Annotated in this window: 194 protein-coding genes, 25 tRNA genes, 3 rRNA genes, 2 pseudogenes, 1 riboswitch and 3 other annotated features (1 of these 228 cut by a window edge); of the genes and pseudogenes, 192 read left to right on the top strand and 32 right to left on the bottom strand. The window is 35.8% G+C overall.

Annotated features, from left to right (window positions below):
• From IGI43_RS12755 to IGI43_RS12815, 13 genes are all read left to right on the top strand, one after another.
• Positions 1-15 carry the end of a YfhO family protein gene (locus IGI43_RS12755; protein WP_438758168.1) on the top strand. Its footprint begins 2,601 nt before the window's first position, so the window shows 15 of its 2,616 coding nt (coding positions 2,602-2,616); the start codon falls outside the window, past its left edge; it ends in the stop codon at positions 13-15.
• A complete protein-coding gene (locus tag IGI43_RS12760) occupies positions 12-986 on the top strand; it encodes a DUF5067 domain-containing protein (RefSeq protein WP_438758169.1) in 975 nt (324 codons plus the stop codon). The genes IGI43_RS12755 and IGI43_RS12760 overlap by 4 nt, the downstream gene beginning before the upstream one ends.
• Entirely contained in the window at positions 983-1,720 is a 738-nt protein-coding gene (locus IGI43_RS12765) for a hypothetical protein (RefSeq protein WP_438758170.1), read from the top strand. Before IGI43_RS12760 ends, IGI43_RS12765 begins: the two co-directional genes overlap by 4 nt.
• Positions 1,721-3,467: 1,747 nt before the next feature.
• Positions 3,468-5,003, top strand: a complete 1,536-nt coding sequence (locus tag IGI43_RS12770) for a helix-turn-helix domain-containing protein (protein WP_438758171.1) — start codon at positions 3,468-3,470, stop codon at positions 5,001-5,003.
• A 305-nt stretch (positions 5,004-5,308) separates the two neighbouring features.
• Positions 5,309-6,025, top strand: coding sequence for a winged helix-turn-helix domain-containing protein (locus tag IGI43_RS12775; RefSeq protein WP_438758172.1), 717 nt, complete (start codon positions 5,309-5,311; stop codon positions 6,023-6,025).
• 339 nt (positions 6,026-6,364) lie between these two features.
• Positions 6,365-6,859, top strand: coding sequence for a PTS cellobiose transporter subunit IIC (locus IGI43_RS12780; protein ID WP_438758173.1), 495 nt, complete (start codon positions 6,365-6,367; stop codon positions 6,857-6,859).
• A 14-nt stretch (positions 6,860-6,873) separates the two neighbouring features.
• Positions 6,874-8,226 (top strand): PTS cellobiose transporter subunit IIC, encoded by a 1,353-nt coding sequence (gene celB / locus IGI43_RS12785; RefSeq protein WP_438758174.1) that lies wholly within the window; start codon positions 6,874-6,876, stop codon positions 8,224-8,226.
• Positions 8,227-8,343: 117 nt separating this feature from the next.
• Positions 8,344-9,078, top strand: a complete 735-nt coding sequence (locus IGI43_RS12790) for a GntR family transcriptional regulator (protein ID WP_438758175.1) — start codon at positions 8,344-8,346, stop codon at positions 9,076-9,078.
• Between the two features lie 319 nt (positions 9,079-9,397).
• Positions 9,398-10,327, top strand: a complete 930-nt coding sequence (locus tag IGI43_RS12795; RefSeq protein ID WP_438758176.1) for an ROK family protein — start codon at positions 9,398-9,400, stop codon at positions 10,325-10,327.
• 48 nt (positions 10,328-10,375) lie between these two features.
• Positions 10,376-11,134 carry a MurR/RpiR family transcriptional regulator gene (locus IGI43_RS12800; protein ID WP_438758177.1) on the top strand — a complete coding sequence of 253 codons (759 nt, stop codon included), beginning with the start codon at positions 10,376-10,378 and terminating at the stop codon, positions 11,132-11,134.
• Between the two features lie 224 nt (positions 11,135-11,358).
• Positions 11,359-12,669 (top strand): PTS sugar transporter subunit IIC, encoded by a 1,311-nt coding sequence (locus IGI43_RS12805; RefSeq protein WP_438758178.1) that lies wholly within the window; start codon positions 11,359-11,361, stop codon positions 12,667-12,669.
• Between the two features lie 31 nt (positions 12,670-12,700).
• Entirely contained in the window at positions 12,701-14,140 is a 1,440-nt protein-coding gene (locus IGI43_RS12810; protein ID WP_438758179.1) for a 6-phospho-beta-glucosidase, read from the top strand.
• A 189-nt stretch (positions 14,141-14,329) separates the two neighbouring features.
• Positions 14,330-14,839: a DinB family protein gene (locus tag IGI43_RS12815; RefSeq protein WP_438758180.1), complete on the top strand. Its 510-nt coding sequence runs from the start codon at positions 14,330-14,332 to the stop codon at positions 14,837-14,839.
• Between the two features lie 101 nt (positions 14,840-14,940).
• On the opposite strand, the gene IGI43_RS12820 is transcribed toward IGI43_RS12815, so the two are convergent.
• Positions 14,941-15,951, bottom strand: a complete 1,011-nt coding sequence (locus IGI43_RS12820; RefSeq protein WP_438758181.1) for a LacI family DNA-binding transcriptional regulator — start codon at positions 15,949-15,951, stop codon at positions 14,941-14,943.
• Positions 15,952-16,159: 208 nt separating this feature from the next.
• On the opposite strand from IGI43_RS12820, the gene rpe reads away from it, so the two are divergent.
• From rpe to IGI43_RS12845, 5 genes are all read left to right on the top strand, one after another.
• Complete coding sequence (gene rpe / locus IGI43_RS12825; protein ID WP_438758182.1) at positions 16,160-16,807, top strand: ribulose-phosphate 3-epimerase; 648 nt, start codon at positions 16,160-16,162, stop codon at positions 16,805-16,807.
• 36 nt (positions 16,808-16,843) lie between these two features.
• A complete protein-coding gene (gene rpiB / locus IGI43_RS12830) occupies positions 16,844-17,281 on the top strand; it encodes a ribose 5-phosphate isomerase B (protein WP_438758183.1) in 438 nt (145 codons plus the stop codon).
• Positions 17,282-17,407: 126 nt separating this feature from the next.
• The gene (locus IGI43_RS12835; RefSeq protein ID WP_438758184.1) at positions 17,408-18,334 is read left to right on the top strand and encodes a sugar phosphate isomerase/epimerase family protein; all 927 of its coding nucleotides are present in this window, start codon (positions 17,408-17,410) and stop codon (positions 18,332-18,334) included.
• 52 nt (positions 18,335-18,386) lie between these two features.
• Complete coding sequence (locus tag IGI43_RS12840; protein WP_438758185.1) at positions 18,387-19,760, top strand: PTS transporter subunit EIIC; 1,374 nt, start codon at positions 18,387-18,389, stop codon at positions 19,758-19,760.
• A 121-nt stretch (positions 19,761-19,881) separates the two neighbouring features.
• Positions 19,882-20,619, top strand: a complete 738-nt coding sequence (locus IGI43_RS12845) for a DeoR/GlpR family DNA-binding transcription regulator (protein WP_438758186.1) — start codon at positions 19,882-19,884, stop codon at positions 20,617-20,619.
• 155 nt (positions 20,620-20,774) lie between these two features.
• Here IGI43_RS12845 and IGI43_RS12850 read toward each other — a convergent pair whose 3' ends face one another.
• Positions 20,775-21,491 carry a GntR family transcriptional regulator gene (locus IGI43_RS12850; protein WP_438758188.1) on the bottom strand — a complete coding sequence of 239 codons (717 nt, stop codon included), beginning with the start codon at positions 21,489-21,491 and terminating at the stop codon, positions 20,775-20,777.
• A 218-nt stretch (positions 21,492-21,709) separates the two neighbouring features.
• Here IGI43_RS12850 and IGI43_RS12855 point away from each other — a divergent pair, with 218 nt between their 5' ends.
• Complete coding sequence (locus IGI43_RS12855; RefSeq protein ID WP_438758190.1) at positions 21,710-23,128, top strand: glycoside hydrolase family 1 protein; 1,419 nt, start codon at positions 21,710-21,712, stop codon at positions 23,126-23,128.
• Between the two features lie 11 nt (positions 23,129-23,139).
• A complete protein-coding gene (locus IGI43_RS12860; RefSeq protein ID WP_438758191.1) occupies positions 23,140-24,456 on the top strand; it encodes a PTS sugar transporter subunit IIC in 1,317 nt (438 codons plus the stop codon).
• 187 nt (positions 24,457-24,643) lie between these two features.
• On the opposite strand, the gene IGI43_RS12865 is transcribed toward IGI43_RS12860, so the two are convergent.
• The 3 genes from IGI43_RS12865 to IGI43_RS12875 all read right to left on the bottom strand — a co-directional run bounded on the left by IGI43_RS12865 (position 24,644) and on the right by IGI43_RS12875 (position 26,784).
• On the bottom strand, positions 24,644-25,414 hold the full coding sequence (locus tag IGI43_RS12865; RefSeq protein ID WP_438758192.1) for an ABC transporter permease: 771 nt from the start codon (positions 25,412-25,414) through the stop codon (positions 24,644-24,646).
• A gap of 83 nt (positions 25,415-25,497) precedes the next feature.
• Positions 25,498-26,442: an ABC transporter ATP-binding protein gene (locus IGI43_RS12870; RefSeq protein WP_438758193.1), complete on the bottom strand. Its 945-nt coding sequence runs from the start codon at positions 26,440-26,442 to the stop codon at positions 25,498-25,500.
• A 15-nt stretch (positions 26,443-26,457) separates the two neighbouring features.
• Positions 26,458-26,784, bottom strand: a complete 327-nt coding sequence (locus IGI43_RS12875; protein ID WP_438758194.1) for an ArsR/SmtB family transcription factor — start codon at positions 26,782-26,784, stop codon at positions 26,458-26,460.
• Positions 26,785-26,964: 180 nt separating this feature from the next.
• Between IGI43_RS12875 and truA the strand changes: the two genes are divergently transcribed.
• A complete protein-coding gene (gene truA, locus IGI43_RS12880; RefSeq protein WP_438758195.1) occupies positions 26,965-27,726 on the top strand; it encodes a tRNA pseudouridine(38-40) synthase TruA in 762 nt (253 codons plus the stop codon).
• Positions 27,727-27,763: 37 nt separating this feature from the next.
• On the opposite strand, the gene IGI43_RS12885 is transcribed toward truA, so the two are convergent.
• Together IGI43_RS12885 and IGI43_RS12890 are read right to left on the bottom strand one after the other, a co-directional pair.
• Positions 27,764-28,696, bottom strand: coding sequence for an ROK family protein (locus IGI43_RS12885; RefSeq protein ID WP_438758196.1), 933 nt, complete (start codon positions 28,694-28,696; stop codon positions 27,764-27,766).
• Between the two features lie 44 nt (positions 28,697-28,740).
• Positions 28,741-29,613 carry an alpha/beta hydrolase gene (locus IGI43_RS12890; protein WP_438758197.1) on the bottom strand — a complete coding sequence of 291 codons (873 nt, stop codon included), beginning with the start codon at positions 29,611-29,613 and terminating at the stop codon, positions 28,741-28,743.
• Between the two features lie 223 nt (positions 29,614-29,836).
• Between IGI43_RS12890 and IGI43_RS12895 the strand changes: the two genes are divergently transcribed.
• On the top strand, positions 29,837-30,490 hold the full coding sequence (locus IGI43_RS12895) for a DUF998 domain-containing protein (RefSeq protein WP_438758198.1): 654 nt from the start codon (positions 29,837-29,839) through the stop codon (positions 30,488-30,490).
• Positions 30,491-30,815: 325 nt separating this feature from the next.
• Here IGI43_RS12895 and IGI43_RS12900 read toward each other — a convergent pair whose 3' ends face one another.
• Entirely contained in the window at positions 30,816-31,685 is an 870-nt protein-coding gene (locus IGI43_RS12900) for a LysR family transcriptional regulator (RefSeq protein WP_438758199.1), read from the bottom strand.
• Between the two features lie 122 nt (positions 31,686-31,807).
• Between IGI43_RS12900 and IGI43_RS12905 the strand changes: the two genes are divergently transcribed.
• The gene (locus IGI43_RS12905; RefSeq protein ID WP_438758200.1) at positions 31,808-32,392 is read left to right on the top strand and encodes a DapH/DapD/GlmU-related protein; all 585 of its coding nucleotides are present in this window, start codon (positions 31,808-31,810) and stop codon (positions 32,390-32,392) included.
• Positions 32,393-32,431: 39 nt separating this feature from the next.
• Positions 32,432-33,178 carry an SDR family oxidoreductase gene (locus IGI43_RS12910; RefSeq protein WP_438758201.1) on the top strand — a complete coding sequence of 249 codons (747 nt, stop codon included), beginning with the start codon at positions 32,432-32,434 and terminating at the stop codon, positions 33,176-33,178.
• Between the two features lie 352 nt (positions 33,179-33,530).
• Here the strand turns inward: IGI43_RS12910 and IGI43_RS12915 are convergent, their stop codons facing one another.
• Entirely contained in the window at positions 33,531-33,689 is a 159-nt protein-coding gene (locus IGI43_RS12915; protein ID WP_438758202.1) for a DUF3850 domain-containing protein, read from the bottom strand.
• A 592-nt stretch (positions 33,690-34,281) separates the two neighbouring features.
• Here IGI43_RS12915 and IGI43_RS12920 point away from each other — a divergent pair.
• From IGI43_RS12920 to IGI43_RS13010, 19 genes and pseudogenes are all read left to right on the top strand, one after another.
• On the top strand, positions 34,282-34,920 hold the full coding sequence (locus IGI43_RS12920; protein WP_438758203.1) for a hypothetical protein: 639 nt from the start codon (positions 34,282-34,284) through the stop codon (positions 34,918-34,920).
• 277 nt (positions 34,921-35,197) lie between these two features.
• Positions 35,198-35,307 (top strand): annotated as a pseudogene (locus IGI43_RS12925) (IS200/IS605 family transposase); the annotation flags it as partial.
• 189 nt (positions 35,308-35,496) lie between these two features.
• Positions 35,497-36,006, top strand: coding sequence for an RNA polymerase sigma factor (locus IGI43_RS12930; protein ID WP_438758204.1), 510 nt, complete (start codon positions 35,497-35,499; stop codon positions 36,004-36,006).
• The gene (locus IGI43_RS12935) at positions 36,003-37,082 is read left to right on the top strand and encodes a hypothetical protein (RefSeq protein ID WP_438758205.1); all 1,080 of its coding nucleotides are present in this window, start codon (positions 36,003-36,005) and stop codon (positions 37,080-37,082) included. The genes IGI43_RS12930 and IGI43_RS12935 overlap by 4 nt, the downstream gene beginning before the upstream one ends.
• A gap of 580 nt (positions 37,083-37,662) precedes the next feature.
• On the top strand, positions 37,663-37,821 hold the full coding sequence (locus IGI43_RS12940; protein ID WP_438758207.1) for a hypothetical protein: 159 nt from the start codon (positions 37,663-37,665) through the stop codon (positions 37,819-37,821).
• Between the two features lie 66 nt (positions 37,822-37,887).
• The gene (locus IGI43_RS12945) at positions 37,888-38,484 is read left to right on the top strand and encodes a hypothetical protein (RefSeq protein ID WP_438758208.1); all 597 of its coding nucleotides are present in this window, start codon (positions 37,888-37,890) and stop codon (positions 38,482-38,484) included.
• Positions 38,420-38,812, top strand: a complete 393-nt coding sequence (locus IGI43_RS12950) for a hypothetical protein (protein WP_438758209.1) — start codon at positions 38,420-38,422, stop codon at positions 38,810-38,812. Before IGI43_RS12945 ends, IGI43_RS12950 begins: the two co-directional genes overlap by 65 nt.
• A 62-nt stretch (positions 38,813-38,874) precedes the next feature.
• The gene (locus tag IGI43_RS12955; RefSeq protein WP_438758210.1) at positions 38,875-39,300 is read left to right on the top strand and encodes a hypothetical protein; all 426 of its coding nucleotides are present in this window, start codon (positions 38,875-38,877) and stop codon (positions 39,298-39,300) included.
• 480 nt (positions 39,301-39,780) lie between these two features.
• Positions 39,781-41,094, top strand: a complete 1,314-nt coding sequence (locus IGI43_RS12960; RefSeq protein WP_438758211.1) for an NCS2 family permease — start codon at positions 39,781-39,783, stop codon at positions 41,092-41,094.
• Positions 41,095-41,235: 141 nt separating this feature from the next.
• Positions 41,236-41,604, top strand: coding sequence for a MarR family winged helix-turn-helix transcriptional regulator (locus tag IGI43_RS12965; protein ID WP_438758212.1), 369 nt, complete (start codon positions 41,236-41,238; stop codon positions 41,602-41,604).
• Between the two features lie 88 nt (positions 41,605-41,692).
• Positions 41,693-42,796, top strand: coding sequence for an NADH-dependent flavin oxidoreductase (locus IGI43_RS12970; protein WP_438758213.1), 1,104 nt, complete (start codon positions 41,693-41,695; stop codon positions 42,794-42,796).
• Positions 42,797-43,016: 220 nt separating this feature from the next.
• Entirely contained in the window at positions 43,017-43,478 is a 462-nt protein-coding gene (locus tag IGI43_RS12975; protein ID WP_438758214.1) for a GNAT family N-acetyltransferase, read from the top strand.
• A gap of 201 nt (positions 43,479-43,679) precedes the next feature.
• Positions 43,680-44,876, top strand: a complete 1,197-nt coding sequence (locus IGI43_RS12980; RefSeq protein ID WP_438758215.1) for an AbrB/MazE/SpoVT family DNA-binding domain-containing protein — start codon at positions 43,680-43,682, stop codon at positions 44,874-44,876.
• 247 nt (positions 44,877-45,123) lie between these two features.
• Positions 45,124-45,642 (top strand): HdeD family acid-resistance protein, encoded by a 519-nt coding sequence (locus IGI43_RS12985; protein WP_438758216.1) that lies wholly within the window; start codon positions 45,124-45,126, stop codon positions 45,640-45,642.
• 95 nt (positions 45,643-45,737) lie between these two features.
• Positions 45,738-47,174: an amino acid permease gene (locus tag IGI43_RS12990; RefSeq protein WP_438758217.1), complete on the top strand. Its 1,437-nt coding sequence runs from the start codon at positions 45,738-45,740 to the stop codon at positions 47,172-47,174.
• 3 nt (positions 47,175-47,177) lie between these two features.
• Positions 47,178-49,601, top strand: a complete 2,424-nt coding sequence (locus tag IGI43_RS12995) for a YhgE/Pip family protein (RefSeq protein WP_438758218.1) — start codon at positions 47,178-47,180, stop codon at positions 49,599-49,601.
• A gap of 144 nt (positions 49,602-49,745) precedes the next feature.
• Positions 49,746-50,735: a choloylglycine hydrolase family protein gene (locus IGI43_RS13000; RefSeq protein WP_438758219.1), complete on the top strand. Its 990-nt coding sequence runs from the start codon at positions 49,746-49,748 to the stop codon at positions 50,733-50,735.
• A gap of 53 nt (positions 50,736-50,788) precedes the next feature.
• A complete protein-coding gene (locus IGI43_RS13005; protein ID WP_438758220.1) occupies positions 50,789-52,171 on the top strand; it encodes a glutamate decarboxylase in 1,383 nt (460 codons plus the stop codon).
• A gap of 216 nt (positions 52,172-52,387) precedes the next feature.
• Positions 52,388-53,587, top strand: a complete 1,200-nt coding sequence (locus IGI43_RS13010) for a glucosaminidase domain-containing protein (RefSeq protein WP_438758221.1) — start codon at positions 52,388-52,390, stop codon at positions 53,585-53,587.
• A gap of 55 nt (positions 53,588-53,642) precedes the next feature.
• On the opposite strand, the gene IGI43_RS13015 is transcribed toward IGI43_RS13010, so the two are convergent.
• Together IGI43_RS13015 and IGI43_RS13020 are read right to left on the bottom strand one after the other, a co-directional pair.
• Positions 53,643-54,515 carry a sce7725 family protein gene (locus IGI43_RS13015; protein ID WP_438758222.1) on the bottom strand — a complete coding sequence of 291 codons (873 nt, stop codon included), beginning with the start codon at positions 54,513-54,515 and terminating at the stop codon, positions 53,643-53,645.
• Positions 54,515-55,186 carry a hypothetical protein gene (locus IGI43_RS13020; protein ID WP_438758223.1) on the bottom strand — a complete coding sequence of 224 codons (672 nt, stop codon included), beginning with the start codon at positions 55,184-55,186 and terminating at the stop codon, positions 54,515-54,517. The genes IGI43_RS13015 and IGI43_RS13020 overlap by 1 nt, the downstream gene beginning before the upstream one ends.
• A 256-nt stretch (positions 55,187-55,442) precedes the next feature.
• Between IGI43_RS13020 and IGI43_RS13025 the strand changes: the two genes are divergently transcribed.
• Complete coding sequence (locus tag IGI43_RS13025) at positions 55,443-59,444, top strand: bacterial Ig-like domain-containing protein (RefSeq protein ID WP_438758224.1); 4,002 nt, start codon at positions 55,443-55,445, stop codon at positions 59,442-59,444.
• A 288-nt stretch (positions 59,445-59,732) separates the two neighbouring features.
• Here IGI43_RS13025 and IGI43_RS13030 read toward each other — a convergent pair whose 3' ends face one another.
• The gene (locus IGI43_RS13030; RefSeq protein ID WP_438758225.1) at positions 59,733-60,320 is read right to left on the bottom strand and encodes a DNA-binding protein; all 588 of its coding nucleotides are present in this window, start codon (positions 60,318-60,320) and stop codon (positions 59,733-59,735) included.
• A gap of 314 nt (positions 60,321-60,634) precedes the next feature.
• Between IGI43_RS13030 and IGI43_RS13035 the strand changes: the two genes are divergently transcribed.
• Positions 60,635-61,294, top strand: a complete 660-nt coding sequence (locus IGI43_RS13035) for a hypothetical protein (protein WP_438758226.1) — start codon at positions 60,635-60,637, stop codon at positions 61,292-61,294.
• A 554-nt stretch (positions 61,295-61,848) separates the two neighbouring features.
• Here IGI43_RS13035 and fabI read toward each other — a convergent pair.
• A complete protein-coding gene (gene fabI / locus IGI43_RS13040; protein WP_438758227.1) occupies positions 61,849-62,601 on the bottom strand; it encodes an enoyl-ACP reductase FabI in 753 nt (250 codons plus the stop codon).
• Positions 62,602-62,904: 303 nt separating this feature from the next.
• Here fabI and fabF point away from each other — a divergent pair, with 303 nt between their 5' ends.
• Both fabF and fabZ read left to right on the top strand, forming a co-directional pair.
• Positions 62,905-64,143 carry a beta-ketoacyl-ACP synthase II gene (gene fabF, locus IGI43_RS13045; protein ID WP_438758228.1) on the top strand — a complete coding sequence of 413 codons (1,239 nt, stop codon included), beginning with the start codon at positions 62,905-62,907 and terminating at the stop codon, positions 64,141-64,143.
• 2 nt (positions 64,144-64,145) lie between these two features.
• Entirely contained in the window at positions 64,146-64,580 is a 435-nt protein-coding gene (gene fabZ / locus IGI43_RS13050) for a 3-hydroxyacyl-ACP dehydratase FabZ (protein ID WP_010762460.1), read from the top strand.
• 97 nt (positions 64,581-64,677) lie between these two features.
• Here fabZ and IGI43_RS13055 read toward each other — a convergent pair whose 3' ends face one another.
• Positions 64,678-66,354 carry a PucR family transcriptional regulator gene (locus IGI43_RS13055; protein WP_438758230.1) on the bottom strand — a complete coding sequence of 559 codons (1,677 nt, stop codon included), beginning with the start codon at positions 66,352-66,354 and terminating at the stop codon, positions 64,678-64,680.
• Positions 66,355-66,793: 439 nt separating this feature from the next.
• Here IGI43_RS13055 and IGI43_RS13060 point away from each other — a divergent pair, with 439 nt between their 5' ends.
• From IGI43_RS13060 to IGI43_RS13080, 5 genes are all read left to right on the top strand, one after another.
• Positions 66,794-66,931 (top strand): hypothetical protein, encoded by a 138-nt coding sequence (locus tag IGI43_RS13060; protein WP_438758231.1) that lies wholly within the window; start codon positions 66,794-66,796, stop codon positions 66,929-66,931.
• 22 nt (positions 66,932-66,953) lie between these two features.
• The gene (locus IGI43_RS13065; protein ID WP_438758232.1) at positions 66,954-68,102 is read left to right on the top strand and encodes an ankyrin repeat domain-containing protein; all 1,149 of its coding nucleotides are present in this window, start codon (positions 66,954-66,956) and stop codon (positions 68,100-68,102) included.
• A gap of 37 nt (positions 68,103-68,139) precedes the next feature.
• On the top strand, positions 68,140-68,610 hold the full coding sequence (locus tag IGI43_RS13070) for a nucleoside deaminase (RefSeq protein WP_438758233.1): 471 nt from the start codon (positions 68,140-68,142) through the stop codon (positions 68,608-68,610).
• A gap of 272 nt (positions 68,611-68,882) precedes the next feature.
• Entirely contained in the window at positions 68,883-69,446 is a 564-nt protein-coding gene (gene efp / locus IGI43_RS13075; RefSeq protein ID WP_069647519.1) for an elongation factor P, read from the top strand.
• A gap of 141 nt (positions 69,447-69,587) precedes the next feature.
• Complete coding sequence (locus tag IGI43_RS13080) at positions 69,588-70,751, top strand: cation:proton antiporter (protein ID WP_438758234.1); 1,164 nt, start codon at positions 69,588-69,590, stop codon at positions 70,749-70,751.
• A 59-nt stretch (positions 70,752-70,810) separates the two neighbouring features.
• Here the strand turns inward: IGI43_RS13080 and IGI43_RS13085 are convergent, their stop codons facing one another.
• Entirely contained in the window at positions 70,811-72,280 is a 1,470-nt protein-coding gene (locus IGI43_RS13085) for a peptide MFS transporter (RefSeq protein WP_438758236.1), read from the bottom strand.
• A 188-nt stretch (positions 72,281-72,468) separates the two neighbouring features.
• Between IGI43_RS13085 and IGI43_RS13090 the strand changes: the two genes are divergently transcribed.
• The 7 genes from IGI43_RS13090 to IGI43_RS13120 all read left to right on the top strand — a co-directional run bounded on the left by IGI43_RS13090 (position 72,469) and on the right by IGI43_RS13120 (position 79,921).
• Positions 72,469-72,855, top strand: coding sequence for a YbgA family protein (locus IGI43_RS13090; protein WP_438758237.1), 387 nt, complete (start codon positions 72,469-72,471; stop codon positions 72,853-72,855).
• A 203-nt stretch (positions 72,856-73,058) separates the two neighbouring features.
• Positions 73,059-73,895, top strand: coding sequence for an ABC transporter permease (locus tag IGI43_RS13095; RefSeq protein WP_438758238.1), 837 nt, complete (start codon positions 73,059-73,061; stop codon positions 73,893-73,895).
• A complete protein-coding gene (locus IGI43_RS13100; protein ID WP_438758239.1) occupies positions 73,888-74,667 on the top strand; it encodes an ABC transporter permease in 780 nt (259 codons plus the stop codon). Before IGI43_RS13095 ends, IGI43_RS13100 begins: the two co-directional genes overlap by 8 nt.
• A 56-nt stretch (positions 74,668-74,723) precedes the next feature.
• A complete protein-coding gene (locus IGI43_RS13105; protein ID WP_438758240.1) occupies positions 74,724-75,764 on the top strand; it encodes an ABC transporter ATP-binding protein in 1,041 nt (346 codons plus the stop codon).
• A gap of 27 nt (positions 75,765-75,791) precedes the next feature.
• Positions 75,792-76,856, top strand: coding sequence for an ABC transporter substrate-binding protein (locus IGI43_RS13110; protein WP_438758241.1), 1,065 nt, complete (start codon positions 75,792-75,794; stop codon positions 76,854-76,856).
• A gap of 22 nt (positions 76,857-76,878) precedes the next feature.
• Positions 76,879-78,618 (top strand): adenine deaminase, encoded by a 1,740-nt coding sequence (locus IGI43_RS13115; RefSeq protein WP_438758242.1) that lies wholly within the window; start codon positions 76,879-76,881, stop codon positions 78,616-78,618.
• Positions 78,602-79,921: an amidohydrolase gene (locus IGI43_RS13120; RefSeq protein ID WP_438758243.1), complete on the top strand. Its 1,320-nt coding sequence runs from the start codon at positions 78,602-78,604 to the stop codon at positions 79,919-79,921. Before IGI43_RS13115 ends, IGI43_RS13120 begins: the two co-directional genes overlap by 17 nt.
• Before the next feature lie 414 nt (positions 79,922-80,335).
• Here the strand turns inward: IGI43_RS13120 and IGI43_RS13125 are convergent, their stop codons facing one another.
• Positions 80,336-81,439 carry an NAD(P)/FAD-dependent oxidoreductase gene (locus tag IGI43_RS13125; RefSeq protein WP_438758244.1) on the bottom strand — a complete coding sequence of 368 codons (1,104 nt, stop codon included), beginning with the start codon at positions 81,437-81,439 and terminating at the stop codon, positions 80,336-80,338.
• Positions 81,440-81,599: 160 nt separating this feature from the next.
• On the opposite strand from IGI43_RS13125, the gene IGI43_RS13130 reads away from it, so the two are divergent.
• The 10 genes from IGI43_RS13130 to queG all read left to right on the top strand — a co-directional run bounded on the left by IGI43_RS13130 (position 81,600) and on the right by queG (position 99,734).
• Positions 81,600-83,249, top strand: a complete 1,650-nt coding sequence (locus IGI43_RS13130) for a peptide ABC transporter substrate-binding protein (protein WP_438758245.1) — start codon at positions 81,600-81,602, stop codon at positions 83,247-83,249.
• 26 nt (positions 83,250-83,275) lie between these two features.
• On the top strand, positions 83,276-84,337 hold the full coding sequence (locus tag IGI43_RS13135; RefSeq protein WP_438758246.1) for a C45 family autoproteolytic acyltransferase/hydolase: 1,062 nt from the start codon (positions 83,276-83,278) through the stop codon (positions 84,335-84,337).
• Positions 84,338-84,482: 145 nt separating this feature from the next.
• Complete coding sequence (locus IGI43_RS13140; RefSeq protein ID WP_438758248.1) at positions 84,483-84,632, top strand: hypothetical protein; 150 nt, start codon at positions 84,483-84,485, stop codon at positions 84,630-84,632.
• A gap of 318 nt (positions 84,633-84,950) precedes the next feature.
• The gene (locus IGI43_RS13145; RefSeq protein ID WP_438758249.1) at positions 84,951-86,426 is read left to right on the top strand and encodes a helix-turn-helix domain-containing protein; all 1,476 of its coding nucleotides are present in this window, start codon (positions 84,951-84,953) and stop codon (positions 86,424-86,426) included.
• 486 nt (positions 86,427-86,912) lie between these two features.
• Entirely contained in the window at positions 86,913-90,659 is a 3,747-nt protein-coding gene (locus tag IGI43_RS13150; RefSeq protein WP_438758250.1) for a prealbumin-like fold domain-containing protein, read from the top strand.
• Positions 90,656-92,572: a SpaA isopeptide-forming pilin-related protein gene (locus IGI43_RS13155; RefSeq protein WP_438758251.1), complete on the top strand. Its 1,917-nt coding sequence runs from the start codon at positions 90,656-90,658 to the stop codon at positions 92,570-92,572. The genes IGI43_RS13150 and IGI43_RS13155 overlap by 4 nt, the downstream gene beginning before the upstream one ends.
• A gap of 42 nt (positions 92,573-92,614) precedes the next feature.
• Positions 92,615-93,514: a class C sortase gene (locus IGI43_RS13160; protein WP_438758252.1), complete on the top strand. Its 900-nt coding sequence runs from the start codon at positions 92,615-92,617 to the stop codon at positions 93,512-93,514.
• Positions 93,515-93,949: 435 nt separating this feature from the next.
• Positions 93,950-96,703 carry a hypothetical protein gene (locus IGI43_RS13165; protein WP_438758253.1) on the top strand — a complete coding sequence of 918 codons (2,754 nt, stop codon included), beginning with the start codon at positions 93,950-93,952 and terminating at the stop codon, positions 96,701-96,703.
• Between the two features lie 422 nt (positions 96,704-97,125).
• The gene (locus IGI43_RS13170) at positions 97,126-98,172 is read left to right on the top strand and encodes a zinc-binding alcohol dehydrogenase family protein (protein ID WP_438758254.1); all 1,047 of its coding nucleotides are present in this window, start codon (positions 97,126-97,128) and stop codon (positions 98,170-98,172) included.
• A 416-nt stretch (positions 98,173-98,588) separates the two neighbouring features.
• The gene (gene queG / locus IGI43_RS13175; RefSeq protein WP_438758256.1) at positions 98,589-99,734 is read left to right on the top strand and encodes a tRNA epoxyqueuosine(34) reductase QueG; all 1,146 of its coding nucleotides are present in this window, start codon (positions 98,589-98,591) and stop codon (positions 99,732-99,734) included.
• Positions 99,735-99,808: 74 nt separating this feature from the next.
• On the opposite strand, the gene IGI43_RS13180 is transcribed toward queG, so the two are convergent.
• Positions 99,809-100,108 (bottom strand): hypothetical protein, encoded by a 300-nt coding sequence (locus tag IGI43_RS13180; RefSeq protein ID WP_438758257.1) that lies wholly within the window; start codon positions 100,106-100,108, stop codon positions 99,809-99,811.
• Positions 100,109-100,348: 240 nt separating this feature from the next.
• On the opposite strand from IGI43_RS13180, the gene IGI43_RS13185 reads away from it, so the two are divergent.
• From IGI43_RS13185 to IGI43_RS13195, 3 genes are read left to right on the top strand one after another with little or no spacing between them, the layout of a single operon-like run.
• Positions 100,349-101,053, top strand: coding sequence for an NAD-dependent protein deacylase (locus IGI43_RS13185; RefSeq protein ID WP_438758258.1), 705 nt, complete (start codon positions 100,349-100,351; stop codon positions 101,051-101,053).
• A 12-nt stretch (positions 101,054-101,065) separates the two neighbouring features.
• Positions 101,066-101,905 (top strand): chorismate mutase, encoded by an 840-nt coding sequence (locus IGI43_RS13190; RefSeq protein ID WP_438758259.1) that lies wholly within the window; start codon positions 101,066-101,068, stop codon positions 101,903-101,905.
• 51 nt (positions 101,906-101,956) lie between these two features.
• Complete coding sequence (locus IGI43_RS13195; RefSeq protein WP_438758260.1) at positions 101,957-102,475, top strand: transcription repressor NadR; 519 nt, start codon at positions 101,957-101,959, stop codon at positions 102,473-102,475.
• A gap of 96 nt (positions 102,476-102,571) precedes the next feature.
• On the opposite strand, the gene IGI43_RS13200 is transcribed toward IGI43_RS13195, so the two are convergent.
• Complete coding sequence (locus tag IGI43_RS13200) at positions 102,572-103,552, bottom strand: L-lactate dehydrogenase (protein ID WP_438758261.1); 981 nt, start codon at positions 103,550-103,552, stop codon at positions 102,572-102,574.
• 341 nt (positions 103,553-103,893) lie between these two features.
• On the opposite strand from IGI43_RS13200, the gene pth reads away from it, so the two are divergent.
• The 61 genes from pth to IGI43_RS13505 all read left to right on the top strand — a co-directional run bounded on the left by pth (position 103,894) and on the right by IGI43_RS13505 (position 154,422).
• Complete coding sequence (gene pth, locus IGI43_RS13205; protein WP_438758262.1) at positions 103,894-104,460, top strand: aminoacyl-tRNA hydrolase; 567 nt, start codon at positions 103,894-103,896, stop codon at positions 104,458-104,460.
• Between the two features lie 33 nt (positions 104,461-104,493).
• Positions 104,494-108,027: a transcription-repair coupling factor gene (mfd, locus tag IGI43_RS13210; protein WP_438758263.1), complete on the top strand. Its 3,534-nt coding sequence runs from the start codon at positions 104,494-104,496 to the stop codon at positions 108,025-108,027.
• A 502-nt stretch (positions 108,028-108,529) separates the two neighbouring features.
• Entirely contained in the window at positions 108,530-110,113 is a 1,584-nt protein-coding gene (locus tag IGI43_RS13215; RefSeq protein WP_438758264.1) for a putative polysaccharide biosynthesis protein, read from the top strand.
• A gap of 5 nt (positions 110,114-110,118) precedes the next feature.
• Positions 110,119-110,394 (top strand): RNA-binding S4 domain-containing protein, encoded by a 276-nt coding sequence (locus IGI43_RS13220; RefSeq protein WP_438758265.1) that lies wholly within the window; start codon positions 110,119-110,121, stop codon positions 110,392-110,394.
• Between the two features lie 62 nt (positions 110,395-110,456).
• Positions 110,457-110,918: an FtsB family cell division protein gene (locus IGI43_RS13225; protein ID WP_438758266.1), complete on the top strand. Its 462-nt coding sequence runs from the start codon at positions 110,457-110,459 to the stop codon at positions 110,916-110,918.
• A gap of 43 nt (positions 110,919-110,961) precedes the next feature.
• Entirely contained in the window at positions 110,962-111,435 is a 474-nt protein-coding gene (locus tag IGI43_RS13230; RefSeq protein ID WP_438758267.1) for a S1 domain-containing RNA-binding protein, read from the top strand.
• Positions 111,436-111,530: 95 nt separating this feature from the next.
• The gene (gene tilS, locus IGI43_RS13235) at positions 111,531-112,913 is read left to right on the top strand and encodes a tRNA lysidine(34) synthetase TilS (protein WP_438758268.1); all 1,383 of its coding nucleotides are present in this window, start codon (positions 111,531-111,533) and stop codon (positions 112,911-112,913) included.
• Positions 112,914-113,069: 156 nt separating this feature from the next.
• Positions 113,070-113,615, top strand: coding sequence for a hypoxanthine phosphoribosyltransferase (gene hpt / locus IGI43_RS13240; RefSeq protein WP_438758269.1), 546 nt, complete (start codon positions 113,070-113,072; stop codon positions 113,613-113,615).
• A gap of 99 nt (positions 113,616-113,714) precedes the next feature.
• Entirely contained in the window at positions 113,715-115,877 is a 2,163-nt protein-coding gene (ftsH, locus tag IGI43_RS13245) for an ATP-dependent zinc metalloprotease FtsH (RefSeq protein ID WP_438758270.1), read from the top strand.
• 133 nt (positions 115,878-116,010) lie between these two features.
• The gene (hslO, locus tag IGI43_RS13250) at positions 116,011-116,907 is read left to right on the top strand and encodes an Hsp33 family molecular chaperone HslO (RefSeq protein WP_438758271.1); all 897 of its coding nucleotides are present in this window, start codon (positions 116,011-116,013) and stop codon (positions 116,905-116,907) included.
• Positions 116,908-116,919: 12 nt separating this feature from the next.
• The gene (gene dusB, locus IGI43_RS13255; protein ID WP_438758273.1) at positions 116,920-117,924 is read left to right on the top strand and encodes a tRNA dihydrouridine synthase DusB; all 1,005 of its coding nucleotides are present in this window, start codon (positions 116,920-116,922) and stop codon (positions 117,922-117,924) included.
• A 94-nt stretch (positions 117,925-118,018) separates the two neighbouring features.
• The gene (lysS, locus tag IGI43_RS13260; RefSeq protein ID WP_438758274.1) at positions 118,019-119,515 is read left to right on the top strand and encodes a lysine--tRNA ligase; all 1,497 of its coding nucleotides are present in this window, start codon (positions 118,019-118,021) and stop codon (positions 119,513-119,515) included.
• A 717-nt stretch (positions 119,516-120,232) separates the two neighbouring features.
• Positions 120,233-121,793: ribosomal RNA gene (locus IGI43_RS13265) — 16S ribosomal RNA — on the top strand.
• 286 nt (positions 121,794-122,079) lie between these two features.
• Positions 122,080-124,991, top strand: a 23S ribosomal RNA gene (locus tag IGI43_RS13270).
• 95 nt (positions 124,992-125,086) lie between these two features.
• Positions 125,087-125,202, top strand: a 5S ribosomal RNA gene (rrf, locus tag IGI43_RS13275).
• The 16S, 23S and 5S rRNA genes sit together here with 25 tRNA genes alongside, the layout of an rRNA operon.
• A gap of 14 nt (positions 125,203-125,216) precedes the next feature.
• Positions 125,217-125,289, top strand: a tRNA-Val gene (locus IGI43_RS13280).
• 6 nt (positions 125,290-125,295) lie between these two features.
• Positions 125,296-125,368: transfer RNA gene (locus tag IGI43_RS13285), tRNA-Lys, on the top strand.
• 12 nt (positions 125,369-125,380) lie between these two features.
• Positions 125,381-125,462: transfer RNA gene (locus tag IGI43_RS13290), tRNA-Leu, on the top strand.
• Between the two features lie 35 nt (positions 125,463-125,497).
• Positions 125,498-125,570: transfer RNA gene (locus IGI43_RS13295), tRNA-Thr, on the top strand.
• An 8-nt stretch (positions 125,571-125,578) separates the two neighbouring features.
• Positions 125,579-125,650 (top strand) — tRNA-Gly (locus tag IGI43_RS13300).
• Positions 125,651-125,664: 14 nt separating this feature from the next.
• Positions 125,665-125,750, top strand: a tRNA-Leu gene (locus tag IGI43_RS13305).
• Between the two features lie 11 nt (positions 125,751-125,761).
• Positions 125,762-125,835 (top strand) — tRNA-Arg (locus tag IGI43_RS13310).
• Positions 125,836-125,844: 9 nt separating this feature from the next.
• Positions 125,845-125,918, top strand: a tRNA-Pro gene (locus IGI43_RS13315).
• Positions 125,919-125,928: 10 nt separating this feature from the next.
• A tRNA-Ala gene (locus tag IGI43_RS13320) sits at positions 125,929-126,001 on the top strand.
• A gap of 18 nt (positions 126,002-126,019) precedes the next feature.
• Positions 126,020-126,093: transfer RNA gene (locus IGI43_RS13325), tRNA-Met, on the top strand.
• A 19-nt stretch (positions 126,094-126,112) separates the two neighbouring features.
• Positions 126,113-126,186: transfer RNA gene (locus IGI43_RS13330), tRNA-Ile, on the top strand.
• 38 nt (positions 126,187-126,224) lie between these two features.
• Positions 126,225-126,314 (top strand) — tRNA-Ser (locus IGI43_RS13335).
• Between the two features lie 124 nt (positions 126,315-126,438).
• A tRNA-Met gene (locus tag IGI43_RS13340) sits at positions 126,439-126,512 on the top strand.
• A 58-nt stretch (positions 126,513-126,570) separates the two neighbouring features.
• Positions 126,571-126,644: transfer RNA gene (locus IGI43_RS13345), tRNA-Asp, on the top strand.
• A 12-nt stretch (positions 126,645-126,656) separates the two neighbouring features.
• Positions 126,657-126,727, top strand: a tRNA-Gly gene (locus IGI43_RS13350).
• 4 nt (positions 126,728-126,731) lie between these two features.
• Positions 126,732-126,805, top strand: a tRNA-Ile gene (locus IGI43_RS13355).
• A gap of 19 nt (positions 126,806-126,824) precedes the next feature.
• Positions 126,825-126,912: transfer RNA gene (locus tag IGI43_RS13360), tRNA-Ser, on the top strand.
• Between the two features lie 9 nt (positions 126,913-126,921).
• Positions 126,922-126,993, top strand: a tRNA-Glu gene (locus IGI43_RS13365).
• 18 nt (positions 126,994-127,011) lie between these two features.
• Positions 127,012-127,101: transfer RNA gene (locus IGI43_RS13370), tRNA-Ser, on the top strand.
• A 117-nt stretch (positions 127,102-127,218) separates the two neighbouring features.
• Positions 127,219-127,292, top strand: a tRNA-Met gene (locus IGI43_RS13375).
• A gap of 58 nt (positions 127,293-127,350) precedes the next feature.
• Positions 127,351-127,424: transfer RNA gene (locus IGI43_RS13380), tRNA-Asp, on the top strand.
• Positions 127,425-127,437: 13 nt separating this feature from the next.
• Positions 127,438-127,510 (top strand) — tRNA-Phe (locus IGI43_RS13385).
• Between the two features lie 17 nt (positions 127,511-127,527).
• Positions 127,528-127,598 (top strand) — tRNA-Gly (locus IGI43_RS13390).
• Positions 127,599-127,610: 12 nt separating this feature from the next.
• A tRNA-Ile gene (locus tag IGI43_RS13395) sits at positions 127,611-127,684 on the top strand.
• Positions 127,685-127,696: 12 nt separating this feature from the next.
• Positions 127,697-127,768 (top strand) — tRNA-Glu (locus tag IGI43_RS13400).
• A 254-nt stretch (positions 127,769-128,022) separates the two neighbouring features.
• Entirely contained in the window at positions 128,023-128,862 is an 840-nt protein-coding gene (gene licT / locus IGI43_RS13405; RefSeq protein ID WP_438758276.1) for a BglG family transcription antiterminator LicT, read from the top strand.
• A 151-nt stretch (positions 128,863-129,013) separates the two neighbouring features.
• Positions 129,014-130,915 carry a beta-glucoside-specific PTS transporter subunit IIABC gene (locus IGI43_RS13410; protein WP_438758278.1) on the top strand — a complete coding sequence of 634 codons (1,902 nt, stop codon included), beginning with the start codon at positions 129,014-129,016 and terminating at the stop codon, positions 130,913-130,915.
• A gap of 64 nt (positions 130,916-130,979) precedes the next feature.
• Positions 130,980-132,413, top strand: coding sequence for a 6-phospho-beta-glucosidase (locus IGI43_RS13415; protein ID WP_438758280.1), 1,434 nt, complete (start codon positions 130,980-130,982; stop codon positions 132,411-132,413).
• 16 nt (positions 132,414-132,429) lie between these two features.
• Positions 132,430-133,260, top strand: a complete 831-nt coding sequence (locus IGI43_RS13420; protein WP_438758282.1) for a histidine phosphatase family protein — start codon at positions 132,430-132,432, stop codon at positions 133,258-133,260.
• Positions 133,261-133,358: 98 nt separating this feature from the next.
• On the top strand, positions 133,359-134,117 hold the full coding sequence (locus IGI43_RS13425; protein ID WP_438758284.1) for a tyrosine-protein phosphatase: 759 nt from the start codon (positions 133,359-133,361) through the stop codon (positions 134,115-134,117).
• A 26-nt stretch (positions 134,118-134,143) separates the two neighbouring features.
• Entirely contained in the window at positions 134,144-134,626 is a 483-nt protein-coding gene (locus IGI43_RS13430) for a nucleoside deaminase (protein ID WP_438758285.1), read from the top strand.
• Positions 134,627-134,826: 200 nt separating this feature from the next.
• Complete coding sequence (locus IGI43_RS13435) at positions 134,827-135,144, top strand: cupin domain-containing protein (RefSeq protein ID WP_438758287.1); 318 nt, start codon at positions 134,827-134,829, stop codon at positions 135,142-135,144.
• A 22-nt stretch (positions 135,145-135,166) separates the two neighbouring features.
• The gene (locus IGI43_RS13440) at positions 135,167-136,804 is read left to right on the top strand and encodes a peptide ABC transporter substrate-binding protein (protein ID WP_438758288.1); all 1,638 of its coding nucleotides are present in this window, start codon (positions 135,167-135,169) and stop codon (positions 136,802-136,804) included.
• Between the two features lie 548 nt (positions 136,805-137,352).
• The gene (locus tag IGI43_RS13445; protein ID WP_438758289.1) at positions 137,353-137,784 is read left to right on the top strand and encodes a hypothetical protein; all 432 of its coding nucleotides are present in this window, start codon (positions 137,353-137,355) and stop codon (positions 137,782-137,784) included.
• An 872-nt stretch (positions 137,785-138,656) separates the two neighbouring features.
• Complete coding sequence (locus tag IGI43_RS13450; protein WP_438758290.1) at positions 138,657-139,346, top strand: winged helix-turn-helix domain-containing protein; 690 nt, start codon at positions 138,657-138,659, stop codon at positions 139,344-139,346.
• 213 nt (positions 139,347-139,559) lie between these two features.
• Positions 139,560-143,858 (top strand): isopeptide-forming domain-containing fimbrial protein, encoded by a 4,299-nt coding sequence (locus IGI43_RS13455; protein WP_438758291.1) that lies wholly within the window; start codon positions 139,560-139,562, stop codon positions 143,856-143,858.
• 22 nt (positions 143,859-143,880) lie between these two features.
• The gene (locus tag IGI43_RS13460) at positions 143,881-144,234 is read left to right on the top strand and encodes an LPXTG cell wall anchor domain-containing protein (RefSeq protein ID WP_438758292.1); all 354 of its coding nucleotides are present in this window, start codon (positions 143,881-143,883) and stop codon (positions 144,232-144,234) included.
• Positions 144,231-145,040 carry a WxL domain-containing protein gene (locus IGI43_RS13465; protein ID WP_438758293.1) on the top strand — a complete coding sequence of 270 codons (810 nt, stop codon included), beginning with the start codon at positions 144,231-144,233 and terminating at the stop codon, positions 145,038-145,040. Before IGI43_RS13460 ends, IGI43_RS13465 begins: the two co-directional genes overlap by 4 nt.
• Positions 145,041-145,089: 49 nt before the next feature.
• Positions 145,090-145,875: a WxL domain-containing protein gene (locus IGI43_RS13470; RefSeq protein ID WP_438758294.1), complete on the top strand. Its 786-nt coding sequence runs from the start codon at positions 145,090-145,092 to the stop codon at positions 145,873-145,875.
• Positions 145,876-145,987: 112 nt separating this feature from the next.
• Positions 145,988-147,055 carry a DUF916 and DUF3324 domain-containing protein gene (locus IGI43_RS13475; RefSeq protein WP_438758295.1) on the top strand — a complete coding sequence of 356 codons (1,068 nt, stop codon included), beginning with the start codon at positions 145,988-145,990 and terminating at the stop codon, positions 147,053-147,055.
• Positions 147,056-147,132: 77 nt separating this feature from the next.
• Positions 147,133-147,795 (top strand): hypothetical protein, encoded by a 663-nt coding sequence (locus IGI43_RS13480; RefSeq protein WP_438758296.1) that lies wholly within the window; start codon positions 147,133-147,135, stop codon positions 147,793-147,795.
• A 186-nt stretch (positions 147,796-147,981) separates the two neighbouring features.
• Positions 147,982-148,518: a signal peptidase I gene (gene lepB, locus IGI43_RS13485; protein ID WP_438758297.1), complete on the top strand. Its 537-nt coding sequence runs from the start codon at positions 147,982-147,984 to the stop codon at positions 148,516-148,518.
• A gap of 155 nt (positions 148,519-148,673) precedes the next feature.
• Positions 148,674-148,816, top strand: a riboswitch (SMK box riboswitch).
• Positions 148,814-150,001 (top strand): methionine adenosyltransferase, encoded by a 1,188-nt coding sequence (gene metK, locus IGI43_RS13490; protein WP_438758298.1) that lies wholly within the window; start codon positions 148,814-148,816, stop codon positions 149,999-150,001. Its footprint overlaps the riboswitch before it by 3 nt.
• A 419-nt stretch (positions 150,002-150,420) precedes the next feature.
• Complete coding sequence (locus IGI43_RS13495) at positions 150,421-151,884, top strand: MDR family MFS transporter (RefSeq protein ID WP_438758299.1); 1,464 nt, start codon at positions 150,421-150,423, stop codon at positions 151,882-151,884.
• 473 nt (positions 151,885-152,357) lie between these two features.
• Positions 152,358-153,209 carry an SIS domain-containing protein gene (locus tag IGI43_RS13500; protein WP_438758300.1) on the top strand — a complete coding sequence of 284 codons (852 nt, stop codon included), beginning with the start codon at positions 152,358-152,360 and terminating at the stop codon, positions 153,207-153,209.
• Positions 153,210-153,633: 424 nt separating this feature from the next.
• Positions 153,634-154,422: an alpha/beta hydrolase gene (locus IGI43_RS13505; protein WP_438758301.1), complete on the top strand. Its 789-nt coding sequence runs from the start codon at positions 153,634-153,636 to the stop codon at positions 154,420-154,422.
• Between the two features lie 115 nt (positions 154,423-154,537).
• Here the strand turns inward: IGI43_RS13505 and IGI43_RS13510 are convergent, their stop codons facing one another.
• Entirely contained in the window at positions 154,538-155,185 is a 648-nt protein-coding gene (locus IGI43_RS13510) for a TetR/AcrR family transcriptional regulator C-terminal domain-containing protein (protein ID WP_438758302.1), read from the bottom strand.
• Positions 155,186-155,417: 232 nt separating this feature from the next.
• Here IGI43_RS13510 and IGI43_RS13515 point away from each other — a divergent pair, with 232 nt between their 5' ends.
• From IGI43_RS13515 to IGI43_RS13540, 6 genes and pseudogenes are all read left to right on the top strand, one after another.
• The gene (locus IGI43_RS13515; protein WP_438758303.1) at positions 155,418-157,121 is read left to right on the top strand and encodes an ABC transporter ATP-binding protein; all 1,704 of its coding nucleotides are present in this window, start codon (positions 155,418-155,420) and stop codon (positions 157,119-157,121) included.
• A complete protein-coding gene (locus IGI43_RS13520; RefSeq protein ID WP_438758304.1) occupies positions 157,121-158,890 on the top strand; it encodes an ABC transporter ATP-binding protein in 1,770 nt (589 codons plus the stop codon). The genes IGI43_RS13515 and IGI43_RS13520 overlap by 1 nt, the downstream gene beginning before the upstream one ends.
• A gap of 556 nt (positions 158,891-159,446) precedes the next feature.
• Positions 159,447-159,761, top strand: coding sequence for a hypothetical protein (locus IGI43_RS13525; RefSeq protein ID WP_438758305.1), 315 nt, complete (start codon positions 159,447-159,449; stop codon positions 159,759-159,761).
• Between the two features lie 9 nt (positions 159,762-159,770).
• Positions 159,771-159,935 (top strand): annotated as a pseudogene (locus IGI43_RS13530) (helix-turn-helix domain-containing protein); the annotation flags it as partial.
• A gap of 3 nt (positions 159,936-159,938) precedes the next feature.
• Positions 159,939-160,886 carry a hypothetical protein gene (locus IGI43_RS13535; protein ID WP_438758869.1) on the top strand — a complete coding sequence of 316 codons (948 nt, stop codon included), beginning with the start codon at positions 159,939-159,941 and terminating at the stop codon, positions 160,884-160,886.
• Positions 160,887-161,463: 577 nt separating this feature from the next.
• The gene (locus tag IGI43_RS13540) at positions 161,464-161,916 is read left to right on the top strand and encodes a hypothetical protein (RefSeq protein WP_438758306.1); all 453 of its coding nucleotides are present in this window, start codon (positions 161,464-161,466) and stop codon (positions 161,914-161,916) included.
• A 65-nt stretch (positions 161,917-161,981) separates the two neighbouring features.
• Here IGI43_RS13540 and IGI43_RS13545 read toward each other — a convergent pair whose 3' ends face one another.
• The 5 genes from IGI43_RS13545 to IGI43_RS13565 form a co-directional block, all read right to left on the bottom strand.
• The gene (locus IGI43_RS13545; protein WP_438758307.1) at positions 161,982-162,545 is read right to left on the bottom strand and encodes a class I SAM-dependent methyltransferase; all 564 of its coding nucleotides are present in this window, start codon (positions 162,543-162,545) and stop codon (positions 161,982-161,984) included.
• Complete coding sequence (locus tag IGI43_RS13550; RefSeq protein WP_438758308.1) at positions 162,545-163,513, bottom strand: TIGR01212 family radical SAM protein; 969 nt, start codon at positions 163,511-163,513, stop codon at positions 162,545-162,547. Before IGI43_RS13550 ends, IGI43_RS13545 begins: the two co-directional genes overlap by 1 nt.
• A 14-nt stretch (positions 163,514-163,527) precedes the next feature.
• Complete coding sequence (locus IGI43_RS13555; protein WP_438758309.1) at positions 163,528-164,178, bottom strand: phosphatase PAP2 family protein; 651 nt, start codon at positions 164,176-164,178, stop codon at positions 163,528-163,530.
• A gap of 134 nt (positions 164,179-164,312) precedes the next feature.
• Positions 164,313-165,344 carry a DUF4097 family beta strand repeat-containing protein gene (locus IGI43_RS13560; RefSeq protein ID WP_438758310.1) on the bottom strand — a complete coding sequence of 344 codons (1,032 nt, stop codon included), beginning with the start codon at positions 165,342-165,344 and terminating at the stop codon, positions 164,313-164,315.
• A 1-nt stretch (position 165,345) separates the two neighbouring features.
• Entirely contained in the window at positions 165,346-166,002 is a 657-nt protein-coding gene (locus IGI43_RS13565; RefSeq protein WP_438758311.1) for a DUF1700 domain-containing protein, read from the bottom strand.
• A 241-nt stretch (positions 166,003-166,243) separates the two neighbouring features.
• Here IGI43_RS13565 and IGI43_RS13570 point away from each other — a divergent pair, with 241 nt between their 5' ends.
• The 5 genes from IGI43_RS13570 (at position 166,244) to IGI43_RS13590 (ending at position 172,684) form a co-directional block, all read left to right on the top strand.
• Positions 166,244-168,532, top strand: coding sequence for a LysM peptidoglycan-binding domain-containing protein (locus tag IGI43_RS13570; protein ID WP_438758312.1), 2,289 nt, complete (start codon positions 166,244-166,246; stop codon positions 168,530-168,532).
• Positions 168,533-168,583: 51 nt separating this feature from the next.
• Positions 168,584-168,864: a binding site (T-box leader), on the top strand.
• A gap of 239 nt (positions 168,865-169,103) precedes the next feature.
• Complete coding sequence (gene leuS, locus IGI43_RS13575; RefSeq protein ID WP_438758313.1) at positions 169,104-171,617, top strand: leucine--tRNA ligase; 2,514 nt, start codon at positions 169,104-169,106, stop codon at positions 171,615-171,617.
• Between the two features lie 398 nt (positions 171,618-172,015).
• The gene (locus IGI43_RS13580) at positions 172,016-172,201 is read left to right on the top strand and encodes a peptidoglycan amidohydrolase family protein (protein ID WP_438758314.1); all 186 of its coding nucleotides are present in this window, start codon (positions 172,016-172,018) and stop codon (positions 172,199-172,201) included.
• An 8-nt stretch (positions 172,202-172,209) separates the two neighbouring features.
• Positions 172,210-172,407, top strand: coding sequence for a peptidoglycan amidohydrolase family protein (locus IGI43_RS13585; protein ID WP_438758315.1), 198 nt, complete (start codon positions 172,210-172,212; stop codon positions 172,405-172,407).
• Positions 172,352-172,684 carry a hypothetical protein gene (locus tag IGI43_RS13590; RefSeq protein ID WP_438758870.1) on the top strand — a complete coding sequence of 111 codons (333 nt, stop codon included), beginning with the start codon at positions 172,352-172,354 and terminating at the stop codon, positions 172,682-172,684. Before IGI43_RS13585 ends, IGI43_RS13590 begins: the two co-directional genes overlap by 56 nt.
• Positions 172,685-172,883: 199 nt before the next feature.
• On the opposite strand, the gene IGI43_RS13595 is transcribed toward IGI43_RS13590, so the two are convergent.
• The 4 genes from IGI43_RS13595 to IGI43_RS13610 all read right to left on the bottom strand — a co-directional run bounded on the left by IGI43_RS13595 (position 172,884) and on the right by IGI43_RS13610 (position 175,508).
• The gene (locus tag IGI43_RS13595; RefSeq protein WP_438758856.1) at positions 172,884-173,090 is read right to left on the bottom strand and encodes a hypothetical protein; all 207 of its coding nucleotides are present in this window, start codon (positions 173,088-173,090) and stop codon (positions 172,884-172,886) included.
• 250 nt (positions 173,091-173,340) lie between these two features.
• Positions 173,341-174,159 carry an amino acid ABC transporter substrate-binding protein gene (locus tag IGI43_RS13600; protein WP_438758316.1) on the bottom strand — a complete coding sequence of 273 codons (819 nt, stop codon included), beginning with the start codon at positions 174,157-174,159 and terminating at the stop codon, positions 173,341-173,343.
• 13 nt (positions 174,160-174,172) lie between these two features.
• Entirely contained in the window at positions 174,173-174,808 is a 636-nt protein-coding gene (locus IGI43_RS13605; RefSeq protein ID WP_438758317.1) for an amino acid ABC transporter ATP-binding protein, read from the bottom strand.
• Positions 174,809-174,863: 55 nt separating this feature from the next.
• A complete protein-coding gene (locus IGI43_RS13610; protein WP_438758318.1) occupies positions 174,864-175,508 on the bottom strand; it encodes an amino acid ABC transporter permease in 645 nt (214 codons plus the stop codon).
• A 75-nt stretch (positions 175,509-175,583) separates the two neighbouring features.
• Positions 175,584-175,830 (bottom strand) — a binding site (T-box leader).
• 93 nt (positions 175,831-175,923) lie between these two features.
• Positions 175,924-176,152: a binding site (T-box leader), on the bottom strand.
• Positions 176,153-176,408: 256 nt separating this feature from the next.
• On the opposite strand from IGI43_RS13610, the gene IGI43_RS13615 reads away from it, so the two are divergent.
• The 6 genes from IGI43_RS13615 (at position 176,409) to IGI43_RS13640 (ending at position 180,755) form a co-directional block, all read left to right on the top strand.
• A complete protein-coding gene (locus IGI43_RS13615) occupies positions 176,409-177,131 on the top strand; it encodes a gamma-glutamyl-gamma-aminobutyrate hydrolase family protein (protein ID WP_438758319.1) in 723 nt (240 codons plus the stop codon).
• A 138-nt stretch (positions 177,132-177,269) separates the two neighbouring features.
• Positions 177,270-178,916 carry a peptide ABC transporter substrate-binding protein gene (locus tag IGI43_RS13620; RefSeq protein ID WP_438758320.1) on the top strand — a complete coding sequence of 549 codons (1,647 nt, stop codon included), beginning with the start codon at positions 177,270-177,272 and terminating at the stop codon, positions 178,914-178,916.
• A gap of 251 nt (positions 178,917-179,167) precedes the next feature.
• Positions 179,168-179,731, top strand: a complete 564-nt coding sequence (amaP, locus tag IGI43_RS13625; protein WP_438758321.1) for an alkaline shock response membrane anchor protein AmaP — start codon at positions 179,168-179,170, stop codon at positions 179,729-179,731.
• A 13-nt stretch (positions 179,732-179,744) separates the two neighbouring features.
• Positions 179,745-179,960 (top strand): DUF2273 domain-containing protein, encoded by a 216-nt coding sequence (locus IGI43_RS13630; protein ID WP_438758322.1) that lies wholly within the window; start codon positions 179,745-179,747, stop codon positions 179,958-179,960.
• A 38-nt stretch (positions 179,961-179,998) separates the two neighbouring features.
• Positions 179,999-180,469, top strand: coding sequence for an Asp23/Gls24 family envelope stress response protein (locus IGI43_RS13635; protein ID WP_438758323.1), 471 nt, complete (start codon positions 179,999-180,001; stop codon positions 180,467-180,469).
• A 37-nt stretch (positions 180,470-180,506) separates the two neighbouring features.
• Complete coding sequence (locus IGI43_RS13640; RefSeq protein ID WP_438758324.1) at positions 180,507-180,755, top strand: GlsB/YeaQ/YmgE family stress response membrane protein; 249 nt, start codon at positions 180,507-180,509, stop codon at positions 180,753-180,755.
• A gap of 135 nt (positions 180,756-180,890) precedes the next feature.
• Here the strand turns inward: IGI43_RS13640 and IGI43_RS13645 are convergent, their stop codons facing one another.
• Both IGI43_RS13645 and IGI43_RS13650 read right to left on the bottom strand, forming a co-directional pair.
• Positions 180,891-181,211: a DUF960 domain-containing protein gene (locus tag IGI43_RS13645; RefSeq protein ID WP_438758325.1), complete on the bottom strand. Its 321-nt coding sequence runs from the start codon at positions 181,209-181,211 to the stop codon at positions 180,891-180,893.
• Between the two features lie 191 nt (positions 181,212-181,402).
• The gene (locus tag IGI43_RS13650) at positions 181,403-182,017 is read right to left on the bottom strand and encodes a 50S ribosomal protein L25/general stress protein Ctc (protein ID WP_438758326.1); all 615 of its coding nucleotides are present in this window, start codon (positions 182,015-182,017) and stop codon (positions 181,403-181,405) included.
• A gap of 513 nt (positions 182,018-182,530) precedes the next feature.
• Between IGI43_RS13650 and IGI43_RS13655 the strand changes: the two genes are divergently transcribed.
• Together IGI43_RS13655 and IGI43_RS13660 are read left to right on the top strand one after the other, a co-directional pair.
• Positions 182,531-183,286, top strand: a complete 756-nt coding sequence (locus IGI43_RS13655) for a 16S rRNA pseudouridine(516) synthase (protein WP_438758327.1) — start codon at positions 182,531-182,533, stop codon at positions 183,284-183,286.
• Positions 183,276-183,962 carry a YjjG family noncanonical pyrimidine nucleotidase gene (locus IGI43_RS13660; RefSeq protein WP_438758328.1) on the top strand — a complete coding sequence of 229 codons (687 nt, stop codon included), beginning with the start codon at positions 183,276-183,278 and terminating at the stop codon, positions 183,960-183,962. The genes IGI43_RS13655 and IGI43_RS13660 overlap by 11 nt, the downstream gene beginning before the upstream one ends.
• Before the next feature lie 76 nt (positions 183,963-184,038).
• Here IGI43_RS13660 and IGI43_RS13665 read toward each other — a convergent pair whose 3' ends face one another.
• Positions 184,039-184,491: a GNAT family N-acetyltransferase gene (locus IGI43_RS13665; protein WP_438758329.1), complete on the bottom strand. Its 453-nt coding sequence runs from the start codon at positions 184,489-184,491 to the stop codon at positions 184,039-184,041.
• 141 nt (positions 184,492-184,632) lie between these two features.
• Between IGI43_RS13665 and udk the strand changes: the two genes are divergently transcribed.
• The 27 genes from udk to lepB (IGI43_RS13800) all read left to right on the top strand — a co-directional run bounded on the left by udk (position 184,633) and on the right by lepB (IGI43_RS13800) (position 212,533).
• Positions 184,633-185,259 carry a uridine kinase gene (udk, locus tag IGI43_RS13670; RefSeq protein WP_438758330.1) on the top strand — a complete coding sequence of 209 codons (627 nt, stop codon included), beginning with the start codon at positions 184,633-184,635 and terminating at the stop codon, positions 185,257-185,259.
• 741 nt (positions 185,260-186,000) lie between these two features.
• Positions 186,001-186,342 (top strand): type II toxin-antitoxin system PemK/MazF family toxin, encoded by a 342-nt coding sequence (locus IGI43_RS13675; RefSeq protein WP_438758331.1) that lies wholly within the window; start codon positions 186,001-186,003, stop codon positions 186,340-186,342.
• A 377-nt stretch (positions 186,343-186,719) separates the two neighbouring features.
• Positions 186,720-187,730, top strand: coding sequence for a Gfo/Idh/MocA family protein (locus IGI43_RS13680; RefSeq protein WP_438758332.1), 1,011 nt, complete (start codon positions 186,720-186,722; stop codon positions 187,728-187,730).
• 492 nt (positions 187,731-188,222) lie between these two features.
• Complete coding sequence (locus IGI43_RS13685) at positions 188,223-190,100, top strand: BglG family transcription antiterminator (protein ID WP_438758333.1); 1,878 nt, start codon at positions 188,223-188,225, stop codon at positions 190,098-190,100.
• A complete protein-coding gene (locus IGI43_RS13690; RefSeq protein WP_438758334.1) occupies positions 190,097-190,435 on the top strand; it encodes a PRD domain-containing protein in 339 nt (112 codons plus the stop codon). The genes IGI43_RS13685 and IGI43_RS13690 overlap by 4 nt, the downstream gene beginning before the upstream one ends.
• Before the next feature lie 58 nt (positions 190,436-190,493).
• Positions 190,494-190,847 (top strand): glycine-rich SFCGS family protein, encoded by a 354-nt coding sequence (locus IGI43_RS13695; RefSeq protein ID WP_438758335.1) that lies wholly within the window; start codon positions 190,494-190,496, stop codon positions 190,845-190,847.
• A gap of 120 nt (positions 190,848-190,967) precedes the next feature.
• Positions 190,968-191,342, top strand: coding sequence for a DUF4312 family protein (locus tag IGI43_RS13700; RefSeq protein WP_438758336.1), 375 nt, complete (start codon positions 190,968-190,970; stop codon positions 191,340-191,342).
• A complete protein-coding gene (locus tag IGI43_RS13705; protein WP_438758337.1) occupies positions 191,343-192,125 on the top strand; it encodes a DUF4311 domain-containing protein in 783 nt (260 codons plus the stop codon).
• A 24-nt stretch (positions 192,126-192,149) separates the two neighbouring features.
• A complete protein-coding gene (locus IGI43_RS13710; RefSeq protein ID WP_438758338.1) occupies positions 192,150-192,812 on the top strand; it encodes a DUF4310 family protein in 663 nt (220 codons plus the stop codon).
• A 124-nt stretch (positions 192,813-192,936) separates the two neighbouring features.
• On the top strand, positions 192,937-194,256 hold the full coding sequence (locus IGI43_RS13715; RefSeq protein ID WP_438758339.1) for a PTS sugar transporter subunit IIC: 1,320 nt from the start codon (positions 192,937-192,939) through the stop codon (positions 194,254-194,256).
• Positions 194,257-194,570: 314 nt separating this feature from the next.
• A complete protein-coding gene (locus tag IGI43_RS13720; protein WP_438758340.1) occupies positions 194,571-195,659 on the top strand; it encodes a DUF871 domain-containing protein in 1,089 nt (362 codons plus the stop codon).
• A gap of 8 nt (positions 195,660-195,667) precedes the next feature.
• Positions 195,668-196,777, top strand: coding sequence for an amidohydrolase/deacetylase family metallohydrolase (locus IGI43_RS13725; RefSeq protein WP_438758341.1), 1,110 nt, complete (start codon positions 195,668-195,670; stop codon positions 196,775-196,777).
• Complete coding sequence (locus IGI43_RS13730; protein WP_438758342.1) at positions 196,767-197,861, top strand: DgaE family pyridoxal phosphate-dependent ammonia lyase; 1,095 nt, start codon at positions 196,767-196,769, stop codon at positions 197,859-197,861. Before IGI43_RS13725 ends, IGI43_RS13730 begins: the two co-directional genes overlap by 11 nt.
• A gap of 14 nt (positions 197,862-197,875) precedes the next feature.
• A complete protein-coding gene (dagF, locus tag IGI43_RS13735) occupies positions 197,876-198,619 on the top strand; it encodes a 2-dehydro-3-deoxy-phosphogluconate aldolase (protein ID WP_438758343.1) in 744 nt (247 codons plus the stop codon).
• 254 nt (positions 198,620-198,873) lie between these two features.
• The gene (locus IGI43_RS13740; protein ID WP_438758344.1) at positions 198,874-199,884 is read left to right on the top strand and encodes a sugar kinase; all 1,011 of its coding nucleotides are present in this window, start codon (positions 198,874-198,876) and stop codon (positions 199,882-199,884) included.
• A 197-nt stretch (positions 199,885-200,081) separates the two neighbouring features.
• A complete protein-coding gene (locus IGI43_RS13745; RefSeq protein WP_438758345.1) occupies positions 200,082-201,092 on the top strand; it encodes a hypothetical protein in 1,011 nt (336 codons plus the stop codon).
• A gap of 30 nt (positions 201,093-201,122) precedes the next feature.
• Positions 201,123-201,563: a YaiI/YqxD family protein gene (locus IGI43_RS13750; protein ID WP_438758346.1), complete on the top strand. Its 441-nt coding sequence runs from the start codon at positions 201,123-201,125 to the stop codon at positions 201,561-201,563.
• Between the two features lie 349 nt (positions 201,564-201,912).
• Complete coding sequence (locus IGI43_RS13755; RefSeq protein ID WP_438758347.1) at positions 201,913-202,989, top strand: D-alanine--D-alanine ligase; 1,077 nt, start codon at positions 201,913-201,915, stop codon at positions 202,987-202,989.
• Positions 202,990-203,120: 131 nt separating this feature from the next.
• Positions 203,121-204,488, top strand: coding sequence for a UDP-N-acetylmuramoyl-tripeptide--D-alanyl-D-alanine ligase (locus tag IGI43_RS13760; RefSeq protein WP_438758348.1), 1,368 nt, complete (start codon positions 203,121-203,123; stop codon positions 204,486-204,488).
• A gap of 332 nt (positions 204,489-204,820) precedes the next feature.
• Complete coding sequence (cshA, locus tag IGI43_RS13765) at positions 204,821-206,362, top strand: degradosome RNA helicase CshA (protein ID WP_438758349.1); 1,542 nt, start codon at positions 204,821-204,823, stop codon at positions 206,360-206,362.
• A gap of 316 nt (positions 206,363-206,678) precedes the next feature.
• Positions 206,679-207,032: a holo-ACP synthase gene (gene acpS, locus IGI43_RS13770; protein WP_438758350.1), complete on the top strand. Its 354-nt coding sequence runs from the start codon at positions 206,679-206,681 to the stop codon at positions 207,030-207,032.
• A gap of 93 nt (positions 207,033-207,125) precedes the next feature.
• The gene (gene alr, locus IGI43_RS13775) at positions 207,126-208,244 is read left to right on the top strand and encodes an alanine racemase (RefSeq protein ID WP_438758351.1); all 1,119 of its coding nucleotides are present in this window, start codon (positions 207,126-207,128) and stop codon (positions 208,242-208,244) included.
• Positions 208,245-208,259: 15 nt separating this feature from the next.
• The gene (locus IGI43_RS13780; RefSeq protein ID WP_438758352.1) at positions 208,260-208,637 is read left to right on the top strand and encodes a type II toxin-antitoxin system PemK/MazF family toxin; all 378 of its coding nucleotides are present in this window, start codon (positions 208,260-208,262) and stop codon (positions 208,635-208,637) included.
• Between the two features lie 395 nt (positions 208,638-209,032).
• A complete protein-coding gene (locus IGI43_RS13785) occupies positions 209,033-209,734 on the top strand; it encodes a hypothetical protein (RefSeq protein WP_438758353.1) in 702 nt (233 codons plus the stop codon).
• Between the two features lie 31 nt (positions 209,735-209,765).
• Entirely contained in the window at positions 209,766-211,118 is a 1,353-nt protein-coding gene (locus tag IGI43_RS13790) for a hypothetical protein (RefSeq protein WP_438758354.1), read from the top strand.
• Positions 211,119-211,150: 32 nt separating this feature from the next.
• Complete coding sequence (locus IGI43_RS13795) at positions 211,151-211,552, top strand: LysM peptidoglycan-binding domain-containing protein (RefSeq protein WP_438758355.1); 402 nt, start codon at positions 211,151-211,153, stop codon at positions 211,550-211,552.
• Positions 211,553-211,702: 150 nt separating this feature from the next.
• Positions 211,703-212,533, top strand: a complete 831-nt coding sequence (gene lepB, locus IGI43_RS13800) for a signal peptidase I (RefSeq protein WP_438758356.1) — start codon at positions 211,703-211,705, stop codon at positions 212,531-212,533.
• Between the two features lie 219 nt (positions 212,534-212,752).
• Here the strand turns inward: lepB (IGI43_RS13800) and IGI43_RS13805 are convergent, their stop codons facing one another.
• The gene (locus IGI43_RS13805; protein WP_438758357.1) at positions 212,753-214,234 is read right to left on the bottom strand and encodes a helix-turn-helix domain-containing protein; all 1,482 of its coding nucleotides are present in this window, start codon (positions 214,232-214,234) and stop codon (positions 212,753-212,755) included.
• 186 nt (positions 214,235-214,420) lie between these two features.
• Between IGI43_RS13805 and IGI43_RS13810 the strand changes: the two genes are divergently transcribed.
• The 13 genes from IGI43_RS13810 to IGI43_RS13870 all read left to right on the top strand — a co-directional run bounded on the left by IGI43_RS13810 (position 214,421) and on the right by IGI43_RS13870 (position 230,273).
• Positions 214,421-215,764: an FAD-dependent oxidoreductase gene (locus IGI43_RS13810; protein WP_438758358.1), complete on the top strand. Its 1,344-nt coding sequence runs from the start codon at positions 214,421-214,423 to the stop codon at positions 215,762-215,764.
• Positions 215,765-215,903: 139 nt separating this feature from the next.
• Positions 215,904-216,131, top strand: coding sequence for a hypothetical protein (locus IGI43_RS13815; RefSeq protein WP_069646395.1), 228 nt, complete (start codon positions 215,904-215,906; stop codon positions 216,129-216,131).
• Positions 216,132-216,377: 246 nt separating this feature from the next.
• Positions 216,378-219,044 carry a YhgE/Pip family protein gene (locus IGI43_RS13820; protein ID WP_438758359.1) on the top strand — a complete coding sequence of 889 codons (2,667 nt, stop codon included), beginning with the start codon at positions 216,378-216,380 and terminating at the stop codon, positions 219,042-219,044.
• 296 nt (positions 219,045-219,340) lie between these two features.
• On the top strand, positions 219,341-220,021 hold the full coding sequence (locus tag IGI43_RS13825; protein WP_438758360.1) for a class I SAM-dependent methyltransferase: 681 nt from the start codon (positions 219,341-219,343) through the stop codon (positions 220,019-220,021).
• A gap of 198 nt (positions 220,022-220,219) precedes the next feature.
• Entirely contained in the window at positions 220,220-221,383 is a 1,164-nt protein-coding gene (locus tag IGI43_RS13830) for a cation diffusion facilitator family transporter (protein WP_438758361.1), read from the top strand.
• Positions 221,384-221,676: 293 nt separating this feature from the next.
• The gene (locus tag IGI43_RS13835) at positions 221,677-222,069 is read left to right on the top strand and encodes a RidA family protein (protein WP_438758362.1); all 393 of its coding nucleotides are present in this window, start codon (positions 221,677-221,679) and stop codon (positions 222,067-222,069) included.
• A 217-nt stretch (positions 222,070-222,286) separates the two neighbouring features.
• Positions 222,287-223,948, top strand: a complete 1,662-nt coding sequence (locus IGI43_RS13840) for a MutS-related protein (protein ID WP_438758363.1) — start codon at positions 222,287-222,289, stop codon at positions 223,946-223,948.
• Positions 223,949-224,223: 275 nt separating this feature from the next.
• Positions 224,224-226,047: an APC family permease gene (locus IGI43_RS13845; protein WP_438758364.1), complete on the top strand. Its 1,824-nt coding sequence runs from the start codon at positions 224,224-224,226 to the stop codon at positions 226,045-226,047.
• Between the two features lie 99 nt (positions 226,048-226,146).
• Complete coding sequence (locus IGI43_RS13850) at positions 226,147-226,299, top strand: hypothetical protein (protein WP_438758365.1); 153 nt, start codon at positions 226,147-226,149, stop codon at positions 226,297-226,299.
• A gap of 155 nt (positions 226,300-226,454) precedes the next feature.
• On the top strand, positions 226,455-226,796 hold the full coding sequence (locus IGI43_RS13855) for a Hint domain-containing protein (RefSeq protein ID WP_438758366.1): 342 nt from the start codon (positions 226,455-226,457) through the stop codon (positions 226,794-226,796).
• A gap of 230 nt (positions 226,797-227,026) precedes the next feature.
• The gene (locus IGI43_RS13860) at positions 227,027-228,583 is read left to right on the top strand and encodes an Ig-like domain-containing protein (protein ID WP_438758367.1); all 1,557 of its coding nucleotides are present in this window, start codon (positions 227,027-227,029) and stop codon (positions 228,581-228,583) included.
• Between the two features lie 369 nt (positions 228,584-228,952).
• Positions 228,953-229,858, top strand: coding sequence for a prenyltransferase (locus tag IGI43_RS13865; protein WP_438758368.1), 906 nt, complete (start codon positions 228,953-228,955; stop codon positions 229,856-229,858).
• Between the two features lie 184 nt (positions 229,859-230,042).
• Positions 230,043-230,273: a DUF5626 family protein gene (locus tag IGI43_RS13870; protein WP_438758857.1), complete on the top strand. Its 231-nt coding sequence runs from the start codon at positions 230,043-230,045 to the stop codon at positions 230,271-230,273.
• Positions 230,274-230,686: the final 413 nt, after the last annotated feature.

The raw sequence follows: 230,686 nt of genomic DNA on the forward strand, positions 1-230,686 counted from the left end.
GAGTCAATCCATTGAAAATAAAAGGAACCATTATGTTATCTTTGATCGCTGTATTACTTTTTTTTACAGGGTGTTCAAAACAATTGGAAGACACCGAACAAAAATTCAGTGATAGAGGTGTCTCTTATGAAATACAACTGCCAGGTGGCTGGAAAGCAGATAAAGAAGTCAGAAGTGATTACGGACTTCAAACAGCTTTTAGCGCAGAGGATACAAAAAGTAATTCCTATCTATTTATTACAACGACACCAGTAACAGAAGTAGAACAAGATTCATTTGGAGAAAAAACAAGAGAAAAATTAAAAGAGCGCTACAATTATAAAGATCTTGAAGGTATTTATATGAAAAAAATGAAAGTAGGAGAGTACCCGGCTTATAAATATACCTTGAATACTGTTTATAAAGAAAAAAGTGTCTGGGCACATTTCTACTATATTTGGACAGAAAACGGTTTTGTTCAGATGACATTTTACTCGGCTGATGACAATTCCTACGAGAAGCGTTCAGAGAAAATCGATGCCTCTGTAGCGACTCTTAGAGAAGTCAGTTTCGATGAGAAAGAGGCTGAAAAGACGGAAGAATCAAAACAAAAAGCCGAAGGTGATATCATCACAATTGAAAATGATGAGCTGAAAATGGAAACTACAGGTGTAAGACAAGTGTCAGGGAAAGAACAACAAAAACTAGTGGCGATCCGTTATAACTTTACGAATTTAAATGAAGAGCCTGTTCAACCGTCCATTTGGCAAGAACTTGTTACAGCTTCACAAAACGGAAAAACGCTCTCGGTAGCGACGTTACCAGAAGACTCAGCTTTTTTGGATGTAAAAGAACTTGCTGACGCTCAGACTAAAATGGTTGCTAAAGGACAAACGGTTGAATGTGTCGTTCTTTATGAACTTTTAGATCAAAGTACCATCGAATTGAGTTTTTCACAAGACGCATTTCCAGGTCTTCAAGCAGAACGGGTGGTGCTTCCAGAATGAGTAAACGAACAGCAACGATAGGAATCATCATGTTAATGCTTCTGTTTGTTTTTTCGGGATGCAGTAAAGCAGGTAAGTACGATGACTTCTCCAAAGAAGATCAGGCGTTAAGCTGGCAAGCGGAGCGCAAGCAAACATTTGGTAATTCTGATTATTCAAAAATAGCAACGGAAAAAGAGGCTTTTCAGCTTGTTGAAGAAAAATATAAGCTGCATATTCCTGCTTATTATGAAGAAACGAAAAAGCTTATTGCCGATGAAATCCCTTCTGATACAGTAAAACCGGGGGAAACAGTATATGCTGTTTTCGCTAGAAATAAAGAGCTGAATTTTCAAACCAGGTATACTTTTTACAAAGAAGAAGAGTTACAGATCGTTTCGGAAGTGACCTTAAATTATGAATATTCAGAAACAAACAGCTTAGCCTATTTACGTTCACAGACCATTTCGATTAAAATTGCTCCAGTCAACGGTGTATTACCTAATGATAATCTTCCTGATCTTGTCGAAAAAATGGGTAAGAATATGAATATCCCTGCTGAAAAAATCAAGTCTGGTTTGGCCGGCTACGAGAAGCAAGTAAGGGAATCAACTAGTCCAATTACAGAAGAGTTCCTCCCGATCGTAACAAATCAGGAGAGTATCGATAAAAAAAATGCATTCAACAAACTAATCGCAGTTAGCTATGATACAAACGGAACAGTAAGAGAGCTCTACGCAGAAATATCGGAATAAGTAGCTCAACTGATCTCGCTGTTTCTTCACATGTTAGTATATAGAAGGGAAAAAATCACCTTTAAAACAAAAAGTAAGTTTTAACAACTATCTGGACTGTTGCTTAGAGAAGTGCTAGACGTGTATAGAAAAATCAAGAGATCAAGTATAACTTACAAAGTTATACTTATTCTCTTGGGCTTTTTTACTTGCGTTTGCTTTTGTGTAACTTAAAAAGAAGTATGAGCGATCGTTTATCTTCGACAATGTTTAGGTGAGTGTGGTACAAATCAAGGGGAATAAACATTTAGTCTTAGTTTTAAGCCTAACGTTTCTGATCAGTTGTTTATCAGTTATTGTCAGAAATCAATTATCTAATTGCAATATTCTTAATAAAAGAAAGTTAATTGAAACGAGAGCTTAGTTAAAGAAGCAAAGCGTGCATGATACAGCATGCGAAATTGTCGTAAGACGCGACAGCATCGCACAGAAAAATAGCCCTCCTGTAAGTATAATAAGGAGTATGAAGAAGAGTAACAAAAATCAAGAGACAAAGGTTGTGTTAGAGAGCGTATGTATAAAGTGTAGAAGAAAAATCTTTGAGTAAAGATTATCGGAAATCATTAAAAAGATACAGTACGTGAAATACAGTTTTAAAAATTGTCGAAAGAACCGACAGGATCGCGAATTAAAAGAACTGAAATGTATGTAAAATAGGAAGTATAAAGAAGAACATCAACACTAAAACTAAAAAAGGAAAGGACGTGGCTCAATATGTTTACAAAAAGAACTGACGTGAAATCTCTTCTATCAAAAACAAAGCAGTTCTCATCCTTGTATCATGGTAAAACAGATAAAGAGGGATCGGATCCCGTATAATAATTTGCCACAACTAGTATCTACAATTAAAATTTACAAGAATCAATACATATAATCACCAAATAGTTTTAATATTTTTCTCGATTTTCTATAAAAACTCCCCAGTATTTTCTAAATATACAACTTTGAATTGTAGATAGTCACTATCAGTTGAACATTCCTCTATCTATTGTTCAGCTAAAAATAATGATTTTTTCTTCCCGACACACCGTTTATTCTTTTTTTAATCAATGAGAATACCGCTGAAAAAGCCCCTGCAATGTAACGTAACTTGCCGTTGAATGAATTCAAACAATAACAATAAACCTTTAGTATTATCATCGTTTAAATCAGTAATATCACTATCTAAAATAAGTCACTTGCTTAAAAAAATGAATGAATGATAAAAGTTAAACGAGTCTAAAATTAGAATGACTTTTAAAAGAAGCATAATATTTTAATTAAAATTCGAATAAATAAATACGATTAAGAAGTAAAAAATAAAAAAACGAAAAAACATTATTTATTTGACTTTTTTATTTCATTGAGATTTTTTTACAGAATATTGTTGCAAATTACAAAAAAAGTGGAGAGAGTGGTTAAAAAGATGGAGATGATCCTTATTTTGAAAAAAATAAAACTATTGATGAGTAATTTTTATATTTTAATAAAATATAAAAAAAACGAATATGCGATTTAAAACAAAACTATTTTCGTTAAATGTCTATTATGTTGGGAATTTTAAAACTATGAGCTGTTGAAAAAAATATTTTTTGAATTAAAATTTATAATTAGTAGTATATAAAATTTATAGATAAAATAAATGAAATTAAAAAAATATTTGTAAAATGTCAGTAAGATGAGATATTGTCAATTGAAATAGCAAAAATAACGGAAAAGAGGGTGGGTCATGATTAAGATATTAGATAAAATGTCGACTAGAAAATTAGAGTTAGTGAGGATATTAAGTTCGGAGACAAGGTACTTTAGTGTGAAGGAATTGTCAGAACAATTAAATATCAGCAATAAAACATTGGTTCGGACTGTTGAGTTATTAAAAGAAGACATGGAATCTTGGACAAGCCATGTAGAAATTTTAGAAAAAAATATCTTGGGCTATTCATTAAAGCAATTGAATGGTTTCTCAATTCAAGAGATCGAAGTTTATTACTACAAAGGATCTATTATTTATCAGGTGATTGATGAACTATTTCATAATAAGTTCGTAGACATCAAGACATTTGCAAGTAAACGCTATCTCAGTTATACCGTTGTATACACAAATATCGTTGAAATCAAAGAATTGGTCAGTGATTTTTCATTGGAGCTTGAATTGAATAAAAATATTCACTTGAAGGGTACGGAAATGCAGATCAGATATTTTTACTTTAGTTTTTACTGGACTATTTTTGGTGGTATTGAATGGCCCTTTAGATTTTATGATAAGCAAAAAGCGTTTGAATACATAGAGGTGATCGAATCTTTTTATTCACGAGAATTAAGTGTTTCGGAAACGGAATTTTTTCTTTATTGGATCGGCACGATCTTCAATCGAGTTCATTTGATGAAAAAAAATGTTGATTGTAGTGAATTTCATTCATACAAAGGATCGTATAACGAAATAGAAAAAATACTGAAACCTAAATTGTTAAGCAAAAATTTTCCTGCAGATAATATAGATGAAGAAGTCCTATTCGTTTATCTTGTTCTTTTCGGTTTTCAACCAAGAAGGATATATGGGGAACAAGATCAAACGCAAGTAAGGACAGAGCTGAACAAAAATGTCGAAAGCATAATTTCCAGCTATTGGATGCGAGAATTTTATGAACATTTTTCAGTAAATTTAACGATTTCTGAACAAATTACGTTATATACTAATTTAGTTATCCAACATTTTCAACTGATAGCATTTAAAGGAGGAAACATACGGTTTGACAATAGCGAGGTCTATTCATTAGATTGTGATTCTACTGTGGAAAAAATGGTGAAAAAAGCTGTCACTAAAATTACAGATGAATTGTGCCAAATAGAAGAGGTCGAAAGCTTAAAGTTAAATAGGGAATATTTAGAGACCAATTATCAACAAGAACTCTATGAACTGTTATCTTCTGATCATCGTATGGGAAATATCAAAGTAGCCATTATTTCTCAATTTGGTGAGAAGACAAATCAACATTTAAAGAACATCGTTGTTTCTAAGACAAATGTAAACATTGAATTTTGTTCTTTTACAGATAAAGATGTTGATTTAATAATATCTAATCGCCTATATTCAGAAATTATTCGGAAAAAAAATAACGATGCTGAATTAATTATCTGGAATGACACGCCAACAGAATTAGACAAGAAAAAAGTTTCCGAGGTCTTGAAAAAAATTGTGAACCATAGACAGTGTACTGTTTTTTCAGAAGTGTTAAATATGGGGATTGAAGAAAGAGTTAATTAAGTATACGTGACTGAAAAGAGCGTTGAACAATAAGAGCCAATCATTTACTGACTATTCGAGTGTATAAATAAGCAGCTCAATGCTTCTAAAAATCATGTAGATAGTGGTCTGTCAGATTATAAAATAGACTGCGAATGATTGGTTTCTATATTTTAAGTTGAAGGGAATTCGCTTAGAAGGCAAACCATAAATAATAATATAGTTAGCAATGAACGTACCGATCGTTAAATAGTTAGTTGTAGTGTCTGGTTGCTTTTTAAGTAGTATTTATAAGAATGCAAAATATGAAGGAGGAAATTTAAAAAATGTACAAAGTAGCGATTATTTCATCTGAAGACTATTCCTTAGATGGTTACGCACAAGCGTTTGCACAAGAACAATGTAAGATTGTATTTTTGAATATAGAAGCTGTAGAGGTGGAAGAGATCCAAGGGATGGATGCCATAATTATAGAAGAAATGAGTTCGGAAAATATCGGGCGGACATGTGAACTCATTATCAAAATGAAAAATTATACTACAGGTATGATTTGGATTGTATCAAAAAATTCTAAAAAAAATAATCGAATCATTTATTTACAATTGGGTGCGAGCGCTACTGTGGATACCCGAATAGAACCAGATGAATTTTCATTGCTGATCAGAAAGTCGTTTGACCGTGTTTATACCAAAAGTGAAGCTACTTTTATAGATAGACATATGAATAAACCAATCGAGGATTCTAAAACGGAAAAACCAGAAGTTGAATTACTATCAAATGTTATGGGTGTTAAGATCGCTGGTCAAAAGGAAATTTTATTAACACGCTTGGAGTATAAAGTGTTAGTAGTGTTAAATGAACAACTGAATCAGGTTGTTCCTTATGCTGAATTGTTTCAACGTGTTTGGGGAGGAGAATCAGATTTAGATACGTTCCGTTTAGCGAATTTGATTTCTCATTTAAGAAGAAAAATCGAGGGAGATCCTGAAAAACCAAAATATATCAAAACGATTCGCTCGAAGGGATATATGTTGTCGGTTTAGTCTGCTTGATTTAAACTTGCTATAAAGGTTGAAACGAAGTTGAACATCAATCTGAGGTAGCGATACCATTAGTATTAGCTAACGAATAAAAAATAATGCTGATTAAAGAAAGCTAAGATAGAAGAGGATATCACCAAGAATTTACTATTGTAAGTTCTTGGCGGTATTTTTTTCTTTTCGATGAGAATGCGTTTACAATTTTAAAAGGATATGTTAATCTTAACTTGTTCGAACAAGTTGGAAATCTAGATGAGCTGCCCTAAAAGAAAGTAGTGATAGATAAAAAAATGTAAGCGTTATAGAAACGTAGATTTCAAGTAAGATGTGAAGGATAAGTGAGTGAGAATGGAAAATTCACCAACAAAAGCAGAACTAAATAAGAAGACTAAATTAACAAGTATGTATTTTAATCGTTATTTGATATTTCGCTATGTTACAGCGCTTTTTTTCTTTGTCAATTTATATTGGAGCGTATTGAGTTTTGCCAATGTGAGCAGTTGGATGATCGTTCCACTAGGATTACTTATAATTGATATCGCTATTATAATTGAACAAACTGCCAAATATTGGAAACCGACAAGTCGATTACCTGTAACGAAAATTGGGTATGCCATACAAATGATCAGTAATGTTTTGGGGATGGTCATGATTCTACTTGGTCATCAAAAGCTTCTTTTTCCTTTTATTAATAATGAAGGGAAAAGTTTATTAGTGGCATGTCTTGTTTTAGGGTTTGTTATAGGGGTGTTCGTTGAATGGCGTATTTGGCAAATTGAGCATAATAAAGATGCTTACTTGAAATACATGAAACAATTTGAAAATAGTATGAACTAAGAAAGGTGATAAAAATGGAATCAGAGGGTAAAGTATTTAAATTTTTAAATAACTATTTAATGGGACCGATGGGGAAAATTTCTCAATTTAGAATTGTTCGAGGAGTAATGGCTGCTGGTATGGCTTCCATTCCTTTTACAATTGTAGGCTCAATGTTCTTGATTATTGCTGTTTTACCGCAGAGTTTTCCAGCGTTAGAAGGCATATGGGATATTTCGTTTAATCGAGTTCAGAATTTATATATGTTAGGAAATATGGCAACAATGGGGATTTTGGCGCTGTATTTTTGTATAGTATTTGGTTACGAGTATACAAAAATTCAAGCACAAGAAGAAAAAATCAATCTTAATCCTTTAAATGGGGCATTATTATCTATGATGGCGTATTTTATGTGTTTACCTGAATTGATTTTTGATGGTGGAATCGCTACACTGGTGAATGTTGTTACGGATGACCAAAAAATCATTGATGGTTGGGAAATGTCTGGTGGGGTTACTCGTTTAGGAACAACAGGTATTTTTACAGCAATCATCATGTCTATTATCGCTGTGAAGATCTATGCGTTGTGTGTGAAACGTAAATGGGTCATAAAAATGCCGGAAACAGTTCCGACAGGCGTTTCTAATTCTTTTACAGCCCTTATTCCAACAGTTCTAATTGCATTGGCAGTTATTGTTATTAATGGATTATTAGTCGCTTTAGGAACAGATATCTTTAAAATGATTGCTATTCCATTTGGATTCGTAACGAATTTGACGAATACGTGGGTAGGGTTATTAGTAATTTACTTTTTAATGCATGCATTGTGGATCGTTGGGATTCATGGTGCTACAATTGTTACTTCATTTTTGACGCCGATTGTTTTATCAAATATGGTTCAAAATCAAAACGGTGCAAACCTTCCGTTTGCCGGTGAATTTAACAACAGCTTTGTTACTATTGGTGGGTCTGGAGCAACACTTGGAATGGTTATTTTTATCACTTTTTTTGCCAAATCTGCCCAACTGAGCGCCTTAGGAAAAGCAGCTGTTGTGCCGTCACTTTTTAATATCAATGAGCCGATTTTGTTTGGGATGCCAGTTGTATATAATCCATATACTGCTATTCCTTTCTTCTTGGCACCAATGAGTTCGATGTCAGTCGCTTATTTTGCTATCAAGTTTGGCATGGTTAATCCACCGATTGCACAAGTTGCTTGGCCAACTCCACTTGGGCTGTCTGGATTTATTGGTTCAGGCGGTGATTGGCGAGCGTTTGTGTTAGCGTTTGTCTGTGCGGGCATAGCCTTTCTGATTTGGTTCCCATTCATCAAGTTTTACGATGGGAAATTGTATCAAGAGGAGCAGGACAATACGGTTACAAACTAGAAACAGTCAAACGATTTCTGGAAAAATTGCTATGAATAGTAAAAAGATTTAAACTGTTTGGTGTAGGGCGGTCAAGAGGGGTTGTCCATTTTATTTAATGAAAAAGGAGCTTGGATGATGCTACCAAAGAAGCCGATTGATATTAAAATGTTAGTAAAAAAGATGATAGATGAAATCCAAGACGGAAACCTTGCGGATGAAAATGGAAAACTACCAAGTGAACAACAGTTGATGGCTCATTACACGGTTTCCCGTTATGCACTGCGAAGAGCATTGTTGCAACTTGGTGATATGGGCTATATCTATCAAGCGCAAGGAATTGGTTCATTTATACGTCCAAAATATCATGAGAATCTGCTGAATCTGCAAAATAATGTAGGGTTGACAGAAGAAATTGCGCGACCAGGCCGCACCATTCGGACTGTAGAAGCCACTCAACGTATCGTAAGCGCTAAAGAAGCGGAGTTTTTACCAGAGAATAGTGGTTTAACTTCTGAGGTGCAGCTGATAGAGATCGAGCGTTTAAGGACACTTGATGATGAACCTTATCTAATTGAACGATCCTATTATTTACAGTCGATTGCTAAAGAGATTCCAGCAAAATCGCTATACGATTCTGTTTTTAACTACTTTGAACAAGATAAAAAAATTAAGATTGGATTTATTGATAAAGTGATCAGTAGTGAGCCGCTATGCAAGCAAGGAGCGAATTTCTTCAATTTAGCAGAAGGTGCTCCCACATTAGTTGTCAGAGATGATACGTTTTTAAGCTCTGGGAAATTATTAGCTTTTTCGAAAATTTGCTATGATTATCGCAAAGCTGAATTATTCATGTTTAAAAAAACATATTGAGATCTGTATCTAGTTTTAAATAGGTCGAGACAAAAGTGTTCGGCAGATTCTAGGTAAGGTTGGAATAGAAGCGTTTATTTCCCAAGAAATTGCGTTTGCTCCCAGCGTGTATTCGAGTATAGGGTGTGAAACAAAGGTGAATGTTACTTTTGTCTCACACCCACTTGTCGTGTGATGGAGAAGTCTAGACACTTTTTCTAAAGACAGAGATAAAGCGGGGATAAAAAGGAAAAAAATCCTTAGTAGGATATGATACAATACGTTGAAATGAAGGCGTTATCTTGACTCCTTCAAATAAGTGATAAAGGAAGTTGAATTTATGTACGTGGGGTTTGATATCGGAGGAACAACCGTTAAATATGGTGTCTTAGATGAGAGCGGGCGTGTTCTGGAAAAAGGAACGATGGAGACAGAATATGAACCTACTATTTTTTATAGGAATCTTTTAAAACGTATTGAAGAGGCTCAAACACGTTATCAAATAAAGGGAATCGGAATCAGTGCTCCGGGAATTGTGCAAAAGGATGGATTCATGCTGACTGCAGGTGCGATCAGTTCTTTATATGGAGAAAACTTTAAGCAAAAATTAGAGGGACTAACGGGTCTGCCTGTTACGGTTGAAAATGATGCAAATGCAGTTGCTATAGCAGAAAAATGGATCGGTAATGCGATCAATATGGAGAATTATTTATGCCTGGTCTTAGGGACAGGAGTTGGCGGAGGAATCGTCATCAATGGGAAGGTTTATCGTGGCTCACACGGCATGGCAGGAGAATTCGGCTGGATGATGATTGATAAATTACCTGAAACAGGAAATCTTGAGACGGTATCGATTAATAGACGGGCTTCGATCGTGGATGGTTTGATACGATTATATAATGAAGCCCAACAAAAAAATATAGAAAATTTTGTGCCTGTTAGCGATGCCAGAGATATTTTTGATTTAGCTGAAAGAGGCGACAGACTTGCAAACACGATCACGAAACAATTTTATGTCGATTTATCTGTAGGACTGGTAAATTTAATTAGTTGTTTTGATCCAGAAGCTATTTTAATTGGCGGTGGTGTGAGTGCAAATGAATTTTTCCACCAAGAACTTCAGAAAACCTTGACTGAAGTAGAGAAGAATCATGCAGCAGTCAACTATCTAAGAGGGAAGACGATTGCACCTGTTATTCCAACTAAATTGAAAAATGATGCAGGACTTATCGGTGCTGTCTATCAAGTTCATCAAGTCGTCAGTAAATAAAATTTTTATGGTATAATTTTCTTAGCGAATCAAAGGAGATTAACGTAAATGGCGATATTTGATTATCTGAAATTAAATGACCTGTCCTCTGTAGAACAAGAAATTTATCGATTTATTGCAAATAACTTGGAGAAAATCCCCTATATGCGTGTTCGAGATATTGCGGATGGTGCACATGTATCATCAACATCAGTCTTTCGTTTTGTTCAGAAAATAGGATTTCATTCTTTTCCGGAGTTTCGATTTTATATAAAAGCCCATTTAGATAAGGTTCGCCAAGAAGAAAATAAAAAACATATTGGCATTGAAGAACGAGTAAATTCTCTTAACATAGGCATCTTTCATCCCGATGTTGAATATCAAATAAAAAATATGGCACAAGCTTTAGGTGACAGTGATTTTATATTGTTTATGGGGATGGGGGCTTCTGGTGCAATTGCCCAATATATAGCTAGGAAACTAGCGAGTTTAGGCTATGTGTCGATCAGTTTGGATGATTTGACCTATCCAATTCGTAGTTTTTTACGTAAAGACCAAAAAAATGTCATAATTTTTTTAAGTGTTTCTGGTGAAACCAAAGAATTAATAGAAGTAATCGCAAGCTTAGAAGATAAAAATATAGTTCAAAAGTATTGTATTACGTTAAATAAAAAAAGTACGCTTGCACAACTTTGTGACTACTCTATTGAGTATGAAATAAAAGAAGAGCGTAAAGATATTTTTCTAGATCTAACGAGTCAGTTGCCATCGATCGCAATTTTGGAAACGCTTATTAGCTATCTTAAAGATTTTCATAATGACAAATGATTGAATGTAAACTATTACCATCGTTTATTCGGATATAAGGTGTGAAACAAAAGTGAAGGTTACTTTTGTTTTCACACTTATTTTTTTGTTAAAAATCAGGAACAGGTCGTTCCGTTCAAGGAATATATTTTATTTGCTTAGAATATATTTTTTAAAAGTAGGCGCTTACTTTTTTGCAGCATAATTTAGGTATAATACGATTATAAATGAAAGGAGTTTTATCTATGCAAAAATTTAATGATATTATCGATCGTGCATTGGTTCCTGTTGCAACTAAGTTAAATAATCAACGTCATATTGCAGCGGTTAGAGATGCCTTTATGTTGATTTTTCCATTAACGATTTCGGCTTCACTTGTTATTTTGTTAAATAATATTTTGTTTTCAAATGACAGTTTTGTTGTGCAATTATTACGCTTATCCAGTATTTTTCCTAATTTAGAAGACGCACAGCAAGTGTTATCTTCTGTAGCAAATGGAACCATCAATATCATGAGTATTTTTATAACCTATCTTGTTGCGCAAATACTTGCAAAACATTTTGAAGCAGATTCAACGTTAGTTGGGCTAACAAGTATCGCAAGCTTTATGATCTTGTATCCTAAACCATTTAATGCGGATGATTTAAATGTTATCAGTACACAATACTTAGGAGCACAAGGTTTATTTGTTGCGATGATTGTGGGCTGTTTAGTGGGAGAATTTTTGCCCAAACTGTTTAAAGTCAAACGTTTAAAAATCAATATGCCAGAAATGGTTCCACCAGCTGTCTCACGTTCTTTTTCAAGTATGATTCCGATCGTTATTGTCGTTGGACTTGCAGCGATCATAAACTTTTTAGTCTTAATGATCGCACCAGAGGGAATCAATGAGCTTATCTATAAAGGAATTCAAAGCCCCTTACGTGATTTGGGCGGAAATGTTGTAGGAGTAATGTTATTAGCATTTATTCAAACCTTGCTATTTTCAATCGGTATCCATGGTCCAAATACGCTAAATGCGGTTCGTTCTGCTATATTTACAGAACAAGATTTAGCTAATCTTGATTTTATAAATCAAGGAGGATCACTTTGGGATGTTCCTTACAAAGAAACATGGGGAATTTTGAATGATATGTTTGCAAATATGGGAGGAACAGGTATGACAATGGGGCTGATCATTGCAATATTTATTGCCTCAAGACGTCCTGAGCAACGAGAAATTGCAAAAATGTCATTAGTTCCAGGGATCTTTCAAATTAATGAACCCATCATTTTTGGCTTGCCGATCGTTTTAAATCCCTTATTAATCGTTCCATTTATTTTAGTCCCAATGGTCAATATTATGATCGGTTATTTCGTTACGGTGGTTTGGCCAATTATGCCTTCTCCGGCAATTGGTGTTCCATGGACTACGCCTGGAATCATTAATTTATTTTTAGGGACAGGTGGGAATATTGTTGCGATATTAGTCGGTATAATATGTTTGGCAGTTTCTGTTTGTATCTATTTGCCATTTGTTATTGCTTCTAACCGTGCACAAAAAATTGACTTATAAGTAAACTAAATTTGAAAAAAGGGGTATTAGTATGGCGAATAAACTAGCAGAAGATTTTTTATGGGGTGGCGCAATTGCAGCGCACCAAGCAGAAGGAGCTTGGAATCTAGATGGGAGAGGACCTAGTATAGCAGATGTAATGACCGCTGGAGGAAATGGCATTCCTCGAAAAATAACGGAAGGTGTTCTTGAGGGAGAATATTATCCAAATCATGATGCGATTGATTTTTATCATCATTACAAAGAGGATATTAAACTTTTTAAAGAATTAGGGTTGAAATGTTTGCGAACATCGATATCTTGGAGCCGTATTTTTCCTAAAGGTACTGAAGCAGAGCCAAACGAAGCAGGTCTGTTATATTACGATCGACTGTTTGATGAGTTAATAAAAAATGATATTCAACCCGTTATTACCTTGTCTCATTTTGAAATGCCCTATTACATCTATGAGAAATTTGGTGGTTTTGGCAACAAAGAAGTGATTCCACTATTTGTAAAATTTGCAAAATGCGTTTTTGAGCGTTACAAAGATAAAGTGACGTACTGGATGACATTTAATGAAATCAATAACCAAGCAGATGGACAAGAACCTTTACATGTTTGGACTAATTCGGCGATGATCATTGAGGATGAAGCGAAAAAAGAAGCGCTAGTCTTTCAGGCTGGGATCAATGAATTGATTGCTAGTGCAGCCGCTGTGATTGAAGGAAAAAAGATAAATCCTAACTTCCAAATTGGGTGCATGATGGCTTATGTTCCAGTCTATCCATACTCGTGCAATCCAGAAGATATGATGGCCTCTGTAAAAGCGAATGAACGAAGATTTTTCTATAATGATATTCATGCTCGAGGAAAAATTCCAACATACGCTACAAAATACTGGGAACGTAAAAACTATCAAATACAGATCAGTGAACGTGAATTAGCTATTTTGAAAGAAGGAACAGTTGACTATATTGGTTTTAGTTATTATATGTCTGGCGCAATTTCTACACTTACAGATGTCAAAGGGTGGCAAACAGAAGATATTCCAAACGCAAAAATAGTAAAAAATCCATATATAAGTGTATCTGATTGGGGTTGGCCGATCGATGAAGTGGGATTACGCTATGTATTGAATACCGTCTATCAGCGTTACGATTTACCTCTATTTATTGTAGAAAATGGCTTTGGGGCGTATGATAAATTGACAAAAGAAAATACCGTTCATGACCAATATCGTATTGATTATTTGAGCAAACATATTGAACAAATGGAAAAAGCCATCATCGAAGATGGGGTTCCGGTCATTGGCTATACCCCTTGGGGAATTATCGATATTGTAAGTTTTGGCAGTGGTGAGATGGAAAAAAGATACGGTATGATTTATGTAGATAAGGATAATGAAGGCAAAGGAACACTGCAACGCTTGAAAAAAGAGTCATTTTATTGGTATCAAAACGTAATTAAGACCAACGGAGAATATATTTAGATCACTAGCTATGCGTTAATAAACGTAATAACAAAACCTTTTAGTCAAGAACTTGATCGATTGACTAGAAGGTTTTTTGTAATCTAAAATCTATAAGATAATAGTTTAGGAGTTTGATGTTAAAGAAGCATTGTAGTAAAGTGAGTGGTAGATACTGTTTTAGGTTACTTATGAAAGGAGAAATCTACAATGAAAATCACACAATTATCTATGGATACCTTAAAACGAGCACAAGAACGTTTTGAAGAGACACTCGGCCAAATGGAAGTGGATGAGGCAAATATGATGCCAGCGCCGTTGATCAAATCAGTTACTTGGCTGATTTGGCATACTGCACGAGAGTTGGATTACCAATTCGCAGAACTGAACAACACGAAACCATTATGGGTAGAATCAGGTTGGAGTACTAAATTTGCGTTGGATTTACCAGATGATACGGAAGATTGGCAACATACTCCAGAACAAGCAGCAAAAGTTGTAGTGACGGATAAAAAATTATTACTTGATTATCTTGCCGCGAGTATTGAATTTACCAATATCTATCTATCAACAATTCGTGAAGAGAGTCTTCATGATGTCGTGGATACAAATTGGACACCTGTCGTTACGCGTCAGGCTCGAATTGTTTCTGCTATTGACGATGCTGTGATGCACTCAGGTCAAGCTGTTTATACAAGAAGATTGGTTATTGGGAAATAAGATAGGATAAAAAAAGAGGAGTGTGGGACAAAAGGAACAATCACTTTTGTTTCACACTCTAAATACGAATAAATAATTGAAGCACTTTTCTCTTTTACCTATCAGGTTGATTGACTAGACTCTCTCAAAACTAACGAAACTGGAACGACAATTTGTCTCCCAAGTTCGCCTTTATTGTTGATTAATTCTAGTAGTGTTTCAACCGCGTGATTTGCTATCAAAGTAGTATTTTGTTTTACAGATGAAAGAGTCGGTGTTGTGTATTGACCAGAAGCCGTATCATCAAATCCGATCAACTTTATTTTTTGCGGCACATCGATATGATTTTTCTTTAGGTGTAGCATTAATTCTAAGGCGATTAAATCATTTATAGAAAAAATACCGTCTGTACTTGGATTTTTCTTCAAAAACGAAAGCAGTTTTGTTTCAAACTCTGAACATCGAACATCAACAGAAAGTAAATGTTGTTTTGCATCAAAGGAAATACTATTTTTTTTCAACGCGTCTTTAAATCCTTTAAGACGTTCTTTTGCACTAGTTGATTTTTGATTATGCATCGCAATGATCGGAGACTGACATCCTTCATGAATCAACGCTTCAGCACTTTCAAAAGCCCCTTGATAATGATTGGATGAGATAAAAATAGTATCATCTTTCTTTTTTGGTTCTCGATCAATACAGATATAAGGAATCTTTTTTTCAGCCCCGGAAGAGTCAAATTCAAATTCCTCAGCCCCGGATATCACGATCAAGCCATCCACACCTTTTCCTTCTAAAATACGTAGGTAAGCAAGCTCTTTTTCCGAGCTTCTAGAAGTATTGCAAATAATAGTGGAGTAGCCTTTAGCAAATAAAATCTCTTCTAATTTTTGAACTACATCAGAGAAGAAAAAGTTACTTATGTCAGGTACTAAAATTCCGATCGTAAATGATTTATTCATTCGTAAATTTTTAGCGCTGTAATTCATTTTGTAGCCTGTCTCTTCAATGACTTTTAGAACTTTTTTTCTTGTTTCCTCAGAAAAACGTCCATTATCGTTGATTACTCTAGAAACAGTTGCAACTGAAACGCCCGCTATTTCAGCGATATCTTTAATTGAATAGTTTTTCATAAATGTGTCCTCGTGGGTAATCGTTCTCTTTGTTTTGTTACTATTTACCTGTATTTTCCCATAAAATGAAGCTGAATACAACTATTCAACACAAATTTTTATTGACAGGTGGAAATATTGGTGATATATTATGCCTAAATAGAGGTAAACGATTACTCAAATATTTTTTTAGACACTGGGTAATCGTTATCTCAAAGGAGGAGAAGAAATGCCCAAGTTATTATGCCCGTCAATGATGTGTGCGAATTTTTCTAATTTAAAAAAAGACATCCAAGAACTTGATCAAGCTGGTGTGGATATTTTCCATATGGATTTTATGGATGGTCGTTTTGTGCCAAATTTTGGAATGGGGTTACAAGATTTTGAATTGGTGCGTTCTGTGACAGATAAACCAGTAGATGTTCATCTGATGATTCAAGAACCAAGTAAGTATGTTGAGAAATTTGCTGATCTTGGTGCAGATATTATTTATATTCATCCTGAAGCGGACCAACAGGCTGCCAGAACATTAGATATGATTCATCAAAAGGGAAAAAAAGCAGGTATTGCCATTAATCCGGGAACATCAGTTGAAATGATTCAAGGATTACTGCCTTTAGCAGACTATGTAATGGTGATGACAGTCAATCCAGGATTTGCAGGTCAAAAATATTTAGAGTATACAGATCCTAAAATAGAGAAATTAGTGATCTTAGCAAAAGAATATAACTTTGAAGTGATGGTAGATGGTGCAATTTCGCCTGAAAAAATTGAACAACTAAGCAAAATCGGAGTATCTGGATTTGTATTAGGAACATCCGCATTATTTGGAAAAACTGGAACCTATCATGAAATTCTTGCAAAATTAAGAGCATGATACGTTTAACTTTATACTAACAGGAGGAATGATTGTATGAAATTAGCAATTGGAAATGATCATGTGGGATTTGAACTAAAACCAATCATTATAGATTATCTAAAAGAACTAGGACATGAGGTCGAAGATTTTGGCGCGTACTCAGCAGAAAGAACTGATTATCCACGTTACGGAAAAAAAGTTGCTGAAGAAGTTGCTTTAGGAAATTTTGATGGTGGAATTTTGATTTGTGGGACAGGAGTAGGTATATCGATTTCAGCGAATAAAGTAAAAGGGATTCGTGCCGTTGTATGTAGTGAGCCCTATTCAGCGAAACTTTCGAAAGAGCATAATAACACAAATATCCTAGCCTTTGGTTCCCGTGTAATTGGAAGTGAACTGGCAAAAATGATCGTAAAAGAATGGTTAGAGGCAACATTTGAAGGCGGAAGGCATGAAAAACGAGTAGAAATGATTCAACAGATAGAAAATTAATGTAAAATAAATTTACTTGAAAATGGATATTTTTGATAATAAATGAAATAAAATGGAATAAAGTGATTGAAAATGAAAAAAAAGCATGCTATTATGAGGAGGAAAAGAGAATAGGGGGAATAAAGAATGAAGTTAGCGACAAGAATCAATTCGTTTTTACCAAAATTCAATAATAATGTAGCAGAAGTTTTAGAAGAATTTAATCGTTTAGGATTGACCCATGTTGATTTCAATTATCCAGAACATGTGGCAGATATTCCAGCAGAAAAAATGAAAGAGATCTTACAAAAAAATCAGTTACAAGCGAATGGCGTTGCCCTACGTTTTAGAAGTGAGTTTATCAATGGCGAATTAGGGAATTCAGATCAGAGTATTTCCCAAAACGCAGTAGCACTATGCAAAGAAGCATGTGATTATTGTCGTGAAGTAGGCGGCGAAGTCGTAACGATTTGGCTAGGATTTGATGGATTTGACTACTCTTTTCAGATCGACTACGAGAAGGTTTGGAATCAAATCAAAGCCTGTATGATCGAAATCACAGATTATGCGCCGGATCTTAAAATCAGTATAGAATATAAACCTTTCCAACCAAGAGCGTATGCCTTTTTAGATAGTTTTGGCGTTGCGCTGTCGATGGTACAGGAAGTAGGTCGTGAGAATCTAGGGATTACGTTAGATTATTGCCATATGTTAATGAAACATGAAAATCCTGCTTATGGAGCAAGTATTTTAGGGAGTCGGAAAAAATTATTTGGGGTTCATTTAAATGATGGCTACGGTTTAAACGATGATGGGTTGATGATTGGTACAAGTAGCTTGATCAAGACAATCGAATTTATCTACTATACAAAGTTGCACAATTACGATCATGCTTTTTATTTTGATACATTTCCGATTATTGAAGATCCTGTAGAAGAGTGTGAGAGAAATATCAAGATGATCAAAAAAATCGATTCAATCATTGAGCGATTAGGGATGGATTATATTGCTGAGATCATCAAACAAAACAGTGCAGTTAAAGTAAGTGATTTAGTATTAGAAATCTTGATTTAAGATTTCTAATACGTTAGTCCAATATTAAAAAGGATTAGAGGAGTGAATGAAGATGGATTTCAAATCAGCAGCAAAGGAAATTTTAGAACAGGTTGGCGGCGCAGATAATTTAGCGAATATGACTCATTGTGCAACACGATTAAGATTGACGCTTAAAGACCCATCTAAAGTAAATGATGAAGCAGTAAAAGAAATCGATGGGGTTGTCAATGTTGTCAATAAAGCAGGACAATATCAAATTTTAATTGGAACAGAAGTGCCAAAGCTGTATGATGAATTTGAAGCATTGGTTACCGGTGATGATGGCAATGTCCAAGTAAACAATAGTGGTGAAGGTTCTGGCAATATTATAAGTAATATTTTTTCAGCTATTTCAGCTATTTTTGCTCCGCTATTACCTGCATTGGCTGGTTCAGGAATTTTACGGGGATTATTGATTTTAGCTGTACAAACGGGCATTTTATCAGAAAATAGCGGAACATACAGTATTTTGACTGTTGCTTCAATGAGCGTCTTTTATTTTTTGCCAGTATTGTTAGCGTTTACTTCTGGTAGGAGATTTGGAGCTAGTCCTTATTTATCTGCTTTGATCGGTGCAGCATTATTGAATCCAGAATTTATTGCATTGATGGGAGATACTGGTAACGGGACAATGACTAGCTTTTTAAAAATCCCTGTCGTTTTGATGAATTATAATTCTACAGTTGTTCCAATTATTCTTTCGATTTGGGCATTTTCTTATTTATACAAATTTTTAGATAAAAACGTTCCTGAAACCTTAAAATTAGTTGTCGTTCCTTTGATTTCTTTAGCAGTAATGATCCCTCTGACGATTATCGTAATTGGTCCGATTGGAGTTTATAGTGGAGAAGCAGTTGCCCAAGTTGTGAATTGGTTGATTGAACGTAGTAGTATCCTAACTGGTGTATTGATCGGTGGTGGTTGGAGTGTTCTTGTAAGTTTAGGTATTCATTGGGCAGTTAATCCAATCATGATCAATAATGTATCGACTTACGGATTTGATTATATTGTACCATTTACGTTTGCTTGTAACTTTGCGGTGATTGGTACTACGATTGGTGTATATTTTAAAGCAAGAAACAAAAAACTACGTAGTTTTGCAGTAACCGGTTTAGTAACGATCGCTCTTTCAGCAATTATAGAACCGACTTTATTTGGATTATTAGTAAAAAATAAAAAATTATTTTTAGCGCAAATTATCGGTGGAGCTGTAGGTGGGGCTTATTTAGGACTAATGAAAGTCGTGACGAATGCTTTTGTGTTCGGAAGTGTCACCACATTTCCAGCCTTTGTAACTGATAAATCGTCAAACTTTATTCAAGCAATGATCGGACTAGCAATTTCACTAGTAGTGTCAGCTATATTAGCTTATATGTTTACCGAAAAAGAAGAAACATTATCTTAAAATCTAACGATAACTTCTTTCAAATATGTTGATTTCATTACTATTTATCTAGATTTGTGGTATTTTAATAAGGGATATCTTTCTTGAAAATAGTAGGAGTGAAAAATGAAAGGAGTTACTTATGATTCCATATGTTCGACAAGAGAAAATTATAGAAATACTGGAAAATAGAGAGTTGATACGAATCGAAGAATTACAAAAGCTGATACCAGAAGTTTCGATTTCAACTCTTCGACGTGATCTAAAAGAACTTGAAGGGTTAAATAAAGTACAAACTTTATCCGGAGGAGCTGTCAAGCTTAGTTCAAGTGTTTCAGAACTTCCCATGTCAACGAAATCCAGTTTACAAACCAAAGAAAAGCTTCATATAGCTGAACTTGCGACACGTGAAGTTTTGGCTGGAGATACGATCTATTTAGATTCAGGTTCTACATGTACGACCCTATTAAGAGAAGTGCTGAAAAAGAAGATTCGGATCATTACTACAAATACGGATGTTTTGCGATTGACTGGAGATTTTGAAGCAGAAATCACTATTTTAGGTGGAACATACGATCCTAAAATATCATCATTAAGTGGTCCTTTGGCAGAAGCGAATATCAAAAAATATGTTTTTGATAAAGCCTTTTTAGGTGCAAATGGCATAGACTTAAAATTTGGCGTAACGACTCCTAACTTGGTTGAGGCGATTAAAAAGAAGACTGTGATAGAGCATGCGAAAAAGTCATTTTTATTGTGCGATAGTTCTAAATTCCATAAGACATCTGCAGTGAAATCGTTTGATTTAAATGAAGTCGTTTTGATTACGGATAAAGTTGATGCTGAGCTGGGCAAAGAAATGAAAATCATTGCTAAATAAAAGCTATACAAAAAGCACGTCTCTATTTTTTTTATAGACGTGCTTCATTATATTTCAATATAATTCAAAAATACTCAAAAAAACGATACAATAACTCAATCTATTTATACATATAACAGAACTGATTGGACTATAAAATGATCTGTATTTGATTTTTAATGGTTCTGAACAAAAATTGCTTCAAAGGTAAAATCACTATATAGATGTCTTGTGACGGAATATTCGAAAGGTTTACCTGATTCAAGAGAAACGATTTTTTCAACTTCCATCATAAAAAAGCCATCTTCAACTGAAAGAAATCGCTTGTCCATTTCAGTTGCCAAGTCCCCTTTTATCCATAGGTGTGAGGTTAGAATCGTTAAATTTAATTCTTCCGTAATATAATTGTAAACAGACTTTTCTAAATGCTTTGGCTGCAAACCAGGGATGATAGATAGCGGCATAAATGTTTGCTCAATAGAATAAGGTTTATGATCGATATAGCGACTTCTAACAATGTTATAAACGTAGTCTTTATTTGAAACTTTTAGTAGTTTGGCTATTTTTTTACTAGGAATTTCTATTGAAAAACTATGTATTTTTGATGTAACATGTTCTTCTCCTATGATATTTAACAATCCTGCATTCGGTCCAAACACATGTGTCGTATCCATGGGTTTTCTTAATACTTCCGTCCCATAACCACTTCGACTTCTAAGGATTCCTTCCTTTACTAAAAGATCCAGGCCTTTTTTTACAGTAAGTTTACTACATTGATAGAGTAGTGCCAAATCTTTACCAGAAGGGAGCTTGTCTCCAACTAAATAGTGGTCGTTGGTAATCTTATGTTTTGTGTCAATGTAGACTTTCATATATTTTGAATTTAGGTTCATCATCATTTCCTCATTTCAGAAAGATATACGTTTGTGTATATCTTTTTTTGCTTGCTTAATAGAATTATGCCTGGTTCAGCTTTTTAAGTCAATCCATTATGACCAAAGGTATATATCTTTAAAACAAAATATATTTTTTTGGTTATAGCTATTCATATTGCTTGTAAGCGGTGTTATTCTTTATCTATTAAATGGAAATAAAGAAGAGGAGAATGGCAATGAATAAACAAAAGTTGAATTTCCCAGAAGAATTTTGGTGGGGGTCTGCTTGGTCTGCTGAACAAGCGGAAGGACGAGGAGAGACAGGGAAAGCCGAAACCGTTTGGGAAAGATGGTACAGTGAACAACCAACTCGTTTTTATAACCGTGTAAGCTCAGAAATAACTACAGATCACATCCATCGTTACGAAGACGATATTCAATTAATGAAACAAACAGGACATAATTCTTTTAGAGTCTCTATTTCTTGGGCAAGGATGTTTCCTAATGGTGGTGAAAGAGCGGTAAATCCTGCGGCCATTGCTTTTTATCGAGATTTGTTTTCTAAAATGAATCAAGAAGGAATCAAAGTTTTTGCCAATTTATATCACTTTGACATGCCTGCTGCAATGCAAGACAAAGGTGGCTGGGAATCTAGAGACGTTGTAGAAGCATATGTTCATTTTGCGACGACGTGCTTCGATCATTTTGGCGATTTAGTTTATCATTGGTTCACATCAAATGAGCCGTTAGGACCTATCTTAGGTAGTTACTTGGAAGATTTTCATTACCCTAATATTGTCGATTTCAAACGCGGTGCTCAAGCAGCCTTCTTTACGGTTTTAGCCCATGCAAAAATTATTGAACGTTTCAAAGAAAAAAAGCTATCTGGAAAAATCGGGGTCATTTTAAATCTAAGTCCTACGTTTCCTAGAAGTCAAAACCCTGCCGATGTCAAGGCTGCTGAAATAGCTGATTTATTTTATACAAGAAGCTTTTTAGATCCGATGGTCAAAGGGGAATTTCCTCAAAAATTAGTCGATCTATTACGTAAATATGAGCAACTGCCTAACGATTATACAAGTGAGGATTTAGCCTGTATCAAAGAAAATACTGCTCAAATTCTTGGGTTAAATTATTATGAGCCAAGACGTGTGAAAGCAAGAATGTCGGCTGTAAATGAAATGGGTCCGTTTTTACCTGAATGGTTTTTTGAAAATCATATCATGCCAGGGCGAAAAATGAACGAATATCGTGGCTGGGAAATTTACGAAAAAGGAATTTACGATTTGTGTATGGATATAAAAAATAATTATGGCAATATTGAAGCATTTATATCAGAAAATGGTATGGGCGTTGCTAATGAAGAACGTTTTATGGATGAGGCTGGACAAGTTATAGATGAATATCGTATCGATTTTATCAAAGATCATTTGGCGTATCTTTGGAAAGCTATTCAAGAAGGGGCCAATATTAAGGGATATCATCTTTGGACATTTATTGATTGTTGGTCTTGGATCAATGCTTATAAGAATCGATACGGATTAGTTTCTTTGGATCTTGATACCCAAAAAAGAACAATTAAAAAGAGTGGCGAGTTTTATAAACAATTAAGTGATGAAAATGGTTTTGAGTATGACGTAGATTATCTTGTTTAGGAGGAATTGAAATGGGAGAAAGTAAAAAAGATAAAATTTTTGAAAAATTTGGTATTGTGGCAACCAAGTTGGGTAATCAAATTCATTTACGTACTCTAAGAGACGCCTTTGCAACGTTTATGCCGTTCATGATGTTGGCCGGGTTTGTTACATTAATTAATTATGTTATTTTAGAACCTACGGGATTTATGGGGAAAATCATTTCCCCTGACACGTTGACAACCATTCAAGAAATCGGTGTCTCTATAGGAAATGGAACATTAAATATAGCAACGGTATTAGTCGTTGCAGCTGTCTCTTATCATATGTGTATCAGTCGTAATTATATTAACCAAATTGCGGCAGTCTTAGTTGCACTCTCCACTTTTGTTGTTTTAACGCCGATGAAAATGATGTTTTTACCCGAATCAGCAACAAAGTCGATTGAAGTTACAGGCATTATACCGTTAAGCCACACAGGTGCATCAGGCATGTTTGTTGGGATTTTTGTTGGATTATTCGCAACGGAATTATTTATTAAACTATCAAGAGTTAAGAAATTACAAATTAATTTATCAGGGAATATACCACCAGCAGTTACAAAATCGTTCAATGTGTTGATTCCGATAATGTTGACAGTGACCAGTTTTGCTATTGTATCATTTACAGTAAATCAATTGTTCAATCAAGATGTTAATACATTGATCACAACAGTCATTACAGGTCCGCTTAGTCGAGTAACGACTGGATTACCAGGATTCTTATTGATCACATCTGTTGCAAATTTATTCTTTGGCTTTGGCATACATCAAGCTGTTATATCAGGTTCTCTGCTTGATCCTTTTCTTTTGCAAAATATGCAAGAAAATATGACTGCTTATGCCAATAAAGAAGAAATCCCTCATATTATTAATATGGCGTTTAAAGATACATTTGCAGTAATGGGAGGCTCAGGAAATACAATTGCATTGTTAATTGCTATATTTATCTTTAGCCGTAGACAAGACTATAAAGATTTTGCCAAGCTTTCTGTGGCACCGGCTGCTTTTAATATCAGTGAACCAATTATCTTTGGATTACCGATCGTGTTTAATTTAAGTTTGATTATTCCGTTTATTTTAGCTCCGATTTTTTCATTGACAGTAGCTTACTATGCAACGTCTTTCGGATTGATCAATCATGTCGTTGTTCAAATTCCATGGACGACGCCTCCTGTTATATCTGGTTTTCTAGCAACGGCAGGTGATTGGCGTGCGGCAGTTCTTCAAGTAATTATTATTGCAGCAAGTGTATTTATTTATTTACCATTTTTAAGAATCGATGAAAAAGTAACATCTACAATGAAGTGAAACAAAATAGAGGCTAGGACATAACTCGTAGAGTTATGTCCTAGCCTTAATGAATCTGAATAAACGGTGAGAGCAGAATCGGAAATAAGTTGGAATTCACAAAAATTTGAAAAACAATTTTCGTGAATTCCCTCTTATTTCTCGGAGTTAAACGCCTCTGTCTCAACCTCTGTTTTTTACATTAGAGCTAACTTCTCAAACCGCGTCCTCTATCAATCAAATACCAGCAAACTGCATAAAGTACTGAAATAAAAAGAATTAGAATTAGCAAAGAAAAGACAATTGGAACATCGATTGTTCCAAGAAAACCATATCTAAATCCTGAAATCATATACACGATCGGATTGATTTTTGAAATTGTTTGCCAGATTGGCGGCAGCATTGATATGGCGTAAAATACTCCACCAAGATAGGTCAAAGGCTGTAAAACAAATGTGGGTACAATGGATACATCATCAAACGATTGAGCAAAAATTCCATTTAATAGACCGGCTAATGAAAATAAAATAGCGGTCATCAAAAGTGTGATGATAACAATCGACCATGAATAGACGTGAAGAGGGACGAAAAACAGAGAAATCATCGTCACAAGTGTACCAACTAGGACGCTTCTGCCAAGTCCGCCGATCACAAATCCCCAAATAATAATATGCGTTGGGACAGGCGCAACGAGTAATTCTTCAATATTTTTCTGGAATTTTTGTGAGAAAAACGAAGAAGAAACATTAGCATAAGAGCTTGTGATGACTGACATCATAATAAGTCCAGGAACAATAAATTCCATATAGGAGAATCCATCCATCTGTCCAATACGTCCACCGATTAGGTTTCCGAATATAACAAAGTATAATGATGTGGTAATAACTGGTGGGACCAACGTTTGTACCCAAATCCTTAGATAGCGGTTGGTTTCTTTTACGGCTAGGCTTCTTAGGGCCGTGAAATATAACTTAAACATTTTTATTCTCCTTATTTTAAAAGTGTAGCGGGTTCGCTCTGTTTTGATAAAAAATAGTCATAGTGTATTCCATGTTGTTCGCTTTATCCTTTGGAAGTTGAACTGGCGTTCACGTGACGTTTTTCTTCTGTGATTTTTAGAAATAGTTCTTCTAATCGATTGGATTTGTTTCGAAGGGAAAGAACTTTTACTCCTTGTTTTGAAAGCTGGTTAAATAGTTCGTTGATTCCTTGATCACGTTCAACTTCCACAACAAGCGTCCGTTCATCTTCAAAACTACTGTTATACCCTATAATTTCTGGTTGTTCATCAAAATCTTCTAGATCAAATATAAAGGTTTCAAACTGAAGTTTCGCTAGAAGAGTTTTCATGCTGGTATTTTCAATCAGTTCACCTGACTGAATGATCCCAATATTGCGACAAAGCATTTCAGCTTCTTCTAGATAATGAGTGGTTAGGATGATCGTAGTCCCATTTGCATTTAACTCTCTTAAGAAATCCCACATTTCCCGTCTCAGTTCAATATCTACTCCAGCAGTTGGTTCATCTAAGATAAGTAACTTGGGTTCATGCATCAAGGCGCGTGCAATCATTAATCTTCGCTTCATTCCGCCTGAAAGCATTCGCGCACGAACATTGCGCTTTTCCCACAAATCGGATTGTTTTAGATATTTTTCACTGCGTTTTAGTGCTTCTTTTCGTGAAACACCATAATAACCAGCTTGATTGATAACGATTTGTTCAACCGTCTCAAAAGGGTTGAAGTTGAATTCTTGTGGGACAAGTCCAATTTGTTGTTTTGCCAGGACTAAATCTTTATCAAGATTATAACCAAATACATTTACTTGACCAGATGTCTTGTTGACAAGAGAGGTGATAATGCCGATCGTTGTTGATTTTCCAGCACCATTAGGGCCTAAGAGAGCATAGAAATCGCCTTCTTCTACCGCTAAATTGATTCCCTTTAACGCTTCAACACCTGTTGCATATACCTTTTTTAAGTCTTTTATTTCAAGTGCGTAAGTCATTTACTAACAATCTCCTTATTTTGTTTGATTTTCTTGTGTCTCTTTGCTTTGGCAGAGACAATCTGTGCCACTATCGGAAAGTAGGTGTGCCATGGAACTCATGAATTCTTGGACAAACTCTTCATTTAAAGAATAGTAATGCCATTGCTTTTGTTTGTTTACTGAAACGATCTCCGCTTTTTCTAGAACTTTCATATGATGAGAAAGAGTAGGTTGAGTAAAATCGAAATGTTTCAATACATCACAAGCGCACATACTACTGTATGAGAGAAGATCGATTATTTTCATTCTATTCGGATCCGCCATCGCCTTAAGCACGAATGACAAGTTTTCATAACCCATATCTATTCCTCCTGTGTATAGATGAACGTCTATGTTTAATATAAATCAGTATGAATAGTATGTCAATAGAACGATAAGTTGGAATAGGAGGACAAAAGAATTTTTCATAGTACGCATCATAGAGTATACTAAAGGAGCTGGAGATTTTTAGATTAAATAGAGCGATGCAAGGAGATACAAATGAGAAATATTAAACTAACAATTGAGTATGATGGAACTAGATATTTAGGCTGGCAAAGGTTGGGTGACTCCGATAAAACGATTCAAGGAAAAATCGAGAATATCTTAACACAAATGACCAGCTCAAAAATAGAAATTATTGGCTCGGGCAGGACGGATGCCGGAACACATGCAAGAGGGCAGATTGCTAATTTCAAAACGAATACTACACTAAGTTTGGCAGAAATGCTCGCGTTTTTGAATCGTTATTTGCCTCGAGATATTGTCGTAAAAAAAGTAGAAGAAGTACCTGAAAGATTTCATGCGCGCTATAACGCAATAGGGAAAAAATATAGCTATCATGTCTGTAATGATGTGATCCCATCAGCTTTTGAACGGCACTTTAGTTTTCAATATTCTGAAAAACTGAATCTTGAGCTGATGAATGAGGCTTGTCAAAAACTGATAGGAACCCATGATTTTATCGGGTTTTCATCGCTTAAAAAGACGAAAAAATCAACGACCAGAACGATCAATGAGCTTTCTATTCAACAAGAGGGAAGTATGCTTCATTTTACTTTTGTCGGGGATGGCTTCTTATATAAAATGGTACGAATAATTATGGGGACTATTTTAGAGATTGGGTCTGGAACGATGAAACTTGAAACGATCGACGAGATATTTGAACATAAAATCAGAAGTGATGCTGGGATGACGGTCCCTTCTCAAGGTCTTTTTCTTGATGAAGTTTATTATCGTAATGAAACAAAGTCAATCAATTAGTTGGATGTAGGATGTGAAAAAAGCGCAATTTTTGCGCTTATCTCACATCCTTTATTTCGTTTTTAGTCAATGTTGAACTCTCTATCTCAACAAATAAGTGATATAATGCCCCCAATAAATTCGACGAATTTCTAAATGCACACGCTTCAATAATGAGAGGATCAAATGTTTGCCCCAGCATAGTTTCTTTTTGTCTGATGTTGACATACTGTAGCTGGATCATTTCAATCAAGCTATCTTGGGCACTGATTCCGCCACCGATCACGATTTTTTCCAAATCTAACATAACTTGCATATCTGTCAGAAGAATGGCGATATCTCGACAGTAATTTTCAAATAAAACCGTCAAATCGGCGGATGATTGTGTTGAAATCGCGTTAAAAACAGAGTCATGATCCTCTTTTGACACATTTAAGATAGTGGTCGCTTCTGCCATGAATTTTACGGCTGAACCATAATAACCAAAGAGTTGTGGTTGCTTAGGATTCTGCGATTGCCGTATTAGAAAGCTTAATTCACCTGCTTGAAAATTGGGTCCTTGATGCAAATGATTATCTAAAATCAAGCCACCGCCAATACCAGTTCCCAAAACAACAGCTGCTCCATTTTCGATCCCCTTTAGGTTGCCGATCCACCATTCAGCTAAAGCTGCAGCTTTTCCATCGTTGATCACCGAAAATGGTAGATCCGTAATACTAGCAATCCATTTTTTCATTGGAAAATCATACAGAAATAGTAATGAACCTCCAGTGTGAATGTACCCTTTAGTTGAATTAACTCTACTGGGAGAACTCATCGCAAGGCCTTTGATTTTGCCTTTTTGCGCGTCTAGTTCGCAACGGATTGTTTCTTTAAACAGCTCTAGCGTTTTTGGTGTTGAATGTCGCCAAGTTTGGATAAAGTTACCAGCCCGATCAATCAACCCGAATTTTATATACGTTCCACCAACATCAATACTTAAATAATGCATTATTCGACCCTCCATCTTTACCTAAAATCCCTTTTATCTATCTCTTAAAGAAACCTTTTGAAAAAAGCAATTTCATCATTATTACATTCTTTAGCAATATCGCTTTTTTGATTTAGGTGAAAGACATGTCCTAGATTAGAGTTGTCTTGATTTGCATAAAGTTTGTAAGAAGTTTCGATCCCTTTTGTTTTCAATAGATCTGCTAAAGGTTTAGCCGCATCTTTTAGAAAATCGTGTGTAGCCGTTGCGACAAATGATGGTGGGAAATTTTCTGTAATATAGCTCTCTACAGGAAATTGGCTCTCAAGTGTCGGTGTGATTGTTTCACCAAAGTAAAACGGGAAGTCTTGATTGAGTGCAACGTTTTGTCCAAGGAAATAAGCGCCACAATTCATGGCAACAGCGTTAAAGTCGACCGCTGCGATTTTAAACGGAAATTTTTGTCCATAATTAGGATTACTGGTCATTGCAGCATATTGTTCGACAAGTTGTCCACCAGCACTGTCACCGATTAAAAACAGGTGATTCAACTCAACATAATAATTTTCTCCATGTTCAACTAGCCAATTCATCAAATTATTCGTATCCTCTAAAGGGGCAGGATACTGATGATCTGGCGCTAAACGATAATTGAAATTTACCACAGTAAATCCTTGTTTTGCTAAATACATGGTGTAAAAACGATAAAGCTCTTTATCCCCATAAAAAAATCCGCCGCCGTGAATATTGATGATCGTTGGTAGACATTTATCGGTCCCTTTTGGATAGTAAATATCAAAAGTATTTTCATTACCATAAGGACCATAAGACAAATTTTTGATTATTTCTAAGGTATCAGGTTCAGTCAAACCAGCATCCCGTTTTGCATCATTTTCACGCATACTTGTCCTCATTGTTGGAATATCGATGTTTAGCATAGTTATTGCCTCCTAATTTAATTTTTTTTAAAATAAGTTAGTTGCGATTGCCTCTCTTATTTGTATTATAAATGAAACCGCTTGCTAATCAAAGCGGAAAAAGCAAGCATGTAAAAGAAGTTTATTTTCCCTTATCTAAGGAATTATAATTACAAAATTATCTCATAATTGCGTATAATGAAGTGGAAAAACGATAAGAGAAATTTGACTTAGGAGGAACGACATGAATTTTCTTAAAAAATATGGCTTTTATTTTCTTTTATTAGGTGCAATTAGCGATTTTTTAACACCGTATATTTTAGGTATTTTTTATCCTGAAGTAAATCAAATGACTATGGTGATCAGTGTATTCGGTGATGTAGAAAGTCCGGTGCGACAAGCATTTTTAGTTTGGTCTGTGGTATCAGGAATCCTATTTGTTTTAGCAATTCCGGCAATGTATCAAACATTCACCAACACGTCAACGACCTTGGCTAAATGGCTAGTTCTTGCAATTGGGTTATATGGAGTAGGCGATTGCATTTTTACTGGATTGTTCAGTATCAACACGGAGCAAGCAAATTGGAATTTTTCGACCTGGGTTCATAATATTGGTTCTGGGTTAGGATATGCAGGTTTTTTATTGTTTCCGCTTTTTTTATTTTTACTTTATAAAAAAGAAGGGAAAGCCAAGCATAGCAGACTGTATTTTATTTTATTACTAATTAGTTTCATTTTTGCGGGGATATACGGGTTAGCCAGAATTCCAGCAATTAGTCACCTGCCAGTATTAAATAAGATCGGTTTTTGTCAGAGAATTAGCTTTATTTTTAATTATTTACCAATAGTGATTTTTGCTCTAGATCAACTCAAAAATAGGAAGAAAGCGTTGAGTTAAAATCATATATAGAAAAAGTTATTAGAATCAGGAAGCATCAATCCTATCTGAAATGGCCACTCATATGAGCTATAATGCTGTAAGTTGGTTCGTTTTAAAAATTAACCTTCTACTAAAGTAGGATATGTCTGATTGGTCATAAAAAATGATTTAGTCTTATTTCAGAATTGAAAATTGTACAGTTATTCGGATAATTGATGAAAATGGGCGTGAGATAAAAGTAAAATTCACTTTTGTCTCACGCCCTAAATGTGAATAAACTGTGGAAACAAAAACAACTCCTTCGGAAATAAGCTGAAATGCTTTCTTTCCAGCCACTTTTATTTTAATCAATAGGGTTAAGGAGTTCTAATAAGGCACTTGAAGCATTAGAAAAAATCTGGTTTTTCTTCCATACAAGGCTAATGGTCGCTCTTAATGGTGGTGAAAAAGGAATGAACGTTAGATTCGTTTCAGCGGTATTGATAATGCCATTGATGCAAAGAGCACTTGCAACCTCTTGTTTTACAAATAAAGAAGCATTGTACAATAAATTATAGGTTCCTATCACATTGAAGTGATCGATATTTCTACCAAGCCACTCTGCGAGTTGATTGTCTACGAGTGACTGATTTGAAATCAATAATGGTATATGCTGGATATCGTTTGGTGTCACACTTTTTAATGAACATAATGGGCTCGTATTATGCACTAGGATTCCCCAATGATCTATCAAAGGCAGACGCAGATAGTCATATTTTTGTTTTTCTACAGGGTCAATAACTAACCCAAAATCTAATAACCCTTTATCGATTTTCTCCAGCACATCATCTGCATTTCCACTATATAAATGAACATGAATGTCAGGATGTTCTTCCCTTAATTTCTGTATACGCTCAGCAATAAAGTCAAAAGCTTGAGTTTCCCCTCCACCAATTGTAATTTCTCCGCTAATAACATCGTTCTTTATTAAGTTTGTTGTTGTTGAGTCAACTAAAGATAAAATTTCTTTCCCTTTGTTTTCTAAGTAAACACCTGCTTCAGTCAATGTTATAAACCGATTTCCACGTTCAAATAGACATACCCCCAGTTCTTCTTCTAATTCTTTCAATTGTTTTGAAAGCGTTGGCTGAGAAAGATGCAGTACCTCAGCCGCCTTGCTGATTGTTTTCTCTCTTGCTACGGTTAAAAAATAATTTATGACACGAAGCTCCATAAAAATCGCCCTTTCTATAGATAAAAGTTATGCATGAGTATTCTATATAGGTATTAGTTAAGTATAACGTATTCAGGTAAACTAAAGATAGTAAATTAGATTATTTTTTTAGGAGGGGTTATATGGCAAACCGTGAGTTGCAAAAAAAATTAGTTGGCAAAGAGATAATACAAAATTCTGATCTATTTAATGAAATTCATGTAATAAAACAAGCCAATGAACGACTATTGACGGAGCTGAATACGCAGTACCATACGCAAGAAAAAAGGTTAGAATACATGAAAGAGATCACTGGGAAAAAAATAGCTGATTCAGTCACGATTTCACAACCATTTTATAGTGATTTCGGCCGCCATATTACGTTTGGAAAAAATATTTTTATTAATCAGAACGTTACGTTTGTAGATTTAGGTGGAATAACAATTGAAGATGATGTATTGATTGGACCGGGTTCAACATTCATTACAGTTAATCATTTGATTGAGCCAAAAAAAAGAAGAGGATTGAAAGTAGAACCCATCCTTATTAAAAGGAATGCTTGGATCGGCGCCAACGTTACGATTTTACCTGGGGTAATAATTGGTGAAAATTCAATCGTTGCGGCGGATTCAACGGTTACAAAAAATGTTCCGAATAATGTTATTGTAGCTGGTAGTCCAGCTAAGGAAATCCGTGAAATAACGGATGGACTCAAAGTAGCACCTTGACAGAGTTCGATTTTAATAAAAGTAAGGGAGGAAAATACTATGACGATTAGAGATAAAGTAGTTATTATTACAGGTGCTTCATCAGGTATTGGCGAAGCGACAGCAAAGTTATTAGCTGAAAAGGGAGCGAAAGTAGTTTTAGGGGCACGACGTGAAAAGCCGCTTGCAAAAATTGTAGCACAGATTAATGCAGCGTCTGGCGATGCTATTTATCAAGTGACAGACGTTACAAAACAAGAAGATAATCGAAAGCTTGTAGCTCTTGCCAAAGAACACTATGGAAAAGTTGATGTACTATTTTTAAACGCAGGAATCATGCCAAATTCACCACTATCCGCACTTAAAATAGATGAATGGCATCAAATGGTCGATGTCAATATTAAGGGTGTTCTAAACGGAATCGGTGCGGTATTGCCTTCATTCATTGAACAAAAATCAGGGCATATTATTGCTACGTCTTCTGTTGCAGGACTCAAAGCTTATCCAGGCGGTGCAGTTTATGGTGCAACAAAGTGGGCTGTGCGAGATTTAATGGAAGTGTTGCGCATGGAATCGGCACAAGAAGGGACACATATTCGCACGGCAACACTTTATCCTGCTGCAATCAATACAGCATTATTAGACACGATCACTGATCAGAAAACAGCTGAAGGAATGACAGGATTGTACAAACAATATGGCATTAGTCCTGATCGCGTAGCAAGTATCGTTGCTTATGCAATCGATCAGCCAGAAGATGTGAATGTTAATGAATTTACAGTAGGACCTACGGATCAGCCGTGGTAAGTTTTTAGAATGTCTTGTAAATGATCAGTAAAAAAAATTGAGTACATTATCCGCTATATTTCCATCCTCTGGCACTAAATGAATTTGAAGGATGTCCTCCATTAATTTGAAATATTAAACAAGTATTATGAGTTTACTTAGAAAAACATAGCTTAGTAATCGTATTTTGTTAGCATATTTTTTATTAATATAATCTAAAAATGGTGTAGGATAGTATAATTCTACGCCGTTTTTTGTGTAGAATGAGTTAAACTTTTCTCGCTCGTAATGCTCAATGCGGTGTTTTTATATAGTAAAATATCCAGAGTTAATTTGTACGAAAACATTCGATCTTTGGTTATATAAGTAATAACTACATTGATTTATCTGTGTAATGATAATTGTTCCACTCTTTCAAAAATGATTGATTACCGACTTTAAAATTGCTATCATTTTTTCTTATTTCAAATATTTTAGAGCCCGTTCTTACGTCATTAAAATATTCAGGTGTAATTTTTAGTTCATGAACCATTGAAATTCTATTTCATATAAACAGTTAGTTTTGGGATAAGAAGAATGTAATGTCAAAATGTTTTTGGAAAAAAGTTAATAATACTTTGTAACAAAGTGTCGTTGAATATTATAGTGAGAAAGGAAAAGTGAAACAATGAAATATTCTAAATCTTGGCAACACGGATAAGTAAGAAAAATATTAAAATAAAATCAGAAGTATGATTATTTTCTTTATTATGTTGTAGATTTTAATTCAATTAAATTTTTGATATCCGATTTTAATAATGATTTGAACCTTGATAAAAATCATGGTGTCTTTTTATGTTATGTTCGTGTTTTGTTTAGAATTTCTTGCACAAGTATCTGGCATTACATAAGTTTCAAAAAAAACACTAATATTTTATAATTTAATTAAGTTTTATAGTTAATTAAATATTGCTTTAAGATTTCATGTAAAAAGAAATTTTATTTTTATAATAGCGTTATAAAAGGAGTAGATTGTTTATGCTGTTGAAAAATATTAGTTATTTAAAAAAACATTTTGAAAAAAAAGGTTGACCATGTATTTATTACATGATATCGTTATTTTAAATTCGAATGGAGATTTTATGATGAAGAAAGTTTTTGTTCTAAAAATGCTGTCAATTGTTTTAATAGGGGGAGTAGGATTAGTTTTAGGATCAACTAGTGCCAATGCTGCAAGTTTTGAAGATGTTAAAGGACTTGTGGAGTCAGGGGAAGGGCTTATTTATAATCCTGTTTCCGATGGTATACTAACTAAGGAAAGTTCGGTTGAATTTGTTCAATTAATTGAATCAGAAAATGAGAATAGTAATAAAGATATTTCTGAAATAATGGATAATGCTTATGAAGAAACAGTTGATTTAGAAACTATACCTGCAGAAAAAAGTGAGAAATTGCCATTAATTCAGCCAAGGGGAGCAAATATACCTACAAAACTTTTAAATATTGATGATTTGCCAACTAAGCAATACGATTCTAATCCATTTTCTGCAAGCGGTTGGAGATATGGTGAAGTTAAACTAAAATTTAGAAATAGTGCTGCAAATCCTTACTTTGCAGTAAGAGCTACAAAAGACTCATTTTATTTTTATACTAATGCTGCAAGACATACGATTCCAGCAAATGGAGGCTTTGTATTATATCCTGCAAGAAAAGATGGATATGGTTTATGGGGATACTTCGCAACATATAATCCAGTAAAAGGAAGTCGTTATTTTGTCAATTAAATAAATATAAGTAAGAAAAAATCAAACTATTTGATCATAGAGATATGGGAGTTGGTATTAGACCAACTCCTTTATTATGTCTTCAGACCCAGTTGGGTATGCAAAGCGTGCAAAAAAATACCTGCTATACGGGTGCATAATAAAAGGTCATACGAAAAAATCTCTTCATAAGAATTACAATATAGTTGTTCAGGCCATATTGAAAACGAAAGGAAGATATTTAGTTGACTACTAAACAAATACGCTAGCCCATAAAAAATGGTTATGTAAATACCATATTATATTCACCCAAAAGTATAGAAAAAAATTTATAATCAATACCGAACAAGTCTACAAGAAATAATCAAACGGTTATGTAGCTACAAAGGTGTTGAAATGATTAAAGGATGGCCATGTTTTATATGTTATGAAAAGCCTTATTTATACTAGGGGTTCCAGTATAAATAGTAAAAAAATCTCATAAACTTTAAGATGATGTTGGTTTTCCAATCGTTACATAAAATTTTAAATTTAATGTAACCTTTTTACCGAATTTCAAGTCTAATAAGTAACAAGAGAGTAGGTGAAATAGGCATAATGGAAAATGACTTACAAATTAGATTAGTAAAAAAAGCGAAGAAAGGTGAGGGTAAGGCATTTATAGAACTTTGTAATGAGTACCAAAACATTTTATATAACTCTGCATTCAAAATTCTTGGTAACAAAGAAGATGTAGATGATTGTTTACAAGAAACTGAGATCATTGCTTGGAAAAGGATAGTAAATTTAAAGAATGAATCAGCATTTAACTCATGGATATTTAAAATAATGATAAACAATGCAAAAGATATTTTGAAAAAAAGAAAACAACATACATTATTTGATGAAAGTTATCATACAGAGATTCCTAATGAAAACATAGAGTCAATAGAAATATTGAAATGTTTGCCTGATATATATAGGATTCCAGTCATTTTACACTATTATGCAGGTTTTACAACTAAAGAAATATCTAATCAACTTAATATAAGCAATAGCTCAGTTAAAACCAGATTATTTCGTGGAAGAAAGGAACTAAAGAAATTATTGGAGAGTGAGAGTAAATGATTGAAAGAAAAATTGATGATATAATTAAAGAAGAGGTAAAAATTACGGAAGAAACTATGGATAAATTAGCTAGAAATAGAAATAGAATAATAGAAAACAAAATTAAACAAGATAAATACAAACAAAAAATTTATGTAAAAGTACTTTTATGTGCTGCTGTACCAATGGTTTTACTATTATTATTTTTAAATGATTCTAAAATAAGTTCCGCGATATCTAAAGCTCTTGGAATCAGTCAGGATTCTGCAGTTACTACACTGGAAAACAATAACATTTCAAATGAGATAAATTTAACAAGCATTCAAAATGAGAAAAAAATTACTTTAACAAAATTTGTATCCACAGAGTCAAAATTTGGTTTTGACTACCAATTTAAAATAGACAATGATTATCTAAAAAAACTTTTAGAAAAAGAAATTTCAGCAAATTCTAATCAGCAATTTATTGAATATGGTCTTTTTTCGAAGGAAAATAATGAAGATTTAATTGGAGGAGCCTTCACAAGCTCAACTTTTCGTGTAGAAGGTAATGTTTTTTATGGATCCGTTATGTCTTCCTTAACGGGTAAAAAAATTCCAAATAATACTAATTTATCACTTCATATTTATAAGTTATGGTGGCAGGATAGGGCTGAGTTTGAAAAAGCTAAATCAAAAGCCTTAGAAGATCCAGAGCAAAAGCCTTTTGGAGTAGATACAGCATTAGAGTATATTGGCGATTGGAAGTTTGATATTCCTAATAAACCTATAAATCAAACAAGTATCCCAAAAGTTGTTAATAAGAATAATATTGGTAATATTAGTGTGAAGAGCGATGCTCTGCAAACGACTGCGGAATTTAATACCACGTTATCTACTAATGAATCTATTGGAATTGATATATATAAAAATGGCGTAAAAGATAAAAATGAACTTTCTGCAGAAGTTTACGATTTAGAAACTGGAGATATTACCGTATCTTTTAATCTTAGTTCATTAGATAAAAATTCTGTGTACAAAATCCAAGTAAATAGAGTTGATGAGCAGACTGGCGAGGCCAATAAGGAAATAGGCTTTGTTGAATTCAAAAATGAATAATTTAACTATATCTATTGAATTTGTAGACTAAAGCGTAATAAAAATCAGGGTACTATGTCCTCAAAAAGCTAGAACCAGTAAGCAAGATAAAAAATTTAGAGTTAATTAAGTAAAAGAATCTGGCACGATTTGATTGTGTCAGATTCTTTTAAAAATGTTCTTCCTAAAAAAACGGTCGTCTTTTGGGGAAGGATAGAACAATCCTTTGCGGATTTAAAGCTATTTCTAGTGTAAATTTTAGGTATAAAAAATAGTATTGATAATTCGTCTTTATAAATGTGTTCCTGTTGATTATAAAAAAACGTCGATGTACTTATTTTTATTCTACCATGTAAAATAGTCTTTCCTTTTGCATTATAATCATATAAACTAATTATAACAAAATGTCGTTTTCGAAAGAAGAGGAGAAGCTTAGTGGGACTTAAATTTAGTGTATCAGAAGCATAAACGAGAAGCTCTCAGGCTGCACAAGTAAGTACACAAGCCCAACAAGCAGCTGCTTCTTTGCAACAGAGCGTGAGTTCATTTCTATCTGCTCCCATTATCCAGTAAAGCCTATGATTCGGCAAAGAATTATTTTATGGTTGCCTATACGCCAATTTGCCAGTCCATTATTATGACAGGTGAAGCGTTAGCCAATGCCCACAAGAAATTTCTAAGTGAGTATCAAGCCACGGTTAGTGGGCTGGATATGGATGAAGATAAAATCTTAGCTGAAATTGACGACTACAAAGCCTAATTGCACACGATTGATGAATTAATACGAGATACGAAAACACCCAGACCAGATTTAGAAAAGCGCTCAATGAATGTGTATGAAGCCATGCAGAAACGACAAGAGAAGCTAGAAAAGTTTCGTGCATATAGTGCGCAGTCGGCAAGCTACTTTGATGAATACAACTCCTCACAACAGGAATTAGACAAAGGTGTTGCCCAAGTGAAGGACTGTAAAGCATGGAATGCTGCTTCAGGAACGTTTGATATCAAGAAACTAGACATGAATTGGGCAAAGCCAATCACGACACGTTGGAAAGACCGCCAGAAAAAAATTGATGCTAAAGTAAAAGCATACAAACTTGCAAATCAAGAAATCACAACAAAATTTGATGAATACGGCAACGTATTAGGCGTGTATGTTGATGGTAAATATGATGCAGGATTTATTGATCAGTTAGCCAATAACAATGGAAAATCTTTATTAAATGAATGGTTTGGTGAACGAAAAGTTGGTGCAGAACTTTCAGGAACAAAGAATTATGCTGTAGGTCAATTTGTAGCAGACTTAGCTTCTTTAGCAAAAGGTGGAGCAGAGTTTATCGGTGGAGGATTATGGGCATTTGGCGGGTGCAGCGTCCACTGTCTTTTCAGGTGGGGTAGGAGCAATTGCTGTTCCTGCAATTAATGCAAGTGGATTAGCAGTATTAGGTCATGGAGCAGGTGTATTTACAAGTGCTTGGGCTAGTTTAGGTGATGGCTATTTATATGAAGATAATAGCTACACTAATAAAAATGGTGAATGGGGTGCAGGAGGGACAGATTCTTCGGAATTGAATGTTCAAAAACATTTCAAAAAACATGGAGACGAAGTTGGAGCAAGCACAATAGATGAATATAAGAGAAAAGCGGAAGAATTTGCTCGAACTGTTAAAAAAGGAGTTAAACCATCTAATGTGGGTGGAGCTACTCCGGGGGTTCGAAGATACAGAAAAATGGAAAATATATTGACTTAGCTCCAGATGGGTCTATTATTTCATTAGGAAAAACATAATTTTTATAAAGGAGATAGATTTTTATGGCATTAGTACATGAATTTACAATTTTTGAAAATGAAGAAACTATTGATTATAATAATGAGACGAAAAAGCACATGATAAAAATAGATGATTATCTTATTCTTTATCTATCTGATTCTCTAAATTGGGTTCCGTCATATTGGGAAACCATGTCAAATCAAAAAGAAGGGTTAAATTATTATGGTACTACTATATTTGACGAATTAGGAATAAAAAAAATTTTAAGTATCATAAAATCATGGAAAAATCTTTTTGAAAATGCTCCTGACATTATTGAGCTTTCAACTGAGGTATTAGTAGAAAGCGGTGCTTATTTAAAAGAAAAGGTCGAAACGAAAAAAATATTGAAGCAATTAGATACTCTTATTTCACTATCCGAAAATGCTTTGATCGATAATGTATTAGTAGTTCATTTTGGTATATAACATAGATTTAGAATAGAGATTTTTTCTATATTATTTTTTCCTTTAAAAAGACAATATTTTTTGTACGTTTATAATAGTGATAGCCAAACGTTTTGCGTAAGGTATGGGTTTCGATATCACTTCTATCAATCCAGCAGCAACTTTTTGAACTATCTTGTAAATAGCTTTCGGCTGAAGATGATCTGTTCCCTTTCGACTCGGAAACAACCAATCATTATCGTCCATATCCTTTATGTACTCTTCAATCTGATTTTGCATACTCTCTAATATAGCTAATATGGTAAAAAAATCTCAAAAGTGACGATATGACAAGAAATTGTATTAAATGTCGTGTCTCATAAATGAGCATTTTTAGATAAGCCATAAGTTTCACCTTAGTATTTACTTATCCTTTTGTTTATTATATGATTGAACACGTTGTTTAAGTAATTATTGGCATTTTAAGAACAAGTTATTATTCATATTTTAGGAGGATATCAGGTGAAAGAAAAAATTATTGCCTATTTTGAGATCAACGAATTAAATACTACAGTGAAACGTGAATTTTTAGCTGGATTTACGACATTTATTTCAATGGCGTATATTTTGTTTGTAAACCCTACGGTCTTGGGGGCTTCCGGAATGGACGAAGGCGCAGTCTTCACTGCGACAGCACTAGCTAGTGCATTAGGCTGTATTTTGATGGGGATTTTTGCTAAGTATCCGATCGCAACAGCACCAGCGCTAGGAATCAATGCCTTTTTTGCTTATTCTGTTTGTGTCGGAATGGGAGTTCCTTGGGAAACGGCGTTAGCTGGCGTTTTTGTGGCGTCTTTAATCTTCATTTTGATCACGGTCTTTAAACTACGTGAATTGATCATTGACGCTATACCTGCAGATTTGAAATACGCTATTTCTGGCGGAATTGGTCTGTTCATCGCTTTTCTAGGATTAAGCGAAGGTGGGATCATTGTTTCAAATGAGTCAACGTTGGTGGCTTTAGGACCATTGAATGTAGGCTCAACTTGGCTGACTATTTTTGGCTTAGTGATTACAGCGATTATGATGGTGCGTCGTGTTCCTGGCGGGATTTTTATTGGGATGACTGCAACGACTATTTTAGGCTTGGTAACTGGATTGATTGAGGTTCCTACTAAAATTGTTTCAAGTGCTCCGAGTCTTAAACCAACCTTTTTGGTCGCTTTAAAACATGTGGGTGACATTAATTCTCTACAATTATGGGTCGTAGTGTTGACGTTCTTATTAGTAACTTTCTTTGATACAGCTGGAACGCTTGTCGGTTTAGCGAATCAGGCTGGTTTTATGAAAGAGAATAAAATGCCCCGAGTTGGAAAAGCATTAGCTGCAGATTCAACAGCAATGTTAGCAGGCTCTCTTTTAGGAACTTCTCCAGTTGGTGCGTATGTAGAATCTTCTGCAGGAATCGCAGTTGGCGGACGTTCCGGTTTAACAGCTGTAACAACAGGTCTTTTCTTCATTGTTGGATTATTTTTCTCTCCATTACTTTCAGTAGTAACCTCGCAAGTAACAGCACCAGCGTTAATTGTTGTGGGTGTTTTAATGGCTCAATCTCTTAGCCAAATCAAATGGAAAGAAATGGAAATTGCAATTCCTTCATTTTTGATTCTTTTAGGAATGCCTTTGACTTACAGTATTTCTGACGGAATTGCACTTGGTTTTATTTTCTATCCAATTACAATGATTGCTGCAAAACGTGGAAAAGAGGTCTCACCGATCATGTACGCGTTGTTCTTTGTTTTTGTAGGATTTATGTGGATTTTGAACGCGAGTTAAATAAAAAAGTAACCAGATAAAGTCATGTGGCTAAGGTCCATGGCTTTTATTTTGATTGAACCTTTCTTAAAATTTTGACTTTTACACTAAAAACAAGCAAACTATAATTAGTTGAAAGAATACTCAAGGAGGGATGATCAAATGGAAACACCTCTTATATCTCAGTGGCTGGACTATACAAAAAAGCAGTCCATAGTTGAAAAAAAATTAGAAGAAATGCTGAAGAAAAATAGTCAACTCACAACAAGTGAGTATTATGCATTATATCAACTCAAGCAAAATGGGTGCCACATGAGGCTGAATGATTTAGGAAATCATCTGTGTTTGAGCCAAAGTGCATTATCTCGTATGATCAATAGGCTAGAAGATAGAAATCATCCGATGATTGAAAGAAGAATTTGTACAGATGATAAACGTGGTGTGTATGTAGATTTGACCGCTGAAGGGGCAAATTTAGTATCATCTGTGGAGCAGGAAGTAAATGCTATTTTAAAAAAGTATTTTATATAGAAGACTAAGGAGTTGCTTTTTAGTCTTTTATTCTTTACTATGTAAATAGTTGCATGTGCATGCATGTAAAATCAAGGGAGGAAATTCAATGAATAATGTAGATACAGGACTAACCTTTAAAAGAGGCTTACACGTGAAAAATAGACTGGTTGTTGCACCGATGACGACACAGATGTCATTTTTTGATGGTACTGTCACAAATGATGAAATTGAGTATTATGCACTACGAACTGGGGAAGTTGGAGCATTTATCACAGCTGCCGCCAATGTTCATGAAGGTGGTAAAGGATGGGATGGAGAATTAGGCGTGTATGATGACCGCTTTATTCCAGGACTAGCTAAATTAGCCGCAGCGATCAAGAAGAATCATACAAAAGCGATTCTTCAAATTTTTCATGCTGGGCGGATGACGGATTCTAAAATCTTACATGGTGTTCAACCTGTTGCACCAAGTGCTGTTGCCGCTGAACGACCTAATGCACAAACACCAAGGGAATTAACAGAAGAAGAGATTTTTGACATTTTAGAAAGTTTTAAAAAAGCGACAAAAAGAGCAATTAGAGCAGGTTTTGATGGCGTAGAGATTCACGGAGCAAATACTTACTTGATCCAACAATTCTTTTCTCCACATTCTAATCGGCGGACAGATGAATGGGGTGGATCTCTAGAAAAAAGAGTCAAATTTATTAATGATTTAGTTGATGGTGTAACAGAAGTTGTAGATCAATCCGGTGTGAAAGATTTTATTGTGGGGTATCGTTTTTCCCCAGAAGAATATGAAGAACCTGGAATTCGCTTGAGTGAAACATTATTCTTGGTCGATTTATTAGCGAACAAACCGTTGGATTATCTCCATCTATCCGTCGGTAATTATAGGAATCATTCAGTGAGTGATGATTTTAAAGAAAAACCAATTATCGAGTATATAAAAGAAACAATTCAGGATCGTCTTCCGCTGATCGGTGTAGGGGATATCAGAAATGGTAAAGATGCAAAAGAAGTTTTGGCAACGGCAGACCTAGCTGCTGTTGGACGAGCAATTTTGATTGATCCTCATTGGGCACAAAAAGTACTAGATGGTCAAGATCAGTTAATCAGAACAGAACTTTCTCACTATGATCGAGATGAATTAAGAATCAGCAACGGTGTTTGGGGCTTTTTAGAAAGTATGATGCCTGAGAGACTTAAATAGAAGAAATATCAATATAAACTTTAGGAGGAATTGGGACAGAAGCGTTTGTTTCTGAAGAAGTTGCTTCTGCTCCCACCTTTTATTAAGGCTAGGGGATAACTCGTAGAGTTATCCCCTAGCCTCTTTTTTTTGTTAAAATAGATAAATAAAACGAAACGAATGAATACAATCAAAACAGGAAGTAAAAATGAATCAAAAATTGAAAAGTAGAGGGGATACGATGATCCAAATAAAGCGAGTGACAACAGATCATTCAGATTTACTAAATTTAATCACAGAACTAAATGATTTTTTCAACGAAGAATGGGGCCAAGAGATTGCACAAAGTTATCAAAACCAGCATGATCTAACGAAGATGGCTTGTGCAGTTGTCGCATATGATGAGGGAAAAGCAGTTGGATGCGGTTGTTGGAAGCTTTTAGATAAGCAAACGCCAGAAATAAAACGAATGTATGTCAAACAAACAAGTCGAGGTAGTGGCGCTGCTGGAGAGATTATCCAAGCATTAGAAACAGACCTGGTAGAAAAAGGCTATCAAAAAGCTGTTTTGGAGACAGGAAAAGATATGTCAGGTGCTATTCGATTTTATGAAAAACAAGGGTATCAGATTATTCCAAATTACGGTGAATTTATTGGAGATGAATTATGCGTTTGTATGAAAAAGGAATTTAAAAACAAGTGAAATTATTTAATATAGGAAGAAAATAGTATGTAGGGAAGGATTTTCTTTCTTACCGATAAATGCTCATCATCTTTTCTTTATCTATTATGTCAATCTGGTTTACCAATAATTCATTTTAAAAAATGAACGTATGTATTGCTTTTACAATTAATAAATCTATAATGTTTATGAGACGTAAAGTGAAGCACAGGGGGAATGAGCATGGAAAAAAAGCAGTTTAGTATTACATTGCCGGAAAAAGTAGTTGAAGAATTTGATTTAGAAAATGAAGATGACGTGATAGTAAGCATTAAAGATCAAAAGATAGTGATTGAACCTAAAAAGAAAAGAGCGGGAAATCAGACACTTTCTTTAAGATGGTTTTTAATTCCGACAAGCTTGATCAGCATTCTATTTTTAGGATACTTATTCTACACTGGCAAAAATCAGATTGCTTTAGTTGGGCCAGGGTCAATTGCAAATTATGCTCTTTCCATTGGCGTATTGAGTGGTGTTCTTAGCTTTATATTTTTCTTTGTTAAAGGAAAGAGAGATCAAATCACGACGCAATCAAAGGATATTTATTGGCGTAACTTCCCAACGATTTTGTTATCTTTTATCGTTATTTTGGTTTTTTCTTTGTTAGTTTTATTCAAAGTGATCGGTTTGGTATTTATCGGTGCAACATTTGATCAGTTTACATCTGCGATGATTTTTTTCTTGTTTGCTGGAGTGATCAATTATTTTATGATTTATTCGGCACTTTCTATTACACCTGCTAAATTAACTAGTTTGTTGATTTTTGTGATTATTGGTGGGGTATTACTTGCGATGATCACCAATAGAGATCATCAGTGGTGGCAGTTTAACTTTAGTTTTTTGGGAACGATCGAAGCGAAAAATCGTTGGCAGTTTAATGTAACGTTGATGTTTTCTTCATTGTTAATGGTGGCTTTGATAGATGGGCTATTCGTGGAGTTGCAAAAAGCGATCCCAAACAGCAGGCGTCTGACGACCTTGCGGATTTTATTAACATTGACTGCATTGGATCTTGGAGCAGTTGGGTTATTTCCATATACTGAGACAGGGCGATTTCAAGGTGTGCATAATCATGTAGCTGAATATCTAGTTTATTTGATCGTGATCTTGATCGTCGGCATTAAATGGTTATTGCCAAGAGTCACAAAAGAATTTTTAACGATTTCTTATTTGATTGCTGCAGCTTTAGTTGCAGTAGTTATCCTATTTCAAGGAGTACATTATTTATCGCTGACCGCATTTGAATTATTGTCATTCATGTTGGCGTTTAGCTGGATCGTGTTGTTATTACAGAATCTACAAAAAATGGTCCAAAACATAAATAACACATTCCAAGTACCGTTAAAAAGCAGTACAATAGATCAATCAGATCCAGAGTAAATGGTATTGAGACTAAATAAAGAGAAAGATTCCTATAGAAGTTTTGTCGTAAAATGGCGGCTTTTATAGGATTTTTCTCTCTTTTTTTTGCTTTTTTTTAAGTAACGAGTGTTATTTTTCGATTTTTTCGTGTCATGCGACAATATGTAGAATTTTGAGAGCCATCTTTTCTTCTATACTACATATATAGAGTTGACACACGATAATAACAGTCAGCTGGGACAATAAGAATGGAGGAATTAGAATTATGGTAAAAGAGAAAAAATTTAAGATTGGTTATTTTATTATAGGAGCATTGTTTATATGGGTTTCTATATTAGCTTTTCAAAATCCAACACAGGATTTAGCAGCATTAGTTATATTCTTTTCAATTATAGCAATCGTTAAAGGGGTAGTTGAATTAGTTGCACGAGATAAGATGAAAGAAATCGAAGGGATTCATTCTAATTGGATTCTTGTTATAGGAATCATTGATTTATTAGTTGGAATTTTCTTCTTATTACATTTAGCGTTAGGCATGGTTGTCTCACCATTTATTTTTGCAATCTGGTTCATTTGCGATTCAGTTGAAAGAGTTCTACACAAAGATGTGGCAAAACAAATTAGTAATGGCTATTACTATTTTTCACTTATCGTGAATATTTTAGGAATTATCATTGGGATTTTATTATTTTTAAATCCTGTAGTATCAGCTTTGACAATCGCATTTTTAGTAGGTTTTTATCTACTGTTAGCAGGAATTAATTATCTGATCGCTGCATTTTAAATAAGTCAAAAAATAACGATAGTTGAAACGGGAACACCAAATGATAAACATTGTTGTTTTGTCTTATAAAATCAAAAAACGAAGGGAATAAGAAAATGTCTGAAACAAAAAAGAAATTATCAAGGTTTAGCTTCTTCGCTATGACCGCTTCATTATTTATCACAGTTTATGAATATCCGACATTCGCAATGTCTGGTTTAACTTTAGTCTTCTTCTTATTAGTCTGCGGGCTATTCTGGTTCTTACCTGTAGCATTATGTTCGGCTGAAATGGCCACCATTAAAGGCTACCAAGAAGGAGGGATCTTCGGTTGGGTCGGTAAGACACTAGGAGAGAAATTCGGGTTTGCAGCAATCTTCTTCCAGTGGTTCCAAATCACCGTAGGATTTGTAACAATGATTTACTTTATCATCGGATCATTATCGTATGCAGTAGGTGTGCCGGCCTTAAACACAAATCCACTATTGAAATTTATCAGTGTGGTATTGATCTTTTGGATCGCAACACTTTTACAATTTAAAGGAACAGAAACAACGGCAAAAGTAGCTAAAGCAGGATTTGTCTTTGGAATCATCGTTCCTGTGGGTTTAATGTTGATTTTGACTATTAAATATACACTGATTGGTGGACATCCAGTTGCCCATTCTTTCACGGACAAAGGCTTTTTGCCAAAAGGCAAAGATTTCGCCGCATTGGCATCCTTCATGTTAGCGTATATGGGTGTTGAAGCATCAGCACCTCATATTACGGAATTAGAAAATCCTAAGAAAAATTATCCACTTGTGATGTTTATCTTGGTCATCGTCGGAATTGTTTTAAGTACAATCGGTGGAAGTGCTGTGTCAATGGTTATTCCAGCTGACAAATTATCGTTGAACTCAGGTGTAGTTCAAACGTTCCAAACCCTTATTTTAGCCGAAAATGGTCAACTAACATGGGTTGTAAAATTAGTTGCAATCTTAGTAGCATTTGGAGTATTGGCTCAAGTTTGTTCGTGGATCGTCGGACCAACAGAGGGGTTGCGCACAGTAGCTAAAAAAGGATTGATCCCTACACGATTTAAAAAAGTAAATGATAATAAAGTTCCAGTACCACTATTAATTTTACAAGGAATTGTGGTTACAGTTTGGGCAGCAGTCCTTACATTAGGCGGTGGCGGAAGTAATGTTTCTTTCCTAACAGCGATTTCCTTAACCGTAATTATTTACCTAAGTGCGTATGTTTTATTCTTTGTAGCATACTTTGTCTTGATTTTTAAACGGTCAAACCAAGATTTAGAACGGACATATCAAGTACCAGGTGGGAAAATCGGTAAAGCCTTGATCGGTGGTTCAGGATTACTTGTCTCACTTCTTGCGATTGGGTCTTCTATGATAGCACCAGGGGAGTTAAAAGGAGCCGAAATCCATACGTATTTAATTACTCTTGGTATTAGTTACATTGTTACATTGGCGATTCCATTTGTGTTCTATCACTTCTATAGTCGTCATCAATCAGAAAAGAAAGACACACCACAAAAAAGGAGCACTTAAAATATGAAAATGATCAAACAAGAATTCATTAATATTTTCAAAAATAAAATGTTGTTAGTATCGGTGATCGCCATTACGTTTATCCCCATTCTCTATGCCGGATTTTTCTCAAAATCAGTATGGGATCCTTATGGACGAGCGAAAGATTTACCAGTCGCCGTTGTCAATGAAGACAAACCAGTCGAGATGATGGGCCAAAAAGTCAATGTTGGAGATCAAGTGGTAAAACAGCTGAAAGGCAACCATGATTTAAAATGGGAGTTTGTTTCAGCAGAAGATGCGAAAAAAGGAATGGAAGATTTACATTATTACATGATCGTGACCATTCCAAAAGATTTTTCAAAAGACGCTACGACTCTTTTAGATAAAAATCCGAAAAAAATGGATATCACGTATACAACTAATGGTTCTCTTAACTATATTGGCGAAGAAATTTCTCAAATAGGTGCGACTACTTTAGAGTCTCAGGTAAGAGATAGTGTGACAGAATCTTATGTAACTGCCTTAAATGAGGTAGGAAAAGAAGCAGCCAAAGGTATGGAACAAGCCTCAGATGGCGCCAGTCAGTTAGCGAGTGGTACGACACAATTACAAGATGGTTTGGCTCAATATACTGGTGGTGTATCACAAGTATTAGATGGTTCGACTCAATTAGCGGATGGAACCAATGAGTTAGCGGGCAATATCGCACCATTGACATCAGGTGTTTCAGAGTTAGATGCGGGTGCTTCAGAATTAAGTTCGGCACTTGGAACAGTCAACGGAAAAGTCCAACCTTTAACAGGCAAAATCGCAGCACTAAATGCTGGGTTAAACGAATTATCTAGAGGAAGCAAAGAATTAGAACAAGCTTTACAAAGTGTTGAAAACACGCTGGATCCAACGGCAAAAGAAACGATTCAAAATAACTTGAATCAAGCTAAAGCTGATTTAGATAAAGTATTATCAGATGCCCAATTAATGGCAAACACTTCAGTTGAATCTGCTCAAGTCTCAACTGAACTACAACAAATTGGCGCACAATTAAACGAATTAAATAATAAAATATCTATTGATTCAACTGCGTTACAAAATCAAATTTCAGACAGTATTCGTCGTCAAGAAGGAATTGAAGAAGCAACAAAAATGCAATTGATCGCAGACATTAGTGGACAAATCGCTGCTTTTGAAACGGAACAAAATGCAAAAATCCACTCTGAAACAGCTGCACTTACTCAAAATATTGACCATGCTACAGCGTCAGCAGAGAATTTAGCTGTTCAGGCCAAAGCCTTAAGCGAATTAGCAGCAGGTATTTCAGCCAATACAAACAATCTAAAAAATGGCTTAAATGAAATTGAATCTGGTACAAACGGACTCTTAGGATTAGCCGATTTACCACCACTTTCAGGTCATGCCTCTACACTAGTAAGAGACTTAGATCAAGCTTCACAAGATTTAACCATGCTAAATGGAGAAATCCCAGTAGCATTATCTGGTGTGAATCAATTAGCAACAGGAAGCAATCAATTATCAGCTGGTTTAGACCAAATGTATGGTCAGATGCCGACACTAGCATCTGGTGTTTCGCAATTAAATAGTGGTGCGGGTCAATTAAATTCAGGATTAGTTGAATTAAATGCCAACTCTCCACAATTACTAAGTGGTGTAGATCAATTAGAAGATGGCTCTGGTCAGCTAGCTAGTGCCCTTGGAGAAGCGGCAGCGATGGCAGGCAAAGCTAACTTAGGTGAAAAGAATATCGAAATGTTCGCAGCGCCAACAGATTTAAAACTAAAAGAATACAGCCATGTCTCAAACTATGGTGAAGCATTGACACCGTATATTATGTCTCTTGCATTATTTGTCGGCTGTCTAGTCTTTAACTTCGTATTCCCAATCCGAAAAGTAGCGATGGCAGGTCAATCTGCTCGCGATTGGTGGTTGAGTAAAGTAGCAATTGGGTTTATCGTTTCTTCAGGAATGGCGGTCATCGAAGCGACACTAATGTTAGCTATTGGCTTACACGTTGATAATATCGGTCAGTTCTATCTCTTAGCCTTGATTAGTGCGTGGTCCTACATGTTCATTGTTATGTTCTTCGCAATGGCTTTTGATAATCCAGGTCGATTTGTTGCAATGGTCTTACTCGTATTACAACTAGGCGGAGCAGGTGGAACCTTCCCAATGCCATTAACCAATGGATTCTTTAATGCAATCCATCCGTACCTTCCAATGTCGTATTCTATTTATGGCTTCCGTGAAGCTATTTCAGGCGGAATAGGGGCACCAATGTTTAATAAGAGCGTTACGATTTTAAGTATTCTCTTCGTTGTCTTTGTTTTATTACTAGGAATCGCGATGAACAAGCTTCAAAAGAAACACTTGGCAGGACACTCTCAATTAGATAATAATCAAGAATTACTAGCAGTAGAGAATCAATCATAATAGATCAAGCTGATCGTCTATCGACAAAAATGAAGTGAACAATTTTTGTCGATAGAACGGACAGAATGAAAAAAAAACAAAGCTAAAAATGCAGTAGAATAAGAATTGTAAAGAAAACTAATTATAAGAAAAGGACGTGGCATTATGTGCACAAGTATTTTTACAGAAACAAAAGATGGCAAACACTTATTATCAAGAACGATGGATTTCTCCTTTCCGTTAGATCCAAGTCCTATCTATATGCCAAGAAACTATACATGGACAGCTGAGGCTGAGGACGTAACACATAAAAATAGTTATGGATTTGTAGGAGCAGGACGTTTACTAGGCTCAGCCTACTTCGTTGCAGATGGGGTCAATGAGACTGGCTTATCTATCGCAGAATTATATCTACCAGGAGAAGTACATTATCCGACTGAAGCAAAAGAAAACAAAATGAATTTAGCTCCACATGAATTGATTTTATGGATATTAGGAAATTGTGCATCAATCAAAGAAGTAGAAGAGCAACTAAAAGAAATCAACTTAGTGGCGCTTAAAGCCCCTATGTTAAACATTGTTACACCGCTTCATTGGATCATTACTGATGAATCTGGTCGTTGTGTGATTATTGAACCGACAGAAGCAGAATTGCACATCAAAGAAAATCCAGTAGGTGTCATGACGAATACTCCTTGTTTTGAATGGCATGTAGAAAATTTAAGAAACTATTTACACGTTCAACCAAAACAATTTGCACCAGCAACTTTTGGAACCTACACAGCCCTTCCTTTCTCACAAGGAACAGGTACGTTAGGATTACCAGGAGGTTATACACCACCTGAACGTTTTGTTCGTGCAGCCTTTTTCAAAGAACATATCGCACAAGCAGAAGATGAAACGAGCGGTGTTACAAATGCTTACCATATTCTTGCAACTGTTCGAATTCCAAAAGGAATCGTTGTGACAGCAGAAGATACAGAAGATTACTCTCAATATGTTGGCACAATGTGTAACGAAACACGTACGTACTATTTCAATAGTTATGATAACAGCCAAATCAGTAAAGTTACTATAACAGACGATTTACTACAAGTAGATAAACCAGTTACCTTTTTAGCGGATAAAAAAGAAACAATCAAATCACTTAATTAATCAGACAAATAGAAGACAAAATAAAATAAGAATTCAAATGGAGGAACTCAATAATGACAAATCAAACAGATTTTACAACCCCAATTTTTGGAACAGAAGCATCAAGTGAAGACGTTGTAATGAGTCGACTAAGAAAAGAATCTGTAGAACCAGAAGTAGCTTACCGTTTAATCAAAGATCAATTAATTGATGAAGGAAACGCTCGTCAAAACTTAGCAACATTCTGTCAAACGTATATGGATCCAGAAGTAACCCAATTAATGTCAGAAACAATGGAAAAAAATGCCATCGATAAATCAGAATACCCACAAACAGCGGAACTAGAAACAGGCTGTGTCAACATTTTAGCAGACTTGTGGAATGCGCCAAACAGCGAGCGAATCATGGGAACCTCCACAGTAGGATCAAGTGAAGCGTGTATGTTAGGCGGTATGGCGATGAAATTTAGATGGCGTAACCAAGCAATCAAACGTGGTCTAGATTTAAATGCCCAAAAGCCAAATCTAATCATTTCTTCAGGATATCAAGTATGTTGGGAAAAATTCTGCGTGTATTGGGATATCGAAATGCGTGAAGTCCCAATGGATAATGGCAAATTAAGCATGAATATCGATAAAGTAATGGATTATGTGGATGATTATACGATTGGTGTGGTAGGAATTTTAGGGATCACTTACACTGGTAAATTTGATGATATCAAAGCATTGGATGAATTAGCAGAAGCATACAATCAAACACATGAACATGAATTAGTTATCCATATTGATGGTGCTAGTGGTGCAATGTTTGTACCGTTTGTAGATCCGGAATTAGCATGGGACTTCCGTTTAAAAAATGTGGTTTCAATCAATACATCTGGTCATAAATATGGATTAGTATACCCAGGAGTAGGGTGGATCATCTGGAGAGACAAAGAATACTTACCAGAAGAATTAGTCTTTGATGTAAGCTATTTAGGTGGACATATGCCAACAATGGCAATCAACTTCTCTAGAAGTGCTAGCCAAATCATCGGTCAATATTACAACTTTTATCGTTATGGTTTTGATGGCTACAAAGAAATTCAAGAACGCACGAAAGCCGGTGCTGTATGTATCGCAAAAGCTGTAGAAGAAACAGGGCTGTTTGATATCTATAATGATGGGGCGAATCTGCCGATCGTCTGTTATGCACTGAAAGAAGACGCTGATGTAGAATGGACACTTTACGATCTAGCCGATCGTTTGCTGATGAGAGGTTGGCAAGTACCTGCTTATCCATTACCAGACGATTTAGATAATCAAGTAATTCAACGTTTTGTCTGTCGTGCAGATTTAGGACAAAATATGGCAACAGCATTGATCAGAGATTTCCAACAATGTATTGAAGAATTGAATAATGCACGTATCTTATGTCATGAAAAACAAGAAGCACATGTGCACGGATTTACTCATTAATAGAAAATAATACGATAAAAAGTTTCAGTAAATAGCAAGTCAAAAATGAGAGTATCAGAGACAAACTAAAATTGTCGTGGAACATAATAAATCGGTTCCTTAAAGTAGTGACGAATCGATTGTAAGTTATGTATTCACGGCAATTTTAGCGCACACTCTCACCGTTTATAAAAAATGAATGTGTTCGTTAATTAAAAAAATTGGAGTGAAAAATCATTGAAAAAAATATCTAAATTAATTGTAGCTACTCTTTTAGCTACCCAGTTAGTATTGGCTTTACCAGTAAATGCATTTGCAAATGAATCAATTGAGGAAACAGAGCAAGGCGATGGAGCAAAAAAAGAGCGCATCGAGACGAAACAAGAACTAGCTAACGTAACAGACGTTGAAAACAGTAATGAGGATCAAGAAATAGTTTCAGAACCATCTATTGATCAAGAGAGCAATAATTTAGAACAAGAATACATAATCGAAGAATTTTTAGAGGCACCAATAGTCCATGAACAAGCAATTATTCTTATAGATAAAAATGAAGCAACACAAGAGTTTATTTCAAAAAATGGAGAACAGGCTAGAAAGGTAGCCGAAGAAAATGACTTGTATGCTTCTGTTATGCTAGCACAAGCGATTTTAGAATCTGATTCAGGGAAAAGCGAACTCAGTAGCGCTCCTTTCTTTAATTTGTTTGGAATCAAAGGAAGTTACGATGGACAAAGCGTTTCTTTTTACACGAATGAAGATAATGGTTCGGGAGAGCTTTATCAAACACAAGAAGCGTTCAGACAATACCCGAGTTACAAAGAATCATTTGAAGATTATGCAGCTTTGTTAAAAGGCAAAGAAATGGCATTTAGCCAATTTTATAGTGGGACATGGAAAAGTAACACAATAAGTTATCAAGAAGCGACTCAAGCTCTTACAGGGACATATGCAACAGATACTCTATATGATCAGAAACTAAATGCGCTGATTGCCACATATGATCTTACTCAGTATGATCAAGAAGGGAAACCGACTTTTTATGCAGGTGGGGAGTTTGAACCCTATAATAATATCAATTATGATATTGGAAATAGTTACGCTTCAGGAAATTGCACTCAATATGTGTACAATCGAATTACTCAATTAGGCGGTACTATTGGTCTAACGATGGGAAATGGTATGGATTGGGCAAGTACAGGTATTGCACAAGGATATGAAGTAGCCAATGTACCAAAAGCTGGAACGGCCGTTTCTTTCCAACCAGGCGTTGCAGGAGCTGATGGTACCTATGGACATGTTGCGTTTGTAGAACAGGTAAAAGAAGATGGCTCAATTGAAATTTCAGAAATGAACGTACTAGGAGCAGGAATTGTATCTTTAAGAACAATAGACAGTGTGACAGCTAGTCAGTTGAATTACATCACACCTAAATAAGAAAATCTGTTTAAAAACCAAGAAAAAAGAGCGTCAGAAAGCCATCATACAGCTTTTAGACCTCTTTTTTTTGCTCGCTTAAATAACGAGACATTAATTCCATATGATGCATTACAGCCGCTTTTCTCATGACCCCCATGCCAGGAAATTTATCTGTTGAAACGGCTGTAAGCAGCAAATCAATCCCTAATGTCACGTTACTGCCGCATAATTTATTTTTCCACATACGCACCTCATCCATGAGTTCAAAAAATTTCTCTTTTTGAGAAGGAGCCTCTTCACTTGAAAGAAAATGATGGATTCGTAATTCTTTGTTCTCAAAATAAACAAGATGCAACGCTAAAATTTTTGAAGGATAACTATGTTCGTAGTAGATACGGCTATCAATAGAAAAATCACTGAATCCGACAAACCCACTCTTTTGAAACGTCAAATGAGTATCAGAAAAAAATTCATCTGAACATTCTTGATAAAAACTCGTCTTAGGTAATCGGGTAAAAACATCTTGAGAAAGAATCTTATCGCCCTTGATTTTTTGCAGCAAACGAAATTCTTTTGGGATTAAAACCTTCGTATGATTCTCTTGCCAATCGCTTTGTAAGGCAGGAGTTGCGTTACTTATAACAAATAGTTGAGGTTGTTCACTCAACGTTTCGATGGGCTGTTCTACGATCATTGCTTTTTCTAAGGATAACGAATTTAGGTGAAGTAATCCATCTTTAGTCAAAAAATCACCTGTTTGAGGATTTTGAATAAGGTAAAAAGGCTGATTTGTTCTTTGAAATAGGGCTATAAATTTTTTCAACGTATTCGAATTTTTGACTGGTTCAATGATCGGCAGAATATCCGTAGATAAGCAGCTTCTTTCTACTAAAGCTGTTAAAGCAAGTAAGTCAAATTGTTTGCCACGAAAATAAGGATAATACATTATTTCTCCTCCAAGAGACGCTGTTCCAATTCAAAATAAGCCAAACGTGTTGCGTCTAATTCATTTTTTAAAGCTTCGACTGCTTGATCACAAATGTCTTCAGCGAAGCGATCATAAAAATTCACACCACCACCAAACAAGTCATAATCAGGCTGTCTTTTTTTCAATTCCTTGTAGAGCTGATCCGTTGAAAAGACTCTTAAGCCGCGTGCTGTTTGCTTAGCTTTACCAACTTCACGAGCTTGAGCTGTAATCAAACGAAAAAGAAGTTCCTGTTCCTTAACTAAAAGCTCTTGTCTTTGCGGTTTTTTTTCTATGCGAAAATAGCCTGGCAGCCTTTGATCTTCTGTAGAAAGATATTGATGATAAACCATAACCCCAACATGACTTGGGATTTCTTCCTTTACTTTTTCAAAAAGAGCAACTGGCAAGACAAAATAATTATAGTTTCCGATAAAGGAAAGTTTGGCTTTTGACCGAAAATCTGCCCTACTAACCTTCAATTCATAGCATCGCCATTCAAATTGTTTCTCTAAAGTCAAACGGCAACTCAACGTATCAACGATACCTTGTTCATCTGGCATAGTTACTTCTTCTACTACAATATCTCCATTTTCTCGACAATAATAATAAAGAACATCTTCCATTTGGGTCGTTAATGAGGTTTTCATGTCTATCTCCTTTATTCTTTTAGTACATTATAGAACTTACGTTCGATTAAATAAAGCTTTTTTGCTTTAATTATGGAATAATAAGCATAAAAAGTTATTCGTCAATAGGTTCGATTTAGTTAGGGATAGATCTAATTATTTATAAGAAATACAGTGAATATTTTTATATTTTTCGAAAGAATTTAAAAAAGTGATAAAAAAATCAAAAAAATAGTATATTATATATCTATATATAAAAAATAAAAGGAGTTTGTTCATGAAAAAAAAGAAATTACATATACTTATGCTGGCGGTATTACTAACACAAAGTTTTGGTTCACCTCTAAGTGCATTTGCATTAACCACCGATAATATAAAAGAAGACAGTGAATCAGCAGACGTAAATCCTGAACCTGGTCTAAGAAATGATACAATAGAAAGTCAAAATACACTGACAAGTGAAGCGACCAATACAACAGAAAATAGTCCATTAACAGGAGCAACAGAGAATACGACTGTTGAAAGTACAGAACAATCTACTACGGAAAATACGCCAATTCCTGCAGCAAGAAACATAGATACAAATGTAAACATTGAAGATGAACTTTTAGAAAGTATGACGCTTACCAATATGGATGGTGGTGAGTTTAGTCAGAGTACGCCAACTCGGCTATTGAATACAACACCAGTTACTGCAAAATTGAACTTTGTGGTAACAGACAAAAATTATGCACCAGGTTCAGTCTATACAATGACGTTACCTGATCATTTAGGCTATTCAGATGTCAGCGGTGAAGTTGCAAATGTTGGTGCACATTGGGCAGTCGATGCCAAAAATAAAAAACTGACAATCACCTTTAGTCAGCGAATCACCGAAACGCAATTTAAATTAGATTTAATAAGTTATGTATTCACAAATTCAGACCCACTAATAACGATTGAAACACCTGGTCAAAAAACGAATCGGTATGATTTTGACTTGTACGAAGAAGTCGCGCCTATCAAATATGAAGAAACAACGAATAAATATGGGCTAAAAGGGATTATTTATTATAACTTGGATAGAACATTATCTGGCAGTCAGACTGTAGAAGTAATTATGTCAGATTCACCTGGATCAAAATTTTATAATACGTCTCAAGAACCAATCAATGTTTTTTCATATGATGTAGATATCAATGGCAATGTGGTTGAAGAGTCAAAGCAATTATTGGAAAAAGAGAAGGACTACACGCTGGATGAAGATAACGCATATCGTGGGGCGGTAACAATTACGAATATGAATCAACAAAAAGCTTACGCTTTATCAGCTGATCGTGCTTTAGCCTTAGAGAATGTTTCAGCTTATTCTTACAGTTTTTACAATCAATATCCTACGACTAAGTTAGGATCAGTTACTTTAAATCGTACTACAGCACCATATAGTGGGCTTGAATTCACTGCAAAAACAAGCAAAGATCAAAAATCATTAAAAGAAGTTTCTTTAGGAACGATCCAAAATGCAAGTTTTCAAGAAAAAGGGAACTATTATGTCTATATTTATAACCTCCCTACACAAACAAAAGTAGGAGAACAAATCGTTTTAGAAAGTAAAAATGGACAAAAAATCGAGGACTATCAACTTTTAGCTTCGGATATTGACTACAACTCAGTTCCAATCACTGATTTTTTTGATGTGAAAATAGAAGACAACAAGTTGATCTTAACAGCAACTAAAGATAGTGTGTTAAGAATTAGAGTCGAGAAGCTGGCTATTGCTTTTGACCAAAAAGATATTAATATTGTCGTTAGTACGCCAATTATTGATAACAAAAAAGAAATAATGCTAATATCGGATCAATTCCTTCAGCCAATATCTATCATTAACCCGAATAATGTGGAGACAGCTTGGGGGAACTATGATAGAAACGGTGCCTATTCCGGCGATACGACGATAGCGATAGAAGGAAACGACAAAAATCCAGTAAAGAACGCGACAATTAAAATTGAACACCCAAACTACTTACAATTAAGAACACCAAAAGGAGAATATGACTATTACAAACTAGACAAAGATTACACGATAAAGGCAGTTGAAGGAGGATCTCTTATTGAATTTACAACACCGGTCACTCGTTCATTCAATCTAGATTTAGGGTTTAATTATATACCAGATAGTTTAGAAAAAAGTAAGAGCATCCCGATTGATACATTACCAGTAACGTTGAGTGCAGATGATTATGAAGCAGTGGAAACAACTGTTAGAACAGGTAGAAAGATGTATTCAGAACGAACGTTACAAGGGAGTAAAAATCAATTTTTAGTTAATGCAAGAAATGATTCTTTTGATTCCTTGAGTGTTACAACTAAAATTCCAGCTGGTGCAGATGTAGTGTTCGATATTTATGATGTGTCCAATGACCAAGTAGAGTCAATTTATCCACAATATTGGGATCGTGGTTACTACTTTGATAAGCCATTAGATTCAACCAATCCAGCCTATCCTACTGTTACTTTTAACGAAACAGAAAATAGTTATACATTCGATTTTGGTAAAACGTCAAAACGCTATATTATTGAATACAAATACGCTAATGGTTGGATTGACACTAAGACGATCAATGTGACCGGAAGTACTGCAGAACCATTATCTGGCAATCAATCGATAGCAACATCAGTCTCTGTGAAAAATGAAAGTACTGAGATACTGTCTGCAAGTCAAACAAGTCATGAATCCTTAAAAAACGTAACAAAAAATGAAGTGAAGACAAAAAATATCAACAATGGGACACGCAAAGTCAAAAACCCAAAATTTGATATTTCAGCCAAAGGAACAACGAATGCAGGAATCGATTTAAATTCAATCGTGGTGACCGATGTTCCACAAGATGCCTATACAATCAAACAAACAGCAATAGGTGCTCAGATTATTTTTGACGATTATACGTTGACTCAAAATATCACGATTACCTACAATACAATTTCTAAGAATGCCGGACAAATTTCTACAGAAACAGTGATCAGTGGGGATAATTTAGAACAAATGACAGAAACCCGCAGAACGGCTGCAACAGAACAACTTGTTTTAAGATTTTCTGAGGGCGATGCTGAAGGTATTGTTTATTTATCAAAAGCGCAATTTCATACGTATAATGAAAATGATCAAGCGGTAAATATCCCAAATGTCTCATTTCAACTAATCGATAATGTGACCAATAATCAGACGACGTTTACAACAGATGAGAAGGGAAATTATAATTATGAAGCCATCATGTCTGGAGAATACACGCTAAAAGCGGTGGAAATCCCAGAAAATTACACGATTGCCGAGGAATATACCGAAGGGAAAATCATCAACCTAACCAAAGAGGCCAATCAAATTGAGATTCCTCTTGTAGAAACGAAAGTTGATAAAACAGATATTAGCGCAAAAGATTCAACTATTTATGTTGGCACGCCTTGGAATCCAGAAGATAACTTTACTGGAGCGACTGATACCGAAGGCAACCAAGTTCCATTTGATAAAATAACTTTTGAAGGAAAGGTGGACACAACAACAGTTGGAGAATACGAAATTATCTATCATAATCAAGAGAAAGAAGCGAAAGCCACAATTTCGGTCGTTGACGATCAAGAAACATTGGTAGTCAAAGATTCTACATTGTACGTGGGAGACACGTGGCAAAAAGAAGACAACTTTGTCTCAGCAACAGACGACAAAGGTAAAAATCTGCTAATACAAACTATCCGTGTACAAGGAACTGTTGATACAACAAAACCTGGTGTTTACGATGTTATTTATGACTCGGGAAAACTAGAAAAAACAGCTAAAATCACTGTAAAAGCGGATCAATCAACCTTAGTCGTTAAAGATTCCACTATTTATGTGGGGGATGATTGGAAGAGCGCAGATAATTTTGTCTCAGCAACAGATCGCGACGGCAAAACAATCTCTTTTGAAGAAGTAAAAATAAACGGTACGGTAAAAACCAAAGAAAAAGGCAAAAATGAAGTAACATATACGATTCAGACAACAGATAAAACGCAATCAAGCAAAATAAAAAAAGCGGTACAAGCTGAAAAACAACTGACCGCTGTAGCAAACATTACAGTACTTGAAAAAAATGTATCTAAACCAAATGAAACAGCTAAGAATCAAACGCACACGACAAAACCAACAAAACCCAAAAATTACCCTAAGACCGGTGAAAAAGCCAATCATTATATTCCTTTGATGGGACTTTTAGTCCTATCGATTACAATGATCGGTGTGATTCGATTAAAAAGAAGAGCAGAATAACTAGATAATACAAAAAATTGGCCTAGAACAGAAGTGAAAATAGCTTTTGTTCAGGCCTTTTTTCAATTATACGATCAGATACGGATTTGATCCTCTCTGATTAACTGTCTAAAACAATCTCCTCAGCACGAGTGTTGATCTGGTTAGTGCCACCTAGCGCAAACAACGGGCATGATTTTGGTCATGAGATCATAATGATCAATAAAAATTGGATAGAGTATCGAATGTTCAATGGATGAAAGAGCTTGGAGAAATTTTCTCTCAGCCTTTTTTTGTACGCATAGATTCTTACTGAATAATAAACGAAGTGATTTCAGAAATGAGAGCATCCTTTTGATTGCTTTTAAATCGTATAAAAGCTGAAAAATAGCAGGTATTCCCAGTTTTAGTTGTAATTGTCCCATGCGTTGCCCCTTCTTTTCCATGGGTTAAAATAGAATGGATTTCAAGACGGTCGATGGCTATTTTTTTTTCGAGAATCAGAGTGATAAATGAATGTTTACCAATTATTTTTTTTTTGTTTGGAATGAAGAAACGAAAGGAGTCAGCCAACATCGAGTCCAGTAAAGGCTGATTGCCAGAAATGGCTGCGATTAGATAGTCTCGAATTAGTCTTCGCTTTGGCGCATTATCACAGTCAAGAGAACAAAGGACTGTGAAGTCGCATTTTGGGACGGAAGCCTCATTCGATGAAGGCTGAAAGAATAAATTTTGCTCAGCTAAATGTTGTTCTAAAATAGCTATTGCTTTAGGTCCCATACCATGTAAGTTTAATAGAGTAACTTTATCGAACAAGCTGACTTGTTCAAGACTTGTAATGCCAATGGAATGAAGTGCATTAGTAGCAGGCTTGCCGATATTAGGTAAGTTGGTCATAATTATCTCCTTCTAGTGTCTATTCTTTGTTCACATTATAATCTAGTCACACGTGATTGAAAATAAAAAACAGCCCAAATGCTTTTTTAAAAGAAGCTCATTATCTCAAAAATAATCTATTTCTATTTACGTCGGATGAACAGACAAAATCTGAGAAAAAATCAAAGAAAAAACGCGTAAAATATAACTTGTCAAAGAGAAGAAAGTAAACAAAAGATTTTTATTTTCTTCTTTCAAAAATAGTTTAATCCAAACAAGTCAAACAGGAAAATTGTTTAGAGTAAACTTACAAAAAATTAGAAGAGGTGTAGTTTATGAAAAAGAGTAAAGTAGCAGGATTAGTAGTAGCTTCAGCGGCCGTTTTATTGAGTCTTGGCGCATGTTCTGAACAAAAAGGAGAAATTATAGATGAACAATTAGTCAATTCATCAGAAACAGCAGATGGTTCGATCCAAGAGGATACCTATTCATTGAGTGAAGACGGTGATTTTAAGGACATCGAGATTGGCAATAAAAATGCATTAGTTATCGATAAAGCTAAATATGATACAGATTGGTCAGATACTAGTTGGCCAGGTGTTACATTATCAATAGATGAAGCGAAAGTTGTTCAAGTTGAAAAATATAAAGATGATCAAGAGCACGAATACAAAGGCTTATTAGCATTAGAGTTTAAACTTAAAAATGATAAAGATAATAAAGACCTTCATATTCATCCAGGACAAGCAACCTTAGTTTTAGAAAATGGTGAAGAAATAAAAGGAGAACATTTCGACGATTATTGGGATGATTTTTTTGCCAAAGATGAGCAAAAGGACGGACATGTTTTCTTCAAGTTTAAAGAGATTGATAAAATAAATGAAATCAAAGAAATCCATTTAACTTTCGATGGAACTTATGGTGAAAAAGATAAGGATCTTGGAACAGTAGATCATCTCTATGATGCGAAATTACCACTAGAGCTAAAAAAATAAAGAGCATATTATCCTTGTTAAAGGTGATTGAATGAATCGATCGTCTTTAGCAAGGTTTTTTTGAATAGATTACCTGAATTAAAGAGCGAACCATAGAAATGAAGGAAAATGATGAAATTGTTTCGATCGATCAAATTGGAAAGTTTAAACACGCTGTAAATAGGACTGTAGAACGACCAATAGCTACATTTCCTCTATATGAGATCATAGAGATAAACCTACAATTTGGTATCATAAAAAGTTCAGTACAATACTAATCAACGTAGACGAAGTGTTTAAAAAGTGTTAGATCTAGAAAATGAGGAAGAGTCAGTTGAGACTATTCGTAATCAAGCCGAAGATATTCCTTTATTTTTTATGGGAAAATAAGATAGTAAAAGTAGAGCGAGATTGATTGTTCACACTCTTTTTTTCTAAAAATATCTCTTGATCTATAAAACTATGTAATGTATCAGGAAGTGTAATATGGATTCACCTTTAATAAACGGTGGAAGCAGAAGCAATCCTTCTTTATTTTTTTTGATTGCTTCTGTTCCAGCCGGTTCATTGTTTAATTACGTTAAATGAACGCCTTTATCCACATAGATAATATCGCCCACAATCCCAGCAGCTAATTCACTAACTAAAAATGCACAAGTATTGCCGACTTCTTCGATCGTAACACCCGCTTTATCAGGAGTGCGGTCTTCTGAAATTTTGATCAACTGATCGTAATCTTTTACACCTGTTACAGCTAATGTTTTGATCGCACCAGCTGAAATTCCATTTACACGAATTTTATCTACTGCAAATTCATATGCTAGATATTTTACGGCTGTCTCTAAAGAGGCTTTGGCGATTCCCATCATGTTGTAGTTTGGAATTGCTCTTTCAGAACCTAAATAGGTCATCGTAACAATTCCTGAACCTGGATTCAACAATGGTTTAGCATGTTGTGCAACGGCTAAAAGTGAGTAACTGCTAATGTCTTGAGCTAATAAGAACCCAGAGCGGCTGATATCACTGACATTTCCGTCTAGTTCTTCTTTTTTAGCAAAGGCAATAGCATGCACTAATCCATCGATTTTATCGAATTTTTCTTGGATCGTTTGGAAAGCTTGAGCGATTGATTCGTCAGAAGCAACATCACATTCCACCAATAAATCTGTTGGTTCAGCTAATTTTAATAATTGTTTTTTCATTCGTTCATTTTGATAGGTGTAAATAATATCAGCACCTTGTTCTTTTAAAGCTTTGGCACATCCCCAAGCAATACTTCTTTTGTTGGCTACGCCCATCACGACGACTTTTTTATTTTTTAGAAACATATGATTTTTTTCCCCTTTTATAATTATTTTTAGTGTGTGAAAAAGGTCTCGCATCTTAATAAAATCTAACGAGTTGATTTTATTTGAGTTGACGGATAAAATTGCAACTGGTATTATCTGTTTGAGAATAATAAAAAATTCTTGAATGGATAAACGACACATTTACAGACATTTTATCGGATGTCTGAATTATTAACCAAAATACTTTGAAAGTCAAACTATTTTACTTAAATTTAAACAAAAAAGTGTTGGTTAAGCATGTTTTTTTTGATTTGATAGTCAAAATAATAGCGGAGGTGCAAGATGAGACGAGTTGTAATAACAGGAATGGGAGCGGTGACTCCTTTAGGAAATACGGTAAAAGAGTATTGGCAAAATCTAGTCAATGGAAAATTAGGAATTGCAAAAATCACTAAGTTTGATTCTGAAGATACAGGAGTTGCACTTGCAGGGGAAGTAAAAGACTTTGACCCAAGTGAAGTTCTTGATCGCAAAGAGCAAAAACGGATGGATCTCTTTTCTCAATATGGTGTCGTTGCGGCAATGGAAGCCTGGAAGATGAGTGGTTTAGTGCCAGAAACGATTGATCCAAAGCGCTTTGGTGTAATCGTTGGGAGCGGTATTGGCGGTATGACAACCTTACAAGATCAAGTCAGAGTCATGGATAAAAAAGGTGCCAAACGCGTAACACCATTCTTTGTACCAATGGTGATCGCTAATATGGCATCAGGAAATATCTCCATCAAATTAGGGGCAAAAGGACCTTCTCAAACGATCGTTACAGCGTGCGCGTCAGCAACGAATGCAATCGGTGAAGCATTCCGTACGATCAAATATGACTTGGCTGATATGATGATTACAGGTGGAACAGAAGCGACGATTTGTGAAATCGGAATTGCTGGATTTGCTGCGTTGAGTGCATTGAATACAACAGAAGATCCAACAAGAGCATCGATTCCTTTCGATAAAGAAAGACATGGTTTTGTGATGGGCGAAGGTGCGGGCATGCTGATGCTAGAAGAGCTTGAACATGCACAAAAACGTGGTGCAACGATTCTAGGTGAGATCGTAGGTTATGGTAGTAATTGTGATGCTAGTCATATGACAGCGCCATTAAAAGATGGTAGCGGTGCAGCAGATGCCATCGAATTAGCTTTAACAGAAGCTAAAATCAAGGCGACGGATATCGGTTATGTCAATGCTCACGGCACCTCAACACCAGCAAATGATGCAGCTGAAACGGCTGCCTTGAAACGAGTATTTGGTGAACGTGCATATGATATTCCAATTTCAAGTACGAAAAGCATGACAGGGCACCTTTTAGGAGCAGCTGGAGGAATCGAAGCAATTGCTTGTGTGAAGACCTTGCAAGAAGGTGTTGTACATCCAACAGTAGGCTATGAAGTAGCAGATCCAGAATGTGATTTAGATTACGTAACAGATGGTTCACGCCCCGTAAAAGCAGAATATGCAATCAGCAATTCGTTTGGCTTTGGCGGTCATAATGGCGTTATTTGTATGAAAAAATGGGAGGAAAATTAACAATGACAAGACTAATGAATGCAACAGAAATTATGGAAATGATTCCAAACCGTTACCCGATTTGTTTTATCGACTACGTGGATGAAATCATCACGGATAAAAAAATCATTGCAACAAAAAATGTAACGATCAATGAAGAGTTTTTCCAAGGTCACTTCCCTGGAAATCCAACGATGCCAGGTGTATTGATCATTGAAGCATTGGCGCAAGTTGGCTCGATTTTGATTTTGAAAATGGATCAATTCAAAGGTGAAACAGCCTATATCGGTGGAATCAACAAAGCAAAATTCCGTCAAAAAGTGGTTCCTGGTGATGTGCTAAAATTACATTTTGAAATCGTCAAAATCAGAGATTATGTTGGAATCGGAAAAGCAACTGCTTTTGTTGAAGATAAAAAAGTTTGCGAATGTGAATTAACTTTTATTGTAGGTAGATAATCAAATAAACAAAAAAAATGCTGATACAGAAGTATTTATCAGCATTTAGGGGGTGAAACAAAAGTGAATGTTGCTTTTGTTCCACTCCTGTTTTGTTTTAATGATGCAAATCGTATAATTTCAACGCTAATTGTAATGCAAATGTATTTTTTTCCTGTTCTAAATCAACTGGTATAAGCCCTTTGATTTTTTCAATTCGATAAAGTAAGGTATTTCGATGAATAAATAGGGCTCTGGAAGTTGTCGCAATATTTAAATGATGAGCTAAATAAGCTTTTAATGTTGATGTAAAACTTGTTTTATTTTCATGATCATAGGTTAATAACGTGTTCAAATAATGAGTGTAGAATTTTTTTCCTTGCTCTCTTGAAATTGAATCGATCAAAAAAGAATCAAAGTAAAAATCATTAAAAAAATAAATTTTTTCTTTTTTTTCGTCATCCTCAAGCAGTTGGATGACTTTTTTTGCTTCTTCAAAACTTTGAGATAATGCAAGTATTGGTAAAGTCGAACCAATAGTACAGAAAATTTCTCGTTCTGATTGTCCTTGCTGCTCTAAATATATTCGGATTCGCTCGGCAGTATCAAATAGTTCATTGTGTGTTTTTGATTTACTCAATGTTGGATCAGTTCCAAGGAGCATAACCAACTGATTCTTTCGGCTAAACAAATGAAGATGTGGGAATCGTAAGGCTGTATAAGTTGTCAATGATGATAACAAACTTTTCATTTGGCGATCTTCTACTTGTTTTTTTTGCATCAATGAATCAGTTTCATGACCGAACGTCTGAACCGATAGAATCAAAACAGTATAGTGTAACGTTGGATCGATCGCTGTATCATAGGCAGCCAAAGTATCTAAATCTTTGATTTGACCCGATAATAATTGGTCAAAAAAGTCACGACGAATTCGATTTTCTGTTCGCTCAATTTCAAACTGTCTCATTTCTTCCAAGGCAAATGCCATCGAGCCATTTTCTAAAGCCACATAATCAAGATCTATCAATGGGCGCTCTACTTGATAAACTAAAATAAAACCATAATGAATCGTATCGAAAAAAACCGGCATGATCACGCAAGGGTATTCTTGCTCCTCGAAAAAAAGCGCTCGAGTAATCGGTTTTTGAATTCGTTCAAAATTTTTCGGTAAGTCTGTAATAGTTTCGATTGGAAAAGTAAAAAGGTCTCCCTCTTTTTTGATAGTTGCTTGAATCAAGGGCTGCTCTTTGTCGCTGACAGCATTCACTGACCATTGTGTATCAAGTAAAACAACAGGATTATTGACCATTTCAGCCAAACTAGAAGCAATTTTTTTCATTCCACCACCATGTAAAGAAATGTCAAAAAATTGTGAATGAATAGCTAAAGAAACTTGATTCAGCTTATCCATTCGACCAGAAAGCTCGGCCATGACACTATTCATGATTTTTGAAAATGCCATCCCATACGGAATTTCTATAAGCGGCAAATTTAATTCATCGGCTAATAGACGCATAGAATCTGGGATACCTTTTAAATAGATATGTGGTTTGATACATATTGCTGAACAATTAATTTCTTTAAAACGTTGAATAAAGCGCCTTTGAACTTTAGAATTTTCACTAAAAAAATACCCGGAAGTAATGAGTAGTTCTCCTGCTGACAACCAGTCAGAGGCATCCGGATTATCTAAAATATTCACACCTGTGATTGTATTTTCAAGTCCTTTTTCTCCTGCGACTAACTTAAACGTTTTGAAAGGTGCAAGTTGTAAAAAGTTTTTGACCGTTAACATGCTACACCGTCTTTCTAATTCATAATTTTCGTTACCTTAACTATAGGGCAATTGGTTAAAGTGTACAACTGAAAAAGAAAATATTCAGCTACTCTATCTGTAGATGAAAAAGTTTTTTTAATGTAAATTGAATAGTGTAAAGAAGAAAATAGACTAAGGAAGTGAGCACGATAGGTACGCATCGATCCCTTTCAGGGGCTCAATCTTTCTTAAATAAGATTCACAACAAACAACAGAAAAAAGACGTTCACAGTATTTTTAAACGAACCATAAATGTACTTTGAGATACTGGAAGCTTGTATATGTTAGCTGCAGAAGAATTGGATAATGCGTCCAATACATTGAGCGTGATACTATTCTCAAATTGAATTTTCGAGGGAACAAGCGTATAGAGTTGCTTGCTGGTTCGCTACGGCTGCTGGAATGAGACAGAATTTGAATGGATATCAGCAGAATCGAAGGAAATCCGAATAGCACGATCCAAACATTAAATTTTATGGGTATTCAATCAGGATTCACACCTCCGCCATTGGAAGCTTTTGAAAAAAATATCATTGGCTTTAGCGAACAACGATAGAAAATAGAAATGAGGAACAACCATGGACACAGATACAGTAAAAACAGATCGACCATTGCTTAGCGCGGTAAAACTAGGTCAGACAGAACAAGTTTCCAGATTATTAAACGAAGGGTATGACATTGCTTTGACTGATGAAAAAGGACGATCACCATTAATGATCGCGGTACAACAGAATGATTTTGTACTTGTCAAAAAATTGTTAGCTTTTGGTGCAGATGTAAACCAACGTGATGAGACACAACTCACACCGTTCATTTGCGCAGCTGCTAACGGATTTGACGAGATCGTAAGTGATATCCTCCAATCAGAGCGAGCAGATTTAGCTTCAGACAATCGTTTTGGCGGTACAGCGTTGCTTCCATCTAGTGAAAAAGGCTATCTAAGAACGGTTCAATTATGTTTAGATGCAGGCGTACCAGTTAATCATGTTAATCGTTTAAGTTGGTCAGCGTTATTAGAGGCAGTTATTCTAGGTGACGGTGGTTTCTTATATAAAGATGTGATTCGTGAATTGGTTCAACATCAGGCAGATGTCACTCAACTAGATGATACTGGTAAGAATGCTCTTGATTATGCGAGAGAAACGGCTAATGAAGAATTGCTCGCTATTTTGAAGAAAAAAGAAATTGAAACGTCGGTTTTTCACGAGGTGCGAACGTACTTAAGAAACAATGAATTGTTACAAGCGTTAAATATACTGGAAGTACAAGACCAAACCGACTTAGAAGTTTTGTATTATCTAGGCTATACCTATCAACGCTTAAAAGACTATCCAACAGCGATTGCTTGTTATGAAAAAGCTTGGCGACATGATACGCAATTTGCTTTTTATGTGGGAAACAGCTATCGAATGGCAGGTGAGACTGATAAAGCACTGCAAACCTATGATCAAGCCATCAAAACAGATAAAAGCTTCTTTTATCGTTACCATAAATCTAATTTTTTAAGAGAGTTAGGCCGTCATGAAGAAGCAGTCAAAATGATGGATGACTTGTTGGATGACTATCCTGAACGAGTTGATTTCTACTTTCACAAAGCAAACAGTTTACGCAGTTTAAATCGACATCAAGAAGCTGTTGAAGCTATGGAACGAGCGATTCAACTCAACCCAGAAAATCCATTATTTTCAGAACACCGTGCCCAATCACTTCAATTAGTAAAAAACTAAGGAAATATATCGGAGATAAAGACAAAGGAGAAAAGCCATGAACTATATGAAATTAGCGGCGGAAGCGACAGTTGCCGCAATGGAAAATAAATTTGGGGGACCATTTGGCGCAACAGTCGTTAGAAATAGAGAAGTAATCGTTTCAGTCGGTAATACGATGATGCGAGATACTGATCCGTCAGCACATGCAGAAATGGTTGCAGTGCGTGAAGCTTGTAAAAAGTTAAACACAATGGATTTGTCCGATTGCGAAATTTATGCAACATGTGAGCCTTGTCCGATGTGTGTTGGTGTGATTTTATGGTCAGGAATCAAAACGGTCTATTATTCCAATACTAAAGAAGATGCTGCAAAACATGGTTTTTCAGATATGCATTTACGAAATTATCTAGACGGTACCGATCAATCACCATTAGCAATGATTCATACAGGAGGATGTCTTGAGTGTGATTCATTATGGCAAACGTTCAATGAAATCAATTCGAGTGACATAAGAAGCGATATGTAGTTTGTCTTGGTGACTCTGTTTAGCCAAATTTCATGTGATCGAAATAGGACTCAATGAGTTATTGGCCAATCATTTTTTTACGAAAATGAGATAGTTCAAGGTTTTACTGCAAAAAAATGAATCCAAATAACGTATTCTCTAGAATATCGCTTAGTAATCTGCTACAATGGTTGAGAAGAATTTTTTTAAGAAGAATCTCTAACACAGAGGGACTACACTAACGTTTCGATCAAGTTTTTCGGTCGAACCTTAAAGAAAGAGGAGAAAACAACATGATAGCAGTAAGTGATCTTAAAGCAGGTATGACTTTTGAACAAGACGGCAAATTAATCCGTGTAATGGATGCAAGCCACCATAAACCTGGTAAAGGAAATACCGTTATGCGTATGAAATTGAAAGATGTGCGTACAGGTGCCACAACAGATACGACGATGCGCCCAGACGATAAAGTAAAGAAAGCTTTTATCGAAAGCAAACCTGTTCAATATTTATACAGCCAAGATGATACAGCCAATTTCATGGATTTAGAAACCTATGAACAATATGAAATCCCAACTTCTGTGATCGAATATGAATTAAAATATCTACTAGAAAATATGGAAGTAAAAATCCAATTCTACGGATCAGAAGTGATCGGTGTAACATTGCCAACAACAGTTGTTTTAAAAGTAAAAGAAACACAACCATCTATCAAAGGAGCGACTGTTTCAGGTTCTGGCAAACCAGCAATCATGGAAACAGGGTTAGTAGTTAATGTTCCTGATTTCATCGAAGCGGATGAATTATTAGAAATCAATACACAAGAAGGTACGTATTTAAAACGTGCATCTAAATAATCAAGAAATAGCTGACAGGTGAGAAATTGATCTGTCAGTTTTTTTATTCTGTTGCTCGTGTACTAGACCCTGTGAAATTACTAAACTCAATTCGCATGGTACAATAAGTTATCTATTGTATAAGTAGAAAGGGAGAGAAATATGGATTTTTTATTAACATTGTGTCTAGTCTTATTATTTACAAAACTTGCTGGGCATTTTTGTAATCGAGTGGGAATTCCTTCTGTTATTGGGGAATTATTAGTTGGTATTTTGATTGGGCCAGCATTACTAGGTTGGATTAAACCAGATGATTTTATGCATTACTTTTCAGAAATAGGTGTTATTATTTTAATGTTTATTGCAGGGTTGGAAAGTGATTTGGACTTATTGAAAAAATATTGGCGGCCAGCCTTATCAGTCGCGCTTTTAGGAATTGTTTTTCCGGCAGCAATGGGGTTTGGTGTAGGAGAAATATTTCAATTTTCCATGCAGAATTCGCTTTTTTTAGGCGTTCTTTTTAGTGCTACATCTGTTAGTATTTCGGTTCAAGTGCTGAAAGATTTGAAAAAAATAGACAGTGAAGAAGGTGCAACCATCCTTGGTGCGGCCGTTGTTGATGATATCGTTGTCGTGTTGATCTTAGGAATTATGTTAAGTTTGATGAATCGTTCTACACCAGGTGAAGGTCTACCAATGTGGGAAGTTTTACTCTTGAAAGTCTTCTTCTTTGTCGCAATTTTTGCAGCCAGCAAGTGGCTAGTTCCTTGGCTTTTAAATATGAGTAAAAAATTGATTGCAATCGAAGCTGTTTCTGCGATTTCCTTAGTTATTTGTTTAGGTTTTGCTTATTTTGCAGAGATGCTGGATATGGGGGCGATCATCGGCGCATTTTTTGCAGGTGTGGCAATTGCTCAAACGGATTATCGTAAACGCGTAGACGAGAAGTTAGAGACGATTGGCTATACAGTATTTATTCCGATGTTTTTTGTTTCTATTGGGCTGAATATGACCTTTGTTGGTATGTCAAAGCATTTTCTTTTTATTGTCGTTTTAACAGTTGTTGCAGTGTTATCGAAATTATTAGGTGGCGCTTTAGGTGCCCGTGTAACTGGATTCAAAGGGGTTTCTACTATGATTATTGGATCCGGAATGGTTTCCAGAGGTGAAATGGCATTGATCATTGCCCAAGTAGGATTGACCTCAAGTTTTCTTTCTGAAGAGTATTATTCTTCTGTGATCATTGTGATTATTGCGACGACGATTATTGCACCATTATTGTTAAAAGCCACGATCATGAAACAAGAAAAACAACTTGACTATTAGAATAAAAAAATTTCCACCAAAGTACGTTTCATGCTTCTTTGGTGGAAACTTTTTTAATTTTAGTGGATCGAACCCATTAGTCTTTTGATTGGTTTCTTAGAAAGAATCAATAAAATACCCGCAATTACTGCGACAATTCCGACAATACCAAAATATGCTGATTCAGTTTGAGGCGTATAAAAACGCGCGATTTGAGCGTTGATGGCTTGTGAAGCAGCATCTGCTAATAACCAAATTGCGACAGTCTGAGATTCAAATGCTTTAGGAGCAAGTTTCGTTGTAATCGACAGACCAACTGGAGAAATACACATTTCACCTACGATCATAATAAAGAAACTAAAGAATAACCACAACGGACTCACTTTTGTATCAGTACCATAAAGTAGACCAGGTAACATCAAAAGAACAAACGATAGACCAGCAAAAACCAATCCTAAAGAAAATTTTACGACAGTTGAAGGTTGTTTTTTTCCTAATCTCGTCCATAAAGTCACGAAAACAGGTGTTAAAACAACGACGAAAATTGGATTTAAAGATTGGAACCAACTAGGTGCAATAGAAAAACCAAATAATGTATCATTTGTCCGTTCATCGGCAAATAGTGCTAAAATTGAAGAACCTTGTTCTTCTAACGACCAAAAAACGATTCCAGCCAGAAATAATGGAATATAGCCAAGAACTCTTGGTTTTTCTTCTGGCGTCACGTCTTTTGAGGTCAGCATCTTGATAAAATAGTAGACAGGTAAGAAAATGCCTAAAACACTAACACTATTGATAAAGAAGCCAATTGTTAAATAACCCACCATAAAGGCCCCACCAAAAAGGGCAATGACAAAAACAAGAGCAAGGAATAGTGATCGTATAAACTTTCTTCGTTCCTCAGGACCAATTGGATTCGTTGGTTGTAAGCCGATTCCAGCTAATGATTTTTTTCCTTGTAAATAGTATTGCAGCAAGCCAAAAAACATACCAAAGGCTGCAACGGAAAACCCGACATGGTAGTTATACGTCTGGCCTAATGTACCAACGATGAACGGCGCGATCAATGCACCAATATTGATACCCATATAAAAAATAGAAAAACCAGCATCACGACGTGTATCTGTTTTTGAATAAAGATGTCCGACCATACCAGAAACATTCGGTTTTAACATCCCAGTTCCGATCACGATCAGAAAAATAGAAACAAAGAGAGCTGCGATCCCAAAAGGTGTTGCTAGAACAATATGGCCGACCATAATGAAGAGTCCACCGGCGAATACCGTTTTTCTAGCACCTAACACTCGGTCAGATATCCAACCGCCGACAATACTGGACATAAAAACTAACGAGCCGTAAATCGACATAATTGCTAACGCAGTTTCTTTAGGTAAACCTAGTCCGCCGTTTGCTACTGTGTCATAGATATAATACAGTAGAATTGCGCGCATACCATAATAACTAAATCTTTCCCACATCTCAGTGAAGAAAAGAGTAGATAATCCTTTTGGCTGTCCCAAAAACGACTTATCTAATTGCTGCTCATCCATAAATAATAACCTCAATTCTTTTTAATAGTCAGAATAGTTGTTTAACATAGAGTTCTTAAAAAAATATATACAAAGTGTATTGTAAACTTTTACTCTTTTAACTATCATAAAGTTTAATGAGCATACTGTAAGAAAAACAGAGTTTATATTCATTTTTTTTTCATATAGAAAGAGAAAGGAAGAGTTTCTTGAAAATAATCGCGCAAAGACAGCAAGAATGGGCATCACTTAAGTATTTGATTTTATCAAAATCACAACCAGATTATAAAGCGATCCGAGCATTATTTGCTGATCACGAGTGGAACGAAAAAAAAGAACAAGCATTTCGAGGGTATCTACAGCATGCATTAGAGCAACCTGGCAAAATGGGTGATCGCTTAAATGCATATCAGCATGTTTGGGGATATTTCAAAAATAAAGTAACGGATATGGAGCGCATAAAATACCAAGAATTGATTGAAAACTTTTCTCTAGAGCAGGATGAGGTATTGTTTTTTTTAAAAGAATTAGCAATAAAGTATCAGGAAGACTATCTATTACAGTCAAGCTTGCTTTTTCCTAAAGAAGAGGAGTAACTAAATAATCAAAAAAAGCGATTCAAATGGCGTGAGTTTATATTACGTTCGTTAAAAATAGTTGGATCCGCTTTTTTTGTATGCATAAACTTGTTTTTTCGTCAATACACGAATGATTAATTATTAAAGTGAAAAAACATATTGAAATTAATCGAAAAAATGAGTATACTGAATCAGTGGAAAAACGAACGAGGAGTGTATAAATGAACAAGAATGTTCCGTATTTTATTGTAGCACCTGGAATGATTTTATTACTATTTTTCTTAATGATTCCTTTGGCTACAAGTATTTTGCCAACTATTTTTACAGATCAAGGGGTGACATTGAGCAACTACCTCGATTTTTTTAAAGACGAATATAATCTATCCATCTTTTGGCGCACAATCAGAGTGTCATTGATCGTTACGTTTATTTCAATTTTATTAGGAATTCCAACTGCTTATTACATTGCTGGGGTTAGTAAAAAATGGCGTGGAATTTTAATGGCGATGACCTTATTTCCATTATTGACTAACTCGGTTATTCGCAGTTTTGCTTGGATCAATATTTTAGGAAAAACAGGTGTGATCAATACACTATTATTGAAAACAGGTCTGATCGCTCAACCATTGAATTTACTTTATACAGAATTTGCTATTATTATTGGGTCTGTTTATCTATTCTTACCTACGATGATCATGACACTTGTTGGGGTCATGGAAAATATCGAAGGAGAAATGCTTGAGGCAGCCGAAACATTGGGGGCAAGTCCCTTCACAGCTTTTCGGAAAGTTGTTTTGCCGCTTTCAATTCCTGGAACGATCGTCGGAAGTATCCTAGTATTTACTGGGACGCTGACAGCCTATACGACACCACAACTATTAGGTGGGAATCAGAAGATGATGATGTCGACCTTTTTATATCAAAAAGCCAATACATTAGGCGATTGGAAAGCCGCAAGTGTTTTAGCCTTGATCATGATCGTTGTAACCTTGATCGTTATGAAGGGACTCGATGTAGTCGCTAAAAAAGTTGATAGGAGAGAAGCAAATAATGCGTAAACAAAAAGGGATGACGCTGATTGCGATCCTAGTATTCTTATTTTTATTCTTACCGCTTTGCTTGATCGTTGTGACCTCTTTTGGGACAGCTGCGGCAATTCAGTTTCCAATTAAAGGATTTACGTTAGATTGGTATGCAAAAGCGTTACAATCAGATACCTTTATGAGTAGTTTTAAATTGAGTCTGATCATTGGTGTATTAGCGACGGTTTTAGCTTTGGTCGTAGGTATTCCAGCGTCTTATGCACTGGCACGTTATTCTGTTAAAGGAAGAAACTTTATCAAAAGCTTCTTTTTATCCCCTACTGTGATTCCTGGAATCGTGGTCGGGTATACATTATTTCAATATATTGTGATTAAATTAGGGTTGCCGATTTTTCAAGGTTTATTGATAGGCCATTTTTTGATCAGTTTACCTTATATTATTCGTGTGGTCGGTTCGAGTATGGAACAATTGGACTATTCGATGGAAGAAGTTGCTTGGACTCTTGGATGCACGAGAGCGCGCGCATTTATCCAGATTGTTTTACCAAATGTTTCTTCAGGTATTTTTGCAGCATTTATGTTGGCTTTTGTAAACTCATTTAATAATGTTCCTGTGTCGATGTTTTTATCTGGACCAGGAGTTACGATGTTACCGACATCCTTACTTAGCTACATGGAATACAACTATGATCCAACCGTCTCAGCCATTTCAGTAATGTTGATGTTATTGACAATGGGTTTAATGTTTTTGATCGAAAAAACATTAGGATTAGCTTCGATTGCGTAAATTAAAAAAGAGCAATCGTACATTTCGGACTTAAAAGGTAGAAAGAGGAGAAAATTTTGACTTTTGTTGATTTAAAAAAGATACGTGTCAGCTATGATGGCAAACAAGATATATTAAAAGATTTAAGTATTTCAATGGAAAAAGGTGAGCTGGTCTCATTACTTGGACCAAGTGGATGTGGAAAAACAACGACACTTCGAGTGATTGCAGGATTGATCAAGCCAAATGACGGTTCATTTGAGTTGGATACGGATGATTTGACCAAAGTACCTGTGCATAAGCGAAACTTTGGAATGGTATTTCAAAGTTATGCGTTATTTCCTCATTTGACGATTGCCGAAAATGTTGCGTTTGGATTAAAACTACGAAAAGAATCAAAAGCGAGTACGAAAGAAAAAGTAGAAAAAATGTTGGACGTTTGTGGGTTAGAAAATCTTGGCGATCGTTACCCAAAACAACTTTCAGGTGGACAAAGACAGCGTGTTGCGTTAGCTCGAGCGTTGATCATTGAACCTAAATTATTATTATTAGATGAACCTTTAAGTAATCTAGATGCAAAATTAAGAGTAGCAATGCGCATCGAAATTAAACGAATTCAACAACAATTAGGTATAACAACTGTATTTGTGACCCATGATCAAGAAGAATGTTTTTCTATCTCAGATAAAGTTGCAATCATGAATAACGGTGTAATCGAGCAATACGACGCACCAGAAATGATTTACCGTTTACCAAAAACAAAATTCGTAGCACAATTCATCGGATTTGAAAATTTCTTTTCTGTGACGAAAACTGCTGAAGGTCAATACAAAAGCGAGAATGGACAATTGTTTACAACGACGAATCCACAGCCGCAAGCAATCGATACTGTCGCAACGATTCGCCCGGAAGATATTGAAATTGTGGAAGAAGCAACGGCGCCTTCGATTGAAGGTATGGTTGCCGTTCGAACCTTTTTAGGGAAAAGTTATCAGTATGAAGTTACAACACCACTTGGAAAACTATTAGTCAATGGAACGAGTGAACAGATTTATGACACAGGAGACAAAATCAACTTGGTGTTTCCGGCAGATAAACTAGTTGTATTAGAAAAATAAATGATAGATGAAGGGGATATAAACAAGATGAAAAAGAAACTAATGATCGGTGTTTTAGCGACAGCTACATTCCTAATGGCAGCTTGCGGGAATAGTGAGGCTAATCCTAAAGAAGAGAGTAAAAGCGGTAGCAAGTCTTTAGTTGTTTCTACCTTTGGCTTAAGTGAAGATATTGTAAAAAAAGATATTATTGCGCCTTTTGAAAAAGCAAATGATGCAAAAGTAACATTAGAAGTAGGAAATAGTGCAGATCGTTATACAAAATTATTGAATAACCCCAATGCCGGAATCGATGTGATCGAATTAGCACAAGCGAACGCAACACAAGGAGAAAAAGAAGGATTATTTGAAAAAATAACAGAAAAAGAAGTACCGAATATCAACGATTTAACAACAGGGGCAAAAGAAGTCTATGACAGCGGAGCGGGAATCCCGATTGCTGTTAATAGTATTGGTATCGTTTATAACAAAGAAAAACTAGGTAAAGAAATCACGAGCTGGGACGATTTATGGTCATCTGATCTTAAAGGAAAAATTTCTGTACCAGATATTTCTACGACAGCTGGACCATTGATGCTATATGTGGCTAGCGATCATGCTGATGTAGACATTACAACAGACAAAGGTAAAGCTGCTTTTGAAGCAATGAAAGAATTAAAACCAAATGTGGTCAAAACCTATTCGAAATCATCAGATCTTGCTAATATGTTCCAATCAGGTGAAATAGAAGTTGCTGTTGTTGCTGATTTCGCTGTAGATATCATTCAAGGTGCTTCTAAAGACGCAACATATGTTGTTCCTGAAAGTGGTACGTATGCAAATTACAATACAGTAAACGTACCTAAAAGTTCAAAAAATAAAGAATTAGCTTATACATTTGTCAATGAACGAATCAGTGAAGCGTCACAAAAGGCAAAAGCTATTTCACTAAACGAAGGTCCAACGAATAGTAAAGTGGAGCTTGATGCAAAACAAGCAGAAAATAAAACTTACGGTAAAGTAGCAGATCGAGCAAAAACAGTTGATTTTTCATTCATTAATGAAAATCTCTCTGATTGGGTCGATCAATGGAACCGTACAATGAATCAATAATCAAGCAAGAAAGGCGATAAGTATGAAAGTAGATATGATTATTCAAGATGTTTGGGTTTTCCAAACGGCAACACAATCATTTGTAAAAAAAAATGTCTCTATTAAAGAAGGAAAATTTTACTATATTAGTACCTCTGATATGAATAACTTAACGTCTGAAACAATCATCAAAGCCGAGAATCGATATATGATTCCCGGCTTGATTGATGCCCATATGCATATTGAAAGCTCAATGACCACGCCAACGATTTTCTCAAAGGCTGTTTTACGTTACGGTGTGACAACGGTTGTGGCTGATGCCCATGAGATGGCAAATGTGTTTGGTCTAGAAGGGTTAGATGAATTTATGAAGGCAGAAACCGAATTGGATATTTTTCACGCGATTCCTTCGTCTGTTCCTTCAACGACCCCTGAATTAGAAACGACTGGCGGGATTATTGGACTCAATGAGGTAGCAGAGTTATTGAAAAATCCCAAAATTGTTTGCTTAGGCGAAGCGATGAACTTTAAAGGAATTGCTTATGAACCAGAGTCGTTGATTCGACAAATTATTGATTTATGCCAAAAAGAACGTCCAACAATGCCGTTAGAAGGTCATTGTCCTAAAATCTATGATGAAGAGCTAGCAGCGTTTTTGTTTAGCGGTATTACCTCGGACCATACCCATCAGTTTCCAGAATCGTTAAAAGAAAAAATCGAAGCAGGCGTTTTTATCCAGTTCCAAAATAAATCAATCACCCCTGAAAATATGCAAGTTATCATAGAAAATGAGTTTTATGAGTATGCCAGTATTATTACGGATGATGTGATGGCAGATGATTTGCTTCATGGCCATTTGAACGAAAACTTGAAAAAGGCCGTAAAAGCGGGTTTGCCAATCGAAAAAGCGATTTATATGACGACCTACACTCCAGCGAGACGGATGGGCTTTCATGATCGTGGAGAAATTGCGCCAGGTCGAATTGCAGACTTTATTTTATTAGATGATTTAGAAGATTTTACATTTGATGCTGTTTATAAATCTGGTGAAAAAGTTTATGAAAAAGGAGCAAAGATCGAATATCCTAATGTTGTTGAGCCATTTCCAGCTAATTACAAGCAATCAGTTCACTGCAAACCACTGACTGTTACGGACTTAGTTATCAGAGTAGCAACGAACAAAGAAAGTGTTCGTTGTAACGTGATCCAAAAACAGGAAGTAGGTACATTCACTGAAAGAATCACCAAAGAAATTCCAGTGAAAGACGGGATATTACAATGGCAGGAAGCGGACTGTGCATTATTGATCGTGATGGAAAGATACGGTAAAAATGGCAATATTTCGCTATCGCTGATGGATAAACCAATCAGTGCAAAAGGCGCAATCGCAACCACTTGGGCTCATGATCATCATAATGTAATGGTCATGGGGAACTCAGTAGAAGATATCGTTCTTGCGCAAAATGAATTGTTAGCGATACAAGGCGGCTATATTGTTGTTTCAAATGGAGCGATCACCGGGAAATGTCCGTTGCCTATTGGTGGGATTTTATCCCAAGCGCCAATTGAAGAACTTGGTGAAGATTTACAAAAAGTCCGCGTAAGCATGCAGGCATTAGGGTATAAAAACATGAATGAGATCATGTCTTTTTCCACATTATCTCTGCCTGTCTCGCCTGCGATCAAAGTGACAGATATGGGAATGATGAATACGAAAACGCAAGAATTTTACCCATTGGTTTTCCCGGAAGACGGAGTGTTGCTGAATGAAGACTCTTATTAAAAATGTTCATGTACTTTCAATGGATCGACATTTTTCAGAAGTGAAAGATGGATTTGTGTTGATCGAAGACGATGTAATCAATAAAATCGGCCATATTTCTGAACTGACTTCACAAACGATTGATGCTGATACAATAATCGATGGAAAAAATGGACTGCTGATCCCAGGTCTGATCAACACCCATACACATGCAGGAATGATCCCCTTTCGCTCTTTAGGCGATGATGTACCTGATCGACTGCGCCGATTTTTATTTCCCTTAGAGCAACATATGACCAAAGAATTAGTACATGCCAGCAGTGACTATGCGATTGCAGAAATGCTGTTGAGTGGTGTGACATCGTTTTGTGATATGTACTATTTTGAAGATGAAGTAGCAAAAAGCTCTAAAAAAATGGGCATCAGAGCACTTGTTGGAGAAACAATTATTGATATGCCGACTTGCGATAGTTCAGAGCCATCTGGCGGATACAAGTACTGCGAACGCTTTTTAGAAAAATGGCAAAATGATCCATTAGTAACACCAATTATTGCACCTCATGCACCCAATACGAACAATTTGGAAACGCTAAAAAAAATCGTAACACTTAGCGAAAAATATAATGCCCCGATTACAATGCATGTCGAAGAAATGACCTATGAAATGACGGATTTTCAAGCGAAATATAACCAAACACCAATAGAATTTTTACAAACATTAGGGTATTTTGAGCGTGATTTTATTTTAGCTCATTGCATTTTAGCAACTGAAAGTGATTTAGATATCATTGCAGCATCAAATAAAAAAGCGCGTGTTGCTCACTGTATCGGTGCCAATACAAAATCAGCAAAAGGGGTAGCACCTGTTAAACAAATGCTTGAAAAAAATATCGTTGTTGGTCTAGGAACTGATGGGCCAAGCAGCGGTAATACTCTTGATTTATTTAGCCAAATGCGCCTGTTTGCTAACTTTCATAAAACGCATAATCAGGATCGTGCACTTTTTCCTGCGAAAGAAATTGTCCGCCTAGCGACCATGGGTGGTGCGGAAACCTTAGGATTAGCAGATCAAGTTGGCTCAATCGAAATCGGGAAAAAAGCAGATTTAACTTTGATCGAAACGGAATCTGTCAATATGTTTCCGATTTTCGATCCATACTCAGCCATTGTCTACTCAGCAAATGCCAGTAATGTTGAAGCCGTTTGGATAAACGGTCGACAGCTAGTCAGTGGAAGCAAACTGGTTGAACAAAAGCTGAAAACAATCAAAGAGACGTTATATAGTGAGATGGAGAATTTTGTAGTAGAAGCGAAAAAATTATAACAAAAAGTAAGTTTGGATTGAATATTTAAGCAGGGACTATGTTGTTGTTATGATGATACGAATAAAAGAGAAAGAAGATTCCAATCCATGATTTTCGGATTAGAATCTTCTTTCTCTCTAGATGTAAAGGTTTTTTTTGTATAGAATAGTTGTTTTACTTTGGTTTAACAAACGATTGATTAGTAACACGTCTCTTAATTAAGACATATATACTAACGAATAAAGAGAGTGTGTCTGATATAGAGTAATTGAGAGTTTTTGTTTCTTGTGTTAAGTATTTTAGTTGCTGTATTTTTACTGTTATTGCTTACTTTTCCTTTAGTTTGCTCATCTTTCTTATCACCAGTGGCAAGTTTAATGGCTGTTTCTTTTTTGTACTGAGTGCTAATAGTATCTAAGCGTTCTGCTTTGATTTTATTTAGATAAATAAGTATCGATAGACTTTTGATAGTCCTGCCAATCGCTTTTTGCTTCATTGAAATACTTAGCCAAAAGAAAACCAATATAAGGACCAGTTGTCAGACCAGAAGAACCTAAACCGCTAGCAACAACTGCAGTGGGATTGTCTGGTAAACAATTGAAAAAAGGAGCAAAATCTGATGTATAGGCACGTGTTCCAACACGATATGCAGCAGGATATGCTTCAAAAAAGGCCGATTCAGCCAGGAAATGGTCTGTTTTTTGTTGCAGAAGAGAAAATGCTTCTTTCGTTGGTGTTAAATCAAATCCACCATCATTCTCATGAGTTGCACCGATTAGAATCTGTCCGTTTTCAAAAGGAATCAAATCACTTTCTCCATCTAACATAGCTACGGGCCAATTGCCACTTTCTTTATACGGGGTTTCAAATGCTAGTAGTTGCCCTTTTTGTGCTCTAATATCAGTTTTATAACCAAGAGAGCGTAACAATGAAGGCAAGCCTGGGCCAGCACATATTGCTACTGCGTCAAATTCTTCTGTTTTATCAGGGGTTTGAACAAGCCATCGATCATGCATTCGATTAAGCTGAACTGAACCAGTTTTCATGGAAATCATCTTTATGGCCGCTTGTTGTCTCAAAGTTTCTAAGTAGCTAGCTCCGTCTAATTTGCCGCCACCTGTGATAAATAAGGCTGGGGCAGCTTTTAATAGAGGCAGTTTTTTGGTGACTTTTTCTGCAGTCAATAATTGAATCTCTCCAATTTCAGGCGCCGTCTGTTTTCTTTCTTCTGCTAGTTGCATCAAAGACTCAAGTTCACCATTTTTTCTAAGGATCAAAGTGCCAGTTTGTTGATAGACATTTTGCTGTAAAGAAAAGTCCTGTACCAATTTTGGATAAAATGCAGCCCCATCTTTAGCGAGCTGGTACCATTTTTTGTTTCGTCGTTTTGAAAGCCAAGGGGAGATAATACCAGCACTGGCTTTAGTGGCTTGTCCGATCGGGTTATCATAAACTGTTACGTTATACTGTTTTAAATCAATGTAGTTGGCTAAGGTCAAACCAATGATCCCACCGCCGATGATTGCTAATTTTTTCATGAGTCGCTCCTTTTATATCCTTATAAAATCAAGTAATTCATTTTCACACAATTTTGTAGAGGGTGCAAGAAATTTCCGATGAGAAAGCGCTTATTCTTATGGTATGATAATAGATGTTACAATTTCAAAAATGAATTTTGACCATGTAGGAGGTTACTAAATGAGACATACAAGATTAGGGTATTTACTAGCTGCAACAAGCTGTATCATCTTGCTTGGAGGATGTGGTTCTGGTAAAGAAAAGGCTGGGGAAACGAATCAAAAATCAGCAAACAACGAACAAACATTTTCAGTTGTTGCAAAACAAGAAATTCCATCGATCGATGCATCTGTCACAAATGATGTGGTCGGCTGGGGTGTACTGAAAAATACAGGTGAAGGGTTATTCCGTGCAGATAAAGAAGGAAAACTCATCCCCGCTGGTGCGACGGAAATGCCCAAAGTTAGTGAAGATGGTTTGACCTATACGTTTAAATTACGCGAAGAGGCAGTTTGGTCAAATGGCGATCCTGTCGTTGCGAAGGATTATGTTTATGGCTTTCAGCGAACAGTCGAACCAAAGACTGCTTCAGAAGTTGCCTACCTATTTGAATCAATCAAAAATTATCAATCAATCATGGATGGAAAGATGCCAGCATCAGAATTAGGTGTAAAAGCATTGAACGACCATGAACTAGAAGTAACCCTGGAATCACCTGTACCCTATATGGAATCCTTATTATCTTTACCACCGTTTTTCCCGCAAAATGAAAAAATCATCAACGAAAGCGGTGAAAAATATGCAAGTTCAAGTGCGCATATGGTTTACAATGGACCGTTTTTATTGAGCGAGTTTGAAGGAGCAGGAACAGATACAAAATGGGCGTATGTGAAAAATGAGAAGTATTGGGATCAAGCCAATGTGACGATGGAAAAAATCAATTTTGACGTAGTGAAAGAAGAAGCGACAGCATTAAATCTATTTCAAGATGGTCAAACAGATGATATCGTCATCACAGGTGAGCTGGCGCAACAAATGATAGCGGAGCCTGCTTTTTTCTCTCAGGATATGTCTAACGCAACCTATGTAGAATACAATCAAACGAAAGAAGAATTTCAAAACGAAAATCTTAGAAAAGCGATTTCCTACGCGTTAGATCGTCAAACGTTGGTTGATCAAGTTTTAGGTGATGGATCGATCGCAGCGACAGGCTTAGTACCGAAAAATATGTCATTTAATCCTGAAACAGAGGCTGATTTTGTAAAAGATTCTGGAAATCATTTGAAATACGATCCAGAAAAAGCCAAAGAATATTGGGCTAAAGCTAAAGCAGAACTAGGGATCGATTCCCTTAAAATCAACTTACTTTCATCGGATGCAGATTCTGCCAAAAAAGTGGTAGAATACATGCAAGGTGCAATTGAAGAAAACTTGAATGGCGTGACTGTCGATGTTTCGTCAGTGCCGCTTTCTGTTCGTTTAGAGCGTGGTAATAAAGGCGACTTTGATATGATTTTAGTAGGCTGGGGTGCAGAATACAACGATCCTAGTGTATTTTTAGAATTATTTGCATCAGATAATATCAATAATAGTGGTAAATATGGGAACAAAGAATTTGATAAATTCTTGAAAGCCTCTGCTACAACAAATGCAGGGGATCCAAAAGCTCGTTGGAATGATTTGATTGAAGCAGAAAATGTTTTAATGGATACGATGGGAGTTTGCCCAGTTTATCAAAAAGCTGAAGCACATTTACGTAATCCAAAAATCAAAGGGATAGTACCATCTGGCCCAGAATATGATTATAAATGGACATTCATTGAAAAGTAACTGAAAGTAGAAAAGGTGGGAATTAAATGATTCATCGCTATATAGAAGTAACAGGATCAGCATTTGAACGTGGAGTCAAAATCGGTGAAGTATTGAAAATGCAGATCGAAACAAACTTATCCAGTCAAAAATTATTTTATAAAGACCCAGCTGAGATCATGGTCAAATGGTTGGAAAAAGCACAAATATATCTTGAATTTACAGAAAAATTTGCACCAGAAGTAGCGACTGAAATGCGTGGAGTTGCCAAAGGAAGCGGTCTAGATTTTCAAGAGATTTTGTATCTGTACACGGTGTATGAACGATCATTTTTTGACGAATTGATCAGTGATAAATGTACCTCGTTTGCAGCTAAAGGAAATGCCACCTTTGATGGATCTGTGATTTGTGGTCAAACAAACGATGAGCGACTTGATGAATATCGTTCTGAGGTCGATTGTGTTGTACACCATAGAGAGAGTGGATCTGATTTTGAATCACTAGTTTATAGTCATCCAGGCATCCCAGCGTATATGGGAATGAACAATTATGGTTTAGCTGTTATGTGGACGTATATCGATAATGGTCAACGGAAAGAGGGGCTACCCACAGCTGGAATTATTAGAGAGCTGATCAATAAGAAAAGTTTAAAAGAAGCACGAGATTATCTTTATAGTGTCCCTCATGCCGTACCAAATCAATTTAGTTTATCTCATGCTACCGAAGGAATCGCAAGTTTTGAATGTTTTCCAAATAAGATTTATGAACACAAGTCGGCAGATATAATGATCCATGCGAATCATAATAGTATCGCCTTAGAAGAACCAGAAGAAGGCGGCTCTAAAACATCTCATTCTCGTTTTGAAGCGATGGAAGCAATCCTTAATGAAAATTACGGTATTATCGATGCGGAGCTCGGGAAACAGTTTTTAGCAAACCATCGTAATTTTCCCAAAAGTATTTGTAATCATCCTTCTCCAGAACATCCATTATCTAAGTCTTTAGCTTCAATGGTTTTTGATTTAGGCAAAGGAGAAATGCATTTGGCGTTTGGAAATGCTTGTGAACAGCCATTTCATACGTATCGATTCAAACAATGGTTTGGATAATAATAAACGAATTTGAGATTTATACTCAAACGAATAATCTAGAGACTAATCAAATTGATTGGCATCTGGATTATTTTTTTTACAAAATAAGAATACCTTTGATAAAATAAGCGTAACGACACAAATAAATTAGCGAGGTGTTCCTATGTTGGAAAATTATCCCAGAAATCAAGTCATTCTTTTTCCGGATTTTAGCTTTCAGTTAGAAAAAAACGCTATTGATTTTGGCGTTGATGAGTTAATTGAAAGAAACTATGAGGAGCGCTTTCTACTGAAAGTGAGTTATACTTTTTAAATTCCTGCAAACTGATTCTATTATAGACGAGCATAAGCAAGAGAATGTTCTACTTGAAAAAACGTAATAACCAAATGAGTGATGTTTAGCAAATAGATAAAACCTATGTTAAAGTTGATAATAGAGGATACTATGTGTATTGTGCGATGGATTCTTTTGGTCTAAAGCCTCGTGTTTGTCTATGTAATAAGATCATAGTGCCACTAAAAAAAAACGAATCTGAAAAACTTTTCAGTAAGAAACTAAGAATTTTATGCGAAACTGTTCTCACTTATCATTTTGTAACAAAATCAATATAAATATAGGAAGTGTAAATAAATGGAGCAAGAGATTTTAAACTTACTTGATAAAAAAAATAGATTTTTATGTTTGATGATTGATTTGTGCCAAAAAGAAGAAGATTGGCTATCTATTTATAAATTAAATTTGGAATTAAATAGAAATCAAAGAAGTATTCAACGGTATATTCATTGTCTAGAAGAAAAAGTAGCAGAATATAATAGCGAATCAAAAACTAATATTGAAATGACCTATGATAAATATAAAGGGATCAAAATTACCTATGGGCAAAGCGCCGCTTTTAAATTAAAAAACTTTATCATTAGTAATGATGATACGATCAAATTGTTGAATGAATTGATTTTTTTTAAAGTATCATCAATTGAAATGTATTCAAGAAATCATTTTACAAGTGAATACTCTTTGAAAAATTCACTAAAAAAAATAAATGAGCTTTTACAAAGTTTCCAACTAAAATTGTCTAAACATCAGCCAAATTTTGAAGGTCTTGAAAGAAATATTAGAATATTCATTTACATCTATTTGTGGACAATACATAAAGATGATGATTGGCCGTTTGATTACATTTCCGAAAATAAAATATATACTTCTGTAGATAATTTCTCTAAAAATACAGAATTAAATTTTACTAATATCCATAGAAAACAGATGGCTTACTTGCTCAGTGTGAATTTATTAAGAAATAAAAGAAAATTTTATATTAAAAAGGATGCTGATTGGGATAAGTACGTCGATTTAGAAATTATTAAACAAAGTCCAATTGTCATTCAGGGAATGGAAAATTACCATTATTATATTGAGAATGACATCTATTTTCTTTTGTTGTTAATACAAATGAAATACCGAATGTTTAAATCAAAATTGTTAAGAGAAAAGATTTTTTCCTATCATAAAAAAAGAGATTCCGATGTTTATATTTTGACAAATAAAATGATGCTCTTATTTCAAAAAAAATTTTTTGTGATACCACCAGACATGAAAGATGTATTTTTCACCTACTGTTTTTGTGCCCATTTATTTTGCAAAGTATTCAAAGGCGTTCGTTTTGATATCGATGGATATGATGTTCTGATAGAAAATGATAACGCACCTGAATTGTTAAATAAACTTCATGAATTTTTGAAAGAATTAAGAAACGATTTTGATAGCCCTATTTTTTTAGAGGAATCTTTTTTAATAAGAAAGTATTTTTTGGTATTTTCTTATCTCAAAAATCCAACCATATATGAACCAAAAATAGCTATAGGAATTGATTCTGATTTGCCCTTCTTTATTCGAGAAAGCATAAAAAAAGATATTAAAAAACGATTTGAAAATCGGTATAATTTAGAAGTGATAGAATCGAATGAATTAGAAATGGATATTATCTTAACGAATATGCCCTCTCTTCATGATAATGAAAAACATATCTGTGTTATTAGTTATCCTCTACAAAATAAAGAATATCAAATAATTGAACATAATTTGGCAAAGGTTCTCACTGAGAAGAGGTAAGCAAAGGCGGTTTAAAGGTTCGATTCAATAAAACTGAAGAAACAGCTCCCACCATTTATTTGGATTCCTTAAGACTAGGATATAACTCTACGAGTTATATCCTAGTCTCTTTTTTTGTTGGCTTGAAAAGGATTAACTCTCTTTTTTTATAAATTAATATGTGATTTTTCATATTTTTGTATCAAATACTTATTCTCTTCATATCTTATTGAGATTGATTGTCTGTAAGCTATCTAGGTAATCTTTTAATCGTATTATTTAAAATAGACGTGTAGAAAAATACTAGCAAAACTAAATATGTCGTGGAAAACGACAATATTTATTCCATTTTAGAAGACTAAATAATATATAGTCTTATTAGTGGAGCGGATAATAAATAACAAAAGTCTTTTTAAGAATTTTATGAAAAAGCTTATTTCCAAGATGTTTTTAAAGTATATTATTATAGAAAATAACTTTTTTATAATAAAAGGAGGAGTAATTATATTGAAAAAGTATAAAATGTATTGTCTAATTATATTATTTTCCCTTGTTGGATTAGCTGCATTACTTAATAGTGGTGAGATAATTAGAGCAAAAGATGAATTTATTGAAACGAACAAGTTATATTTTTCAATCGATGATGCGTCAACAAATCTTAAATCTGTAGAGATTCGAGAAAAAGAAAAAATTGTCGTCAACTTAAATAGCGAAGATGAGACAATCGAAACAGCAAAAATTAAGCTACCAGAGGATGTGATGGTTGATCTGGATGCGACAAATGAACGGCTGTTGGAACAATATCCTGAGATAAAAGACTCCGATGAAATTGTAACGGAAGAACAGGGAGAATTACAAATCGCGCTAAAAACACAAACTATCTATATAAGTAAAGTCCCTTTAGTGCTAGGTTTTAAGGAAGGCGAGAAACAAATAGATTCTCAGAAATTAGATGCACAAACAATAATTGGAGGGCAAACATATCATTCACCAGAGCTGTTGCTAATTCCAATAAATGAAAACAGTCGATTAGAGAAACCATGGAATGAAACAAAGAGTGAAGAAACAAAAATCCAGCCGCGTGCTGGAAATTTAAATGTTGATATTCATATAGGCGCTGTTTTTGACAAAATAGAATCAGGAGCTGATGGGGTTTTTGAATTTAATTTTAAAACAACCGGAAGCCAGACGCTTTATAAAAATGGTCAAATCGAAATTCAATTACCTGACAATGCGGTCTTTGATCAAGAGTTGAATCAATTGATGATTGCGGGTGTAACGCCAACTTATGAGCCGACTACTCATCAATTACACTATTTCTTTGAAGAGATAGAAGGTGGTATTTCTTGTACACAAATCATCAAAGTAAAAACCGAAAATGGTTTGACTGAAAATGGGACAAAGTTAAAGGCATCAGCTGTATTTAAGGCAGACGATTTTGAAGATAATACCTATACTGAAGCAACAATCACTGTAGGTTCTTCCCTTGGGATGTCAAGTAGTAAAGATTATACAAAAACGCTTGATCCAAAAGGAAATGAGCGAGAGGGGCTTCCTCAGCCAAAAGATACAGGCATCTGGCAGCTAAAAATGACTATTCCTAAAAAAGAGCGTGGCCAAATGTATCTCCAGGAAGGATCAAAAATTGTAATAACAGATCAGTTACCCAAAGAATTAAAATATGTGGAAAATTCAGGAAATGGTGTATATGATGCAAAAAATAATACCATTACATGGACTTTTGATGCCCCTTCTATAAAAGAGCAAGAAGAAGCAGAGCAAACGATATTTTCAATGGAAGATTCGATTAAAACAGTGTTTCCAGAGGGAATAAAAAGTGTAGCCAAATACACGAACAATGCGACGTTTTCTGTTATTGATATAAATGGAAATGAGATAATAGATAAAGATTCAGCGCAAATCAGTGTATTTCCTAATACAAACGAAGTGACACCGCCTATCCAAGGTGCATTACTCGTTCCTTCACACTATGGCCCTTTAAATGGAAAAGGAGAGTATTCTTTAGATTCATCTAATATGAATCCTACCCCATCGGTCTATGATTCTGCGTTATTAGGATTTTATTTTAATTCTACTCCCTATAAAGCAGATAATCCAAACAAGCCATTTGAAAGCTATGAAGTAACTTATAATATAGATGAACATTTAGATCTAAATGCCTTTAGATTTAGCGCACCTGAGTATGCACCGAATTATGGCTATTATAGTAATGGTACCTCTTATTATCTACCAGACAGTGCTAATAAAATGAAGATATACGGTACTATTGATGGCAAAGAACAACTATTATTAACTAATCCGCCATCCATGACTTTTTTTAATATGAAAGATCTGGGTGTTACGGGACATATTTCAAAGTTAAGAATTCACTATACTTATCGTTCTGCTGGAACAAGCCAAGCGTTTAATATGAAATATGACATACAAAAAGGCTATACAGGTAAAGTTAAAAATTCTTTAGGGATAAATTATGTAGGATATAATAATCAAGGAAATAAAGTATCTAGCAATCAGATTGCAGGTAATAGTAGTACTGTGATAAGCCGATTTAGCGAAGATCGCACGGCAAACGTTGTAAAGGTACCAGTTGGGAACAATGAACCCATTGTTTCAAATACAATCAAGTTTGATAAAGAAGAAAATGGATTAGTTTTTGAAGGAAAAAATCGTTTAAAAGGAACCTTCAAAGTAGATCCTAGTTCTGCAGTGGATGCCAAAGGGCCATTTGAGACGTATGTATTGTTACCAGAAGGTGTTCATTTGGACAAAGAAAATCCAGATGAAAAAATCACTAGCAGTAATTCCTGGATCAGTTCAGAAAATATACCAGTAGATGGAAAAATAACGATTGAAGATGAAGACTTTCTTGACCAGAGCAGGCAGCTCGTGCTTGTGAAAATGAATACAAATTTATTGTCTGTTAATCAAGTACTGAATTATGAGTTTAATATCATTATTGATGATGATGCGTCACCGACGCTTCAACCAGAGGCGTATAGTTTTCTAAAAGATACGAAATTTAAAGTTCCTAAAAACTCTGGAAATAGCATTACCGATTCCGTCATTGAAGAAGATAGTCATGATCTTACTGGTAATGGAGATAAGACACAAAAACTTGTTAAAACAGCGAACCAATACTTTTTAACGAATTCTAATGGCATCATGGTAAAAGAACTGATCAAAGGCGAGTTAGATGAGGAGTTTTCTTTATTTGGCTTAACGAATCCAGGTGGCGATATTGATTATAAAATGGAATTGACAAATACTGGATCAAGCAAGCTGTCCACACTGACATTAATGAATGTGTTACCTTCTGTAGGCGATTTAGGAATTACAGATAATGACCCTTTAAACAGTAAATTCACTCCAACTTTAACCGGACCTGTTGATTTAACAGATATTTGGGAAAATAAAGTAGATATTTATTATAGTACTGCAACAAACCCAAGTCGAAAAGATTTAATCAAGGATGTCAATTACCCATCTTCTACTAAGCCGATCCAAGATCCAGCAGGTGCGCAAGATCCGAATTGGATGACTGAAAATGAGGTGAAAGACTGGAGTGAAATTCATAGTTTCATGTTGAAATTAAAAGCAGGACAGGCATGGAATGCAGCCGAAGTTTTAACCTTAGATTTTAATATGAAGGCTCCAGAAAAGTTAGATCCAGAATTGACAAATTCGACAATTCCAGAAAGAGATCGTGCAGCTTGGAATTCATTTGCTTATACGGTAAATCATTTACAACCGGTGGAACCTAGAAAAGTAGGCGTTGCAGTCAATAATGATTTTAACTTGAAAGTAATCAAAGAATCTGAAAGTAATAGTGATCAAAAATTAAAAGATGCGGAATTTACATTGTATGATCAACAAATGATACAAATTGATCAACAGCTAACAAATGATAATGGCGAAATTAATTTTATGAATTTAGCACCAGGAACGTATTATTTACAAGAAACGAAAGCACCAGTAAATCATCAACTGAATCCAACCCTTTATGAAATTGAAATTAAAAGTAATGGTGAAGTTAGCGTTAAAAATCCAGATGAGTTACTTAAAAATATAGAAAATGCTGATGAAGAAGCTCAAATCACCCTAACACTAGCGAATAGACCAGTAAGGATTATCAATACAGGTAGTCAAGAGATACTAGTTAGTTTCATTGTAGGGATTTTAGCAGTATCTAGTGGTGCAGTTTATCTTATTAAAAGAAGGAGACAAAGCAAATGAAGAATATAAAAAGAGAAAAATTTAGTCACGTTAGAAAAAGTAGCCTGTTGATCATTGTATTATTAGGGGCATTGGGAACGCTGTTTGGAACTGCAACAGCCTCTTTTGCAAAAACGAAAGACGTTCCGGAGACGACAACGATTATTGTTCATAAATTACAATACACAGATGAAAATCCAGAAGGAATCGTTAATGATGGTTCAACAGTTGCGTTGCCAAATGGTGTTGAAAATTATAATCCTAAAAAATATGGCGATGTTAGCTTTAGCTTAGTAGACATTTCTGAAATAGGTAAAACTAAAACGATTGAAGAAATTCAAACAGAATTGAATCAATTGAATCAAACAGACTATGTTGCTTGGATCAGTAAAAATGGTACAGTTGTTTCTGAACAAAAAGCGGATGAGAATGGCGCTATAATCTTCAAGGATGTTCCTTCAAAAGTAATAGATGGTGAACACCCAATCTATGCAGTCTTAGAAACAAAGAGTCCTAAGGGGTTAGTCAAAAAAATAGCACAACCAATTATTGTTGAATTGCCTATGACTAATAAAGAGGGAACTGATTTTTTACCTGAAATCAATTTGTATCCTAAGAACCAAGTACAAGAATTGTCGTTGACACTGACAAAATATGCTGAAGAAATAGGCTCTGGACATGAATTAGCTGGAGCAGAATTTGATGTATATCTTGGCGTGCCAGGTTCTGGAACAAAAATGAATGATAAGCCATTAGTTACAGACGCTAATGGGCAATTAACAGTAACCGGCTTAACAGTAGGCAGTTATTATCTTGTTGAAACCAAAGCGCCACAGGGATATGTTCTTCATCCAAATGCACAAAATGACGAAAATAATAAATTGATTTTTGTCATTACAGAAGAGGGCATAGATTCAGATACATTAAAAATTAGTCTAACCAATTATAAAAAACCAGATAGTGATAAAACAGTTGAAAATGGAACTGCTCCTGGAACGAATAATAGTAGTTTTGCAGTAGGAGATCCTGTAAATTATAAAAATACCATTTATGTTCCAACAGATATTTCTAATGGCTCACTTGTAAATGGAAATGGTGAGACAGAAACAACGTCTGGCTATACAGTATTTAAATATACGGATATTGGTGGTAAAGGCTTAACGTATAAAGGAACTGAAAAAGATGTTATTGTAACGGATACCGCAGGCAAAAAATTAGTACTTGGGACAGATTATACGTATAAAAGTGAAACCAATGGTTTTACGATCGATTTTATTATGACAGATGGGAAAGTCAGCCAAAATGTTGCAGCAGCAGCGGGTAAAAACTTATTAGTAACCTACCAAATGATCATTAATGAAGAGGCGAAAGTGATTATTGAAAATGGTAATGGGTTGGAAAATAGCTATGATTTAACTTGGAATAATAATCCTAAAGGTGAAGATCAGCATGAAACTGGGAAAGTACCAGTATATACAGGTGGCGCAAAATTTATCAAAGAAGATAGTAAAACTAAAAATCCTTTAGCTGGGGCACAATTTGTTTTGTTAAATAATAAAGGAGAATACTTTAATGGATGGTCAATAGATGAAAAAGGTAATAACTCAATACAATGGGTAACTACTCAACCGACTGAAGGACCTGGAATTTTAGAGTCTAAAGAAGATGGAACATTTGAAATATTTGGACTTCCTTATGGAAACTATCAATTAAAAGAGATAAAAGCACCAGCAGATTATAACTTGTTAACAAAAACAATTGATTTTGAAATTACTGAAACAACTTATAACGGCTCGTTAATTGGTATTCAGAATAAAAAGAAAAGTAATTTGCCGCTAACTGGTTCAGTAGAACTAATTGTATTGACGATTTCGGGACTTGCTTTGATTGCGTTAGCTAGTATTTATTTTGTTAAAAGAAATCAAGTAAAATAACGAGAAAAAATATTAATAAAAAATGGAAGTAGGTGTAAAAAGATGAGTGAGAAAGCAAAAAGACCTCAAAATAAAAAGACTCAAAAGAAAAAAACTAAAAAAGAGCAACATCAGCAAGAAGTGATTAGACAAGCAAAGAAGAAAAAAAGAATCAAACAAAAATGTAAAGACTGTCTTTTTATTTTGCTTATTATTATTGGGATTGGTTTAATAGCTTATCCTTTTTACACAGATTTCCAATTAAATAAATACCAGCAAGTAGAAATACGTAACTATAATGCAGCGAACAGAAAATTATCGGCTAAAGAAAAAGAGAACTATAAAGAAAAATTGGAACATAAACAAGAAAAAAAAAACCATAACAATCGATCTTTATTATCTAGTAAATTAGATTTAAAAGAGAAAAAAGTGCCGGAAGTAATTAGTATATTGGAGATCCCAAAAATTGATTTAAAGGTGCCTGTTTATCCGATAAGTTCAAATTTAGTATTAGAAAAAGGCATAGGTACATTAGAAGGAACTTCTTTACCTTTCGGAGGTAAGGGGAATCATTCTGTTCTTACAGGCCATAGGGGGCTGTCTTTAGGAAAGATGTTTACAGACTTACCTAAATTAAATAAGGGAGATTTATTTTATATGGATGTATTGGGAGAAACACATGCCTATGAAATAGATCAAATAAAAACTATTTTACCTGATGATTTATCTCATTTTGACAAAGAAGAAGGTAAAGATCTTATTACATTAGTTACGTGCACCCCAATCGGAATAAATTCTCATCGATTATTAGTAAGAGGACATCGCGTTGCTTTAGAAATGGAAGAAAAAGAAAATCAAACACCTTATTTTTGGAATCTAAAACATACTATTTTAATAAGTCTTTTAGTAGTTATTTGTCTTATTCTTATAATTAGATATTTAATTATAAGGATAAAACAGTGACGTGTATAGGTGAAATGATAACGGTTCATTATCAAAATAGTAAGGTGACTCGGCTAGCACCTGGTGTGATCAAATAAGAAATACATTTGCTAAAATAGAATCAAAAAAATCTAGCACTTACTATTTTTCTTGATACTATTTTAGCCTAATTAACCTTTTTTATTACTAATTAATAAAATAAAATCATTATAATTTTTATTTAAACTTTTAGATAATAATTAGATAAACCGATAAAATTTATTGAGAATATAACTTTTTTAAAATTAAATATGTTATACTAAAACGATAGCCTTACTAATAGTAAGAGGAGCTGAGACTCTTATTTATGTGAAAATAGGGTATAACTGTAGATTTAACTGAAAAACTCAGCTCATTATTTTTGATACATATTAATGTATAATATTTTTTAGTAATTAATAAAAGCGAGGTAAATTTATGAAACACACACACATTTTGATGACACTGGTACTATTATCTTCTCAATTTTTATTTCCAATAAGTAGTTTTGCAACACAAAACACAAATGTAGCTACTGAAGCAATTGCTCCGAGTACTACGACTGATGAAAAATTAAAAACTAATTTACAAAATGTTGCTGAAGAGGAAGTAACTGAGTCATCAATAACAGATTCACAAAACGTTGCCGAAGAGAGAAATACTGAGTCATCGATCACTGATTCGCAAAGTGTTACTGAAGAGGAAGTAACTGAGGTATCAACAACCAATCCGCAAAAAGTTTCTGAAGCTGAAAAGGAAGTTACTGACATCTCAGCAAATGATTCAAATATTGTCGATTTAGGTGATGTAGATATATCCGTTGGTAGTGACACTGTAAATTCTGAAGATTCTCCATTGACTGGCAATGGCTTTATCTACAATGTTATTGTTAAGAACAATAACTCAGATGGAAATGTCATTCCTAAAGGAAGTCAAATCAAAATTAATTTGACTTCTAATAGTATGGATCCTGCCAAGCTAATATCTACCGATAAAAGTTATTTAGCTAATAGCAGTGTAACGCCTAACTTATACGAACTGATATCCTATTCAAATGGTGTTATTATTATAGAGAATACACAAGATTTATATCAAGGAGTATCTTCATTTAATTTAACACTTGTAAGAGCATCCTCAGCACAGACAGATTCAGGTGCGATTTTACCTATCTCTGTAAGTGGAGAATTTTTACTGAATGATGACTCATCTACAAGTAATAAAGAATTTCCTTTAGATCCTTCAATAATTTATATTGCGACTGTTAAATCTGGTGGTGGCGGTGGACAAGTATCTGTTCCTGGTTATGTCGACTATGCTGGTCATTCCCTACCAGATGTTAATTATTTAGGTTCAAAATTAGGTGGTTATGGCCAATTTGACGGATCAAAGACCTATAACGGAAGTCTTTATATGTCTTTTCTATCTGCTTGGGTTAAAGGATATGTAAGTAATAATAGAGTTGTACTTTGGTCACAGTCAAATCATGCAATTCCAAAAGAAAATTATAAGATTTATACAAATTCAAATGGTAAAATAACTGATCTCACTGATACTGAAAGTTTTGTATGGGAATATTCTGAAAATGGAGTTAAAGTAGATTTGTCCAATTGGTCAAAAACTGAAGCTGGTAAATTATCTAACGGAGCCGCAGTATACTTGGTTTCGTATATCCCGGTTTCCTCCGAGGATGAGATTGTCATATACAATGGGAATTTAGGATGGTACGGTATCGACCAATGGCCTAACGCTCCTACTCTATCTGGCGTTTTTAAAAACCCTAGTTCCAGTACTTCTGTGCCTTATTTTAGGACTACAGGGAATGCAACTATCTATAATACAGATACCTATAGCCCTATGACTGGAATAAATGCGTATTTAGGAACTGAACAAATAAATGAACAAATTGAAATTCAAGATTTAGATGGTTATCCTGAATCTGGAGAAAAACCTGAGGTAGGTACCTATAATATACAATACTCTATACAATATTTAGATGAAAATGGAGAAATTTCTACTAAGACAACAAGCAGAATAATAACTGTTATAGAAAACAAGCAAGCTATAGTGGGTTCTGATTACACTATGTATATAGGTGATAGAGAGGCCACACTCGCTGATTTCAACACTTCTGCGACAGACAAAGATGGTAATTCTATTGAAGTGACTGCGGATTTATCTAAGATAGATTTCTCTAAAGTGGGAACTTATGATGTTGAACTGACTGCTACAGATGGTCAAACAAAACTAGTTCAACTAATAATCAAAGAAAATAAACAAGCCATAACGGGTTCTGATTACACTATGTATACAGGTGATAAAAATGCCACACTCGCTGATTTCAACGCTTCTGCGACGGATAAAGCTGGTGACCCAATTGATGTGACAGCAGATTTATCTAAGGTAGATTTCTCTAAAGTGGGAACTTATGATGTTGAACTGACTGCTACAGATGGTCAAACAAAACTGGTTCAACTAATAATCAAAGAAAATAGACAAGCTATAACAGGTTCTGATTACACCATGTATGTAGGGGATCCAGAAGCTACTTTAGCTGATTTTAACGCTTCAGCTGTCGACAAAGACGGTAATATGATTGAATTAACTTTAGATCTATCTAAAGTAGACTTCTCTAAAGCGGGTACGTATGAGGTTGTACTTGCAGCAGCAGACGGTCAAAAAAAATCAGTTCAATTGATCATTCTAGATAAAGAAGTAGGGCCAAGTATCGAAGCAACCGATAAAACGATGTATGTAGGTGATACATTAACGAAAGAGGATATTCTTGCTTGGGCAACGTTTAATCATGCAGAGGGATTGACTCAAGGCTTTGAAGTCATTGGGACACCTATCCCAATTTCTTCTTCAGACAAATTAACGACTGGCGGAGAATATAAAATCAAGTATTATGTTCAAGGAAAAACAAAAGCAACAGAGGATACTCTTGCAGAGAAAGAAATTACCTTAACGGTGGTCAAAAAGACAACTGGAAAAACGAATCATACCGATCCATCAAAAACAATTGACTCAGGTAGTACAGGAACCACTGTTAAACCAACAAGCAACGTGTCTTCAAGTAAATCTTTTCCAAATACAGGAGAACAAAAAACAAACTTATTCTATGTTTTTGGGAACCTACTTGTTGTGGCATCATGCGTATTATATGTTTGGATGAGAAAAGAAAAACAAAAGTAAGGTATAGCAAAGAAGACCTCTTTGTCGATCAATATTGATAAAGAAAGTTCAAATAATTAAAGCGATTATTGTGAGAGGTTGGGACAGAAGCATTTAACTCTGAGAAATAAGTTGCTTCTGCTCACACTGTTCATTCTGATTTCTTAAGGCTAGGATATAACTCGTAGAGTTATGTCCTAGCCTTTTTCTGTTAAATAGTACCAAAATATAAAGAGATTCTCGTTTAAAATTATATAAGTTATGAAAGCCATATGTATTTTTTTCAATATCTTGATAATATTGTTCAAATATTCCCGCCGTTTATTTGGATTCCTAGCCTTAAAGAATCCGAATAAATGCTCCTGTCATAAGACAAATAAATATCAATCTTCAAAGATTAGGTTCATACTTATAGAATAAAAAAACTAAGGGAGGAAGAACAAATGTATGAAAATAATCAAATGAAGGTCATCGGTTTCTATGAAGGTTTACCAATTGAAAATGAATCAAGTTTTGTAGAAGAACGGCAACCGATTCCGCTACCAGATTCAAACGATATCCTTGTAAAAGTCAAAGCTGTTTCCGTAAATCCCGTAGATACAAAATTAAGACAAACTGCAAAAAAACAAGATCAATTGACGATTTTAGGATTTGATGGACTAGGGGAAGTTGTTTCTGTTGGTAAAAATGTTAGAAAGTTTAAAATTGGTGATCGTGTTTTTTATGCAGGTACAACCAAGCGTGCAGGTAGTAATCAAGAATTTCAATTGGTAAATGAAGCAATCGCTGCTTTAGCGCCGAGTAATTTAAGTGATGAAGCAGCCGTGTCATTACCGTTGACAGCTCTGACAGCGTATGAATTATTGTTTGAAAAATTTGGACTAATTCCGAAAGAAAAGGCTAATCAAGGGAAAACGATTTTAGTAATCAACGGAGCAGGTGGCGTAGGATCGATTTTAAATCAACTGGCACACTGGGCTGGGCTGACCGTTTACGCTACAGCTAGCCCTAAAAATTTTGATTGGTTAAAAAAAATCGGTGTGGATCATCCTATAGATTATCATGAAAATCTTAAACACAATATAATGAAAACAGGTACTCAAACAGTTGACTATGCCGCTGTTTTGTTCAATATCACTTCCTACATGGATACATTAACTGAGTTGATCAGCCCCTTAGGAAACATTGGGACGATCGTAGGGATAGAGGAGAAACTAGACATCAACCAATTGAAAAATAAATCTGTCAGCTTTGATTGGGTATACATGTTTACTAAAACTGATTTTGATTATAAAATTGAAACACAAGGCGAAGCACTAGCGTTAATCAGTCAACTTGCAGAAGCTGAGAAAATAGTTCCAACCGTGGGAAAAAGATATTCAAATGGAATCAATGTAGCAAATTTAAAAAAGGCCACAGCAGATGTGGAAACAGGTCATATGAGGGGAAAAGTTGTCATTAGCGGGTTATTCAATGGAAACGAGAAGTAAAGTCTAAGAGTAACAGGCAGAAATTCATTTGGGAATCAAATTAGTGTGAAACAAGATAAGTCAAAAGGCGTATAAAGTTCATCAAGATAATAAAAAACACAAAAGTAAGGCAAAAGCATATATGGCTTTTGTTGGCTCTTGTGTTTTTCATTATGGAGTGTTTATTTTTTTCATTAAATAAAAACAATGATGAATTATAAATAAAAGCAAAAAAATGACAAGCGTTTAAGGAGTAGATTATAATAAAGTGACTTGTTGAATATTAAATGAATAAATCCTTTTTTAAAATCCAAAAACTACTTTAGCCAGTCTCTCGGAAAAAAATAAAGTATGAACGAGATAAAAAGCACCGTAACTATATTATTCAATTGAAGCTGAATAAGTGTAACCAGATTTAAAATTAAGGAGTTTAGACCATGACATTAAAGCAAAGGATCATAGAAGAAAGTAAACGTTTAGGTATCGATAAAATCGGTTTTGCATCGGCTGAACCATTTTATGAGTTAGAGGATTCACTGAAAGAGCAAAAAGAACGTGGATACAACTCAGGTTTTGAACATCAAGTGATTGCAGAAAGAATCTACCCAGAAAAAACCTTTGAAAATCCTAAAACGATTATTTCTATTGCATTAGCTTATCCGACTAAAATAGAAGAAAAAGTGCCCAGAGATGAGAAACGCGGGATGTTTGCCAGAGCGTCTTGGGGCATCGATTATCATGATGTTTTAAAAGATCGATTATCAAAATTAATCGAATTTATTCAATCCCAAGCTCAAAGCCTAGAGGAATCTGATGATTGGCGTTTTGCACCTCAAGTGGATACTGGTGAGTTGGTTGATGTAGCAGTCGCACAACGTGCAGGGTTAGGGTTTATCGGAAGGAATGGATTGTTGATCACAGAAGAGTTTGGTTCTTTTGTTTATCTAGGAGAGATCGTGACCAATATCGACTTTGAAGTAGATGAGCCGATTCCTTTTGGTTGTGGTGATTGCACACGCTGCGTTACAGCCTGTCCTACACAAGCACTTTTAGGTAACGGTAGTATGAATGCAAAAAAATGTTTATCTTATCAAACACAAACCAAAGAGATGATGCCAGAAGAATATCGAAGAAAAATGCATAATGTAATATATGGATGCGATATTTGTCAGTTGGTTTGTCCTTATAACAAAGGAAAAGATTTCCATTTTCATAAAGAAATGGAACCCGAGGTGGAGACAGTCTATCCAAAATTAAAACCGATGCTAAGTATGTCAAATAAAGAATTTAAAACGCAGTTTGGGCACTTATCAGGTTCTTGGAGAGGAAAAAAACCATTGCAAAGAAATGCACTGATTGCTTTAGCAAACTTGGGTGATCGTAGTGCATTACCAGAAATTTTAGTCTGTGCAACACAAGAGGTGCGTCCTGTAATCAGAGGGACAGCAGCATGGGCGATCGGTAAATTAGGGAATAAGGAAGCGGAAAAATGGATCGATATTTTAACTGATTTGCTCAAAGTAGAACCGGAAGCCGAAGTACTTGTAGAAATACAGAATGCGATTGAACAATTAGAAAAATAATAGAGAAAAAGAGGTCGAAACAAAATGAACAATCAGTTTTGTTTCGACCTCTTTTTGAGATTCAAATAATAAAATTAAGCTTTAGCAGCTTCTTTAGGTTCGCGGCCTAAAATGGCTTGTAAAATTGTTAAGACACCATATGAAGCTAAAATTGTGTAAATCAAGCTAGAATAGGTCAAAATATCAAAATCCCACGTTTTGTAAATAACTAAAACAATTGCTAAAACAATAGCTGCAAGAACATTCAAGAATGCGAATGCCCATAGATTTCCATTTTCTTTACGTGAAAGATAATAGATCGAAAACCATAAACTTAATACGCCCCAAGCGATGCAGACTAAAATAGCTGCCCAATAAATAATAAATGCTACCACGAAGTTTCACCTCACTTTTATACATTAAGTATTTTATCACGTTCTCTGATGTTTGTCATGAAAAGACGGTGAAAAACCTGACATTTTTGAAAGCTTATCGCTTACTTAATGCGTTTGTATTTTCGTTTGTGCGTAGCCTTTTAATTATAAAGAATGGACATGGTCTTTTTTATTTTATGTAAATATTTTTTCTCTCAGCTCTTTATTTACGTTATAATGAACCTATTAGGAGATGAAATGATGCAAACGATTGATACACAACAAGCAGTAAGTCTGATTGAGCAAGCCGAAAAAATCACTTTTTTAACAGGTGCAGGCGTTTCAACCGCTTCAGGTGTACCTGATTATCGTTCACTATCTGGAAGTTATCATGGAATCGAACAGCCTGAATATTTGCTGAGCCGAACTTGTATGCTTGAAGAACCAGAGAAATTTTATTCATTTATCCAAACGCTATATCATCCAAATGCAAAACCGAATCGTATCCACTTGAACATGGTAGACTTGCAAAAAACAAAAGACATATGGATTATTTCCCAAAATATAGATGGCTTGCATGCAGCCGCAGGGACAAAGAATTTAGTTGAGTTTCATGGGAACTTGTATGATTGTTATTGCAGAAAATGTGGACAAAAAGTTTTGGCAGAAATGTATGTATCCTCTGATCGTCATGATCGATGCGGTGGGCAAATTCGTCCTAATATTGTATTGTATGAAGAAGGATTAGATGAACAAGCAATTACTGTATCAATTCAAGCTGTTTCTAAGGCAGAATTGATCGTGATTGTCGGGACTAGTTTTCAGGTACATCCATTTTGCGATTTGATTCATTATGCTACAGACACTGCAAAAATAGTGGTGATCAACCAAACATCGGTCCAATTAAACAGAGATGCTTATTTTTTGAAACAAGATGCACTGAAGGTCTTCGAAAATAGTTTGTAGAGGAGTTTTAAAATGGAAGAAATTAAATCAGAACGACAAAAAATGATCGATGGGGAACTTTATTTTGCTGGAGATCCAGAGCTGGCAACCGCACGCAAATTCGCGAGAGAACAAATGAAATTAATCAACAATGAAGAAAACAGTCAAATTCGTCGGCAATTGGTAGAGGAAACGTTTGGGACAACAGGAACAGGCAGCTATATTGAACCATCAATCAGTTTTGATTATGGCTTCAATATTCATGTTGGCAAGAATTTCTATGCTAATTTCAATAGTATTTTTCTAGATATATGTCCCATTATAATCGGTGATAATTGTATGTTTGGACCAAATGTTCAATTGTATTCAGCGACGCATCCACTACATCCAGTTAAACGAAATAGCGGGTTGGAATACGGTAAACCAATTACGATAGGCGACAATGTTTGGCTTGGCGGTGGAGCTATACTTACCCCTGGCGTAACTTTAGGGGATAATGTTGTAGTAGCAGCTGGATCTGTTGTAACAAAATCATTTCCAGCTAATTGTGTGATTGGTGGAAATCCTGCGAAAATCATCAAAGAAATTGAGCTGGAAGAAAAACGAGCACCGCTCATGATTCAGCGGGATAAAATCAATGCAGTGGATAAAAAGATCGTCGCTTTATTAGAAGAGCGTATGGACGTAGTCAAGACCATCGCTACAATCAAGAAGATATCAGAGCAGCCGATACTAGATGCTTCAAGAGAACAAGAAGTCTTAGCTAAAATCGACACATATGTTGTGAATGATCAATACAAAGAAACAATCAAAGAAACCTATCAAGGAATCATGGATGCCTCAAAACAGTTTCAGCAAAAACAAATGGATTAAGTTGCAACAGGAGGAAATTGGATGGATTAAGTTGCAACAGGAGGAAATTGGATGGATGGTATTAAAAGACGAGAAGCCATTTTACTAGAATTAGAATCAGCAGATAAACCAATGAGTGCCAGTCGTTTCGCAAAAGAGTTTAAGGTCAGCCGGCAAATTGTGGTTGGAGATGTGGCATTGTTACGGGCAGCTGGCTTTGACATAATCGCGACAGCTAGAGGTTATTTGCTTGAGACTGAAAAAGACAAGCAGGGAATCGTTCGTAAAATTGCCTGTCAGCATAGGCCAGAACAAACACAAGAAGAACTGTCAGTGATTGTTTCTTTGGGTGGCGAAATTCTAGATGTTGTAGTTGAACATCCGATTTATGGTGAACTGACTGGGGGACTGCATATTCAGAGCGAAAAAGAAGTGAAAGAGTTTATTAAAGCGTATGAAAAAAGCAGTGCTTCTTTATTATCTGAGTTGACTGGTGGAATTCATCTGCATACGATTCGTTGTGAAAGTGAAAATACTCTTAGAGAGATCAAAAAAGTGTTAGACCAAAAAGGTATTTTGTATAAAGGATAATAAAAAAAAGAGCTACAGAAATCGTAAGGATTGAGTCGCCCCAAAAAGGCTAACTTTTCGGGGCGCTACAGATTTCAGTAGTCTTTTTTATTTTTTTTAATTACCTTCTGCTTCAAATTTCTCGAAAGCTGACGCAATGACTTCTTTTAACGCATTAGCAGAAGCATTCATTCGATCCATTTCAGAATCTGTCAATGGAATTTCAATGACTTGCTTGATTCCTTGACGATTGATGACAGCAGGTGCGCCGATAAAAATATCATTTTGTCCATATTCACCATCCAAATAAACAGAAAGTGGGAAGACTGAATCTTCATCATCTAAAATTGCTTTTGTGATTCGAGCTAAGGCAGCAGCGATTCCATAGAATGTAGCACCTTTTTTCTCAATAATTGAATAAGCCGCATCTCTTACATTGAAGAATAAATTAACCATTGCTTCTTCATCTACATCTGGATTATTTTTAACCCATTCATAAATCTGTAAGCCAGCAACATTAGCATGAGACCAGACTGGAAACTCAGTATCGCCATGTTCACCTAAGATATAAGCATGGACATTACGAGCATCTACGTCAACTAATTCGGCGATTGCTTGACGGAAACGAGCTGAGTCAAGCGAAGTTCCAGAACCAATAACGCGTTCCTTTGGAAATCCTGAGAATTTCCATGTAGAATAAGTTAAAATATCTACTGGATTTGCGGCAACTAAGAAAATACCGTTAAAACCAGAATCAACGATTGAAGTAACGATCTGTTTGTTGATCTTCAAATTTTTATGAACCAAATCGATTCTTGTTTCGCCAGGCTTTTGTGCTGCGCCTGCAGTTAATACGACAAGATCAGCATCATGACAATCGTCATAAGTTGCTGCATAAATCTTTTTGGGAGAAGTAAATGCGAGTGCATGAGATAAATCAGCGGCATCGCCTTCAGTTTTCTTTGTATCTATATCTATAATACCAACTTCTTGCGCAATATTTTGAGTGACTAAGGCAAAAGCATAACTAGAACCAACGGCGCCATCACCAACTAAAATTACTTTTTGGTGGTCTTTATTTCCAACTGCTGCAGTCATGTGTATCATTCCTTTCAGTTAATTGTTTTATCACAATGATAATACCATCGTTTGTGAGTTTTGTCACGTTTTTTGTCTGTTTAAATTAATACAGTTTTTAGAGGTGTTTCATAAGAAAACTCTTTCATGTGCGGTATTTCACTATTATGCTTTTTTGACTGCTTGAAATGGAAAATTTAAACTTATGGCTTTTTTAAGAATTTTTAAGAGTCGGGAGATACTTGTTTTATGGTATAATTAGAAAAAAACTGGGCAAGGGATCCCCCTGCCCAGATATTTTGTGTTGGAGAATGAATAAATGGTGGGACATGATCACCACTTGTTAAGGAGAATATAAATAAATGAAAATGATCGTCGGATTAGGTAATCCAGGAAGTAAATATCAAGAAACAAAACATAATATCGGATTTATCACGTTGGATGAAATCGCTCACCGATACAATGCCACTTTTAATAGAAGTCAATTTGAAGCGGATATCGCTGAATTTTTCATAGGAACAGAAAAAATCATGTTGGTAAAACCTCTGACATTTATGAATGAGTCCGGTCGATCAGTGGGACCGCTAATGACATATTACGGTGTTGATGATGCGGAATTAATCGTTATATATGATGATCTAGATCTAGAAATCGGTAAGATTCGTTTACGAGAAAAAGGGAGTGCAGGCGGACATAATGGGATGAAAAGCTTGATAGCACATTTAGGAACAAATGTATTTCCAAGAATCAAAATCGGGATTGGTCGTCCTGTAGGTAGTAATACAGTCATTCATCATGTGCTGACCGGTTTTCCTAAAGAGAAACACGAAGAAATTTTACTAGCAGTGAAAACTGCAGCGGATGCAGCGATTTATGCATGTGAGGGGCATACGTTTGTTGATGCGATGAATCAGTTTAATGGTAAATAAATAGAATAGAAAATATGCAAGGAGGAGCCTAATATGAACATCATTGAACGAATTGGTGCAAGTGAACTAGCCCGAGATTGGAAAAAACAATTAACAGGAAATACTCGTCAGTTGATCACGGGACTAGCCGGCTCTGCTAAAACATTGGTCATGGCCAGTGGGTTTAAAGAAAAAAGTCAAAAAATCGTCGTGGCTGTTCCAAATCTATATTATGGGAATCAATTAGTTGAAGATTTTCGTAATATTTTATCAGACGAAGAAGTTTATATATTTCCCGTGGATGAAGTATTGTCTGCTGAAATGGCTTTCTCCTCACCAGAAGCTAGAGCAGAAAGAGTAGCAGCACTTAATTTTCTTCTAACGGATCAAGCCGGGATCATCGTTGTCCCAGTAGCGGGCCTAAGGAAATATTTACCGAGTAAACAAACCTGGGAAAAAGCACAGTTGCATTGGGAAATTGGCGGAGAAATCGATCTAGATACCATGGCACAACAATTAGTCTTAATGGGGTATGAGCGCCAATCCTTAGTTGGGAAACCTGGAGATTTTAGTATTCGCGGAAGTATCATAGATGTCTATCCGTTAAATTCTGAATATCCAGTTAGGGCAGAACTGTTTGATATCGAAATTGATTCTTTACGATATTTTGAAGCAGATACCCAGCGGTCTGTTGGTGCCATTGAATCTGTGACACTTTCACCAATGACGGATCTTGTATTTTCAAAAGAAGACTTGATTCATGGGGAAAAAGAACTAAACAGAGCCTTAGAAAAAAGAGTGGCGATTGCCAAAGATACAGCCGAAAAAGATTTTCTTCAGGATTACTTTAGTCAGTTAGGGACATCTTGGGGGCAAGGGATTCCAACTGATACAGCGCATTACTATACAGATTTTTTATATGAAACGAAAACTACTTTACTAGATTATATTTCTGAAGATAGTTTAGTTTTTGTTGATGATTATGCACGGATCCTAGAAGCAGAACGTGAGATCATTCGTGAAGAAAACGAGTGGCAAGTACTTAAATTAGAAGAAATGCGTGTCTTTCCCGAGCAAACATTTGGCTTGGAGTTTCATGAACAAGTACGGAAAATGACTTTTGCGACAACATTCTTTTCGTTATTTCAAAAAGGAATGGGCAATCTGCGTTTTCAAGCTGTTCATAATTTTCAATACCGTTCTATGCAACAATTTTTTGGTCAAATGCCATTATTAAAAACGGAAATGGATCGTTGGCAAAAACAAGATCAGACGGTTGTCGTTTTTGTCCCGACGAAAGAGCGTAGTCAAAAAGTTGAAGAGCTGTTTCGAGATTTTGATATTTCCAGTGTGACAGTATCCGCCAATAAATTAATAGAAGGAAAAATTCAAATTGTTGAAGGCTCATTGCAGTCTGGTTTTGAATTACCTGTCGAAAAAATCGTTGCAATCACAGAAAAAGAAATTTTCCATACCACGACGAAAAAAAGAGCGCGCCGTCAAACAGTTTCCAATGCAGAACGCTTAAAAAGTTATAGTGATCTTAAAAATGGCGATTATGTCGTTCATGCCAACCATGGGATCGGTAAATACATTGGGATGCAGACACTGGAAGTAGACGGTATTCACCAAGACTACATCACGATTTTATACCAAAATGATGACAAACTCTTTATTCCAGTTACGCAGTTAAACTTGATCCAAAAATTTGTAGCCTCTGAAGCAAAATCACCGAAAGTCAATAAATTAGGCGGTAGTGAATGGAGTAAGACGAAACGAAAAGTCACGTCTAAAATCGAAGATATAGCAGACGATTTGATCCAACTTTATGCATCAAGAGAATCTGAAAAAGGCTATGCGTTTCCACCAGATGATGCTTATCAAAAAGAATTTGAAGATGCATTTCCATATAGTGAAACAGACGATCAATTACGTAGTACAGCGGAAATCAAACATGATATGGAAAAAACGCGGCCGATGGATCGTTTGCTTGTGGGTGATGTAGGATACGGCAAGACAGAGGTTGCATTACGTGCTGCATTCAAAGCAATTAACAACAATAAACAAGTCGCCTTTTTAGTTCCAACAACTATATTGGCACAACAGCATTATGAGACTATGCTAGATCGTTTCGAGGGATTCCCAGTAGAGGTTGGCTTGTTGAGTCGTTTTAGAACGAAAAAGCAGCAAAATGAAACAATAGAAAAGATTAAACACGGGCAAGTAGATATTGTAGTAGGCACTCATCGTTTGCTATCTCAAGATGTGAAATTCAGTGATCTTGGATTATTGGTGATCGATGAAGAACAACGTTTTGGTGTCAAACACAAAGAACGTTTAAAACAACTTCGTGCGCAAGTAGATGTTTTAACGCTAACTGCAACCCCTATTCCAAGAACACTGCATATGTCAATGCTAGGGGTACGTGATCTTTCCGTCATCGAAACACCGCCGGAAAATCGTTACCCGATCCAAACGTATGTCATGGAAAACAATCCAGGTGCGATCAGAGAAGCAATCGAAAGAGAAATGGCGCGTGATGGACAAGTTTTTTATCTCTATAATCGGGTGGATACGATTGAACAAAAAGTGGAAGAACTTCAAGCATTGGTTCCAGATGCTAGGATTACGTATGCCCATGGTCAAATGACAGAAGTTCAACTAGAAAATACTCTATTTGACTTTATTGAACGACAATACGATGTTTTAGTTACGACCACTATCATTGAAACGGGTGTAGATATTCCAAATGCGAATACATTATTTGTAGAAAATGCCGATTACATGGGCTTATCCACCTTATATCAATTACGCGGTAGGGTAGGTCGAAGCAATCGCGTCGCGTATGCTTACTTTATGTATGAGCAACAAAAGATTTTAAATGAAGTCAGTGAGAAGCGTTTAGAAGCAATCAAAGACTTCACTGAGCTAGGTTCTGGGTTTAAAATTGCCATGAGAGATCTATCGATACGCGGAGCAGGGAATCTTTTAGGAGCACAGCAACATGGCTTTATTGATTCTGTCGGGTTTGATATGTATTCACAAATGCTTTCAGAAGCAGTTGCTAGAAAACAAGGAAAGAATATCCAAGATCAAAAAACTTCTGTTGAAATCGACTTGGGCATCGATGCTTATTTACCGACAACTTATATTTCTGATGAACGTCAGAAAATTGAAATCTATAAACGGATTCGTCAGCTGGAAAATATGGATATGTATGATGAACTCGAGGCAGATTTACTTGATCGCTTCGGTGAATATCCAGACGAAGTTGCTCATCTATTGACGACAGGCCAAATTAAGATGGATGGGGATCGTGCATTAGTTGAAACAATTCGTAAAAGACAGCAAGAAATCACCTTTACTTTAAGCAAAATCGGTACAAAAACTTATAACGTAGAACAAATTTTTGAAGCATTATCGCATACCCAATTGAAAGCGGATCTTGCTGTGGATAATGAAAAAATGTCTGTCCGTCTAAAAGTTCCTAAAAGCATGAAAGAAGCTGCTTGGTTACAGGAAGTAGCGCTATTTACAACAGCGTTAAGACAAGAAAAATATAAGACGATGATTGTTGAAGAAGAATGAGCTTATCTAGCTTCACGGGCTAACCTCTCGGAAAAAAGATAAAAATAGAGTGAGGCAAAAAGCGCCTCAATCGATTTTTCCTATTTTACAGTCGAGGCTAACGAGCCCGTTCCGCTTTTAGATTTATCCAGCTTCACGGGCTAATCTCTCGGAAAAAAGATAAAAATAGAGTGAGGCAAAAAGCGCCTCAATCGATTTTTCCTATTTTACAGTCGAGATTGAACGAGCCCGTTCTGCTTTTAGACTTATCCAGCTTCACGGGCTAATCTCTCGGAAAAAAGATAGAAATAGAGTGAGGCAAAAAGCGCCTCAATCGATTTTCCCTATTTTACAGTTGAGGTTGAACGAGCCCGTTCCGCTTTTAGATTTATCTAGCTTCACGGGCTAGCTCTTCGGGGAAAAGATTAAAATGGAATATGACAAAAAGCATCACAGTCAGTTTTTCTTATTTTCCGTTCAGAGCTAAGCGAGCCCACTACGCTTTTAGACTAGGAGGTCAACAATGGCGCATAAAGAAATGCGGACGATGATGCAAGGTGCAGTTGTTTTAACGGTTGCGTCATTTATTGCCAAAGTGCTAAGTGCGATTTATCGAGTACCTTTTCAAAATTTAGTTGGGGATGAAGGGTTCTATGTTTATCAACAAGTTTACCCGATCTACGGTATTGCGATGACTTTAGCATTATCAGGATTGCCGCAGTTTATTTCAAAAGTTGTCGCAGAGCAACCAGATATTAGTGAACAGAAAAAAGTATTACAAAAACTTTTTCCTTTTGTTTCAATAATTGCTGTTTTGTGTTGGGTCTTTTTCTTTTTGGGTAGTCATGAAATTGCCTTTATGATGGGAGATTATCGATTAGCATCGTTAATTCAAGTCGTTTCTTTTACATTCTTATTGGTGCCTATACTGTCATTTTACCGTGGCAATTTTCAAGGACACTTATTGATGGTACCAAGCGCTGTTTCCCAAGTAATAGAACAAGTTGTTCGGGTAGGGGTAATTTTAATTGCAGCATACTCTTTTAGTAGATTTGGGTGGTCTGTCTATCAGACCGGTACAGTCGCTATGGGCGGGGCATTGCTGGGTGGAATGGTTGCTGTAGGAATTTTATGGTACTACGATCAGAAAATTCGTGTGGGTAGCTCGGCCTATCTTACGCAATGGAAAATTGAACGAGGCTCTGGAAAATTATTCGGCCGGTTGTTGGTCGAAGGAGGGATCGTATCGCTATATAGCGCTTTTTTGATTTTCTTCCAGTTAATTGATTCTTTCCTGGTTAAAAATGCTTTAGTCGCATCGGGAATCAGTGATTCCGCCGCAAAAATCGATAAAGGTATTTATGATCGCGGACAGCCTTTGGTTCAATTAGGGTTAGTCGTTGCCTTAGCTTTAAGTTCAAGTTTTTTACCTGCGCTGACAAAATATTTCATGAGTCAAGAAAAGGAACGCTTTTTAAAAGCTGCTAAAATATTTCTACGACTAACAACAGCGATTGCAGCGGCCGCTTCAATAGGATTGGCACTCCTGTTACCTTATATAAATTTTGCTTTATTTAAAGATTATAAAGGCAATAGTGTTTTAGGTGTATATGTTTGTTCGATTGCTTTTATGGCAGTCATACAAGCCTATCAGAGCGTTTTACAAAGTCGAAATCAATTTTTGACCTCCATGTTTTCGGCAGGTATCGGATTACTGACAAAATTATTTTTGACGAGCTCTTTGACCTATACTTTTGGAACGCTTGGAGCGAGTCTTTCAACGATTGTGGGATTACTAGCTACCTTGTTTTTATTGATACTGTTTTCAAAAAGAGAAATCAATCGTTTTATTGTAGAAAATCATTTCTTTAGAAAATTAATGATCAGTTTAGGAATGATGGGAATTGTGTTACTCTGTTACCAAGGAGTTGTTGGCATTTTGTTTGGCACTGTTGAACATCGTGGTCAAGCGTTGCTTGTGGCAATAATGGGTGTGTTGATTGGCGGTGCAACATTTATTTTTATTATCATTAAAATACAATTATTTACAATTCGGGAATGGCTGACATTACCGTTTGGAGCGAAAATATTAAGAATGAAGAGGTAAGGTTTATGCGTTTAGACAAATTTTTAAAAGTTTCCCGTATTATCAAAAGAAGACCTGTAGCCAAAGAAGTTGCGGATAAAGGTCGGATTCAAATCAATGGTATCTTGGCAAAATCATCAAGTAACGTAAAAATCGGTGATCAGGTGAAGATCCAATTTGGGAATAAAATCTTAGAAATCGAAGTACTTGAACTTCGTGATTCTACGAAAAAAGAAGATGCAGACAAGATGTATCAGATTGTTTCAGAGAAAAGAGTCGAAAATAGTGATAATTTAGATTAGACAAGCTTCTTAGATGTTGGTATAATAAGACAGACAAACCAAAAACGAGTGGAGCGTAAGACATGGGAAAAAAGAAAAAAGACATGGAAAAAGTTGCTGCATTAGATAATGAGTATACAAAAGAACAGTATGCCGAATTTCAAAAACAGCAAAAGCAGTTGATTTTCAGACGCCGCCGTCTGGCAGTTGTTTTCCTCGTGGCGTTTGTAATTTTTATTGTTTCGGGTATCCAGCTTGTAAAAGACTATCGGCAACTGAGTGCTTTTAAAACACAGCAGGCTGAAGCGGTAGCTGAGTCGGCAGAAGCAGATAAAAAGTTGGATCGTTTAGAACAAGACGTTGCTCTTTTAAGAGATGACGATTATGTGGCAAAACTAGCCCGTAGCCGCTATTACGTCTCTAAAGAAGGTGAACAAATCTACAACATTCCAGAGTTAGGCGGAACGACTAGCTCCAGTAATGAACAAAAAACATCAGATAGTCAATCACAGTCTCATTCATCTGAAAAACAATCAGGCGAATAACTGCAGATATAATAGGGTAAATAATAGGAGGAACATTTTTTTTATGTCAATTGAAGTAGGAGCGAAGTTGCCAGGGAAAGTGTCTGGTATCACTAATTTTGGTGCCTTTATCGATTTAGGTGAAGGAAAAACAGGTTTGGTTCACATTAGTGAAGTATCAAATGGGTTTGTAAAAGATATCCATGATGTATTGACCGTAGGGGATGAAGTGACTGTAAAAGTTACCTCAGTCGGTGATGACGGTAAAGTCGGCTTGTCTATCCGCAAAGCACAAGAACAAACGGCAGAACCAAAACGTGAATATCAACGTCGTGATAACAATGAGCATCAAGGAAATCGTGACCGCAGTGCGCGTCCAGCGCCTAAAAAACAATTTACAAGAGCACAACCAATGAATTCAAAGCAAGATTTTGATTCATTAATGAGCTCATTTTTAAAAGATAGTGATGATCGTTTAACTTCATTGAAACGCAATACAGAAGGTAAACGTGGAGGACGCGGCGGACGTCGCAACTAACAAATGAAAAAAATGAAGCTGAGCGAAAGCTCGGCTTTTATGTTTGGAGCATGTGCTAGGAGAGGTTATCTGCGACGAAACAACGAGGTGAATAGATGTTTCAAGAATTTTATGATCACTGTAAAAAAAATGACTATTGGCAGCAAAATCAACAAATCTTATTAGCAGTTTCAGGTGGAGTAGATTCAATGGTTTTATTAGAATTAATGCAGACTGCTGCTCAAAAAGATTGTTTAACTCTGACAGTAGCTCATATTGATCATCGGTTACGCCCAGAATCATCGGTAGAAGCAGACTATCTGAAACAGTACTGCCAAAAACGAGAAATCACTTACTATAGTAAAATATGGGACGAAGTAGATAAAACAAAGAACACAGAAGCTCGCGCTCGGACTATCCGCTACGATTTTTTTGCGGAAATCATGAAAAGAGAAGAAATTTCACTATTATTGACTGCGCACCATAGTGATGATCAAGCTGAAACACTTTTAATGAAGCTGACAAGAGGAAGTACGTTGTCGAATTTAGTTGGAATTCGGGCAAGCCAGTCATTTGGATCGGGAACGTTAATCCGCCCTTTCTTAATTTTTTCCAAAGAACGATTGGAACAATTCGCCAAACAGTCTAAAATTGTGTATTTTGAAGATAGCTCAAATCAAAGTGATACATATATGCGTAATCGTATAAGGCGTCAAGTTGTGCCGCTCTTAAAAAAAGAAAATCCCAAGTTTCTGCAACATATGGCTGATTTTAGTGAACAAATCACGTTAGCTGATGAAATCATTCAGTCAGTGATAGAGCCAATGTATGCTCGTTGGGTATCTAAAACAAAAACCGGGTGGTCAATCCAATTATCTGAACTAAAACAGGAAAAAAAAAGTGTGCAAACATTTTTCTTGATAACCTTGTTTCAACGGACGATCGTGCCAAAAGGTGTATCAATTAGCCAATCACAGAGTCAACAACTTTTGACGATGCTTGATCGACCAGCGCCTCAACTGTCTATGGATATTGAACAAGGCTGGCAAGTTATGAAAGAATATGACACACTTTTCCTAGAAAAAAAACGATCCATCCATGAAGATGCTCTCTTTTTTTTGAATGAGTTTGAACACGTCTTTCTTTCAAAAAATGAATGGTTAGGTCTGGAAACGGTAAAAGAAAAAATTGATCCACCGGAAATCGTAAAAAATTGGACAGAATTTTCTTTGCTTATAAGTGGTCAGACAGCCTTACCATTAACGATTCGTCATCGGAAAAATGGCGATAGAATTTCCCTAACGCCAAACTTGACAAAAAGATTAAATCGCCTTTTCATTGACCAAAAAATTCCTAATTTGATCAGAGAACGAGCATGGATCATTCTTTCTGCTGAAGAAGAAATTATCTGGGTGCCTAAATTTGCCAACTCATATTTGAGTATTCCTACAGAAACTGATAAAATACTCTACAGGCTACTTTATAGAATAAAAGAGTAAAAATTGAAAATTACTTTTATTAAGGAAGCGAAAAAATAAAAAAATAACAATTTAACATCTCAAAGAATCACCACACTAGCGTTTCGATCATATCGAATTTTAAGTGTTCAAGCACTAAGAGTTTAAGATCGGATCTTAAAGGAGAAGGAGAGCAATATGTTAGAGAATGATATTAAACAAGTTTTGATCACAAAAGAACAAATCGTTGAAAAGTCGACTGAACTTGGCAAACAACTAACAGAAGACTATAAGGGTAAAAATCCTTTAGTAATCGGTATTTTAAAAGGTGCAATACCTTTCATGGCTGATATTACACGTTGCATCGATACTCATCTAGAAATGGATTTTATGGCTGTATCAAGTTATGGCAATGCGACGGTTTCTTCTGGGGAAGTCAAAATCATTAAAGATTTGGATACAAATGTTGAAGGACGAGATATTCTGATTGTAGAGGACATTATCGATAGTGGCCGCACATTAGCTTATTTAGTGGATCTTTTTAAATACAGAAAAGCAGCATCTGTAAAAATCGTTACGTTATTAGACAAACCAGAAGGACGCGTCGTTGATATTGTCGCAGACTATGTTGGTTTTGATGTTCCCAATGAATTTGTTGTAGGTTATGGGTTAGATTATGCAGAAGCTTACCGAAATCTTCCGTATGTGGGCGTATTGAAACCTGAAATCTACGAAGCGAATTAATATCTCTCTTAGATTTAGTTATGTTACAATGTAATGGTCAGAATTGATAAAAATAAACCGTAAAAATTAATTACGAGCAGTAGTCAAAGGAGGACAGGCATGAATAAAAAGAATAGCGGCATGAAAAATGGCCTATATTATGTATTGCTGATTTTGGCGATGGTCATGGTTGTTTATTTCATTTTCGGAAATAACAATCCCCAGTCACCAGATATCGAATACTCAACCTTCAATACCCAGTTAGAAGAAGGTAAAGTAAAAGAACTGACAATCCAACCAACTAATGGTGTGTATAAAATCACAGGTCAGTACAAAGAAAAACAAGAAATCAAAAACACTGGAGGTCTTTCTTTATGGGGATCAACAGAAGTTTCTACTAAATCTTTCACGACGATTGTCTTGCCGAGTGATATCACATTATCAGGCATTCAAGATATGGCCCAAGAAAATAATGTAAAACTTTCTGTGAAAGAACAATCATCAAGTGGTGCTTGGCTTTCTATCTTATTTAGCTTCTTACCGATCGTATTGTTCATCTTCTTATTCTATATGATGATGGGACAACAAGGTGGCGGTGGCGGTGGCGGCGGCCGTGTCATGAACTTTGGTAAATCAAAAGCCAAGGAAGCAGACAAAAAAGCAAACCGCGTGCGCTTTTCTGATGTAGCCGGAGCCGAAGAAGAAAAACAAGAATTAGTAGAAGTGGTCGAATTCTTAAAAGATCCTCGACGTTTCGTTGAATTAGGTGCTCGTATTCCAGCTGGTGTTCTTTTAGAAGGACCTCCAGGAACTGGTAAAACATTACTTGCTAAAGCCGTTGCCGGTGAAGCAGGTGTGCCTTTCTACTCTATCTCAGGTTCAGATTTTGTTGAGATGTTTGTCGGTGTCGGTGCAAGCCGTGTCCGTGATTTATTTGAAACAGCGAAGAAAAATGCACCAGCTATCATCTTCATCGATGAAATCGATGCAGTTGGTCGTCAACGTGGTGCTGGTATGGGTGGCGGACACGATGAACGTGAACAAACCCTTAACCAATTACTAGTTGAAATGGATGGATTTGATGGCAATGAAGGCGTAATCGTCGTAGCTGCAACCAACCGCTCAGATGTGTTAGACCCAGCATTACTGCGTCCAGGTCGTTTTGACCGTCAAATTTTAGTTGGCCGTCCTGATGTGAAAGGCCGTGAAGCGATCCTTAAAGTTCATGCCCGTAACAAACCATTGGCTGATGATGTTGATTTGAAAGTCGTAGCACAACAAACACCAGGTTTTGCTGGTGCTGATTTAGAAAATGTACTGAATGAAGCTGCATTAGTTGCCGCTCGTCGTAATAAGAAAAAAATCGATGCATCTGATGTGGATGAAGCAGAAGATCGCGTAATTGCTGGACCAGCGAAAAAAGATCGAGTTATCAACAAAAAAGAACGCGAAATGGTTGCTTACCACGAAGCTGGACATACCATCGTTGGCTTAGTTTTAAGTCGCGCCCGTATCGTTCACAAAGTAACGATCATTCCTCGTGGACGCGCTGGCGGCTACATGATTGCTCTACCAAAAGAAGATCAATTCTTGATGACTAAAGAAGACATGTTTGAACAAATCGTTGGATTACTTGGTGGACGTACAGCGGAAGAGATTATTTTCGATGTTCAATCAACAGGTGCATCGAATGACTTTGAACAAGCAACAGGCATTGCTCGTAGTATGGTAACTGAATATGGAATGAGTGACAAATTAGGTCCAGTTCAATACGAAGGGAACCATCAAGTTTTTGTGGGTCGTGATTATGGTCAAACAAAAGCCTATTCTGAGCAAGTAGCATTCGAAATCGATCAAGAAGTACGTCGTATCTTGATGGAAGCTCACGATAAAGCACGTGAAATCATCGAATCTCACCGTGCGCAACATAAATTAATTGCTGAAAAACTATTAGAGTATGAAACATTAGATGCTCGTAGTATCAAATCATTGTTTGAAGAAGGCGTTATGCCTCAAGACGTTATCGATAGCCAATTCCCTAGTGAAAAAGCACAAACGTTTGAAGAAGCAAAACGTGCATTAGAAGAAAAAGATGCACAAAGACAAGCTGAAGAAAAACATGATTTTGAAGAAGCTAAACAAGAACTACGTGATGAAACTGAAGAATTAAAAGCGGACAGCGAAAAAACAGAAGAACAAGTTCAATCAGAAGTTAAATCTGATGATGAGCATAAAAATGATTCTGAATATGACCGTAATAATTTTGATGATCGTTACAAATAGAACGCAAAGAGCATCCCATACATGGGGTGCTCTTTTCTTGAAGTTGAAATTATTTAGTTGAAAAAATAGTAAAATCCTAGTATTATCTGATAATGAGTCAGAAAAAGTACCAATCGAGAAGAGGAATATAAAAATGGAAGATTACTTAGTAAAGGCATTATGTTATGAAGGATCGATTCGCGCTTATGCAGTCTGCGCAACGAATACAATCTCAGAAGCACAAAAACGTCATGATACATGGAGTTCATCAACTGCAGCCTTAGGTAGAACGATGGTTGGCGCTTTGCTGCTCGGTGCTACATTAAAAGGTGAGGATAAACTTACTGTTAAAGTCCAAGGAAATGGACCGGCTGGCAGCATTGTTGTTGATAGTGATGGTAGTGGAAATACTAAAGGATACATAAAAAATCCTCATGTAAGTTTAACCTTGAATGAAAGTGGTAAAATCGACGTTCGTGGAGCTGTTGGAACAGAAGGTATTTTTACTGTAATAAAGGATTTAGGCTTAAAAGAAACTTTTTCAGGACAAACTCCGATCGTGTCAGGCGAAATCGGTGAAGATTTCACTTACTTCATGGCAGTCTCTGAGCAGATTCCGTCAGCAATTGGTTTGAGTGTTTTAGTTGATACAGATGAAAGTGTCAAAGCAGCGGGTGGCTTTATGATCCAAGTGATGCCAGGAGCAGATGAAAAAATCATCGAGTTCATTGAACAACGTTTGCAAGAAGTGCCGATGATTTCTCGTTTGATCGATGAAGGCGAATCACCAGAAGGTATTCTAGAGCGTTTACTTGGGAAAGATAACATTGAAATTCTAGAAAAAATGCCAGTTCAATTTAAATGTAATTGCTCAAAAGAAAAATTTGGTACAGCAATCATCGCAGTTGGTCTAGATGAAATCAATGCAATGATTGAAGAAGATCATGGAGCCGAAGCTGTTTGCCAATTTTGTGGCAACAAATATAATTATAGCGAAGAGGATTTAATTGAATTACGAGATGAAGCAATCAACAATACTCGGGAAAAGTAGGAGAGAAACGCTATGTGGAAAATAGGAAATGTGGATATTCCAAATCGCGTTGTAGTCGCACCGATGGCTGGCATTAGTAATGCTGCTTTTCGTGTAACGGTCAAAGAATTTGGTGCAGGGCTGGTTGTCTGTGAAATGATTAGTGATAAAGGAATCCAGCAAAGAAATAAAAAAACCTTAGACATGCTTTACATAGATGATAAGGAATACCCATTAAGTGTACAAATTTTCGGTGGCGATAAAGAAACACTAGTTGAAGCTGCAAAATTTGTAGAAGAAAATACCAAAGCTGCGATCATCGATATCAACATGGGCTGTCCAGTGAACAAAGTTATCAAAGCCGAAGCAGGAGCAAAATGGCTTTTAGATCCGAATAAAGTCTATGAAATGGTAGAAGCTGTTTCTTCCGCTATCGACTTGCCAGTTACTGTGAAAATGAGAACTGGTTGGGATGAAGATCATTTATTTGCTGTTGAGAATGCTCTGGCTGCTGAAAAAGCAGGCGCTTCAGCCATTGCTATGCATGGCCGCACAAGAGTCCAAATGTATGAAGGACAAGCAAATTGGGATGTTTTAAAAGAAGTGAAACAGCATTTAACCATTCCTTTCATGGGCAATGGCGATGTCCGTACACCAGAAGACGCAAAACGTATGATTGAATATGTTGGCGCTGATGGTGTGATGATCGGCAGAGCAGCTTTAGGAAATCCCTGGATGATCCAAAGAACCAAACAATATCTTGAAACAGGAGAATTAATGGCTGAACCTGCCCCACACGAAAAAATAAATACAGCTAAAGTACATTTGCAACGTTTAGTGGATTTAAAAGGCGAAAAAATTGCGGCAAGAGAATTTCGTCAGCATGCTGCCTACTACTTAAAAGGAATTCCACGGGCTGCTAAAGTGAAAGCTGCAATCAATCAAGCTGAAACCCAACAAGGGATGATCGAATTGCTGGATGCATTTGAAGAAAAAGCAGAAAAACATGCACAAAAAGAAATAATCGAAATGTTCTAATAAAAAAAGCTGGCTGAAACAGAAATTCGGCTTGCTTTTTTTTGTTTCAATGTGGCATTATAAGGGTATGTGATTTCAGAATGGAGGAAATACAGTGGCAGATGAACAACAAGCGCACTCAGAAGAGCTAAACGATCAAATGCTCGTGCGTCGTGAGAAAATGGAAAATTTACGTGAAGAAGGAATCGATCCTTTTGGGAAACGTTTTGACCGAACACATAATTCAAAAGAACTACATGTACAATTTGATCAGCATTCAAAAGAAGAATTGAGCGAGATGGATTTATCGGCAAGTGTTGCCGGCCGTATGATGACAAAACGCGGTAAAGGAAAAGCAGGATTCGCTCATTTACAAGATCGCGAAGGCCAAGTTCAAATTTATGTACGCAAAGACCAAGTAGGCGATAAATCATACGAATTATTTAAATACGCCGATTTAGGTGATTTCTTTGGTGTTACAGGACAAATTATGAAAACAGACACAGGTGAAGTGACGATTAAAGCGAAAACGATCGTATTATTAACGAAAGCATTGCGTCCACTACCAGATAAATATCACGGATTAACAAACATCGAACAACGTTACCGTCAACGTTACTTGGATTTGATCAGTAACAAGGACAGTTTCGATCGTTTTATGAAACGTAGTCAAATTATTAGTGAAATTCGTCGTTACCTTGATAATAATGGTTACGTAGAAGTAGAGACACCTGTTTTACACAATGATGCTGGTGGCGCAGCTGCACGTCCATTTATCACGCATCATAATGCATTAGATATGGACTTATATTTACGGATTGCTTTAGAATTACATTTGAAACGTTTGATTGTCGGAGGGATGGAGAAAGTCTATGAAATCGGACGAGTATTCCGTAATGAAGGAATTGATACAACTCATAACCCTGAATTCACTATGTTAGAAGCCTATACTGCATACACAGATTATAAAGATGTGATGGATCTGACTGAAGGAATCATCCGAAACGCAGCAGAAAAAGTCTTAGGAACAACCACTATCACATATGATGGAAAAGAAGTTGACCTAGGTTCTGAATTTAAACGCGTCCATATGGTAGATGCGATCAAAGAACAAACAGGTGTGGATTTCTGGCAGGAAATGACTGTCGAAGAAGCCCGTGCTTTGGCGAAAGAACATAATGTAGAAATCAATGATAATATGGCGGTAGGGCATATCTTGAATGAATTTTTTGAAGCTTTTGTCGAAGAAACGCTGGAACAGCCAACATTTGTATTTGGACATCCAGTAGAAGTCTCTCCTCTAGCAAAGAAAAATCCAGAAGATGCTCGCTTTACCGATCGTTTTGAATTATTTATAGTAGGAAAAGAATTTGCTAATGCATTTACTGAACTAAATGACCCAATTGATCAACGTGAACGTTTTGAGGACCAAGAAAAAGAACGTGAACAAGGAAATGATGAAGCTCACGGTGTAGATGAAGATTTTATTGAAGCTTTAGAGTACGGATTACCACCAACCGGCGGATTAGGAATTGGTATTGACCGTTTAGTTATGTTATTAACGGATGCTCAATCGATTCGTGATGTTCTGTTATTCCCAACCATGAGATAAAAATGAAAGAGGCGATTCTTTGTTAGAAATCGCCTCTTTTTAATTTTTTAAAAAATACCATAGAAATTCATAAGATTCTGTTTTTTGAACAGTTAAAAACGAACAATAAAGAACAAAAGTAATAAAATAATCGGCAAAGAAAAAAACTTTAAAAAAAGTGCAATTTTTAGTTGACCTAAGCCCAGAAACTTGGTATATTATATCTTGTCGCAAGGCACTGATGTAACACGCTGAACGATAAGGATAAGATAACAGTCCAAGTTTGAAAAAAACTTTGGAAATCAGTAAAATAGTTGTTGACAAACAATGACTAGCCTGATAAACTAGTGAAGTTGCCTCAAGAATTACCGGCAATTGAAACGAACATGAAATAACAAATCAAGTTCGAAAGAAACTTGGAAAATCAGGAAGAAAGTTGTTGACAAATAACAAACGACCTGATAAACTAATGAAGTTGTCGCGAAACATTCGATAACATAAGCAGAGAAAACTTTGAAACTTTTTTAAAAAAAGTGTTGACATCGAATCGAAGATTTGATATGATATAAAAGTTGCTGCGAGGTAACACAGTAGACCTTTGAAAACTGAACAAAGTAAGACGAACCAAATGTGTAGGTTGTTTTTACAACGGTAAAAACAAACAACAATTTTTAACAAAGCGAAGCAATATGCTAGCAACCAAATGAGCTTAACAATCTTCGGATTGTGTTCAACTTTTATTATGAGAGTTTGATCCTGGCTCAGGACGAACGCTGGCGGCGTGCCTAATACATGCAAGTCGAACGCTTCTTTTCTACCGAGTGCTTGCACTCAGTTGAAAAGAAGAGTGGCGGACGGGTGAGTAACACGTGGGTAACCTACCCATCAGAGGGGGATAACACTTGGAAACAGGTGCTAATACCGCATAATAGTCGACACCGCATGGTGCTGACTTGAAAGACGCTTTCGGGTGTCACTGATGGATGGACCCGCGGTGCATTAGCTAGTTGGTGAGGTAACGGCTCACCAAGGCCATGATGCATAGCCGACCTGAGAGGGTGATCGGCCACACTGGGACTGAGACACGGCCCAGACTCCTACGGGAGGCAGCAGTAGGGAATCTTCGGCAATGGACGAAAGTCTGACCGAGCAACGCCGCGTGAGTGAAGAAGGTTTTCGGATCGTAAAACTCTGTTGTTAGAGAAGAACAAGTAGGAGAGTAACTGCTCTTACCTTGACGGTATCTAACCAGAAAGCCACGGCTAACTACGTGCCAGCAGCCGCGGTAATACGTAGGTGGCAAGCGTTGTCCGGATTTATTGGGCGTAAAGCGAGCGCAGGCGGTTTCTTAAGTCTGATGTGAAAGCCCCCGGCTCAACCGGGGAGGGTCATTGGAAACTGGGAGACTTGAGTGCAGAAGAGGAGAGTGGAATTCCATGTGTAGCGGTGAAATGCGTAGATATATGGAGGAACACCAGTGGCGAAGGCGACTCTCTGGTCTGTAACTGACGCTGAGGCTCGAAAGCGTGGGGAGCAAACAGGATTAGATACCCTGGTAGTCCACGCCGTAAACGATGAGTGCTAAGTGTTGGAGGGTTTCCGCCCTTCAGTGCTGCAGCTAACGCATTAAGCACTCCGCCTGGGGAGTACGACCGCAAGGTTGAAACTCAAAGGAATTGACGGGGGCCCGCACAAGCGGTGGAGCATGTGGTTTAATTCGAAGCAACGCGAAGAACCTTACCAGGTCTTGACATCCTTTGACCACTCTAGAGATAGAGCTTTCCCTTCGGGGACAAAGTGACAGGTGGTGCATGGTTGTCGTCAGCTCGTGTCGTGAGATGTTGGGTTAAGTCCCGCAACGAGCGCAACCCTTATTGTTAGTTGCCATCATTCAGTTGGGCACTCTAGCGAGACTGCCGGTGACAAACCGGAGGAAGGTGGGGATGACGTCAAATCATCATGCCCCTTATGACCTGGGCTACACACGTGCTACAATGGGAAGTACAACGAGTCGCTAGGCCGCGAGGTCATGCAAATCTCTTAAAGCTTCTCTCAGTTCGGATTGTAGGCTGCAACTCGCCTACATGAAGCCGGAATCGCTAGTAATCGCGGATCAGCACGCCGCGGTGAATACGTTCCCGGGCCTTGTACACACCGCCCGTCACACCACGAAAGTTTGTAACACCCGAAGTCGGTGAGGTAACCCTTGTGGAGCCAGCCGCCTAAGGTGGGATAGATGATTGGGGTGAAGTCGTAACAAGGTAGCCGTATCGGAAGGTGCGGCTGGATCACCTCCTTTCTAAGGAATATTACGGAAACTTACACATTCGTCGACACTTTGTTCAGTTTTGAGAGGTTTACTCTTATATAAAGAAGTTAATCATTGGATTTTCTTTCTTTTTATATGATTCTCTCAAACGAATTGTTCATTGAAAACTGGATATTGAAGTATAAAAGTAATCAAAACAAACCGAGAACACCGCGTTGAATGAGTTTTTTAATTAAAATAGTTCGAAGCTTATTTTATTGGTCACGCCTCTATCGCTAGAGAAACGAACCAAACAAAACCGATCGTAAGATCGTAAGGTTAAGTGAATAAGGGCGCACGGTGGATGCCTTGGCATTAGGAGCCGATGAAGGACGGGACTAACACCGATATGCTTTGGGGAGCTGTAAGTGAGCTATGATCCAGAGATTTCCGAATGGGGAAACCCAGCATCTTTTATAGGATGTTACTATTCAGTGAATACATAGCTGGATAGAGGTAGACGCAGAGAACTGAAACATCTAAGTACCTGCAGGAAGAGAAAGAAAATTCGATTCCCTGAGTAGCGGCGAGCGAAACGGGAAAAGCCCAAACCAACAAGCTTGCTTGTTGGGGTTGTAGGACTCCGATGTGGTAGTCTGTCAAGATAGTCGAAGAACTTGGAAAGGTTCGCCAAAGTGGGTAATAGCCCCGTAGACGAAATGTTGGCAACACCTAGGAGGATCCTGAGTACGGCGGAACACGAGAAATTCCGTCGGAATCCGCGGGGACCATCCCGCAAGGCTAAATACTCCCTAATGACCGATAGTGAACCAGTACCGTGAGGGAAAGGTGAAAAGCACCCCGGAAGGGGAGTGAAATAGATCCTGAAACCGTGTGCCTACAACAAGTCAAAGCCCGTTAATGGGTGATGGCGTGCCTTTTGTAGAATGAACCGGCGAGTTACGATTGCATGCGAGGTTAAGGTGAAGAGCCGGAGCCGCAGCGAAAGCGAGTCTGAATAGGGCGAATGAGTATGTAGTCGTAGACCCGAAACCATGTGATCTACCCATGGCCAGGTTGAAGGTGTGGTAAAACGCACTGGAGGACCGAACCCACGTACGTTGAAAAGTGCGGGGATGAGCTGTGGGTAGCGGAGAAATTCCAAACGAACTTGGAGATAGCTGGTTCTCTCCGAAATAGCTTTAGGGCTAGCGTCGAAGTTAAGAATGATGGAGGTAGAGCACTGTTTGGACTAGGGGCCCATCTCGGGTTACCGAATTCAGATAAACTCCGAATGCCATTCATTCATATTCGGCAGTCAGACTGCGAGTGATAAGATCCGTAGTCGAAAGGGAAACAGCCCAGACCACCAGCTAAGGTCCCAAAATATATGTTAAGTGGAAAAGGATGTGGGGTTGCACAGACAACTAGGATGTTGGCTCAGAAGCAGCCACCATTTAAAGAGTGCGTAATAGCTCACTAGTCGAGTGACCCTGCGCCGAAAATGTACCGGGGCTAAACATATTACCGAAGCTGTGGATCACACCTCTGGTGTGATGGTAGGAGAGCGTTCTAAGGGCGTTGAAGGTCGATCGTGAGGACGGCTGGAGCGCTTAGAAGTGAGAATGCCGGTATGAGTAGCGAAAGACGGGTGAGAATCCCGTCCACCGTATGACTAAGGTTTCCTGGGGAAGGCTCGTCCGCCCAGGGTTAGTCGGGACCTAAGCCGAGGCCGATAGGCGTAGGCGATGGACAACAGGTTGATATTCCTGTACCAGTTGTTTTTGTTTGAGCAATGGAGGGACGCAGGAGGCTAAGGAATGCATGCGACTGGAAGTGCATGTCCAAGCAGTAAGTCTTGAGTAGAGTCAAATGCTTTACTCTGTACGGACAAGCTGTGATGGGGAGGGAAATAATAGTACCGAAGTTCCTGATGTCACACTGTCAAGAAAAGCTTCTAGTGAGAAAACAACTGCCCGTACCGTAAACCGACACAGGTAGTCGAGGAGAGTATCCTAAGGTGAGCGAGCGAACTCTCGTTAAGGAACTCGGCAAAATGACCCCGTAACTTCGGGAGAAGGGGTGCTGACTTCGGTCAGCCGCAGTGAATAGGCCCAAGCGACTGTTTATCAAAAACACAGGTCTCTGCAAAATCGAAAGATGAAGTATAGGGGCTGACGCCTGCCCGGTGCTGGAAGGTTAAGAGGATGGGTTAGCTTCGGCGAAGCTCAGAATTGAAGCCCCAGTAAACGGCGGCCGTAACTATAACGGTCCTAAGGTAGCGAAATTCCTTGTCGGGTAAGTTCCGACCCGCACGAAAGGCGTAACGATTTGGGCACTGTCTCAACGAGAGACTCGGTGAAATTTTAGTACCTGTGAAGATGCAGGTTACCCGCGACAGGACGGAAAGACCCCATGGAGCTTTACTGTAGCTTGATATTGAGTGTTTGTACCACATGTACAGGATAGGTAGGAGCCGATGAATCCGGAACGCTAGTTTCGGTGGAGGCGCTGGTGGGATACTACCCTTGTGTTATGAACCCTCTAACCCGCACCACTTATCGTGGTGGGAGACAGTGTCAGGTGGGCAGTTTGACTGGGGCGGTCGCCTCCTAAAGAGTAACGGAGGCGCCCAAAGGTTCCCTCAGAATGGTTGGAAATCATTCGCAGAGTGTAAAGGCAGAAGGGAGCTTGACTGCGAGACTTACAAGTCGAGCAGGGACGAAAGTCGGGCTTAGTGATCCGGTGGTTCCGCATGGAAGGGCCATCGCTCAACGGATAAAAGCTACCCTGGGGATAACAGGCTTATCTCCCCCAAGAGTCCACATCGACGGGGAGGTTTGGCACCTCGATGTCGGCTCGTCGCATCCTGGGGCTGTAGTCGGTCCCAAGGGTTGGGCTGTTCGCCCATTAAAGCGGCACGCGAGCTGGGTTCAGAACGTCGTGAGACAGTTCGGTCCCTATCCGTCGCGGGCGTTGGAAATTTGAGAGGAGCTGTCCTTAGTACGAGAGGACCGGGATGGACTTACCGCTGGTGTACCAGTTGTTCTGCCAAGGGCATTGCTGGGTAGCTATGTAGGGAAGGGATAAACGCTGAAAGCATCTAAGTGTGAAGCCCACCTCAAGATGAGATTTCCCATTTCTTTAAGAAAGTAAGACCCCTGAGAGATGATCAGGTAGATAGGTTGGAAGTGGAAGTGCAGTGATGTACGGAGCGGACCAATACTAATCGGTCGAGGACTTAACCAAAGAAACGAAATAAAAAAGTATATCGGATAGTTTGATTACAACTTCAATCCAGTTTTGAGTGAATAATCACTCAATTGAATAGCAACAACACCCAGTGTGGTGGCGATAGCGAGAAGGATACACCTGTTCCCATGCCGAACACAGAAGTTAAGCTTCTTAGCGCCGATTGTAGTGAAGGGTTTCCCTTTGTGAGAGTAGGACGTCGCCACGCTAAAGTGTTGTCTTGGAGGTTTAGCTCAGCTGGGAGAGCACCTGCCTTACAAGCAGGGGGTCGGCGGTTCGATCCCGTCAACCTCCATTTTTTGAGCCGTTAGCTCAGTTGGTAGAGCATCTGACTTTTAATCAGAGGGTCGCAGGTTCGAGCCCTGCACGGCTCATAGGAATATTTTGCGGGTGTGGCGGAATTGGCAGACGCACTAGATTTAGGATCTAGCGCCTTACGGCGTGGGGGTTCAAGTCCCTTCACCCGCATTTTTAGTCTCGTTTTATAACTAGGCGAACATCACGCCGGCTTAGCTCAGTTGGTAGAGCATCTGATTTGTAATCAGAGGGTCGAGGGTTCAAATCCTTTAGCCGGCATACAGACTGCGGAAATAGCTCAGTGGTAGAGCACCACCTTGCCAAGGTGGGGGTCGCGGGTTCGAACCCCGTTTTCCGCTTAGCTTGTTCTTTCGCCGGGGTGGCGGAACTGGCAGACGCACAGGACTTAAAATCCTGCGGTGAGTGATCACCGTACCGGTTCGATTCCGGTCCTCGGCATTAGAAATGTAGCACCCATAGCTCAACTGGATAGAGTGCTTGACTACGAATCAAGAGGTTAGGGGTTCGACTCCCTTTGGGTGCATTGTAATTACGGGAAGTAGCTCAGCTTGGTAGAGCACTTGGTTTGGGACCAAGGGGTCGCAGGTTCGAATCCTGTCTTCCCGATTTATTTTGTGGGGCCTTAGCTCAGATGGGAGAGCGCCTGCTTTGCACGCAGGAGGTCAGCGGTTCGATCCCGCTAGGCTCCATTAGTACTTTATTATTTTCGCGGTGTAGCTCAGCTGGCTAGAGCGTCCGGTTCATACCCGGGAGGTCGGGGGTTCGATCCCCTTCGCCGCGATTTCTTTTTTAAGAGCCAAGGACCTTTAGCTCAGTTGGTTAGAGCAGACGGCTCATAACCGTCCGGTCGTAGGTTCGAGTCCTACAAGGTCCATTGTAGTGACATTTTAATTAGTTGTACTATTTTATTCCGGAGGATTACCCAAGTCCGGCTGAAGGGAACGGTCTTGAAAACCGTCAGGCGGGTAAAACCGTGCAAGGGTTCGAATCCCTTATCCTCCTTTACTAAAAATTATGATGCTTTAGTATTATGGTGATTAGTACTTGTCGAATGTAGTGAGAGAAAATCTTACTAGAAAACACTAAGAATCATCACTCTTTTATAGTCATATAGACTATATATTATCGCGGGGTGGAGCAGTCAGGTAGCTCGTCGGGCTCATAACCCGAAGGTCGTAGGTTCAAATCCTGCCCCCGCAATTGCTTTTAAGTAGTAATTAAAAGCTAAATAAGATAGTGACGCAACACTTTTACTATTGGTTTGGTAGTTCAGCTGGTTAGAATGCCTGCCTGTCACGCAGGAGGTCGCGGGTTCGAGTCCCGTCCAGACCGTTTTGAAGTTTTGCGGGTGTAGTTTAGTGGTAAAACCACAGCCTTCCAAGCTGTTGTCGCGAGTTCGATTCTCGTCACCCGCTTTATGGGCCTATAGCTCAGCTGGTTAGAGCGCACGCCTGATAAGCGTGAGGTCGATGGTTCGAGTCCATTTAGGCCCATTTTTCAAATTATTTTCTTGGGGAAGTACTCAAGTGGCTGAAGAGGCGCCCCTGCTAAGGGTGTAGGTCGGGAAACCGGCGCGAGGGTTCAAATCCCTCCTTCTCCGTTTCATAGCGGCCCGTTGGTCAAGCGGTTAAGACACCGCCCTTTCACGGCGGTATCACGGGTTCGATTCCCGTACGGGTCATGATTTAATAGTTATTCCGGAGGATTACCCAAGTCCGGCTGAAGGGAACGGTCTTGAAAACCGTCAGGCGGGTAAAACCGTGCAAGGGTTCGAATCCCTTATCCTCCTTTACTAAGAATTACGATGCTTTAGCATTATGGTGATTAGTACTTGTCGAATATAGTGAGAGAAATAACCTTACTAAGAATCATCATTTTTTATAGTCATATAGAGACTATATATTATCGCGGGGTGGAGCAGTCAGGTAGCTCGTCGGGCTCATAACCCGAAGGTCGTAGGTTCAAATCCTGTCCCCGCAATTGCTTTTAAGTAGTAATTAAAAGCTAAATAAGATAGTGACGTAACACTTTTACTATTGGTTTGGTAGTTCAGCTGGTTAGAATGCCTGCCTGTCACGCAGGAGGTCGCGGGTTCGAGTCCCGTCCAGACCGTTTATAGTTTTTTGGCGCAGTAGCTCAGTTGGTAGAGCAACGGATTGAAGCTCCGTGTGTCGGCAGTTCGATTCTGTCTTGCGCCATTTGAAAGAAGAAACATGCGGGTGTAGTTTAGTGGTAAAACCACAGCCTTCCAAGCTGTTGTCGCGAGTTCGATTCTCGTCACCCGCTTTTTTTCTTTAAGGGCCTATAGCTCAGCTGGTTAGAGCGCACGCCTGATAAGCGTGAGGTCGATGGTTCGAGTCCATTTAGGCCCATAATTTTTAAATGGCCCGTTGGTCAAGCGGTTAAGACACCGCCCTTTCACGGCGGTATCACGGGTTCGATTCCCGTACGGGTCATGATTTTAAAACATTTTGCTTCTTTTGCAAAATGTTTTTTTATTGTTTATAAAATATTTTATGAAAACGTTGACAATGCTACTATAATAAGGTATTCTATGCTTGTACAGAATAAGTGAATATCTGGATAGTGATTGTTTAAATACAAGCTAAACCTAATTTTTCTAAAGAGGGAGAGTATCTTCTTTTTTGGAAAGGTTGGGTTTTTCTTTTTTACAATTAAAGGAGTTGAGCATAATGAAGGGAGCGAAGAAATGATTATTCAAAAAATTTTGAATAATAATGTTGTGATTACGTTAGATGTGAATGAACAAGAGCAAATTGTGATGGGACGTGGTATTGCATTTAAAAGAAAAATAGGAGATTTCATTGAAGAGGAGCGAGTAGATCAAGTATTTCGTTTAGCGAATCAGGATACTTCATTAAAATTCCAAGAACTATTGGGAGAACTACCGTTAGAAGTGATGCAGCTGTCAGATGAGATTATCAAATATGCAAAAACGAAACTTGGCAGAAAGCTAAATGATACAATTTTTATTTCTTTAACGGATCATCTGCATACAGCACTAGAGCGAATGAAGCAAGGAATCGAAGTAAAGAATTTTCTATTATGGGACATCAAGCGTTTTTTTTCTGATGAATATTTTATTGGGAATAAGGCAGTTGAGATGGTCAAAGAGAAGTTCGATGTGCAATTGCCAGAAGATGAAGCTGGTTTTATTGCTTTGCATCTAGTCAATGCAGAAATGGATGAAGAAGTTGGCAATGTTTATGAATTAACAAAAATCATGCAAGAGATTACGAACATCGTTAAATACCATTTCAAAATTACTTTTAATGAAGACTCTGTTTATTTTTATCGTTTTAGTACTCATTTAAAATTTTTTGCTTATCGTTTATTGAATCATAAAGAATTTCATGATGAAGATGATGGAGAACTATATGAAGTAATTAAAAAAAAATATTGTAATGCATATAATTGTGTGAATAAAATTGCTGATTTTTTGACTGAAAGCTATTGTTATAGGATATCAAAGGAAGAAAAGATGTATTTGATTATTCACATTGCACGTGTAGTACAAACAAATCACTAGTGGATTATTGATTTAATAGATTAGTCTTAATGGAAAGGTGGATAGAAGAGAAGAACTGGTACAGCAGGACCCTTTTGGATAGTGACATTAAGTTGGCTAAACCTTCAAAAGTAATAGAGTGAAAAAAACTAAACTTTGGAGGAACAAAAAAATGGGAAAATATCATGATTTAGCAGAAAAAATTGTTAGTAATGTAGGTGGGAAAGAAAATATTAATAGTTTGACACATTGTATTACACGCTTACGTTTTAAATTGAAAGATGAATCAAAAGCAAATGACGATGTTCTAAAAAATATGGACGGTGTTGTTACTGTAATGAAGAGTGGTGGACAATATCAGGTAGTAATCGGGAATCATGTACCTGCAGTGTATGAAGACGTTGTAACCATTGCTGGGATTTCAGCGGATGCAGAGCAAGAATCGTCTGGTGGAAATTTGTTTAATCGATTGATCGATATTTTAAGTGGCTGTTTCCAACCATTCTTAGGTGCATTAGCTGCAGCTGGTATGGTGAAAGGTCTAAATGCCTTACTTGTTTTTTTGAAATTATATTCAGCTACTTCTGGAACGTATACAATGTTAAATGGTATTGGTGATGCAATCTTCTACTTCATGCCAGTGATTCTAGGCTATACAGCGGCTAGAAAATTCAATTTAAACCCAATGGTGGGAATTGTTATTGGGGCAGCACTTTGTTATCCAACAGTACAAGGAAGTGCCTTGCAAGCGGCTTTTGAAACAACAGCAGGAGCAGGTGCAGCAGCACCATATAGTTTGTTAGGATTACCCGCTTATGACACGTTTTTAGGTATTCCGTGGGTTGGTGCTGGGTATACAAGTAGTGTTGTACCGATCATCTTTATCGTTGCTTTTGCAGCGCAAATTCAAAAACTCTTCAAGAAACTTATTCCTGAAGTTGTTCAAACATTTTTGGTACCATTCTTTGTATTACTGATTGCATTACCTGTTGGTTTTTTAGTAATTGGTCCGATCATCAGCTTGTTGACCGATTTACTAAGTGCTGGATTCCAATCTTTGATGGGCTTTTCACCAGCATTATATGGCATTATTCTTGGTTTCTTCTGGCAAGTCTTGGTTATTTTTGGATTACACTGGAGTGTTGTGCCACTTGCGATCATGCAGATTACTCAAGAAGGAGCAAGTCAAGTATTAGTCGGTTCTTTTGGCGCAAGTTTTGCTCAAACAGCTGTAGTAATGGCAATGTTTTTCAAATTGAAAGATACGAAAATGAAAGCGTTATGTCCACCAGCCATTATTTCAGGTATCTTCGGAGTAACTGAACCAGCAATTTACGGTATTACTTTACCTAAAAAAACGCCATTTATCTTTTCAATGATCGGAGGAGCAGCTGGCGGATTCTATTTGATGATCAATACTGTAACATCTTATACCATGGGTGGATTGGGTATCTTCGGTGTTTTAAACTTTATCAATGGTGATAATGCGAGCGGTATGATTCATTCGTTTGTAGCAATATTAATATCAGCTGGTATCGGCTTTGGATTAACGTTCTTTTTCTGGAAAGATGATACAGTCGTAGAAGAAATAACGGAAAATAAAAAAGCGCAAAAAGCAATTAAAGAAGCTGTTTTGAGCCCAGTTAAAGGGCGTGTTCTTCCTTTAAGCAAAGCAAGTGATCAAGCGTTTGCTCAAGGTGCTTTAGGAAAAGGCATTTTAATTGAACCGACAGAAGGTGTTGTTAGAGCACCATTCGATGGAACCGTTATGACACTCTTTCCGACACTGCACGCGATTGGCTTAATATCTGATCAAGGGATGGAATTGTTAATTCATATCGGTATGGATACGGTTCAGTTAGAAGGAAATGGTTTTGAGGGAAAAGTAGCACAAGGTGATAAAGTGAAAAAAGGGCAAGTTTTAGTTACTTTTGACATAGAGGCAATCAAAGCAGCTGGCTACAGTGTGGAAACGCCAGTTATTGTGACAAATACTGATGACTATTTAGATATCGTAGAAACACAAGAACGAGAAGTGACCTCAAACGATACATTAATTACGGGATTAACTTAAAAAATAGTTGAGAACAAAGTTTGATCGGTTTTACTGCAAACTTATAAAAGAAAGGGATTTTGATATGGCATTTAGAAAAGACTTTTTATGGGGCGGCGCAACAGCGGCCAATCAATGTGAAGGGGGCTATAATGAAGGCGGCCGAGGCTTAGCTAACGTAGATCTAGCGCCAGTGGGACCAGATCGTTTTCCAGTGATCACTGGAGAGAAAAAGATGTTTGAATTTGATGACGAACATTTTTACCCAGCGCAAAATGCAATCGACATGTATCACCGTTATAAAGAAGATATTGCGTTATTTGGCGAAATGGGCTTTAAAACCTATCGTCTATCGATTGCCTGGAGTCGTATTTTCCCTCTAGGAGACGAAACAGAGCCGAATGAAGAAGGATTGAAGTTCTATGAAGAGTTGTTCAAAGAATGCCATAAACATGGGATAGAGCCTCTTGTAACGATCACACATTTTGATTGTCCGATGCATCTCGTCGAAAAATATGGTGCATGGCGCAGTCGTGAATTAGTCGGGTTTTATGAAAATCTATGTAACGTGATCTTCAATCGCTACAAAGGCTTAGTAAAATACTGGTTGACGTTCAACGAAATCAACATGATTTTACATGCACCATTTATGGGCGCAGGGCTTTATTTTGAAGAAGGCGAAAACAAAGAACAAGTGAAATACCAAGCCGCACATCATGAATTATTGGCGAGTGCCATTGCGACCAAAATCGCACATGAAGTCGATCCAGAAAACCAAGTAGGCTGTATGTTAGCGGCTGGTACAAACTATGCGTATACCTGTAAACCAGAAGATGTTTGGGCAGCTCGTCAAGCAGATCGTGAGAATTTCTTCTTTATCGATGTCCAATCTCGTGGAGAATATCCAGCGTATGCGTTGAAAGAATTAGAACGGGCAGGGATTGAATTACCAATCGAAGAGGGCGATTTAGACTTATTAAAAGAGCATACCGTTGATTTTATTTCATTTTCTTATTATTCATCACGGGTCCAATCAACAGATCCGGCAATCAATGAACAAACAGCTGGAAATATCTTTGCCTCAGTGAAAAATCCGTATTTAGAAGCAAGTGAATGGGGCTGGCAGATCGATCCACTTGGATTGCGTACCACGATGAATGACTTGTATGATCGTTATCAAAAACCACTATTTATTGTTGAAAACGGCTTAGGTGCCGTGGATACGCCAGATGAAAATGGAAATGTGATCGATGATTATCGGATCGAGTATCTAGCCGCACACATCCAAGCCATGAAAGATGCGGTTGAACTGGATGGAGTAGATTTATTAGGTTATACAACGTGGGGCTGTATCGATCTTGTTTCAGCTGGAACAGGAGAGATGAAAAAACGCTATGGCTTCATCTATGTCGATCGAGATAATGATGGAAAGGGTACATTGAAACGCTCGAAGAAAAAATCATTTGATTGGTATAAAAAAGTTATTGCTACAAATGGGGAAGAATTGACGAACGAATAAAAAAGGAGGAAATTTTATGAAAAAGATAGGAAAAATATTAGGGGTTTTAATGTTAGGTTTAGTAATGGTAGCTGGGTGTGGTAACGGAAACGCTCAAAAAGACGATAGCTCATCTACTAAAAAAGCACCAGAAGAGTTGACGTTGTACATCGTTCGCCATGGGAAAACGATGTTAAATACAACGGATCGTGTCCAAGGCTGGTCGGATGCAGTCTTAACTAAAGCAGGTGAAGAAGTTGTGACAGCGGCAGGTGTTGGGCTGAAAGATATCGATTTCCAAAATGCATATAGTAGTGACAGCGGTCGTGCCATCCAAACAGCTAATCTAATCGTGAAAGAAAATGAAAAATCATCAGACTTAAAAGTAATTACGGATGAACGCTTGAGAGAGTTCAACTTTGGAACATACGAAGGTGATTTGAATCACACTATGTGGCAAGATATAGCAGACGATCAAGGTGTTACTTTAGAGGAATTCTTGAAAAATATGACGCCAGAATCATTTGCCAATAGTGTGGCTAAATTAGATGCAAAAAATGTAGAAGAAGCAAAAATCAATTGGCCAGCAGAAGACTATAAGACAATCACTACTAGGCTTAAAGCAGGTTTAGATGACATTGTTGAAAAAGAAATGAAGAATGAAGGGTCTGGAAATGTATTGATTGCTTCACATGGATTGAGTATCTCTGCGTTACTTGATACTTTATTCGATGATTATAAAATACCAGAAGGCGGATTAAAAAACGCGAGTGTTTGTACTGTAAAATATAAAGATGGAAAATACACGTTAGATAAAGTCAATGACTTAAGTTATGTTGAAGCAGGACAAAAAAATAATAAAGAATAAACTAAAAATCGTTAATTAATAAGCAAAAATTCGATCAAAGAAACACTTTTGATCGAATTTTGTGTATAATAAGAGCAAAAAGAAAAGAGACAAAAATTATGGTGACTATTACAAATTTTCGTGATATCGGCGGTATCAAAAATAAAGAAGGAAAACAAATCAAGAAAAACATTTTTTTAAGATCAGGCGAGTTGTCTAATTTAACAAAAGAAGATGAACAACGTTTGGAAACAACGTATCGTTTAGGTAAAATCATTGATTTGAGAAGTGACGCTGAAGTAGAAGAAAGACCAGATATGTCTGTTCCTAAAGCAGAGTACATACATATCGATATTTTGGAAGACATACAAGATGAAGGGGCATCGATCGAAGATTTTGTGAAAATCGGTTCACCAGAGAAATCAGCTTCGTATATGGAAAAATTGTATGCCGATATTGCCTTAAACACAACTTCTCAAAAAGGTTATACTAAATTTTTTGAAGAAATCTTAGCTTTGCCAAATCAAGAAAGTATTTTATTCCATTGTTTTGCGGGAAAAGATCGTACAGGAATTGCGGCATTGTTAGTATTAGAAACACTTGATGTACCAAGAGAGGCTATTTACAAAGATTACTTATTAACAAATGACTTAAGGAAAAAAGAAAATGCACAAATCTTGGAACAAGCCAAAAAAGCACAATTAGAGAAGGCGAATTTAGAAGCTTTACATGTTGCATTAAATGTAGAGAGCAGCTATTTAGATAATTTCTATCAGACCGTTGAAAAGCAATATGGTGATGTTTCTGCTTATTTAAAACAAGCCATTGGTGTTGATAAAATGACGAAAGACGCATTTAATCATCGCTTTGTTGATTAAAAGTACGGAAAGAAGAGGGATCAGTTATGGCGAAACGTTTGCATATTGAACGATTGAAGCGTTGCATTGAAATTTCTCAGAATGCCCGTGATCATGGTAACACACCCTTTGGAGCCTTGCTGACTGATAAAGAAGGAACAATTCTTTTAGAACAAGAAAATATCGAAATAACAGAAAATATCTGTACTGGACATGCTGAGACAACACTTGCAGCAAAAGCATCGCAAAAATATAGCAAGGATTTTTTATGGGAGTGTACACTGTATACTACAGCTGAACCATGCGCAATGTGTACAGGAACAATTTATTGGGGAAATATCGGGAAAATTGTGTATGCAATGACCGAGAAACGTTTGTTAGAATTGACAGGCAACAATGAGCAGAATCCAACATTTGATTTGCCTTCAAAACAAATATTGCGTCACGGGCAAAAAAATATTCAAATAATTGGACCATTTCCAGAAGTTGAGCAAGCGGCTGCAGCTGTTCATCAAGGTTTTTGGGTGTAGATAAAAATAGTTAAAATCAATACTGTTATACGCATGGGGCAAAATAGACTTTAAATTTTGTCCCATGTTGTAATTTTTAATACTTCATTTTCCAAAATCGAATAAAGTGTCAGAATTTTCAAAAATGTTATTGACTTATTAGACAGATAAGTCAATAATTAATGAAATCATATATATAATAAAAGGAGTTGCCATAAAGTATGATCATTAAACCATCACTGCCACAAGAAATGACGATTTTTTTTGATGCAGAAAATCAGCCGAATAAAAATGTCCAGATGGGTGTCGTTATCTTACAACCAGGAGAAAAAAGACCATTGGAAGGTTTTGCTAGACATGATCAAGATGAATATTCTTATGTTGTTTCGGGTCAAGCTCATACGATTTTAGAAGACGGACAAGATTTAGTAGGGAAACCTGGTGATGCTCAGCTGATTGAAGCTGGGGAAGGACATATCAATTATAACGACGGAGATGAAGCAGCAGTTGTCGTTTGGTTGCTAGTTGAACGTATTTAAAGCAAACATAAAGGAGAAACATATGAAAAAAGTAGTGAAATCAATTATCGGGCTAACATTGATAATGACCATCATTTCGGGATGTTCTGGTGGTAAAGAAGTAAAACAAACACAAAAAACAGAACCAGTAAACCTAATGTCACCTTCAGAATTAACTACATTGGATACATCTGTTATGCTAGATTTTCCAGATGCGATTGTCCAAACAGCAGCATTTGAAGGATTGTATGCGCTAGATGACAACGATCAACTAATTCCAGCAGCAGCAAAGGAACTGCCAAAAATTTCTGAAGATGGCAAAACCTATACAATCAAACTAAGAGATGATGCCAAATGGAGTAATGATGATCCTGTTACGGCAGCAGATTTCGAATACGCATGGAAAAAAATGATCGATCCTAAAAATGGCTATGTGTATAGTTTTTTAGTGGCAGATACAATTTTAAATGCCGAAGAAATTTCAGAAGGTAAAAAGTCAGTCGATGAACTAGGTGTAAAAGCAACTGACGATCAAACACTGGAAATAAAACTAAAAGAAGCAAAACCCTACTTCACCTCAGTTCTAGCTTTTCCAACATTTTTCCCGCAAAATCAAAAATTTGTTGAAAAAATGGGCACAAACTATGGAACAGCAAGTGAGAATGTTATTTACAATGGACCATTTACTGTTGAAAATTGGAAGCAAACAGATTTAAGCTGGGATTTGAAGAAAAATGAAAAATACTGGGGTCATTCAGATGTAAAATCAGATAATATTCATTATGAAGTTGTCAAAGAAGCCTCGACAGCTCTGAATCTTTTTGAAGATGGACAGTTAGATATAGCAACAGTCACTGGAGAGTTGGCGAAGCAAAATCAAAACAATCCCGACTATCACTCTTATCCGACAGCCACGATGAACTACATTCGTTTAAACCAAAAACGTAAAGACAAAGATACTCCGTTGAAAAATGAAAATCTGAGAAAAGCTTTGGCGCTTGGCATAGATAAAGAGAATCTAGTCAATAATATTATTGCAGATGGCTCAAAACCATTGTATGGAGCTGTTACTGAAGGTTTTGTAAGTAATCCTGAAACAGGCGTAGATTTCAGAGAAGAAGCTGGCGATTTGATGAAGTATGACAAAGAAGAGGCTTTGAAATATTGGGCATTAGCTAAAAAAGAATTAGGCGATAAAATCACCCTAGATTTAATGGTGACCGATGATGGATCCTATAAAAAAATGGGTGAGAGTCTTCAAGGGAGTCTAGAAAAACTATTTACTGGTTTAACAATTAATGTGACGGCCTTACCAACAGAAACAGCATTAAATCTTAGTCGTGAGAGTGACTACGATATGTTCTTAATTTACTGGACACCAGATTATCAAGATCCAATTTCTACATTAAATATGTTACGAACAGGAAATGATCGTAATTACTCAAATGATAAGTACGATAAGTTATTGGATGAGGCTTCACAAAAATATGCGACTGATCAAAAAATGCGCTGGGAGACTTTGATTGCTGCCGAAAAAGAAGGGATTAAAAATACGGCGGGAATGATTATCATCAGCCAAAATCAGCAATCAGTTTTACAAAATGAACAGATTAAAGGTGTCAACTATCATACGTTTGCGGCACCATTAACATTGAAAAATATTTATAAAGAAGCAAAATAACATAGAGTTTGCAGCAAAACGAAAGATTGGTTTTGCTGCAAACTCTATGTTTATCTATTTAATACTTGTTTCTTTAAGAAGGTACCATAATCATAATGCGTTTAATTATCCCAAGTCTAGAGCTGCGATTAGTACATTTCAAAACGCAGATATGTTTTAAATGTACAAGCTATACTAACTATCGTCACTCGAGTGTTTTTTACTGATGTGCATATTTCAGTCAAAACATTTTTCTTATTTATCATAAATTAACATAATTAAAATATTTAATATAGAAAACATGCAGAAAATCCACTTAATATGAAAACTAAAAAAATAAGAGCGTAGAAGTGATAAAAAATAAAAGAAAAACCGCTAAAGTCCCCTTAAAACACTGGTTAATGGGCTTTTTTTTGTTTTAAAGTAGAAAAAAAATAGACATAGGAATGAAAAAAATGACAAATTTTTTTCATTTTTATAGCATATTACTTGATATAAGCGAACGAGAGATACTATAATAAATATAAGTCAGCGTTTTTAGCTGCTTAGTTATGGGAGGAGAGAGCATTATGTATAGTTATACAGATATGATTTTGTCAGTAATGCAACGGGTTGAAGTCTACAACGAGATTTTTAATGCCATTTCTAAGGAAGTACAAGAGAACAGCTGTAGCCAAGCAATTAACAGAAGAGGTAAAGATACGTATTTATTTTGCCGCAGCAACGTTAACCGTTTCTTTATAGAAGAAGCAAGTTTTAGAAAAAACTTAGTATTTTATGGAGAAAAAGAAGCAACGAAAATCTTGTTAGAAGGCTTAGATACTTATAAAGAAGGAATTTATTTTTGGTTAGAAGCATTAAATGAACAATGCGAGGTAATTGATGAGATTAAGTATAAACGTGGCGTAAATGGTACTGAAAGTTCGTTTAGATTAATTAATCAAGCATGTAAAGAAGCATGTGGCGGTATTCAAAGTGCGCACAGTGTCCATAAAATGTAATAAGGTGCATCCAAAAGACCGTTAATGACAAGCGAATATAGTAAAAATTTGTAAAATATTTTTGAAAAAAGATATTTAGTTAAAATAATTAGTGTGGAATATCATCAAGCATTCATTTTATTCATTTTGAAATTTTTAACTAGTTGATAGTTTCAAAAATGAGAGTGGGAAACAGTATTTATTTTTTAAAAACATTCTTTTTTATTACCGTTAGTTAGGGTTTAAAGGACTGGCATTTAACTCATTGAGTTAGATGCCAGTCCTTTTTTTATATAATTATCTGTTGATCAAAAAATCCAATACAGTATCTATTTCATGAGTATTTTTAACGTCTCTGCATAAAAAAACGATGATCTAGGATGAGCAATACATTCATCGTAAGGACCACGAATTAGGTAGACTAACTCTATTCTACGAATACTAATACTTCGAATTCTATAAAATCTATCAATAATCAATTTTTTTTCTTTATTAAAAATAATGATAAGGAGTTTAAATATCTTTCTCCTATTCATTTTCTCTCTCCTTTCTAATTATTGTAACTTAGGAATGAAAAAAGTGTTTTATCATAAAGAATTGTTATAAATCAATATTTCGATCAACAAAAATCAAAAAAACACAAAAAAAGCGACAATAAAACGACATTAAATTCACATAATTCTCAAATATTTATATTATTTATCAAAAATATGATAAATAAAAGGATGTAAATTCTATAGACTTGTTTAAAAAAATAGATTAAACTTATTTTAGTTTCAAATATATATTAATATTATATCTTGTTTATAGAATTATCGAAATTTTTTTTATAAAAACTAAATTATGGATTAGGAAGAAAAGTTAATAACAAAAAGATAAAGGGAGAACAACGCATGTACAACATAGGATTTGTTTTGCTTGATAATACAGATGAACAACAATACATAGATTCGCTAAAAAATACTCAGTTACATGTACATCCAGTCAACAAAAATGAAGTTGCTGAAACAATAGGAAATTATGACGGCATTGTCATTAATGAACAGCAAGCACAAAATATTGGACTTATCTGTGAACTGATCATTCTATTAAAGAAAAAACGAAATACTTTTATTTGGGTGATTTCACAGCGAGAAAATAAGATGAATCACATTGTATATTTACAACTTGGAGCAGATGGCATACTAGATAACGAATGCGATCCAGAAGAATGCAAACTTGTAATAATCAATGCATTAAATAGATACAATCGAATGACGCCAATATTTGAGAAGTATACACAGAATACAGAGAGTGTACCTGAGATTCAATTGCGACCATCCAACTTTAGTGTTTTATTGGATGGAGAAGAGATCAACTTAACAAAGTTAGAATTTAAAACAATTGAGTTTTTGCAAACAAATCAGGGTGTGGCAGTTTCATATGAAGAAATTTATAAAAATGTTTGGAAGAATGAGGGAAATGATAAGCAATATCGTGTCTCAAATCTTATTTTTCATCTTAGGCAAAAAATTGAAAAAGATGCAGCACACCCTAAATATATTAAAACAGTTCGGTCAAAGGGATATAAGTTGATGGCATAAAAATACTGTTCAATGAAATGATGTAATCGATCAAATAACAAAGAGGTCATGGCGTTTGCTTTGAAAAAATATAGGCAATGACGGTGACAGGAGTATGGGGAATCAGGTTTCTCTTTTTTGATTTAATGAGAACGATGTAGCATTAGATCGAAAAGTTGAAATATATTTGTGCGCTTTTTAGCACGATGATTTTTGAGGGAAGGAGGAAAAATAATGAAAATAAAAAACAAAGGGTTCTATTTTGGATTGCTTCTATTATTAGTTGCAGTTGTCGGTTATGTTTCGTTAAAGAGCGTTAATCCTTTACTTGCGGCATCGGAAAATTATTCATTGGAACGAGGAGACATCTCCAGTGATAATGAAAAATCGATTCCTGTCAAATTAATAATCAATAATCCTAAGGATGAGGAGTTGACCTTTAAGTCTGCTGGGTTAGACGGAATTTACGTTGAAGATTTTTTAGAAGGACAAACTAAAAATGATTTGTCTACGATTGAGTTGATCGACTTTTCTAAAGATTCATTCACAATCAAGACAAAAGCGTCAAAGGAACCATTGATTGTTCAGTTTTTCGTTCGGACATTTGCAGGAAATAAAGCTAAAACTGGAAAAGTCACACTTTCAAATAAATCAGGTGAAGTAGCGAAAGTTACTCTTGATTTACCTGAAATCAAAGAAGAAAAAGTGATAGAACAAAAAATGAAATCTGTTGAACAAATCGCTGCCTTGAACACTTCTGTGTATGCAGCGCCTGTAAATCCTAAAGTCGTTTCTTTGTGGGCTGACTTTGCCTCTGCTTTAGCTGATCCAACGGTTGACAAAATCACTATAGCAGCTAACATGTCAGCTACGACGAATCCTTCGCTTGCGGCACGTCCCTCATTGGAAATAGATGGACAGGGTCATGAGATTGATTTCACAGGTACGACTGGACGTTCGATCACAATGGCGCAAGGAAGTACAACAGGTAGCACGCTAAATGTAAAAAATCTAAAATACACGGGTAATAATGGTACTGCGATTTTTAACGCCAGTGCAGCAAACAGTAACAATTGGACAGTAAACTTTGAAAATATAACCACCTTGTCAGGAAGTTCTCGAGCTTTGATTACGGCTGTCAATAGTGTGGTTACAATTAGTGGGACAAACGTATTAAATATTGTTCGTGCGACAAATATGATCACGGCTAAAGAAGTCTATATTCAAGGAACAGAGAATGATAGAGCTTCTGTAGTTATCAATGAGGGCGCTAATTTTGTTACTTCAACTGTTGCAAATGGAAAATTCTTAATTGAAAATGCAGATGTTACAGTCGAAAAAGTTTCAAGTTTGTTTAATATTACAGGTGCAACAACACAATTGGACATTAGAAATTCGACAATTACAGTTGCCACGATCGCTAACTTTATTTATGGAACGTCTATAAATACAACGATCAATAACAGTAAGATAGATATTCCAACAAATATTTCGGGGAATTTTTACCGAAATAGTGCTGCGAGTTCCTCACTGGTAATCAATGGGAAATCAGATATCAATATAGAGAGTACAACGACTAGTGATATTATCGATGCTTCAGGTACGATGAGTTTTATTGTTGATGATTCTACGATCAATGCCAATAGTGTTGGTCAAATATTTAGTAATTCGGCAGCTGGAACTGACATGATCGTTCAAAATAAGGCTCAATTTACTGGATACAGTCAATCGAATAATGTTTTGAGGTCCAGCGCACAGGTGGATATTACTGTTAAAGATGAAGGAACCAAGTTAGAAGTATCGGGAAATTCGACTCAAACGGCAGATAGTGGCGGGATTATATCGATCGCTGCTGCAAACTCAACGCTTAATGTGGAGAACAAAGCGTATTTTAAAATACATTCATTACAGCCAAATACTGCAACACCAGCAGTCATGATCCAAAGTAGCGGAGGAAGTTTTAACGCTAGCGGTCAATCAATTCTTGATATGACTTCTGAAGGACAAAGTAATGGATTGGCTGGTGCAGTTCGTTTTAGACTGGATGGGAATATGGCATTTAATGTTTCCGGAGAGTCACAAATCAATATTAATAAAAACGCTGGTGGAGCTCCTGGAATCAGAATGTTTGGTGCTAATAACAAAATCTTAGTATCAGGAAATTCTGATTTTACAGTTCGTAACAAAGGAACTGGGTCACCGCAGGCACCGGGTACGGATGGAAGAAATCAAGGTATTATCTTCTACGATTCAAGTAATTCCGGACCGCATAGTTTTACATTAACAGATCCAGGTAGTCGTGTGAAAATTTTAGCAGATAATGGTGCTGGAATTGATACATGGCGTCCTATTACAGTCTCTGCGACTGAAGGAACTTACTTTGAAGTTGTCGGAAATACGTCAAGTGGTGCAATCTTTAATACCTATGGCAGCAGAGATTTAACCTTTGTTTTGGATAAACCGATGTATTATGATTTCAGAAATAATGGTTCTGGGAAGGCATTGATGTCTCCAGGCTCTGCTTCAACATTTAAATCGGTTCATTCAGATGTTTCACTCTGGATACCTAAATCAGGGGAAGCAAATAATGGAAATGATGGAAATCCTTTTAGAGCATGGACATTAGTGGACTATAGCTTGAAAGGTGCAAATATGCTTCTAGATACATCAAGTGATTCGACCTTCAATACTGGAACAGATTCATTTGGGAATAGTGGAATCAATCGCTACTCGCGGATGTCAGGAAACAATGCTAATCCAATTGTAGATGAGGTTCGTACCCCAACAAACGCGGATAAGTTTATTTATGGTCACGTTAGCATACCAGAAGGGAAAGACGGTTTCCGCGATGCTTGGACAGATGAAGTACAAGTAGAATTAGAAGTACAGCTTCCAAATGATTCCACTAAGCATAAGATATATGGTACAACGGTTCAAGATGGAGAGACTGGTAAATACAGTATCTATGGAGAAGCAGCTAGAGCAGGGATCTTTAAGGCAGATATGTCTTCACTACTTCCAACTGGAGAAACGTTTATTCCAACAGGAACTAAAGTAAATGTGCTTCGCGCTTGGCGTGGATCAAGTGATGTGCCTGCTGAAGATGATAACAATGTGCATATTGGTTTGCCTACAGATGTTGTGTACGGAGACTTCTGGTTTACAGATACTGTAACAACAATCGATGTCACACCGCCAACTCAAGCAGTTGTGTCAACAACTATAGATAATGCATCAAAACAGATCAAAGGAAAAAGCGATGAAGATGGCGCTAAAGTCTTTGTAAAAGTCAATGGTGAATGGCTGAAAGATACAGCTAATAACGCAGTGACAACCACTGTTGCTGGCGGTAATTGGACAATCAACTTGCCAAGTTATATCGATAAAACAGCTCAAGTAGAAGTTTATCTAAAAGACACAACAAAAATTACGCCACTACCATCATATGTACTTCCAAGTAGCTATACGGTTGAACCAGATGGTGTTGATGGAAACTTAAATGAGGATCCAACAACTTATAATAGTTATGTTGGGTATCATGATGCTCTTAAGGGGACAACTGATAATCGATTCGATTCAGCCACATTGAATACGGTCGCTGATGTTCTTCCAGATAAACCGATGATAGAAAAAACGGTTGTTTCTTCTGGTGGAGCCACGACACAAGTAGGAGATACTCTGACGTATACGATAACAGCTAAAAATAACAAAGAAGCAGCCTATACTACGCTTTGGGCAAATACAGTTATTAAAGATACCCTTCCAGCAGGATTAGATTTCGATTCTACAACAGCTGAAGTTAAGATTGGCGGAGTCGTTGCTGAAACACCAAAAGACTATTCCTATGATTCCGATTCACGCTTATTAACAGTTAAATTGGGAGATTTAGCTACAGGTGATTCAGTTACGGTTACTTTTAAGGCTAAAGTTGCTTCTTCTGCGGTAGGAAAAGTGGTTAGTAATACCGCAACGGCAGTTGGTGATTCACCAAGAGAGACCCCGTTTGTTGAAGGACCCAATGATCCGAATGCAAAACACGAAACCTATAGCGCTACTTCAAAAAAAGCTGATAGCCCAGGCGGAACGGTCTTTGGTGTTCTTGAGTTAGCTTCTGCACCAACAGAAATTGATTTTGGAAGCGTAAAATATCAGGGAAAAACAACTCGTATCAATTCAGCTAAACATCAAGGAGCAGATTTAGTCGTGAAAGACAGTCGGGCAAATAAAAAAGGCTGGTCACTAACGGCCAAATTAACGACTCCTATGACAAGCACTGATCCAGACGTTCCAGCATATACGTTAGATGGCGCTCTCAAATACGTTTACAAAAACAATGAGATCACATTGAACGGCGGAGCTCAGGATATCATGATTCAAGCTTCCAATGCTTCAACATCAGAAACGACCTATAACATTAGTGATACGTGGTCTGAATCTGGTGACGGATTTAAGTTTGAAGCTTCAGCTCAAGATGTGAAGACGCTTGGGACTTACCAAGGTGAGATCCTTTGGGAATTGGGCGATACTCCATAAAAGTAAAGGAGATTTTTAACTTATGAGAAAAAAAATCAGCGTTTTAATACTCTCCTTTACTTTTGCATTAACGCTAGCAATCAGTGAACCATTGAATGCGGCGGCTAATAATGGAGGAGAGGTGCAGACCAATGGTGTGATCGGTTTTTACGAAGATAGCTCGTCAACAGAGCCGTCTAGCACCACAGAACCTTCATCAAATACTCAGGAATCTACTAATACCCCAGCAGTTAAAAAACCTGTCGGACGTTACCCGAGTACTGGTGAAATGGTAAAAACGAGTCTTGTATTCAGCGGAGCAGCCTTAGTTATTATCGGCTTACTGCTATTTTTCTGGAAACGTAAGAAAGAGAAAGAAGGGCGGGAGAACACATGAGAAAATTAGATAAAAAAATTAACTTTCTCGTTGTGCCAGTTGCCATGATTTCTTTAGTAGCACTGAATAGTGTTACAGTCTATGCGGAATCAGAGTCGTTGAGCGGAACTGGAAAGATTGAATTTTCAGGCGAATACCCGCAAGATATTGTCGATCCAGAAAAACCTGGTGAAATTGTTGATCCTGGAGAAACGCCTCAACTTAAGGGAGACTTAAGAATTGACTTTGTTCCGAAACTGGATTTTTATCAGAATAAAATTTCTGATAAAGACGAAGTATACTACGGAAATGCACAAAATTTCTTTGGTGCAACAAAGCCCAGAGGGAACTTTGTTCAAGTGACTGACTTGAGACAAAAGCCTACAGGTTGGACGTTACAATTGCGACAGGAAATGCAATTTACAAACAAAGATACAAAACACACTGAGATAAAAGGTGCCATGTTGTCACTAGATAAATCATGGGTAAGCTCTACTAAAGATATGAGCAATGCACCACAACTATCGAAGGAAATTATCACTATAGACAATGTTGGTGCTTCGTATAACTTAGCACAAGCAAATTCTGGACAAGGCGGCGGAACTTGGTCAATTTCTTTTGGAGCATCTGATGAAAATCAGAACAATCAAAAAAATACCCTGGAACCTAGACTTGATAGAGAAGGACAAGCAGTTCTTGATCCAGTATTTGACAACAAGCCTGTCTATTTGAATAAAGCTGTTTCACTATCAATACCAGGAACAACAATTGTTGATCCGGTACCTTACACTACGGTGTTGACTTGGATATTAGCCGAGTTGCCATAAATAGAAACAATCACACACACTATCACAGAAAAACTAGGAGGAAACACACATGAAAACAAAAACATTATGTTCAGTAGCATTATTAACTTTAGTAGGAGTAAGCTTAGCGGCACCAGCTGCAGCTAACGCTGAAGCAAAATCATTACCATCAAACGGTAAAATCAAATTTACTGAAGACAACAGTGAAAAACCTATTGTCGATCCAGAAGATCCAGACAAACCAGTTGTAGATCCAAAAGAACCAGTTATCGTTAATCCAGATCGTGGTTCATTCAGTATCGATGCTGTAACTGAATTAAACTTTGGCGAAGATAAAGTAAAAGCTTTTGCTTCTAACCCAGAATACTTTGCTGCAGCTATTCCAGTAACAACTGGTACAGGAGAAGATGCAACAGAGGTCAATCGTGGTAACTTTGTACAATTTACAGATGTACGTGGTGTTGCAAACCATAAATACAAAGTAAGCGCACAATTGTCAAAACAATTTGAAGCAAATGCAAATGCAGGTACATTCTTAAAAGGCGCTACAATTGGCTACTCAAATGCAAAAATTAGTTCAGCAGACCCAGCAGCACAATGGCCAGCAACAACAGTCGCAGGCTTCACATTAGCAGCAGATGCAGCTGGAACAGGTGCTGGTTCGTCAGTAGATGTTTTAACAAATACTGATGCGTCTAAAGGAATCGGAACATACACAATTGAATTTGGTCAATACGGTGACGGAACGGCTGATACAACAGCAGAATCTGTAAAATTAACTGTACCAAACACAAACGTTTTACTAGCTGACGAATATACAGCTGAAATTACTTGGACAATCGCTGAAGTATTATAATTAAAACTGAAAAATAAGTTGAATTATATAGCATACTTTAAGTAATCATGTTCAAAGAAATGGCGGGACAGAAAAAAATTCTGTCCCAGCCTTTTTAAAGAGAGGGATATCGATGAAGAAAAAGCATCTATTATATTTAGTAGCATTGGTCATTTTAGCCATGATCATACCGATCAAGACCTATGCGGAAGAGGACAGTAGCGGTAACGCAACTGGATTTACATATGAAACGATCAAGCCTGATAATCAAAGAAGTAAAGACGTTGGTTACTTCGATTTAGGGATGACACCTGGACAAAAACAAACCGTTAAAATCAAAATCAACAATTTAGCTTCAGAAGAAATTGAAGTCTCAGTCAAACTAAATAGCACAAAAACAAATGCCAATGGTGTGATTGAATATGGACCTTCAACTATAAAAAAAGATAAATCATTAAAATATGATTTTGAGAACATTGTTAAAGCTCCTGAAACGGTTAAAATACCAGCCAATAGTGAACAGGATGTCGACATAGAAATTACAATGCCAGAAGCATCGTTCGATGGAGTGATCTCAGGCGGAATACAACTTCAAAAAATTGAAAAAGAAGAAAAAGAAACGAAACAGAAAACCGGTGTTATCAATAAATATGCATATGTCATCGGGATGATTCTTTCTGAAACGGATAAAGATATTCAACCAAATTTAGAATTAAACAAAGTATATGCAGAATTGAATAATTTTAGAAATACTTTTTTTGTAAACTTCTCTAATGTGGAACCCGCTTATTTAGAAAATATGACAACACAAGTCCAAATCATGAAAGAAGGCAGTGACGAAGTCTTATATGAAACAAAACGTTCTGGTATGAGAATGGCGCCGAATTCATTGATTGATTTTCCAGTAAGTATGGAAGGCGACCGGATGGTCCCAGGAGATTATCGCTCTAAAATTTTAGTGACTTCGGGTGATAAGAAATGGGAATGGGACGAAAAATTCAAGATTACAGATGAAGAAGCAGATAAATTCAATAATCAAGATGCCGGTTTAGAAAATGTTCAAACGTTTAACTGGCAGTTGATTGCAGGAATTGTTGGTGGTGTAATCGTATTAGCACTCATTATTTTCTTTGTAATCAGAACGATTAACAAAAAGAAAAAAGAAAAGAAAAAACAAGCAAAAAAAAGACCTAAAAGATAATAAATGCTCCAGAGGATTCTATTTTCAAGTCTAAGCTGTAAAAATTCGTTTAACAAAAAAATTGAGGAGGTAAAGAAATGACGATATTGGATTGGTTTTTTATTGTTTCTTTGTCCCTAGCAAGCATAGGGTTATTGTTTGCAGGGATCTCCTTTTTTCTGATGATTCAAACGAATAAAGCTTTGAAAAAAGTCAAGAAAACCAAAGTCAAAAAGAAAAAACAGAAACAAAAAAGAAGAAAAATCAGAGAATTAACAAAAAAAAGTAAAAAACAACGAACGTCTGGGCTCATTTTAATTCTATTATTTTTAGTGTCAGCTTCAATTGCAGGTTATTCTTTGTATTATCAATCTATGCATTTAAGCGCCAAGGACTCCAAAGCGGTTGTTCAAGGGTACTATTTGGTTGATAACCTTGAAGATCAGTTAAAAGAAGCTAAAAATACTGAAAATGATGTGAAATCAGGTAAAAATATTAAATTACTAGCAGGTCAACTCTCAAGTTATGGTATTTATAAAGCAACGATTAGAAACACGGAACAAGGTCAAAAAGTGTTGAATAAGTATTATCGATCAATGAAGGAATTGGGAATTAATGTATCTTCTCAATCAGATGAATTCTTCAAAGATGAGGCTCTTTTAAATGAGTTTGAAGCAGATTTAACAGCTGTCAAGAAGAACCAAGAAGCGGTTGTGAACTACTTTAAAATTAATGAAAAAGCGTTGGTAAATAAAAAATAACTTGGTGATTTTATGAAAAAAATGGCTCATAAAAATAATAATAAACCAAAAACAAAGAAACGACCTACTCCCCAAAAAACATCTAGTATGAAAAAAAAGTCAAGAAAAAGAAGAGTAAAAACAAGTACGGTGTCAAAAAAAGCCAAGAGGAAGAAACAAAATAAGAAAAAAAGAAGAATTAGAAAAATGAACGTTCTTTTTTTTGAAATAGGCTTAACCATACTTGTCACTTTTGGCGTGCTCTATCTACTCTCTCTTTTTACATTTTCTTTTGCAAAAGTTGAAGGGTACTCTATGAGTGATACATTGGAAGACCGTGATGTGGTCGTTGTCAATAAATTAGCTAAAATCAAGCGTTTCGACCTTGTCTATATTCGTGTGCCTAATTCTAGCGATAAGTCAGTTCGAAGAATCATTGGTCGTCCAGGAGAAAGTTTATATTATAAAAATGGTCAGTTATTTATCAATGAAGAGGAAAAAGAAGAACGTTTTATTGCGGAATATAAAAATCAATTTGAAAAAGATGGTATGATGTTTACAGAAGATTTTACGCTAAAGGCTTTGACAGGACAAGCTACAATACCTAAAGGAAAGTATCTAGTTTTAGGCGATAATCGTCCTTATGCAACGGATAGCCGCTACTATCAGTTAATTGATGAAAAAGATATTATTGGTACTGTCGAAATGAGAATATTACCGCTACATAATCTACATCGATTTTAATAAAATACTTGAGAAACACCTGGATTCTATTGTAGATTTGCAGGTGTTTTTGTTCTTTAAACTAAACCCCCTTTACGTTTGGATTAGAAATATAAAGAGTTTTTAGTTAAAAGAATAAAAAGTAAGTTTTTTCGTAATGAATCTGTTATACTTATAAAAGTTACAAGTTCCCGAAAGGATTTGTTGTGGAATTGTAGGTTTCTCAAAAGAATATTTTACTTTGAATAGGAAGAGAAATGCACTACATTTTATGCAAAGATGCCTTGTAACCGACTAAATTTAGGGGGAATACATTATGACAGAGAGACATTTATTTACATCAGAATCCGTTTCTGAAGGACATCCAGACAAAGTTGCCGATCAAGTGAGTGACGCAATACTAGATGCGATTTTAGAGCAAGATCCTTTGGCCCGTGTAGCTTGTGAGACAAGCGTTACGACAGGTTTAGTTTTAGTTTTTGGAGAGATTTCTACTACCGCTTATGTAGATATCCAAAAAGTGGTTCGACAAACATTGAAAGATATTGGTTATACACGTGCTAAATATGGTTTCGATGGTGATACTGTTGCAGTTCTAGTTGCAATCGATGAGCAATCACCAGATATTGCACAAGGTGTGGATGATGCGCTAGAGACACGTGGTGACAAAGATACGAAGGATGATATTGGTGCTGGAGATCAAGGTTTGATGTTTGGTTTTGCAGTGGATGAAACACCCGAATTAATGCCATTGCCAATTTCTTTAAGCCATAAAATAGTTCGCCGTTTGGCGCAATTACGTAAAGAGGAAAAACTATCTTATCTACGTCCAGATGCAAAATCACAAGTGACCGTAGAATACGATGAAAATGGTAAACCACAACGTGTGGATACAGTCGTAATCAGCACACAACATGATGAAGAAGCTACGCTGGAGCAAATTCAACAAGACGTTAAAAAACTTGTCATTGAAGAAGTGATACCAGCCGAATTATTAGATGAAGAAACAAAATACTTTATTAATCCAACAGGTCGTTTTGTAATTGGTGGACCACAAGGAGATGCTGGCTTGACCGGGCGCAAAATTATCGTAGACACTTACGGTGGATATGCTCGTCACGGAGGTGGCGCCTTTTCTGGGAAAGATGCTACTAAGGTCGATCGTTCTGCAAGTTACGCAGCCCGTTATATTGCAAAAAACATTGTTGCAGCAGGTTTAGCTGAAAAAGTGGAAGTGCAATTAGCGTATGCAATCGGTGTAGCACAACCTGTATCGATTTCAATCAATACTTTTGGAACAAGTGAAGTACCTGAAAGCAAATTGATCGCAGCCGTTCGGGATAACTTCGACCTGCGTCCAGCAGGGATTATAGAAATGCTTGACTTACGTCGTCCAATTTATAAACAGACGGCAGCATATGGTCATTTTGGTCGTACAGACATTGAACTACCTTGGGAGCAGACAGACAAAGTCGACGCAATCAAGAAAAGCTTGATGGAGTAAAAGAGGCGGCGCTGCTAATGAAAATTAGCGGCGCCGTTTTGCTGCGAATCACTGCGACTGCTGCGCAGAGCAGATGATGAGCAGTACTAGGCGACCAAAGGGAGCGTAGTTACCGTACTAGTGAATCACCAAATGCTGTAATCCTGAATAACAAATAGAAGTTAGCGACCAAAGAGAGCGTAGTTACCGCACTAATGAATCACCAAATTGTAATCTCGAATAAAAAATAGAAGTCAGCGACCAAAAGGATCATGATCATCAAATACCATAAACCCACAAAATCACTCATGAAGTAAATTACAATAATCCTAAAAACTCTAATAGTAATGTAAAGTCTAATAGCAGTACCAATAAAACTCTGTAGAATAATTTATAAGTAACGTTAGGAAACTAGATAAAATCAAAAAGGATGGATATATATGGAAAGAAAAACAAACGTCAAGCTTGTAACGATTAGTGTCTTTGTTGCAACGTTTATGACTGCAATTGAAGGAACGATTGTTTCCACAGCTATGCCAACGATCGTAGGATCGCTGCACGGAATGGAAATCATGAACTGGGTCTTTTCAATTTACCTATTAACAAACGCAATGCTGACACCGATTTATGGCAAACTAGCCGATAAAATCGGTCGTAAACCGATTTTTATGATTGGAATTATTATTTTTATTATTGGTTCGTCACTGTGCGGCTTGGCGCAAAATATGATCACATTGATCATTGCCCGGGCGATTCAAGGAATCGGAGCAGGAGCGATTATGCCTGTTGCTTTGACGATCTTGGCTGATATTTACCCAATTGATAAGCGGGCAAAAATGTTAGGTTTGAATAGTGCTGCTTGGGGAATTGCGAGTATTTTTGGCCCACTTGCAGGTGGATTTATTGTAGATACCGTTGGCTGGCACTGGATTTTCTTCATCAATGTACCAATCGGTCTTGTATTGATGGGTTTGATCGCTTATTTTTTAGTTGAGCCAAAAAGAGAACAAAGCAAAGTACCAATGGATATTTTAGGAAGTATTCAGCTGATGTTAGTCTTATTGACGCTTTTATTAGGATTCCAATTAATTGGTGATGGTGGTTTTAGCCTAAAAGTGTTCCTTTGTTTAGGGGCTTCTGTTTTATTTTTCATCGGATTTATTTTTGTGGAAAAAAAAGCCAAAGATCCAGTTATTGATTTGATGCTGTTTAAGAATTCTACTTTTGTGATCGTCAATATCGTAGCTGCTTTGATCAGCGGATTTTTGATGGGCGTAGAAGTGTATATCCCAATGTGGATGCAAGGTGTATTAGGAAAAAGCGCTGGAATCGGCGGCTTGGTATTAGCGCCAATGTCGATTTTATGGATGGTAGGTTCGTTTATCGCAAGTAATTTAATGGAAAAACATACAACAAAAAGAGTGCTGACGATTGGCTTGAGTATTACGCTATTAGGCGGTATTTTCTTAGTATTGGTTCCTGCGACGATTTCATTTGTTTGGTTTTTTGCGATTTCTTCTGTTTTAGGAGTCGGTTTTGGGATTACGATTACGACTACTACAGTGACCGCTCAAAGCAGTGTCAATCCATCAGAAATGGGCGTTGCAACATCATTCAATACATTGGCTAGGACAATTGGACAAACATTGATGGTGTCGATTTTTGGCGTGATCATCAATGCCGTAACAACTTCAGAATTAGCGAAAAGCACATTACAGGTCGATCCAGATGTGATGAATCAACTCGTTAATCCGCATACGGCGAATACTATACCAGCTGATTTACTAAGACCTTTACGCGGCATGCTGTATGCTGGACTTCATAATGTGTATGTAGTCGGGATCGGCTTGATCATTGTTGCGATTATTCTTAATGTGAGTGTGAAAAAGAAAATAGCGAAATAGAAGAGCTGTATTTCGTTTTATAAAGTAAAATAGACGGTGAAATTTTGCCTTTAAAATTTAAATAGATGAGGAAAAGAATCAATTGACACGTTAAATTTTGATCCAGATGTATAGGTAAAGTTCATTGACTAAGATTATTTTGATTTCTTCTATACAAACGTAGTATAAAAAAGAATTTTATGCTTTTTCGAAGCAATTGTTTCTTTTTTCGTTTATTCAGAATTCATGTGAATTGGATGTTTCTCGTAGAGTGATATCCTATTCGCATTTTTTTTGTTTTTTGTCAATTGATTCCAAAGAACAAAAAAATTAAATTGAATAGCATTTGTAAAAAGGAGAATTGCATCATTTATCTTAATTTTACGGAGTTATATCGCTTATTTGTATTGAATACTTTAGTGTTTACAAAGAGAAGCATAACGATTAAAAATGACAAAGTAGAAAAAATTAAGAAATAAAACGCTTTACATGTTATGACAAGATCATATAATAAAGTAGAAAGAGAAAGAGAAAGAGAAAGAGAAAGAGAAAGAGAAAGAGAAAGAGAAAGAGAAAGAGAAAGAGAAAGAGGTGCTATAAAAATGAATAGTTCAAAAAAAGAAATCAGAAACTATATGAATTATCTAACAGCTATCTGGAAGGATGTTGCAGAAAATGAAATCGATTCGATTGAAAAAGCGGCAGAATTGATTTTTGATAGTTGTAAAAATGGTGGTAGATTTTACGTATTCGGATCAGGTCATTCACACATGGTTGCTGAGGAAATTTATATCCGAGCAGGTGGCTTAGCTTATGTAAAAGGAATATTACCACCAGAATTAATGCTTCATGATATGCCAAATAAAAGCACCTATTTAGAGCGTTTAGATGGATATTCTAAAAGTATATTATCATTGTACAAAGTTGAAGCTAAAGACACTATTATGATTGTATCAAATTCAGGGAGAAATAATGTTCCTGTTGAAATGTGTTTAGAAGCTAAAAAAATTGGGGCAAATGTTATCGCTTTAACCTCTATGGATCATTCAAGCTCGGTGTCTTCTAGACATTCTTCAGGTAAAAGAATGTATGAAATTGCTGATGTAACAATTGATAGCCATGCACCTAAAGGCGATGCTGCATTTCAAATAGAGGGGTTAGATGTAGATTTAGGGCCAACTTCTGATTTTACAAGTATTGGATTAGCACAAACAATTATCATTGGTGTAGTATCCAAACTAAAGGAAGCAAATTTGGAAATTCCAGTATTTAAAAGTTCAAATTTGGATGGCGCAGATGAGTATAATAGTCAGTTGTTTGATAAATACTATGGTTATTGGAAGTAGATTTTGATAGGAATGCGGATGAAGTGCCAATCGTATATGAGTTTGAGTATTTTGAGTCATTTATTGTTTCTTATTCAGACAGTGAGATATGTAATAATTCAATTTATGAGTACTTAAAATTATTAATCAAAGAATCGATGCGACATGATCAGGTCATAAAGCTTCAAAAATATCTTGATATAAGTCTTAATTTTTCACTGATTGATAGTAAAAATATTGCTTGTCTGGAAAATGATAAACCGTACAATACGGGATATGCTTTATATCAAGCGGCTAATTTTTACTTATTACATATAGTCTATAAATGAGTCTGTTAGATAAAAGATCGAGTAGAAATAGGATTCGAGTTCTTTGTGATTTATTCTTTTAGAAAAAAATTGACTTAATGCTATAATAATAGAAAATAGGAAATGAGGGATAATAGATGGCCTTTTTGCAAGCAAATATTTATTCAAATGTGCTAGAAATGGAAGTATCGGTAAATGTTATTCTGCCTCAAAAAACGGAGAAAAAAATTGGTACAGCAACAAAAGGAAACGTTACAGACGTTCCTGTGCTGTATTTACTTCATGGAATGGGTGGAAATCATAGCGTTTGGGAACGTAGAACATTGATAGAACGCTATGTTTCAGATTTGGGAATAGCCGTGATCATGCCTTCAACTGATCTTGGCTGGTACACAGATACACGTTATGAAATGAATTATTGGACGTTTATATCAGAGGAATTACCGAATATCTGTCATGAATTATTTCCACAGTTGACAACGAAAAGAGAAAAAACTTTTGCAGTAGGCCTTTCGATGGGTGGCTATGGAGCGTTAAAACTAGGTCTAGCTAAACCAGAAAAGTTTGGAGCCATAGCCTCTTTATCAGGTGCTGTGAATCTTGCGGACCGGATGGAAGATTTGTTAGCAGTCAAAGGAAGAAATTTCTGGGAAGGAATTTTTGGTCCATTGGAGAACGTTCAAGGATCGATCAATGATCCAATGTTCTTACTTGAACAACTTATAGCTAGTGGGGAAAATGCCCCGAATATTTTTCTTTGTTGTGGTGAAGAAGATTTACTTTTACATGGCAATAAAAAAATGGCGGCAGCACTGACAGCTCACAACATTGAGCATACCTTTGAGACAGGTCCGGGTAATCATGATTGGTTGTTTTGGGATACATGGATTCAACGTGTGTTAGAGTGGTTACCTTTAGATAAATAAATGAAAAAGGATGTGGGACAAAAGGAACAGTCACTTTTGTTTCACATCCTAAATGCAGAAAACGCTGGGAACACAAGAGATCTCTTCTTTCCCAGCGTTTTTTGTGTATTTATGATTAGACAAAGGCATCTAAACCGTTTAAAAACACCCGCAATGTCTTCATGAAGAACTCTTTTTGCTTTGCTTTTTGACGATATTGAATGCTTTCGCTGATATTGTTTAAGTTCTGTTCTTGAACATATTGTTTCATCAAGATGATTTGTTTCTTCAAATAATCGTCACCAGCTATTACTTTATTGTAAAGTTTTTTCTCTTCAGAAGAATCCATTAGCATACCAAATAACAAATGCTGTAACGAGGTGATGGTCATATAACTCAATTCGATAGAAAATCCAGCTTCATGAAGAATAGCAAGCATTGCATCAAGATTTCTTAAACGAGAGGGATAGGATGGAATCGTTTGAATTTCGATTTCGATGGCACATGGAAAGGACTGATACAATTCGTAATAATTTTCCATATAGGCATAGAGTGTCTCTTTCCAATTTTCTTTAGGTTCTGGCGGTATAAATCGGTTTTCTATTTCTTCAGCCATACTTTGAAGCAGTGCCTGTTTATTTTCTACATGCCAATAAATCGCTGGTGCTTGAATATCAAGTTTTTGAGCGACTTTGCGCATAGATAGTTTTTCTAATTCAGGATTTTCCGTTAATAATTCAAATGCTGCTCGAACGATTTTTTCTTTTGATAACTTTTCTTCCAATTTTCTCATCCTTTTATATAAAAATGTAAGCTAAGTTCTTGAAATTTGCTTCTAAAAATGGTACATTGTGATGCGGCCTAATTTTACAGTGTTAAGTTTGTGAAGTCAATGAAAATGAATGTGTCTCATCCTTTGATTTATTTATAATAACACTAAATGATCGTTGATAGTTGCACAACGAATCAGACAAGGCTAGTTTTACAAAGAAAGTTGGGATTAAGTGAGTATCATAATGGAACATGTCAAAAAATACAAGCTGGAAGTGACCATAGCATTGTTTACCGTAATTATTATGGTTATGTCGGCTTTATGGCAGCCTAAGCTATTACAAAAAGTATTAGAAGCAATTATTAAAGAGGATAAAAGCCAAATGAAAGAACTTGGACTGTATTTGATTGGAATCGCAGGCCTTGGTTTGATTGCAGGTGTCTTTAACACGATTTATTCTGCTAAAGTCGCACAAGGTGTGAGTGCAGATATTCGTGAGGCAACATTTCGTAAGATCCAAACTTTTTCATTTGGAAATATTGAAGAATTTTCAGCTGGAAATTTAGTGGTTCGTTTAACGAATGACGTTACTCAAATTCAAAATGTGATTATGATCGCATTGCAGTCGTTGTTTAGAATTCCGATATTGTTTATCGGTAGTTTTATTTTAGCAATGATGACATTACCGCAATTGTGGTGGGTGATTATTTTACTAGTGATCGCTGTATTTATTATCACAGCACTTTCATTTTCTCAAATGGGCAAACATTTTGCACTTATTCAAAAATTAATCGATAAGGTGAATGGTTTAGCCAAAGAGAATCTTTTAGGAATTCGTGTTGTTAAATCATTTGTTCAGGAAAAAAATGAATTAGATCGTTTTAGTAAAGTAAGTGAAGAATTGACGAAGCATAATCTAATTGTAGGGACTCTTTTTTCTGTCATGATCCCATCTTTTATGTTAGCAGCTAATTTAGCCATTGTCGGCTCGATTTTCCTGGTTAGTAATTTAGTCAAAGATGATCCGACTTTAATCGGTGGAATTGCGTCATTTATGAGTTACTTGATGCAAATCATGATGGCTATCATTATCGGTGGAATGATGATGATGATGACGTCTCGTGCAGCGGTTTCAATCAAACGAATCAAAGAAGTGATGGATACAGTTCCAGCTCTTACTTATAAAGATGTACCGGAACAAAATTTAGACGGTAGTGTGGTTTTTGATCATGTTAGTTTCCGTTATCCAGGCGATGATACAGATACGCTGAAAGATATCTCATTTTCGATTAAGCCTGGTGAAATGATAGGGATCGTAGGAGCTACAGGAGCTGGTAAATCGACCTTGGCACAATTGATTCCTCGATTATTTGATCCCTCAAAAGGTACGGTAGAAGTTGGTGGTGTAGATTTGAAAGAGGTCAATGAACGTAGCTTACGTAAAACAGTCTCATTTGTTTTGCAAAAAGCAATTCTTTTCTCGGGAACGATCTCACAAAATTTACGACAAGGAAAAAAAGATGCTAGTGAATCCGATATGTCTCGTGCAACGGAGATTGCGCAAGCCAAAGAATTTATCGAAAAATTAGCACTTCAATATGAAGCCCCTGTTGCTGAACGTAGTAACAATTTTTCAGGAGGACAAAAGCAGCGTTTATCTATTTCGCGAGGAGTAATAGGTGATCCTAAGGTTTTAATTTTAGATGATAGTACAAGCGCCTTGGACGCCCGTTCAGAAAGATTAGTAAGAGAAGCGTTGGATAATGATTTGAAAGAAACGACAACAATTGTTATTGCACAAAAAATTTCATCTGTTGTTCATGCAGACCGTATCTTAGTCTTGGACAAAGGACAATTGGTCGGCGAAGGTTCGCATGAAGAGTTAGTTAAAACGAATCCTATTTATCAAGAAATTTACGAAACACAAAAAGGGAGAGATGAAGAGTAATGACTGATTTAATTAGAGCAAGTAAATTCTTTTTTCATTATTTAAAACGTTATAAACTCACATTCTTTTTCATTTTTGTGACGATTGTGATGGCCACTTATTTTCAAGTAAAAGCACCTCAATTTGTTGGGGAAGCAATCCAAGAATTGGCTAATTACGTGGGGGCCTTATCTCAAGGAACAGATGATAAATCTAAATTTATCAGTGTGATTTGGAAGTTATTAATGTTCTATGTTTTAACGAGTGCTGCAAATTTCATTTACAGCATCCTATTTACCCAAGTTGTTGGAAAGTCAACAAACCGTATGCGTATCGGTTTATTCAACAAACTAGAAAAGTTGACAATTCGCTTCTTTGACTCTCATCAAGATGGTGAAATTTTAAGCCGATTTACTAGTGATTTAGATAATATCCAAAATAGTTTGAACCAAGCATTGCTTCAAGTATTGACCAATGCAGCCTTATTTGTTGGGATCTTGATCATGATGTTTCGTCAAAATGTTCAGTTAGCATGGGCGACGATTGCCTCAACGCCAGTTGCCATTTTAATTGCGGTGATCGTCATCAGCAAAGCACGTAAATATGTTGATATCCAACAAGATGAAGTTGGAAAATTAAACGGCTACATGGATGAAAAAATTAGTGGACAACGTGTAATCATTACAAATGGTTTGCAAGAAGAGACAATAGATGGTTTTCTTGAACACAATCAAACCGTACGTAAAGCAACATTCAAAGGTCAAGTTTATTCAGGTCTATTATTTCCAATGATGCAGGGAATGTCCTTAGTAAATACAGCTATTGTGATTTTCTTTGGCGGTTGGTTGGCACTAAACGGAGATTTAGAAAAAACTGTTGCTCTGGGGTTAGTGGTAACATTCGTTCAGTACTCACAACAATATTACCAACCACTAATGCAGATTTCGTCTGGCTATAGCATGATCCAATTAGCGATCACAGGTGCTCGCCGTTTGAATGAAATGTTTGATGAACCTGACGAAGTCAATCCAAAAGATGGTAAAAGGATTGATGGTATCAATGAATCAGTTACGCTGAACCATGTTGACTTTGGTTATGATCCAGAAGTACCTATCTTAAAAGATGTTTCGATCAATGTTAAAAAAGGTGAGATGGTTGCTTTAGTTGGTCCAACGGGTTCAGGCAAGACGACCATCATGAATTTATTAAATCGTTTTTATGATGTGAACAGCGGTTCAGTGGCATTCGACGGAGCAGATATTCGAGACATCGATTTAAGTAGCTTGCGAACGCATGTTGGAATCGTTTTGCAAGATTCTGTCCTGTTTTCTGGAACGATTCGTGCTAATATTTCATTTGGAAAACCAGAAGCTACGAATGAAGAAATTATTGAAGCAGCCAAACAAGCGAATATCCACGAATTCATCATGGCGCAAGAAAAAGACTATGATACAGAAATAACTGAAGAAAATAATATCTTTAGTACGGGTCAAAAACAATTAATCAGTATCGCACGTACAATCATTACTAATCCATCATTACTAATTTTGGACGAAGCAACCAGTAACGTAGATACTGTAACAGAGGCAAAAATTCAAAAAGCAATGGATGAAGCGATTAAAGGAAGAACAAGTTTTGTTATTGCACATCGATTGAAAACAATTTTGAATGCAGATCGAATCGTTGTTTTAAGAAACGGTGAAGTGATCGAAGAAGGAAATCATCATGAACTATTAAAACAAGATGGTTTTTATGCGGAGTTATATCATAATCAATTTGTATTTGAATAAAAAAACGGATTCCTCTTAGTTCCATAGGAGGGTCCGTTTTTTTTTAAGAAAATAGCTGATATGAAAAATGATGAGTCACAGCTAAAAATATAAAACTAGCTGTTTATTTTGGTACTCGGATAGGATTCTTTAAAAGTAATGCAAAAGAAACGACAATGAATAGAATAAAAGTTGGAAAGTACATAAAGCAAAGAAATGCCATAATAATAGCTTTAAAAGAGATAAAGGGTACGATTTATCGAAGGGAAATAAATTGAATCGTTAAGTGATGAAGTGAGTTAGGAATAAAAACAAGTCCTAATTTTGATAGTTGTGTGGTGTTTTACATAAGATAGAAAAAAAGATGAACGAAAAAATAAAAAAATATTTTATGCTGAAAATTAAATTTAAAAAATATTTATAAAGTATATATTTGGGAATTTGTCGAGTAAAACGACCAACAAAATAAATAGTTATCCTTAATAATCCCTTACAATGAGAGTTGATAGTATGAGGTATTTCCATTTTTGAACCCAAAGCAGCAGTTGCTAATTAATTTAGGAAAGAAGGAAAACTTTTGGAAGAGGATATATTTGAATTGTTAGAAGAAAATAATAAGTTGATGCTACAATTAATCGATATTATTTCTGAAAGTCATCGATGGTACAGTGTACACGAACTAGGAATAAGATTAAACGTGGTCGAAAGAACAATTCATCGCTATATTTATCAATTAAAAGAAAAGATTGATGAATACAATAAGACAAAAGAATATCCTATTATTCTCCGCTATGAAAAGTTTAAAGGAATTCAGCTTGATATGGTCGTAAACAGTAACTATACGGAATTTAAGATGTATGTCTTTGATTTAGATGGACGAATAAAAATTTAAAAAAAAATAATGTTAGAAGATTCATTCTCAGTAAGAAAATACGCAATAAAAAATTTTAAAAGTGAGAATTCAATTCGAGAGAGTCTGAAGAAAATAAAAAATTTTTTGAATACATATGATATTTGTCTGTCTAGAGGTGAATTTCAATTTATTGGAAAAGAAAAAAATATCAGAGGAATGATCTTTATTCTAAGTTGGGTCCTTTTTAAAGGAGAAAAATGGCCATTTGGAGCAATTGACTTTAAAAAAGCACATCAAACATTAGACTTGTTTTCAGAAGCATTTAACTTAAACTTATCAGAGATTCAAAGAAAACAAATGAGTTACATATTAGCAATCAATCTTATACGAGTAAGGAAAAACCATATTATTGAATTTGAACCTGAATGGCAAAATTATGTTGATCTTCAAAGTGTTCTAAAAAAAGTACCATTCTCCAATTATATTACTGAAAGTTATCAAATATCAGAAGCGTCAGAGCTATATTTTTATATCTTGTTACTTCAAATGAAAACAAAATTTTATGAATCTAAAAATTTAAGGTATCAAATTTTCACGTATCATAAAAAATGTCAATCCGATATTTATCTAGCAACGAAATATTTTATCAATAAGTTTAGTGAAACCTTTTTTCCAATTCCTTATCGTGCTCAAAATCATTTTTTTGTAACCAGTTTTTGTGCTCATTTATTTTGCAAAGTATTCAATCAGATGCCTGTTGACTTAGATGGCTACCATGTTTTAAATGAACCTGAGTATAATTTTCCCAATCTAAAGCAAAAGTTAGAAACATTTATTGATGAGCTATATCGAGAAACAAAAAATGATTTATTTTTAGACAAAGAATTTCTTTTACAAAAGTACATGCTTTTGTTTTCATCTATTAGACCTCTTAATTTATATAAACCCGTCATTAAAATCTACCTAGCAACGGATCTTCCATCGATCATAAAAGAAAGTATTAAAGAAAAAATAAGTGATTATTTTAGTTATGAATTTAACATCGCTTTCACAAATGAACAAACAAAACAAAGACCGGATATTATTCTAACGAATATTCCAAATCTGTTTGAAGTACAAAGATTCAGTATAACGCAATCATATTCGTTTTTGGTTTATGATTGAAGTTAAGGATTAGGTTAAATAGGCTCAAAAAAGTAAAGCAAAATAAAAATGAAAGTGATAACGATTGTGTAGCTAAAATATCTGATTTATAAGAACTTTTGATGAGTGATCTAAAAAAATAAATATTAATAAAATAAGATATTTTTGATAAATATAAGTCGACACTGGTTATTTTTTATCTATTCTTACTGTTGATTATTGATTTTCTTTGTCTAATTTGAAAAACTGCCATCAAAAATAATAGCAAATAGGTAGACTATCTATTGTAAAAAAAGCGAAAATATTTATAAAAGGAAAGATAGACATTGTGAACGACGGTATATTAAAGGGAGAAGACCAGTGGTAATAACCATTACGGATATATCTATGATATCTTTAGATACCTTTGCCACAAGCCTTGAAAAAAGAGTGACGATCATGATGACAAGTGCCTGGTTAGGGCATCATTCTTCATAGAAAAAATGAGCAAATGCCGTTAAATCAGCCGTTAATTGTCGAATGTCATTTGTTATAACAGCTGAAATAATACATTTTCTTGTTCTTTTTAAAACGAGAAATAAACAAAGGAGAGACTCCATTGTTAAAACTAGGAATTTTAACTGATCAGTATACGTCCAATAATGAATTAATCAATATTCTCCAATCAAGTGATTGCGAGCTATTACAAATAAAAGAACAAAGCCAATTGACTTTGTTAGATATTCTTGTCATTGAAATGAATGGAAAAAATCCTTTAGTCGAGACCATTGATTGGCTTATTGCATCTAATACAAATCCAAGTATGTTTGTATGGATTTATTCAAATACCTCCATAGAAAATGAAAAAAAGATACTCTTTGAATTAGGAGCGAATGATGTCATTACGTCATTTGATGATTTAAACAAGTTATCTTATGCAATAAAAAACACTTTTTCTAGAGTTCAAAATAGAGTATCAGATACATTGCCTAAAACGAAAAATTCACTTTTAAATGAACAAAATCAAACTGTTCTTGTCAATGATAAGGAAAAGCAATTGAATAAAGTATGAAATAGTATAGTAGCATTGGGAAATCTCATTAGTTTTGCCCCGCGCTACTATACTATTTTAGTGACTCATTTTTTTTCAATACAAAATAAAATCGGTGGATTATTTCTCTGATTGATAAATTGATAGGTCAATACGCTATATTCTTCTTGCGGTAGCTTTTGCGAATACTCATGTACCAATGCTAATTCTGCTTCGCCGCCAGTATGCCCATAATAAACAACTAAAATGATTCGTCCTTTAGACTTTAGGCGAGCAATCAATGCATCCAGTGCTTGTTTCGTTGTATCTGGTTGGGTGATGATTTGTTTATCACTTTTAGGCAGATAACCCAAATTAAAAATAGCAGCTTTTAATTGTGTGTCTTCTGGAATAGTCTCTTTAATGGTTTCATGCCCTTGATGTAGCAAAATTGTTTGCTCTTGTAAGCCTAATTCAGTCAGTCTTTTTTCTGTATTTACCAATGCTTGTTTCTGGACATCAAATGCATAAACTAGGCCATTTGTACCAACAAGTTCAGCTAAAAAAGCTGTGTCATTTCCGTTTCCCATTGTAGCATCAACGACGCTATCACCTTCTTGAATGACTTCTTTTAAAAGTGTATGACTAAACTGAAGTGCTGTCTGTAACATCAAGCATGAACCTCCTTAGTGTTCCGTACATTATAGATTCCTTGGATACTATTCCGACGTTTCATTTCATCATCAATTGCATTTAAAACTTCCCACTTTTTCAGACTCCACATTGGACCAACTAAGGAATCAGTTGGTGCATCTCCTGTTAAGCGATGAATGACGATTTCTGGCGGAATCATTTCTAGTTGGTCACAAATAACACCAACATAATCTTTCCTAGTCATCAATTGCAAGCGCCCTTCATGATAATCTCTTAACATGCGAGTATTCGTCATTAAATGTAATAAGTGTAATTTGATTCCTTGAATATCTGAATCAAGAATCGTACGACGAACATTTTCTTTCATCATCTCTAGACTTTCACCAGGCAATCCGTTGATCAGATGTGTGCAGACACGAATATCATGTTTACGCAATTTGGCTACGCCATCCAGATAGGTCTGATAATCATGAGCTCGATTGATAGTGCTGCTAGTATTCTCATAAGTCGTTTGTAAGCCTAATTCTACCCATAAATAATAACGTTGATTCAGTTCTGCCAGATAATCAACAACATCATCTGGCAGACAATCAGGACGCGTACCAATTGAAATACCAACTACACCATGTTCATTAACTACCTGCTCAAAACGATGTCGAATCACTTCAACAGGCGCATGAGTATTCGTGAAGTTTTGAAAATATACAATATATTGGTCGACATTCGGCCATTTTTTATGCATCATTTGAACTTCTTTTTGAAATTGAATCGGTAATGGATCTTTTGGGGCAACAATCATATCACCAGAGCCTGAGACACTGCAAAACGTACAACCGCCTTTGGCAACAGTCCCATCTCGATTTGGACAATCAAATCCGCCATCCAAAGGGACTTTAAAAATTTTGCTGCCAAATTGTTGACGTAAAGCATAATTCCATGTGTGGTATCGCTTATTCGGGTCTTCCGTATAGATAAATTCAGACATAATTTTTCTTCTTTCTATTGTTGTTTACTTTTAAAGCGCCAGATAAACCGTTTTTCTAAATAAATTGGGTAGCTCATCAATAGCCAAGCTAAACCAAAACAGAATCCGCCCAAAACATCACTAGGGAAATGAACGCCCACATAGATTCGGCTGATACCAATTAGAAAAATACCTATCCCTAAGATAATTTGTAAAAATAAACAAAGATTTTTTTGTTTGACAAATTGTGGCAATAATAAAATAATCGTTCCATACAACAGCACACTACCTGTAGAATGACCACTTGGAAAGCTGTAGCTGTGCTCCGTTACTAAATGATCTAATGTTGGACGTGAACGCATAAAAACCAACTTAATCAATGGGTTTGCTACACCTGCGATCAATCCTATATTAATCAAAAGCCAAAGCATCTCTGCATAGTATTTTCCTCTAAATAGTATGAACGCAATTGCTAAAGTCAAAATCCCCATAGTCAATGGATCAGCGAATTTTGTATACCAGATAAAAAATTGATTAGCCGATGGATAAGGTGATCGAACAAATGTTGTGATCGTTTGGTCAAATCCTTTTAACCAGCCAGGATAAAAACGCACGACATAACCTAAAAACATAAAGACAACTAAAAAACAGCTGCCGGCAAATTGATAGTATAATTTATTTTTCATGAAAGATCCTTTCCCGTTTAGATAAAGTTTATTATATCATCAAATAATTAAGAAGACATCTGAGAATCATCAAAAAAGGAGCCTATACAAAAACGTTGAATGTTTTTGTATAGGCTCTGAATGAACAGAGTAAATTAGTCGTCTTCTCCATTTTCATAATCTGAAGGTCCTTCAACTGAAATATCACCAGAATTTGTTTGGAATGTAAACGATTTTGATCCATTTCCTTTTTTGTAAGAAGTTCGTTCTTTGCCGAAAATTGTACTATCACCTAATATTGTTTTTGCTTTGATTGTTAAATCATATAAAACTTCTTCAGTGTGAAGATCGATACTTCCTTGCTGTGTATCAACCATCAATTTTTTAGGAAGTTCTGTTCCGTATAATGAAAAATCTCCATTGATACTTTTAGCTTGTGCGTCACCTTTAAGATTAGTTGCTTCGATATCACCATTAGTTGTTTCTATTTTAGCAACTCCTGTAACGGTATTTAAAGAAATATCGCCAGATTTATTAGTAGCAGACCAATCAGAGGCAATAAAATCATTTATTTGAATATCCCCATTTGTTGATTGGAACGTCGCTTTATCTGTTCGAACATCTGTGTATACGTTTAGATCGCCATTAACGGTTTCAGCGTTTAATTTTTCTACATGGGTATCATTGATAGTCAAATCAGCATTGGTTGTTTGAATGGACAAATCTTTTGTAGCAATACCTGAAAGATTGATATTTCCATCAGCTTTACCATTAATCACTAAGCGTTGAGTATCATCAGGGATGGTCAATGTGACAGCCGAACCTCGATTAAAAATACCCAATTTTAGCCCATCTAATTCTCGTCTATTCTTATTGCTATTTACTGAAATGGTCAACTGATCATCTTTTTCCTTAACATCTAAAGAACTATTTATTGAAACAGGCATAGAACTCCGAGTATTCATTTCGATAGTTGTTGAAGGTTCAGTTAAGATATAAAAATCAGCGTTACCAGAGAGATCAAGATAAATTTCTTTTGTATTTTGCTTATTTTTTATCTCATATGTTTGTTTTTTTTCATCGGTCATAGAATTTTCAGCACGTTTAAAATAAACGGCACTACCGATTCCGCCGATTATCATAGCTAAAACGCCGATGGACAGAAAAAAAGCAGTTGTCTTTTTCATATTAAATCTCTCCTCTTAAAACACGAATATTCCACTGGAAATAACGTTTAAATACTTTTCCAAAAAATTTGGTTAAAGGTGTTAAAATCAATAGTCCGATGACCCCGGCACCGGATAGGAAAATACTAAAAAATAATTCGAACATTGTTCCATCATTAAAGCTGGAAAAGATTGAAATCCCCCCGAAAATTGGTGAAAATAAGAAAATAACAGCGACTAACCAACCAGAGAATAAAAACATAATAAAAGCAAAAATCATCCAGAACATGAAAAGAAAATTAAATGAAAGGACGCCAATAACTTGGCAGAATCTCACAAAACCGTTATGTCGAGGACGCTCGTAGGAACGGTAATCATCATCATAAGGATGTTCAGGTATTTCTTCGTATTGATAGTCATTAGAAACAGTGGGCTGGATTTCTTGCCAACCATCGCGTTCAAGTTTTTTTTCAGGAACAGTGATGTCAAATTCCTGTAAAATTTCTTCAGCAATTCCTCTTGGTTTCCCTAAATTTTTTGCGATTTCTTCTTCCGTTTCACCACCAGCTAAACGTTCTTCAAAAATGACCTCGTATTTATTTAAAATAAACGCTTGTTGTTGGTGGGTCAAAGGTTTTAAATAAATTTTTAATTCAATTAAAAAGTGCTCTTTATTCATTTTTTTCCCCCATTTCATTGTACACTTATGCTACTTCTTCTCCACTATAGTTTTTTTTTGATACAATAACAAGCTTTTAAAGAAAAATCAGTCTAAGGTAAAGAAAGGTATCAGACTTGAGACCTAGCCTCTATCTTTAGTTTTTCAAAAAAAGGATAAAGAATTATTTCTATTTTCTTTGAAAAAAGGGTATAATAAAGTTCAGGGAATGCTTCTTTTTAGAAAATTTGGAGGATATATTATGGAAAAGTATAAAACATCAAGAAAAGAGCGAAGGAAAGCTGAACAGAACAAGCTTGCTTCTGATCAGTTAAGAAAAGGAACCACTGTACTTAGTTCTGCGATTGTTGTATCCTCAATTACTGCGCCGATTATTACGCCAAAAATCGCTGAGGCATCAGAAGATAAGATACCAAGCCAACAAGTAAGTTACTCAGATACAACTACACATACAGAGGCCGCTCAAACACAAGTAGTGACAACTGACACAAACGATTCGATGACACAAGAAACTCAGACGATATCTCCTGAAACTTCTTCAAGTGATGAGATATCTGAAACACAAGAATCATCAGAATTGAATACATCAGAAACAACGCAAAGTACTGAGACAACGGAAGAATCAACTGAAACGACGGATTCCTCAAACAGCGAAACAGAGACGGAAGAATCAAAAATGCCTGAACTTGCGATGCGTTCAGCCTTTGCTGCACAGTCTAGAAGCATTAGTCCAAGTACCTTCATTGCTGATATAGCTGGACATGCGAAATCTGTTGCAGCTGCGAATGATTTATATGCATCGGTTATGATGGCTCAGGCAATTCTTGAAAGCGATTGGGGTAGAAGTACCTTATCAGCTGCACCAAACCACAATTTATTTGGGATCAAAGGAAGTTACCAAGGGCAATCTGTTACCATGAAAACATGGGAAGTTATTAATGGGCAGTGGATTCAGGTAAATGCAGCGTTTAGAAAATATCCTTCGTATTCTGAATCATTTTCTGATAATGCCTATGTTTTGAAAAATACGTCTTTTCAATCAGGTGTCTATTATTATTCAGGTGCATGGAAAAGTAACACAAACTCATACAAAGATGCAACAGCTTGGCTAACAGGACGTTATGCAACCGATCCTAGTTATAATACAAAATTGAATACTATTATTACAACATATAATCTAACGCAATATGACACACCTTCATCAGGCGGTGGCAATACAGGTGGCAACACCGGTGGGAATACTGGCGGGAGCGGCAACACAGGTAGCGGAACAAGTAATCAAGATGTGATCTATACAGTAAAAGCCGGCGATAGCTTGTGGGCCTTGTCTGCTAAATATGGCACATCAATCGCTACAATCAAAAGCTGGAATAAGCTTTCTAGTGATATGATTTATGTAGGTCAAAAACTGATTGTGAAAAAAGGTTCCGGGAACACAAGCGGCGGTAGCACTGGTGGCAATACAGGTGGCTCAACTGGAAATACAGGTGGTTCAGGCAATGCAGGAACGTCAAATTCATACTACACAGTAAAATCAGGGGACTCGTTATGGGCAATCGCCAATGCAAACGGCATAAGTATTGCGAATCTGCGTCAATGGAATAATTTAAGTGGAGATATCATTTATCCAGGTCAAAAACTGATTGTGAAAAAAAGTTCAGGGAATACAGGCGGCAACACTGGTGGGAATACAGGCGGTTCAACTGGAAATACAGGTGGTTCAGGCAATGCAGGAACGTCAAATTCATACTACACAGTAAAATCAGGGGACTCGTTATGGGCAATCGCCAATGCAAACGGCATAAGTATTGCGAATCTGCGTCAATGGAATAATTTAAGTGGAGATATCATTTATCCAGGTCAAAAACTGATTGTGAAAAAAAGTTCAGGGAATACAGGCGGCAACACTGGTGGGAATACAGGCGGTTCAACTGGAAATACAGGTGGTTCAGGCAATGCAGGAGCCTCAAATTCTTACTATACGGTAAAATCGGGGGACTCATTATGGGTAATCGCCAATGCAAACGGCATAAGTATTGCGAATCTGCGCCAATGGAATAATTTAAATGGAGATATCATTTATCCAGGTCAAAAACTGATTGTAAAAAAAGGATCAAATGCTAGCGGAGGGAACTCAAGTGCTGGTAATAGTGGTTCAACAGGAAATACGGGTGGTTCAAATAATACTGGAACAGCTACTGGGCACTACACTGTAAAATCAGGAGATTCTCTATGGGTAATTGCCAATGCAAATGGCATAAGTATTGCTAACTTGCGCCAGTGGAACAATTTAAGCGGGGACATCATTTATCCAGGTCAACGTTTAGTTGTGAAGAAAGGTCAGGGAGGATCAGCTAGTTCATCAGGAAATCAAGGAGGTAGTCAATCAGCAAGTTCATATACTGTAAAAAGTGGAGATACTTTATGGGGACTTTCTCAAAAATATGGAACAAGCGTCCAAAGAATCAAACAATTGAACAGTTTATCTAGCGATACAATTTATATCGGTCAAAAATTGAAAGTTAAATAAAACAATTGAAATTGATGGGAATCTTTGGTAGTATAATAGCACATGACAGATATACAAACAGTGAAAAGGAATAGTAGAAAGAACCATGTTTTAGAGAGCGTATGGTTGGTGAAAATACGTGCAGAAGCTTTCGAACTCGCCTTTGAGTTATTTTACTGAACGAATAAAGGAATGCTCTTTGCATTTATTTGATGAAGATGAGTGACAGTTAATAATTAGATGATCTTCTGAACTTTATTAAGTAAAATCGGTGGCGGCCGTTACAACGTTGAGGCTTGTAGTTATACAAGTAAATTTAGGTGGTACCACGTTGTCGATTGCACGTCCTATAGGAACTTTTTCCTGTAGGACTTTTTTTTGTTCATCACGTCACTTTGCTTTGATCTCATCAATTTCTAAGAACTGAAGTACTGTGATCAGCTATGCCACAGCAAAAGCTGAATAAAACTTGTCGACCAGAAGGAAAGAAGTTACCTTACTATTGAAACCATTCAAAAGTAAGGAATGACTCTAAGAAAAATGCAAGACAAACAATATCAATAATAAGTTATTTAAATAGGAGGAAAAAAACGTGAGTTACGATCACAAACAAATTGAGAAAAAATGGCAAAAATATTGGGCAAAGCACAATAGTTTTACAACACACGATGATTCAAATAAAGAAAAATTTTATGCCTTGGATATGTTCCCTTACCCATCAGGACAAGGTCTGCACGTAGGTCATCCAGAAGGGTACACAGCAACAGATATTTTGTCTCGAATGAAAAGAAGTCAAGGATATAGTGTACTGCATCCGATGGGGTGGGACGCATTTGGATTACCAGCTGAACAATATGCGTTAGATACTGGAAACGATCCAGCAGAATTTACGAAAAAAAATATCGAAACATTTAAACGTCAAATCAATTCGTTAGGTTTCAGTTATGATTGGAATCGTGAGATCAATACAACAGATCCAGAATATTATAAATGGACTCAATGGATTTTTACAAAATTATATGAGCATGGCTTAGCATACGAAGCAGAAGTGGCAGTCAACTGGGTACCAGAACTTGGCACAGTGATTTCAAATGAAGAAGTTATTGATGGGAAAAGTGAACGTGGTGGCTATGATGTTATCAGAAAACCGATGCGTCAATGGATGCTGAAAATTACGGCTTATGCAGATCGCTTACTGGATGATCTAGATTTAGTTGATTGGCCGGAGAGTATCAAAGATATGCAGCGTAACTGGATTGGACGTTCTGAGGGAGCGAACGTTACCTTTAAAGTAGCAGGATCAAAAGACGAATTTACGGTATTCACGACTCGCCCAGATACATTATTTGGGGCAACATACACAGTTTTAGCACCTGAATTAGAGTTGGTGAAAAATATTACTACGTCAGAGCAAAAAAATGCTGTAGAAGCTTATATCGATGCGGCTTCAAAAAAATCAGATTTAAATCGGACAGATTTAGCCAAAGAAAAAACAGGTGTCTTTACTGGGGCTTACGCGGTAAATCCGGTAAATGGCGCTGAAATCCCGATCTGGATTTCAGATTATGTACTGGCATCTTATGGAACCGGGGCAATTATGGCTGTTCCTGCTCATGATGAGCGTGACTATGAATTCGCTAAAGCATTCAATATTGAGATTATTCCAGTATTAGAAGGTGGAAATGTTGAAAAAGAAGCGTTTACAGGTGATGGAGTACACATCAATTCTGAATTTTTAGATGGTTTAAATAAGGAAGAAGCAATCACTAAAATAAATGAATGGCTAGAAGAAAACAAAGTAGGAAAAAAAGAAGTTAGTTATCGCTTGCGTGATTGGTTATTTTCTCGTCAACGATACTGGGGTGAGCCAATTCCTGTGATCCATTGGGAAGATGGAACAACAACGACAGTTCCAGAAGCTGAATTACCATTAAGATTGCCAAAAACAGATGATATCAAACCAAGTGGGACGGGTGAATCACCACTTGCAAATATTACTGATTGGATCAATGTAGTCGATCCTGAAACCGGCAAAAAAGGCAAACGTGAAACAAATACTATGCCGCAATGGGCAGGAAGTTCATGGTACCATTTACGTTATATCGATCCTCATAACAAAAATGAAATTGCCAATTATGAAAAGCTAGAACGCTGGCTACCAGTAGATATTTATATTGGTGGAGCCGAACACGCTGTACTCCATTTGCTTTATGCGCGTTTCTGGCATAAATTCTTATATGATATCGGTGTTGTTCCAACAAAAGAACCCTATCAAAAATTGTATAATCAAGGAATGATCTTAGGTCAAAGTTTCCGTGATGGCCGTGGTGTACTAGTTCCAACAAATATGGTAGAAAAACGTGATGGAGTCTGGATCAATCGTGAAACAGGTGAAGAGCTGGAAGAAGCACCAGCTAAAATGAGTAAATCATTGAAAAATGTTGTAAATCCGGACGATGTTATTGAAAAATATGGTGCTGATACATTAAGAATGTATGAAATGTTTATGGGTCCACTGGATGCATCTATTGCTTGGAGTGAAAATGGACTTGAAGGCAGCCGTAAATTCTTAGATCGTGTATGGCGTTTGATAGTAGATGAAAATAATAAAATGCGTGACCGCATTACAACTGTAAATAACGGACGTTTGACTAAAGTGTATAATCAAACAGTGAAAAAAGTAACAGAAGATATGGAAAACCTGCACTTTAATACAGCAATTTCTCAGTTGATGGTATTTGTGAACGAAGCAAATAAAATTGATGTTTTACCGTATGAATACATTGAAGGATTTGTTCAATTATTAGCACCAATTGCACCTCATATTGGAGAAGAACTGTGGGCAATATTAGGCAATGAAGAAAGTCTAACAAATCAACCTTGGCCGATATATGATGAAGCTGCATTAGTTGAAGATGAGGTAGAAGTTGTTTTCCAAGTTAATGGAAAAGTTCGTGCAAAATTGAATATTGCTCGAGGACTAAGCAAGGAAGAATTAGAAGAAAAAGCTTTAGCTGCACAAGAAATCCAATCCTTTATTGATGGAAAAACAGTCCGTAAGGTCATTGTTGTTCCAGATAAATTGGTTAATATTGTAGCGAATTAAATAATTTATTTTATCTGCACTAATTGAAAGAACAGAGAGTGTAGAACAATAGTCTTTTCTTAAAACGAAAACAAATTCGATTTTGACGATCATTGTCAAAATCGGATTTGTTTTTTCTTTTAACAATAAACTATTATACTGAAATCAAATAAAGAAGGGTTACCAAAGAGTTTGTTATTGTTAAATGTCTGAATTTTCAGTTTTTTTGAAAGTTTCTTTTACTTTTTTCCGAATTGTTCTCTGGCTACTCTTAGATTTTTCAAATTAAGTGCAACACTCTTAGTAAAATCATAGATTATTGAATGAATTTTGAAAGATAATTAACAGTTTCACTTCCTGTATTCTTGCTACAACGACCTTGTAAGATCTTACAAAAATAAATGTTAGGAGGGAACCATTTGGCAAATGTTGAATCGTTAATAAACTGGTTTCGAGCAAGACAAGGAAAGGTAACATATAGCATGACGAATCGTTATGGTCCGTATAGCTATGATTGTAGTTCAGCTATGTATTATGCTTTGGTTGATGCAGTTTTTCTACCAGCAGGAACCCAATTGGAAACACCGAAACTCTTTATGCATTGAATGGTTCATTGTTACAACCTATCTCACGTGCGGAAGCACGAAGAGGTGATATTTTTATATCAGGGGGCAAGGGAACCAGCTTAGGAGCGAATGGGCATACAGGAGTATTCGTAAGTCATAGTAGGATTATTCACTGTAACTATGGATCAAATGGTATTTCAGAAACATCTACTGAAGGTGGTTGGACGGGCGGGGCCACCGACTGATTGTTACAGGATTGAAGGGACAACAACAGAAAAACCAGAACAAACAAAAGAAGAAGAGATAACTATGCAATGTATTTATAAAAAACCACTGGGTACTGGAGTAGGAATGTATTATTTTAATGGAGTCGATACAGTTCATATTCAAAATAATGATACAGCTGTGATTTTACGAAAAATTTATAAAGAAAATAACGGGAAAAATATGCCCGAATTTACTTGGACTTCAGCAGAACATTGGCATATTAGATCAGAAGCAGTGGCACCTAATCGTAAATAACGAAAATCTTAATTATCTCTCTATTCCGATTAAGGAATAGAGGATTTTTCTATCACATATTAATTAGGAAACTATTTTTCCTTTAAGAATTTTTAATAGTCAACTTCTATAAAAAAGTAGGTTAAATTAAAATTAAGGATGCATCATAAAAAATTTTATTAGGCTTTTTCCACCCTAAACATTTTCTAGGTCGATTATTTCATTTATAAATTGCAGATTCAATATACCCTTCTGAAACAAGTGTCATATCAGTGCATTTTGGTAAGTATTCACGTATCAATCTATTTGTATTTTCATTTGTCCCGCGTTGCCAGGAAGACCCAGGATATGCAAAATTATAATCGAGGTCACTTAACTTACTGAAATCGTTATATTGCGCAAATTCTGGTCCCCTATCTGGTGTAATAGTTTTACGTTATTTTTTTGCTTAGTAGAGAAAATATTTTTATAAATATATCTCTTACGCAAATACAACCTAATAGGAGATCAATTCTTGAATTTAGTAGTCAGCTGATACTCAAACAGGGAAATTGAAAGCTCCACAAGAAGGGAACAGATAACTGTAGACAACTTATCTTCTTCCTGTTCCGAAATTTGGGAAAGCCGATACTTTAGAATACGCAAAATAAGAACTATTTTATTTATAATAAGTTATTTTATTTCGTCACATCTTCTCCAAACCATTTTTTAGAAATTTCAGCAAGTTTGCCAGATTTTCTAAGTTGTTCAAAACCTGTGTTGATTTTTTCTGCTAACTCTTTATCAGATTTCCTTAAACCTACTGCAAAAGCCTCGCTTTCGAAACGACCACTGACAATTGAATAATTGGCTAAATTATCTTCATGAGAAAGATAATAATTTGCATAAACTCGATCGATCAATAACCCATCAATTCTTCCCGACTTTAAATCCATAAATGCTTCATTAAATCCATCGTATAAAATAGCGGTTTGACCATTAACAATATCTTTCAAAATTTCAGGTTGTTCTTCAAAACTATTATAACCAGAAGAACCATTTTGAGCACCTAAAATTTTTCCTTTCATATCAGAAAAATTAGTAATATTATTCTTTTTCAAAGAAACTACGACCTGTTCATTTTTCATATAGTCATCACTAAACAGCACTTTTTCTTCCCGTTCCGCGCTTTTAGAGTAACCATTCCAAATCAGATCGATTGTTTGATTTTGCAATTCATTTTCTTTCATAGACCAATCAATAGGTTGGAAGTCTACAGTAATATCATATAAGTCAAATACTGCTCGAGCTAAATCAATGTCAAATCCGATAAGCTCGCCAGATTTATTTTGAAAGCCCATTGGGACAAAAGAATCATCTAAACCAACGATTACTCGTTTGTCCGAATCGATTCGTGACCATTGATCCGTATCTGTTTTTTTTCTACCACAACCTGCTATTGACAGTAGTACCACTAAAGCTGTTATGGTAAGGAATAGATAGCTTTTTTTCTTCATATACTTGTCCTTTCTATTGAACAGGTGTCACTGTCAATATGTTATCGGCAATATTTTCAGCAAAGTTCATATCGTGAGTGACGACGATTTGAGTCATACCTTGTGCTTTTAGCGTTAAAATAACCTCTTCGACTTGTTGGCGAAGTTCAGGATCAAGAGCACTGGTAGGTTCGTCATAACCTAATATTTTTGGTTTCATTGCAAGAGCACGAGCGAGAGCAACGCGTTGTTTTTGACCGCCAGATAATTGATAAGGGTATAGTTTTTCTTTTCCACCTAAACCAAATTTTGTTAGCAGATCAATCGCTTCTACCTCACTTGCTTCTTTAGATTGTTTTAAGGCAAGAATCGGCGCTAAAGTGATATTATCTAACACTGAAAGATGAGGAAATAATTGAAAATCTTGAAAAACGATTCCTACTACCTGATCTGCATTATCCATTTCGACAGGATTAACCGCTACACCATCCAATAAAAATTCCCCTGAATCGATTGTTTCTAGACCAGCTAAACAACGTAACAATGTTGTTTTTCCTCCACCAGAAGGGCCCACAATTGTTAGGATCTGTCCGTCTTTGATTTCTATATTTAATTGATCGATGATCCGGCGTCCATCGAAACTTTTTGTTAAGTTTTTGATCGTTAGCATATTATTCCTCCTAAATTTAAAAGTTGAAAGAGCTAGCCCTTAAAACTAAATACAATTATTTATAATACTGATAGTGTTTTTCCAATTTTTTTGAAGCTAGCGTTAAGACTGCTGTTAATAATAGATAAATAATGCCTACTAAAACTAATGGTAATAAACTCACGTCGCGGCTCATTGCAATTTTTCCTGCTCTTAATAGATCGCCTAAACCAAGTACGTAAATCAGTGAGGTATCTTTGACCAAATTAATCACTTCATTACCAATTGAAGGCAATACGATTTTAATTACTTGAGGTAAGATAATCCGTGATACGGTTTGAAACCGTGTCAAACGCAATACTTTAGCCGCTTCATATTGACCTTCTGGAATTGATTGAATACCGCCACGAAAAATTTCTGCAAAGTATGCCGCATAATTCAATATAAATGCAAACAAAGCTGCATCATATCGCTCAAAGACAACACCGATCAGAGGTAAACCATAAAAAACAAAAATAAGTTGTAATAATAATGGTGTACCTCGCATTAGCCAAATATAGAGATGAATCAAAAAAGTTAGTGGCTTAAAATTTGTTTGTAGGGCAAACGCTACGATAATTCCAAGGGGAATCGATCCTAATAGTGTAAAAATAAAAACTTTCAATGTCATAAGTGCACCGTCTAGTAAAGCCGGCAAAATTTCCAAAATGTAGTTCATCATTTTTCCTCCAATTTTTTAATTATTCTTAGTACCATTTTGTGACAAAAAAGCAAAAAGTCCTCTTGGCAAATTTGCCAAGAGGACGAAATAATCGTGGTTCCACCTCAATTTGTTAATACCTTACGATAATAACCTCATTAAACCTTTATCTAACGCTAAAGATTCTTTTCTGATAACGGAGAATACCGCATCTTCTTACTTTATTCAGAAGGTGACTGAAACAGATGTGTTCATCAAAGGTTTCCAGCTTTTTCTCTCAGCGAATAAAAAAGTCTCTGTCAGGAAATAATCAGTGATTACTTGTTCTGGTTGTGTGTTTTAGTTGTATTGGAAATAGTAATAGGTAGTAAATATTGTTTTATATCTCAGCGTGACTGCCAGTTGTAAGTAAATAAAAAGTCCTTTGGCAAGTAAGCCAAAGGACGTAAAATGCGTGGTTCCACCTTTTTTTATTATCGTCTCGCAACGATAACCTCAAGAAGTCATAGACTTCTAATGCTATAACGGGCATTCCCGAACTTTCCTACTAGTAATTCAAAAAGCTAACTCCCAGATGTGTTTCACTTTATCACTCTGTCTTTTCCCACCAACCAAAGACTCTCTTCAAGAAAAAATAAAGGTACTCTTCTGTTCTTTGTTTTGTATAACTTTACCATCACTTTTTTCACTTGTCAACAACTATTTATTTAGAAAATTCAGACAACAGATCGTTTTAAGCATAAAAGTAACGGATTTGGTAAAGTTGAGGTAAAATAGAAATAGTCGTTTTCTATTAAAAAGTAAGTAAATAGCGATAGCTAAAAACTATCTCGCTGTTTCTATTTGTACTATCCTTTCACATATATATCTGATAAACTAGTTACAATTATTATCGGAAAGTACAGAAGGAGTGAGTGTAGATTGAGGCGACCGATTATTGGAATAGCAGCAAATGAAATTGAAGATGCGGGAGCACGATTGTATCATTTACCGATCAGTTACACTCCGTGTGGTTACGTGAAAGCAGTGCAAAATGCTGGAGGTTTGCCAATGGTTTTACCAGTAGGGCCCCCTGAGTTGGCTAAGGATTATATTGACCAGATTGATAAGTTGGTTTTAGCTGGCGGACAGAATGTATCGCCCTCATTATATGGTGAATCAATTCAAGTTGAAGAAGCTTTATTGTCGCAAGAAAGAGATCAATTCGAGTTAGCTTTGATCGAAGAAGCTGTTAGACAAACGAAACCTATTTTTGCAGTCTGTCGTGGTCTGCAACTGGCTAATGTGGCTCTTGGCGGCAGCTTATATCAAGATATCAGTCAGCTGAATGATACGAAAATTAGTCATATGCAAGTACCGATATCCAGAGAAATTCCTACACATCAGATTCGAACAGAAGAAACAAGTATTCTACGTAAAATCTATGGCGAAAAAACGACGGTCAATTCGTTTCATTTTCAAGCAATAAAAAAATTAGCAAAAAGACTAAAAATGACAGCCATTAGTGAAGATGGCATCATTGAAGGCGTTGAAAGTAAGGATTCTAGTTTAGCGTTTTTAGGGGTGCAGTGGCATCCTGATTTTGCGTATGATCATTTAGAACAAGAAATGGCTGTTTTTCGTTATGTGGTTGAAAAATTATAAGTTATCTAGCTTTACAGAATCATTTCCTCTACCTTTAAGTAGCTCACAGAAAGTCAAAAAAGGACTTTAAGTTGATCTTCTAAATTGTTCAGGGGCTAAGTATTCTATTCAGCTATAAAAAAGAGGGGGAATCGAATAATGAAGAAAAAATTTGGTTTATTTGTATTGGCAGCTAGTTTATTATTGACGGCTTGCAGTGGGGGAAAAGGAACAAACTCATCTGGTGAAAAGGCAGATGGGGATAAGACAGAACAAACACAAGTGATCAAAGTCGCTTCTGGTGGAGAATTGTCAACCTTAGATAGCGCTCATTATACAGATGTTTACAGTTCAGATATGATCGGTCAGGTTGTGGAAGGACTTTATCGGATGGACAAAAATCATGATCCCGAATTGGCGGTTGCAGCAAGTGAACCTACCGTTAGTGATGATGGCTTAGTTTATACATTCAAACTAAAAGAGACAAAATGGAGTAACGGTGATCCTGTTGTAGCTGGTGATTTTGTTTCATCATTTAAAAACGTTGTTGATCCAAGCTTTGGTTCAAGTAGTAGTAACCAAATGGATATTTTTAAGAACGGTCGGAAAATCCGTGAAGGTGAAGCGAATATTGATGAACTTGGCGTGAAAGCTATTGATGACCAAACCTTAGAAATGACGTTAGAATACCCAATTCCATATTTAGCTCAGGTTTTAATAGGAACACCATTTATGCCTAAAAATGAAAAATTCGTCAAGGAAAAAGGCGAAGCTTATGGAACTTCTGCTGATAATTTTGTTGGGAATGGTCCATTTGTGATTTCCGGTTGGGATGGTAACACAGAAGAGTGGAAACTAACAAAAAATAAAGAGTATTGGGATCAACAAAATGTTAAACTAGATACAATCGATGTTCAAGTTGTCAAAGAAATCGGTACAGGAACAAATCTATTTGATGCAGGTGATCTAGATTATACTGTTCTTGCAGATACGTATGCTTTGCAGTATAAAGATTCGCCACAAGCACATTTTACTCCTAAAGCAATGGTAGGCTATCTAAGCCCTAATCATAAACGTGAAGTAACTGGAAATGTCAATGTTCGTAAAGCGATTTTACAAGCAATTGATAAAGAAACTTTTGCAAAAGATATTTTAGGCGATGGTTCGACTGATCTGAATGGTTTTGTACCAAAAGATTTTGCAAAAGATCCAGATACAGGCGAAGATTTCCGTAAAGAAAATGGGGATTTTTTGCCATTTGATTTAAAAGCAGCACAAAAAAACTGGGAAACTGCTAAAAAAGAATTAGGTAAAGATAAAATCGAATTAGAATTGCTTTCAGCTGATTCTGCACTTGCAAAAAAGACAATCGAATATGTTCAAGGGCAATTGCAACAAAATTTACCAGGTTTAATAATTAAATTAAAATCTGTTCCATTACAAAATCGTTTGGATTTACAAACTGCTAGCGACTTTGACCTCGTTTTTGGTACATGGACACCAGATTATGCTGATCCAATCAACTTTTTGGAGTTCTATGATTCTAAAAGCGGTTTGAATACATCGGGTTATGATAATCCCGAATATGACAAAGGATTAAATGAAGCAAGAATCACTTTAGCAAATGAACCGGAAAAACGCTGGGATAAACTGAAGGAATTAGAAGAAACTTTGATTGAAAAAGACGCGGCTGTTTTGCCTCTTTACCAAGGAGCAATTGGTTATCTCAAGGCAGATCGATTAAAAGAATTACAAGTTTTTCCATTTGGAAGAACCGTTTCTTATCGTTTAGCATATGTTGAATAATTTGTAAAAAAAGTAAAAAGCAAGTTGATTACTAAGATTTTTATCTTGTGTGTCAACTTGTTTTTTTATTTATAGTGAGCCACTGGATGCGCTTATATCAGTATTTATAGTGATAATTGTTATAAAAATAACAAGAAAGATCAACAATGAGCATGCATATCTTTTGTAATTGTCGAATAATGCGTTTAACATAAAACATATACAGAGAAAAAAATTTTCAAAAGAACAAATGATGGTGGAGGGAAAAAACGATGCGACTAATCAAAGGACTTATTTCTTTATTGTTAATAGCGGGTATTTTTGGAATCGCTGGTTTATATTCTCAAATGGTAGATTTAGGTGCTGTAACCACTTTTTTCAGTAATTTGCTGTTTCAATATGAGGAATTATTTTATTTTTACCAAGTTGTTCTTTTTGTTTTATTAACAGTCTTTTTGATCACATTTTTGATGGTTCTATTCAAACCGATCACCAAAAAACAAATCCATATACAAAAAGATATGGGGCAGGTTAATTTGCCGCTGAGTACGCTTGAATCAATCGCCAGATCCTCACTGCAAGGAATTGTAACTATTGAGGATACGCAAGTGAAAATACGCTTGACGAAGAAACAAACAGCAGATGTTCAAGTCACGATAGCAGATGAAAAGCAACAGCAATTTTTAAGCAGAGGGAAGCAAATTCAAGAATTGATTCCTAAAGCCTTGCAAAATATGGCGATGGTCGAGACGAATAAAACAAAAATTATTTTCAAAAAGAAAAAAGCAGAATCGTCCTTGCTGCCAAGTGGCAAAAAAGAGTCTCGTGTGGTTTAAAGGAGGAAATATAATGAAAAAACGAGTAACAATAGCTCCTTACCGCAATCAAATTATATTTACTAGTTTGGCTTTGCTCATGGCCATACTTTTTATGACGATTGGATTTTGGAAAACAGTTTTAATTGTCATTTTAACAGGCAGTGGTTACTTTATTGGCAAAATGCAAGATGAAAAAAGCTCTATCTCTTCAATTTTAGCTTCTATAAAAGCTTTTTTTGAAAGATAAATATAAATCGAATCACAATCAGAAAGGTTGAGAAGAATATGGATAACAAAGCAAATGGAAACACAACTGAAGGAACAAACGCAAATGGAATCAAAACAACATTAACATTTGATGATCAAGTCGTGAAAAAAATTGCTGGTATCGCCGTATCAGAAATCCCAGGAATTTTAGGATTAAGCGGAAATGCAATTACAAACTTGACCGACAGATTTACGAATGGAAATAACCCAACAAAAGGAATTAGTGCAGAAGTTGGAACAAAACAAGTAGCCATTGATTTAGATGTCATTGCAGAATATGGAAAAAATATTGCTCAAGTATTCGATACAGCAACAAAAAAAGTTGCAGATGAAGTAAAAAACATGACTGGTTTGGATGTCATTGAATTTAATATGAACGTAGATGACGTTATGTCGAAAGAACAGTATGAAGAAAAATTTGAAAATAAGAAAAAAGATGATAGCGAAAATGAGAAAAAACAAGAGAATAATACACGTACATTGCAATAATATGTAACTGTATTTGATTTAGAGGAGGCTGTTTATTATGTTAAGTTTTATTTGGTCATTAATTGTCGGCGGTGTGCTAGGTGCCATTGCTGGAGCAATTTTAGGTAGAGATGTACCCGGTGGTGTAGTCGGTAATATCATCGTTGGATTTATCGGAAGCTGGGTAGGTACGATGCTATTAGGAAATTTCGGTCCTATTATTGATGGATTTCCAATTATTTCAGCATTGATCGGTGCCGTTATCTGTATTGCGATTTATTCATTTATTGCAAAACGAATGGCTTAGAAAAGTAGTGGTCGGTACAGAAATATTTAACCTTTAGAAATAAGAAGGAGGTGTTTCTGTTTCCGCCATTTATTTGTATTTAGGGTGTAGAACAAAAGTGGATTTTTACTTTTGTCCTACACCCTATTTTTTTGGTTATTCAAACATTTCTGCTGGCAGTAAAATTGTTTCTTTATTTCCATCATCAAAAGCAAAAACTTGAGAGGGGTATTCGGTTGAATAAGGGAAAGGTAAGTCAATGGCCATTTGGACAGTACTGATTTCTTGTGAAAAGTGAACAGTTACTTTTCCATCATTATTGATTAAATCGAAATACAGCATATTTGTAAGAGGAATAACTCCTTTTAAATCCAAATCAATAATCAGCCAGATACTATCGATCAAGGCACCAGGCAGACTTTCAACTACACCTAAAGAAGCATAACGACTACGTTGACTATCAAAACTTTCCACCATTTAATTTCCCTCCTTTGTCTATCTAATAACAATAGTATACCCTATTTAGTAAAAACTCGCTTCTGTAATGTTTGGTAAAAAAAGCAAATATAAAGCTCAGAATAACGTGAGATGATATGACGTTTGATCATATGAAAAAAGAGACAAAGTCAAAAGACCTCATCTCTAAAAATTTACTTTTAAGTAACGAATTATTCTGGTTTTTCACCGATCACAGTTGGTTCAGCTGCTTCTTCAGAGCTTTCTTCTTCGGTTTCAGCTTTTGCCTCTGTTACTGCGACGATTTGTTCTTCGCCTTCAGTAATAATATCGTAATCTTTATTTTTTGGTAAATCAGCAATAGTAATCGCATCACCAATTGCAAGTTTTGTAATATCAACTTCTACACGTTCTGGTAATTTATCTGGAGTTGCTGAAACTAAAACGTTATATAAGTTTTGAATCAACTCGCCACCAGCTTTAACACCTTCAGCTTCACCGACAAGAACGATTTCAGCTTCTACTTCTGTCGCTTCTTTCATATTTACAGCTAAAAATTCAACGTGTTTCATTTGGCTTGTGAATGTATCTAATTGCGCTTTATACATTAAAGTATTGATTTTTTTCCCACCAATGTTCATTGTAATAACAGCATTGGCACCATTGTCACGTAAAAGTCTTGTTAGTTCTTTTTCTTCGACTGAAATTGGTGTGCTTTCGATTTCATATCCATATACGACAGCAGGGACTTGACCCTTATGACGTAACTCGTTTCTTAATGAACGTGGACGGACAGCTCTTTCTTTAACTTCTAATGATACTGACATAACCTAAATTCCTCCCTTGAAATTTAAAAGCTGGACGAGTTGTGTAGTCTCAAGATCTAAGAGACTAGCTCGTGAAGCTAGACAAATCAAAATGAATTTATATTTGGTTATCTGCAAAACGCAACATGATGGAAAAAAGGAGTCTTGCTGGTGTCTATTGAAACTTGTAAAAGATTAAACGTAGCTAAGGTTTTCTTGTTAAGATATAAAACAAACAAGAACTTCTACAAATCGGACAGCAAAAACAAAAAAACCCGAATAATTGTGCACAATTATCCAGGGGAAAATTCCATGTGATACCTTATTCTCTCCCAGGTCATTACGCTGTTTTTGAGAAACCTTATTCACTTTCTATATTAACCATAACGTGAATCCAATATTAAGTCAAGAGAAGTGAAAGAAATACGAGCGTCTTTTAATTATTACTTAAAGGTTTGTTTAATCGAGTCGGGATCGTTCTCTTTTCATTCTTCAAATTTTATACTAAACTATTAGTTGAAATGAGGAAATTAAATGCGCTTAGATAAATTATTGGAACAAGAAAAAATTGGTTCTAAAAGAAAAATAAGAGCCATGATTCGTAGTAAACAGGTCACTGTTGACGGACAAGTCATTATGGACGAAAGTCTTAATGTCGATGCAGCCTTGCAAGATATTTTTGTTGGAGATGTGAAAATCCAGCATGAAACCCATGTCTACTATATGTTGAATAAACCTCAAGGCGTTGTGACAGCTGTTAAAGATATTCAGCATCAAACCGTTATCGATTTAATTAGAGCAGAAGATCAAAGAGTAGGATTATATCCTATAGGACGATTAGATCGTGATACAGAAGGATTACTTTTGATTACAGATAATGGTCAGTTGGGTTACCAATTACTATTACCGCATAAAAAAGTTTCAAAACGTTACGAAGTAATTGTGAACGATATGTTGACAGAATTTGACTGTCGATCATTTACTGAAGGAATTGTATTTTCTGACGGAAAAAAATGCAAGCCAGCCGAACTTGTGATTTTGTCTTCAGAAAAAGGGCAAAGCCATGCGTATTTAGATATCACCGAAGGAAAATTCCATCAGGTAAAAAAAATGTTTTTATCTGTAGGGAAAAAAGTGATTTATTTAAAACGATTATCGATGGGGCCGATTCAGTTAGATCAAACGCTGGGTTTAGGCGAATATCGCTCTTTAAATCAAGAAGAATTACAGACGCTATTGCCCTATTTTACAATTCATAAAAAAGAAAAGAGAGTGGAATATGAAATTTAAGACATTATTATTTGATGTGGATGACACGTTACTAGATTTTCAATTGACAGAAAAAAAAGCACTGCATGCGTTATTTCAAGAAGAAAACCTAACACTAACAGATGAAATACAAGCAACGTACAAAAAAATAAATAGCCAATTGTGGCAAGATTTTGAACAAGGAAAAATAGATAAGAAGACGGTCACAGATACTCGTTTTAGTTTATTGTTCGACCAACTGAATAAAAAAGTAGATGGGAAAAAAATGGGAGAGCAATATCGCGATCATTTAGCTCAAGGACATGATTTGTTAGGAAACAGTAGAAAGATCATTGAACGACTTAAACCAGATTATGAATTGTATATTGTGACAAACGGTGTGGCAAAAACTCAGTATCAACGATTGAATGATTCTAAAATGTCCCTCTTTTTCAATGATATTTTTGTTTCAGAGGAAGTAGGATATCAAAAACCGATGAAAGAATATTTTGACTATGTTTTTGAGCGGATTCCTGGTTTTGAACGAGAAAAAACATTGATTATTGGCGATTCACTTGCATCAGACATTAAAGGAGGCAACTTAGCCAATATCCAAACACTTTGGTTGAATCCATCCAAACAACCAGTAGAACCAACTGTTCAGCCAACATACGAAATCAATCGATTAGACGATATTTTTAATGTCTTAGAACAATAAAAAGAGAGCTTAGAACCGAAGAGCTAAGATTTAAAGGCTTCAGAAATAAATATTTTTTCTAGCCCTCTGTTGCTACCTATACATTGATACTCAATCGAACCATATCTCTTAAAATAAGTTTATGTTCGATGATTTCTTCCTCATAGTGACGAAGAAAAAAGTCATGATCAATACTTATCATGCGAAATCCACATTTTTGATAGAGATATAATTGCCCAAAACTGGTACTTCCAGTACCGATTTCAACTGTTTTATAATGATTTTTTTTAGCATGAGTCAATGCGAATTGAATTAATTCTTCACCATATCCCTGGCCTTGGTAGTCTTTAGAGACAGAAACATTAACGATTTCAAGTGTTTCAGGACGAGTGGGAAGCAAGATTAAAATACCTATGATCGTTTCATTTAAAATAAGATCGAAACACACGCTACGTTTGGTGTAGTCTTTTATTAAGTCTTTATTTGGATCTGCTAACAGCGATAAGTCATAGTGGATTTTTTGGAATTCTTGAATTTTTCTAATTGTCATACTATTTTCCTTTCTGATAAAATTGAATAATAAATGAGTAGATTAAAAAAATAATCGAAAAATTGTAGCTTTCTGCTTAGTTTCTATTATAATAGAAAAAGGGTAACATGACTATTACATACAAGAGAGAGGTTTCGTTGAATGAAAAATACTCAACCAATCGTGATTGGTGTTACTGGCGGTTCAGGAAGTGGAAAAACCAGTGTTAGTCGGGCGATTTTCAATCATTTTCCCGATCATTCTATTATGATGTTAGAACAAGATTCTTATTATAAAGATCAAAGCCATCTTAGTTTTGAAGAACGATTAACAACGAATTATGATCATCCGTTTGCTTTTGACACAGATTTGCTGATCGAGCATTTACAACAATTAATAGACTACCAAACAATCGAAAAACCAGTATATGATTATGTTGCTCATACGAGAAGTTCAGACATTATTATTCAAGAGCCAAAAGAGGTTATTATCTTAGAAGGCATATTGATTTTGGAAGATAGTCGTTTGAGAGAGTTGATGGATATTAAATTATATGTGGATACAGATGATGATATCCGTATCATCCGCAGAATCAAACGTGACATGGATGAGCGTGGAAGAACCTTAGATTCGGTTATTGAACAATATTTAACCGTTGTTAAGCCGATGTACCATCAATTTATTGAACCAACGAAACGGTATGCAGATGTGATCGTTCCAGAAGGTGGAGAGAACCATGTTGCGATAGATTTGATCACTACTAAAGTAGCAAGTATTTTAAATGAATAATAAATGTACATAACTGGGTAAGGCAACTTACAAAATCATGTTTATATCGAATTTCAATCAAAAGAAGTCAATAATCAGCATGAGTACGTATAATTTATATATTTTATTGAGTTACATCTTAGTGTTAAATGATAGTGGAGTATCAAATTAAACCGATAAAAAAGTTAAGATAATGTGAAAAATTCAAATAAACTATCCAATATCTAGAAAAATAATAACGAGAGAAGTCAGGAATGTACTTTATTCTGATTTCTCTCGTTATTTGTGAAGGAATAAAGAAGGATGAAAATAAAAATTTGATGAGAAACGTTAGGAGGGGTTAGTGGATTGAAAAATATTATTCTTTATTTTAATCAATATATAGAGAGAGTGCTTCTATTTTTCCAGAAAACAAGAAAATATATAGAGGGATTTTAATGATTAATATTTGTTGTTTTTTTGATATAAATACTGGCTAATAAGCCTTTTTTTAATTTTTATGGATTTTTTTAGTCTATCCACTTCAAATCTATTCTTTTTTATTTAGGGATTATACTGATTTTAAATTAAATGTTTTTGTGTATTTTAGTTTTTTTAAAATAAACGCTATTATGTATATTTTTCTCATTAAAGACTTTTTTTATAGAGATTATCAAAGTTTTAAGTGATTGCTATAAAAAATTGAAAAATTTTAATTTAAAAGCATGATATAATTTACATGGAAGAAGTTTTTGATTAGATTAGTTAGGGGGACAAAGTATTATGATACGAAGGGGAGAAATCTTTTATGCAAATCTCTCGCCTGTTGTTGGTTCGGAACAAGGAGGAATTAGACCTGTATTGATTATTCAAAATAATAAGGGGAATTTATTTAGTCCAACATTGATTGTTGCGCCTATAACTAGGAATGTGAATAAGAAAATGCAGCCGACTCAGGTCAAAGTAGATATACCTCATGACGAGTGCATGACACCGTCATTAGTATTGTTAGAACAAATCCGAACGCTGGATAAAGAACGAATTCTTCACAAAATTTGTCAGTTACAAGAAGACGATATGTTGAAGGTCAACCAAGCATTGAAAATAAGTATTGGTATTCGTTAAAAATGGGAGTAGTACATAGGTAAAGATATACATAAACATTCGTAAATAATAGATCGAAAATCAGGGGAATGATTCGATCAAATGATTTGCGAATATGATTTTAAATCGAAGATTCTTAGAGAAGCAGGACAGAAGTTCATTTTTGGGGCTATTTACTTCTGCTGCTTTTCGTATATAGAACTAGGAGCAAAACAGTTAGTTTTGCTTCTGGTTCTATAAGTGTTGAACGAACAATAGAATGAAAAACGTAATCAATAAATCAATAAGTGACTATCAAAAAATAAACACTTTCTCTGGAAAAATAGTTGTCTTTTAAAAGAATTCTTTTGAATTTTTTATGGTGTACGTCTATAGTGTAATCAAAGGAGTCGATACGGATGAAGAAAATTCGTTATGGTATTTTAAGTACAGCGCAAATCGTTCCTCGTTTTGTGGAAGGAATCAAAGAAAGTAGTTTAGGTGAAGCTGTAGCAATTGCATCACGTACGTATTATAAGGCCGCGAAGATGGCAGAGGAATTGGCTATCCCTAAAGCTTATGGCAGTTATGAAGAACTCTGTAAGGATGAGGAAGTAGATATCATCTATGTAGCTACATATAATAAGGGACATTATGAAGCGGCAAAAATGGCGTTGACTTATAAGAAACATGTTTTAGTTGAAAAGCCGTTTACTTTAAAGTTAGCTCAAGCAAAAGAACTTTTTGAAGTAGCAGAAAAAAATGGCTGTTTCTTGATGGAAGCGCAAAAATCTGTTTTTTTACCGATTAGTCTACAAGTGAAAAAAGCAATTCAGCAAAACAAAATTGGCGAAATACACTGGCTGCAATCGATTACGTCTTATCCTAATGTAGATCATATCAGCTGGTTTCATTCATTAGATGCCGGAGGTGGAGCATTACATGGGTCAGGTAGTTATCCTTTGCAGTACATGCAATTTATATTGGATCAATCGATCACGGAATATTACGGGAACGCTACAAGAAAAAAAGGGGCCGCAGATGATCAAGTAAATATGGGACTGACGTTTCAAAATCAAGTGTTGGGAACTATTTTTATCTCTGTTAAAGTGGATATTCCAAGTAAACTGACGATTTATGGTGATAAAGGACATATAGAAATTCCATATTTCTGGAAAACAAAACAGGCGACTATTTATTACGACGATGGTAGACAAGAAACCTTGATAGGTGAGTTTGATAGTGAATTTGTATTTGAAGTGGAGCATGTGAATGAATGTCTTCAAAATCACTTGTTGGAAAGTCCTGTTATGACTAGAAATATGACGTTAGATACAGTAAGTATCGTAGATCGTCTTTATGCTACGTGGCTGGAAACGGACGATAACTCAGAAAAATATTGCAATCACAGTATATCTATGTTAAAGTAGTCCTCATGCGACGAGTTGACTCAATCAGACAGCTTCGGCTGTTCCGTTTTGACGGCTAGTGATTGACAAAACAACAGAGGCACATATGTTAAATCATACCTACCGGATGTAGGCGTGTCGGATAAATATTTTTGTGGAGAAGATGTTATCTATTTATTTTTATAAATACTGTGGTAAAAAGAAGACTTCGGTCTTCTTTTTATTTTGAAAAGAATTTTGAAAAGAAGCGCATCGTTACACTATTTGGTGCAATAAGAATTCAATAATGATTATTGTTGATTGCACTAAGAAGAAACAGTCATAATACTAGAGATCAGGCTGAATAGTTCTTAAGTAACATTGTACAAAATAGCGCTTTAAAGAATATAAAATTTCTAGAAGAAATAGTATACTAAGAAGGTTGCACTTGTGTAAGTGCAACTTTTTTGTGTTGTTATGCAATAAAAATCACGCTATAGTTCAAGTGTAAGGGAAAGAAAGTTGGTGAGTAGAATGTCACTGCACTTATCAAAACGAGCAATAAAAATCTTGTTGTTGCTTTTAGATTTAGAAGACAGTGTTACGACAAAAGAATTGGCAGAAACCTTCCATGTTAGTGTCCGGACAATTAAATATGATTTAGAAAATGTACGTGAGTGGCTCAAAGAACAGAACGTTTTACTTAAAGCGCGTCGTAATAAAGGTATTTGGTTAGAAATACCTGATTCAGAACGATTGACCTTGAAAAATGAAATTATTGAAGTAGAACGTTTTGAAACTTATCCGGATCAGGAACTAAGAGTAAATCAATTGATTTTTCGATTGTTATTAGCGCCTAACTGTCTAACGTCACAAGCGTTGGCAGATGATTTACAGGTCAGCAGAAATACGATCATCAGTGATTTAGATCGTGTAGAAGAATTGACCCAAACGTATGACCTTGCACTTAATCGCCAAAGTCGGCTAGGATTTTCGATTGTTGGGAAAGAAAGTAAAATACGATTGCTGATGGAATACATCACCCAAAAAGAAATAACTGAATATGATATTTATCAAATCATGAGTTATTTTGTCCACTTAGGACAGCAGAAAAAAATGCAGGAAGTTCATGTTGGCGTCAATACAATTTTTCAAAAAATTTATCAAGTTGCCTTAAAAGAAATGACGGGACTGTTAGATCCTTCTTTATTTGATCAATTTAATTATGCTGAAATACTTTCGATCACATTACGTGTAGCGATTGCGGCTTCAAGAATGCAGCTTCATCATACGGTTGGCGGATATAAAATGTTAGCAAATCAAAATGTGTTAGAGCAAAAGCAAGAGTTGCCGTTTTTATTGATGAAAAAAGTCTTTGATCATTACGAGCTACCGCTTTTGGCAGATGAATATTTTTATATTTATAGTGATGTGTTTGTTGCAAATAATCAGCAAGACATCGTCGGATTGACAGAAGAGTTGATCAAAGATGTCTCAAAAGAAGTCGATTTTCCTTTTTATCGTGATCATCAGTTATTTACAAATCTTTTCGCTCATTTATCCTTACGTTTAACTAAAAAGCATCTGTTTATAAATGAGTATAATCCGTTTGTTGATGATATCAAAGCGAAGTATCCACAATTATTTTCAGCAATCCAGCTTGCAAGTCAAAGTGATATTGTAGGATCTGCTTTGTTGATAAATGATTCATTTATTGCCTACATTGCTTTGCACTTTCTAGTTGCATATGAGAAAAATTTGCATGAAGTCAACGTGGTAAGAATCGTATACGTGTGTTCGACCGGTTTAGGTGTGACGAGTTTGATCGAGCAGAAAATTATGGAAGAGGTCTCGAATGTTGAAATAGCTGGATTTGCTTCTGTTTTAAATGGAGTGGATGTAATAGAAGAAAAAAATCCAGATTTAGTTTTGAGTATTTTTCCGATCGAAAGTATGAATCGTCCTTTTGTTAAAGTCAATCCGCTGCCAACGGAAGTAGATATTCATACTATCCAAGAAGAAGTTAATAAAATCTTGATCCAGACGAAGGCTGGAAACGTACCACGTTTAGTCCCTCGTCAGCAAGTCAAAGAAAAACAAGGAATCGAAGCCGAAAGTCGGGATATTCTTGTACGGACATATGTGATTTACGAAGAACTACTAAAAGCGTTCGCCAAAAAATTATCGCAGGAATATAAAGAAGCATTTTTGCTTCATGTAATGCTGATGGTTCATCGAATCACATTTGATAGCCAATATGAAAACGAAGGGAATATCATCAAAGAAACCTTACTGGACCAGAAAGAATTGGTTGGACGCATCGAAGAGATTTTTGCTAAAAGTGATTTGATGGTTAATCAAGCCGAGATTACCGCGCTGTTGAATTATATAGAAAAGGAGGAACTTGTATGAAGTTAAATGAGGATGCTAAAAAAATCATTGATGAAAGTTCAAACAAAGGCGAGTTGGGAACGGTACTCAAAAAAATAAGTGAATTATTGAAAGAACAAGCGATTCAACCGACAGACTTACAATGGACGATTTTGATTAATCATGTCAATGAAATGATTAAACGCTCGATTGCTGGGGAACAAATGTCAGGAGTTGATCCAGTCATGTTTGAAGAGGTATCCGAAGAAGCCTTAATGATCGCAAATGAAGTGGTTCAGCATATTGGAAATTTACCGCAAGATGAAATGTATGTATTATCGATTCATTTTGAAACAGCTAAACAAAACGAAGGATAAAAAAGTGTTGAAGTCTTTTTTATCAAGCGTTTAAATAAAAAAATTGGAGGAATAAATCATGGTAACAGTAGTAATAGCAGATCGTTTAGGTAAAGGACAAAATGTCGCAAAAGGTGTGGAGGCTGCAGGAGGTCGCGCAGTTGTTGTTCCTGGTATGGGAGCAGATATGCGTTTAGGGGATGTAATGCAGCAAGAAAATGCTGATTTGGGAATTTCATTTTGTGGAAGTGGCGGTGCAGGTGCATTAACGGCTGCTACAAAATACGGTTATCCAGAACGTCATGGTATGCGTTCTATTGATGAAGGTGTGACAGCAATCAATGATGGGAAAACTGTTTTAGGTTTTGGATTTATGGATCAAGAAGACTTGGGTAAACGGATTGTTGAAGCATACATGAAAAAAAACGGATAGGCGCTGAAATAACCTTTCGGAAAAAATGGAGTGAGACAAAAAACGTCTTAATTAATTTCACCTATTTTCTGTCAAGGTCGAACAAGCCAGCTCAGTTTTAATAAATAGGAGGAAAATTTAATGGGGAAAGTAACAACTAAAAAACGCCAGATCATTCGAGTTGAAGGAACAGGCAAGGAAAAGCACTTGGCTTTTGCTAATGCATTGAATCAAATTCATAGTCAGGTGCTAAAAGAAAAAAATGACGTAATCGTTCGGATCGAACCGATGACCATTCAGATTGTAAGAGCAGAACAAGAAACATTTACAGAACGTTTTTTCTTTTTCTTCTTACCTAGGGTGCGTGCAGATTATCGTGTACTGTTAGATGTTGAAGTGGAAATCACATTGATTGAAATGGAAACAGTCTCGTTTGTGGAGAAAAAAGTTGCTGATCCAAATGGTTTTCCTATCTTTTTTGGAAAGAAAAAAAGAATGTATAAGGAGGCAAATTAAATGGATGTTTTAGTTGTTTTGATCAAATCGTTATTGATTGGAGGTTTAGTTGGATTTTCAGCTGGAGCTGGAGCTGCAAGAATGTTTCATGCGCCCAATACACAAGGACTAGGTGCATTTAGAACATTAGGTGAAATGAACGCTTGTGAAGGGGATGCGGCCAGTCACTTTTCTTTTGGATTAGGTTTCTTCTTTAATGCTTGGGCATCCACAGTTGGAGCAGGGGCATTTACACAAGATGTCGATCATCGTGTTATCCCAAACTGGGCAGCAGCGGCCTTGTTGGTAAAAAATAAAGATATTGCGCAAACGATGCACAATCCTAAAAAGATGGGAATATCCGGAGCCATTATAGGAATGTTAGTTGTGGCTTTCTTGAATACAACAGCTTCAGCAATTCCTGAGTCGTTGCAAGTAACAGCCGTTGCAGTTTTAGTACCGGCAGCAAATTTATTGATCAACACAGTAATGCCAGTTTTATTCTGGTTAGCTGCGATCGATGCTGGAAAGCGTTCGGGTTTTTGGGCCACGATTTTTGGAGGACTTGCAACAATGATCATGGGCAATGCAGTTCCAGGTGTTGTATTAGGAATTTTAATCGGTAAAGGTGTGGATGAAATCGGTTGGACTAGAGTAACTAAAAGTATGATGGCCGCAGTAATTTTATTATTTGTATTTAGTGCTTTTTTCCGCGGATTTGATTTACAAATGATCGAAAGTTTCCGTTTGCAAATTCCTATTTGGTTGCAAAATATGCATGATATTTTTAGTGTTGGCAAATAATTAAGTCGAAAGTGAGGAACTGTGATGGATGAAATAGTGGCGTTAGAAAAAAAGAATTTTTGGTTTGCTGACTGGTCATTTCCGATTTTAGTCGGGCTATTGTCAGCAGGTGTATTTGCTGGAACACATATGTATATAGAGCATGGTGTAGGGGCATTTAATGAAGTGGCAATCGTTGCGATGTTGAAAGCTGGTATGGATGGTGGTTCTTATGGGGCGGCTGCCGCATTTGGTGCAAGTTTCTTGTTTGCCCGCATTTTAGAAGGATCATTAGTTGGTATTTTAGATATTGGTGGTGCGATTTTAACAGGAGTTGGGATTGGGGTTCCCGCGATTCTTTTAAGTATGGGAATTACGGCGCCCGTTGAAAATTTTGGACTTTCCTTATTGACAGGTATGATTCTTGGCTTGATCATCGGTGGAATTATTATCATGATTCGTAAATTTACGATCAATCAGTCAAACTCTACATTTGGTGCAGATGTCATGATGGGTGCAGGAAATGCTTCTGGCCGTTTCTTGGGACCTTTGATCATCATCAGTGCATGCGGCGCTTCTGCTCCAATTGGGATTGGGTCGATCGTTGGTGCCGTGATTTTCTATATTTGGAAAAAACCAATTGCAGGTGGCGCGATTTTAGGTGCGATGATATTTGGTGCAATATTTCCTGTTGATTTACCTAGTTAAAAGCAAAGCGAAATTGCACTTTTCTTTTGAAAACCGTTTACATTATAATGTTACTATGTTATTATAAATTGGAAATAATTTGATTTTTAATTCATACTAATTTTTGAACGGAGGACAAAAAGAAATGAATGGTTTTGTGCAGTGGATGGAAGTAAAATTGATGCCGATTGCCAATAAGTTTGGCTCTCAAAGACATATGACAGCGATTAGAAAGGGGCTTATTGCAACAATGCCCTTGACGATCGTAGGGGCTTTTTTTACAGTATTTCAGAATATTCCGATTGATGCTTATATGAAGTTTATTGAGCCTTATCAGGCAGTTTTGGATATTCCATCACGATATACGATGGGGATTTTGGCGTTGTATGCAACCTTTGGGATTGCTTCTTCTTTAGCGACAAGTTATAAATTGGATTCTTTAACGTGTGGAATTTTAGCTGTTATGGCTTTTTTGGTAACAGCGGCACCCCCAACACGGGTTTTTGAAGATGTCAAAGATGTGATTGGTGCTGGTCGTTACATCAATTTAGCCAATATCGGTTCTGCTTCACTGTTTGGTGCAATTGTTACAGCGCTGGTTTCTGTTGAAATTTATCGTTTCTTTGTTCAAAAAGATATTACAATTAAGATGCCAGACGGTGTGCCACCAGAAGTATCTAATTCTTTCATTGCGTTGATTCCAGGCGCTGTGATTTTATTACTATTTTGGGTGATTCGCCATGTTATTGGTTTTGACTTAAATGGTTTCTTGAGTACGTTATTGATGCCGCTGAAAGATACATTAGCTGGAAATAGCTTGTTTGGCGGACTCCTTACAGTTTTCTTGATTTGTTTCTTCTGGGTGTTAGGGATTCATGGACCAGCAATTATGGGACCTGTTATCAGACCGTTTTGGGATATGTCGATTGCTGAGAATACACTTGCCTTTCAAGAAGGGGCATCTGTTCATAATTTGCCTAATATCTTTACGGAGCAATTTTTACAATGGTTTATCTGGATCGGCGGTGCCGGTACAACCTTAGCTTTAGTCGTTTTAATGATGTTTTCTAAATCAACATACTTGAAAAGTTTAGGACGTTTATCCTTCTTACCAGGATTGTTCAATATTAATGAACCTGTAATCTTTGGTACACCGATCGTGATGAATCCAATTTTAGGGATTCCGTTTATCGTGGCGCCCTTGATCACAACAACATTTTCTTACTTCTTAACTGTTACAAATGTGATTCCGATGATGGCAGCACGTTTACCATTTGCAATACCTGCGCCGATCGCTGCTTGGATGAGTACAAACTGGAGCGTTCCTGCAGCACTTCTTGTCTGTGTCAATTTCGCAATTACTTTGGCGATCTACTACCCGTTCTTCAAAGTATATGAAAAACAACAGTTAGATAAAGAAGCAGAAGAGTTAGCAGCTGAAAAGAAAGCAAAAGCAGCTGTATAAGTAAGAAAAAAGAGAGGGAGGGTAGTAGCGTTACTACCCTCTTTGGTGATTAGGGTCATGTTCATTTGGTTCATAGTATTTTTTATTCTTAGTCAAGTAATGATTGAAAGAAACTGGCTGCCAGAAAAATTTACTGATTTACGGTTGTTCCATCTATGTCTTATTTCAATTGGTTTGATTTTTATATCGATCGTCATTGGAATTTTAGTTAAACAGCCTATATTTATAGTAGGAACCGGTACTATTTTTTGCAGCTCAGTACTTTCTTGGAAATATAGAAATAAATTCGACCATATAAAGCGGGGGTAAAAGGAATGAAAAGAGTATTAGGTATATCTGTTTATCCAGATCATAGTGATATAGATAAAGATAAAGCGTATTTAAAAAAAGCTAGTAAATGTGGATTTTCACGGATTTTTATGAGTATGTTGGAAGTATCGGAAGGCAAAGAAGTTGTAAAAGAAAAATTTAAATCGTTGATTGCATATGCGAAAGATTTAGGTTATGAAACGATTTTAGATGTTGCACCAAACATTTTTGATGAGTTACAAATTTCATATGATGATCTGACCTTCTTTTATGAGACTGGTGCGGATGGAATTCGTTTAGATGCTGGATTTGATGGAAATAAAGAAGCAAAGTTGACGTTTAATCCATTTGATTTAGCGATTGAGTTGAATATGAGTAATGATGTAGCTTATCTTGATAATATTTTGACATATGAAGCAAATGTACCATTTCTTTACGGGTGTCATAACTTTTATCCGCAAGAAGGGACCGCATTACCGTATGATTTTTTTGAGCGTTGTAGTGTTCGTTTTAAAAAGCATGGGATTCGTACTGCGGCATTTATCAATTCTCAAGCGGGGACAATTGGTCCTTGGGATGTGAACGATGGGTTACCGACGTTAGAAATGCATCGACATTTGCCGGTGGATGTTCAAGCAAAGCATTTATTTGCAACGGGATTAATCGATGATGTGATCATTGGAAATGCGTATGCTTCGGATGAAGAGATAGAACTATTAGGTAGCTTAAATCGTTATCAATTAGAATTAGCGATTGAATTTACTGATGAAGCAAGTAACGTTGAAAAAGAAATTGCTTTGACTGAACAGCACTTCCGTCGTGGGGATATCACTGACCAAGTCGTTCGTTCAACCGAAGTTCGTAAAAAATACAAAAATGAAGCGAATCCAGCACATGATAATACGCAAATGTTTCAAATGGGTGATGTTGTGATCGGTAATGATGCATTTGGGAAATACAAAAATGAGTTACAAATTGTTTTAAAGCCACATTCAGATAACCGAAAAAATAAAGTAGGTCAAATAACAGAGAAAGAATTGTTGTTGTTGGATTTTGTAAAACCTTGGACAAAATTTAGATTTAAAGAAAAGTAGGAGATAAAATGAGCTACGATTTGGTCATAAAAAATGGGAAAACTATTGAAGGAAACCCAATAGAAATAGCAATTAGTGCTGGAAAAATCGCAAAGGTTGCAGATAAAATCGAAGCAAAGAGCAAAAAGTTGATTGAGTTAGAGACAGGCACATACGTTTCACCCGGTTGGATCGACGATCATGTTCATTGTTTTGAAAAGATGACCTTATACTACGATTTTCCAGATGAAATTGGTGTCAAAAAAGGTGTAACGACAGTAATCGATGCTGGCACTACAGGTGCAGAAAATATCCATGATTTTTACGATTTAGCCAAACAAGCAAAAACCAATGTCTATGCTTTAGTAAATATTTCAAAATGGGGCATTGTTGAACAAGACGAGCTGGCAGATTTAAGTAAAGTGAAAGAAGAATTAGTTCACAAAGCCTTGGCTGAACTACCTGATTTCATCGTAGGAATCAAAGCTCGCATGAGTAAAACGGTTATTGGTGATAATGGAATCACGCCTTTAGAAATGGCAAAGAAAATTCAGAAAAAAAATAATGATTTACCGATGATGGTGCACATTGGATCGGCACCTCCAGAATTGGATGAAATCTTAGCACATATGTCTAAAGGCGATATCTTGACTCATTGTTTCAATGGGAAACCTAACGGGATTTTAAACAAAGAAACAGATCAAATCAAAGACTTTGTCTGGACAGCTTACGATAAAGGGATTGTATTTGATATCGGTCATGGAACGGACAGTTTTAATTTTCATGTTGCAGAAACTGCTTTAAACGAAGGGATGAAAGCAACTTCGATAAGTACGGATATTTATATCCGTAATCGTGAAAAAGGACCAGTTCATGATTTAGCGACAACTATGGAAAAACTGCGTGTTGTAGGCTATGAATGGGCTGAAATTATTGAGAAAGTGACAGCTACTCCAGCTAAAAATTTCCATTTTGACACAAAAGGACATTTAAGAGAAGGATATGATGGAGATATCACGATTTTTACAATCGAAACAGGCCAAAAGAAATTGACTGATTCAAATGGTTTCACAAGAGAAGCAAAAGAAGTGATCAAACCTGTAAAAACCATTATTGGAGGAACAGTTTATGACAATTAGTTACGAAAAATTCAATTTAAAAGAAGTCATCAATGCCTCAGGTAGAATGACGATTTTAGGTGTATCAAAGGTTTCTGAAAATGTCTTAGCGGCTCAAAAATTCGGTGGGGAGCATTTCTTCGAGATGAGTGAACTAAGTATCCAAACAGGTGCTTATTTAGCGAAAATATTGAAGGTTGAAGATGCGCAAGTTGTTTCTTCCGCATCTGCTGGAATCGCGCAAAGCGTGGCGGCTTTGATTGGCGAAGGGTCTATATATCATGCGTATCATCCGTACACTGATAAAGTGGTGAAACGTGAAATCATCTTACCAAAAGGGCACAATGTGGATTATGGCACACCAGTTGAATTGATGGTCCAACAAGGTGGCGGACAAGTTGTGGAAGCGGGTTATGCTAATATGTGTTCGAAAGAGCATATTCAAATGATGATCACCGATCGAACCGCAGCGATCCTTTACATCAAGAGCCACCACGCAGTTCAAAAAAGTATGTTAAGTGTGGCAGAAGCCGCAGCTGTAGCGAAAGCGCATAAGTTACCATTGATCGTTGATGCGGCAGCGGAAGAGGACCTATTCCAATATATCGAATTAGGTGCAGATCTAGTGATTTATAGTGGTGCTAAAGCAATCGAAGGACCAAGTGCAGGACTTGTAATTGGGAAAAAAGACTATATCGAATGGATCCGTCTTCAAGGTAAAGGCATCGGACGAGCAATGAAAATAGGCAAAGACAATATTTTAGGATTCACTCAAGCGGTTGAAGATTATGTGGAAAATGGCAGTGAATCTGGAGACGCAATGCAAGTACGTTTAGCACCATTTATTGAAGACTTGAACAACATCCAAAACATCGAAGCCAAAGTTGTTCAAGACGGAGCTGGAAGGGATATCTACCGTGCCAGTATCAAAGTAAGCGGCGAAAAATCTGCCAAAGAAGTCATTCAAGAACTAAAAGCTGAAAGTCCAGCAATTTACACTCGTGAATATCAAGCGAATAACGGTATCATTGAATTCGATATTCGTTCAGTCAATGAAGAAGAAATGAATAAAATGACCAAAAGACTACAAGAGATTATGAACTAAAGGAGAGAAAAATTATGACATTAACACCAAACTATTTAGAGGACCGCATTTGTTTAAATGTCCTAGCTAACTCAGTAGAAAATGCGAAAGACTGCTACGACGCTGCAGAAGGGCATATTGTTTTAGGCGTATTGTCTAAAAACTACCCAACAGACGAAATGGCGATTGAAGACATGAAAAAATATTCAGCCAAAATCAACAATGCTTTATCTGTCGGCTTAGGTGCAGGAGATCCAAACCAAAGTCAAATGGTTTCAAGAATTTCAAAAGACTTACAACCACAACATGTGAACCAAGTGTTTACAGGTGTAGGCACATCTCGTGCTTTATTAGGACAAAATGAAACAATCGTAAACGGCTTAGTCTCACCAACAGGCAAAGTTGGTATCGTCAATATCGCAACAGGTCCATTAAGCTCACAAACCCCAGCAGGAGAAGTAACGATCGAAACCGCAATCCGTTTATTACAAGACATGGGCGGTAGCTCAATCAAATTCTTCCCGATGAAAGGTTTAGCACACATCGAAGAATACAAAGCTGTTGCACAAGCTTGTGCTAAATATGATTTCTATCTAGAACCAACGGGGGGCATCGATTTAGAAAACTTTGAAGAAATCGTGCAAATTGCAGTGGATGCAGGCGTGAAGAAAATCATTCCTCACGTATATAGCTCAATCATCGATTCAGCAACAGGAGATACAAGACCAGAAGATGTGAAAACATTGCTTGGCATGATGAAAAATACATTGAAAAAATAAAAGCAGAACAAGCTCGTTCAGACCTGACAGGAAAATAGGGAACCTTGCCTGTGGCGTTTTTTGCCACATTCAAGGTTTATCTTTTTCCCGAAGGTCTAGCTTGTAAAGCTAGATAAAAATAAAAGCAGAACAAGTTCGTTCAGACCTGACAGGAAAATAGGGAACCTTGCCTGTGGCGTTTTTTGCCACATTCAAGGTTTATCTTTTTCCCGAAGGTCTAGCTTGTAAAAGCTAGAAAATAGGTAGGGATTAGAATGAAAATTGCAGCTTTTGGTGAAATAATGATGCGTTTGACACCGCCAGAATATTTGATGCTAGAACAAACTAAAGAGTTACGTTTAGACTTTACAGGAACAGGCGTCAATATTTTAAGTAATCTCGCTCATTTTGGCTGTCAAACAAGCTTACTGACGAATCTTCCTGATAATCGTTTAGGTGAAGCCGCTAAAGCAAGTGTTCGTCAGCTAGGTATTCAAGATCGCTGGATAGGCGTATCTGGCGCTCATATCGGCTCTTATTTTGCAGAAATGGGATTTGGACCAAGACCGACTCAAGTAACCTATCAAAATCGTCGAAATAGTTCCTTTGGTGTGAGTGATGCTTCATGCTATGATTTTGATGCATTTTTAGAGGAAACAGATTTGGTTCATATTTGTGGTATCTCTTTAAGTTTGACTGAAGCGACTCGTGAGGCTGCGTTTATTTTAGCTGAAAAGGCACATACATTGGGTAAAAAAGTTTGTTTTGATTTTAATTTTCGTCCTAGTTTAAACGAAGCTCATGGCATTTCATTCATGAAAGAACAATATCAAAAAATACTGCCGTATTGTGATTTAGTATTTGGCAGTCAGCGAGATTTAACTGATTTATTAGAGATGCCTCTTAATGAAACGTTAGATACTGACAAACAATTTGAAGAAATAGTGCATCGATTTATGCAGAAATATCAAATTGCGTATTTTGCTGGAACGATTCGCCAATATGAACGTGATAAACATTATTTAACTGGATTTTTATTTGATTCAGAAAAATATGAAAAAGCAGCTCCCAGAGAGATCACAAATTTAGATCGAATCGGTGCAGGTGATGCGTATGCAGCAGGTGTCTTGCTAGGGTATAGTGAGTCATGGTCATTAATAGAAACGGTAGAGTTTGCTACAGCAAATGGTATCTTAGCTCATACGATTCAAGGTGATGTACCACTTACAACACGAAAACAGGTCAGACATATCATGGAACAGCCAACGGTCGATTTAATCCGTTGAGAGAAAGAGTAGAATGAAATAGTATAAATGCGTTTATACTACTTTCGTTCTGCTCTTTTTTTCATTATAATGAAGAGAAGTACGGAATTTAGCGAAACCATTTACGTGGCGAAGATAAATTGGTATGCTAAGGAAGTAGAGCTATTATTTTGTACGTTAAACGTATATAAAAAGTCTGTTTACAGGAGGAAATCAACATGACCGATGAAAATATTTGGAAAGCTCTAGACGATGATGTTTTGAAAGATAGTATTCGGAAACGACCAGGTATGTACATTGGTGGAATTGGTCCGACAGGCTTAGAAAGTATGGTCTTACAAGTGTTGGATCATTTACTTCAATTAGCGGTTGATTTAAGGCAGACAGAACTTTCGATCGAACTTTCAGAGAAACAATTTATTTTTTCTTTTTTCAGTAAAAAAGGATTGTTTTTAGATAAAATACCAGAAGAGCAGTATACAACGCCGTACCTTTTTCTTTCAGTGGTCAATGCATTGTCGGAGCAACTAGGTTTTGGTATAGAAAAATTAGGAAAACGAACGATTCAGATATATCAAAATGGGCAGTTAAATAAAAAAGCGCTGATTCCGTCAGAAGATGAAGGGCAAAGAATTGAATTGGCTTTTACACCTGATGCGCTCTTATTTGGTAATAAGCCGCTATCATATTTCATTTTATTCAATCGTTGTCAACAATTGGCGATGCTGAACAGTGGTTTGACCATCACGCTGACTGACGGGAAAAATCAGAAAAATCAGTTTCATTATGAACAAGGACTTGTTGAGTATATTTTTCAAAAAGATGACAGTATTACGAGAGGTTCGGAGCCTTTGATTATCAACACGATTAGTGAAGGCGTCTCGATTCAAGCTGTTATTTCAAAAAATGGTTCGACTAGTATTAAGGATAGTTTCGTCAATGGACATCTACCTTCTGATGGTGGCACGCATCTTGATGGATTTATTCAAGGAACGGTGGATGCAATCAATCAGTTTTTAGAGGAAACCAATCGTTTGAAGTATCTAACTGTCGATAATTTTCCAGAACGATTTGATATCGTTCTTTCAATTAAAGTCAAACGACCTAGATATACGGGTGCAATCAAAAAGAAAATTAGAAATCCTGAACTGTATAAAATCATGAGAGAAGCTGTTTTTTCAGAAGTGTCTATCTTTTTAAAACGGCATCCAGCTTGGTATTTAAATTAAAACGATAGATCATCATTGAAAGGTGAGCGTATGAGAATTTTTATTGATGGTGATGGTTCACCAGTAAAAGATACAACAATTGAAGTCGCATTGGATTATTCGATCGACGTTGTGATTGTGACAAGTATTGATCATTATTCATTGAAAGAATATCCTAAAAATGTTTCTTTTGTCTATGTAGACAAAGGAGCTGATGCAGCCGATTATAAGATTGTTCAGTTGATCCAACCAGATGATATTTTAGTGACGCAAGATTATGGTTTAGCGTCATTGGTATTACCTAAAGGTGTCCGAGTGTTGCATCAATTAGGATATGAATATACAGTAGAAAATATGGATGGATTGTTGGAACAACGTTATTTCAGCGCAAAGGTTCGAAAAAGTGGAGGACGCACGAAAGGTCCAAAAGCTTTTACGCAGACAGATCGTGAAAAATTTAGAGAAAATCTTGTATTGCTGATTGAGAAATAAGATGTGAATGTTAAACATGAAAGCTCTTCAAAAGAATGTCTCATTTTTTTATTTAGTTAAGTGGATAAAAAGACTCAAATTGTTCGAAAAAATAATAATGCAAAAAATTCATCGATTTTATGATTTGTTTCTATTCTGACTAACGCTTTTATGCTAAAATATGAAGGAACTATTTTAAATTTATTTGTGGGATCCGATATTAATGATATTTATACTACCTAGCGTTATAGGCTAGCTCTTCGGAAAAAGAAAATCTAATTGTGGTTAAAAGTGCCACTCTCATATTTTCCTATTTTTCAGTCAGAGTTAAACGAGCCCGCTACGCTTTAAAAATTAGGAGGAAAAGCATTTGAAGATTACATTGCTATATGGTGGGAGAAGTGAGGAACATGATGTTTCTATATTGTCTGCCTATTCCGTTTTAAATGCGATTTACTACAACTATTATCAAGTTCAATTAGTGTTTATCAGTAAAGAGGGTACATGGGTCAAAGGCCCGCTTTTGACTGAAAAACCAGAAAATCAAGATATTCTGAAATTAACTTGGTCTGAAGAAGGCGAAATAGATAAATGGGGTGAATTCACGGGACGTGTGATATTGCCTTGTGAAATTCAAGAAGAAGATACGATTGTTTTCCCAGTATTACATGGTCCAAACGGGGAAGATGGTACGATCCAGGGATTTTTAGAAACAATAGGTATGCCTTACGTTGGTGCTGGCGTTTTAGCAAGTGCAAATGCAATGGATAAAATTATGACGAAATACCTTCTTCAAACAGCAGGAATTCCTCAAGTACCATTTGTTCCTGTACTAAAAAGCGATTGGAAAGAAAATCCTAAAAAAGTATTCGAACAATGTGAGGGTTCCTTGATTTATCCAGTATTTGTGAAACCTGCTAATATGGGCTCAAGTGTAGGAATCAGCAAAGCTGAAAATCGTGAAGAACTGCAAAATGCTTTAGAAGAAGCGTATCTTTATGATTCTAGAGCGATCGTTGAACAAGGAATCGAGGCTCGTGAGATCGAAGTAGCGATTTTAGGTAATGAAGATGTTCGAACTACATTGCCAGGTGAAATCGTCAAAGATGTCGATTTTTATGATTACAATTCAAAATATATCGACAACCAGATCACGATGCAAATTCCAGCAGAAATACCAGATGAAGTCCATCAAAAAGCACAAGAGTTTGCGAAAAAAGCGTATACTATTTTAGATGGTAGCGGATTAAGCCGCTGTGATTTCTTTTTGACTAGTAAAAATGAATTATTCTTAAATGAGCTGAATACAATGCCTGGTTTTACAGAATTTAGTATGTATCCATTGTTATGGGAAAATATGGGCTTGAAATACAGCGATTTGATCGAAGAATTAATTCAATTAGCCTTAAACCGTTTCAAACAAAGACAAAGTTTTTACGAAAGATAAGCTACTAAAAAGGGAGGAGACAAAACATTTGACGTTTTGTCTCAGCCCTTTTATGTATGACTAGCTATGATTATAAAACTTTAGGTAAAAATGTAAACAATCTAATGTACATTTATTAAGGAGAGAAATTAATGAAATTAACTTTCTGGGAAGCCGCTGAAGCAACAAAAGCTACCAATGATTGGAAACAATGGTCCGATTTTGAACTGACTGGTATTGAATTTGATAGCAGATTGATAAGCGATGGGAATCTTTTCGTCCCCTTAAAAGGTGAAAATGATGGTCATTTATTTATCAAAAGTGCTATGGATAAAGGTGCGAAAGGTTCTTTTTGGAACTCGTCAGAAACAGCTCCAGACGAATTTCCAATTTTACAAGTCAGTGACCCTTTAAAAGCAATGCAAGAATTAGCCGTTTATTACTTAAAGAAAATGACTCCTACTGTGATCGCAATTACTGGAAGCAATGGTAAGACAACAACGAAGGATATGACAGAAGCCGTTTTGGCAAAGCAATTTAATACCTATAAAACGCAAGGGAATTATAATAATGACATCGGGTTGCCCTATACGATTTTACATATGCCTGATGAGACAGAAAAACTGATTTTAGAAATGGGGATGGATCATGCGAATGAGATCGATTTTCTATCAAGATTAGCTAAACCCGAAGTTGCTGCAATTACAATGATTGGAGAAGCACATATTGAAAATCTTGGTTCAAGAGAAGGCATTGCAAAAGCAAAAATGGAGATCACTTCTGGCCTTTCAGATGAAGGGCTAATGGTTCTTCCAGCAGATGAGCCATTACTGGTACCGCTAGTAAAAGAATTGCCGCAAACAATCAAAACATTTGGGTTTGATCAAGCCGATTGCCAAGCTACAATCGTTGAAGTGCAAAAAGACTATACGTCCTTTAGAATCAACGGATCAAACACATTATTTACTATTCCAGTTCCAGGTAAATACAATGTGGGCAATGCCTTGATTGCCATCAGCATTGGACAATGGTTTGACATTTCAGAAGATAAAATCCAAGCTGGTTTGGCAGAGTTTCAACTAACAAAAAATCGAACAGAGTGGTTAAAAAGTCAAACGGGGATCGAAATTCTAAGTGATGTTTATAATGCGAATCCAACAGCGATGAATCTAGTGCTGGATAGTTTTAGTCAAATGCCAACACAAGGCAAAAGAGTAGCTGTTTTAGGCGATATGCTTGAATTAGGACCTGATTCAGCTGCTATGCATACTTCGGCAGATGAACACCTAAATCCAGAAGAAATCACAGAAGTTGTTCTTTATGGAACGCAAATGCGAGTGCTATACGATATTCTTGCAGCAAAATATCAGCAAAATAAACTCCATTACTTTAAAAAAGAAGAAAAAGAAGCAGTAACCGCGAAGTTAAAATCAATTCTTGAACCTAAAGACATGGTTGTTTTAAAAGCAAGTAATGGTATGGGCTTAAATGAAGTTGTCGCGAACTTACTTGAAATTTAGAGAGGTTTCATAAAACTTGCTGAAAATGTAAAAATATGCTAGAATAACCTATTGCCGAAAGATCGAAGTAGATAAATCGAAAGTACCTAGTGAAGATACTTTCCTATCATATAAAGATTAAAAAAGCTGAACGAACTCGTTTGGCTTTTCTAGTGCCTGTAGCTTCATAAGGTGGATTTTTCGGTAACACTAATCAGAAAATAAACTGAACCTGTGTAGAAGGTCAGTGACTCCATGAACATTTTCAAAATTAGTGAAAGTCAAATCACCTGTAACATCATTCTGGAAGAATTCATTTCTTCTGCAACAAACACTATTTAGGAGGATATCATTTGAAATTTAAAGAACTTGGCTTAGAACCAGAATTATTGGCAGCAATTGAACGCTCAGGATTTGAAGAAGCAACGCCCATCCAAGAGGAAACGATTCCGTTAGCATTAGAAGGAAAAGATGTAATTGGACAAGCACAAACAGGAACAGGTAAAACTGCCGCGTTTGGTCTTCCAATGTTGCAAAAAATCGATACAGCAAACCGTGTGTTACAAGGAATTGTTATTGCACCAACTCGCGAGTTAGCAATTCAAACGCAAGAAGAATTATATCGTTTAGGTCGCGATAAAAAAATCCGTGTCCAAGCAGTATATGGTGGAGCAGATATCGGTCGTCAAATCCGTGGACTAAAAGAAAATCCGCACATTGTTGTCGGAACACCTGGACGTTTATTGGATCATATCAATCGTCGTACACTAAAACTAGATACAATCGAAACGTTAGTTTTAGATGAAGCTGATGAAATGTTGAATATGGGATTCTTGGAAGACATCGAAAAAATCATCTCTAAGATTCCATCAAAACGTCAAACATTGCTATTTTCAGCGACAATGCCACCAGCAATTAAAAATATCGGCGTGAAATTCATGAAAGATCCAGAGCACGTGAAAATCAAAGCAAAAGAAATGACTGCTGATTTGATCGATCAATACTATGTACGCTCAAAAGATTTCGAGAAATTCGATATCATGACTCGTTTGTTAGATGTTCAAACACCAGAACTTACAATCGTTTTTGGTCGTACAAAACGTCGTGTAGATGAGTTAGCTCGCGGGTTAGAAGCTCGTGGATACAAAGCTGAAGGTATTCACGGAGACTTGTCTCAACAGAAACGAATGAGTGTATTACGTTCATTCAAGAGTGGAAACTTAGATATCTTAGTAGCGACAGATGTTGCTGCTCGTGGGTTAGACATTTCTGGCGTAACACACGTTTACAACTATGATATCCCGCAAGATCCAGAGAGCTATGTTCACCGTATCGGTCGTACGGGTCGTGCTGGAAAAGGTGGAATGTCCGTTACTTTTGTTACACCAAATGAAATGGGCTACTTACACGTTATTGAAGAACTAACGAAAAAACGTATGACACCACTACGTCCACCAAACGAGCAAGAAGCATTCAAAGGACAATTAGGGGCTGCAATCGAAACGGTTGAAGAAAAAATAGCAGAAAATGGCTTGGAAAATTACTTGCCTTCTGCTGAAAATCTTTTAGAAAAGTATTCTGCTGAAGATTTAGCAGCATTATTACTTAAAACAATTTCTAAAGACCCATCAGATGCTGTACCAGTAAAAATTACACCAGAACGTCCATTACCATCAAATAAAAAAGGATTCAATAAAAATAATCGCAGCGGTGGCGGTGGCAATAGCCGTAATCGTAATAAAAATGGCGGTGGCGGTTACCGTGGCAACAAAAATAACAAAGGCACTGGCGGTAGCGCAAACGGTGGAGGCTACAATAAGAACAAAGATAATCGTTCAGCAAAACGTCATAACGATAAAAAACGTAGCTTTGTTATTAGAGATAACTCAAATTAATAAATTCATAAAAAGTAGAAATGAGAATCAGCTTGTTTCAGTTTGACTAGTTATTGAATTTTAAGAGGGTAGAACAAAGCGTATTATGCTTTGTTCTGCCCTTTTTTGTTAAAGTTTAACCACTTTATCTTCGTAATAAAAAGAGAGGAAATAAAGCGAAATAGGAACAATTAAACGAGGTTTTTTCTCTTTTTTAGTTTAAATTAGATAAGTTCATTCAGCTTTTTTTAAAATTTTACATTATTATGTGGAAAAATCGCGAAAATTTGATAGAATAAGAGTAATTTATAAAATAAATCAAAGAGGGCTCATAAGAATGATAAAAGGAATTGGTATAGATATGGTTCAACTCTCAAGAATCGAAAAAATTATCGAGAACAAATCCTCTTTTGTAAAACGAGTTTTGACCGATGATGAACATGTCCTTTTTCAAAAATTGGTCCATAAACGGCAAGTAGAGTTTTTGGCTGGCAGATTTGCTTGTAAAGAAGCTTTTTCTAAGGCGTGGGGAACTGGGATCGGAAGTGTAGGATTACGTGACATTGAAATTTTAAAAGAAAAAAATGGCGCGCCGAAAGTTACCAAATCGCCTCATGAAGGGAATGTATTTGTTTCAATCTCACATACAGAAACCTTTGCGGTTGCTCAAATCATTTTGGAAACTGTGTAAGTAGGCGTTTGATTTTATCTATTTAATTTGAATATAGGTTGAGCAAAATTTTTGATCAGATCTTGTTTCAACTTAAAAGAAAGAAGGACACATATGGCAGTAGGATGGCATCGTCCCACAAAATTAGTGATCGATACACAAGCAATTAAAGAAAATGTTGGCAACGAAGTAAAACGAATGCCAAAAGGGACAGAATTATTTGCGGTAGTCAAAGCAAATGGATATGGTCACGGCGCTGTTCAAACGGCCAAAGCGGCAAGAGAGGGAGGCGCTACTGGATTTTGTGTAGCAATCTTGGATGAAGCGATAGAATTACGTGAAGCAGGTTTTCAAGAGCCGATACTGATTTTGAGTGTCGTAGATGTTTCTTACATAGATTTGTTACTGAAGTACGATTTATCTGTCACGGTAGCAACGCAAGAATGGCTAGAACAAGCGATAGAACAACTAACCCATATAGAACCACAAAAACCATTGAAAATACATATAAAAGTTGATACTGGAATGGGCCGCATTGGATTCACTACATCAGAGGCTGTAAAACAGATAGTTGAATTAGTACAATCAGAGAAGACACTTATTTGGGAAGGATTATTTACGCATTTTTCTACAGCAGATGAGAAAGACGCAAGTTATTTTGAAAAACAAACACATCGTTTTCAAGAAATCTTGTCTGTGCTTTTTGAACTACCAAAATACGTCCATGTAAGCAATAGTGCAACAGCGCTTTGGCATCCTGACAATGTGGGAAATATGATTCGTTTTGGGATAGCAATGTACGGACTGAATCCATCTGGACATGCGTTGCCAGAAGTTTATCCATTGAATCCTGCACTGAGCTTAGTCTCGAAATTGATTCAAGTAAAAGAGCTCTCAGCTGGAGAAGGAATTGGTTATGGACACACTTATATAACAACTGCAAATGAATGGATTGGGACTGTACCAATTGGTTATGCAGATGGCTGGTTACGACATTTACAAGGCTTCTCAGTGTTAGTGAATGGCGAGCTGTGTGAAATTATTGGAAGGATCTGTATGGATCAATGCATGATTCGCTTACCAAGACAAATGGACGTAGGAACACAAGTCACATTGATTGGACACGATCATGGAGAGGTTATTACTATGCAGATGGTCGCAGACAAACTAGAGACAATTCATTATGAAGTCGCATGCACGTTTTCAGAACGTATACCAAAGGAGTATAAATAGAATAGGAGGTTTCAAATGGTCAAAAGGGGTGACATATATTTTGCAGACTTATCCCCTGTCGTAGGATCAGAACAAGGGGGAGTACGTCCAGTACTAGTCATACAGAATAATTTAGGTAATCATTTTAGTCCAACTATTATCGTTGCTGCAATCACAGCGAAGATGGCTAAACCAAAGTTACCAACACATATAGGAATTAATTCAGAAGAAACAGGGATCGAACGCGATTCGGTCATTTTACTAGAACAAATCCGTACTATCGATAAAATCCGTTTAAAAGAAAAAGTTTGCCACTTAGGTTTAGAAATCATGGACTCAGTTGATCGTGCATTGGGTGTTAGCGTAGGAATTGTAGAAGCAGAATTAGAAGAAAATCTTGGTACATATCGTTAAAGATATCTGGTGTTTTTAATGGAAAACATATCCTATTTTTATTAAGAATAGGAGAGTCGATCGAAACAGTGTGATCCTAAATAGGAGAACCTTGTTTTTACTTATTAGAGTGTTATTTATTAATGAATAATAAAAATCCCATCATTTATAACAGAAAACGTTAACACAAGTGCTTATAAACAATTCCATCTAGTTAAAATCCTAAAAAAATCCTAAAATTTATAGATGGATATCCTGTTTTTATTGACTTTTATCATTCGTTATAAAAAAAAGTTGGCAATAACGATACGTAATGTTACAATAAACTATGTATAATTGGGTGGAAAGTGGATAACTTTCGAATAAATAGATATAGTTAGTGTTTTTTTATTAATGGGTAAAGGAGTTTATATTTGATGACGATTTTTATGTTTGCATTAGTAGTAATACTGTTTCTTTTTTTCAGTTATCAGTTGTACGTTCGATTCCAACTGGAGAGCTTAGATTCTGATAGTCCAAAAATGAAACGTAAGATTAATTTTTATAAGTATCAAGAAAATAATCGATCATTATTATTTTTAATGATTGCAGCAATTATTTTTTGCCTAGTCCTTTTTGGGATAATTTATAATCAAGATACTTTAAGAAAAGATAATAAAGATTTAGAATGGAAGATAGAAGAGGTTAGAGGATCCAGAGGAGCAGCTTCTGGTGCTGAAATTGAAAGCTACGAAGAAAATACATTGAAATTGACTAAATTTCCTTGGCAAAAAGTCGTAGAAAGCCGAGACGCTCAAGCATTAGACAATTATGAACTTCAACTTATAAGAGATTGGCAACCCTTTTTTGGAGAAGCCAATGTGGCAATCTTGATCAGTCAAAAAACTGAAACACTGACCGTATCAGTTTTTCCTACAGCATTGACGTTTAGTGATTTCCAAACAGCTGAAAAGAATATTGAAACCTTTATCAAAGAGCTACAGCCAGTAAAAGAAATCATGATGATTGATTTTAACTTTACATATCGAGATAAAACGAACAAGCTATCTAAACAATCGATTGTTTATACAAGAGAATCGAAAGAAAGTAACTTAGAAAAAGTGGTATTAGACAAATGAGTAAAGAAATAAAAGATGGGGTGTAAAATACATGGCAAAGAGACGGTTAATCAAAAAAATTAACGAGGTTTCCGAAGAAGAACTAACACAAGAGGTAGATTTTACTTCGGTCAATGATCAACCTGAAACTGCGGTAACAACGAATAATCGCAGTTTAATAGCTGAACAAGAACAAGAGATTACTCGTTTAAGAGAATTGATTGAAGAATACAGATTGCAAGAATCTGAATTTGAACAAAATAAGGATGAAAATTTCCGTTTATCTCAACAAAATAAACAATTAGTGATCAAAGTCGAAAGTAGTCAGGATGAACTGGAATCATTAAAAGAAAAAAATGATGAATTAGCGACACAGCTCAACCTAAAAGAAACAGAGATTTTTGAACTGGAAGATGCGAATGAAGCTTCTGACTCTACAGAAGAACTGACGCGTTTAAAGGCACAAATAGAAGAGTTGAAAAAAGAGAATGTCAGTGGACAAGAACAAATTGCTTATTTAGAAACTGCTCTTGTTGAAAAAGACAAAGCATTAGAACTGCAAATTCTTGAAAAAAATAAAGAAATAGAACAATTACAAGCTGATTTGGCTACCCGAGGAACAATCGGAGAAAAACAAGAAGCATTGGAGACGGTGAAGATGGAATTAGAATCATTAAATGAAAAACTTCAAACTACTGATAAAGAAAATCAAGAGTTGACACAAAAACTTGCTGATCTTCAAGAACAAATGCATCGATTGCAAGAAGAAAACGAAGAATTGAAAGAAAAAGAAGTTTCTTTAGCAACAACTAGTGATGTTACCGTTGATAACAGCCGAGTTGATGAATTGAAAAAAGAATTAGAAACAGTTTTAAAAGAAAAAAGTGAATTAGAAAACAATCTGGGCCGTATCCAAGGGTTGAATGACAAATATTCAATTCAAAAAAATGTGTTTGAATCTGAGTTAGCTGGTTTAAGAAGTATTTATAAAGAAAAAGAAGAAGAACTAGAAAGTTTAAATGCTGAACTTGAAACAATGCGTAATATTTCTGCAACAGGCGAAGCTACAGGAAATCAATTAGCTGAACTATTGCAAGCAAAACAACAAATCAACGATCTATTATTGAAAAACCAATCTCTACAAGAAGAAGCCTTGAAATCACAACAAGAAATCGGTGAGGTAATGGTTTCAGCTAAGAAAGAAGCAAATCGCATCATTAGTGAAGCTCAAGTTGAAGCGAAACATATGGTCAACTCAGCTGAACTTGAAATGTTAAATATTGGAAATCGTGCGAAAAATATTTCTAATGAAGTAGAAGAATCTAAAAATGAAGTAATGACAATTTATCGTGAATTAGAAGAACGTCTAAGTAAATTATCACGTTTGGATAAATCAGGAAACTAAGCGACCACAAAACGAATGAAGGGAAGAACAATATGAAAAAACGAATCAATAAAAAATATTCTATTCTGTTGGTTTTTTCTGCAATATTGTTTAGTACTGCTATTTACTTTATGTCTAGTTCATTGGTTTTAGGAGCATCAGCAGGCGGTACGGCATCTGCACCAGTAACAGCTGATGGTGGAGCGGCGATTATACCTGCGCCAACACCTCCAGCTACACAAGCAGAACCAAAGCAAGAAACGGCAACTGAAAATACCATTGCTGAACAAAAAGAAAAAGAAGCACCAAAAGAAGTCTATGTTGTAAAAGATGGTCAGACTTTATGGGAAATTGCTCAAGATTCAGGCCTATCAATTCAAACATTAATGAACAAAAATCAGCTTAGTAGTAGTGTCATCGTTGAGGGGCAAGAATTAGTATTCGATCAGGAGTAAGATATAGGTGGGTGGAGCAAAACTTTAGAGTTTGCCCCGCTCCCTTTTTGTATAAGCCAAAAAACGCTTTGCAAGATTTTTGTATGGAAAAAAATATAGTAGTCTGTTATTCTTAACTAAGAGTATTAATCATTTTGATTGAGGTGTATCATGGATGAAATAAGAGTACGTTTTGAACGGCTGAAACGGCAATTAAAAAGAAAGTTCAATAAAAATAAAAAAGCTAAAAATAGAAAACGTCCACAATCTGGCCCTAAGAAAAAACGCTCCCAACCTAGAGAACGAACAGAAGAAATAAAGGGAGCAGCAAAAGTTAAACCAAGATCCAAAGAAGAACGAGTTAAGGTATCTGAACCTATTAAAAAAAAGAGAAAAAAGAGAAAAATATCTAAAGAAGAATTAGAAAAAAGAAAGAAGAAAAAAAGAAAAGAGAATATTATTGAAATTATCAAATTTATGCTTCCTATCGTAGTAGTTGCGATTTTTGTTTTTTTCTTTATTTTGAATACATCACCTCATATGGTGGATGGGGATTCAATGAAGCCAACATTATTAAATGGAGATCGAGTGATTGTTCGTCGTACAAAAGAACCTGAAAGATATGAGATCATTACATTTAAACCACCTGTTAAAAGTGAGTTCCAATACGTGAAAAGAGTTATCGGTATGCCAGGAGATTTAGTTTGGACTGAAGATAGTGACTTATTTATCAACCATCAGGCTGAGTCTTTACCAAAAGTTTCAGAATTATCTGCTGCAAATGAATTACCTGATGGAACAATCAAAGTAAACCTGACAGAAGATAGCTTGGAGCAAATGTCCCAATTAAAAAAAATTCCTAAAGGGCATTATTTTGTATTAGGAGATAATCGGAATAATTCTAGTGATAGTAGAACGTTTGGATTAGTGGATGGTCGAGCGATTGAAGGGGTTGTCTCTTTTAGGTTTGCACCGTTTAATAATATTGGATTTATCAAATAAAAAAACGATAAATATTTATCGTTTTTTTATTTTAATTCGCAGTATAAGGATAATTATTTACCATGTTTATTTCCATAAAAAAATAATACTACACAAAAATATTTGTTCCAAATTTACAATAATTCTCATTAAATTTACTAGACATAAAGAAAACAGAGAACTTTAGCACTGATTTCTCTGTTATAATTTCAAGTAGTGATAGATGAAATATATGGTACTTTATCTTGTATCAATCAACTGAATAATTAGTTTTTCAATCTCTGCCATATCATAACGATTACCAATATCAGAAAAGATGTATACAAGTTCTTGATTTTCTGAAATCGTGTCACTATAAATATTAGAAAGTAAGATGTCGTAGTGACTATCTTCTTTAAAAGCTTCTGCTTTGATGGGGTATTTATGACCTAAAATATTTGTTAAATGTTGGATAACTAATTCACCAATAAAAGGATTCAGTGAATGATACACACCAATCGCAATTTTTTCTTCATTTAATTCGGCAATATGATTTAGTATGATCGTGTAGTGTATTTCAGTGAATTTATTTTTATAACTCCCTTTTTCACCATCTTGATCAAATTTTTTAGTAGCAATATCCATCAATTCGAAAACTTCATTCCCGGAAAAAGGATGCCGATGTGCATTGATGATAGATTTTATCGTCCAACTATCAAAAGATAAAATAAAACCATCAAAATAATAAAGTTGCGAATGTAGTTGAAATAGCAGGTTTTCAATATACAATAAGCGAGCAGATGAAGCATAGCTCGATAAATAACCTTGTTGTTTTAGATATTTTAAGATTACCTTGTTCATATAGTTTAAATAAGAACTTTCTCTGCGTTGTTTTTCTGCCAATCGAAAAGCAAAAGAAGAATTTGGCGAAAAATTATGCATAGAGCAAAAGAAGTCATAAAACATGTATGCTTCATAAATAGTATATGGACGGTCGATTTTTTTCATATATGTATGTAAAGATAAACTAATTTCTTCGAATAGTGGTCGATCGGGATAATCATAATTGGGACTAATGACTGGATTGTATTCGGTCGTCAGACGTCTAAAGGATATTTTCATCCATAATTTGATCTGAAGTATTTCGGTCGGATCAAAGACAAGATTAAGAGACTCCTTTAAAATATCAATAAAACCAAGATATTGATTAGCAGTTTCTTTTTCTAAGCTGGATTTGTCTTCAAAAAGAAACCAAAAGAAACTAAAGAAAAAATAGCGGATCTGTTTTTCTTCACCGACTAATTTACCTCGCTTGATTTGAAGATGAAACTCTTTTAGAAGATCATTCAGTTCACTGATTTTTCGGTAGTAGGTTGCAGAGCTGATTGCATAATTCAGCTGAAAATAATCGCAGGTCACTTCACCTTTATTAAACAATTGATTGATCATTTGAAATTTGATTGATTTTTCTAAAAACAGTAAAACAACGTTTTTCAATGGAAATGTTGGCTTCTTTTTTAAAGTAATATTTTCGCCATTTAATGTTATTTCAACTTGCTGGCTTACTTGATTTTCATCAAGAAAACTTTGCAGGAAAGACAGATACTCATTTAATGTAGGTAAGCTAATTTGAAATTCATTAACTAGCTCACTTTTTGTTGCCTTGCCTTCATTATTATATAAAAATAATAGAATATCATTCATATAATCGAAAGGCTTTTCTAAAAAATCTCGTTTAAGCATAATAGACACCTCACTTTAAGCATACTTGATTCATAGGGAAATGGCAATACGCAACGTATAAAAAGAAAGTAACCACTTACTTTTTATTAAAAAAAAAAGAATATAAATATAGACTAGAGTGTGATATTATTTTACATTTATATAATTCTAATGATGGTTTATTCAATTGAAGGGAGAAAAACCTTAGTGAAAATAGTAATTATCGGAGCCTCACATGGTGGGCTTCAAGCAGCAGTAACATTAAGAAAATTAAATCCTCAAACTGAGGTTATTCTAATTGAAAAAAGAAGTGAAATAAGCTTCATTTCAAGCGGGATCGTTTTGAAAATGAATCAATTGGTCGATGAATTAGACGATGTGCGGTATTTTTCTTTAGAAGAATTGAGGAAAAAAGGGATAAATGTTTTACTCAACGCAGCAGTTACCAAGATTAATTCTGAGGAAAAAATGATTACTTATCAAAATACACATAATAAAAAATACGAAATGAACTATGAAAAACTAATTCTTGCAACAGGTTCAAATCAATTTTCTACGAATCTAACATTACCAAGTAAAGAAAAAGTAACTGTTTTTAAGAACTATCCAAGCTCTGTAGAAGTTTTGGAAAAATTGGAAAAAGCAAAATCTATTTCGATCGTTGGTGGCGGTTATATCGGTGTAGAATTATGCGATGCTTTAAAGGGAAAAGGGAAAGAAATTCATTTGATTGAAAGTGCTGACTCAGTCCTTTTTCGATATGTAGGCAAGGAATTATCTGCATTAATAGAACAAAAAATTAAAGATTCCGGTGTTAAACTCCATTTAAATGAAAGTGTTATTGGGTTTTCAAATATAGAAGAAGAGACGTTTATCACGAACACAACAAATGAAGCAATCGAAAATGAGTACGTGATTGTCGCCGTCAATGCACGTCCAGATACGACATTAGTGAAGGATTTTTTAGATTTAAATGCAAATGGAACGATTCGTGTAAATGAACATATGCAAACAAGTAATCCTGATATTTATGCCTTAGGTGATGTTATTTCTTATCCAGTCAGCAATAGTTATCGTAAGTCATTTATTCCTTTGGTGAACAATGTTGTCAGAAGTGCAACTGTCGCGGCAATGAATGCATTAGGACATTCGATGAACTATAATAAGACACAAAAAACGACAGCTACTAAAATTTTTGGCTGCTATGTTTCAAGTACTGGTTTGACAGAAGTGGAAGCGAAATTTGAAGGAATGGACGTTGAAAGTGTTTTTTTGACATTACCATGTCAGTTACCGTATCTCCAAATAAAGGAAGATGTTCATATCAAAATGGTTTTTGAAAAAGGAACGCACAAGTTGATTGGCGGTCAATTGATGTCTGAAAAAGATATTACTCAATCAATCAATACGCTATCTTTAGCGATCAACAAAGAAACAACACTTGAAGAGTTAGTTTCGATGGACTTTTACTTTAATCCAGGAATCAATCATCCGATGGGAGTCATCAGCCGAGCAGCATATGAATTTTTGATCGAAAAGTTGAAAGAATAGACGGGGAAGCAGAGACGGAAATTTATTTTAGATTATGAGTTAAATGATCCTACACTTAGTTTTGACAAAATAATGCGAATCACTTCTACTTATTTCTTTTTAAGCGTATAATAAAATAAAACTCTAGGAGGCGTAGCCCATGAAAGCAGACGAGAAGAAATTTTATGACTTCATAATGGATCGCACAAAAGCGGATCACCAAGAAGATATGAAACATTTGCTAGCAGAGTTGATGGAAAGAAGATCAACAGATAAACTCGATAAGATGTATCTTATGAGTGTGGTTCCTAGAGCGCTTTCCTATTTAGATCCAGATTCAGTAAACGAAGTAAAAAAAGTAGTATCAGAGTTTTCAGCAAAACTATAAGCTAAAAAATAAAGGCAGGCTGATTCATTCGGATGAGCTTGCTTTTTTAGTGCCAAAAAAAAGCAATGAAAGAAATAATACCAAAAAATCATTTGTTTAATGGTTTAAACTAAATGCATAGAAAAAATCTCTACGACAATTCAGGATACCTGTCGTAGAAATGGACAAAAATTGGATTTTTCATTTGTTATTGACAAAAAAATTATGCTAAAGTAAATCAGTTATTAAAAAGAGTGGGTGAACAGAATGGAACATATAAAAAATACATTGAAGTTATTTAAATTAGATTGGCAACGCATTTTTAAAAATCCGATTGCAACATTTTTGATTATTGCACTGATGATTATCCCATCACTTTATGCGTGGTTTAATATCAAAGCCTTGTGGGATCCTTATGCAAACACTGGCGAGTTGCCGATTGCGGTATACAGTGATGATCAAGCTGCAACTTTCAAAGACAAAAAAGTGAATATTGGCGAGGAAGTCTTGAAAAATCTTCATAAAAATAAACAACTGGGTTGGCAATTTGTTGATTCAAAAAAAGAACTAGATAAAGGCGTAAAGTCAGGGAAATATTATGCAGGCATTTATATACCCAAAGATTTCTCAAAAGATCTACTAAGCTTTACGACAGGAGAGATCACGAAACCTAAAATAGATTATTCAATCAATGAAAAAATCAATGCGATCGCACCTAAAATCGCAGATAAAGGAGCTTCTTCTTTACAGGCTCAAATCACAGATCAATTTACCAAAACAGCTAGTAGTACTTTGGTAGGTGTATTTAATGATATTGGCTATAATTTAGACTCCAATCTAGTTAGTATCACAAAAGTGAAAAATATGATTCTTTCAAGTGATGAGAATATCGATCAAATCGATAAATATGCGCAAGAAGTTGTGGCATTGAACGGAAAAATGCCGGAATTAAAAACTAAATTAGCGAAAGCCAATGAATTTGTTGACTACTTACCTGAGGTTGATGCATTGGGCGCAAAATTGGTCGATTTAAATGATAAGATGCCGACGATCAAAGAGCAGGCAAAAGTTATTCTAACGCTGCAGGAAAAAATTCCTGAAATTCAAAATGCTGGCAAGCAATTAGCGATGATTGATGAAGATTTTGCTTCAGTTGAACAAACAATGACTGAAGGAATCGCTGAAGCTAAACAAGGATTACAAATTATCCGACAAGTACAAACGGCATTGCCGGATATTGAAAAGTTAGGGAATCAAGCGGATAGTTTAGCGACCGCAACGAACGAAGGTGCTGCAAAATTAAAAGAAGCGCTGCCTAGTATTACTAGTAGTATGAAAGTCACTTTACAAGCTATTTCGACCATTGGTTCTAGTGTTGCATCTGTCGTTGAGCAACTACGAGACAATCGTTTGCCACTGGCTGAACGCGAGCAATTAAAGCAACAATTATCAGACAGCTTAGGACGTCAACAAGCTGTTATTCAACAATTGATCCAAACATTGCTTCAAATTCAAGAAGCTGCTGGAAATCAAGGCTTACAAGAAACGATTGATAAATTAAGTACAGTAAATGCTATGATTACTGATTTAAAAACAAAGGTCGACAATCTAGATGTTAATGCCATTACGGATGATGATTTGAATGAGATTCAAAATTCCGCTAATCAAATTGCACAGAAAGCTGGAAGTATTGATGTGGACGAAGTTTCAACTTTAGTCAATGATATTTTAACTAAATTGATAGCGACTATTACGACCGCCCAAGGACTACTTGATCAAGCTAAACAAATTGATTTTGCCGTATTATTAAGTTCAACAGAGGGTACTGTCACCAATGCAATTGGGATTTTAGAAAAATACCAAGCAGAATTGCCTGCCATAAAACAAGAACTCCATGATGCGAATGTCCTATTAAATGGACACATGGATACGATTGTAAATGGTATTAACAAAGGAGCGGAATTATACAACAACGAATTACCAGTGATACAAGAAAAAGTAGGTTTAGCTGCGTCATTCATTCAAAATGATTACCCCGAAATCAGAGAAAATATTACAGGTACGTTAAAAACGGTAAATGAAAAAATGCCAGATCTTGAAGCAGCGTTGGATAAGGCGGATGATTTAATTCAAAACGATTGGCCAAATATCAAAATAGGGCTTCATAAAGCGGCACAAGCGATTAGAAAAGGTGAAAAGGATGTTGACCTTGGGCAAGTGATAAAATTGCTTAAATTAGACGCTAACGCTGAAAGTGACTTTTTCACTAAACCAGTTGAAATCGCGGAAAATAAAATTTATCCAATTGCCAATAACGGATCAGCAAGTACGCCATTTTACACAGCCCTATGTTTATGGGTAGGGGCCGTTTTATTTTCAAGCGTTGCGACGACTGATTTTTATTTAGATGAAAAAGACCGTGGCAAATATTCTAAACGCGAACAATTTTCTGCAAGAATGTTGACGTTCTTAGTCATGGGATTGGCACAAGCGTTGATTGTGACGTTAGGGAACTATTTTTTATTAGGCGTGGATGTAAGACAACCATTTTATAGTGTCTTGTTTGCCTTATTGATCGCCTTTGCCTTTATGATGATGGTCTATGTATTGGTTGCACTGTTTGGGAATGTCGGAAAAGGTGCTGCAATCATTATTTTAGTTCTTTCCATTTCTGGTGGTGGAGGAAACTATCCAATCCAAGTCTCAGGTAAATTCTTCCAATTTATTAATCCCTTTTTACCGTTTACACATGCGGTGAATTTACTACGGGAGTCTGCAGGAGGAATTTATTGGCCAAACGCTTGGAAGGCAATCATTATTTTACTTTCCATCACGATCGTGTTCTGTGTAGTAGGTATTCTTTTATATCCATACATTGAGGAGAAAACAAAGAAATTGGCAAAGATTTCTCATGAGAGTCATATTTTCCATTAAAAGGAAGAGGTTGGCAAAGTGTTTAACTCCGAGAAATAAGAAGGAATTGCTTCTGCTTCTACCGTTTATTCGGACTCCTTAAGGCTAGGCTATAACTCGTAGAGTTATGTCCTAGTCTTTGTTTTTTCTCCTGTATAAAAATCAATGATAATACTAGTGTGATTGCATTGATATTAGTTTTATCACATGGTATCTTTAAAAGTGAAAGTCTAAGTGAGATTTTAGAATAGGGTCGTAAAAGTAAACGGTTAAGTAGAGAGAAAAAAACGAAATAGAAAAGAGAGTAGGGGAAAAAGATGTCAGGTTGGAATACTTTATTTTACGATAAAGAGAATATAGAAATAGCGCCAGCGCCAGAAGTAGTCAAATTCGTGGAACTTTTAAGAAAAGAATTTCCAGAGCAAGAGAAAAAAGTATGGGATCTAGGATGTGGTGCTGGGAGGCATAGCTTAGCACTTGGGAAAATGGGTTGCGAGGTTTTTATCAGTGATCATTCTGAAAAAGCGATAGAATTGACGAAGGATCAATTAGAGAAAAATAAAATTAGTTATACAGCTGCTCTCATATCGATGGAGAATTATCCATGGAAGGAGAGAGAATTTTTACAAGGTGTTTTTAGTTGGGCCGTGCTACAACATAATACGGTAGATAAGATAACTGAATCAGTAAATTGCATACAAGATGCTCTTGTAAAAAATGGTTATTTTTTAGGAACTATCAAGTCAACTAAGGCTGACCTATTTGGTTTGGGAGAAGAAATAGAAAAAAATACGTTTATTTTAAATGAAGGAAAAGAGGACGGGATCCTCCATCATTATTTTGATGAAGAAGGAATAAAAACCCTTTTTCCAGATGATAAATGGGAAATCGTTATACTTGCTGAACAAGTAATGAATTATGTGTCAAAAGTAGAAAAATTTTGGGAAATCAATCCATTTAGATATACGACTTGGTGCATACTTGCTAAAAAAAGATAATAAAACTCAGATCTGAATTTTTGCAACACAGATCATCTATTTCAAGGTAGACCTAAAAAAAAAGCAAAGAATTCCTATCAATCGACTTGGGTCTTTCTAAACAATAAAAAGTCGCTGATAAAGGGTATTTTTTACTATACAAATTTCTAAAATCATTTTATGGTTAGTAGATATTCTAAAAACGAGGAAGGGATTAGGATGATAAATTTTTTAATAGATCGTTTTGAAAAGAAACAACAAAAAAATTCGGATATTCGAACAGCATTTGGGATTTTTGCTGGAATCATAGGCTTGTTATCCAACATGCTGCTTTTTGTAAGTAAATTAATGATTGGATTGATTTCTGGAAGTGTATCGATCATGGCAGATGCAATGAATAACTTATCAGATACCGTCTCTTCTGTTTTGACTTTAGTCGGCTTTTATATTTCTGGGAAACCAGCAGACGAAGAGCATCCGTATGGTCATGAACGATTTGAATATATCAGTGGTATGCTGGTTTCGTTGTTGATCACATTTGTAGGGTTTCAGTTTTTCATGACCTCCATCGAACGAATCAAAGATCCGCAAAGCATCAAGGTTACACCGATGATCTTGATTGTATTGCTGCTGTCCATTTTAATCAAAGTTTGGCAAAGTGTTTTTTATAAGCGAGTTGCGAAGAAAATCGACTCTAATACGTTGATTGCAACAGCTAAGGATAGTTTGAATGATGTATTTACGACAATTGCGGTTTTGGTTTCGGCTACTGTTGAGGGAATTACCGGACTGAAAATTGATGGAATCGTTGGCTTGGTGATTGCTTGCTATATTATTTTTAGCGGACTTCAGTTGATCCGGGAATTTGTGAATGAGTTGATGGGTTTAAGACCTAATCAAGCAGCAATCGATGAAATGAAGGTGTATTTATCATCAGTTGCAGACATAATCGGGTATCATGATTTACTGATTCATCAGTATGGACCGAATAAAACGTTTGCTTCAGTTCATATCGAAATCGATGACCGTTGGGATTTGACAAAGGCTCATGAAATGATCGACCAGATCGAAAAGAAATTTAAAGAGCAGTTAGGCGTGGAACTTGTTTGTCATATCGATCCAGTGAATTTATATGATCAAAGACAACAGTTCATTCACCAAGAGCTAAAAAAAATCATCAAAAAGATCCATAGTGAGTTAAAAGGACATGATATTCGTTTGGTAGAGCATGGGGGCAAACCGCATATTTTATTTGATTTAGTCGTCCCAAATCATTTCAAGGCAACGGATCAAGAATTGAAGATTCGTATACAAGAACAAGTTTATAGAACTATTGGTGAATATATAGTAGAAGTGACGTTTGATCATAATTATTTACTTTAATTTGTTGATATAGCTGTGAAAAATATTCGTAGATATAAATATATTGAGAAAATAGCAATGATTACTAAAAATGAGTAGAGGTAGTGAATATAAATATGGAATTATTTATGTGGGTAATGCCAATAGCAATCGTCATTTCAATTTTTTATTGGCTGACTAAGGTTTCAAAAGCGTTTAGTAGAAGTGAGTATTCAAATAAAAGCAACGATAAAAAAGATAGTTCTTCTGATTAATTCAAAAAAGATCGAAATGAAGGCATAGATGGATTAAGCACAGGATAAAGGAGAGATTAGATGAGTAGAAAAAGTTATGAAGGTAAAAATGTATCCGTTTCAGGACCCTATTCACATGCTATTGATGCTGGAAACTATATATTTTTCTCAGGGCAAGTTGCTAAAAATAGCACAACCTATGTTGAAGTAACTGGCAATATTATGGAGCAAACGAAACAGTGCTTCATGAATTTACAAGAAGTCATGAAAGTTGCCAATGTTAGTTTAGATGAAGTGGTGAAAGTCAATGTTTATCTGACAGGAATGAACTATTTTAAAGAAATGAATGAAGTTTATAAAACAATGTTCAAAGAACCTTTTCCTGCTAGAACATGTGTTGCAGTTTATGAATTACCACTAGGTGCGGATATTGAAATAGAAGTGGTTGTTTACAAAAATCCTGTAGTAAACTAAATTCAAAAAATAAAAAGCAAAAAAATTATAGTGCTCATTATGGGGAATTTAACAAAACTCATTAAAACAATAACTGGAAATTTTCCTATGTACTACACAAAAACGCTATTCTGATAGTATTATTGATATTCCAAAAGAGTTTCATAGTGTATTCATGTGTTTCTTTTATGTCAGGTTATCAAAACTATACTTAAAATTAAAAACGGGAGGATGTTGGATGGAAACCCAATTGATTGTATTAGGATTTGTTGGACTAATTTTGTTGATTATTATTGTTATGGAAATTCATAACAGATTAAAATTAAAGGCAACTGTCAAAAGTAAATGGGGCACATTTCCCAGCGCACGTTTTTTTGATAAAGAAGAAAGTTTGAAAGTAGCGTGGCAAAAGGCTAAAAGATACAGGTATTATGATAGTGAGATCGATGATATTACTTGGTATGACTTAGATTTTTTTGCTTTATTTGAACGAATTAACGGAACGTATTCAAGTGTAGGATCAGAAGCTCTATATCAACGATTGCGAAATTTTAACTTCTCTGAAAAGAGTCATGACCGCTTGGAAACTTTGATCGAGTACTATGAACAAAATCCTGATATAAGAGAAGAAATTCAGTTTCAATTTGCTTGTTTAGGTAAACAGGATAATAATCATGTAGAAAGTTATTTAAGCGAAACAAGAAGCCAAGAACTACCAAATACGATTTTCTATTTATTATGTGGCATTTTGCCGGTTGCGGCTCTTATTTTATTGCTGATATTTCCTACGACACTATCGATTGTAGTTCTTTTAGGGTCAATAGTATTTAATGTTATTTATTATCAGGTCAAAAAAGAAAAACTACAACGTGAGCTAACGTGTATGGGTTATTTGGTTCAAACGATTGTGTGTGCAAAAAAGCTAGGAAAAATAAAAACACCTTTTCAAAAAGAGTTACTTAAAAATCTTCAGCCACTCGCGTCGATGACAAAATTTGGTGTTTCTTTTAGAATGAAGTCCAATAGTGAAGCGGAGATGATGTTTGACTATGTAGCGATGATTTTTATGTTACCGTTCATTTCGTATAATTTTGTCCTAGAAAAATTAACAAATTACGAGATTCAGGCAAAAGAAATGTGGCGGTTACTTGGAGAGTTAGAAGTTGCAGCAGCTGTTTTAAATTTTCGAACTATTATGCCCGATACGAGTCAGCCGATCTTTTCTGATAAAATTGTGGTGACTGGCACAGAAGTTTACCATCCTTTATTGGCAACACCTGTACCTAATGATCTAAATTGGGCAAAAAACACGCTTGTAACGGGTTCTAATGCTTCAGGTAAATCGACCTATGTAAAAAGTGTAGCGATCAGCTGTATCCTTTCTACGACGATTCACACAGCACTAGCTACTAAGTTTCAATTACCATTTGGGCATATTTTGACATCAATGGCTGTTGAAGATGATATTTTTGAAGGAGATAGTTATTTTGTGGCAGAAACTAAGTCAGTAAAACGCGTGCTAGATTTTGCTGAAACGAACGTTCCTTGTTTATGTTTCATCGATGAAATACTAAAAGGGACCAATACGATTGAGCGAATTGCTGCTTCATCCAGCATGATCCATTGGTTGAATAATTACCCGTCGCTTGCTTTTGTTGCAACGCATGACATTGAGTTGACTGAAATTTTAAAAGAATCATGTGACAATGTTCATTTTGAAGAACAAGTAACGAAAGAGCAAGGTGTGACATTTGATTACCGTCTGAAGCAAGGACCGTCTACTACGAGAAATGCTATCCAGTTATTACACGTATTGAATTATCCGAAAAGTGTCGTTGAGCAAGCGAAAAGAGAAGCAGATTATTTTGACGAGTATCGTACTTGGCAAACTTTAAAATAATGATTCAGACATGAGTATCTATTAAAGATGTTTATGTCTTTTTTTTATAGCTAAAAATGAGAGGAAAAGTGAAATTTTTGGAAATACCATTTTGTTAGAAGGATAAAAATCAAAGAAATAAGTGTTTTTTACAGATGCAAAAGTAAAAGATGAATCGTTCAAACATTTAATAGATAAATAATTGACAATTATAACTTATGAGCGTAGCATATGTGATTGTTTGTGGAAAAAATAATTTTTTTAAAGAAAAAAATAGAGAAGGAGAGAGTTACCAAGTGGACTATTTAAAACGATTGTTTATCGGAAAACCGTTAAAATCTACTGAAAACGATGAACACAAATTAAGTCGATTTGCAGCATTGGCATTATTGTCATCGGATGCATTGTCGTCAATTGCGTATGGTACAGAACAAATCGTGGTTGTATTGGTTACATTATCTGCTGCTGCTATATGGTATTCGTTACCGATTGCGGCTTTTGTTATTATTTTACTTATTTCATTAACTTTATCTTATCGGCAAATCATTCATGCATATCCTCATGGTGGCGGAGCGTATGTTGTTAGTAGTGAAAATTTAGGGAAGAATGCAGGGTTAGTTTCTGGTGGATCGTTGTTAGTTGATTATATGCTAACTGTTGCTGTTTCAGTTTCTGCTGGAGCTGAGGCGATCATTTCAGCTGTACCTGCTTTATATGGTCATCAAGTCGCAATTTCGATTGTTATTGTTTTGTTGATCATGTTGATGAATCTGCGTGGCTTAAGAGAATCTGCTAGTTTTTTGATGCTTCCTGTATATAGTTTTATTGCTGTGATTACGTTATTGATTGCGACGGGCATATTTAAAATTATTACCGGAGCAGTTCCACTGCATGCAACAGCAGTACCAGGAACCGTTGTGCCTGGGATCACGATTGCCTTGATTTTACGAGCATTTTCTTCTGGCTCGTCTTCATTGACTGGAGTCGAAGCAATCAGTAATGCAGTACCTTTTTTCAAGCAGCCTAGAGCAAAAAATGCAGCAGGAACTTTGACATTGATGGCTGGAATTTTAGGTTTTTTCTTTGTAGGGATAACATTTATCAACTATTGGTATGGAATCGTCCCTCAAACTGAAGTGACCGTGTTGGCTCAAATCGGCCAAGCCGTTTTCGGGCAAAATATTCTTTATTATGTATTGCAGTTTACCACGGCACTGATTTTAGCTGTTGCCGCAAATACTGGATTTTCGGCTTTTCCTGTTCTAGCGTATAATTTAGCGAAAGATAAATTTATGCCACATATGTATATGGATCGTGGGGATCGTTTAGGCTATTCAAATGGCATAGTAACATTGGCAACGGGTTCTGTCATCTTGTTATTGATCTTCCAAGGTTCAACGGAACGATTGATTCCACTTTATTCAATCGGGGTATTTATTCCCTTTGCGCTATCTCAAACAGGAATGGTACTAAAATGGAAAAAAGAGACTAATAAATGGTTGTCAAAATCGATTGCTAATATTGTTGGAGCATTGATTTCTTATGGAATCATCGTTATTTTATTCATGTATCGTTTAGGAGATATCTGGCCGTTCTTTATTATCATGCCTGTATTGATTTTTGTTTTTTACAGTATTCATGCGCATTATCAAAATGTGGCTGAACAACTGCGTTTGGAAGAAACGGTAAAGCAACAGGAATTTTATGGCAATACAGTGATTGTTTTAGTTGGAAATGCAACACAGGCCAATGTGGGTGCAGTAAATTATGCTCGTTCAATTGGTGATTATGTGGTTGCGATGCATGTATCCTTAGATGAAAATATCGAAAAGGAAAAAGAAATTGAAGCAGAATTTAAACAACATTTTCCAGATATCCGTTTTTCTGTCGTCCACTCATCTTATCGTTCCATCACGAATCCAATTCTCCGATATGTAGATTTGGTAAGTAAAAATTCAGCAAAACGGAATTATACGACAACTATTTTGATTCCGCAATTTGTCCCTAATCGACGTTGGCAAAATATTTTGCATAATCAGACGAGTTTACGTTTACGTTTGCGATTATCATGGCGAGAGAATATCGTTGTTGCGACCTATAGTTATCATTTGAAGAAATAGTAGGAAGTAGGATAGATGTTAGGGGCAAAAGCAACGTGCTTTTGCCCCTAACGCTGATTATTTTTCAATAAAATGAGTGGCTACTTTATTTTATGTAAAGTGGCAGTTATACACAGCGAAGCAACCGTCCAAGTCAACGAACAATATTTGAATGACTACACGTCAGAATGTGGCGGAGAAGATTTAGATTTAGAAGAATTACAAGAGCAAATCAGTGAAGTACTCTTGTATCCAACAGCTTACAAATGTTAGTCGTAGCTATTGTGTAAAAATTAAAAAAATATATGAACTATTAATGAGAATTCTTTAGAGGTATTCAGCTAATTTTAAAATTACAAAAATGGTATCTGTTAGTAAAAACACTGATACTGTTTTTTTTTGTATAAATTAAATAACAAGAGATACATGTGTTAGAAATAAGTCCAACAAAGATGACAAAACGAGTCAATGATTTCCAGAAAAGTGGGCGAGATTACTTTAGTGGTAATAAAGTTTGGGCTAAGTGTTTTGTTTCTGGAACACTTATTTTAATAGAACATGGGCACAAACCAATTGAATCTATTCAAATAGGTAAAAAAGTTTTGGCAAGAAATGAAAATTCGAATGTTCAGTCATATGAGAAAGTTGTTCGATTATTTGTTAGTGAAACTAGCGAACTTGTTAGAATTATGATAGGCAATGAAATGATTGAAACAATTGAAGAGCATCCGCTTTATTTGCCAAATAAAGGCTGGATAAATCCTAAATAATTAACATGTAATGATGATTTAATTAATAGTTTTGGAAGCACTTTGTCAATCACTGACATTTAAATTATAAGTCTAAATAAATCTGCTAAGGTATATAATTTTGAAGTAATAAATAAATTTTTTTATTTATTAAAAATAAATGATAAACACTATGTAAAAGAAGATTTCCTCTATGGAATATATTAGAATCATATTGTATTTAAAAAAAGAACTATAGAAGGAGAATGAGTATGTCAAAATTTCTAACGAAAAAATTGTTTATATTTCTAAGTCTATCTAGTTTCATATTTCTATTTACTAACGTCGAGCAGGGAATAGCTGATGAAGTATACAAAGTAGAGGATGAAGCGTATATCCCTGATGAAAATTTGAGGAAAGGAGTAATTGACAATATTCGTATAGCGGGTATTTCAGATGTAGCAGATAATATTGTTAGAAAATCCGATATGGGCGAGTTATCGCAAGTGACTGTTTGGGAGGATGTGTCTGATTTAACTGGATTAGAGAATCTGACAAGAGTGACTGGTGTTGTTGTGGATTTAAAGAAAGGAAATGTAAGTGATCTAACCCCTTTAAAAAATATTCAATTGAATCAACTTAACATGCCTAATCACAATGTTTCTGACTTGTCCCCTTTGAGAAACCAGAAAAAAATGCATCTTTTTAGTTTGCCCAATAACGAAATACACTCTTTAGCAGATTTGAATATGACAAATATGAGAACTATTGATGTTTCTGGAAATCATATATCTGATTTAAGCGGTATTTATACAGATGCTACTATGGTAATGGCGTTGGATCAAACAATAATAAATGAGCCAATTTCATTTTCAAACAAAATAAGCTTAAATTTAGTTAAACCTGTTTCAAACTATTCATTTTCAGATGTTAATGGTAGCATTTTTGATATTAGTTTAAATGGAAAGGTAGACCAAGCGTACACCAAAATTAATTGGCAAAATTTACCTAATGACACAAAAGAGGTGACGTATGCATTCGATCGACAATATACATGGTCGATAGATTCTTCAAAGAAAAATATGGTCTATTTTAGCGGGAAAGTTATTCAACCTTTCTTTGATGAGGTTACTATTCCTGATAAAAATTTACGAAAGGGTGTATTAGAGGCTTTGTTAAGATCAGGTGTAAATATCAGTAATGATATTATCACTGAAGCACATATGAAACAACTAACTTCAGTATACGCCTGGGGAGTAAAAGATTTGACTGGTTTGGAGTATGCTAAAAATGAAGAGGGGCTTCATTTGTTTATAGCTAATGGCGAAGTAAAGGATTTGACTCCAATTTCGGATATTAGATTGACAAAATTTATTGCGCCAAATAATGACCTATCGGATTTAAGCTTACTAAAGAATCAGCAATTAGAAGAAATCGTGGTTTCTGGAAATAATCTATCTTCCTTGGAAGGTTTGAACACTGTTCACCTTAAATTAGCGGATATATCAAATAATCAAATAGCAGATATTAGTAGTTTAACGAGTGTGAAAAAAATCGATGCAGCTAATCAGGAAATTACATTACCAACAGCAGAATATAGTAAGGATTATTCAATTGATTTAGTAAAATCGATTGAAACAAGCCCTTTTAAATATGGAGAAATTGGAAATGTTTCAAATAACGGAAGTGTAGATTTTGACCTATCAAAAATACGGTGGGAAGTGCTAACTCCAGAATTGAAAAATGTTAGTTATACTTTTTTTAAACTGGAAAATAATTATGAACGTGAACTTAAGTTTAGCGGAAAGGTCATTCAACCTTTTTATTAAAGGGTGACTGAACGATTTTTATTTTACAAAGTATAGATAGTAACTAAAGAAAATTAAGTAGAATAGGAAGTTAAAGGCTTGAATCAATCATGCATAGTAGAGATTGATTCGAGCCTTATTTTTAGGGATTTCCTAGAATGAACATGTATATAATTGAGAGATTAATTGTTACACTGTCTCCTTAAGTGTGATGTGAGTAGGGAAATCGCTTTTTTAAGATTACGTTTTATTTTTCAATAATTTTTTAAGCGTCGTAACGAATTAGAATTGGTGTATATTTTTATTCAGCAAGGGGTAATGTTATTCTTCTATCTTGAAAGAAGGTATAATTATTTATAGGAGCTAAATAAAATTTAGATCGGAGCACAAATGTCATTTAAAGTGATTTGGGAGTTAGGAGAAATATATACAACTCCTTTGGATTGGTTTTTGGTTTTATTAGGAATGGCCTATAGCGGTTATTCGCAAGAAAGTTTTTTTAATTGGCGGATTCTTATTTTTTTAGTGGTGTTATTTCTTTACCATATTACGATGAACATATTTAATAATTATATGGATTTCAAAAATGCGAAAGATGATATTTATAAGAAGCAAACTAGTACTATTAGTAAATGGGGTCTTTCATTAAAAACAGTTAAAAGGACTTTTTTCATTTTTCTTGTCATTTCTTTGTTTTTTGGAGCTATTTTAGTTTTTAGTACAGATAGTCTGGTGTTGATTTTAGGACTATTGGGGTATTATGTTGGATTTGGTTATTCCTATGGGAGAAGACCGATCAATAGTTTACCAATCGCTGAGACTGTTCCAGCGGTGTTGAGCGGCTTTATGATTCCAATACTAAGTGCTTACTTAGCAAATTACGGTGCAGTTAAACTCACACTTCATTCGTTTGGTGGAATGTTGCTTGGTTTTATGCCGATGTTTTTTTGTATGTTTAATAACCTGCTGGCAAATAATACCTGTGATCTTGAAGAAGATATCAAGAATGGACGTAAGACACTTGTCTACTATATTGGGAAGAAAAACAGTGTTAATTTACTTATCCTAGTGACATGTCTAAGCTATGCGGCGATTATAGTAGCAGTTTACTTTAAACAGGCGCCACCTTTGACTCTGGTGCTGCTCTTGTTATTTCCAATCACTTTAAAAGTGCTGCGTCCTTATTTTAAACAACAAATAAAAAAACAAACCTTTCCACTAGTGCTTAAAGGAATGACTTTGATTATGTTTGGGTATCCGATTGTGTATTTGATTGGGAGTTTTATTAATCAATAACAGGCAATAAATATTTATGAATACTGACATGCAACTAGAAATTGACGCTTTGCAAACAGAACGTTGCTTTCTTTTATACTGCTTTTTTTGTACGATTAAAGTACAAAAAAGGAGTAAACTATCTGAAAAAGAAATTACTTATGGGAGTAGTATTATTTTTTAGTATCTTTGGGAAGAGCTGATTATTACTGTTGAAAAGGAACCTTCTCTTTCGCGAGTATTAGGAAATAGTACGTATACCGTCTCAACGGAAAGAATAGGTTCTTGGAAAGCAAATTATCAAGTAATTGTAAAAAATAATTCGATTACTTCAACAAAAAAAGCCAGTACTACAGCTATTTCAGGATCATTCACGAGTAAATTTTTACGAATCGATCATTCAAAGCAAGCTACTTATTATTTAAAACGAAAATAGGGATCGTTCATCGTAAATAATTAGCAGTAATAGAGAAAAAAATTATTTTATTATACATTCATTTTATATGAATCTATTTAAAAATAAAAAAATTACCAATGCTTATGGAATATGGTCAGATGGTCTACAGACCTTGGCAAAGCATAGTTTTATAGCACCACTTTGGGCATTAAAGATCGTACAAAAATTGGATTTAAAGATTTTAATTTTAATACTACGGTTAGATTGGTAAGAAATAGTATAAAAATTATTTTGTAATGACGTTACATTTGAGTTAATATAAATTTAACTTATCAGTTGGGAGTGGTAAAATGAAATGACATCATTATTTTCTTTTACTACTCTTCTAAATTTAAAAATAGTAAAAAAAATTTGAGTAACTTGTTCAAGATTTTAGCACTGGTTGGAATTAT

Source organism: Enterococcus sp. AZ126 (assembly GCF_051714545.1).
In the GTDB taxonomy this organism is placed as follows: Bacteria; Bacillota; Bacilli; order Lactobacillales; family Enterococcaceae; genus Enterococcus_L.

What these genes read in the sequence shown, in the direction of transcription:
- IGI43_RS12765 (WP_438758170.1), top strand. Translation starts at nt 983, where the DNA reads ATGAGTAAACGAACAGCAACGATAGGAATCATCATGTTAATGCTTCTG.
- IGI43_RS12770 (WP_438758171.1), top strand. Translation starts at nt 3,468, where the DNA reads ATGATTAAGATATTAGATAAAATGTCGACTAGAAAATTAGAGTTAGTG.
- IGI43_RS12775 (WP_438758172.1), top strand. Translation starts at nt 5,309, where the DNA reads ATGTACAAAGTAGCGATTATTTCATCTGAAGACTATTCCTTAGATGGT.
- celB (WP_438758174.1), top strand. Translation starts at nt 6,874, where the DNA reads ATGGAATCAGAGGGTAAAGTATTTAAATTTTTAAATAACTATTTAATG.
- IGI43_RS12790 (WP_438758175.1), top strand. Translation starts at nt 8,344, where the DNA reads ATGCTACCAAAGAAGCCGATTGATATTAAAATGTTAGTAAAAAAGATG.
- IGI43_RS12795 (WP_438758176.1), top strand. Translation starts at nt 9,398, where the DNA reads ATGTACGTGGGGTTTGATATCGGAGGAACAACCGTTAAATATGGTGTC.
- IGI43_RS12800 (WP_438758177.1), top strand. Translation starts at nt 10,376, where the DNA reads ATGGCGATATTTGATTATCTGAAATTAAATGACCTGTCCTCTGTAGAA.
- IGI43_RS12805 (WP_438758178.1), top strand. Translation starts at nt 11,359, where the DNA reads ATGCAAAAATTTAATGATATTATCGATCGTGCATTGGTTCCTGTTGCA.
- IGI43_RS12810 (WP_438758179.1), top strand. Translation starts at nt 12,701, where the DNA reads ATGGCGAATAAACTAGCAGAAGATTTTTTATGGGGTGGCGCAATTGCA.
- IGI43_RS12815 (WP_438758180.1), top strand. Translation starts at nt 14,330, where the DNA reads ATGAAAATCACACAATTATCTATGGATACCTTAAAACGAGCACAAGAA.
- IGI43_RS12820 (WP_438758181.1), bottom strand. Translation starts at nt 15,951, where the DNA reads ATGAAAAACTATTCAATTAAAGATATCGCTGAAATAGCGGGCGTTTCA.
- rpe (WP_438758182.1), top strand. Translation starts at nt 16,160, where the DNA reads ATGCCCAAGTTATTATGCCCGTCAATGATGTGTGCGAATTTTTCTAAT.
- rpiB (WP_438758183.1), top strand. Translation starts at nt 16,844, where the DNA reads ATGAAATTAGCAATTGGAAATGATCATGTGGGATTTGAACTAAAACCA.
- IGI43_RS12835 (WP_438758184.1), top strand. Translation starts at nt 17,408, where the DNA reads ATGAAGTTAGCGACAAGAATCAATTCGTTTTTACCAAAATTCAATAAT.
- IGI43_RS12840 (WP_438758185.1), top strand. Translation starts at nt 18,387, where the DNA reads ATGGATTTCAAATCAGCAGCAAAGGAAATTTTAGAACAGGTTGGCGGC.
- IGI43_RS12845 (WP_438758186.1), top strand. Translation starts at nt 19,882, where the DNA reads ATGATTCCATATGTTCGACAAGAGAAAATTATAGAAATACTGGAAAAT.
- IGI43_RS12850 (WP_438758188.1), bottom strand. Translation starts at nt 21,491, where the DNA reads ATGAACCTAAATTCAAAATATATGAAAGTCTACATTGACACAAAACAT.
- IGI43_RS12855 (WP_438758190.1), top strand. Translation starts at nt 21,710, where the DNA reads ATGAATAAACAAAAGTTGAATTTCCCAGAAGAATTTTGGTGGGGGTCT.
- IGI43_RS12860 (WP_438758191.1), top strand. Translation starts at nt 23,140, where the DNA reads ATGGGAGAAAGTAAAAAAGATAAAATTTTTGAAAAATTTGGTATTGTG.
- IGI43_RS12865 (WP_438758192.1), bottom strand. Translation starts at nt 25,414, where the DNA reads ATGTTTAAGTTATATTTCACGGCCCTAAGAAGCCTAGCCGTAAAAGAA.
- IGI43_RS12870 (WP_438758193.1), bottom strand. Translation starts at nt 26,442, where the DNA reads ATGACTTACGCACTTGAAATAAAAGACTTAAAAAAGGTATATGCAACA.
- IGI43_RS12875 (WP_438758194.1), bottom strand. Translation starts at nt 26,784, where the DNA reads ATGGGTTATGAAAACTTGTCATTCGTGCTTAAGGCGATGGCGGATCCG.
- truA (WP_438758195.1), top strand. Translation starts at nt 26,965, where the DNA reads ATGAGAAATATTAAACTAACAATTGAGTATGATGGAACTAGATATTTA.
- IGI43_RS12885 (WP_438758196.1), bottom strand. Translation starts at nt 28,696, where the DNA reads ATGCATTATTTAAGTATTGATGTTGGTGGAACGTATATAAAATTCGGG.
- IGI43_RS12890 (WP_438758197.1), bottom strand. Translation starts at nt 29,613, where the DNA reads ATGCTAAACATCGATATTCCAACAATGAGGACAAGTATGCGTGAAAAT.
- IGI43_RS12895 (WP_438758198.1), top strand. Translation starts at nt 29,837, where the DNA reads ATGAATTTTCTTAAAAAATATGGCTTTTATTTTCTTTTATTAGGTGCA.
- IGI43_RS12900 (WP_438758199.1), bottom strand. Translation starts at nt 31,685, where the DNA reads ATGGAGCTTCGTGTCATAAATTATTTTTTAACCGTAGCAAGAGAGAAA.
- IGI43_RS12905 (WP_438758200.1), top strand. Translation starts at nt 31,808, where the DNA reads ATGGCAAACCGTGAGTTGCAAAAAAAATTAGTTGGCAAAGAGATAATA.
- IGI43_RS12910 (WP_438758201.1), top strand. Translation starts at nt 32,432, where the DNA reads ATGACGATTAGAGATAAAGTAGTTATTATTACAGGTGCTTCATCAGGT.
- IGI43_RS12915 (WP_438758202.1), bottom strand. Translation starts at nt 33,689, where the DNA reads ATGGTTCATGAACTAAAAATTACACCTGAATATTTTAATGACGTAAGA.
- IGI43_RS12920 (WP_438758203.1), top strand. Translation starts at nt 34,282, where the DNA reads ATGAAGAAAGTTTTTGTTCTAAAAATGCTGTCAATTGTTTTAATAGGG.
- IGI43_RS12930 (WP_438758204.1), top strand. Translation starts at nt 35,497, where the DNA reads ATGGAAAATGACTTACAAATTAGATTAGTAAAAAAAGCGAAGAAAGGT.
- IGI43_RS12935 (WP_438758205.1), top strand. Translation starts at nt 36,003, where the DNA reads ATGATTGAAAGAAAAATTGATGATATAATTAAAGAAGAGGTAAAAATT.
- IGI43_RS12940 (WP_438758207.1), top strand. Translation starts at nt 37,663, where the DNA reads ATGGTTGCCTATACGCCAATTTGCCAGTCCATTATTATGACAGGTGAA.
- IGI43_RS12945 (WP_438758208.1), top strand. Translation starts at nt 37,888, where the DNA reads ATGAATGTGTATGAAGCCATGCAGAAACGACAAGAGAAGCTAGAAAAG.
- IGI43_RS12955 (WP_438758210.1), top strand. Translation starts at nt 38,875, where the DNA reads ATGGCATTAGTACATGAATTTACAATTTTTGAAAATGAAGAAACTATT.
- IGI43_RS12965 (WP_438758212.1), top strand. Translation starts at nt 41,236, where the DNA reads ATGGAAACACCTCTTATATCTCAGTGGCTGGACTATACAAAAAAGCAG.
- IGI43_RS12970 (WP_438758213.1), top strand. Translation starts at nt 41,693, where the DNA reads ATGAATAATGTAGATACAGGACTAACCTTTAAAAGAGGCTTACACGTG.
- IGI43_RS12975 (WP_438758214.1), top strand. Translation starts at nt 43,017, where the DNA reads ATGATCCAAATAAAGCGAGTGACAACAGATCATTCAGATTTACTAAAT.
- IGI43_RS12980 (WP_438758215.1), top strand. Translation starts at nt 43,680, where the DNA reads ATGGAAAAAAAGCAGTTTAGTATTACATTGCCGGAAAAAGTAGTTGAA.
- IGI43_RS12985 (WP_438758216.1), top strand. Translation starts at nt 45,124, where the DNA reads ATGGTAAAAGAGAAAAAATTTAAGATTGGTTATTTTATTATAGGAGCA.
- IGI43_RS12990 (WP_438758217.1), top strand. Translation starts at nt 45,738, where the DNA reads ATGTCTGAAACAAAAAAGAAATTATCAAGGTTTAGCTTCTTCGCTATG.
- IGI43_RS12995 (WP_438758218.1), top strand. Translation starts at nt 47,178, where the DNA reads ATGAAAATGATCAAACAAGAATTCATTAATATTTTCAAAAATAAAATG.
- IGI43_RS13000 (WP_438758219.1), top strand. Translation starts at nt 49,746, where the DNA reads ATGTGCACAAGTATTTTTACAGAAACAAAAGATGGCAAACACTTATTA.
- IGI43_RS13005 (WP_438758220.1), top strand. Translation starts at nt 50,789, where the DNA reads ATGACAAATCAAACAGATTTTACAACCCCAATTTTTGGAACAGAAGCA.
- IGI43_RS13015 (WP_438758222.1), bottom strand. Translation starts at nt 54,515, where the DNA reads ATGTATTATCCTTATTTTCGTGGCAAACAATTTGACTTACTTGCTTTA.
- IGI43_RS13020 (WP_438758223.1), bottom strand. Translation starts at nt 55,186, where the DNA reads ATGAAAACCTCATTAACGACCCAAATGGAAGATGTTCTTTATTATTAT.
- IGI43_RS13025 (WP_438758224.1), top strand. Translation starts at nt 55,443, where the DNA reads ATGAAAAAAAAGAAATTACATATACTTATGCTGGCGGTATTACTAACA.
- IGI43_RS13030 (WP_438758225.1), bottom strand. Translation starts at nt 60,320, where the DNA reads ATGACCAACTTACCTAATATCGGCAAGCCTGCTACTAATGCACTTCAT.
- IGI43_RS13035 (WP_438758226.1), top strand. Translation starts at nt 60,635, where the DNA reads ATGAAAAAGAGTAAAGTAGCAGGATTAGTAGTAGCTTCAGCGGCCGTT.
- fabI (WP_438758227.1), bottom strand. Translation starts at nt 62,601, where the DNA reads ATGTTTCTAAAAAATAAAAAAGTCGTCGTGATGGGCGTAGCCAACAAA.
- fabF (WP_438758228.1), top strand. Translation starts at nt 62,905, where the DNA reads ATGAGACGAGTTGTAATAACAGGAATGGGAGCGGTGACTCCTTTAGGA.
- fabZ (WP_010762460.1), top strand. Translation starts at nt 64,146, where the DNA reads ATGACAAGACTAATGAATGCAACAGAAATTATGGAAATGATTCCAAAC.
- IGI43_RS13055 (WP_438758230.1), bottom strand. Translation starts at nt 66,354, where the DNA reads ATGTTAACGGTCAAAAACTTTTTACAACTTGCACCTTTCAAAACGTTT.
- IGI43_RS13060 (WP_438758231.1), top strand. Translation starts at nt 66,794, where the DNA reads ATGGATATCAGCAGAATCGAAGGAAATCCGAATAGCACGATCCAAACA.
- IGI43_RS13065 (WP_438758232.1), top strand. Translation starts at nt 66,954, where the DNA reads ATGGACACAGATACAGTAAAAACAGATCGACCATTGCTTAGCGCGGTA.
- IGI43_RS13070 (WP_438758233.1), top strand. Translation starts at nt 68,140, where the DNA reads ATGAACTATATGAAATTAGCGGCGGAAGCGACAGTTGCCGCAATGGAA.
- efp (WP_069647519.1), top strand. Translation starts at nt 68,883, where the DNA reads ATGATAGCAGTAAGTGATCTTAAAGCAGGTATGACTTTTGAACAAGAC.
- IGI43_RS13080 (WP_438758234.1), top strand. Translation starts at nt 69,588, where the DNA reads ATGGATTTTTTATTAACATTGTGTCTAGTCTTATTATTTACAAAACTT.
- IGI43_RS13085 (WP_438758236.1), bottom strand. Translation starts at nt 72,280, where the DNA reads ATGGATGAGCAGCAATTAGATAAGTCGTTTTTGGGACAGCCAAAAGGA.
- IGI43_RS13095 (WP_438758238.1), top strand. Translation starts at nt 73,059, where the DNA reads ATGAACAAGAATGTTCCGTATTTTATTGTAGCACCTGGAATGATTTTA.
- IGI43_RS13100 (WP_438758239.1), top strand. Translation starts at nt 73,888, where the DNA reads ATGCGTAAACAAAAAGGGATGACGCTGATTGCGATCCTAGTATTCTTA.
- IGI43_RS13110 (WP_438758241.1), top strand. Translation starts at nt 75,792, where the DNA reads ATGAAAAAGAAACTAATGATCGGTGTTTTAGCGACAGCTACATTCCTA.
- IGI43_RS13115 (WP_438758242.1), top strand. Translation starts at nt 76,879, where the DNA reads ATGAAAGTAGATATGATTATTCAAGATGTTTGGGTTTTCCAAACGGCA.
- IGI43_RS13120 (WP_438758243.1), top strand. Translation starts at nt 78,602, where the DNA reads ATGAAGACTCTTATTAAAAATGTTCATGTACTTTCAATGGATCGACAT.
- IGI43_RS13125 (WP_438758244.1), bottom strand. Translation starts at nt 81,439, where the DNA reads ATGAAAAAATTAGCAATCATCGGCGGTGGGATCATTGGTTTGACCTTA.
- IGI43_RS13130 (WP_438758245.1), top strand. Translation starts at nt 81,600, where the DNA reads ATGAGACATACAAGATTAGGGTATTTACTAGCTGCAACAAGCTGTATC.
- IGI43_RS13135 (WP_438758246.1), top strand. Translation starts at nt 83,276, where the DNA reads ATGATTCATCGCTATATAGAAGTAACAGGATCAGCATTTGAACGTGGA.
- IGI43_RS13140 (WP_438758248.1), top strand. Translation starts at nt 84,483, where the DNA reads ATGTTGGAAAATTATCCCAGAAATCAAGTCATTCTTTTTCCGGATTTT.
- IGI43_RS13145 (WP_438758249.1), top strand. Translation starts at nt 84,951, where the DNA reads ATGGAGCAAGAGATTTTAAACTTACTTGATAAAAAAAATAGATTTTTA.
- IGI43_RS13155 (WP_438758251.1), top strand. Translation starts at nt 90,656, where the DNA reads ATGAAGAATATAAAAAGAGAAAAATTTAGTCACGTTAGAAAAAGTAGC.
- IGI43_RS13160 (WP_438758252.1), top strand. Translation starts at nt 92,615, where the DNA reads ATGAGTGAGAAAGCAAAAAGACCTCAAAATAAAAAGACTCAAAAGAAA.
- IGI43_RS13165 (WP_438758253.1), top strand. Translation starts at nt 93,950, where the DNA reads ATGAAACACACACACATTTTGATGACACTGGTACTATTATCTTCTCAA.
- IGI43_RS13170 (WP_438758254.1), top strand. Translation starts at nt 97,126, where the DNA reads ATGTATGAAAATAATCAAATGAAGGTCATCGGTTTCTATGAAGGTTTA.
- queG (WP_438758256.1), top strand. Translation starts at nt 98,589, where the DNA reads ATGACATTAAAGCAAAGGATCATAGAAGAAAGTAAACGTTTAGGTATC.
- IGI43_RS13185 (WP_438758258.1), top strand. Translation starts at nt 100,349, where the DNA reads ATGCAAACGATTGATACACAACAAGCAGTAAGTCTGATTGAGCAAGCC.
- IGI43_RS13190 (WP_438758259.1), top strand. Translation starts at nt 101,066, where the DNA reads ATGGAAGAAATTAAATCAGAACGACAAAAAATGATCGATGGGGAACTT.
- IGI43_RS13195 (WP_438758260.1), top strand. Translation starts at nt 101,957, where the DNA reads ATGGATGGTATTAAAAGACGAGAAGCCATTTTACTAGAATTAGAATCA.
- IGI43_RS13200 (WP_438758261.1), bottom strand. Translation starts at nt 103,552, where the DNA reads ATGACTGCAGCAGTTGGAAATAAAGACCACCAAAAAGTAATTTTAGTT.
- pth (WP_438758262.1), top strand. Translation starts at nt 103,894, where the DNA reads ATGAAAATGATCGTCGGATTAGGTAATCCAGGAAGTAAATATCAAGAA.
- mfd (WP_438758263.1), top strand. Translation starts at nt 104,494, where the DNA reads ATGAACATCATTGAACGAATTGGTGCAAGTGAACTAGCCCGAGATTGG.
- IGI43_RS13215 (WP_438758264.1), top strand. Translation starts at nt 108,530, where the DNA reads ATGGCGCATAAAGAAATGCGGACGATGATGCAAGGTGCAGTTGTTTTA.
- IGI43_RS13220 (WP_438758265.1), top strand. Translation starts at nt 110,119, where the DNA reads ATGCGTTTAGACAAATTTTTAAAAGTTTCCCGTATTATCAAAAGAAGA.
- IGI43_RS13225 (WP_438758266.1), top strand. Translation starts at nt 110,457, where the DNA reads ATGGGAAAAAAGAAAAAAGACATGGAAAAAGTTGCTGCATTAGATAAT.
- IGI43_RS13230 (WP_438758267.1), top strand. Translation starts at nt 110,962, where the DNA reads ATGTCAATTGAAGTAGGAGCGAAGTTGCCAGGGAAAGTGTCTGGTATC.
- tilS (WP_438758268.1), top strand. Translation starts at nt 111,531, where the DNA reads ATGTTTCAAGAATTTTATGATCACTGTAAAAAAAATGACTATTGGCAG.
- hpt (WP_438758269.1), top strand. Translation starts at nt 113,070, where the DNA reads ATGTTAGAGAATGATATTAAACAAGTTTTGATCACAAAAGAACAAATC.
- ftsH (WP_438758270.1), top strand. Translation starts at nt 113,715, where the DNA reads ATGAATAAAAAGAATAGCGGCATGAAAAATGGCCTATATTATGTATTG.
- hslO (WP_438758271.1), top strand. Translation starts at nt 116,011, where the DNA reads ATGGAAGATTACTTAGTAAAGGCATTATGTTATGAAGGATCGATTCGC.
- dusB (WP_438758273.1), top strand. Translation starts at nt 116,920, where the DNA reads ATGTGGAAAATAGGAAATGTGGATATTCCAAATCGCGTTGTAGTCGCA.
- licT (WP_438758276.1), top strand. Translation starts at nt 128,023, where the DNA reads ATGATTATTCAAAAAATTTTGAATAATAATGTTGTGATTACGTTAGAT.
- IGI43_RS13410 (WP_438758278.1), top strand. Translation starts at nt 129,014, where the DNA reads ATGGGAAAATATCATGATTTAGCAGAAAAAATTGTTAGTAATGTAGGT.
- IGI43_RS13415 (WP_438758280.1), top strand. Translation starts at nt 130,980, where the DNA reads ATGGCATTTAGAAAAGACTTTTTATGGGGCGGCGCAACAGCGGCCAAT.
- IGI43_RS13420 (WP_438758282.1), top strand. Translation starts at nt 132,430, where the DNA reads ATGAAAAAGATAGGAAAAATATTAGGGGTTTTAATGTTAGGTTTAGTA.
- IGI43_RS13425 (WP_438758284.1), top strand. Translation starts at nt 133,359, where the DNA reads ATGGTGACTATTACAAATTTTCGTGATATCGGCGGTATCAAAAATAAA.
- IGI43_RS13430 (WP_438758285.1), top strand. Translation starts at nt 134,144, where the DNA reads ATGGCGAAACGTTTGCATATTGAACGATTGAAGCGTTGCATTGAAATT.
- IGI43_RS13435 (WP_438758287.1), top strand. Translation starts at nt 134,827, where the DNA reads ATGATCATTAAACCATCACTGCCACAAGAAATGACGATTTTTTTTGAT.
- IGI43_RS13440 (WP_438758288.1), top strand. Translation starts at nt 135,167, where the DNA reads ATGAAAAAAGTAGTGAAATCAATTATCGGGCTAACATTGATAATGACC.
- IGI43_RS13445 (WP_438758289.1), top strand. Translation starts at nt 137,353, where the DNA reads ATGTATAGTTATACAGATATGATTTTGTCAGTAATGCAACGGGTTGAA.
- IGI43_RS13450 (WP_438758290.1), top strand. Translation starts at nt 138,657, where the DNA reads ATGTACAACATAGGATTTGTTTTGCTTGATAATACAGATGAACAACAA.
- IGI43_RS13455 (WP_438758291.1), top strand. Translation starts at nt 139,560, where the DNA reads ATGAAAATAAAAAACAAAGGGTTCTATTTTGGATTGCTTCTATTATTA.
- IGI43_RS13460 (WP_438758292.1), top strand. Translation starts at nt 143,881, where the DNA reads ATGAGAAAAAAAATCAGCGTTTTAATACTCTCCTTTACTTTTGCATTA.
- IGI43_RS13465 (WP_438758293.1), top strand. Translation starts at nt 144,231, where the DNA reads ATGAGAAAATTAGATAAAAAAATTAACTTTCTCGTTGTGCCAGTTGCC.
- IGI43_RS13470 (WP_438758294.1), top strand. Translation starts at nt 145,090, where the DNA reads ATGAAAACAAAAACATTATGTTCAGTAGCATTATTAACTTTAGTAGGA.
- IGI43_RS13475 (WP_438758295.1), top strand. Translation starts at nt 145,988, where the DNA reads ATGAAGAAAAAGCATCTATTATATTTAGTAGCATTGGTCATTTTAGCC.
- IGI43_RS13480 (WP_438758296.1), top strand. Translation starts at nt 147,133, where the DNA reads ATGACGATATTGGATTGGTTTTTTATTGTTTCTTTGTCCCTAGCAAGC.
- lepB (WP_438758297.1), top strand. Translation starts at nt 147,982, where the DNA reads ATGAACGTTCTTTTTTTTGAAATAGGCTTAACCATACTTGTCACTTTT.
- metK (WP_438758298.1), top strand. Translation starts at nt 148,814, where the DNA reads ATGACAGAGAGACATTTATTTACATCAGAATCCGTTTCTGAAGGACAT.
- IGI43_RS13495 (WP_438758299.1), top strand. Translation starts at nt 150,421, where the DNA reads ATGGAAAGAAAAACAAACGTCAAGCTTGTAACGATTAGTGTCTTTGTT.
- IGI43_RS13500 (WP_438758300.1), top strand. Translation starts at nt 152,358, where the DNA reads ATGACAAGATCATATAATAAAGTAGAAAGAGAAAGAGAAAGAGAAAGA.
- IGI43_RS13505 (WP_438758301.1), top strand. Translation starts at nt 153,634, where the DNA reads ATGGCCTTTTTGCAAGCAAATATTTATTCAAATGTGCTAGAAATGGAA.
- IGI43_RS13515 (WP_438758303.1), top strand. Translation starts at nt 155,418, where the DNA reads ATGGAACATGTCAAAAAATACAAGCTGGAAGTGACCATAGCATTGTTT.
- IGI43_RS13520 (WP_438758304.1), top strand. Translation starts at nt 157,121, where the DNA reads ATGACTGATTTAATTAGAGCAAGTAAATTCTTTTTTCATTATTTAAAA.
- IGI43_RS13535 (WP_438758869.1), top strand. Translation starts at nt 159,939, where the DNA reads ATGATCTTTATTCTAAGTTGGGTCCTTTTTAAAGGAGAAAAATGGCCA.
- IGI43_RS13545 (WP_438758307.1), bottom strand. Translation starts at nt 162,545, where the DNA reads ATGTTACAGACAGCACTTCAGTTTAGTCATACACTTTTAAAAGAAGTC.
- IGI43_RS13550 (WP_438758308.1), bottom strand. Translation starts at nt 163,513, where the DNA reads ATGTCTGAATTTATCTATACGGAAGACCCGAATAAGCGATACCACACA.
- IGI43_RS13555 (WP_438758309.1), bottom strand. Translation starts at nt 164,178, where the DNA reads ATGAAAAATAAATTATACTATCAATTTGCCGGCAGCTGTTTTTTAGTT.
- IGI43_RS13560 (WP_438758310.1), bottom strand. Translation starts at nt 165,344, where the DNA reads ATGAAAAAGACAACTGCTTTTTTTCTGTCCATCGGCGTTTTAGCTATG.
- IGI43_RS13565 (WP_438758311.1), bottom strand. Translation starts at nt 166,002, where the DNA reads ATGAATAAAGAGCACTTTTTAATTGAATTAAAAATTTATTTAAAACCT.
- IGI43_RS13570 (WP_438758312.1), top strand. Translation starts at nt 166,244, where the DNA reads ATGGAAAAGTATAAAACATCAAGAAAAGAGCGAAGGAAAGCTGAACAG.
- IGI43_RS13590 (WP_438758870.1), top strand. Translation starts at nt 172,352, where the DNA reads ATGGTATTTCAGAAACATCTACTGAAGGTGGTTGGACGGGCGGGGCCA.
- IGI43_RS13600 (WP_438758316.1), bottom strand. Translation starts at nt 174,159, where the DNA reads ATGAAGAAAAAAAGCTATCTATTCCTTACCATAACAGCTTTAGTGGTA.
- IGI43_RS13605 (WP_438758317.1), bottom strand. Translation starts at nt 174,808, where the DNA reads ATGCTAACGATCAAAAACTTAACAAAAAGTTTCGATGGACGCCGGATC.
- IGI43_RS13610 (WP_438758318.1), bottom strand. Translation starts at nt 175,508, where the DNA reads ATGATGAACTACATTTTGGAAATTTTGCCGGCTTTACTAGACGGTGCA.
- IGI43_RS13620 (WP_438758320.1), top strand. Translation starts at nt 177,270, where the DNA reads ATGAAGAAAAAATTTGGTTTATTTGTATTGGCAGCTAGTTTATTATTG.
- amaP (WP_438758321.1), top strand. Translation starts at nt 179,168, where the DNA reads ATGCGACTAATCAAAGGACTTATTTCTTTATTGTTAATAGCGGGTATT.
- IGI43_RS13630 (WP_438758322.1), top strand. Translation starts at nt 179,745, where the DNA reads ATGAAAAAACGAGTAACAATAGCTCCTTACCGCAATCAAATTATATTT.
- IGI43_RS13635 (WP_438758323.1), top strand. Translation starts at nt 179,999, where the DNA reads ATGGATAACAAAGCAAATGGAAACACAACTGAAGGAACAAACGCAAAT.
- IGI43_RS13640 (WP_438758324.1), top strand. Translation starts at nt 180,507, where the DNA reads ATGTTAAGTTTTATTTGGTCATTAATTGTCGGCGGTGTGCTAGGTGCC.
- IGI43_RS13645 (WP_438758325.1), bottom strand. Translation starts at nt 181,211, where the DNA reads ATGGTGGAAAGTTTTGATAGTCAACGTAGTCGTTATGCTTCTTTAGGT.
- IGI43_RS13650 (WP_438758326.1), bottom strand. Translation starts at nt 182,017, where the DNA reads ATGTCAGTATCATTAGAAGTTAAAGAAAGAGCTGTCCGTCCACGTTCA.
- IGI43_RS13655 (WP_438758327.1), top strand. Translation starts at nt 182,531, where the DNA reads ATGCGCTTAGATAAATTATTGGAACAAGAAAAAATTGGTTCTAAAAGA.
- IGI43_RS13660 (WP_438758328.1), top strand. Translation starts at nt 183,276, where the DNA reads ATGAAATTTAAGACATTATTATTTGATGTGGATGACACGTTACTAGAT.
- IGI43_RS13665 (WP_438758329.1), bottom strand. Translation starts at nt 184,491, where the DNA reads ATGACAATTAGAAAAATTCAAGAATTCCAAAAAATCCACTATGACTTA.
- udk (WP_438758330.1), top strand. Translation starts at nt 184,633, where the DNA reads ATGAAAAATACTCAACCAATCGTGATTGGTGTTACTGGCGGTTCAGGA.
- IGI43_RS13675 (WP_438758331.1), top strand. Translation starts at nt 186,001, where the DNA reads ATGATACGAAGGGGAGAAATCTTTTATGCAAATCTCTCGCCTGTTGTT.
- IGI43_RS13680 (WP_438758332.1), top strand. Translation starts at nt 186,720, where the DNA reads ATGAAGAAAATTCGTTATGGTATTTTAAGTACAGCGCAAATCGTTCCT.
- IGI43_RS13685 (WP_438758333.1), top strand. Translation starts at nt 188,223, where the DNA reads ATGTCACTGCACTTATCAAAACGAGCAATAAAAATCTTGTTGTTGCTT.
- IGI43_RS13690 (WP_438758334.1), top strand. Translation starts at nt 190,097, where the DNA reads ATGAAGTTAAATGAGGATGCTAAAAAAATCATTGATGAAAGTTCAAAC.
- IGI43_RS13695 (WP_438758335.1), top strand. Translation starts at nt 190,494, where the DNA reads ATGGTAACAGTAGTAATAGCAGATCGTTTAGGTAAAGGACAAAATGTC.
- IGI43_RS13700 (WP_438758336.1), top strand. Translation starts at nt 190,968, where the DNA reads ATGGGGAAAGTAACAACTAAAAAACGCCAGATCATTCGAGTTGAAGGA.
- IGI43_RS13705 (WP_438758337.1), top strand. Translation starts at nt 191,343, where the DNA reads ATGGATGTTTTAGTTGTTTTGATCAAATCGTTATTGATTGGAGGTTTA.
- IGI43_RS13710 (WP_438758338.1), top strand. Translation starts at nt 192,150, where the DNA reads ATGGATGAAATAGTGGCGTTAGAAAAAAAGAATTTTTGGTTTGCTGAC.
- IGI43_RS13715 (WP_438758339.1), top strand. Translation starts at nt 192,937, where the DNA reads ATGAATGGTTTTGTGCAGTGGATGGAAGTAAAATTGATGCCGATTGCC.
- IGI43_RS13720 (WP_438758340.1), top strand. Translation starts at nt 194,571, where the DNA reads ATGAAAAGAGTATTAGGTATATCTGTTTATCCAGATCATAGTGATATA.
- IGI43_RS13725 (WP_438758341.1), top strand. Translation starts at nt 195,668, where the DNA reads ATGAGCTACGATTTGGTCATAAAAAATGGGAAAACTATTGAAGGAAAC.
- IGI43_RS13730 (WP_438758342.1), top strand. Translation starts at nt 196,767, where the DNA reads ATGACAATTAGTTACGAAAAATTCAATTTAAAAGAAGTCATCAATGCC.
- dagF (WP_438758343.1), top strand. Translation starts at nt 197,876, where the DNA reads ATGACATTAACACCAAACTATTTAGAGGACCGCATTTGTTTAAATGTC.
- IGI43_RS13740 (WP_438758344.1), top strand. Translation starts at nt 198,874, where the DNA reads ATGAAAATTGCAGCTTTTGGTGAAATAATGATGCGTTTGACACCGCCA.
- IGI43_RS13745 (WP_438758345.1), top strand. Translation starts at nt 200,082, where the DNA reads ATGACCGATGAAAATATTTGGAAAGCTCTAGACGATGATGTTTTGAAA.
- IGI43_RS13750 (WP_438758346.1), top strand. Translation starts at nt 201,123, where the DNA reads ATGAGAATTTTTATTGATGGTGATGGTTCACCAGTAAAAGATACAACA.
- IGI43_RS13760 (WP_438758348.1), top strand. Translation starts at nt 203,121, where the DNA reads ATGAAATTAACTTTCTGGGAAGCCGCTGAAGCAACAAAAGCTACCAAT.
- acpS (WP_438758350.1), top strand. Translation starts at nt 206,679, where the DNA reads ATGATAAAAGGAATTGGTATAGATATGGTTCAACTCTCAAGAATCGAA.
- alr (WP_438758351.1), top strand. Translation starts at nt 207,126, where the DNA reads ATGGCAGTAGGATGGCATCGTCCCACAAAATTAGTGATCGATACACAA.
- IGI43_RS13780 (WP_438758352.1), top strand. Translation starts at nt 208,260, where the DNA reads ATGGTCAAAAGGGGTGACATATATTTTGCAGACTTATCCCCTGTCGTA.
- IGI43_RS13785 (WP_438758353.1), top strand. Translation starts at nt 209,033, where the DNA reads ATGACGATTTTTATGTTTGCATTAGTAGTAATACTGTTTCTTTTTTTC.
- IGI43_RS13790 (WP_438758354.1), top strand. Translation starts at nt 209,766, where the DNA reads ATGGCAAAGAGACGGTTAATCAAAAAAATTAACGAGGTTTCCGAAGAA.
- IGI43_RS13795 (WP_438758355.1), top strand. Translation starts at nt 211,151, where the DNA reads ATGAAAAAACGAATCAATAAAAAATATTCTATTCTGTTGGTTTTTTCT.
- lepB (WP_438758356.1), top strand. Translation starts at nt 211,703, where the DNA reads ATGGATGAAATAAGAGTACGTTTTGAACGGCTGAAACGGCAATTAAAA.
- IGI43_RS13805 (WP_438758357.1), bottom strand. Translation starts at nt 214,234, where the DNA reads ATGCTTAAACGAGATTTTTTAGAAAAGCCTTTCGATTATATGAATGAT.
- IGI43_RS13815 (WP_069646395.1), top strand. Translation starts at nt 215,904, where the DNA reads ATGAAAGCAGACGAGAAGAAATTTTATGACTTCATAATGGATCGCACA.
- IGI43_RS13820 (WP_438758359.1), top strand. Translation starts at nt 216,378, where the DNA reads ATGGAACATATAAAAAATACATTGAAGTTATTTAAATTAGATTGGCAA.
- IGI43_RS13825 (WP_438758360.1), top strand. Translation starts at nt 219,341, where the DNA reads ATGTCAGGTTGGAATACTTTATTTTACGATAAAGAGAATATAGAAATA.
- IGI43_RS13830 (WP_438758361.1), top strand. Translation starts at nt 220,220, where the DNA reads ATGATAAATTTTTTAATAGATCGTTTTGAAAAGAAACAACAAAAAAAT.
- IGI43_RS13835 (WP_438758362.1), top strand. Translation starts at nt 221,677, where the DNA reads ATGAGTAGAAAAAGTTATGAAGGTAAAAATGTATCCGTTTCAGGACCC.
- IGI43_RS13840 (WP_438758363.1), top strand. Translation starts at nt 222,287, where the DNA reads ATGGAAACCCAATTGATTGTATTAGGATTTGTTGGACTAATTTTGTTG.
- IGI43_RS13860 (WP_438758367.1), top strand. Translation starts at nt 227,027, where the DNA reads ATGTCAAAATTTCTAACGAAAAAATTGTTTATATTTCTAAGTCTATCT.
- IGI43_RS13865 (WP_438758368.1), top strand. Translation starts at nt 228,953, where the DNA reads ATGTCATTTAAAGTGATTTGGGAGTTAGGAGAAATATATACAACTCCT.